This window comes from Hyphococcus sp. (assembly GCF_965228385.1).
GTDB lineage: Bacteria > Pseudomonadota > Alphaproteobacteria > Caulobacterales > Parvularculaceae > Hyphococcus.
In genome coordinates, this window is the sequence record NZ_OZ245810.1 from 1,995,830 (window position 1) to 2,226,515 (window position 230,686).

General features: G+C 56.8%; 209 protein-coding genes, 5 tRNA genes and 1 other RNA gene (2 of these 215 cut by a window edge). 81 read left to right on the forward strand and 134 right to left on the reverse strand.

Annotated features, from left to right (window positions below; genetic code table 11):
• Positions 1–605: the final stretch of a phenylacetate--CoA ligase PaaK gene (paaK, locus tag ACQK2Q_RS09415; protein WP_425411140.1), read on the forward strand. Its footprint begins 694 nt before the window's first position; only the last 605 of its 1,299 coding nucleotides appear in the window; its start codon lies beyond the left edge, outside the window; its stop codon occupies positions 603–605.
• A 2-nt stretch (positions 606–607) separates the two neighbouring features.
• Positions 608–1,195 (forward strand): TetR/AcrR family transcriptional regulator, encoded by a 588-nt coding sequence (locus tag ACQK2Q_RS09420; RefSeq protein ID WP_425409489.1) that lies wholly within the window; start codon positions 608–610, stop codon positions 1,193–1,195.
• Between the two features lie 103 nt (positions 1,196–1,298).
• Here the strand turns inward: ACQK2Q_RS09420 and ACQK2Q_RS09425 are convergent.
• The 10 genes from ACQK2Q_RS09425 to ACQK2Q_RS09470 form a co-directional block, all read right to left on the reverse strand.
• Positions 1,299–1,374 (reverse strand) — tRNA-Val (locus ACQK2Q_RS09425).
• A gap of 149 nt (positions 1,375–1,523) precedes the next feature.
• Positions 1,524–1,796, reverse strand: a complete 273-nt coding sequence (locus ACQK2Q_RS09430; protein ID WP_425409490.1) for an HU family DNA-binding protein — start codon at positions 1,794–1,796, stop codon at positions 1,524–1,526.
• A 149-nt stretch (positions 1,797–1,945) separates the two neighbouring features.
• Entirely contained in the window at positions 1,946–2,332 is a 387-nt protein-coding gene (locus ACQK2Q_RS09435; protein WP_425409491.1) for a chorismate mutase, read from the reverse strand.
• A 49-nt stretch (positions 2,333–2,381) separates the two neighbouring features.
• Positions 2,382–4,781: an endopeptidase La gene (gene lon, locus ACQK2Q_RS09440; protein ID WP_425409492.1), complete on the reverse strand. Its 2,400-nt coding sequence runs from the start codon at positions 4,779–4,781 to the stop codon at positions 2,382–2,384.
• Between the two features lie 264 nt (positions 4,782–5,045).
• On the reverse strand, positions 5,046–6,329 hold the full coding sequence (gene clpX, locus ACQK2Q_RS09445; RefSeq protein ID WP_425409493.1) for an ATP-dependent Clp protease ATP-binding subunit ClpX: 1,284 nt from the start codon (positions 6,327–6,329) through the stop codon (positions 5,046–5,048).
• A gap of 216 nt (positions 6,330–6,545) precedes the next feature.
• Positions 6,546–7,178 carry an ATP-dependent Clp protease proteolytic subunit gene (locus ACQK2Q_RS09450; RefSeq protein ID WP_425409494.1) on the reverse strand — a complete coding sequence of 211 codons (633 nt, stop codon included), beginning with the start codon at positions 7,176–7,178 and terminating at the stop codon, positions 6,546–6,548.
• Positions 7,179–7,440: 262 nt separating this feature from the next.
• Entirely contained in the window at positions 7,441–8,808 is a 1,368-nt protein-coding gene (gene tig / locus ACQK2Q_RS09455) for a trigger factor (protein ID WP_425409495.1), read from the reverse strand.
• 74 nt (positions 8,809–8,882) lie between these two features.
• Positions 8,883–8,967: transfer RNA gene (locus ACQK2Q_RS09460), tRNA-Leu, on the reverse strand.
• 112 nt (positions 8,968–9,079) lie between these two features.
• The gene (locus ACQK2Q_RS09465; RefSeq protein WP_425409496.1) at positions 9,080–9,583 is read right to left on the reverse strand and encodes an N-acetyltransferase family protein; all 504 of its coding nucleotides are present in this window, start codon (positions 9,581–9,583) and stop codon (positions 9,080–9,082) included.
• Positions 9,580–11,100, reverse strand: a complete 1,521-nt coding sequence (locus ACQK2Q_RS09470) for an NAD(P)H-hydrate dehydratase (RefSeq protein ID WP_425409497.1) — start codon at positions 11,098–11,100, stop codon at positions 9,580–9,582. The genes ACQK2Q_RS09465 and ACQK2Q_RS09470 overlap by 4 nt, the downstream gene beginning before the upstream one ends.
• A gap of 81 nt (positions 11,101–11,181) precedes the next feature.
• On the opposite strand from ACQK2Q_RS09470, the gene ACQK2Q_RS09475 reads away from it, so the two are divergent.
• Positions 11,182–11,520: a P-II family nitrogen regulator gene (locus tag ACQK2Q_RS09475; RefSeq protein ID WP_425409498.1), complete on the forward strand. Its 339-nt coding sequence runs from the start codon at positions 11,182–11,184 to the stop codon at positions 11,518–11,520.
• Between the two features lie 66 nt (positions 11,521–11,586).
• The gene (locus ACQK2Q_RS09480; protein WP_425409499.1) at positions 11,587–12,207 is read left to right on the forward strand and encodes a 2OG-Fe(II) oxygenase; all 621 of its coding nucleotides are present in this window, start codon (positions 11,587–11,589) and stop codon (positions 12,205–12,207) included.
• Positions 12,208–12,942: 735 nt separating this feature from the next.
• On the opposite strand, the gene parE is transcribed toward ACQK2Q_RS09480, so the two are convergent.
• The 7 genes from parE to glnA all read right to left on the reverse strand — a co-directional run bounded on the left by parE (position 12,943) and on the right by glnA (position 19,106).
• Positions 12,943–14,952 carry a DNA topoisomerase IV subunit B gene (parE, locus tag ACQK2Q_RS09485; protein ID WP_425409500.1) on the reverse strand — a complete coding sequence of 670 codons (2,010 nt, stop codon included), beginning with the start codon at positions 14,950–14,952 and terminating at the stop codon, positions 12,943–12,945.
• Positions 14,953–15,058: 106 nt separating this feature from the next.
• Positions 15,059–15,499 (reverse strand): hypothetical protein, encoded by a 441-nt coding sequence (locus ACQK2Q_RS09490; RefSeq protein WP_425409501.1) that lies wholly within the window; start codon positions 15,497–15,499, stop codon positions 15,059–15,061.
• A 28-nt stretch (positions 15,500–15,527) separates the two neighbouring features.
• Positions 15,528–16,100 carry a DUF4287 domain-containing protein gene (locus ACQK2Q_RS09495; protein ID WP_425409502.1) on the reverse strand — a complete coding sequence of 191 codons (573 nt, stop codon included), beginning with the start codon at positions 16,098–16,100 and terminating at the stop codon, positions 15,528–15,530.
• Between the two features lie 15 nt (positions 16,101–16,115).
• Positions 16,116–16,649, reverse strand: coding sequence for an SRPBCC domain-containing protein (locus tag ACQK2Q_RS09500; protein ID WP_425409503.1), 534 nt, complete (start codon positions 16,647–16,649; stop codon positions 16,116–16,118).
• Complete coding sequence (locus ACQK2Q_RS09505) at positions 16,646–17,026, reverse strand: ArsR/SmtB family transcription factor (RefSeq protein ID WP_425409504.1); 381 nt, start codon at positions 17,024–17,026, stop codon at positions 16,646–16,648. The genes ACQK2Q_RS09500 and ACQK2Q_RS09505 overlap by 4 nt, the downstream gene beginning before the upstream one ends.
• A 165-nt stretch (positions 17,027–17,191) precedes the next feature.
• Positions 17,192–17,566: a GtrA family protein gene (locus ACQK2Q_RS09510; RefSeq protein ID WP_425409505.1), complete on the reverse strand. Its 375-nt coding sequence runs from the start codon at positions 17,564–17,566 to the stop codon at positions 17,192–17,194.
• A gap of 133 nt (positions 17,567–17,699) precedes the next feature.
• The gene (gene glnA / locus ACQK2Q_RS09515) at positions 17,700–19,106 is read right to left on the reverse strand and encodes a type I glutamate--ammonia ligase (RefSeq protein WP_425409506.1); all 1,407 of its coding nucleotides are present in this window, start codon (positions 19,104–19,106) and stop codon (positions 17,700–17,702) included.
• A 276-nt stretch (positions 19,107–19,382) separates the two neighbouring features.
• Between glnA and ACQK2Q_RS09520 the strand changes: the two genes are divergently transcribed.
• Positions 19,383–20,372, forward strand: a complete 990-nt coding sequence (locus ACQK2Q_RS09520; protein WP_425409507.1) for a mitochondrial fission ELM1 family protein — start codon at positions 19,383–19,385, stop codon at positions 20,370–20,372.
• 720 nt (positions 20,373–21,092) lie between these two features.
• On the opposite strand, the gene ACQK2Q_RS09525 is transcribed toward ACQK2Q_RS09520, so the two are convergent.
• Complete coding sequence (locus ACQK2Q_RS09525) at positions 21,093–21,590, reverse strand: hypothetical protein (protein WP_425409508.1); 498 nt, start codon at positions 21,588–21,590, stop codon at positions 21,093–21,095.
• 224 nt (positions 21,591–21,814) lie between these two features.
• Entirely contained in the window at positions 21,815–22,579 is a 765-nt protein-coding gene (locus ACQK2Q_RS09530; RefSeq protein WP_425409509.1) for a hypothetical protein, read from the reverse strand.
• A 280-nt stretch (positions 22,580–22,859) separates the two neighbouring features.
• On the opposite strand from ACQK2Q_RS09530, the gene ACQK2Q_RS09535 reads away from it, so the two are divergent.
• Entirely contained in the window at positions 22,860–23,444 is a 585-nt protein-coding gene (locus ACQK2Q_RS09535) for a hypothetical protein (protein ID WP_425409510.1), read from the forward strand.
• 64 nt (positions 23,445–23,508) lie between these two features.
• On the opposite strand, the gene lpdA is transcribed toward ACQK2Q_RS09535, so the two are convergent.
• From lpdA to ACQK2Q_RS09675, 28 genes are all read right to left on the reverse strand, one after another.
• Positions 23,509–24,897 (reverse strand): dihydrolipoyl dehydrogenase, encoded by a 1,389-nt coding sequence (gene lpdA / locus ACQK2Q_RS09540; RefSeq protein WP_425409511.1) that lies wholly within the window; start codon positions 24,895–24,897, stop codon positions 23,509–23,511.
• A 156-nt stretch (positions 24,898–25,053) separates the two neighbouring features.
• Positions 25,054–26,391, reverse strand: coding sequence for a dihydrolipoamide acetyltransferase family protein (locus ACQK2Q_RS09545; protein ID WP_425409512.1), 1,338 nt, complete (start codon positions 26,389–26,391; stop codon positions 25,054–25,056).
• A complete protein-coding gene (locus tag ACQK2Q_RS09550; protein ID WP_425409513.1) occupies positions 26,391–27,407 on the reverse strand; it encodes an alpha-ketoacid dehydrogenase subunit beta in 1,017 nt (338 codons plus the stop codon). Before ACQK2Q_RS09550 ends, ACQK2Q_RS09545 begins: the two co-directional genes overlap by 1 nt.
• Positions 27,408–27,410: 3 nt before the next feature.
• Entirely contained in the window at positions 27,411–28,643 is a 1,233-nt protein-coding gene (locus ACQK2Q_RS09555; protein WP_425409514.1) for a 3-methyl-2-oxobutanoate dehydrogenase (2-methylpropanoyl-transferring) subunit alpha, read from the reverse strand.
• Positions 28,644–28,902: 259 nt separating this feature from the next.
• Positions 28,903–30,609 carry a DUF2207 domain-containing protein gene (locus ACQK2Q_RS09560; protein WP_425409515.1) on the reverse strand — a complete coding sequence of 569 codons (1,707 nt, stop codon included), beginning with the start codon at positions 30,607–30,609 and terminating at the stop codon, positions 28,903–28,905.
• Positions 30,606–31,169 carry a LemA family protein gene (locus ACQK2Q_RS09565; RefSeq protein WP_425409516.1) on the reverse strand — a complete coding sequence of 188 codons (564 nt, stop codon included), beginning with the start codon at positions 31,167–31,169 and terminating at the stop codon, positions 30,606–30,608. Before ACQK2Q_RS09565 ends, ACQK2Q_RS09560 begins: the two co-directional genes overlap by 4 nt.
• A 61-nt stretch (positions 31,170–31,230) precedes the next feature.
• Positions 31,231–33,399: an NAD-dependent DNA ligase LigA gene (gene ligA / locus ACQK2Q_RS09570; protein WP_425409517.1), complete on the reverse strand. Its 2,169-nt coding sequence runs from the start codon at positions 33,397–33,399 to the stop codon at positions 31,231–31,233.
• Between the two features lie 140 nt (positions 33,400–33,539).
• Positions 33,540–35,276, reverse strand: a complete 1,737-nt coding sequence (gene recN, locus ACQK2Q_RS09575) for a DNA repair protein RecN (RefSeq protein WP_425409518.1) — start codon at positions 35,274–35,276, stop codon at positions 33,540–33,542.
• 86 nt (positions 35,277–35,362) lie between these two features.
• Positions 35,363–36,346 (reverse strand): outer membrane protein assembly factor BamD, encoded by a 984-nt coding sequence (locus tag ACQK2Q_RS09580; protein WP_425409519.1) that lies wholly within the window; start codon positions 36,344–36,346, stop codon positions 35,363–35,365.
• Between the two features lie 99 nt (positions 36,347–36,445).
• Positions 36,446–37,342, reverse strand: a complete 897-nt coding sequence (gene lpxC / locus ACQK2Q_RS09585) for a UDP-3-O-acyl-N-acetylglucosamine deacetylase (protein WP_425409520.1) — start codon at positions 37,340–37,342, stop codon at positions 36,446–36,448.
• 256 nt (positions 37,343–37,598) lie between these two features.
• Positions 37,599–39,161: a cell division protein FtsZ gene (ftsZ, locus tag ACQK2Q_RS09590; RefSeq protein ID WP_425409521.1), complete on the reverse strand. Its 1,563-nt coding sequence runs from the start codon at positions 39,159–39,161 to the stop codon at positions 37,599–37,601.
• Positions 39,162–39,308: 147 nt separating this feature from the next.
• Positions 39,309–40,589 (reverse strand): cell division protein FtsA, encoded by a 1,281-nt coding sequence (gene ftsA, locus ACQK2Q_RS09595; RefSeq protein ID WP_425409522.1) that lies wholly within the window; start codon positions 40,587–40,589, stop codon positions 39,309–39,311.
• Positions 40,590–40,627: 38 nt separating this feature from the next.
• Positions 40,628–41,491 carry a cell division protein FtsQ/DivIB gene (locus ACQK2Q_RS09600; RefSeq protein ID WP_425409523.1) on the reverse strand — a complete coding sequence of 288 codons (864 nt, stop codon included), beginning with the start codon at positions 41,489–41,491 and terminating at the stop codon, positions 40,628–40,630.
• On the reverse strand, positions 41,479–42,405 hold the full coding sequence (locus ACQK2Q_RS09605) for a D-alanine--D-alanine ligase (RefSeq protein WP_425409524.1): 927 nt from the start codon (positions 42,403–42,405) through the stop codon (positions 41,479–41,481). Before ACQK2Q_RS09605 ends, ACQK2Q_RS09600 begins: the two co-directional genes overlap by 13 nt.
• Positions 42,402–43,325, reverse strand: a complete 924-nt coding sequence (gene murB, locus ACQK2Q_RS09610) for a UDP-N-acetylmuramate dehydrogenase (RefSeq protein ID WP_425409525.1) — start codon at positions 43,323–43,325, stop codon at positions 42,402–42,404. Before murB ends, ACQK2Q_RS09605 begins: the two co-directional genes overlap by 4 nt.
• The gene (locus tag ACQK2Q_RS09615; RefSeq protein ID WP_425409526.1) at positions 43,325–43,753 is read right to left on the reverse strand and encodes a hypothetical protein; all 429 of its coding nucleotides are present in this window, start codon (positions 43,751–43,753) and stop codon (positions 43,325–43,327) included. Before ACQK2Q_RS09615 ends, murB begins: the two co-directional genes overlap by 1 nt.
• Position 43,754: 1 nt before the next feature.
• Positions 43,755–45,158: a UDP-N-acetylmuramate--L-alanine ligase gene (gene murC / locus ACQK2Q_RS09620; RefSeq protein ID WP_425411141.1), complete on the reverse strand. Its 1,404-nt coding sequence runs from the start codon at positions 45,156–45,158 to the stop codon at positions 43,755–43,757.
• A gap of 208 nt (positions 45,159–45,366) precedes the next feature.
• Positions 45,367–46,467, reverse strand: coding sequence for a UDP-N-acetylglucosamine--N-acetylmuramyl-(pentapeptide) pyrophosphoryl-undecaprenol N-acetylglucosamine transferase (locus ACQK2Q_RS09625; RefSeq protein ID WP_425409527.1), 1,101 nt, complete (start codon positions 46,465–46,467; stop codon positions 45,367–45,369).
• On the reverse strand, positions 46,464–47,600 hold the full coding sequence (locus tag ACQK2Q_RS09630; RefSeq protein WP_425409528.1) for an FtsW/RodA/SpoVE family cell cycle protein: 1,137 nt from the start codon (positions 47,598–47,600) through the stop codon (positions 46,464–46,466). The genes ACQK2Q_RS09625 and ACQK2Q_RS09630 overlap by 4 nt, the downstream gene beginning before the upstream one ends.
• On the reverse strand, positions 47,597–49,009 hold the full coding sequence (gene murD / locus ACQK2Q_RS09635; RefSeq protein ID WP_425409529.1) for a UDP-N-acetylmuramoyl-L-alanine--D-glutamate ligase: 1,413 nt from the start codon (positions 49,007–49,009) through the stop codon (positions 47,597–47,599). The genes ACQK2Q_RS09630 and murD overlap by 4 nt, the downstream gene beginning before the upstream one ends.
• A gap of 11 nt (positions 49,010–49,020) precedes the next feature.
• Positions 49,021–50,154: a phospho-N-acetylmuramoyl-pentapeptide-transferase gene (mraY, locus tag ACQK2Q_RS09640; protein ID WP_425409530.1), complete on the reverse strand. Its 1,134-nt coding sequence runs from the start codon at positions 50,152–50,154 to the stop codon at positions 49,021–49,023.
• A complete protein-coding gene (locus tag ACQK2Q_RS09645; RefSeq protein WP_425409531.1) occupies positions 50,155–51,615 on the reverse strand; it encodes a UDP-N-acetylmuramoylalanyl-D-glutamyl-2,6-diaminopimelate--D-alanyl-D-alanine ligase in 1,461 nt (486 codons plus the stop codon). It abuts the gene before it with no gap.
• Positions 51,612–53,063, reverse strand: a complete 1,452-nt coding sequence (locus ACQK2Q_RS09650; protein ID WP_425409532.1) for a UDP-N-acetylmuramoyl-L-alanyl-D-glutamate--2,6-diaminopimelate ligase — start codon at positions 53,061–53,063, stop codon at positions 51,612–51,614. The genes ACQK2Q_RS09645 and ACQK2Q_RS09650 overlap by 4 nt, the downstream gene beginning before the upstream one ends.
• Positions 53,060–54,838 (reverse strand): peptidoglycan D,D-transpeptidase FtsI family protein, encoded by a 1,779-nt coding sequence (locus ACQK2Q_RS09655; protein WP_425409533.1) that lies wholly within the window; start codon positions 54,836–54,838, stop codon positions 53,060–53,062. Before ACQK2Q_RS09655 ends, ACQK2Q_RS09650 begins: the two co-directional genes overlap by 4 nt.
• A 21-nt stretch (positions 54,839–54,859) precedes the next feature.
• Positions 54,860–55,243: a cell division protein FtsL gene (gene ftsL, locus ACQK2Q_RS09660; protein WP_425409534.1), complete on the reverse strand. Its 384-nt coding sequence runs from the start codon at positions 55,241–55,243 to the stop codon at positions 54,860–54,862.
• A gap of 1 nt (position 55,244) precedes the next feature.
• Positions 55,245–56,252, reverse strand: a complete 1,008-nt coding sequence (gene rsmH / locus ACQK2Q_RS09665; protein WP_425409535.1) for a 16S rRNA (cytosine(1402)-N(4))-methyltransferase RsmH — start codon at positions 56,250–56,252, stop codon at positions 55,245–55,247.
• Positions 56,249–56,731 carry a division/cell wall cluster transcriptional repressor MraZ gene (locus ACQK2Q_RS09670; protein ID WP_425409536.1) on the reverse strand — a complete coding sequence of 161 codons (483 nt, stop codon included), beginning with the start codon at positions 56,729–56,731 and terminating at the stop codon, positions 56,249–56,251. The genes rsmH and ACQK2Q_RS09670 overlap by 4 nt, the downstream gene beginning before the upstream one ends.
• Positions 56,732–56,980: 249 nt before the next feature.
• Positions 56,981–57,232: a hypothetical protein gene (locus ACQK2Q_RS09675; RefSeq protein ID WP_425409537.1), complete on the reverse strand. Its 252-nt coding sequence runs from the start codon at positions 57,230–57,232 to the stop codon at positions 56,981–56,983.
• Between the two features lie 389 nt (positions 57,233–57,621).
• On the opposite strand from ACQK2Q_RS09675, the gene ctrA reads away from it, so the two are divergent.
• Positions 57,622–58,323: a response regulator transcription factor CtrA gene (gene ctrA / locus ACQK2Q_RS09680; protein ID WP_425409538.1), complete on the forward strand. Its 702-nt coding sequence runs from the start codon at positions 57,622–57,624 to the stop codon at positions 58,321–58,323.
• A gap of 338 nt (positions 58,324–58,661) precedes the next feature.
• A complete protein-coding gene (locus tag ACQK2Q_RS09685; protein WP_425409539.1) occupies positions 58,662–59,171 on the forward strand; it encodes a pyridoxamine 5'-phosphate oxidase family protein in 510 nt (169 codons plus the stop codon).
• A gap of 7 nt (positions 59,172–59,178) precedes the next feature.
• Here ACQK2Q_RS09685 and ACQK2Q_RS09690 read toward each other — a convergent pair whose 3' ends face one another.
• The 3 genes from ACQK2Q_RS09690 to ACQK2Q_RS09700 all read right to left on the reverse strand — a co-directional run bounded on the left by ACQK2Q_RS09690 (position 59,179) and on the right by ACQK2Q_RS09700 (position 61,459).
• Complete coding sequence (locus ACQK2Q_RS09690) at positions 59,179–60,006, reverse strand: hypothetical protein (protein ID WP_425409540.1); 828 nt, start codon at positions 60,004–60,006, stop codon at positions 59,179–59,181.
• The gene (locus ACQK2Q_RS09695; RefSeq protein WP_425409541.1) at positions 60,003–60,449 is read right to left on the reverse strand and encodes an ABA4-like family protein; all 447 of its coding nucleotides are present in this window, start codon (positions 60,447–60,449) and stop codon (positions 60,003–60,005) included. The genes ACQK2Q_RS09690 and ACQK2Q_RS09695 overlap by 4 nt, the downstream gene beginning before the upstream one ends.
• A gap of 116 nt (positions 60,450–60,565) precedes the next feature.
• Positions 60,566–61,459 (reverse strand): bifunctional transcriptional activator/DNA repair enzyme AdaA, encoded by an 894-nt coding sequence (locus tag ACQK2Q_RS09700; protein WP_425409542.1) that lies wholly within the window; start codon positions 61,457–61,459, stop codon positions 60,566–60,568.
• Positions 61,460–61,585: 126 nt separating this feature from the next.
• Here ACQK2Q_RS09700 and ACQK2Q_RS09705 point away from each other — a divergent pair, with 126 nt between their 5' ends.
• Complete coding sequence (locus tag ACQK2Q_RS09705) at positions 61,586–61,936, forward strand: hypothetical protein (RefSeq protein ID WP_425409543.1); 351 nt, start codon at positions 61,586–61,588, stop codon at positions 61,934–61,936.
• On the opposite strand, the gene ACQK2Q_RS09710 is transcribed toward ACQK2Q_RS09705, so the two are convergent.
• From ACQK2Q_RS09710 to ACQK2Q_RS09760, 11 genes are all read right to left on the reverse strand, one after another.
• On the reverse strand, positions 61,933–63,144 hold the full coding sequence (locus ACQK2Q_RS09710; protein WP_425409544.1) for a beta-ketoacyl-[acyl-carrier-protein] synthase family protein: 1,212 nt from the start codon (positions 63,142–63,144) through the stop codon (positions 61,933–61,935). The genes ACQK2Q_RS09705 and ACQK2Q_RS09710 overlap by 4 nt on opposite strands.
• Positions 63,145–63,149: 5 nt before the next feature.
• The gene (locus ACQK2Q_RS09715) at positions 63,150–63,398 is read right to left on the reverse strand and encodes an acyl carrier protein (RefSeq protein ID WP_425409545.1); all 249 of its coding nucleotides are present in this window, start codon (positions 63,396–63,398) and stop codon (positions 63,150–63,152) included.
• 69 nt (positions 63,399–63,467) lie between these two features.
• Complete coding sequence (locus tag ACQK2Q_RS09720; protein WP_425409546.1) at positions 63,468–63,953, reverse strand: YajQ family cyclic di-GMP-binding protein; 486 nt, start codon at positions 63,951–63,953, stop codon at positions 63,468–63,470.
• 52 nt (positions 63,954–64,005) lie between these two features.
• An RNA gene (gene rnpB / locus ACQK2Q_RS09725) (RNase P RNA component class A) lies at positions 64,006–64,413 on the reverse strand.
• 33 nt (positions 64,414–64,446) lie between these two features.
• A complete protein-coding gene (gene ggt / locus ACQK2Q_RS09730; protein ID WP_425409547.1) occupies positions 64,447–66,204 on the reverse strand; it encodes a gamma-glutamyltransferase in 1,758 nt (585 codons plus the stop codon).
• A 97-nt stretch (positions 66,205–66,301) separates the two neighbouring features.
• On the reverse strand, positions 66,302–68,272 hold the full coding sequence (locus ACQK2Q_RS09735; protein ID WP_425409548.1) for an acyltransferase family protein: 1,971 nt from the start codon (positions 68,270–68,272) through the stop codon (positions 66,302–66,304).
• 4 nt (positions 68,273–68,276) lie between these two features.
• Complete coding sequence (locus tag ACQK2Q_RS09740) at positions 68,277–68,960, reverse strand: N-acetylmuramoyl-L-alanine amidase (RefSeq protein ID WP_425409549.1); 684 nt, start codon at positions 68,958–68,960, stop codon at positions 68,277–68,279.
• A gap of 4 nt (positions 68,961–68,964) precedes the next feature.
• Positions 68,965–69,870 carry a DMT family transporter gene (locus ACQK2Q_RS09745; protein ID WP_425409550.1) on the reverse strand — a complete coding sequence of 302 codons (906 nt, stop codon included), beginning with the start codon at positions 69,868–69,870 and terminating at the stop codon, positions 68,965–68,967.
• Positions 69,871–69,975: 105 nt separating this feature from the next.
• Positions 69,976–70,152, reverse strand: coding sequence for a hypothetical protein (locus tag ACQK2Q_RS09750; RefSeq protein WP_425409551.1), 177 nt, complete (start codon positions 70,150–70,152; stop codon positions 69,976–69,978).
• A 127-nt stretch (positions 70,153–70,279) separates the two neighbouring features.
• Positions 70,280–70,969 (reverse strand): TerB family tellurite resistance protein, encoded by a 690-nt coding sequence (locus ACQK2Q_RS09755; RefSeq protein ID WP_425409552.1) that lies wholly within the window; start codon positions 70,967–70,969, stop codon positions 70,280–70,282.
• Between the two features lie 377 nt (positions 70,970–71,346).
• Positions 71,347–72,342, reverse strand: coding sequence for an ArsR/SmtB family transcription factor (locus tag ACQK2Q_RS09760; RefSeq protein ID WP_425409553.1), 996 nt, complete (start codon positions 72,340–72,342; stop codon positions 71,347–71,349).
• Positions 72,343–72,539: 197 nt separating this feature from the next.
• Between ACQK2Q_RS09760 and ACQK2Q_RS09765 the strand changes: the two genes are divergently transcribed.
• Both ACQK2Q_RS09765 and ACQK2Q_RS09770 read left to right on the forward strand, forming a co-directional pair.
• Complete coding sequence (locus tag ACQK2Q_RS09765; protein ID WP_425409554.1) at positions 72,540–73,343, forward strand: MlaA family lipoprotein; 804 nt, start codon at positions 72,540–72,542, stop codon at positions 73,341–73,343.
• Between the two features lie 41 nt (positions 73,344–73,384).
• Entirely contained in the window at positions 73,385–74,026 is a 642-nt protein-coding gene (locus tag ACQK2Q_RS09770; protein ID WP_425409555.1) for an MlaC/ttg2D family ABC transporter substrate-binding protein, read from the forward strand.
• A gap of 218 nt (positions 74,027–74,244) precedes the next feature.
• Here ACQK2Q_RS09770 and ACQK2Q_RS09775 read toward each other — a convergent pair whose 3' ends face one another.
• From ACQK2Q_RS09775 to ACQK2Q_RS09820, 10 genes are all read right to left on the reverse strand, one after another.
• Positions 74,245–77,286 (reverse strand): TonB-dependent receptor domain-containing protein, encoded by a 3,042-nt coding sequence (locus tag ACQK2Q_RS09775; RefSeq protein ID WP_425409556.1) that lies wholly within the window; start codon positions 77,284–77,286, stop codon positions 74,245–74,247.
• Positions 77,287–77,581: 295 nt separating this feature from the next.
• Positions 77,582–78,199: a 30S ribosomal protein S4 gene (gene rpsD / locus ACQK2Q_RS09780; protein ID WP_425409557.1), complete on the reverse strand. Its 618-nt coding sequence runs from the start codon at positions 78,197–78,199 to the stop codon at positions 77,582–77,584.
• A gap of 187 nt (positions 78,200–78,386) precedes the next feature.
• On the reverse strand, positions 78,387–78,578 hold the full coding sequence (locus ACQK2Q_RS09785; protein WP_425409558.1) for a VPLPA-CTERM sorting domain-containing protein: 192 nt from the start codon (positions 78,576–78,578) through the stop codon (positions 78,387–78,389).
• A 75-nt stretch (positions 78,579–78,653) separates the two neighbouring features.
• Positions 78,654–80,177, reverse strand: coding sequence for a flavin-containing monooxygenase (locus ACQK2Q_RS09790; RefSeq protein WP_425409559.1), 1,524 nt, complete (start codon positions 80,175–80,177; stop codon positions 78,654–78,656).
• A 126-nt stretch (positions 80,178–80,303) separates the two neighbouring features.
• The gene (locus ACQK2Q_RS09795) at positions 80,304–81,053 is read right to left on the reverse strand and encodes a queuosine precursor transporter (RefSeq protein WP_425409560.1); all 750 of its coding nucleotides are present in this window, start codon (positions 81,051–81,053) and stop codon (positions 80,304–80,306) included.
• Positions 81,050–82,759: an N-acyl-D-amino-acid deacylase family protein gene (locus ACQK2Q_RS09800; RefSeq protein ID WP_425409561.1), complete on the reverse strand. Its 1,710-nt coding sequence runs from the start codon at positions 82,757–82,759 to the stop codon at positions 81,050–81,052. Before ACQK2Q_RS09800 ends, ACQK2Q_RS09795 begins: the two co-directional genes overlap by 4 nt.
• A gap of 22 nt (positions 82,760–82,781) precedes the next feature.
• The gene (locus tag ACQK2Q_RS09805; protein ID WP_425409562.1) at positions 82,782–84,821 is read right to left on the reverse strand and encodes a M13 family metallopeptidase; all 2,040 of its coding nucleotides are present in this window, start codon (positions 84,819–84,821) and stop codon (positions 82,782–82,784) included.
• Positions 84,822–84,887: 66 nt separating this feature from the next.
• Complete coding sequence (locus ACQK2Q_RS09810; RefSeq protein ID WP_425409563.1) at positions 84,888–85,799, reverse strand: Kelch repeat-containing protein; 912 nt, start codon at positions 85,797–85,799, stop codon at positions 84,888–84,890.
• Positions 85,800–86,174: 375 nt separating this feature from the next.
• The gene (locus ACQK2Q_RS09815) at positions 86,175–87,146 is read right to left on the reverse strand and encodes a mechanosensitive ion channel family protein (protein ID WP_425409564.1); all 972 of its coding nucleotides are present in this window, start codon (positions 87,144–87,146) and stop codon (positions 86,175–86,177) included.
• A 103-nt stretch (positions 87,147–87,249) separates the two neighbouring features.
• Positions 87,250–88,044 (reverse strand): RNA methyltransferase, encoded by a 795-nt coding sequence (locus ACQK2Q_RS09820; protein ID WP_425409565.1) that lies wholly within the window; start codon positions 88,042–88,044, stop codon positions 87,250–87,252.
• Positions 88,045–88,209: 165 nt separating this feature from the next.
• Between ACQK2Q_RS09820 and ACQK2Q_RS09825 the strand changes: the two genes are divergently transcribed.
• From ACQK2Q_RS09825 to ACQK2Q_RS09850, 6 genes are all read left to right on the forward strand, one after another.
• Positions 88,210–89,424 carry an NADP-dependent isocitrate dehydrogenase gene (locus tag ACQK2Q_RS09825; RefSeq protein WP_425409566.1) on the forward strand — a complete coding sequence of 405 codons (1,215 nt, stop codon included), beginning with the start codon at positions 88,210–88,212 and terminating at the stop codon, positions 89,422–89,424.
• A gap of 75 nt (positions 89,425–89,499) precedes the next feature.
• Positions 89,500–90,300 (forward strand): response regulator, encoded by an 801-nt coding sequence (locus tag ACQK2Q_RS09830; protein ID WP_425409567.1) that lies wholly within the window; start codon positions 89,500–89,502, stop codon positions 90,298–90,300.
• A 16-nt stretch (positions 90,301–90,316) separates the two neighbouring features.
• Positions 90,317–90,496, forward strand: coding sequence for a hypothetical protein (locus ACQK2Q_RS09835; protein WP_425409568.1), 180 nt, complete (start codon positions 90,317–90,319; stop codon positions 90,494–90,496).
• Positions 90,497–90,558: 62 nt separating this feature from the next.
• Positions 90,559–91,989 (forward strand): sensor histidine kinase, encoded by a 1,431-nt coding sequence (locus ACQK2Q_RS09840; protein ID WP_425409569.1) that lies wholly within the window; start codon positions 90,559–90,561, stop codon positions 91,987–91,989.
• A 185-nt stretch (positions 91,990–92,174) separates the two neighbouring features.
• Positions 92,175–92,837, forward strand: coding sequence for a GIN domain-containing protein (locus tag ACQK2Q_RS09845; RefSeq protein WP_425409570.1), 663 nt, complete (start codon positions 92,175–92,177; stop codon positions 92,835–92,837).
• Between the two features lie 76 nt (positions 92,838–92,913).
• Complete coding sequence (locus ACQK2Q_RS09850; protein ID WP_425409571.1) at positions 92,914–93,561, forward strand: head GIN domain-containing protein; 648 nt, start codon at positions 92,914–92,916, stop codon at positions 93,559–93,561.
• Positions 93,562–93,581: 20 nt separating this feature from the next.
• On the opposite strand, the gene alaS is transcribed toward ACQK2Q_RS09850, so the two are convergent.
• The 3 genes from alaS to recA form a co-directional block, all read right to left on the reverse strand.
• Positions 93,582–96,236: an alanine--tRNA ligase gene (gene alaS, locus ACQK2Q_RS09855; protein ID WP_425409572.1), complete on the reverse strand. Its 2,655-nt coding sequence runs from the start codon at positions 96,234–96,236 to the stop codon at positions 93,582–93,584.
• A gap of 125 nt (positions 96,237–96,361) precedes the next feature.
• Positions 96,362–96,730, reverse strand: coding sequence for a VOC family protein (locus tag ACQK2Q_RS09860; RefSeq protein ID WP_425409573.1), 369 nt, complete (start codon positions 96,728–96,730; stop codon positions 96,362–96,364).
• A 176-nt stretch (positions 96,731–96,906) separates the two neighbouring features.
• The gene (gene recA, locus ACQK2Q_RS09865; RefSeq protein ID WP_425409574.1) at positions 96,907–97,998 is read right to left on the reverse strand and encodes a recombinase RecA; all 1,092 of its coding nucleotides are present in this window, start codon (positions 97,996–97,998) and stop codon (positions 96,907–96,909) included.
• Positions 97,999–98,391: 393 nt separating this feature from the next.
• Here recA and ACQK2Q_RS09870 point away from each other — a divergent pair, with 393 nt between their 5' ends.
• Positions 98,392–99,192, forward strand: coding sequence for a hypothetical protein (locus tag ACQK2Q_RS09870; protein WP_425409575.1), 801 nt, complete (start codon positions 98,392–98,394; stop codon positions 99,190–99,192).
• A gap of 11 nt (positions 99,193–99,203) precedes the next feature.
• Here the strand turns inward: ACQK2Q_RS09870 and ACQK2Q_RS09875 are convergent, their stop codons facing one another.
• A complete protein-coding gene (locus tag ACQK2Q_RS09875; protein ID WP_425409576.1) occupies positions 99,204–100,127 on the reverse strand; it encodes a hypothetical protein in 924 nt (307 codons plus the stop codon).
• A 221-nt stretch (positions 100,128–100,348) separates the two neighbouring features.
• Here ACQK2Q_RS09875 and ACQK2Q_RS09880 point away from each other — a divergent pair, with 221 nt between their 5' ends.
• Positions 100,349–102,496 carry an AsmA family protein gene (locus ACQK2Q_RS09880; protein WP_425409577.1) on the forward strand — a complete coding sequence of 716 codons (2,148 nt, stop codon included), beginning with the start codon at positions 100,349–100,351 and terminating at the stop codon, positions 102,494–102,496.
• Between the two features lie 76 nt (positions 102,497–102,572).
• Here ACQK2Q_RS09880 and ACQK2Q_RS09885 read toward each other — a convergent pair whose 3' ends face one another.
• Positions 102,573–102,944: a hypothetical protein gene (locus ACQK2Q_RS09885; protein ID WP_425409578.1), complete on the reverse strand. Its 372-nt coding sequence runs from the start codon at positions 102,942–102,944 to the stop codon at positions 102,573–102,575.
• 233 nt (positions 102,945–103,177) lie between these two features.
• Here ACQK2Q_RS09885 and ACQK2Q_RS09890 point away from each other — a divergent pair, with 233 nt between their 5' ends.
• From ACQK2Q_RS09890 to ACQK2Q_RS09910, 5 genes are all read left to right on the forward strand, one after another.
• Positions 103,178–103,402, forward strand: a complete 225-nt coding sequence (locus ACQK2Q_RS09890; RefSeq protein WP_425409579.1) for a hypothetical protein — start codon at positions 103,178–103,180, stop codon at positions 103,400–103,402.
• A 125-nt stretch (positions 103,403–103,527) separates the two neighbouring features.
• Positions 103,528–104,091, forward strand: coding sequence for a YfbR-like 5'-deoxynucleotidase (locus ACQK2Q_RS09895; RefSeq protein WP_425411142.1), 564 nt, complete (start codon positions 103,528–103,530; stop codon positions 104,089–104,091).
• A 148-nt stretch (positions 104,092–104,239) separates the two neighbouring features.
• On the forward strand, positions 104,240–104,743 hold the full coding sequence (locus ACQK2Q_RS09900; RefSeq protein ID WP_425409580.1) for a hypothetical protein: 504 nt from the start codon (positions 104,240–104,242) through the stop codon (positions 104,741–104,743).
• Positions 104,744–104,764: 21 nt separating this feature from the next.
• Positions 104,765–105,778 carry an NUDIX hydrolase gene (locus ACQK2Q_RS09905; protein WP_425409581.1) on the forward strand — a complete coding sequence of 338 codons (1,014 nt, stop codon included), beginning with the start codon at positions 104,765–104,767 and terminating at the stop codon, positions 105,776–105,778.
• Positions 105,779–105,841: 63 nt separating this feature from the next.
• On the forward strand, positions 105,842–106,642 hold the full coding sequence (locus ACQK2Q_RS09910) for an MBL fold metallo-hydrolase (protein WP_425409582.1): 801 nt from the start codon (positions 105,842–105,844) through the stop codon (positions 106,640–106,642).
• Here ACQK2Q_RS09910 and ACQK2Q_RS09915 read toward each other — a convergent pair.
• Positions 106,621–107,070: an SRPBCC domain-containing protein gene (locus ACQK2Q_RS09915; protein WP_425409583.1), complete on the reverse strand. Its 450-nt coding sequence runs from the start codon at positions 107,068–107,070 to the stop codon at positions 106,621–106,623. The two genes, ACQK2Q_RS09910 and ACQK2Q_RS09915, sit on opposite strands and share 22 nt — an antisense overlap.
• A gap of 22 nt (positions 107,071–107,092) precedes the next feature.
• Entirely contained in the window at positions 107,093–107,398 is a 306-nt protein-coding gene (locus ACQK2Q_RS09920) for an ArsR/SmtB family transcription factor (protein WP_425409584.1), read from the reverse strand.
• 233 nt (positions 107,399–107,631) lie between these two features.
• Here ACQK2Q_RS09920 and nadA point away from each other — a divergent pair, with 233 nt between their 5' ends.
• Positions 107,632–108,732, forward strand: a complete 1,101-nt coding sequence (gene nadA / locus ACQK2Q_RS09925) for a quinolinate synthase NadA (RefSeq protein ID WP_425409585.1) — start codon at positions 107,632–107,634, stop codon at positions 108,730–108,732.
• A gap of 71 nt (positions 108,733–108,803) precedes the next feature.
• Here the strand turns inward: nadA and ACQK2Q_RS09930 are convergent, their stop codons facing one another.
• Positions 108,804–109,085 (reverse strand): hypothetical protein, encoded by a 282-nt coding sequence (locus ACQK2Q_RS09930; RefSeq protein WP_425409586.1) that lies wholly within the window; start codon positions 109,083–109,085, stop codon positions 108,804–108,806.
• On the opposite strand from ACQK2Q_RS09930, the gene ACQK2Q_RS09935 reads away from it, so the two are divergent.
• Genes ACQK2Q_RS09935 through ACQK2Q_RS09950 form a run of 4 tightly spaced genes read left to right on the forward strand, consistent with a single transcriptional unit; the run spans position 109,072 to position 112,781 of the window.
• Entirely contained in the window at positions 109,072–109,407 is a 336-nt protein-coding gene (locus tag ACQK2Q_RS09935) for a hypothetical protein (RefSeq protein WP_425409587.1), read from the forward strand. The two genes, ACQK2Q_RS09930 and ACQK2Q_RS09935, sit on opposite strands and share 14 nt — an antisense overlap.
• The gene (locus ACQK2Q_RS09940; protein ID WP_425409588.1) at positions 109,404–110,945 is read left to right on the forward strand and encodes an L-aspartate oxidase; all 1,542 of its coding nucleotides are present in this window, start codon (positions 109,404–109,406) and stop codon (positions 110,943–110,945) included. The genes ACQK2Q_RS09935 and ACQK2Q_RS09940 overlap by 4 nt, the downstream gene beginning before the upstream one ends.
• A complete protein-coding gene (gene nadC / locus ACQK2Q_RS09945; protein ID WP_425409589.1) occupies positions 110,942–111,787 on the forward strand; it encodes a carboxylating nicotinate-nucleotide diphosphorylase in 846 nt (281 codons plus the stop codon). Before ACQK2Q_RS09940 ends, nadC begins: the two co-directional genes overlap by 4 nt.
• 28 nt (positions 111,788–111,815) lie before the next feature.
• A complete protein-coding gene (locus tag ACQK2Q_RS09950; RefSeq protein WP_425409590.1) occupies positions 111,816–112,781 on the forward strand; it encodes an MBL fold metallo-hydrolase in 966 nt (321 codons plus the stop codon).
• Positions 112,782–112,797: 16 nt separating this feature from the next.
• Here the strand turns inward: ACQK2Q_RS09950 and ACQK2Q_RS09955 are convergent, their stop codons facing one another.
• The 3 genes from ACQK2Q_RS09955 to ppdK form a co-directional block, all read right to left on the reverse strand.
• Positions 112,798–113,484, reverse strand: coding sequence for a DUF2490 domain-containing protein (locus ACQK2Q_RS09955; protein WP_425409591.1), 687 nt, complete (start codon positions 113,482–113,484; stop codon positions 112,798–112,800).
• A gap of 139 nt (positions 113,485–113,623) precedes the next feature.
• Positions 113,624–114,403 (reverse strand): cell wall hydrolase, encoded by a 780-nt coding sequence (locus ACQK2Q_RS09960; RefSeq protein ID WP_425409592.1) that lies wholly within the window; start codon positions 114,401–114,403, stop codon positions 113,624–113,626.
• Positions 114,404–114,715: 312 nt separating this feature from the next.
• Complete coding sequence (gene ppdK / locus ACQK2Q_RS09965) at positions 114,716–117,385, reverse strand: pyruvate, phosphate dikinase (protein ID WP_425409593.1); 2,670 nt, start codon at positions 117,383–117,385, stop codon at positions 114,716–114,718.
• A 259-nt stretch (positions 117,386–117,644) separates the two neighbouring features.
• On the opposite strand from ppdK, the gene ACQK2Q_RS09970 reads away from it, so the two are divergent.
• Positions 117,645–119,144, forward strand: a complete 1,500-nt coding sequence (locus tag ACQK2Q_RS09970) for a hypothetical protein (RefSeq protein ID WP_425409594.1) — start codon at positions 117,645–117,647, stop codon at positions 119,142–119,144.
• Between the two features lie 123 nt (positions 119,145–119,267).
• Here the strand turns inward: ACQK2Q_RS09970 and glyS are convergent, their stop codons facing one another.
• The 9 genes from glyS to ACQK2Q_RS10015 form a co-directional block, all read right to left on the reverse strand.
• The gene (gene glyS, locus ACQK2Q_RS09975) at positions 119,268–121,415 is read right to left on the reverse strand and encodes a glycine--tRNA ligase subunit beta (RefSeq protein WP_425409595.1); all 2,148 of its coding nucleotides are present in this window, start codon (positions 121,413–121,415) and stop codon (positions 119,268–119,270) included.
• 55 nt (positions 121,416–121,470) lie between these two features.
• Complete coding sequence (locus tag ACQK2Q_RS09980) at positions 121,471–121,917, reverse strand: PaaI family thioesterase (RefSeq protein WP_425409596.1); 447 nt, start codon at positions 121,915–121,917, stop codon at positions 121,471–121,473.
• Entirely contained in the window at positions 121,914–122,495 is a 582-nt protein-coding gene (locus tag ACQK2Q_RS09985; protein WP_425409597.1) for a DUF6438 domain-containing protein, read from the reverse strand. Before ACQK2Q_RS09985 ends, ACQK2Q_RS09980 begins: the two co-directional genes overlap by 4 nt.
• On the reverse strand, positions 122,492–123,097 hold the full coding sequence (locus ACQK2Q_RS09990) for a peptidylprolyl isomerase (protein ID WP_425409598.1): 606 nt from the start codon (positions 123,095–123,097) through the stop codon (positions 122,492–122,494). Before ACQK2Q_RS09990 ends, ACQK2Q_RS09985 begins: the two co-directional genes overlap by 4 nt.
• A gap of 22 nt (positions 123,098–123,119) precedes the next feature.
• Entirely contained in the window at positions 123,120–123,443 is a 324-nt protein-coding gene (locus tag ACQK2Q_RS09995) for a hypothetical protein (protein ID WP_425409599.1), read from the reverse strand.
• 12 nt (positions 123,444–123,455) lie between these two features.
• Positions 123,456–124,196 carry a monofunctional biosynthetic peptidoglycan transglycosylase gene (gene mtgA / locus ACQK2Q_RS10000; RefSeq protein ID WP_425409600.1) on the reverse strand — a complete coding sequence of 247 codons (741 nt, stop codon included), beginning with the start codon at positions 124,194–124,196 and terminating at the stop codon, positions 123,456–123,458.
• A 68-nt stretch (positions 124,197–124,264) separates the two neighbouring features.
• Complete coding sequence (locus ACQK2Q_RS10005; protein ID WP_425409601.1) at positions 124,265–124,675, reverse strand: DUF1761 domain-containing protein; 411 nt, start codon at positions 124,673–124,675, stop codon at positions 124,265–124,267.
• Positions 124,676–124,752: 77 nt separating this feature from the next.
• Positions 124,753–125,223 carry a GFA family protein gene (locus tag ACQK2Q_RS10010; protein WP_425409602.1) on the reverse strand — a complete coding sequence of 157 codons (471 nt, stop codon included), beginning with the start codon at positions 125,221–125,223 and terminating at the stop codon, positions 124,753–124,755.
• Entirely contained in the window at positions 125,224–126,150 is a 927-nt protein-coding gene (locus ACQK2Q_RS10015) for a glycine--tRNA ligase subunit alpha (protein ID WP_425409603.1), read from the reverse strand.
• An 88-nt stretch (positions 126,151–126,238) separates the two neighbouring features.
• On the opposite strand from ACQK2Q_RS10015, the gene ACQK2Q_RS10020 reads away from it, so the two are divergent.
• The 5 genes from ACQK2Q_RS10020 (at position 126,239) to ACQK2Q_RS10040 (ending at position 131,349) form a co-directional block, all read left to right on the forward strand.
• Positions 126,239–127,264 carry an META domain-containing protein gene (locus ACQK2Q_RS10020; RefSeq protein WP_425409604.1) on the forward strand — a complete coding sequence of 342 codons (1,026 nt, stop codon included), beginning with the start codon at positions 126,239–126,241 and terminating at the stop codon, positions 127,262–127,264.
• A gap of 5 nt (positions 127,265–127,269) precedes the next feature.
• The gene (locus tag ACQK2Q_RS10025; RefSeq protein WP_425409605.1) at positions 127,270–128,103 is read left to right on the forward strand and encodes a helix-turn-helix transcriptional regulator; all 834 of its coding nucleotides are present in this window, start codon (positions 127,270–127,272) and stop codon (positions 128,101–128,103) included.
• 174 nt (positions 128,104–128,277) lie between these two features.
• Complete coding sequence (locus ACQK2Q_RS10030; protein WP_425409606.1) at positions 128,278–129,465, forward strand: alpha/beta hydrolase-fold protein; 1,188 nt, start codon at positions 128,278–128,280, stop codon at positions 129,463–129,465.
• Between the two features lie 16 nt (positions 129,466–129,481).
• The gene (gene kynB / locus ACQK2Q_RS10035) at positions 129,482–130,132 is read left to right on the forward strand and encodes an arylformamidase (protein WP_425409607.1); all 651 of its coding nucleotides are present in this window, start codon (positions 129,482–129,484) and stop codon (positions 130,130–130,132) included.
• Positions 130,129–131,349 (forward strand): kynureninase, encoded by a 1,221-nt coding sequence (locus ACQK2Q_RS10040; protein WP_425409608.1) that lies wholly within the window; start codon positions 130,129–130,131, stop codon positions 131,347–131,349. The genes kynB and ACQK2Q_RS10040 overlap by 4 nt, the downstream gene beginning before the upstream one ends.
• Here ACQK2Q_RS10040 and ACQK2Q_RS10045 read toward each other — a convergent pair.
• Together ACQK2Q_RS10045 and ACQK2Q_RS10050 are read right to left on the reverse strand one after the other, a co-directional pair.
• Positions 131,346–132,392 (reverse strand): tetratricopeptide repeat protein, encoded by a 1,047-nt coding sequence (locus ACQK2Q_RS10045; RefSeq protein WP_425409609.1) that lies wholly within the window; start codon positions 132,390–132,392, stop codon positions 131,346–131,348. The genes ACQK2Q_RS10040 and ACQK2Q_RS10045 overlap by 4 nt on opposite strands.
• A gap of 124 nt (positions 132,393–132,516) precedes the next feature.
• Entirely contained in the window at positions 132,517–133,578 is a 1,062-nt protein-coding gene (locus ACQK2Q_RS10050) for a hypothetical protein (RefSeq protein ID WP_425409610.1), read from the reverse strand.
• A 236-nt stretch (positions 133,579–133,814) separates the two neighbouring features.
• On the opposite strand from ACQK2Q_RS10050, the gene ACQK2Q_RS10055 reads away from it, so the two are divergent.
• Positions 133,815–134,951 (forward strand): DNA cytosine methyltransferase, encoded by a 1,137-nt coding sequence (locus ACQK2Q_RS10055; protein ID WP_425409611.1) that lies wholly within the window; start codon positions 133,815–133,817, stop codon positions 134,949–134,951.
• Positions 134,948–135,364 (forward strand): very short patch repair endonuclease, encoded by a 417-nt coding sequence (locus ACQK2Q_RS10060; RefSeq protein WP_425409612.1) that lies wholly within the window; start codon positions 134,948–134,950, stop codon positions 135,362–135,364. The genes ACQK2Q_RS10055 and ACQK2Q_RS10060 overlap by 4 nt, the downstream gene beginning before the upstream one ends.
• On the opposite strand, the gene ACQK2Q_RS10065 is transcribed toward ACQK2Q_RS10060, so the two are convergent.
• The 3 genes from ACQK2Q_RS10065 to ACQK2Q_RS10075 all read right to left on the reverse strand — a co-directional run bounded on the left by ACQK2Q_RS10065 (position 135,361) and on the right by ACQK2Q_RS10075 (position 139,672).
• On the reverse strand, positions 135,361–135,552 hold the full coding sequence (locus tag ACQK2Q_RS10065; RefSeq protein WP_425409613.1) for a hypothetical protein: 192 nt from the start codon (positions 135,550–135,552) through the stop codon (positions 135,361–135,363). The genes ACQK2Q_RS10060 and ACQK2Q_RS10065 overlap by 4 nt on opposite strands.
• A gap of 353 nt (positions 135,553–135,905) precedes the next feature.
• Positions 135,906–137,795, reverse strand: a complete 1,890-nt coding sequence (locus ACQK2Q_RS10070; protein ID WP_425409614.1) for a DUF885 domain-containing protein — start codon at positions 137,793–137,795, stop codon at positions 135,906–135,908.
• A gap of 92 nt (positions 137,796–137,887) precedes the next feature.
• Positions 137,888–139,672 carry an acyl-CoA dehydrogenase C-terminal domain-containing protein gene (locus tag ACQK2Q_RS10075; protein WP_425409615.1) on the reverse strand — a complete coding sequence of 595 codons (1,785 nt, stop codon included), beginning with the start codon at positions 139,670–139,672 and terminating at the stop codon, positions 137,888–137,890.
• Between the two features lie 301 nt (positions 139,673–139,973).
• Between ACQK2Q_RS10075 and ACQK2Q_RS10080 the strand changes: the two genes are divergently transcribed.
• The 9 genes from ACQK2Q_RS10080 to ACQK2Q_RS10120 all read left to right on the forward strand — a co-directional run bounded on the left by ACQK2Q_RS10080 (position 139,974) and on the right by ACQK2Q_RS10120 (position 150,048).
• Positions 139,974–142,937 (forward strand): hypothetical protein, encoded by a 2,964-nt coding sequence (locus tag ACQK2Q_RS10080; protein ID WP_425409616.1) that lies wholly within the window; start codon positions 139,974–139,976, stop codon positions 142,935–142,937.
• A gap of 86 nt (positions 142,938–143,023) precedes the next feature.
• The gene (locus ACQK2Q_RS10085) at positions 143,024–143,938 is read left to right on the forward strand and encodes a sulfite exporter TauE/SafE family protein (RefSeq protein WP_425409617.1); all 915 of its coding nucleotides are present in this window, start codon (positions 143,024–143,026) and stop codon (positions 143,936–143,938) included.
• Positions 143,935–144,702, forward strand: a complete 768-nt coding sequence (locus ACQK2Q_RS10090) for a TIGR02186 family protein (protein WP_425409618.1) — start codon at positions 143,935–143,937, stop codon at positions 144,700–144,702. Before ACQK2Q_RS10085 ends, ACQK2Q_RS10090 begins: the two co-directional genes overlap by 4 nt.
• Positions 144,703–144,749: 47 nt before the next feature.
• Positions 144,750–145,238, forward strand: a complete 489-nt coding sequence (locus tag ACQK2Q_RS10095; RefSeq protein WP_425409619.1) for a DUF3429 family protein — start codon at positions 144,750–144,752, stop codon at positions 145,236–145,238.
• An 8-nt stretch (positions 145,239–145,246) separates the two neighbouring features.
• Entirely contained in the window at positions 145,247–146,167 is a 921-nt protein-coding gene (locus tag ACQK2Q_RS10100) for a bile acid:sodium symporter family protein (protein ID WP_425409620.1), read from the forward strand.
• Entirely contained in the window at positions 146,164–147,918 is a 1,755-nt protein-coding gene (locus ACQK2Q_RS10105) for an N-acyl-D-amino-acid deacylase family protein (RefSeq protein ID WP_425409621.1), read from the forward strand. Before ACQK2Q_RS10100 ends, ACQK2Q_RS10105 begins: the two co-directional genes overlap by 4 nt.
• Positions 147,918–148,370: a hypothetical protein gene (locus ACQK2Q_RS10110; RefSeq protein ID WP_425409622.1), complete on the forward strand. Its 453-nt coding sequence runs from the start codon at positions 147,918–147,920 to the stop codon at positions 148,368–148,370. The genes ACQK2Q_RS10105 and ACQK2Q_RS10110 overlap by 1 nt, the downstream gene beginning before the upstream one ends.
• A gap of 18 nt (positions 148,371–148,388) precedes the next feature.
• Positions 148,389–149,534 carry an iron-containing alcohol dehydrogenase gene (locus ACQK2Q_RS10115; RefSeq protein ID WP_425409623.1) on the forward strand — a complete coding sequence of 382 codons (1,146 nt, stop codon included), beginning with the start codon at positions 148,389–148,391 and terminating at the stop codon, positions 149,532–149,534.
• An 88-nt stretch (positions 149,535–149,622) separates the two neighbouring features.
• Positions 149,623–150,048 (forward strand): acyl-CoA thioesterase, encoded by a 426-nt coding sequence (locus tag ACQK2Q_RS10120; RefSeq protein WP_425409624.1) that lies wholly within the window; start codon positions 149,623–149,625, stop codon positions 150,046–150,048.
• Here the strand turns inward: ACQK2Q_RS10120 and ACQK2Q_RS10125 are convergent.
• The 4 genes from ACQK2Q_RS10125 to ACQK2Q_RS10140 all read right to left on the reverse strand — a co-directional run bounded on the left by ACQK2Q_RS10125 (position 150,041) and on the right by ACQK2Q_RS10140 (position 153,339).
• Positions 150,041–150,511, reverse strand: a complete 471-nt coding sequence (locus tag ACQK2Q_RS10125; protein ID WP_425409625.1) for a nuclease-related domain-containing protein — start codon at positions 150,509–150,511, stop codon at positions 150,041–150,043. The genes ACQK2Q_RS10120 and ACQK2Q_RS10125 overlap by 8 nt on opposite strands.
• An 8-nt stretch (positions 150,512–150,519) precedes the next feature.
• Positions 150,520–151,368, reverse strand: coding sequence for a TauD/TfdA dioxygenase family protein (locus tag ACQK2Q_RS10130; protein ID WP_425409626.1), 849 nt, complete (start codon positions 151,366–151,368; stop codon positions 150,520–150,522).
• A 69-nt stretch (positions 151,369–151,437) separates the two neighbouring features.
• Complete coding sequence (locus ACQK2Q_RS10135; RefSeq protein WP_425409627.1) at positions 151,438–152,160, reverse strand: FadR/GntR family transcriptional regulator; 723 nt, start codon at positions 152,158–152,160, stop codon at positions 151,438–151,440.
• 6 nt (positions 152,161–152,166) lie between these two features.
• On the reverse strand, positions 152,167–153,339 hold the full coding sequence (locus ACQK2Q_RS10140; protein ID WP_425409628.1) for an isovaleryl-CoA dehydrogenase: 1,173 nt from the start codon (positions 153,337–153,339) through the stop codon (positions 152,167–152,169).
• 189 nt (positions 153,340–153,528) lie between these two features.
• Here ACQK2Q_RS10140 and ACQK2Q_RS10145 point away from each other — a divergent pair, with 189 nt between their 5' ends.
• On the forward strand, positions 153,529–155,133 hold the full coding sequence (locus ACQK2Q_RS10145) for a carboxyl transferase domain-containing protein (RefSeq protein ID WP_425409629.1): 1,605 nt from the start codon (positions 153,529–153,531) through the stop codon (positions 155,131–155,133).
• Between the two features lie 11 nt (positions 155,134–155,144).
• Here ACQK2Q_RS10145 and ACQK2Q_RS10150 read toward each other — a convergent pair whose 3' ends face one another.
• On the reverse strand, positions 155,145–155,570 hold the full coding sequence (locus ACQK2Q_RS10150; RefSeq protein ID WP_425409630.1) for a DUF3775 domain-containing protein: 426 nt from the start codon (positions 155,568–155,570) through the stop codon (positions 155,145–155,147).
• Between the two features lie 180 nt (positions 155,571–155,750).
• Here ACQK2Q_RS10150 and ACQK2Q_RS10155 point away from each other — a divergent pair, with 180 nt between their 5' ends.
• The 7 genes from ACQK2Q_RS10155 to ACQK2Q_RS10185 all read left to right on the forward strand — a co-directional run bounded on the left by ACQK2Q_RS10155 (position 155,751) and on the right by ACQK2Q_RS10185 (position 163,012).
• The gene (locus tag ACQK2Q_RS10155; protein ID WP_425409631.1) at positions 155,751–156,542 is read left to right on the forward strand and encodes an enoyl-CoA hydratase/isomerase family protein; all 792 of its coding nucleotides are present in this window, start codon (positions 155,751–155,753) and stop codon (positions 156,540–156,542) included.
• Positions 156,543–157,073, forward strand: a complete 531-nt coding sequence (locus ACQK2Q_RS10160) for a GNAT family N-acetyltransferase (RefSeq protein WP_425409632.1) — start codon at positions 156,543–156,545, stop codon at positions 157,071–157,073.
• Between the two features lie 28 nt (positions 157,074–157,101).
• On the forward strand, positions 157,102–157,530 hold the full coding sequence (locus ACQK2Q_RS10165; RefSeq protein WP_425409633.1) for an MAPEG family protein: 429 nt from the start codon (positions 157,102–157,104) through the stop codon (positions 157,528–157,530).
• A gap of 11 nt (positions 157,531–157,541) precedes the next feature.
• On the forward strand, positions 157,542–159,557 hold the full coding sequence (locus tag ACQK2Q_RS10170; protein ID WP_425409634.1) for an acetyl/propionyl/methylcrotonyl-CoA carboxylase subunit alpha: 2,016 nt from the start codon (positions 157,542–157,544) through the stop codon (positions 159,555–159,557).
• Positions 159,558–160,224: 667 nt separating this feature from the next.
• The gene (locus ACQK2Q_RS10175) at positions 160,225–160,542 is read left to right on the forward strand and encodes an antibiotic biosynthesis monooxygenase (RefSeq protein WP_425409635.1); all 318 of its coding nucleotides are present in this window, start codon (positions 160,225–160,227) and stop codon (positions 160,540–160,542) included.
• Positions 160,539–161,432, forward strand: a complete 894-nt coding sequence (locus tag ACQK2Q_RS10180) for a hydroxymethylglutaryl-CoA lyase (protein WP_425409636.1) — start codon at positions 160,539–160,541, stop codon at positions 161,430–161,432. The genes ACQK2Q_RS10175 and ACQK2Q_RS10180 overlap by 4 nt, the downstream gene beginning before the upstream one ends.
• A 113-nt stretch (positions 161,433–161,545) precedes the next feature.
• On the forward strand, positions 161,546–163,012 hold the full coding sequence (locus ACQK2Q_RS10185) for an alkaline phosphatase family protein (RefSeq protein ID WP_425409637.1): 1,467 nt from the start codon (positions 161,546–161,548) through the stop codon (positions 163,010–163,012).
• Here the strand turns inward: ACQK2Q_RS10185 and ACQK2Q_RS10190 are convergent.
• From ACQK2Q_RS10190 to ACQK2Q_RS10200, 3 genes are read right to left on the reverse strand one after another with little or no spacing between them, the layout of a single operon-like run.
• Positions 163,009–164,406, reverse strand: a complete 1,398-nt coding sequence (locus ACQK2Q_RS10190; protein WP_425409638.1) for a serine hydrolase domain-containing protein — start codon at positions 164,404–164,406, stop codon at positions 163,009–163,011. The two genes, ACQK2Q_RS10185 and ACQK2Q_RS10190, sit on opposite strands and share 4 nt — an antisense overlap.
• A gap of 47 nt (positions 164,407–164,453) precedes the next feature.
• The gene (locus tag ACQK2Q_RS10195) at positions 164,454–165,767 is read right to left on the reverse strand and encodes an alpha/beta hydrolase family protein (protein ID WP_425409639.1); all 1,314 of its coding nucleotides are present in this window, start codon (positions 165,765–165,767) and stop codon (positions 164,454–164,456) included.
• Between the two features lie 49 nt (positions 165,768–165,816).
• Entirely contained in the window at positions 165,817–167,547 is a 1,731-nt protein-coding gene (locus tag ACQK2Q_RS10200; protein WP_425409640.1) for a dipeptidyl-peptidase 3 family protein, read from the reverse strand.
• Positions 167,548–167,741: 194 nt separating this feature from the next.
• On the opposite strand from ACQK2Q_RS10200, the gene ACQK2Q_RS10205 reads away from it, so the two are divergent.
• The 10 genes from ACQK2Q_RS10205 (at position 167,742) to ACQK2Q_RS10250 (ending at position 178,822) form a co-directional block, all read left to right on the forward strand.
• The gene (locus ACQK2Q_RS10205) at positions 167,742–168,938 is read left to right on the forward strand and encodes a lytic murein transglycosylase (protein WP_425409641.1); all 1,197 of its coding nucleotides are present in this window, start codon (positions 167,742–167,744) and stop codon (positions 168,936–168,938) included.
• 136 nt (positions 168,939–169,074) lie between these two features.
• A complete protein-coding gene (locus tag ACQK2Q_RS10210; protein WP_425409642.1) occupies positions 169,075–169,599 on the forward strand; it encodes a phasin family protein in 525 nt (174 codons plus the stop codon).
• A 39-nt stretch (positions 169,600–169,638) separates the two neighbouring features.
• Positions 169,639–171,564, forward strand: a complete 1,926-nt coding sequence (gene mnmC, locus ACQK2Q_RS10215; protein ID WP_425409643.1) for a bifunctional tRNA (5-methylaminomethyl-2-thiouridine)(34)-methyltransferase MnmD/FAD-dependent 5-carboxymethylaminomethyl-2-thiouridine(34) oxidoreductase MnmC — start codon at positions 169,639–169,641, stop codon at positions 171,562–171,564.
• A gap of 87 nt (positions 171,565–171,651) precedes the next feature.
• Positions 171,652–173,040, forward strand: coding sequence for a pyridoxal-phosphate dependent enzyme (locus tag ACQK2Q_RS10220; RefSeq protein WP_425409644.1), 1,389 nt, complete (start codon positions 171,652–171,654; stop codon positions 173,038–173,040).
• Entirely contained in the window at positions 173,040–173,384 is a 345-nt protein-coding gene (locus ACQK2Q_RS10225) for a Spx/MgsR family RNA polymerase-binding regulatory protein (RefSeq protein ID WP_425409645.1), read from the forward strand. The genes ACQK2Q_RS10220 and ACQK2Q_RS10225 overlap by 1 nt, the downstream gene beginning before the upstream one ends.
• Positions 173,385–173,389: 5 nt before the next feature.
• Complete coding sequence (locus ACQK2Q_RS10230; RefSeq protein WP_425409646.1) at positions 173,390–174,304, forward strand: CHAD domain-containing protein; 915 nt, start codon at positions 173,390–173,392, stop codon at positions 174,302–174,304.
• 64 nt (positions 174,305–174,368) lie between these two features.
• Positions 174,369–174,815, forward strand: coding sequence for a YaiI/YqxD family protein (locus ACQK2Q_RS10235; protein ID WP_425411143.1), 447 nt, complete (start codon positions 174,369–174,371; stop codon positions 174,813–174,815).
• 520 nt (positions 174,816–175,335) lie between these two features.
• The gene (locus tag ACQK2Q_RS10240) at positions 175,336–176,505 is read left to right on the forward strand and encodes a cystathionine gamma-synthase (protein ID WP_425409647.1); all 1,170 of its coding nucleotides are present in this window, start codon (positions 175,336–175,338) and stop codon (positions 176,503–176,505) included.
• A gap of 95 nt (positions 176,506–176,600) precedes the next feature.
• Positions 176,601–178,028, forward strand: coding sequence for an alanine/glycine:cation symporter family protein (locus tag ACQK2Q_RS10245; protein ID WP_425409648.1), 1,428 nt, complete (start codon positions 176,601–176,603; stop codon positions 178,026–178,028).
• A 23-nt stretch (positions 178,029–178,051) separates the two neighbouring features.
• Positions 178,052–178,822, forward strand: a complete 771-nt coding sequence (locus tag ACQK2Q_RS10250) for a hypothetical protein (protein ID WP_425409649.1) — start codon at positions 178,052–178,054, stop codon at positions 178,820–178,822.
• A 6-nt stretch (positions 178,823–178,828) separates the two neighbouring features.
• On the opposite strand, the gene ACQK2Q_RS10255 is transcribed toward ACQK2Q_RS10250, so the two are convergent.
• The 5 genes from ACQK2Q_RS10255 to rpmH form a co-directional block, all read right to left on the reverse strand.
• Positions 178,829–179,773: a tyrosine recombinase XerC gene (locus ACQK2Q_RS10255; RefSeq protein WP_425409650.1), complete on the reverse strand. Its 945-nt coding sequence runs from the start codon at positions 179,771–179,773 to the stop codon at positions 178,829–178,831.
• A 36-nt stretch (positions 179,774–179,809) separates the two neighbouring features.
• Positions 179,810–180,454: a ribosome biogenesis GTP-binding protein YihA/YsxC gene (gene yihA / locus ACQK2Q_RS10260; protein WP_425409651.1), complete on the reverse strand. Its 645-nt coding sequence runs from the start codon at positions 180,452–180,454 to the stop codon at positions 179,810–179,812.
• Positions 180,451–182,268, reverse strand: a complete 1,818-nt coding sequence (yidC, locus tag ACQK2Q_RS10265) for a membrane protein insertase YidC (protein ID WP_425409652.1) — start codon at positions 182,266–182,268, stop codon at positions 180,451–180,453. The genes yihA and yidC overlap by 4 nt, the downstream gene beginning before the upstream one ends.
• Positions 182,269–182,329: 61 nt before the next feature.
• Complete coding sequence (gene rnpA, locus ACQK2Q_RS10270; protein ID WP_425409653.1) at positions 182,330–182,707, reverse strand: ribonuclease P protein component; 378 nt, start codon at positions 182,705–182,707, stop codon at positions 182,330–182,332.
• 17 nt (positions 182,708–182,724) lie between these two features.
• Positions 182,725–182,859 (reverse strand): 50S ribosomal protein L34, encoded by a 135-nt coding sequence (rpmH, locus tag ACQK2Q_RS10275; RefSeq protein ID WP_425409654.1) that lies wholly within the window; start codon positions 182,857–182,859, stop codon positions 182,725–182,727.
• A 236-nt stretch (positions 182,860–183,095) separates the two neighbouring features.
• Between rpmH and ACQK2Q_RS10280 the strand changes: the two genes are divergently transcribed.
• The 3 genes from ACQK2Q_RS10280 to ACQK2Q_RS10290 are packed head-to-tail and all read left to right on the forward strand — an operon-like array spanning position 183,096 to position 186,752.
• On the forward strand, positions 183,096–183,899 hold the full coding sequence (locus ACQK2Q_RS10280) for a TVP38/TMEM64 family protein (RefSeq protein ID WP_425409655.1): 804 nt from the start codon (positions 183,096–183,098) through the stop codon (positions 183,897–183,899).
• 2 nt (positions 183,900–183,901) lie between these two features.
• Positions 183,902–185,314, forward strand: coding sequence for a dihydrolipoyl dehydrogenase family protein (locus ACQK2Q_RS10285; protein WP_425409656.1), 1,413 nt, complete (start codon positions 183,902–183,904; stop codon positions 185,312–185,314).
• A gap of 10 nt (positions 185,315–185,324) precedes the next feature.
• Positions 185,325–186,752, forward strand: coding sequence for a sensor histidine kinase (locus tag ACQK2Q_RS10290; protein WP_425409657.1), 1,428 nt, complete (start codon positions 185,325–185,327; stop codon positions 186,750–186,752).
• Between the two features lies 1 nt (position 186,753).
• On the opposite strand, the gene ggt (ACQK2Q_RS10295) is transcribed toward ACQK2Q_RS10290, so the two are convergent.
• The 5 genes from ggt (ACQK2Q_RS10295) to ACQK2Q_RS10315 all read right to left on the reverse strand — a co-directional run bounded on the left by ggt (ACQK2Q_RS10295) (position 186,754) and on the right by ACQK2Q_RS10315 (position 194,043).
• Complete coding sequence (gene ggt / locus ACQK2Q_RS10295) at positions 186,754–188,580, reverse strand: gamma-glutamyltransferase (RefSeq protein ID WP_425409658.1); 1,827 nt, start codon at positions 188,578–188,580, stop codon at positions 186,754–186,756.
• 86 nt (positions 188,581–188,666) lie between these two features.
• The gene (locus ACQK2Q_RS10300; protein WP_425409659.1) at positions 188,667–189,407 is read right to left on the reverse strand and encodes a hypothetical protein; all 741 of its coding nucleotides are present in this window, start codon (positions 189,405–189,407) and stop codon (positions 188,667–188,669) included.
• Entirely contained in the window at positions 189,404–191,641 is a 2,238-nt protein-coding gene (locus ACQK2Q_RS10305) for an AAA family ATPase (protein WP_425409660.1), read from the reverse strand. The genes ACQK2Q_RS10300 and ACQK2Q_RS10305 overlap by 4 nt, the downstream gene beginning before the upstream one ends.
• A gap of 29 nt (positions 191,642–191,670) precedes the next feature.
• Positions 191,671–193,359: a hypothetical protein gene (locus ACQK2Q_RS10310; protein ID WP_425409661.1), complete on the reverse strand. Its 1,689-nt coding sequence runs from the start codon at positions 193,357–193,359 to the stop codon at positions 191,671–191,673.
• Positions 193,360–193,966: 607 nt separating this feature from the next.
• Positions 193,967–194,043: transfer RNA gene (locus tag ACQK2Q_RS10315), tRNA-Arg, on the reverse strand.
• Positions 194,044–194,940: 897 nt separating this feature from the next.
• Between ACQK2Q_RS10315 and ectA the strand changes: the two genes are divergently transcribed.
• From ectA to ACQK2Q_RS10345, 6 genes are all read left to right on the forward strand, one after another.
• Entirely contained in the window at positions 194,941–195,474 is a 534-nt protein-coding gene (ectA, locus tag ACQK2Q_RS10320) for a diaminobutyrate acetyltransferase (RefSeq protein ID WP_425409662.1), read from the forward strand.
• Positions 195,475–195,532: 58 nt separating this feature from the next.
• Entirely contained in the window at positions 195,533–196,831 is a 1,299-nt protein-coding gene (ectB, locus tag ACQK2Q_RS10325) for a diaminobutyrate--2-oxoglutarate transaminase (protein WP_425411144.1), read from the forward strand.
• An 11-nt stretch (positions 196,832–196,842) separates the two neighbouring features.
• On the forward strand, positions 196,843–197,235 hold the full coding sequence (locus ACQK2Q_RS10330; protein WP_425409663.1) for an ectoine synthase: 393 nt from the start codon (positions 196,843–196,845) through the stop codon (positions 197,233–197,235).
• A 175-nt stretch (positions 197,236–197,410) separates the two neighbouring features.
• Positions 197,411–198,856 carry an aspartate kinase gene (locus ACQK2Q_RS10335; RefSeq protein ID WP_425409664.1) on the forward strand — a complete coding sequence of 482 codons (1,446 nt, stop codon included), beginning with the start codon at positions 197,411–197,413 and terminating at the stop codon, positions 198,854–198,856.
• 72 nt (positions 198,857–198,928) lie between these two features.
• Positions 198,929–199,249 (forward strand): hypothetical protein, encoded by a 321-nt coding sequence (locus ACQK2Q_RS10340; protein WP_425409665.1) that lies wholly within the window; start codon positions 198,929–198,931, stop codon positions 199,247–199,249.
• A gap of 94 nt (positions 199,250–199,343) precedes the next feature.
• Positions 199,344–200,747 (forward strand): sodium/proline symporter, encoded by a 1,404-nt coding sequence (locus tag ACQK2Q_RS10345; protein ID WP_425411145.1) that lies wholly within the window; start codon positions 199,344–199,346, stop codon positions 200,745–200,747.
• Positions 200,748–200,844: 97 nt separating this feature from the next.
• Here ACQK2Q_RS10345 and hsdR read toward each other — a convergent pair whose 3' ends face one another.
• From hsdR to ACQK2Q_RS10430, 17 genes are all read right to left on the reverse strand, one after another.
• Positions 200,845–203,151, reverse strand: coding sequence for an EcoAI/FtnUII family type I restriction enzme subunit R (gene hsdR / locus ACQK2Q_RS10350; protein WP_425409666.1), 2,307 nt, complete (start codon positions 203,149–203,151; stop codon positions 200,845–200,847).
• A gap of 14 nt (positions 203,152–203,165) precedes the next feature.
• Positions 203,166–204,308, reverse strand: a complete 1,143-nt coding sequence (locus ACQK2Q_RS10355; RefSeq protein ID WP_425409667.1) for a restriction endonuclease subunit S — start codon at positions 204,306–204,308, stop codon at positions 203,166–203,168.
• Complete coding sequence (locus ACQK2Q_RS10360; RefSeq protein WP_425409668.1) at positions 204,305–205,750, reverse strand: type I restriction-modification system subunit M; 1,446 nt, start codon at positions 205,748–205,750, stop codon at positions 204,305–204,307. The genes ACQK2Q_RS10355 and ACQK2Q_RS10360 overlap by 4 nt, the downstream gene beginning before the upstream one ends.
• 67 nt (positions 205,751–205,817) lie before the next feature.
• A complete protein-coding gene (locus ACQK2Q_RS10365) occupies positions 205,818–206,846 on the reverse strand; it encodes a tyrosine-type recombinase/integrase (RefSeq protein ID WP_425409669.1) in 1,029 nt (342 codons plus the stop codon).
• Between the two features lie 29 nt (positions 206,847–206,875).
• Positions 206,876–207,325: a helix-turn-helix domain-containing protein gene (locus ACQK2Q_RS10370; RefSeq protein ID WP_425409670.1), complete on the reverse strand. Its 450-nt coding sequence runs from the start codon at positions 207,323–207,325 to the stop codon at positions 206,876–206,878.
• Positions 207,325–207,531 carry a helix-turn-helix transcriptional regulator gene (locus ACQK2Q_RS10375; protein WP_425409671.1) on the reverse strand — a complete coding sequence of 69 codons (207 nt, stop codon included), beginning with the start codon at positions 207,529–207,531 and terminating at the stop codon, positions 207,325–207,327. The genes ACQK2Q_RS10370 and ACQK2Q_RS10375 overlap by 1 nt, the downstream gene beginning before the upstream one ends.
• Positions 207,532–207,648: 117 nt before the next feature.
• Positions 207,649–208,503: a hypothetical protein gene (locus ACQK2Q_RS10380; protein ID WP_425409672.1), complete on the reverse strand. Its 855-nt coding sequence runs from the start codon at positions 208,501–208,503 to the stop codon at positions 207,649–207,651.
• Between the two features lie 579 nt (positions 208,504–209,082).
• Entirely contained in the window at positions 209,083–209,349 is a 267-nt protein-coding gene (locus ACQK2Q_RS10385) for a hypothetical protein (RefSeq protein ID WP_425409673.1), read from the reverse strand.
• A gap of 21 nt (positions 209,350–209,370) precedes the next feature.
• The gene (locus ACQK2Q_RS10390; RefSeq protein WP_425409674.1) at positions 209,371–210,384 is read right to left on the reverse strand and encodes an RHS repeat-associated core domain-containing protein; all 1,014 of its coding nucleotides are present in this window, start codon (positions 210,382–210,384) and stop codon (positions 209,371–209,373) included.
• Entirely contained in the window at positions 210,381–210,623 is a 243-nt protein-coding gene (locus ACQK2Q_RS10395; protein ID WP_425409675.1) for a hypothetical protein, read from the reverse strand. Before ACQK2Q_RS10395 ends, ACQK2Q_RS10390 begins: the two co-directional genes overlap by 4 nt.
• A gap of 131 nt (positions 210,624–210,754) precedes the next feature.
• Entirely contained in the window at positions 210,755–211,036 is a 282-nt protein-coding gene (locus ACQK2Q_RS10400) for a hypothetical protein (RefSeq protein WP_425409676.1), read from the reverse strand.
• 43 nt (positions 211,037–211,079) lie between these two features.
• Positions 211,080–212,681, reverse strand: a complete 1,602-nt coding sequence (locus tag ACQK2Q_RS10405) for an RHS repeat domain-containing protein (RefSeq protein ID WP_425409677.1) — start codon at positions 212,679–212,681, stop codon at positions 211,080–211,082.
• 57 nt (positions 212,682–212,738) lie between these two features.
• Positions 212,739–213,035: a hypothetical protein gene (locus ACQK2Q_RS10410; RefSeq protein ID WP_425409678.1), complete on the reverse strand. Its 297-nt coding sequence runs from the start codon at positions 213,033–213,035 to the stop codon at positions 212,739–212,741.
• A gap of 135 nt (positions 213,036–213,170) precedes the next feature.
• Positions 213,171–213,449 carry a hypothetical protein gene (locus tag ACQK2Q_RS10415; protein WP_425409679.1) on the reverse strand — a complete coding sequence of 93 codons (279 nt, stop codon included), beginning with the start codon at positions 213,447–213,449 and terminating at the stop codon, positions 213,171–213,173.
• Between the two features lie 156 nt (positions 213,450–213,605).
• On the reverse strand, positions 213,606–218,546 hold the full coding sequence (locus tag ACQK2Q_RS10420) for an RHS repeat domain-containing protein (RefSeq protein ID WP_425409680.1): 4,941 nt from the start codon (positions 218,544–218,546) through the stop codon (positions 213,606–213,608).
• 193 nt (positions 218,547–218,739) lie between these two features.
• Entirely contained in the window at positions 218,740–219,927 is a 1,188-nt protein-coding gene (locus tag ACQK2Q_RS10425) for a tyrosine-type recombinase/integrase (RefSeq protein ID WP_425409681.1), read from the reverse strand.
• A 165-nt stretch (positions 219,928–220,092) separates the two neighbouring features.
• A tRNA-Phe gene (locus ACQK2Q_RS10430) sits at positions 220,093–220,168 on the reverse strand.
• A gap of 154 nt (positions 220,169–220,322) precedes the next feature.
• Between ACQK2Q_RS10430 and queF the strand changes: the two genes are divergently transcribed.
• From queF to ACQK2Q_RS10470, 8 genes are all read left to right on the forward strand, one after another.
• Positions 220,323–220,823 carry a preQ(1) synthase gene (queF, locus tag ACQK2Q_RS10435; RefSeq protein ID WP_425409682.1) on the forward strand — a complete coding sequence of 167 codons (501 nt, stop codon included), beginning with the start codon at positions 220,323–220,325 and terminating at the stop codon, positions 220,821–220,823.
• Between the two features lie 4 nt (positions 220,824–220,827).
• Complete coding sequence (locus tag ACQK2Q_RS10440) at positions 220,828–221,718, forward strand: peptidylprolyl isomerase (RefSeq protein ID WP_425409683.1); 891 nt, start codon at positions 220,828–220,830, stop codon at positions 221,716–221,718.
• Positions 221,715–222,326 carry an NUDIX domain-containing protein gene (locus ACQK2Q_RS10445; protein ID WP_425409684.1) on the forward strand — a complete coding sequence of 204 codons (612 nt, stop codon included), beginning with the start codon at positions 221,715–221,717 and terminating at the stop codon, positions 222,324–222,326. The genes ACQK2Q_RS10440 and ACQK2Q_RS10445 overlap by 4 nt, the downstream gene beginning before the upstream one ends.
• A gap of 93 nt (positions 222,327–222,419) precedes the next feature.
• Complete coding sequence (gene cysE, locus ACQK2Q_RS10450) at positions 222,420–223,187, forward strand: serine O-acetyltransferase (RefSeq protein WP_425411146.1); 768 nt, start codon at positions 222,420–222,422, stop codon at positions 223,185–223,187.
• 45 nt (positions 223,188–223,232) lie between these two features.
• A complete protein-coding gene (queA, locus tag ACQK2Q_RS10455; RefSeq protein ID WP_425409685.1) occupies positions 223,233–224,288 on the forward strand; it encodes a tRNA preQ1(34) S-adenosylmethionine ribosyltransferase-isomerase QueA in 1,056 nt (351 codons plus the stop codon).
• Complete coding sequence (locus ACQK2Q_RS10460; protein ID WP_425409686.1) at positions 224,288–224,626, forward strand: tRNA-binding protein; 339 nt, start codon at positions 224,288–224,290, stop codon at positions 224,624–224,626. Before queA ends, ACQK2Q_RS10460 begins: the two co-directional genes overlap by 1 nt.
• Positions 224,623–225,750: a tRNA guanosine(34) transglycosylase Tgt gene (gene tgt, locus ACQK2Q_RS10465; RefSeq protein WP_425409687.1), complete on the forward strand. Its 1,128-nt coding sequence runs from the start codon at positions 224,623–224,625 to the stop codon at positions 225,748–225,750. The genes ACQK2Q_RS10460 and tgt overlap by 4 nt, the downstream gene beginning before the upstream one ends.
• Before the next feature lie 170 nt (positions 225,751–225,920).
• Positions 225,921–225,996, forward strand: a tRNA-Lys gene (locus tag ACQK2Q_RS10470).
• Between the two features lie 14 nt (positions 225,997–226,010).
• On the opposite strand, the gene ACQK2Q_RS10475 is transcribed toward ACQK2Q_RS10470, so the two are convergent.
• The 3 genes from ACQK2Q_RS10475 to ACQK2Q_RS10485 form a co-directional block, all read right to left on the reverse strand.
• The gene (locus tag ACQK2Q_RS10475) at positions 226,011–228,113 is read right to left on the reverse strand and encodes a TonB-dependent receptor family protein (RefSeq protein ID WP_425409688.1); all 2,103 of its coding nucleotides are present in this window, start codon (positions 228,111–228,113) and stop codon (positions 226,011–226,013) included.
• A 157-nt stretch (positions 228,114–228,270) separates the two neighbouring features.
• Complete coding sequence (locus ACQK2Q_RS10480) at positions 228,271–229,674, reverse strand: DUF1501 domain-containing protein (RefSeq protein WP_425409689.1); 1,404 nt, start codon at positions 229,672–229,674, stop codon at positions 228,271–228,273.
• Between the two features lie 10 nt (positions 229,675–229,684).
• Positions 229,685–230,686, reverse strand: the 3' portion of a protein-coding gene (locus tag ACQK2Q_RS10485) for a DUF1800 domain-containing protein (RefSeq protein WP_425409690.1). It continues 723 nt past the right edge of the window; 1,002 of the gene's 1,725 nt are visible here — the last part of the coding sequence; its start codon lies off the right edge, out of view — the gene reads right to left on this strand; its stop codon occupies positions 229,685–229,687.

Genomic DNA, 230,686 nt, shown 5'->3' on the forward strand with positions numbered 1-230,686 from the left:
TCGCCATCGACGCGGTCGATATTTACGGCCTGTCTGAAGTCATCGGCCCCGGCGTCGCCAATGAATGCGTGGAAACCAAGGACGGGCTGACCGTCTGGGAGGATCATTTTTATCCGGAAGTGATTGATCCTGACACCGGCGCCGTATTGCCCGACGGCGAACAGGGCGAGCTTGTTTTTACATCGCTCACCAAGGAAGCTATGCCGATCATCCGCTACCGGACGCGTGATCTGACGCGGCTCATGCCCGGCACGGCGCGCAATATGCGGCGAATGGAAAAAGTCACCGGCAGAAACGACGACATGCTGATCATCCGCGGCGTCAATGTGTTCCCGTCCCAGATCGAGGAGCAGATTTTGAAAACGCCTGCGCTTGCGCCGCATTACATGATTGAGGTCTCGCGCCCCGAACGCATGGACAAACTGAAAATTCTGGTCGAGCGCAGAGAGGGCGCCGATGACGCGGTCATGGCGGCCGCGGCGCCGGACCTGAAACACAATATTAAAACCATTATCGGCGTCTCGGCCGACATCGAAATTGTCGCTCCCGGCGCCCTTGCCCGCTCCGCCGGCAAGGCGCAGCGCATTCGTGACCTGAGGACGTAAAGATGGCGCGCACACAGGCAGCCGATTACGATGCAAAACGCGAGGCGATTACCGGCGCCGCCGCGAAACTTTTTGCGGAAAAAGGCTTCGCGGGCGCGTCCGTTTCCGATCTCGCCGACCGGTGCGCCGTCTCGAAATCGCTGATCTATCACTATTACGCATCGAAGGAAGCGATTCTGTTCGATGTCATGAACGAGCATATTGACGATCTGCTGAGCGTGGTTGAAGCGCGCCCAAACGGTTCGGGCGAACCGGCGCGCGAGATTCACAATCTGACGAAAGACCTCCTGCAACATTATGTTGGCGCCGCGGAGCGGCAAAAAGTGCTGCTCTACGAGCTCGCATCGCTGCCGGCGGAGCACCAGGCCGAAATCAAGACAAAGCAGCGCCGGATCATTGCGCATGTGGAACGCCTGATCGGCGACGCCATACCGGAACTCGCCAGAGACAAAACGCGCCTCAGCGCCAAGACCATGCTGTTTTTCGGCATGCTGAACTGGACGCATACCTGGTTCAAATCGAAAGGCGGCCTTTCGCGCGACGAACTCGCCGGCATGGCGGCGGAAACGATTTTGGGTGACGGCGATTAGACGGTCATTGCCGGCATCGCCTCGACGAATAGCCCATGCCGGGCAATAATGCCGCCTGTTTTTTACTGAAGTAAATTTACGCCTTCGGCGGACCGTCTTCGAATGGTGGGCGGTGACGGGTTCGAACCGCCGACCCTCTCGGTGTAAACGAGATGCTCTACCAGCTGAGCTAACCGCCCTTATCCTTGCGCGAGAATGCATTCCGCGAGGGCGCTGTCCATAACGCGGGGCGCGCCGGCTCGCAAGAACCCGCCGCCGGATTTTTCTAACAAAAACGCCGGCGGCGGGATGTCCCGGCGCCGGCGTTTTCAAGAAAGCCCCGTGCGGTTTAGTTCAGCGCGTCTTTCAGGCCCTTGCCGGCGGAAAATTTGGGCTGGATCGACGCCGGGATCTGGATGGTCTCGCCCGTGCGCGGATTGCGGCCCTCACGCGCCTTGCGCTGCGCCGCCGAGAACGTGCCGAAGCCGACAAGGCGCACATCGTCGCCCGCCTTCAGCGCATTGGTGATCGCATCAAAAACGGCGTCCACCGCTTTCGCCGCATCCGACTTGCTCATGTCCGACATGTCGGCGACTTTATCGATAAATTCGTTCTTGTTCATTCCTCCGGCCTTTCTTTAATCGTGCTGGGAGTTTTAAAAACTGGTGACTTGCCTGATTTTACGCGGGGTTGAGGGCGCTTTGCCAAGGAAAAATGGCTTAAAATAAGGGTTTGCTTTCCCCAATGGGGTTAAGCCGTTGTATTTTCTTATTATTTTTCTTGAGCGCCGGGATGCTCGCGGGCCCAGAATTCATGCTCATGCTCGATGCAGCGCTCGATTAATTCGCGCCAGACCGGTTCGGCGATTCGTTTCGACAGCCCGGTTTTCGCTGCTTCGGCGAGAACCTTGGAAACCACCTCCTCGATTCTCCAGGGCAACCGGACCTCATCGCGCGCCGGTTTTATCCGCGCCGCCGCCTCCATGTAGGACTGACGGTCCGTCAACAGGCGCACAAGCGCGCGGTCGAGGCGGTCCACTTCAACCCGGACCTCATCCATGGTCTGGCAGCGCTCGGCCGGCGTCGTGGCGTCTGGAAATTCCATGCGACGTACATAAGGCGTAAATGCGCAAACAAAAAAGGCGCGGCGCTGTAACATGGCGCCGCACCCTTTAATTAAAGCCGCGATTAGACGTCGAAAGGCTGCGCTAGTGCGTCACCACAGAAGCGCTGTCGTCGCCATCGCCCTTATCGCCGCCCGGGGCCGGCTCGACAGGTTCTGTCCATTCGATCGGCGTCAGTTTCCTGGTCAGGGCGTGCGCCAGAACCTCGTCCACCGTGCTCACCGGAATGATTTTCAGCTCTTCCTTGATGTTGTCCCGGATATCCGCGAGATCCTTTTCGTTCTCTTCCGGAATTAAAACGGTTTTGACGCCCGCCCGCAGCGCAGCCAGCAGCTTTTCCTTTAAGCCGCCGATGGCCAGCACGCGCCCGCGCAAGGAGATTTCTCCCGTCATGGCGATGTCCTTGTGCACCGGCACGCCGGTCAGCACGGAGACAATGGCGGTCGCCATGGCGACGCCAGCGGAGGGACCGTCCTTCGGCGTTGCGCCTTCGGGAACATGGATATGTATATCGGTCTTGTCGAAAACCGGGGGCTCGATGCCGAATTCCACGGCGCGGCTTTTGACATAGGAGGACGCGGCGGACACCGATTCCTTCATGACGTCTTTCAGATTGCCGGTCGGGGTCATCTTGCCCTTGCCCGGCATTCTCGCCGCCTCGATGGTGAGAATGTCGCCGCCCACCGACGTCCAGGCGAGCCCGGTGACAATACCGATCTGGTCCTCGCGATCGATCTCGCCGTAACGATATTTCGGCACGCCTGCATAGTCGTCGATATTGTCTGCGGTTACAGTCACCGTTTCGGCGGTCCCGGTTTCAATATCGCGCACGGCCTTGCGCGCCAGCTTGGCGAGTTCACGCTCAAGGTTCCTGACGCCCGCTTCGCGCGTATAGCGGCGGATGAGCGTCATCAGGCCGCCGTCTTCAATGTCCCACTCATCCTTTTTCAGGCCGTGATTCTCAAGAAGTTTCGGAATCAGGTGACGGCGCGCAATCTCAACCTTTTCATCCTCCGTATACCCCGGAATGCGGATAATTTCCATCCGGTCCAGCAAAGGCTGCGGCATGTTGAGGCTGTTCGCCGTCGTAATGAACATGATGTCTGAGAGATCGTAATCAACTTCCAGATAATGATCGGCGAATGTCGAGTTCTGCTCAGGATCCAGCACCTCCAGCAAAGCCGAGGCGGGATCGCCGCGAAAATCCTGTCCCATCTTGTCAATCTCGTCGAGCAGGAACAGCGGATTGGACTTTTTCGCCTTTTTCATCGACTGGATGATCTTGCCCGGCATGGACCCGATATACGTACGCCGGTGGCCGCGAATTTCCGCTTCATCACGCACGCCGCCCAGGGAAACGCGCACAAACTCGCGCCCCGTGGCGTTGGCGATGGATTTGCCAAGCGAAGTCTTGCCGACGCCCGGCGGTCCGACCAGACACAAAATCGGGCCTTTCAGCTTGTTCATGCGCTTTTGCACGGCGAGATACTCGACGATGCGCTCCTTGACTTTCTCAAGCCCGTAATGATCCGCATCCAGAACATCCTGCGCCTTTTGCAGATCGGTTTTCAGCTTTGAGCGATTATTCCAGGGAATCGAGGTCAGCCAGTCGAGATAGTTGCGCACAACCGTCGACTCCGCCGACATGGGGCTCATCTGGCGAAGCTTCTTCAGCTCTGCGTCGGCTTTCGTTTTCGCTTCTTTCGACAGCTTGGTTTTCTTCAGTTTTTCTTCGATCTCGGAGACTTCGTCGCGCCCGTCGTCGCTTTCGCCAAGCTCTTTCTGGATCGCCTTCATCTGCTCATTGAGATAATATTCGCGCTGCGTCTTTTCCATCTGGCGCTTGACGCGATTGCGAATCTTTTTCTCCACCTGCAGGACGCTCATCTCGCCTTCCATCAGCGCGAATACGCGCTCAAGACGTTCGGCGACGCCGGTGATTTCAAGCAGCTCCTGCTTTTCAGAAATCTTGATATTGAGATGCGAGGCGACCGTATCCGCCAGCTTGGCGTAGTCTTCGATCTGGCCGATTGAAACCAGCACTTCGGGCGGAACGCGCTTGTTGAGTTTCACATAGCCTTCAAATTGCGTGACAACCGAACGCGCGAGCGCTTCCAGCTCCGCATCCTCGCTATCAGCTTCCTCGATAAAGGAGGCCTGCGCTTCGAAATATTCTTCCTCGCGCACATACTCTTGGATCATGGCGCGCGCCTCGCCTTCGACGAGCACCTTTACGGTGCCGTCCGGCAGTTTCAGAAGCTGCAGCACGGACGCGATCACGCCCACTTCAAAAATATCGTCCACCGCAGGATCGTCGTCGCCGGCGTCCTTTTGCGCGACGAGCAATATTTTCTTGTCGTTCTGCATGACGTTTTCGAGGGCGTTCACGGATTTTTCGCGTCCCACAAACAGGGGAACAATCATGCCCGGAAAGACAACGATGTCGCGCAGCGGCAATACCGGATAAGTGACGTTCTCGCTCATTCAAAACTCCTCAGGGACATTTTCCAGATATCCAGCTCCAGATATCAAGCTTACGGATAACCAGCCGACAGTTTATCTGGGGCCTGCAGCCGTCCCGTTCAATCTTTGCGGGCGCCGGCCCGACCATAGTCACGCCAACCGCCGCTGTAATGATAATACAGCGGCGGCTGATACAGTATTAATTTGGGCTGTTTTTGCGCAAATTCAAGCCGTGAAATCCAAAGCGGGGAAAAGCAGCCCCCCCGTCAAGACTTCACAAAAATTTTACGCGCTGGCGTCCGCCTCGACGGCGGTCTTGTCCCGGTCGGAATAAATATAAAGCGGCGTCGCATTGCCATCGACGACTTCGCCGTTGACCACGACTTCAACAACGCCTTCGAGAGTCGGCAGTTCAAACATCGAATCAAGAAGGATGCCTTCCATGATCGAGCGCAGACCCCGCGCGCCTGTTTTGCGGGCGATGGCCCGGCGCGCGATGGCGGATTTTGCGTCATCCGTGAAGGTGAGCTTCACATCCTCCATTTCGAACAGACGCTGATATTGCTTCACAAGCGCGTTTTTTGGCGAGGTCAGAATTTGCACCAGCGCGTCTTCGTCCAGATCCTCAAGCGTCGCGATGACCGGCAGACGCCCGACAAATTCAGGAATAAGGCCGAATTTCAACAGATCTTCCGGCTCCACTTCCTGCAGGATCGCGCCGATACGGCGATCGTCCGGGCTTTTCACTTCAGCGCTGAAACCGATTGACGATCCCTCGCCACGGTTCGCGATGACTTTTTCCAGCCCCGCAAACGCGCCGCCGACGATGAACAGGATGTTCGTCGTGTCGACCTGCAAGAACTCCTGCTGCGGATGCTTGCGCCCGCCCTGCGGCGGTACGGAAGCAACAGTGCCTTCCATAATCTTGAGAAGCGCCTGCTGCACGCCCTCGCCCGACACATCGCGGGTGATCGACGGATTGTCGGATTTACGCGAAATCTTGTCGACCTCGTCAATGTAGACGATGCCGCGCTGCGCGCGCTCGACATTATAATCCGCAGACTGAAGAAGTTTCAGGATGATGTTTTCGACATCCTCGCCCACATAACCGGCCTCGGTGAGGGTCGTCGCGTCCGCCATAGTGAAGGGAACGTCAAGAATACGCGCGAGCGTCTGCGCCAGCAGCGTCTTGCCCGAACCCGTCGGACCGATCAGCAAGATGTTGGATTTCGCCAGTTCAACATCATTGTTCTTCGCGGCGTGATTGAGCCGTTTGTAATGGTTGTGCACAGCGACCGACAAAACGCGTTTCGCCTGCGCCTGTCCGATCACATAATCGTCCAGCACTTTGTGAATCTGCTGCGGGCTAGGCACGCCGTCGCTGGCCTTCACAAGCGAGGATTTCGATTCCTCGCGAATAATGTCCATGCAAAGTTCAACGCATTCATCGCAAATGAATACGGTCGGTCCGGCGATAAGCTTTCTGACCTCATGCTGGCTTTTGCCGCAGAATGAACAGTAAAGGGTGTTTTTCCCGTCACCGCCGTTTTTGCCGCCGATCTTGCTCACTATACCTGCACTCCTTCGTCAGCGCTCGGCCCGCACGCTGCGGCGCTGAACGCTTCATGGCAATTTTCACGCAACCCGGCAAATTCCAGGCTGGCGCACCCCGGGAAAACTGCACGAACGGCGCCATGACAACCCGGGACGCCGTCATAGGACCATATTCCGCCCGAACCAATCAAGAAATCATTTCCCTAAAGCCTTAAGTTTCAAGGTGAATCCTTAAGATTCGCTGTCGGCACCCTCGGACCGCTCCGCCAGCACCTTGTCGATCAGACCGAACGAGACCGCTTCCTCGGCGTCGAGGAAATGATCGCGATCGAGTGTTTTCTCAATAGTTTCATAGGACTGCCCGGTGTGATGAACGTAAATTTCATTCAACCGCCGCTTGATCTTGATGATGTCCTGGGCGTGGCGTTCGATATCGGACGCCTGCCCCTGAAACCCGCCGGACGGCTGATGAACCATGATGCGCGAGTTCGGCAGCGAGAAGCGCATGTCTTTCTCGCCGGCCGCCAGCAGGAGCGAGCCCATGGAGGCGGCCATGCCGACGCACATGGTCGAGACCGCCGGGCGGACGAACTGCATCGTATCGTACATGGCCAGACCCGCCGAGACGACGCCGCCTGGCGAATTGATGTAGAACGCGATCTCCTTCTTCGGATTATCCGCCTCAAGGAATAAAAGCTGAGCAATAATAAGGGTTGAGACCTGATCGTTCACAGGGCCCGAGAGGAAGATGATCCGCTCCTTCAAGAGGCGCGAATAGATATCGAAGGCGCGCTCGCCCCGGCTCGACTGCTCGACCACCATGGGCACAAGCGTATTCATATAAATATCATGGGGGTCTTTCATCGACGTCCTCTTTTGTTCGCGTCTTCATTTGCGCCGTCGCGCAGGTGAGCGGGTGGTTAATTCAATCCCTTAACATGGGGTCTGATTTGGCGAGCGCCAGCCCCTGTCGCCGACTATAGCGCGGCACACTTAAGCGAGGGTTATTCTCCTGAAATTGCAAGGCGTTGTTGAAAAGCGGCTGTCTTTCGGCGGCAAAACGTCTCGATATGAAAACGGGCCGCAAAATAGGCGGCCCGGTTTGAGAGAGTGCGCTGTAAAGGCTTTAAGCAAATGCGTCTTCGCCTTCCGGCTCCTCCAAGAGCTTTTCCTTGCTGACAGTTTTATCTTTCACCTCGGCCCGCTCGATGATGTAATCGACGACTTTTTCTTCAAACAGCGGCGCCCGGATTTGCTGGATGGCGCCGGGATTTTGCTGATAAAATTTAAGGACTTCCTGCGGCGAGACTTCCTGGCCCTGCATCTGCAGCATCTGGGCTTCGCGCATCGCCTGTTGCTGGATGGCCTGCTGCAGTTCGCTTGAGGGAACCTGCACGTCCGCGCGTTTGCCGATCTCGGCGAGAACAAGACCAAGGCGCACGCGGCGTTCCGCGATCTTGCGATATTCGTCTTTCAGCTCGTCCTCGGTTTTGTCTTTATCTTCCTCATCGCGCTCGGAATTTTCCACCTGACGCCAGATCTGCTCGAACTCGGCGTCAACCATGCCCTTGGGCAGCTCGAAATCGTGCGCTTCGTCAAGTTTGTCCAACAGGGCGCGCTTCACATGTCCGCGCGATAGGCGTTTGTAGTCTTCTTCAATACGCTCGGTAATCCGCTTTTTCAGATCGTCGAGACTGTCCAGCCCGACTTTCTTGGCCAGCTCTTCGTCAATCTCAACCTTCTCAGGCGCTCTGACTTCTACCACATGAACATCGAAAACCGCTTCTTTTCCGGCGAGATCTTTCGAATGATATTCTTCGGGAAAGGTGACTTTGACTTCCACGTCATCGCCGGTTTTCGCGCCGACAAGCTGGTCCTCGAAGCCCTCGATAAACTGGTTCGACCCGAGCGTCAGCTCGAAGCCCTCGCCCTTGCCGCCTTCGAATTCCTCGCCGTCGACCTTGCCGACAAAATCGATGACAAGCTGATCTTTGTCCTTGGCTTTCGCCGTCTTGCCGCGCGCCGCATAGCTCGTTTGCTGCTCGGCGATATTACTGAGAGCTTCATCGATATCGCTGTCCGGAATATCGGCGACCGGACGCGTCAGTTTCAAGCCCGCCACGTCCATCGGATCGAAGCTCGGCAGAATTTCAGCATGTACGTCATATTCAAGATCGGCCTTGCCCGCGATCACGTCTTCCATGTCGGAATGAAAATGCGGGTGCGGCGATGTCGCCGGCTGCAGGTCGCGATCTGTAAAGGCTTTTTGCGAGGTCTCGGTGACAATTTCCTGAATGATCTCGCTCATCATTCCCTTGCCGTACATTTTCTTCAGAAAAGATACCGGCGCCTTGCCTTTCCGGAAGCCTTTCAAATGGACCCGGCCCTTCACCTCTTGCAGCTTGGCGACTAGCTTTTGGTCGAGTTCGTTGGCGGGCACTTTCACCAGGAACCGGCGATCAAGGCCTTCGGCGCTTTTTTCAATGACTTCCATTTTCATCTCGTCTGTTTTCCGGCCGGGCGGCCGTCGCGTTCAATTTTTTTTGCCTCGCAGGCGCCAGCTTCAAATGGTGCGGATGGAGGGACTCGAACCCCCACGCCTCGCGGCGCCAGAACCTAAATCTGGTGCGTCTACCAATTTCGCCACATCCGCAAGCCGATGGCGGTATCCGCCAGGCGCAACGTAAAACGGGCCGCGGCGACGCCAGCGACCCCTTTCAAAGTCCGCGGGTTCTATACCAGACGAAATGCTCCCGTCCAGCGGTTCAGAGCGCTTTTTCGAACCACATGACGTTAATAAACCGGCCGAATTTGCGTCCGACCTCGTCAAGCGTCGCCACATGCCTGAACCCGAAGCGTTTATGAAGCGCCGCGGAAGACGGATTCGGCGCGGCGATCAGCCCGTAAGCGCGATGAACGCCGCTATTTTCCAGGGCCTTGAACAGCGCCGTATAAAGGGCCGCCCCGGCCCCTTTGCCATGGCAGACAGGATCGACGAACACGGATGTTTTGACCGATGTCGCGTAGCCGGCGCGCTGATCGAAAGGGCTGGCGCTTGCAAAACCGCAAATTTCGCCCTTCCCGGTTTCGGCGACAACAACCGGATAACGCAGATCGTCTTCGCGCGCCTCAAACCAGCGCCGGCGGTCGTCAAGGCTGAGTTCGACCGTTTCGAAGGTGACGGCCGTATCGCGAATAAACGGATTATAGACGCCGTTGATCCCGTCCGCATCATCAATGAGACCGCGCCTGACGGTGATTGGCGTCATGATCGCCGTCCCTCGCCGGCTGGCTGGCTGTCCGGCTGGTTTTGCGGTTGCGGGTTTAACAGCTGACGCAACACAGGCGGAACCGCCTTTGGCAAATCTTCAGCCGTCAGTCCCGGTCCTGCGGTCTGCCCGCAGGCGCCGTGAAACCAGACGCCCGCGGCGGCGGCGTCAAATCCGCTCATGCCTTGCGCCTTTAAGCCGGCGATGAAACCCGCAAGCACATCCCCGGCGCCGGCCGTCGCCAGGTCCGGCGGCGCATTCGCATTGATGATCGCCCTGCCGTCCGGCGCGGCGATAACTGTGTCCGGGCCTTTCAGAACAATAATGCATCCCGCGCGGGCGCTTGCCGCACGCGCCGTTTCGAGTTTGCCTGAGTCCGGTTGCGCGACGCCGGCAAAAAGCCGCGCGAATTCGCCGGTATGCGGCGTCAGCACATCATCCGGGCGCAGCGCGCTGAAAAGCGCGCCGGTATCGTCGGCGAAACTCGTCAGCGCATCGGCGTCCAGAACAGCGCCCGCGCCGCTTTTCAGGATGGTCAGCGTTTTATCGCGGGTTTCAGCGCCGACCCCCGCCGCCGGCCCGGCGACGGCAATGAGCCGGGATTTTTCGGACGCCTGCAAATGCGCTGCGATGTCTACCGCCGTGTTCGCCTCGCGCAGCATGATCGCCGTCAAATGCGCGGCATGCGCCGGCGCCGCCTCGCCCGGCGACAGCATGGTGACGAGACCGGCGCCGATGCGCAGCGCGCCCTGCGCCGCCAGCCGCGCCGCGCCGGTGTTCAACGCGCCGCCCGAAAGGCACATCACGTGACCGCGTCCATATTTATGATCCCGCCATGAAGGCCGGGGAAACGCGCCGCCCCAAATCGCCGGATGATTTTCAAACGTGTTCGCCGGATCACCCTCGGTAATGCCGATGTCGACGACATCCAAAGCGCCGCAGAGCGCGCGTCCCGGAAACAACAGATGCGCAGGCTTTTTGGCATGGAAGGCGACAGTGCGCGCCGCATTGATAGCGGCGCCGAGAACCGCGCCGTCATCGGCGCTGACGCCGGAGGGAATATCGACAGCCAGCACCGGCGCCGGATGCGCGTTGACGGCGTCGACCGCTGTCTTCGCATTGCCTTCCACAGCGCGCGACAGACCGGTCCCAAAGAGGGCGTCGATAATGAGCCCGGCGCCGTTCAACAATTGCGGCGCGAAAGGCGCGATGTCGCCTTCATAAAGGCCCGCCATCATTTTGGCGTCGCCCTTTAACTTGTCCCGGTCCCCGGCAAGCAGCACTTTCACCGGCCAGCCGGCCTCGGCGATAATGCGCGCCGCCACAAAGCCGTCGCCGCCATTGGCGCCCGGACCGCAAATCACGGCCACAGGCCGTTTCGACCAGGCCCGCATGGCGATCTCTGCGACGTGCTTGCCCGCCGTCTCCATCAAGGCGGCGGAGGCCAGCCCGCCATTGATCGCCGCCGCCTCTGCGGCGCGCATCTGATCGCTGGAAAAAACGGCTAGCGGGTTCATCTTGACACCTTTTATACGGCGCGCCCAAAACTATGTATTGTCGTAACAGACGCGAGACAGTTTGCGAAACGGATTCCGCTCATGAAAAAAATCGAGGCGATCATCAAACCTTTCAAACTCGATGACGTCAAAGAGGCGCTTCAGGATCTTGGCCTGCAGGGCATGACGGTGACGGAGGCCAGAGGGTTTGGCCGGCAAAAGGGGCATACGGAGCTTTATCGCGGCGCAGAATATGTCGTCGATTTTCTGCCGAAACTGAAAATGGAGCTGGTGGTTGACGATAATCTGGTCGAAAAGGCGGTCGAAGCGATAAAGACGGCGGCGCATTCCGGACGCATCGGCGACGGCAAGATTTTTGTATCGACCATAGACGACGCGGTGCGGATCCGCACGGGCGAGCGCGGCCGCGACGCCATTTAATTTTCTGATATCAGGAGCTTCCCCATCACCGGCGAGGATCGGATTTACGAGACCTTTGTAAAGGCGTTGGCGGACAGCGAACGCTTTGAAACACCCTATCGTCACTGGATTATTCGCGGCCTTTTTCCCGACGACATTTTTGACGACGTGAAAACGCTGGAATTTCCCGCCGCCGGCGTTGGCGGCGTTTCGGGCAAGCGCGAATTGCATAATGAAACCCGCCACTATTTCGACGCCGCAAATATTAAACGCCATGACAGCGTCGCATCGATCGCCCATGCCTTTCAGGCGCCCGAAATGGTCAGCGCCGTCGAAAAGTTTTTCAACGCTGATCTGGAAGGGACGTTTTTGCGGATTGAATACGCCCAGGACCTGACGGGCTTCTGGCTCGAACCGCATACCGATCTCGGCGTCAAGCGTCTTACCTTGCTGATATACGTCTCAGACAATCCGGCGCATGAAGATATGGGTACGGACATTTATAACGCCGACAAGACGCATGCGAAACGTTCGCCATTCGCGCCCAATACAGCGATGGCGTTCGTGCCGGGCGGCGACACCTATCACGGGTTTGAAAAGCGCGAGATTCCGGGCGTGCGGAAATCGTTGATTTTAAACTATGTCACCACCGACTGGCGCGACCGTGAACAGCTATGCTTTCCGCAGCAAACGGTGTCGCGGGCCTGAAGCATAGACGCCAAGGACTCAATGCCGGATTTATGTAAAACCACCACACCAATGAGGCGAGCGGCGGCGCAGCATTTTACAACCTATCTGTTGAATTCTTCAAAAAAAACCAGTGTCGGTGGATAGATATCCACCCCCTTTTGAACCTGCCCTATACTGCGCGGCAGTCCGGATATGGAGAGGCGTTGAGCTCGCCGTTTCTCAGCGGCCCGGATCGCGGCGCCCCGCGCGCAAAGGCGCGCAGGTTATAATTTGACCGCGTTCGCGGTCGGGCGGTTGGCGCCCCCCGTTACTCCAAATGCTTGTAATCCATGCGGACGGGGGATCGGACGCCAGCTTAGTCCCGGCCGTTAATTGGGGTTGGGGCCCCAATTCACCTGCAACCGAGCCCCCGGGTGAAACGCGCGGGAATGTTTCTTATGGGAGCAGGAACGCGCGCCGGCGGCATTCGGTTGGCTATGATGCATAAGCCGGCCCGCGCGCGAAGGCGCGCACGATATGATTAGACCGCATTCGCGGTCGGGAGGCGCAAAGCCTCTACTATTGTTATTGAAAAGAAAGTTTTGCGTCTCGCGCAATCTCTCCATCTTATGCATTCGCTTTCGCATGAAAGGCGGTGATGATGAAACTTGTTCGGACGGCTGAGGCGTTGCGCGCTCGCGCCAAAACTGAAAACCGACCGTCCGGGTGCTGTTTTGCGCGAATGTTAATTGAGCCGCACTCCGGATTTGAAATTTAAATATCCAGCGCATCCTGAACGAAAGCTGCGTTTTCCTGTATGAACTGAAAGCGCGCTTCAGCTTTCTTGCCCATCAGGCGGGAGACAAGGTCGCTGCTGGCGTCTTCCTTGTCTTCCGCGATAACGACCCGGGCGAGCGTTCTTGTCTCCGGGTTCATGGTCGTCTCTTTCAGTTGCGCCGGCATCATTTCGCCCAGACCCTTGAAGCGGCCCACATCGACTTTCTGCCCCGTCTTGAATTCGGATTTCAGCAGCTTGTCGCGTTCATCTTCAGACATTGCGTACACGGATTTTCCGCCGGCCGTCAGGCGAAAAAGCGGCGGCTGGGCGAGATAGAGCCGCCCGGCGCGGATCAGCTCCGGCATTTCCTGATGAAAAAACGTGATGAGCAGCGCCGCAATATGGGCGCCGTCTACATCGGCGTCAGTCATGATGATGACTTTTTCATAGCGCAGATTCTCGATATCGAACTTGGCGCCGATCCCCGCGCCAAGCGCCTGCGTCATGTCGGCGATTTCCTGGTTCGCCAGAATTTTATCGCGGCCGGCGGAGGCGACGTTGAGAATTTTGCCGCGCAGCGGGAGGATCGCCTGCGTCGCCCGATTGCGCGCCTGTTTGGCGGAGCCGCCGGCGCTGTCGCCTTCGACGAGAAAGATTTCGGTGCCGGTGCGGCTGGCTGAAGAGCAGTCAGCGAGTTTTCCCGGCAGGCGCAGCTTGCGCGTGGCGGCGGCGCGGCTGACTTCCTTTTCCTTGCGGCGGCGCTGGCGTTCTTCCGCCCGGTCGGCCACCCAGTCCACAAGTGCGCCCGCCTGTTTCGGATTCGACGCGAGCCAATGATCGAACGCCGGTCGCACCGTATTCTCAACGATACGCTGCGCCTCGCTGGTGGCGAGTTTATCCTTCGTTTGTCCCTGAAATTCCGGGTTGCGCACAAAAACGGAAAGCAGGGCGCCCGCGGTGCCGAGCACGTCTTCTGCGGTGACATTGGCTGCGCGCTTTACGCCGGCGATGTCGGCGTAGGCTTTCAGACCTTTTGTCAGCGCCGCGCGCAGACCCGCCTCGTGCGTGCCGCCTTCCGGCGTCGGCACGGTGTTGCAATAGGAATTGACGAAACCGTCTGCGTCGCCAAAGCCCGCTGCGCCCCAGACCACCGCCCATTCGACATTGCCATGTCCGCCTTCGTCCTTGCGCTCAACCTTGCCGGCGAAAATATCTTCGGTAACCGTCGGCTTCGAGCCCGCGAGCGTTTTCAAATAATCCGTAAGCCCTCTTTCGAAATGAAAGACGGCTTCCGAAGGCGTTTGATCCTTGATGAGGCCGGGCGCGCATTTCCAGCGGATTTCGACGCCGCCAAACAGGTAGGCTTTGGAGCGCGCCATTTTGAAAAGCCGGGCCGGCTTGAATTTGGGATTCGCGCCGAAGATCTTCGGATCGGGCGTGAACATGACCGATGTACCGCGCTTGTTTGGCGCGGGGCCGACCTTTTCAAGCTTCGTACGCGGTTGGCCTTCTGCGTAGGTCTGGCGCCACATGGTGCGCGCGCGGCAAACCTCGACGATCATGTCATGGGAAAGCGCGTTAACGACCGAAACGCCCACGCCATGCAGACCGCCGGATGTGACATAGGCCTTGCCCTCGAACTTGCCGCCCGAGTGCAGCGTCGTCATGATCACTTCCAGCGCGGATTTTCCCTTGAATTTCGGATGCGGGTCCACCGGAATGCCGCGGCCGTTATCCGTCACCTGCAGGTAGCCGTCATCATGCAGCTCAACTTCGATGCGCGTTGCGTGGCCGGCGACGGCCTCGTCCATGGCGTTGTCGAGCACTTCAGCGAAGAGATGATGCAGCGCCTTCTCATCGGTGCCGCCGATATACATGCCGGGGCGCTTACGGACGGGCTCGAGCCCTTCAAGCACTTCGATGTCTTTGGCGGAGTAATCGCCAAAAAGGTCGTCATCACCGCCGGAACCGCTTTTGCCGCCAGAACCCTTGCCGCGTCTTGCCATGAAACTCGCTACTGCGTTTTAATCGTTGTTGGAATGCGCCGGTCTAGCGCGGTTCCACGCCTTCCGCAAAGCCTTGGGGAAAAAATGTGCGGCCGGGTTTGCGGTATCAAGCGCGCAGCCATCCCTTGCGTTGTGATTTCAGTGCAAACCACACAAGGAATACGCCGATCGCGACGACAAAAGTTGGAAACATTACCGCCGAAGCGCCAAGCGCGCGCACCGCGTTCAATCCAAAAATGACATATCCCATTTGCACGATGATGGCGCCCAGCGATACGCCGAAAACCGGCGCGGCCCACTGTTTTCGCAGCAGCAACGCTATGGCGCCCAGCAGTCCGGTGAAAACGGCGATACCGTATACGATCATGAGCCAGGCGGGCGTATTTCCGCGCATATCCTGCTGCGCTTGCGGAAGGGTGGAGACGGTTTCTTCGCTCATCGCCGCATCCGCGATAAATGCGCCGACGCCTGCCAGGTTCCAAAGCAGAGCCAGCGCGGCGATGGCCCAGAACCATGGCGGTAGTTTCTCCGTATGCTGTATGTTCATTGTTCTCTCCCTCGATTTTGATATTTTGTTACGCCTGCGCGTAGGCTTTTTTCAGCCACGCTTTCACATCTTTATCGACGTCGCCGGGTTTTTCGAGACGGATCCTGTGACTCACCATGGCGTTAAAACTGCCGGATTTTTCCAGGCGTCCCTTGGCGGGCTCGTCCTTAAGGTTCACCCCCAGATCGACCCGTGTTTTTGTCGAAGGCTGGATCAGCGCAAACTGCTTATTTCTTCTGAGGCTGACATAGGTTTTTTTCGGCGCGATCTCTACCTCATTGCCGAGCGCTGTCGCCACTTTGATAAGCGCATCGTAAATCGGTTTTAATTCCGCTTTTGGGCCTGCGTACTGCGCTTCGACGAGGCCGGCGTCTCCGCCTTTTGCGCTTGCGGCGTCGCTCTTTAAATATTTATGTGCGACGAGGTTTGCAAAACCGTGCGTCAGGCCGTGTTGCGATTTCAGATATTTGACGACCCCGCCGTGTTTTTCTTCGCCGGATTTTTTTGCGATTGTGATCCATTGTTCCAGCGTCTTGCCGGTTTTTTCTTTCATATTGGCGATCATTGCATTCGCCATTTCTTCCGGTGACTGCGCCATCATGCGTTCTCCCTGTGATTATTCCGCTTTATCAAACGGCCAGTTTTCAGCGCTCATGGATTTCGGCGTTACCGGCGCCATGATTGAGAGCATTGCGAGCATCATGCGCGCCTGAAAAGTGACCTTTCCAGTTTCCACATAGGCTTTGAAATTTTCGACGATAAATTTCGAACCGCTGGCCATGGATTTTTCGCTTTTCGAACCCGCCAGCACATTTTCAGTGATCAATTGAAAGTCTGTGCCGCCGTCTTTTTCTTCCAGCAAATAGGTCACGATGGATGCAGGATCGGGTAAATTGGTCAGCCGGAAAGTCGTCACAAGTTTATGGGGCGGGTCCATTTCCAGAATACGGCCAATCACGGGGACCGCTTTTCCATTATTGGCGGAAATCCGATAAGGGTTGCCGGGTGAAAAATCAGGCGTATCCCAGCTGCCGTTCCAGAAAAACGGGCGGGGATTTGCAGCGTTTACGAGCTCGGACCAGACGGTTTCGACTGGCGCGGATATGAAGACACGATAGATTTCTTTATCCAGATATTTTTGATCGTTCATGACGATGTCTTCCCCTGTTTTTTTATGCCTGTGCTGGATTGCGCCGCCTCGGCGCGCGCTTCCGCGAGATATTTGATGCGTGTCAGCTGACCCGCCCAATAGGCGCTGTATTTCGTGGTCCAGCGTTCATGGATCATCTGGATTGGCGCTGCGTTGAAATAGAGCTTTCGCGTACGGCCGTCTTTTTCAGAAACGATAAGATTTGCGTCTTCAAGAACCGTCAGATGCTTCATGACCGCAATGCGGCTTACATCGAAGTCAGCGGCGAGCGCGCCTACCCCAATGCCCGGTTCTTCCTTCACAATATCCAGCATCCGTCGCCGACTCTCGTTTGCAAGCGCCTGAAAAACCGCATCCATATCGTTGCTTTTCATCATATGTAACTAATAGGTTACATATGATGAAAAGCAAGTCAATCACTCTTTTCGTAATATCAGCGGATTGGCGCTAAATATAGAGCCGGACGGCGCAGCTATGCATGGAAGGTCAGCGCTGGTGAATGCCCGCGGCGGTAACAAAGGCGGGCCGGCCTTGCACGGCGTTCAGTTATTGCGAAAGACGAGTATGCGGGCGCTGAAGAAGACGAAGCTGGCATAAATGCCGACGCTGAAAATTTGCGCGATATAAGGATTAACGTTGAGCACGTCCAAAAACAGATAAAGAGCGCCGAGATTCAACACAAAGCCGAGTACGCAAATCGCGCCATAGCCCGTGAGAGAGGATTTGACCGAAGCATCGCTTTGAAACGTCCAGCGCCTGTTCAGGGAATAGCTAACGCCGATTGCTGAAAGAAAACCAATGGCGTTTGAAAGTCCGGGCGAAAATTTGAAAACGCTCATGCATGTGAAGATCACGCCCAGTCCGATGCAGGTATTGAGAACGCCGACAAGACAATATCTTACAATTTGTACTATCATAACGGGGCTGGCGCGAAACAATCAAAAGTTCAAAAGCGGCTCCGTCTCTAGCTGAAAAAGGTAAATAACTTGCGGCCCTCACGTAAAAACCGGGTCCGCAGGACCCGGTTTTTTCAATTGGTAAATATTCCGCTTAAGCGGAATAATACATCGCAAACTCGACAGGATGCGGTGTCGTCTCAAACCGCGTCACTTCGGCCATTTTCAGATCGATATACGCCTCGATCTGATCGTCGTTGAAGACGTTGCCTTTTTTCAGAAACTCCCGGTCATGGCTGAGCGCGCTCAAGGATTCTCGCAAAGAGGCGCACACGGTCGGGATATCTTTCAACTCCTCCGCAGGAAGGTCGTAAAGGTCTTTATCCATCGGGTCGCCCGGATGGATTTTATTCTCAATGCCGTCCAGGCCGGCCATGAGCAGCGCTGCGAATGTGAGATACGGATTGCCGGACGCGTCAGGAAAACGCGTTTCAAGACGCTTTCCTTTCGGAGACCCGACCCAGGGTATGCGAACGGACGCAGAGCGGTTGCGCGCCGAATAGGCGAGCAGAACCGGCGCCTCGAAACCCGGTACAAGCCGTTTGTAGCTATTGGTCGTCGCATTGGCGAAAGCGTTGATCGCGCGGGCATGTTTGATGATGCCGCCAATATAGAAAAGACAGGTCTCGGATAGATCGGCGTACCGGTCGCCTGCAAATGTCGGCTGCCCGCCTTTCCAGATTGACTGGTGCACATGCATGCCGGAACCATTGTCGCCATAAATCGGTTTCGGCATGAAAGTCGCCGTTTTACCGTATTCGGCTGCGACCTGATGTACGACATATTTATACATTTGAAGCCGGTCGGCCATGGTTGTCAGGGTTGAGAACTTCATGCCCAGTTCATGCTGGGAGGGCGCCACCTCATGGTGATGCTTTTCAGGCTCCAGTCCCATTTCCGTCATGATAGCGAGCATCTGCGTGCGCATGTCCTGTGCGCTGTCCACCGGCGGCACTGGAAAATACCCGCCTTTCGGTCCCGGCCTGTGCGCCAGGTTACCGCCTTCGAAATCGGTGGAGCTGTTATACGGACCCTCAACGGAATCGACAGCGTAACCCATATTGTGCTGTTCCGTTGACCATCGCACATCGTCAAATACAAAAAATTCCGCTTCCGGACCGAAATACGCCGTATCGCCAATACCGGAAGATTTCAGATAGGCTTCCGCAGCTTTCGCCGTGGTGCGCGGATCGCGACTATAGGGCTGGCCTGTTGACGGCTCCAGAATATCGCAAAAAAGGGAAAGCGTCGGTTGCGCAAAAAACGGATCAAGAACCGCCGTTTCAGTATCCGGCATCAGGACCATGTCAGACTCATTGATCGCTTTCCATCCGGCGATGGACGAGCCGTCAAACATCTGCCCTTCAGAAAAGAAATCTTCATCGACCATCGACTGGTCAAAGGTGACATGCTGCCACTTGCCTTTTGGATCGGTGAAGCGGAGGTCAACGTATTTAATATTCTCGTTTTTGATTTTTTTGAGGATGGCGTCTGCGCTCATTGGAGAAGTGCTCCTGTTTTTTGTTTGTCGGCAGTGGCTCTGAAACCGAAGAAGGCCACCCCTTCCGGCGCTTCGCAAAACCACGTATGGGAACAGTGTGCGTTGAGAATCGTGTTTCACGCAAGAAAATATTGCATTGCAGCAAAAAATTTGACTGGACGGGCGCGGCGTGCGGATTTTTAGAGGAATTTTGGAAGAAAACGCTAAATCCACGCACCCTTTGTCTAAACTTTCTGGTCCGCGTAGTTTGTCGTTATGTGCGGTGCATTGAAACGGATGGCTGATTCTGATCCTGCCTGCAGTTCCGGCGACGGCCCCATAGACCTGAGCGATTTGTGGGTGCTGACGGACGGAAAAATTGGCGACGATGTTCAGTGCATCGCCGTTGCCCGAGCGATAAGCGGAAATTACGAAAAGCGCATCGTGACGCCGCGCGCGCCATGGCGCTTTCTGGCGCCGTGGGGTCCTGTTGATCCGCGCGAAGCGCCGGGCGCGCGAAACGGTCCCTTGCAGGGGCGCCCGCCGGCGATTGTCGTCGCCTCGGGCCGTCGCGCAATCCCGCATGCGCTGGCGCTGAAACGCGCCAGCGATCAGCATACAAAAATCGTCATCATGAAAGACCCGCGCTTCGGGCGCAGCGCAGCGGATGTGTTGTGGGCCCCGGCGCATGACCGGCTGACGGGCCCGAACGTCATCTCCACGCTGACATCGCCGCACGGGCTTTCGGAAAACATCGCCGCCTCCCGCACGGCGCCGGCAAGCGCAATCGCCGGACTGCCCAAGCCGTTTCTCGGCGTTGTGCTGGGCGGGCCATCGGGCGGGGCGCGCTATGATGTTCAGGCTGCAAATGAACTCGCCAAACGGATAAGCGCCGCTGGCGCAAACTTTTCTTCCATTGCAATTACGCCATCCAGAAGAACGCCCGCTGGTTTCATGCAGGCGATGGGTGAAATGGTCAAACATCAACATGTATTCTTATGGAACGGCGAGGGAAATAATCCGTATATAGATATTCTGGGCAACGCTGAGTCTTTGGTGGTGGCGGGGGATTCCCATAATATGGTGAGCGAAGCCATGGCGAGTTCGGCTGGCGTCTATGTCTGGCGGCCGGCGGGGCTGGCGCGCAAGTTGAGCTGGTTTGTCGACCAGCTTGAAAGGAAAGGGCATACAAGACCCTTTTCAGATCAGGCGCCGTCATTCGAACGCGAACCCATGGATGCGACGCCTGAAATCGCCGCGGAAATTCGCCGCCGCCTTTTGCGATGAATTGCGGTTTGTCATTCCAATAGCCTTTCCCCGCCGCGAAGGCGCGGCATAACAAGAAGTCACCGCGAAGGCGGGCAAATCAAGACTCCATCGCGAGCGCGCAACGCCGTAGCCTTCCGGACAAGTTTCATCGTCACCGCCTTTCATGTGAAAGCGAATGCATAAGGTGGAGAGATTGCGCGAGACGCAAAACTTTCTTTTCAATAACAATAGTAGAGGCTTTGCGCCTCCCGACCGCGAATGCGGTCTAATCATATCGTGCGCGCCTTCGCGCGCGGGCCGGCTTATGCATCATAGCCAACCGAATGCCGCCGGCGCGCGTTCCTGCTCCCATAAGAAACATTCCCGCGCGTTTCACCCGGGGGCTCGGTTGCAGGTGAATTGGGGCCCCAACCCCAATTAACGGCCGGGACTAAGCTGGCGTCCGATCCCCCGTCCGCATGGATTACAAGCATTTGGAGTAACGGGGGGCGCCAACCGCCCGACCGCGAACGCGGTCAAATTATAACCTGCGCGCCTTTGCGCGCGGGGCGCCGCGATCCGGACCGCTGAGAAACGGCGAGCTCAACGCCTCTCCGTATCCGGACTGCCGCGCAGTATAGGGCAGGTTCAAAAGGGGGTGGATATCTATCCACCAACACTGGGTTTTTTTGAAGAATTCAACACATAGATTGTAAAATGCTGCGCCGCCGCTCGCCTTGGCGTTGTGTGTGCAGCCGTTCAGAACTCAACATCGTCGGCGTCGATATGCGATGTCGAACCGTCTTCCTTTACCAGCGCCGCCGTGGTCAGCTTGTTGGTCTTGTCGTCCATGAGCGCCTGATACCGGTCAGAGACGGTGACGCCGCGCACGGGCCTGAGGCCCTGGCGCCATTCCTGCGCCTCCACCCGGCGATGCCAGGCGTAAGCCTGATCGAACGGGATGCCGCAATGATGGTTCATGAAGAGCGCGCATAGATTGGCGTTTTGCGCCGGGTGCGGGCCGCCCTGCTCCTTCAGGGTCGGCCAGAATTTTTGCTTGTCTTTCCTTTTCTGACGCTCTTCGAACTCTTCCGTACACGAAAAATAGCCGATCATGCGCATATAGCGGCAATAGGCGATGTTGAGCGTCGGGCATAATTCAGGGATGAGCCCGAAGACCTCCAGCTCGGCGCGGCTGACGCTGTCGAAATCCAGCGGATTGCGGTTGTCTTCGCTTTCAAGAATGTTGACGTCCATGGGCGCGGCCTCCTGCATACATCATCACGTCATTGGAGATGCGTTCGCAAGTCCGGAATTGTTTGTTGGGGACAATTAGAAGGCGCAATGGTTCTCAGTATAGCCCTACCGTTAAAAGTATAGGGATGTGTTCGCGTTAGGTCGTAAATTCACCGAAGCCGACTCGCCACGGCTTGACAATAGCGCACGCAAAACCGCAGGCGCCCTACTCTGACGTTGGTTAATCAATATTGGCCCTGCCAGTATGGAAAGCGTGGATACACATCATCGTATCGCCATCTGTTCCGCGCATACCAGTCATTAAATTCGGCCCAATACTCATTCCAGATTTTCATGTTTTGATAATAGTCGGTAACAGCCAGTTGATAGTCCGCAAAACATGTAAACATGCTCTGATACTCTTTCCATGTGGGAGAATTTCTTGATTTAAAAATCTGCGGCAATCGAAGATTGATCGTTTCATCCCATGAAGGATGTTCGGGCGAGCTTGCGAAGGGCGGCGGCGGATAATCATATTTCCAGCCCTCCCTGAAATCGGTCAGAATTTCTTGCTCCTCTATTAACAGCAAATTATTTCGCCATACAGATTGCACAATCTTCTCAACCTGCAAACGACTAGGTGCTCCATAGGGAAATAAATATGCCTTTTGCGCCATCGCAACAGCTGCAAGCGCAAGAATAAAAACGAACTGAGCTATAGTCTCTGTACAATTCAATCTTTTTACGAACAAAACACGAGCCAGCCAGGTGGCGGCGCATAGTCCAATAGCCACAACACTCCACTGATACAGCGATGCAAAGTTGAACCAGCCCGAAACCCAGATAATGGCGTACTCGCATTCCACGGTAATAACCGTGGTGAACATCAGCATAATCCAATAGATGAACCCGAACCCAAGTAAGAAAATCGTGAATGGCGAAATAGCAACGCCTTGCCACAAGCGCGTGGTGAGACTACTGCCTGCCAATTTTCGAATTCGAAACCCCATACCCCCTCCACCATAAAGATATGGTGACAAAGACTAACTTTGACAAGCGCTATACCGTTCTTAAATCGCACTGTTGACTTGCATGGGATGATTTGCATTTGAAATCGCTCTTGTGCGCACCGGCGGATAAAGCGGCGGAAATAAGGCGGGGCGCGCCAGCCCTGGAAATAATATTACATTTCAGAAAAGCCTGTTCCTGTGCGCTTTTACGCGTTTCCGCATACGGAACTTGGCGGGCACCTTCGTGTTTGTTCGCCGTAGTCTGTGAAAGGAAGTAACAATGAGACCGATCACAATTCTTTTTTCCGGCGCCGCCGCGGGCGCATTAGCGCTTTCGGCGTTCGCTATCGCCCATGACAAACGCGCAAGCGCCGAGCACGATGCGGCCGCCAGCGCAAGCGTTCAGCACGCCAATCTTGCCGACCCGGCGCACACGCAAGCGCAAGTCATTGCTGAGCTGGGACTGGAGTTTGACCCCGCCATGGTCAAAGGCATGACCTCGAACCAGATCAAGGACTGGGCCGACAAACGCGAGGACCGTGCGCGCGATCGCGCTGACGAGATACGCAATGCGGCCGACAAGACCGCCAACAATAGAGCGGATGAAGAGGCTATTGAAGACAACGCCGACGCCATCGCTGACGCGATCGAAGTCCAGGCGGAAGTCTTTGAAAAAGAAGCCGACGCCTATGCCTTGTTGCTGGAAAAGCGCCAGGACCGCAATGACGGCTTTGTTCGTAACGCCGCTGACGCGGTGGGAGACGTGGTCGTAGACGGCGCGGACGATATCGGCGACGCGGTTGAAGACACTGCCGACGATATTGCCGACGAAACCGACGATGTCGAAGACGATCTTGAAGACTAGACAGTCTCAACATTGTGTAGCGTAGCGAAACGGCGCTCCCTTTCCGGTTGGGTGCGCCGTTTTGTTATATATGCAGCGCGTGCCCTAACGTCCTCAACGCCGATTCCTGGAACGCTTCGCCGAGAGTCGGGTGCGCGTGGATCGTGCCGGCGATGTCCTCCAGCGTCGCGCCCATTTCGATGGCGAGACCGAAAGCGGTCGAGAGTTCGGAAACGCCCCGCCCCACCGCCTGCACGCCAAGCACGAGATGATTATCCTCCCGCGCGACGACGCGAATGAACCCCTCCTCCGCCTCCATGGACATGGCGCGGCCATTCGCCGAGAAGGGGAAGTTTTGTGTTTTAACATCGTAGCCTGACGACTTCGCCTCTTGGGCGTTGAGCCCCACATCGACAATTTCCGGGTCGGTGAAACACACGGCGGGAATGGCGCGCTTGTCCCAGCGGCGGTTTTCGCCGGCGATGATTTCCGCGACCATCTCACCCTGCGCCATGGCGCGGTGCGCAAGCATCGGCTCGCCGGTGACATCGCCGATGGCGTAAATGCCGGTCATGGATGTCTGGCACATGTCGTCGATTTTGATGTACCGCCCGTCCATGTCGAGGACGAGGTTGTCGCGGCCCCAGCCTTCGGTCTTCGGCGCGCGCCCGACGGTGACAAGAATTTTGTCGGCCTTGACGGTCTGCGTTTCGCCCTCCGCCGTTTCAACCTGAAGCCCCTCTTTGCCGGCGGCTTTCGCCTTTGCGCCGAGCATCACTTCGACACCGAGGCGTTTCAGTGTTTTCTCCACGGGCCGGGTCAGTTCCTTGTCCCAGGCGGGCAGGATCTTTTCCATGGATTCGACGACCGTCACGTTCGATCCCAGCTTGGCGTACGCAATGCCAAGCTCAAGACCGATATAACCGGCGCCGACCACGGCGAGATTTTCCGGCGGCGCATCGAGCTCGAGCGCTTCGGTTGATGAAATCACCTTGTCGCCGAACGGCATGAACGGCAGCTCAACCGGAACCGAGCCCGTCGCAATAATCACATGCTCGGCGCGGATGCGGCAGTCTTCATCGCCGCCTTTCACGTCGACCGTGCGCCCGTCGACAAACGTCGCCCAGCCGTCGATGGCGCGCACCTTGCTTTTTTTCAGGAGCCCGCCGACGCCGCCGGTGAGGCGTTTGACGATGCCGTCTTTCCAGAGGACCGTTTTTTTCAAATCGATTTCCGGCGCGCCCGCCTTGACGCCAAGCTGGGAGTCGCCGGCGAAATGCAGCGCTTTCTCGAATTCATCCGCCGCGTGGATCATCGCCTTTGACGGAATGCAGCCGACATTGAGGCACGTGCCGCCGTGATACTGTCCCTCGACAATCACGGTATCGAGCCCCAGTTGCCCGGCGCGGATTGCCGCCACGTAGCCGCCCGGGCCCGCGCCGATTACCAGAAGTTTGCATTGAATGTCTTGCATCTTTTCCGCCTGTATCTTTCCGTAGTCTTCTGCTCATCCCGGCTCTTCATCCTGAGGAGCAAAAATCACTTCGTCCTTCGCGACGTTCGCTTCGCTCACCCTCAGGATGAAGTGATTTTGGCGTCTCGAAGGATGCCGGGATGAGCGAATAAAAAATCAACTCTCGATAAAAATCATCGCCGGGTTCTCAAGCAGCGACTTGATCCGCTGCACGAACACCGCCGCGTCCCAGCCGTCGATGACGCGATGGTCGAAGCTCGAGGACAGGTTCATGATCTTGCGCGGAACAAACTCCGAGCCGTTCCAGCGCGGCAGGGTCTGCATTTTGTTGACGCCGACAATCGCCACTTCCGGATGATTGATCACCGGCGTCGTGACGATACCGCCCATGGCCCCGAGCGAGGTGATGGTGATGGTTGAGCCCGACAACTCGTCGCGCGCCGCCTTGCCCGACTTTGCCGCCTCGGCGAGTCGCGCGGCTTCTTCGGCGCAGTCCCAGATGTCGCGCGCTTCAGCGTGGCGCGCCACCGGCACCATCAGGCCGTTCGGGGTTTGCGCGGCAATGCCGATATGAACGCCGCCGTGCTGGTGAACGACGCCCTCCTCGTCATCGAAGATGGCGTTCAGATGCGGCTGTTCCGATACCGCCTTCACCATGGCGCGCATGAGGAACGGCAGGATGGTCAGCTTCGCCCGGCCTTCTTTTCGCGTTTCGTTCAACTCTTTACGCAAATCTTCAAGCGCGGTCATGTCGACTTCATCGACATAAGTGATGGGCACGATGCGCGCGTTCGCCGCTTCCATTTTCTCGGCGATCTTGCGGCGCAGGCCGATGACGGGAACGTCTGTCACTTGCGTATTGCGAACGTAACCGGACCCGCGCGCAACGGCGCCCTCGCCGCCCGAAGCGATGAAGGCATCGAGGTCTTCGTGAGAAATGCGGTTCGCCGGACCCGTACCCGGCACACGCCGCAGATCAAGCCCCGCATCCGCCGCGCGCTTGCGCACCGCCGGAGACGCCAGCGGCTTTTCGCCTTCTTTTCGGGGGACTGCGCTGACAGTTTTCGCAGCGCCGTTCGTTTTCTGTTTGTCAGTATTTGGCGCCGGTTTCTGCTCAGCCTTCGGCTTTTCCGCGCGCGCAGATTTTTCATCTTTCGCCGGCTCTTTTTCTTCCTTGGCTTCCTTCGGCTCAGGCGCAGGACCGTCGTCCTTCGCCTCTTCCGGCGCCGCGCCCGGCTTCACATTGCCGGGGCCGTCAACTTCCAGACGAATAAGCGGCGAGCCGACGGAGATGATCTCGCCGACCTTGCCGCCCTGCCAGATGACCTTGCCTTCCACCGGCGATGGAATTTCCACCGTCGCCTTGTCGGTCATCACCGCAGCCAGCACCTGGTCCTCGGTGACATTGGTTCCGATATCGGCCATCCATTCGACGAGTTCAGCTTCCGCTACGCCCTCGCCCACATCCGGCAGTTTGATTACATGCTCGCCCATTACGCCGCCTCCATCACTTTTTTCAGTGCGTCGCCGACGCGTTTCGGCCCGGGAAAATAGTCCCATTCATGAGCGTGCGGATAAGGCGTGTCATACCCTGTCACGCGAATGATCGGCGCTTCCAGATGATAAAAGCAGCTCTCCGCGACAATCGCCATCAGCTCCGCCCCGAAACCGCAGGTTTTTGTCGCCTCATGCACAATAACGCAGCGCCCGGTTTTTTTCACGGACTCTTCAATGGTTTCCAGATCGAGCGGCAGGATCGTCCGCAGGTCAATGATTTCCGCATCGACGCCGGCTTCCTGCGCCGCGGCTTCCGCGACATAAACCATGGTGCCGTAAACCAGCAACGTCACATCCGCGCCCTCGCGGCGCACCGCCGCCTTGCCCAGCGGCACGGTGTAATAATCATCCGGGACTTCGCCCATCTCATGCTTCGACCACGGCGTCACCGGCCGGTCGTGATGACCGTCAAACGGCCCGTTATAAAGGCGCTTGGGCTCAAGAAACATTACCGGGTCCTCGTCCTCGATAGAGGCGATCAAGAGGCCCTTGGCGTCGTAGGGGTTCGACGGGATCACTGTCTTGATGCCGGAAACATGCGCGAACAGGGCTTCGGGGCTCTGGCTATGCGTCTGACCGCCGAAAATCCCGCCGCCCGTCGGCATGCGCACCACCATCGGCACGGTGAAATCGCCGTTTGAACGATAGCGGATGCGGGCGGCTTCCTGGGTAATCTGGTCGTAACCGGGATACATATAGTCCGCAAACTGAATTTCCACGCAAGGGCGCAGTCCGTAAACGCCCATGCCGATCGCCGCGCCGATAATGCCGCTTTCGCTGATCGGCGCATCGAAACAGCGCTGGCGCCCGTATTTTTCCTGCAGGCCTTGCGTACAGCGGAAAACGCCGCCGAAAAACCCGACATCCTCGCCAAAGACGACCACATTGTCGTCTTTTTCCATGGCGTTATCCATGCCCGAGCGGATCGCCTGAATCATTGTCATTCTGGACATCGGTTAAAGCCCCGCTTCCTGACGCTGACGGCGAAGATGCAGCGGCATTTCCTTGTAGACGTCATCGAACATGGTCGCCGACGAAGAATGCGGCCCGTCATGAAGGGTGCCGTTTTTCTCCGCCTGTTTTTGCGCTTCTGCGACCTGCACCTCGAGCATTTCCTGCATCTGGTGATGCTGCGCATCCGACCAGACGCCGCGCTTGATGAGGTAGGTCTTCAATCGCTCCACCGGATCGCCGAGCGGCCAGTTCGTCGCTTCTTCTTTCGCTCTGTAGGCGGATGGGTCGTCCGATGTGGAATGGCCGCCCATGCGATAGGTGACGTGTTCGATCAGCGTCGGCCCGTGTCCGGCGCGCGCGCGATCCGCCGCCCATTTGGCGACCGCGTAGACAGCCAGATAGTCGTTGCCGTCAACGCGCAGCGAAGGTATGCCGAAACCCAGTCCCCGTGACGCAAACGTCGCCGCCTTGCCGCGCGCAATGCCCTGAAACGTCGAGATCGCCCACTGGTTATTGACGATGTTCAATACGACCGGCGCGCGATAGGTGGAGGCAAAAACCAGCGCGGAATGAAAATCGTTTTCCGCCGTCGAGCCTTCGCCGATCCAGGATGTGGCGATTTTTGTGTCGCCCTTGATGGCGGACGCCATCGCCCAGCCCACGCCTTGAATAAATTGTGTCGCAAGATTGCCGGATATGGTGAAAAACCCGTGCTCTTTCGACGAATACATGATCGGCAACTGCCGGCCCTGCAAGGGATCCGCGGCGTTGGAGTAAATCTGATTCATCATATCGACCATGGGATAGTCGGATGACAAAAGAAGCCCCTGCTGGCGGTATGTGGGGAAATTCATATCGCCCGGCTGAAGCGCTTTTGAGAACGCGCAGGCGATTGCTTCTTCGCCCAGCGCCTGCATGTAAAAGCTTGTCTTGCCCTGGCGCTGCGCCATCAGCATGCGCGCATCGAATGCGCGCACGCGCACCATGTCTTCAAGACCTTCCTTGAGCTGATCGTCGTTCAACATCTCCGCCCACGGGCCGACTGCTTCGCCCTCGCGGTTCATGACGCGAATGATCGTATAGGCGAGATCGCGGATGTCGCCCGCCTCGACGTCGATGGGCGGCTTCGGCGCGGCGCCGGCCTGTGGAATTTCCACATTTGAAAAATCAGGCTGGTCGCCGGGCCTGAATTCCGGCTCCGGCACGTAAAGAGATAGCGGCTTCGCGTCGCTCATGTTCTGCTCCCGTTTCGTCCCGTCCGGCGAACTGCGAACGAGGCCTTATTGCCTTGAAATCCGGCTGCTTTTCGCGTGGGTGTAGCGCGGGGAATATGGCGCGGGCAATGGCCGGAAACGAGACTCGGGGAAAAAGAGCGCCGAGCGTGATTTGCGGAGGCGTGAAAAGACGAATCTGCCAATCGGAGAAACACTCATAGCAGAAAATTCAACAGGGTTCGGCTGAGAGAAAGTCAGCGCAACCCGAATTCACAGCATTCTACCAACCGCCGCCGCCGCCGCCCCCGCCGCCGCCGCCGGAAAAACCACCGCCGCCCGAACCTGACGAGGAAGAGCTTTGCGGCATCGCGCTGGCGACGCCGGACGACATGGAAGAAACGAGACTGCGATTGAGTCCCCCGATCGAATTATAATGACCGCCATGCAGGCTGGCCCAATGCGGATTATACGCTTTAGCCTCCGCTGGTATGAGTTTTTCAAAATGCTTCGTCCAGGGCTGTTCAACGCCAAGCGCGACAGCGAACGGCAGGAAACGTTCATAACGCTCAACGCTCATCGGCGGCGGCGCATCGGTTCCGGGTTTTGCGGCGTTAAGCTGTAATCTTTCCGCCGTTTTCAGATAGAGCCGGAAGCCTTCGATCTCGGTTCTGATCTTTTGTCCCCGGTCAGTGGGCGCCGGCAGAAAATAGGAAAAGACAGCGCTGAGAATGACAAGAGCCGCCACAAGTCCCATATGCCAGAGCGTCCAGCCGATGGATAATTTCGCCGCGACCGCAATCGCAATCGCCGATAAAATAATCCCCAGCACCAGAAAACCGCTGTTCCATTTGAAAAACGGCGCGCCGAAATCCTTGCCAACCTCTTTTTGAAAATTCCTATAGGCGCTTGTAAAAGACGCATCGTAATCGTCGCCAAGCGTGAATTTTTCGCGGCTGTTAAAAATTTTACTGACCAGTTCGTCTTCTTCTTTGTAGGCGGACGAAGCCGGTGGTTCTTCAAGCAATGTCAGCTCTGTTTTCTTCTTGTCTTTCGCATTGATCCGCAGACGATCCTTGATGGCCAAATTGAGTAAGGATGCAATCAGCGCCTTGTGGCCGGCGAAGCGGCGGTGATAAATATGATGCGTCGCGGCGGGCGAGAAACCTTCCGGCGGCTCATAGCGGGGAAACACAGGGCCTTTCGCCGGATCGCGGCCGACGCGATGATAGGCGCGCAGGTAAAACAGGAAGAGCAGTGCGATCGCCGACAAAAGCACGATCATCGATGCATGTATGGTCCACCACTCCGCGCGCCGGTCAGCTGCGGATGGCGGATCGACGGCGCCTTTTTCAAAGCCGAGCGCGACGGTCAGTCCCTGGCGGCGCATGAGCGGCGATGTTGTTTCAAAAACATGCGCGTCGCCATCCCGGCTGTAGCGATAGGCGCCGCCGGTATCGCCCTGGCCGCCGGTATAAGCCGCGGTTTGATTGACGCGCGCGCCCTGCGGCAAAGTGATAACCGCGCGTGCGGTCTCAATGGGAAAATACCAGTAACTGCCCGTGACATTCCAATAGAGTTCATCATACGTATCGAAATAGCGGATCTGGTTTTTGACTTCATATTCGATTTCGTAAATATGCGCGCCGTTTTTCAGAAAAACATCCGCATCGCCGATACGGATGCGCAGGGCGTTTCCGGCGCGCTCTACATTATAGGGTTCGCGTTCGCCGTTGCGGGTGACGCGCGCCACGTCATAATTATAGGGAAGACGCCTGCCATCTTTTGTATAATAACGCGGCAGGTCGCGAAAAATGCCGCGCCGGATCTGCGCGCCTTCCGCCGTGACGGCGATTGTCTCGGTGACGATGATGTCGCCGTCTTTTTGCACATCAATCGCGACATTGAATTCATTGATCTGCTCAACCGCCACCGCCGACACAGGCCAGACAACAGCAATGATCGCGATCAAAATCGCCCGTATATTCATGCGCGCGTCTCCGCGATTGAGGGAACCGCCCTGTCGGCCGTATCGATTTCAAAATAGTCGCGTTTGGAAAATCCGAACGGGCCGGCTGCGATATTCACCGGAAAGCTTTCCACCAGCGTGTTCAGCTCGCGCACCGCGCCATTATAAAAGCGACGCGCCATTTCGATCTTGTCTTCCGTCTGCGATAATTCATTCTGGAGGTCGAGAAAGTTCTGGCTGGCTTTCAGTTCTGGATAGTCTTCCGCCACGGCGATCATGCGCGCCACGGGCCGCGACAGCTCGCTTTCACGCGCGCCGCGCGCCGCCGGGTCGTCGCCCGCAGCCAGCGCCGCGCTGCGTTTTTCGGCAATGTCCTCAAAAAGCTGGCGCTCATGTCTGGCGTAACCTTGCACTGTCGTGACGATCGACGGAATAAGGTCCGCGCGGCGTTTAAGCTGCACGTCGATATCAGCCCAGCCATTGTTGACAAGCTGGCGGCGCTTCACGAGCAGATTGTAAATTACAATCGCGCCCGCAATAATGGTTAATATAATTCCTGTAAGGATAATTGTGGTGTTCATCAGCCCCCCTTCTATCCGATATAGGAATGCGTCATCAGATTTAAAGCGCTGGCGTCAGTATTTATCCATTCGCGAGTTTCGTCCATGCATCTTCCGTCAGCACCGTAACGCCCAGTTCCTCGGCTTTCTTCAATTTCGATCCCGCGCCCGGACCGGCCACCAGATAGTCGGTCTTGGCCGAAACCGATCCGGAAACTTTCGCGCCGAGGCCTTGCGCGCGGGCCTTCGCCTCATCGCGCGTCATGGTCTCCAGCGTTCCTGTAAAGACCACGGTCTTGCCGGCGACGGCGCTCGCGGACGCCACCGCTTCGACGGCCTCGGGCGTAACCTCTTGCAACAGCCGATCGACCGCTTCGCGGTTATGCGCCTCGTCGAAAAAATCGATAACGCCCCGCGCCACCAGCGCACCGACGCCATCGATCGACAGCATGTCCTGATAGGCCTCGCCCGTCTCGTCCCGCGCTTTCAACGCCGCCCCGTAAAACCCGTCAAACCCGCCATAATGACGGGCGAACAATCGCGCATTCGTCTCCCCCACATGACGGATGCCCAGGGCGTTGATGAAGCGCGGCGACGGGATCATCCGCTTCGCCTCAATTGCGTCGAAAAGATTCTGCACTGATTTCGTATTCGTCGGCACTGGAACGCCGTCTTTCAACGCCAGATCGCCATCCGTTTTCTTTTTATAGGTATAAAGATCAATTTTCCCAGCTTCCTGACGGCGGCGCAGTGAAAATATATCCGCCGGCTCCCTGATGATCCCCTGCTCGAAAAAACCCGCAATCTGTTTTTCGCCCAGACCTTCAATATCAAACGCCTGGCGCGAGACAAAATGCTTCAGCCGCTCGACGATCTGCGCGGAACAGACCAGTCCGCCGGTGCAGCGCTTGTCGACATCCGCCTTGCCTGTATTCGGGTTCACTTCGTTGACGGCGTGACTGCCGCATACCGGGCAATTCTCCGGAAAGGCGTACCGCCTGGCGCCCTTCGGGCGTTTTTCTTTCACGACGTCCAGAATTTGCGGAATGACATCGCCGGCGCGCTGAATAATCACCGTATCGCCTTTGCGAATGTCCTTTTCCTTGATGTAATCGGCGTTGTGAAGCGTCGCGTTGGAAACCACGACGCCGCCAACAGTGACGGGCGTCAGGCGCGCGACGGGGGTCAGCTTGCCCGTGCGCCCCACCTGAATCTCAATCTCTTCCAATATTGTCGTTGCTTTCTCAGCCGGAAATTTATGCGCCGTCGCCCAGCGGGGATGACGGGAGACAAAGCCGAGGCGCTCCTGCAGATCGAGCCGGTCGACCTTGTAGACGACGCCGTCAATGTCATAACCAAGCGTTGCGCGGTCCGCTTCAATCCTGCGATATTGCGCGATCATGTCAGCAACACTGGCGCAGCGTTTCGTCAGTCCATTGATTTTAAACCCGAGCTTTCCAAGCTGTTGAATGGCGCCGTACTGCGTTTCGGCCAGGGGCGCGCTCACCTCTCCCCAGGCATAGGCGAAAAAATGCAATGGCCGCGACGCGGTAATCGCGGCGTCGAGCTGACGCAGCGAGCCTGCCGCCGCATTGCGCGGATTGGCGAATTTTTCTTCACCCGCCGCTTCAAGCCGAGCGTTGAGCGCTTCGAAATCCGCGTGGCTCATATAGATTTCGCCGCGCACCTCCAGCACATCGGGCGCGCCTTTCAGCATTTGCGGAATGTCGGCGACCATCAGCGCATTGCCAGTCACATTCTCGCCCGTCTGGCCGTCGCCGCGCGTCGCTGCAACTTTCAACACGCCGCCTTCATATCTCAAATTCAGCGACAGCCCGTCAATTTTCGGCTCCGCCGTATAGGCAAGCGGTTCTTCTTCGCCGAGACCGAGAAACCGGCGCACGCGCTTGTCAAATTCGGCGACGTCATCGTCGCTGAATGCATTGTCGAGCGAGAGCATCGCGATTGCGTGCTTTGATTTTTCGAATTTCGTGGAAGGCGCGGCGCCCACCCTGTCCGAAGGCGAATCATCGCGTTTCAGTTTCGCAAACCGTTTTTCAATAAGCAGGTTCCGCCGGCGCAACGCATCATACGCAGCATCGGAAATCTCCGGCTGATTCTTATTGTAATACGCCTCATCGGCATGGGCGATGGCGGCGGCGAGCCGCGCAAGCTCCGCCTCAGCCTGTTCAGCGGAAAGTTTTCCCACCGGGATATCCGCAAAATCATCCGCCGATTTTTTCTTCGCCATTTTTTCCTTCGAAAACTGAGTGAGACGATCGCCGCCGCCGGATACCGGTGGATCATTATCCGCCAACATTTGGCAATATGTAAGAATTCAACAGACCGGTTTTTTTTGAAAGCCACGTTCGCGCATTGTACGCAAGACGTTTACGCGCGCTTGCGTGCTTTCCGAACCGCCGGCGCTTTCTCCTTTTGCGTTTCGGGCGCGCCCAGCAACCGGCGCGCGGCTGCCCGCGCTTCATCGGTGATTTCCGCGCCGGACAACATACGCGCAATTTCTTCTTCCCGCTCATCGGCGCCAAGCGCCGTGACCTTTGTAAGCGTTGATGATTTTGTCTGCTTTTTCTCGATGCGCCAGTGCGCGCCAGCGCGCGCTGCAACCTGCGGCGAATGCGTCACCACCAGCACTTGCGCGTCAGCCGCAAGACGCGCGAGCCGTTCGCCGACGGCGTCGGCGACGGCCCCGCCAACTCCGGCGTCAACCTCATCGAAAATTATAACCGTGCGGTTTTCCTTTACCGACAGCGCCGCCTTCATAGCGAGCACAAAGCGCGACAGCTCGCCGCCCGATGCAATCGTTTTCAGCGGGCCCGCCGGCGCCCCGGGATTGGTCGCCACCATAAACTCTACATTATCAATGCCGTCCGACGTCGGATGCGATGCGTCTGAGGCAATCCGCGTCTCAAAGACAGCCTTGCCGAGTTTTAGCGGCGCCAGCTCTTTGGCCACCGCGCGGTCAAGTTTCGCGGCCGCGCTGATGCGATCTTTCGAAAGCGCCGCCGCCGCTTTTGTAAAACCGGCCTTTGCGTCCTGCATTTCTTTTTCCAGCGCGCCAAACGCCGCCTCGCCCTGTTCAAGGTCGTCCAGCGTCGCCCTGGCCTTGTCGAGAAAGGCGCGCAAGCCGTCCGGCGTCACGCCGTGCTTTCGCGCCTCCGCGCGCAGGGCGAAAAGGCGCTCCTCCGCCCGGTCAAGTTCATCCGGGTCGGCGCCGTAACGCGAAATCGCGTCGTCAAGCGCGATGCGGGCTTCGCCCGCCTCATTCAGCGCGCTTTCCAGTCTCGCGGCCAATTGCGCCAGCGGATTATCGGGGTCTTCCATACGCGCCGCCGCACGCTCAATGCGGCGCAAGGCCGCCGCAAGCTTTGTATCAAACCCGCCTTCGCTCATGGCTGTGGCGGCGGCGTTCAGATCATCTGCGATTTTGTCCGACGCCATCAGCTCTGCGCGGCGTGAGGCGAGCGCCGCCTCTTCGTCCGCCTGCGGATCGAGTTTACCGAGCCTTTCGACGACATGACGCAGATAATCCGCCTCTCGCGCAGCTGCATCGCGAGCGCGCTTTTTCTCTTCAAGCTGGTCTTGCGCGTCGCGCCACCGGCGCCAGCACGCAGCAACGCCGGCGGCTTTTTTTGTCAGCCCGCCGAATTCATCCAGCATCTGGCGATGCGCAGATGCCGTCAGGAAGCCGCGCCCGTCATGTTGTCCGTGAATTTCTATCAGCGTTTCGCCGACCGTGCGCAGCATGCCGATGGATACGGGCTGGTCGTTTACAAAGCCGCGACCGCGCCCGTCCGCTGTTTGCACGCGGCGCAGGATCACCTGATCTTCGCCGGTGTCGAGCGCATTTTCCTCCAGAACGCTCCAGACCGGATGACCGGCCTGCGGTTCAAAGATCACGGACACAACGCCCTGCTTGGCGCTCACGCCTTTACTGATTTGGCGTACGGCGCCGCGTTCCGCACGGCCGCCCACGGCCAGACCCAGCGCATCCAGCAGGATCGATTTCCCCGCGCCTGTTTCACCGGTCAGGACCGTCATGCCGGGTCCGAGCGCCAGCCGCGCCTGATCGATCAGTACAAAATCCTGAATTTGCAGCGATGTGAGCATCGAGGCAGCTTACCATAATGGCTGCGCGCGCAACTATGCATCGCGCGCGGCGTTTGCTTACCGACCTATCTCAGTTTGCGGAAGGGTTAAAGCGGCTCGCGCGCTTCCTCAATCGGCGAGCGCTCGATCAGACGGTCGTCTTCCGCGCCGTCCGTCAGATCCTCGAGCTCTTCAGCCGAAGGCGGGTCGATATCCGTCAGGCTTTCCGGCCGGATATCGCCGACATCGGGAACCTCGTCATCGCCGTTATCCTTGAGCCGCGCCTGTCGTCCCGGCAACCGGTCTCCGCCGGCGACGATATCATAGCGCTCAAAGAGGCGGTAGCTGTCCTGGTACCACGCACTGCCCGGGTAGTTGTGGCCTAGCACGGCGGCGGCGGCGCGCGCTTCGTCAACGATGCCAAGCTCAAGATAGGTTTCAACGAGGCGATGCAACGCTTCCGGCACGTGACTGGTCGTCTGGTAATCGGTGATGACCGTCTTGAACCGGTTGATAGCGGCAATGTGCTTATTCTGCTTCAGGTAAAACCGTCCGACATACATTTCCTTGCCGGCAAGGTGATCGAATGTCAGATCGAGTTTCAATCGCGCGTCGCGCGCATATTCCGTATCCGGATAACGGCGGATAACATCGTTCAGCGATGCAACGGCGTTGTTCGTGTAATCCTGATCGCGGCCCACATCGCGAATGCGCTCATAATAGCACATGGCTTTCAGATAATATGCATACGGCGCATCCTTGTTGCCGGGATGCAGCGCCAGAAACTGGTCCAGCGCGCCAACCGCCTCCTCGTAGTCATTGCCGCTGTAATAGGCGAACGCCTTCATCAACATAGACCGCCGCGCCCAGGCGGAATAAGGATGCTGGCGCTCGACCTCTTCGAAATAGGCGATGGCGGTTTCATAGCGCTTTCTTTCCAGGTCGCGCAGCGCGTTGGCGTAAAGCGTTTCCGCAGGGCGCTCGACATATGCGAATTTTTTCTTCTTGCTTGACGAGCTGCACGCAGCCAGCATGACGCACGCGGCGAAGATGCAGAGCACTTTACCCAAAAACGCAAACCGAAATGTCACGAGTTGATCGCCTTTCCGCTAACATGAAATTCGCCTGACGGCGAAGCCTTCAAACCGCTGTTCTAGTGGGGCGGTTTGCCATCGTCAAACGCGGCGGGGCTACGCGGTCGCCTGCAGCGATTCGCGAACCGTCGCCGCAGCGCCGGTCTCGCCCTGCGCCCGCCGCAACACGGCGCGCGCCGCGCGGGTGTTGAGAAAATGCCCCGGCCGAACCGCATGAATCGAACCGCGGACGGGAGCGCCCAACAGATACAGATCGCCAATCAGGTCGAGCGCCTTGTGCAGCGCGAATTCCTGCGGATTGCGCAGCGGGTCTTCATTGAGCACCCTGTCGCCGTCCACGACCACCGAGTTGGCCAGCGTGCCGCCGCGTATCAGGCCCGCCTCGCGCAAATGCTCGACTTCGCCGATACGGCAAAATGTGCGAGCGGACGCCAGTTGCTCCAGATCGCCGAGATTATCGAGATCAAGCGACAGCGACTGGCGGCCGATGAGGCAGTCGTTAAACTCAATTTCCAGCTTCAGCCGGCGCGGACCCGGGGAAAACTCAATAAACCGGTCGTCATCTCCGATGCGGATAGGGTGATGGATGAAATACGGCTCGCGCACCGCGTCCTGTTCGGCGCAGCCGGCGCTGGAAAGCCCGCTCACAAATTCCCGCGAACTGCCGTCCAGAATGGGGATTTCCGGTCCATTGACCTCAACCAGCACATTATCGACGCCGCAGAGCGCCAGCGCCGCCATCAGGTGCTCGACGGTCGCAATCTGGGCCCCCGCCTCATTGGCGAGCGACGTGCCGTGATCGGCTGCAACCACATTCATCGGCGACGCCGTGATAAACGGATTGTCGATATCGAGATCGCTGCGGTGGAAAACCACCCCGGTATCGGCTTCGGCCGGCTTGAGAGTGACTTCGCAATAAGCGCCGGAATGAAGCCCGACGCCTACGAACGACAAATCACGGTTTAAGGTTCTTTGGCGTTCACGTCCCTTCATACCTTGACCACATCCCCCCATACGCCAAACCACTCCGCGCCCGATATCCTCACGCACAAAACGCTGATTGTCACGCACCGCCCGTCTGCGCAGAAAATACCACCCTACAGACTTTTTGCGATACCGAAAATGAAGCATGGTCAATGATTAATACAGATTCCTACGTGCAAGTCATAAAAAAACTGCGCCAAACCTTTGAGGTAAGGCGCAGTTTAGTAAAGTTTTTCAAACGCTTGTAGCGGAAAGCCAAAAGTGTTTATCCGGTTTTCTTCTTTCGCAAAAATGACGGAATTTCAAGGTCCGCGTCTTCCTGGTCATCGAACAGATCGCCCCGCGCGCCGGTCTGGCTTGGCTTCGCCGCTTCGGGCGCGCGCGGCGGCGCCGTTTCGCGCCGCTCTTCTCCGCCGCCCAGCGCCTTGAACATATCCACGGCGGCCTCAAGCGAATGCTTTCCCAGCGCCTGCGCGCCGCGGAAAGGGTTTTGCGCCGGCCGGTGAGCCTCGCCGGCGGGACGCATGGCCGGTTTGCTGACGGGCGTTCTCACGGCGGCGGACTGCGGCGGCGCAGATGCAGGTCGATGTTCCGAAGCGCCTTCCGTCAGCATTTTACGAATGCGCTCATGCACGTCGCCGACCGGGTTTTGCGCGGCGGAGGGCGCACTTGCAACCGGCGATGATACGGGCGCAGAAGCGGGACGCGGCTGCGCTGCTGGCGCGGCGGGCACAGCAGACGCCGCGCCTGGCCGCGTTTCCTGCTGCGCCGGCGCCGGTCTGTCGACGCTGACCGGCTCGCGCCATGGTTTGGAAACTGCCCCGGTGTTGATCTTGATCTGCGGCCGGGCCGTATCGCTCACTTCAATGTCTATGCCTGTCGCAACGACGGAAACGCGCACTTTGCCTTCAAGATCCTGATTGAAAGTCGAACCGACGATGATGTTCGCGTCAGGATCAACCTCGGCGCGAATGCGGTTCGCCGCCTCATCGACCTCAAACAGGGTCATGTCCATTGAGCCGGTGATATTGATGAGAACGCCTTTGGCGCCCTTCATGGACTGTTCATCCAGAAGCGGGTTTGAAATTGCGGCTTCGGCGGCCTGGATGGCGCGTTTTTCACCTTCGGCCTCGCCGGTGCCCATCATCGCCTTGCCCATCTCGCTCATGACTGTGCGCACATCGGCGAAATCAAGATTGATGAGGCCCGGCATGACCATGAGGTCCGTGATGCCGCGAACGCCTGAATGCAGCACCTGATCCGCCATGGCGAACGCCTCATGGAAGGTCGTGCGCTCATTGGCGATGGAAAAGAGATTCTGGTTGGGAATGATCAGGAGCGTATCGACATGCTTTTGTAATTCGTCGATGCCGGCGCTCGCCAGCCGCATGCGTCGCGCGCCTTCAAAGTGAAACGGCTTGGTCACAACGCCGACGGTGAGGATGTCGCGTTCTTTCGCTGCTTTCGCAATAACAGGCGCGGCGCCCGTGCCCGTGCCGCCGCCCATGCCGGCGGTGACGAAGAGCATATGCGCATTGCCCACATGCTCAAGAATTTCATCCAGCGACTCTTCGGCCGCCGCGCGCCCGATATCGGGAATGGACCCAGCCCCGAGACCTTGCGTCGTCTTCACGCCGAGCTGAATCTTCTTTTCGGCCTTAGCAAGACCTACGGCTTGCGCATCGGTGTTCGCCACGACGAAATCGACGCCCTCAAGCTGGCTTTCGATCATGTTGTTGACGGCGTTGCCGCCGGCGCCGCCAACGCCGATGACCGTAATGCGCGGTTTCAGTTCAGTGAGTTCAGGAACGCTTAGATTGAGTGGCATGAATGTCTCCGGTTATGCGCAAATTGCAGGGCCGCCCCGATTGCACCTGACGATGCTGGAAACCCCTGATGGTTAATTCATTCGTTAAAGAATCGTTCAGAACCCTTTCCAAAAGGTTAACGCGGCCTTAACGAAAAAATTAAATTCTTAAAACTTTGCCCGCAGCCAAGCTTCAACCCCGCCGAGCACGGACGATTGATTTCCTGCATGAAGTGATTGGCGCAAAACGCCAAGACCGTTTTCATGCATCCGGCCTAAATTTGCGTAATACTGAACGAGACCCGCGCAGACGGAAAACGCCGGGGCGCCCGCCGCCTCGGGCGAGCCGGGGATTGGCGCAGGGCGGCCAAGCCTGCTTTTCATGGCGAGCGTGCGTTCGGCGACTTCGCGCGCCCCCACGAGAAGCGAGCCGCCGCCGGTCAACACGACGCGGCGCAGTCCTGAGCGGCGCATCGGATCGTCAGGCAATTGTTCGGCCACCATTTCCAGAATTTCTTCCAGCCGCGGCAGGATCACCTCGCATATATCGGCGCGCGAGGCGCGAACGGTCTCGTCCGAAGCGCCAAGCTGCGGGAAATCGATAAACCGGTGCTCATCCCCGGGACCCATCAGCGCCGACCCGTATAGCGTTTTTATCCGCTCCGCATGCGCCAGCGGCGCGCCGAAAATCTGGGCGATGTCGCGCGTGATGTGCCCGCCGCCCGCAGCGACGCCGCCGCAGGCGACAAGGGCTGCGTTGTCATAGACGGCGTACCCCGTGGACGCGGCGCCGATATCGATTAGCAAGACGCCAAGCTCTTTTTCATCATCCAGCAGCACCGCTTCAGCGGCGGCGAACGGCGCGGCGACAAACTCATCGACCTGGAGATCACAGCGCTCGATCAGGTCAGCCATATTGTCGAGAAAACTCTGCCGGGCGCTGACGGCGAACATCTCCGTCGACAGCATCGATGCTGAGAACCCGACAGGATCGCTGAACCCGTCCTCGCCATCCACCTTGAATCCCGTCGGCATGGCGTGCAAGGGCGCGCAATCGGGCGGGTTTGCGATTTTCGCGCCTTCCGCCAGTGAGTCGTCGACATCTTCCTGCGTAACAACGCCGCCCGCGATTTCCAGATCGACGCCGATCCGGCGCCCGCGCAGATGCTTGCCCGGCACGCTGACGATCACGCGGCGCACCTCTTCGCCGGCCATGCGTTCAGCCAGTTCGACAGCGTTGCGCACGCCCTTTTCCAGCTCATCCGGACTGGCGCGTCCTCTTTGCCCGACCCCGTGGCGGCCAACGCCGATAATTTCAGCATGCGGCGCGAACCCGTCTTCCAGGGTAATGCGCGCAATGAAACAGGCGACTTTCGACGCGCCGAAATCCAACGCCGCCGCAAGGGTCTCGTCTTTTTTTCGCCTGCCGGCTTTTCGAAACGTCGCCACGCCCTGTCCTTTACCGCCAAGGTTTTGGCGTCTTGAGTTTATTGATCGCGCAACCGCCCCAAAGGCTCTTCCGCCGGCGCCGCGCCTTTTCGTCTGTAGACGAAGTTTTCCGGGTTTCGAAGATCGACATATTCGAGCGGCTCGTCAAGCAAGAGAAGCTCTTCCTGAAGCCGGGCGAGATAGCGCACTGCGTCGCGTTCTCCCATTTCCGGAAATTTAATGTCAACGCCCTCGCGCGTTTTCAAGTTCCAGCGCCTGTCGCTGACGCGTATCAGCGCGGACGCGCGGCCCCACAATATCGGCTCGTCCTGCAGCGCCTGCAACATGCTGCTCGCCGCATCCGGCGCCCCAGCGCCGACAATCAGCGGCAGGTCCGCATATTCATAGGCGTTGACCTGGCGGATCACGGCGCCCTCATCATCAATCAAATGCAATTCGCCGGAAAGCTGCCAAACGGCGGCGGGGGCGCGCTCGCGCACCGACACATGCACCGTATTCGGCAACAGCCTTGATACGGCGGCCGTGCGTACCCAGCCGAGTTGCTCCACCGCTGCGCGGGCCCTGTCCGGGTCAAAATGCACAATAGAAGAGCCAATGACGGGTCCGACAGCGTTTAACACATCCTGCTCTGCGGTCTGCGACACGCCGCGCGCCGTAATGCGCGTAATTTCCAGCCCCGCCGAGACGGCGCCGTTACCCGCCACGCGGTTCAGTTTTTCTCCCGCCAGACCGACATAGCCGCCCGCCCATAAAAATGCGATGGCGATCAGCGCAATCAGAACGGAACCGGCGAGCGCGGCGTGTGAAAAGCGCGTCCACACATTGGCGATACGGTCAAAAAAGCCGGTTTGTTTTTTACGCGCCGATTTTTTCCGCGCAGGTTTCTTTTTCACCTTTGGCATGAGGCGTCCTCCACCATCCAGGCGCAAAGCTCAGGGAATGAAATCCCGAGATGCGCGGCCTGCTCCGGCGACAGGGATGTCGGCGTCAGGCCTGGTTGCGTGTTCACTTCAAGACAGAAAACTTTTTCACCCTCGGCGTTTTCATCGTAGCGGAAATCGGCGCGCGACAGACCGCGGCAGCCGAGCGATTGATGCGCTTTCAGCGCCATATCGAGGCATTGTTCGGTGACGTCCGCCGGAATATCCGCCGGCAGAACATGGCTTGAACCGCCCGAAGCGTATTTCGCTTCATAATCGTAAAAGGTGAGCGCCGTGGAAATTTCCGTAACGCACAAGGCCCGATCGCCCATCACCGAAACCGTCAGTTCGCGTCCCGGTATGAATTTTTCGACCAGCACGTCATCGCCCAGCGACCATTCTTTCGACGTCAGCTCCGCCGGCGGGCGGTTGTCGCCTTCGCGCACAATAAACACGCCGACCGAAGAGCCCTGCGCATTCGGTTTGATGACGTAAGGCGCCGGCATCACCTTGCCGCCGGCGGCCTCTTCCCGAGAGACGATCACGCCGAAAGGCGACGGAATTTTCATGTCTTCGAAGACGGCTTTCGCGCGCTGCTTGTCCATGGCGAGCGACGAGGCGAGCACGCCGGAATGGGTGTAGGGAATGTCCATCACCTCAAGCAGCCCCTGCACGCAGCCATCCTCGCCCCACTGGCCATGCAGCGCATTGAAAACGGCGTCGGGTTTCGCTTCGGCGAGGCGCAAGGCGATGTCGCGATCAACGTCGATCTCGTAGGATTCATATCCGGCCTCGCGTAGCGCTTTCGCCGCCGCCGCGCCGGATACGAGCGAAACCTCGCGCTCCGGCGACCAGCCGCCTTTCAGGACTGCGATGCGGTTATACTTTCTTGTCATCGCCTCGCTTCTCCGATGCGCTTGATTTCCCAGCGCAACTCAACGCCTGTTTCGGTTAAGACATCTTTACGTAAAGACTCTATTAACTCCTCCAGATCCGCCGCTGTGGCGTCGCCGCGATTGATCATGAAATTGCAGTGCCGCTCGGAAACCTGCGCGTCGCCGACAATGCGCCCGCGCCCGCCAATCTCATCAATCAGTTGCCAGGCTTTTCGCCCGCCGGATTTTTCCGGATCGGGATTGGCGAATGTCGATCCGCCGGTGCGCTCGCGGATCGGCTGAGAGGCTTCGCGCTCGGCGCTGATCTTGTCCATGCGCGCGATGATGGCGTCGGGCTCGTCCGGCGCGCCTTCAAATGTGGCGCTGGTGAAGATCAATTCCTCTGGCGCCGACGAGTGGCGATAGGAAAAGCCGAAATCGGCGTTTGAGAGCACGTGGTTTTTGCCTTGCCGGTCATAGGCGACAGCCTCGACCAGCACGTCCTTGACTTCGCCGCCATAAGCGCCGGCGTTCATGCGGATGGCGCCGCCGATAGTGCCGGGCACGCCGCGAAAGAATTCCAGCCCCCCAACGCCCTCTTGCGCGGCGCGTTTTGCGACTTGCGCATCAATGCAACCCGCGCCTGCGGTGACGCGCATCCCCTCAACATGCACCTGCCGGAATGGCGAGCCGAAACGGATGACGACGCCGCGCACGCCGCCGTCGCGCACCAGCAGGTTCGAACCGACGCCCATGACGTAAACCGGAATTTCCTCCGGCGTCTCTTTCAGAAAATGTGAAAGGTCTTCTTCATCGGCGGGCATGAACAACACATCCGCCAGCCCGCCCACGCGAAACCATGTGAGCGCGGAGAGGTCCGCGTTCTCGACATATTTTCCGCGGACGTTTGGGAGGTTGGATGGGGTGATGCGAGAGGACATTAATGATTGTTGGCGACTTTTCTGTAGTCTTTCCAACCCCAATTAAAATGCTCTCTCTCGTATGGCGCAAGGATACAGTTCGAGGTTTTCATTTCACCGTCATTACGAGTTAGCGCAAATACTTCATAGATTTTACCCGGCTCGAAAATAACTTCGCAGGCACCAGGATAAACATAATGGAAGATAGAAACTTCATCGCCAACGTCACCTTTTAGTACTTCAATAACTTCGAATTGAGTGACATGATCTTCGATAATTTTATTGGGCGGAATCTCGATAGAGTAAGTTTCCACAGCATTGGCAAGGAATATTGCGTCCGCCGCTTCAACATGCTCTTCGATAGAGCTAAATCCCACACACTCGCAAGCAAATGCGACCGTTGAAAAGGCAGCAATACTTAATCCAAATATACTGAATAGTGCTTTCATGCTATGTCTTCACTTGCGCCAATTCACCCGCCAGCGCATCCGCATGTTTTGTGATGTCGCCCGCGCCGAGGCAGATGACATAATCGCCCGGCTCCGCCGTCTCGGCGATGATGCGCGGTAAATCGTCGAAACTCTTCAGCGCGCGCGCATCGCGATGGCCGTGACTCATCAGACCGGCGACGAAACTGTCGCGGTCAAACCCCTGAAGCGGGTCCTCGCCCGCGGCGTAAACATCCGCGATCAGCGCCACGTCGGCTTCGTTGAGGCAGGCGCAAAACTCGTCGAACAGGTTCTGCAGGCGCGAATACCGGTGCGGCTGTACGACGGCGATGACCTTGCCTGACGCAATATTGCGCGCGGCGCGCAGGACCGCCGCGATCTCCGCCGGGTGGTGGCCGTAATCGTCGATGATCGCAACGCCTTTCCACTCGCCCGCAGGGGAGAACCGCCGCTTAACGCCTGAGAATTTTGCAAAGCCCGATTTTATCTGCGCATCAGAGGCGCCAAGGCGTTTGGCGACAATCGCGGCGGGCAGCGAGTTCAATACGTTATGCGCGCCGGGCATAGGGAGTTTCACATTGTCGATGCGCCCGAGCTCGGCGCCGCCTTCGCGAAAGATAATGTCGTAAACGGACGCGCCGTCCTCGAACCGCATATTCGCAGCGCGAACATCCGCCTGCGGATTGACGCCGTAGGTGATAAGCCGCCTGTCCGTGACGCGCCCCACCAGCGCCTGCACCTCAGGATGATCGAGGCAGACAACGCCGAAGCCGTAAAACGGCGTGTTCTCGATGAAGATGTCGAAGGCGTTGCGCAAATTCTCAAAACCGCCCCAGTGATCCAGGTGCTCCGGATCGATATTGGTGACGATAGCAACTGTCGTCGGCAGACGGATGAATGTGCCGTCGCTTTCATCCGCCTCCACAACCATCCAGTCGCCCTCGCCGATGCGCGCATTGGCGCCGTAGGCGTTGATGACGCCGCCATTGATGACCGTCGGGTCGAGGTTGGCTTCATCCAAGAGCGCGGCGACCATGGTCGTTGTCGTGGTTTTCCCGTGGGTGCCTGCGACCGACACGGTCCATTTAAGGCGCATCAGTTCGGCCAGCATGTCGGCGCGTTTCACCACCGGAATGTGGCGCGCGCGGGCGGCGGCGACCTCCGGATTATCGCGCCTGATCGCCGTTGAGATGATGACCGCATCGGCGCCGTCGATATTTTCAGGCTTGTGCCCGATGACAATCGGGACGCCCTTGTCGCGAAGACGCTGCACGTTCGGCCCGTCGGCGACGTCGGACCCGCGCACGTCGTAGCCGAGATTGCGCATCACATCGGCGATGCCGCTCATGCCGATGCCGCCAATGCCGACAAAATGCACGACGCCGGCGCCGAAGGGCAGCCGCACCTTGATCTTCGGCGGATCGATTTTCGAATATTGATCTTTACTCATATTCTTAAACTTGGTTGCGGGACTCTTACGCCCCTTCATCCTGAGGAGCAAAAATCCTTCGCCCTTCGAGACGCGAACTTCGTTCGCCCTCAGGATGAAGGATTTTTGTGTCTCGAAGGATACGGGGGCATGTCGTCAACGAATACCTTCTTTATACTTTACTTCACGCCGCCTGCTTTTGCGCAGCGATATTTTCAACCAGATCCGCAAGCCGCGACGCGGCGCCGGATTTGACCGCGCCTTTTGCGGCTTCGGCCATGCTCTTTAGCCGTTCCGAATTGGTCAAGAGCGCTTCCAGCGGCGCGGCAAGCTCATATTGGTTAAATTCATTTTCAGGCAAAATCACGGCGGCCTTCTTATCAGCGAGCGCGCGGGCGTTGCCGGTCTGGTGATCGTCCATGGCGATGGCGAGCGGCACAAGGATCGACGGGCGGCCGATGGCGGAAAGCTCCGTCACCGTAGAGGCGCCCGCGCGGGAGATCACGAGATGCGCCTTGGCCATGCGTTCCGGCAAGTCGGCGAAAAACGCCCCCACATGGGCGCGCACGCCGGCAACGTTATAGGCGGCTTTCACCGCGTCGCTCTCGCCTTCGCGCGCCTGATGCGTAACGACCAGGCGCTGGCGCAGACTTTCCGGAAATCCCGCAATCGCTTTCACCGGCGCATCGGAAAAAATACTGGCGCCTTGCGAGCCCCCGAAAATCAACAGATTGATGTCGCCGTCAAGCGAGGGATAGGCGGCGCCTTCAACGGCCGCAACGGCGTCGCGAACCGGATTGCCCACTTCAATGGGCGCGACGCCGCTGGGCAGTTTTTCCAGCACCGGAAACGCATGCGCGGTAAAATAGGCGCTCTTGACAAGCAGGCGGTTGGCGCGGCCAAGCACGCCATTTTGTTCGTGTACGCCATAAGGGATGCGCATCAACTCAGCCGCCTTCATGGCGGGCAGCGATGGATAGCCGCCGAACCCGACCGCGGCGGCGGGTTTGCGCTTCCGGAATTCACGCAGCGAGGTAAAAAGACCCGCCGCAATGGAAACGGCGGACGCCGCTTTCGCCACCGGTCCGCCGATGGACGGCGTGGCGGCGGAAATCTCAAAACGCTCGTCAGCCGGAAAATTTTGCGCATATCGCGCGCCCCGCCCGTCCGTCACCAAGAGCACCTGGTGACCGCGACGCTTCAGTTCCTGCGCCAGCGCCTCGGCGGGAAACAAGTGTCCGCCCGTGCCGCCCGCCGCCAATGCTATGGGGCCGTCTATATTCACGGCATGATGTCCTTGCGCCGGAAGACGCCCTGATGCGTGCGCGTCAGCGCGAAAATTAGCCCGACCGTCAGCCCCGTCGCCAGCAGCGACGAGCCGCCATAGGAGATGAACGGCAGGGTCATGCCTTTCGCCGGCAGTGCGCGCAGCGAAACGCCGATATTGATAATCGCCTGAAAGCCGATCAGCGCCGCAAGCCCTGTCACCGCGCACTGTGCGAAAACGGATTTCAACCCCGCCGCCACCGCCATGACGCGGCCGGTAAAAATCGCGAACAGCAAAATGATGAACACCGCGAGCATGAAGCCGAATTCCTCGCCCGCCACAGCAAAGATAAAATCTGCGTGCGCATCGGGAAGCGCGCCTTTCATCGACGCCGCATCGCCGCGCCCGATCAGCCCGCCATTGGCGATGGTCTCCACCGCGCGATCCACCTGATAGGTTTCTGTCGCGCCGGGCTTTAAAAATCCATCGACGCGGGCCGCGACGTGATCGGAAAACACATAGCCCGCCGCGAGCGCGCCCATGCTGGTGACGCCGAGCGCGGCGATCCACAGCCAGCTCCATCCTGCCACAAAGAACATCACCGCCCAGACAGCGGTGACGAGCGCCCACTGACCAAAATCGGGCTGCAGCAAAAGCAGCATTGCGAATAAGCCGTAAAGACCGATCGCCACAGCGCCGCCCGGAAATTTGGGATCGCGCGCGCCCTCCGCCAGCATCCATGCGGCGGCGATCACAAAACCCGGCTTTGCGAACTCTGATGGCTGCAGGGAAAAACCGCCAAGATACAGCCATCGTTTCGCGCCGTTCACCTCGCCCGAAAACAAAAGGACAAGCAGCATGCCGAAAAGCGCGCCGAAAAACACGATGACGCCAAGCCGTCGCGCCTGCAGCGGCGTCAGGAACGACAGGGCCATGATGAGAAACAGCGTCGGCGCGAGAAAAATCAACTGGCGAACGGGAAAATGAAATTCACCGACGCCGCTGATGCGCGCCGCAGCAGAAGGGCCCGCCGCCATCAGCACGACAAAACCGATCACGATGATCAGCGACAGGATTGCAAGGCTTGGCCTGTCGATGGACCACCACAAACGGGCAAACGGAGAGTCATCCAAACGCGATAAACGTTTCACGCCGCCGCTCCATTGGTTGAGGCGAGTTGTGCAACAAGCTCGCGGAATTTATCGCCCCGTTCGGCGAAATTCTTGAACTGATCGTAGGATGCGCAAGCCGGCGAGAGGAGAACCACAGGGTTTTTCGCCTCCGACATCGCCGCGTCCGCGCTTGCCGCGCCGACAGCGTTTTCAAGATCCCCGCACAGTACGCAATGCACGCTGCCGCGCAACTGCTCTTCGAACTGCGCCGCCGCTTCGCCGATGAGATACGCGGTGCGCACCCTGTCCATCATCGGTTTCAAGCTTTCGACCCCGCCGTCTTTCGGCTTGCCGCCGGCGATCCAGAATATATCTTTTACCGCGCCAAGCGCGCGGGCGGCGGCGTCAGCATTCGTGGCTTTTGAATCATTGATGAACAGCACCTTGCCGTTGCGCCCGACCTCTTCCAGACGGTGCGCCAGCCCTTCGAAACGGTGGGCCGCCTTTACGGCCAGCGCCGGCGAAACGCCGAATTTTTCACAGACTGCTATCGCCGCCGCGGCGTTTTGATGATTATGCGGACCGCGCAAGGACCGCGCGCCGGAAAGATCCCCCGCCAGCAGGGCCTTGCCGTCAAGATTGACGTAGATTTTTCCATCCAGCGCGTAAACGCCGCGCCCCAGTGCGCTGCCGGACGATACTGGCCGGACTTCGGCGACATTGTGCGCCATTAACTCCGTACACACACTTTGTGCGTAATCGTCATCGACGCCCACCACCGCCACATCATCGCTTGTCTGATTGGCGAATATGCGTTTTTTTGATCTGAGATATCCGGTGACGTCGCCGTGCCGTTCAATATGATCCGGCGACAGATTGATAAACACCGCGGCATCGAGCCGCAGGCTTTCGGTCAGGTCAAGCTGGAACGACGACAACTCCAGAACATAAATCGCATCGTTCTCAAAAGGCGGCAGCGACAACACCGCTTCGCCGATATTGCCGCCCACATAAACATCATGGCCCGCCTGCTTCAGAATATGACCGATCAACGCGGTTGTGGTTGATTTACCGTTGGAGCCGGTGACGCCGACCACGCGCGGCCGCGCGCGGGGCTCAAGCTGGTTGAGCGCGCGGGCGAATAATTCCGTATCGCCCATCACCGGGACTTTTTCCATGCGCGCCTTGCGGACAATCGCGTGCGGTTTGGGATGCGTGAGCGGCACGCCGGGCGAGACGATCACCGCCTCCATGTCTTTCCACGGCCAGTTTTTCGGGTGCTCGCAGCGATATTCCGTATCGGCAGTTTTATCCCGCGCCGCACGATTTTCATCGAACGAATAAACACGCGCGCCGGAGGCCGCCAGCGCCTCGCAGGTTGCGATGCCGGAAACGCCAAGGCCGAAGACGCCGATATTTTTTCGTTTAACGTCAGGGATAAAAATCATATTCGCCTACCCTACCGCAATTTCAGCGTGGCGAGGCCAATCATTGCTAGCACCATGGCGATAATCCAGAATCGGATGACGATCGTCGACTCTTTCCAGCCGAGATGCTCAAAATGATGATGGATGGGCGCCATGCGAAAAACGCGCTTGCCGGTCAGCTTGAAGGACGCAATCTGAATCATCACCGACAATCCTTCGAGAACGAAAAGCCCGCCGACAATAGCGAGGACGATTTCATGTTTTGACGCAACGGCGACCGCGCCGATAGCGCCGCCCAGCGCCAGCGAGCCGGTGTCGCCCATAAAGATCGCGGCGGGCGGCGCATTGTACCATAAAAATCCCAGTCCCGCGCCGATTATCGCGCCACAGATCACCGCGAGCTCGCCGGCGCCCGGCACGTAAGGCACGCCGAGATATTCCGCATAGACAACATTACCCACGAGATAGACGATCAGCGCATAGGCGCCGGCGGCGATCATCACCGGCACGGTTGCAAGCCCGTCAAGCCCGTCCGTGAGGTTCACCGTATTCGACGCGCCGACGATCACGAAAGCGGCGAATGGAATAATGAAAATTCCGAGCGGCACGCCCGGTGCGCTGAACCAGTTCTGGAATATATCCAGCGGCACAAACGGCACGGGCACGGCGGTCGCCAGTCCCGCAGGCGCATCCGGCGCAGAGCCCAGCGCATCCATGCAAAACCAGCCGGCGGTCAGCGCAACGGCGAACTGCACAGAAAGTTTCAAACTGCCGACAACGCCGCTCGCGGTTTGCTTGGTGACTTTCAGATAGTCGTCGATAAACCCGAGGGCGCCGAAAGCCAGCGTCACGCCCATGACGATCCACACATATATATTGTCGAGCCGGGCCCACAAAAATGTCGCCACAACCAGCGACAGCAGGATCAAAACGCCGCCCATGGTGGGCGTGCCGGCTTTTTCGATAATATGATTTTGCGGGCCGTCGGCGCGAATCGGCTGACCGCGCCCCTGCTTGCGCCGCATCCAGCGAATCAGCGACGGGCCCAGCAAAAACGCAATCAACAGCGCGGTCATCACCGCCCCGCCGGTGCGGAACGTCAAATAACGGAATACGTTAAACAGCTGAAAATCGTCCGCCAGCGGCGTCAGCAGGTGATACAACATCTAGGCTCGGCCCTCTATTTCTTCCAGTTTGCCGCTGTCTTTCAACGCGCGCGCAACGGCGCTGACTTTAGAGGCGTTCGATCCTTTGACCATGACGATGTCGCCTGCGGCCACAGCGTCCAGTACGGGCCCGACGAGCCCGACGGCGTCGCCAGCATGCAGCCCGCGCATCTGCGGCGGCAGCGCATCCCACAGATGGCGCATCAAACCGCCCGCTGCGTAAACCCGGTCAACCTTCGCTGCAACCAAAGCTTTGGAAAGGTTGGCGTGCAGCGCGGCGCCCTCCGGTCCTAATTCCAGCATTTCGCCGAGAATGGCGATGCGCCGCCCGCCCTTCCCCGGTTCGCTGGCGCCCAGAAGGCCGATAGCCGCCGTCATCGAGGCCGGGTTGGCGTTATAGCTCTCATCAATAAGCGTCGCTTCGCCATTATCGAGCGTGATCGCGGTGCGCGCGCCGCGCCCCTCCGCCGGCGTTATGGCTGCAAGCGCCTTCATGCACATTTCCAGCGGCGCGCCCACTGCCTCAGCCGCCGCGAGGGCGGCCAGCATATTCGCCGCCTGGTGACGGCCCGGCGCGCCCGCGAAAAATACGTGAGGCTTGCCGTTGATTTTCGTTTTCAGCCGGGCGCCGACGCCCTCCGCCTTATAATCGAGCAGTTGGAAATCGGCGCCGTCTTTTTCGCCGAAAGTCACAAATGAAGCCGCGCCGGCTTGTTCCGCGCGTTTTTTCAGCAAGGGAAAAAATTCATTGTCGAACGGCAACACAGCGACGCCGCCGGGCGCGAGGCCGGAAAAAATCTCCGCTTTCGCTTCTGCGATTTCCTCGACCGATTTAAAAAATTCCAGATGCGCCGCCGCGACGGTTGTGACGATCGCCGCATGGGGCCGGACAAGTCCGGTAAGCGGCGTGATCTCGCCCGGATGATTCATGCCGATTTCAAAAACGCCGAAATCCGCATGCATGGGCAATCGCGCAAGCGTCAGCGGCACGCCCCAGTGATTGTTAAAACTTTTGTCAGCCGCATGCACTGCGCCGGCGCCTGAGAGAATAGCGCGCAGGATTTCCTTCGTACTGGTCTTGCCGGCGCTGCCTGTCACAGCGATGCGTTTGCCGAAATTACGCATGCGCGCGGCCGCGGCGAGATCGCGAAGCCCTTCGAGCGTATCGCCGACCACGAGCAAGGGCGCGCCCTCCGGCGCATCTTTCGGGGCGCGGGCGACCAGCGCGGCGCAGGCGCCGGCGTCAAATGCGTTTTTCAGAAATTCATGCCCGTCGCGGGCATCGCGCAACGCCACAAATATATCGCCGGGTTTCAGCGTGCGCGTGTCGATCGAAATCCCGCCGGCGGCCCACTCTTCCGCCTCCCAGCGTTTCGGATCGCCGCCGCGCGAACATAACGCGCCGCCGGTCGCCGCCGCCGCTTCATACGCCGTCCATAATTTTTCCAGTGCCTGCGTCATCGCCCGATCTCCCTGATGCGGTTCGCGAGCGCGCGAGAAGCAACTTGCGCGTCATCGAACGGCAACGTTTTATCACCCACCACTTGTCCGGTTTCGTGCCCTTTCCCCAGAATGAGCAGCACGTCGCCGGCTTCCAGCATCGCGACCCCCGCCCCGATAGCCTCACCCCTGTCGGCGATTTCCATTGCGTCAGGAGAGCCTTCCATGACCTGCTTTCTGATCGCCGCAGGATCTTCCGTTCGCGGATTGTCATCGGTGACAATCACAACATCCGCGTTTTCTTGCGCCGCCGCGCCCATCAATGAACGCTTCGCTTTATCGCGGTCGCCGCCGGCGCCGATGATAGCGATGACGCGGCCTTTGGCGTGCGGACGGATCGCTTGCAGCGCCGTCGCTACGGCGTCGGGCGTATGGGCGTAATCGACGAATACGCTTCTTGATTGATCTGATGGCCCCAAACTTGCCACGTGCTGCATACGTCCCGGCGCGCCTTCAATAGTTGATAGCCAAGGCATGACCGCACCGGGCCTTGCGCCCGACGCGATCACTATGCCGGCCGCCAGCAATGCGTTTTCAGCCTGGAAATCGCCAATTAGGTGCGTGTCGGCTGTATAATGATGGCCGCATGCGTCGACTTCAATGCGAAGTCCCGTTGCATGGGCTTCACAACTCAGCAGCTTTACATCTTCACCGTTGGCGCCTGTCGTCAAAACACGAATTTTGCGCTTTTTCGCAGCGTGAATGACACGCTCCGCGCCCTCGCCGTCGGCATTGACGACGACAACGCCGCCGTCCGCCAGCAATTCATCGAAAAGCCGCGCCTTGGCGGCGAAATAGTCGTCGAAACTCGCGTGATAATCGAGATGGTCCTGCGTGATATTCGTGAAAGCGGCGATCTTGAATTTCACCCCGTCGGCGCGGTGCTGCGCAAGACCGTGACTCGACACTTCCATGGCGAGATAATTCACACCGGCGTCCGCCATCCCTTGCAATGTTTCATGCAGCGTCACGGGATCGGGCGTGGTATGAATGAGCTTGCGTTCATAACCGGCGCCCTGGGCCCCGAGCGTGCCGAGACTGCCTGACGCCCGCCCGAGCCGCGACCATAGCTGCGCTGCAAATCGCGCCGTGGATGTCTTTCCATTGGTGCCCGTTATCCCGGCGATGGTTTCCGGCTGGCGCGGATAAAATCGCGACGCCATCTGCGCAAGGCGCCGACGCGGTTCTATATCGGCGATAATCGGCAATTTTGATTTTACGCCCGGCCGCGCCAGAATAGCGGCGGCGCCGCGCTCTTCAGCCTGCGGAATGAATGCCGCGCCGTCCATATTGACGCCCGGCAGCGCCGCAAACAGAAAGCCGTGGTCTACGGCGCGGCTGTCTGCGGTCATTCCGGCGATGACAGGATCGGGCGAGAACGGCTCGCCGGAGAGGACGGACAGTTTCAACGCGCCGCCTCCGGCGCTTCGATCTCAAGCTTTGCCTGACGGCGGAGCTTTGGCGGCGCGCCGGAAATAAAGGAGGCGAGCGCCATTGTTTCACTTACTTGCGTCAGGCCAAGAAGCGGCGCAGCCCGCTCCACGAACCGTGAAAATGCGGGCGCGGCGTTCCAGCCTGCTGTCGCATAGCCATGCGTGCCTTCGATCGCCTGTGGATTATCGAGCGTAATCAACACCGCATAGCGCGGCGCGTAACCGGGCACGGCGCCGACAAAACTCGCAATGCGCGCATCCGTTTCGTAACCGCCATTTTCAGACACCTTGTCAGCGGTCGCTGTCTTTCCAATGGGAAAATAGCCCTGCGCCTCAGCGTATGTGGCGGTTCCGTCCGTGATTACGCGGCGCAGCACGCGGCGCATGGCCGCGCTTGTCTCTTCGCTGAAGACATCTTCGCTGGGTTGAGCTCCGTCAGCCGACAGAAAAGTCGGCGTTATGTATTGGCCGCCATTCACCACCGCTGAAAACGCCGCAAGAAGATGCAAAGGCGTTATCGAAATACCGTGCCCGTACGAAATCGTCGCGGATTCGACCGGCCCCCATTGGCCAGGCAATTGCGGCGCACGGTTTTCATTGAGTTCAATCGGCAGGGCGTCAAATAACCCAAGCTCTTTCAAGAACCGGCGCTGCTCTTTCACGCCAAGATCGACCGCCATGCGCGCGGCGCCGATATTGGATGAGTGCTGGACGACTTCCGACAAGGTCAAAACCCGGTTCTCGCCGTGAAAATCCCTAATGTTCCGGTCAGCGACCCGGAAACTGCCGCGCGCATCATATACCGTTCCCTCGCCCGCCAGGCCGTTTTCCATCACCGACGCCGCGGTGAATATCTTGAACGCCGAGCCGAGTTCATAATTGTCGTAAGTGGCGCGATTGCGGCGAGAATCGTCCGGTGCGGCGCCCGGTTCGTTCGGATCGAAATCAGGAACATTGGCGAGCGCGAGAATTTCACCCGTCTCCACGTCCATCACAGCGCCCCACGCGGCTTCGGCGAGGAAGGTGTCCATTGACGTTCTCAATTCTTCTTCGAGAACCTGCTGCACGCGAATATCGATGGACGCGCGCAACGGCGCGCCCTGCGCATTCACGCGGCCATACCGGTTGGCGACGCGCTCAAGCCCCATGACGCCGCCTTTTCCGGGTTCGTCATGTCCGATCACATGCGCAGCCAGATCAGCCTGCGGATAAAATCTGTCGACACGCGCCGCAAAGCGCACGCCCGGCAGACCAAGATCGAAAATCGCCTGTCTTTCCGCCGGCGTCAAATCCGAGCGGACTTCCACGTAACGCCCCTCTTCCAGTTCAAGCGTAAGGCCGACGGGGTCGATCTCCGGCAACACGCCGGCAAGCTTCTGGGCCGTCTCGCCGGCGTCCCACACTTCCCGGCCGGCGATCTCCAGCGCGATCACCGGCAAGTCCGTTGCCAGCAGCGCGCCGTTTCGATCAACGATTTCCGGGCGCGGCGCATCTTCGGCGTTTTGCTGCGCATAAAACCGATCAGGACTGATTTGCCCGAATGATATAAAGGCAAGCCTGACGCCCAGCGAGGCGAAAATAAACACGAATACAACCGCACACATCATGACGCGCATGCGCGCACGCTCGGCGATGCGCCCGCGCGCGCCCGACGCCCGCACATTCATCGTCGGCGCATCGTCCGGCGTCTCGCTCGCTTCCGAGATAATATAAGCTCTTGGCTTTTCCCGTTTATGCTTTCCGCCAAACACCTTGCGCGAATTCCTTTTCGATTAGCGGGCGTTGATCTTTTCCGCTTCCGTCAGTTGCGCCATGGCCATGGCGTTGAGAATCACGTCGCTTGCAGGCTCGTCATCCCCAGGCGCGGCCTCTTCAAGACCGAAAGCAACGGCAAATTCCTGCGCGTTTTGCAACTGCTCGCCTTCAGACGGACGCAGCGTCGTTTTCATATCAGCGATTTTCGCCAGCCGTTCCGGGTTTTCAAGATAGGCGATCTCGGCCCGCAGCATCTGGATGGAGCGCAACTCCTCAACTTGGCTGGTCTCGATGCTGTCAATTTCCTTGCGCAACTCCCGCACAGAAACCTCCGCTTTATAGCGGCCGAAAGCAGCGGCAGCCAGCACAAAACATAAAAATATAGTCGTAATACGGATCATTTTATACGCCTCCGTTTAAAAAGGATAACTCTAAGAGTTTGGGAAGTCCAAGACTTGCTTCATCAATCGCGAGCGGCGCGGCGCCGGTGCGCGCGCCCGCCCGAAGCTTTGCGGATCGTGCGCGCGGGTTTTCCTGCGCTTCATTCCGGGATGCTGCTATGGCTTTCGGATAAACGAGATCGAATGCTAACGGCGCAACATCCGCCGGCGGCAAATGACGCGAGCCCCCGCCTTTGGCAGCTTCCCCGCCCGCGAGAAAGCGCTTTACGATGCGATCTTCCAGCGAATGGAATGTCACCGCGACGAGCCGCCCGGCCGGGCGCAATAACCGTTCCGCCGCACGCAGCCCCGCAACAAGCTGACCCAGCTCGTCATTCACAAAAATCCTGAGCGCCTGAAAAGCCCGGGTCGCCGGATGAATCTTTTTGCGCGCCGATTGCGGCGTCGCGCTTTCGATAATGCCCGCGAGCCGTCCTGTCGTTTTAATCGGCGCGGTTTCGCGCGCAGCGACGATGGCTTTTGCTAGCTGGCCGGCTCTTTTTTCTTCGCCGTAAGATCGAAAGATCGCAGCCAGATCGCGCACTTCCGCCTTTTCGATGACGTCGGCCGCGTCGGGCTTGCCCAAATCCATACGCATGGACAACGGCCCGTCATATCGGAATGAAAATCCGCGATGCGCTTCGTCCAGATGCATGGAGGAAACGCCAAGATCAAAGACGACGCCGTCGACGACTTCGACGCCCGCTTCTTCCAGCGCCTCGCGCATTTCGCCGAACGGCCTGTTGATCAGGATCAACCGTCCGGCGAATTGCTTGGTCAATTCCTTTGCCCGATCAATCGCCGTTGGATCGCGATCAAATCCGTAGACGGTGCAATCGGCGGCGTTGAGAATGGCGCGGGCGTAACCCCCGGCGCCGAACGTTGCGTCAACGTAAATTCCGCCATCGCGGGGCGCGAGCGCGGCGAGCACTTCCTTCAGCATGACGGGCGTGTGCGGCGATGCGGTCATGCGCCCACTCCCGCCGGCGCGGGGTTGCGCAATGAAAGACGCGCTTCGCTCGAAATCTTTTTCGCCTCTTCAAGCGCTTCGGCGAAAATTTCCGGGTTCCAGATCTGGAAAGACCGCACATGCCCGGCGAAAAGAGCTTCGCCGTCCAGTTTCGCATGCTTGCGCAATGCGTCCGGCAAATTGATCCGCCCTTCCTTGTCGGCGGAGAGCGGCGTCATTTGAGTTGCAAAAATCCGCTCGAGGCTGACGCGTCTGGGAGAAAAAGGATCGAGCTGGTCGATCATCTCCATCAAATTATCGATGTAATCCGCGCCGCCGCATTCAATACACGGCTCTTCAGTGGACGGCGCGCAATAGATGACGTTTTCTTCCGGCATGCCAAGCGCGCGCCGGAACAGCGCCGGCGTCGCCAGCCGCCCTTTCGCATCAATCTTGTTGACATAGGACCCGAAAAACCGGGCCCCCGCCGCGCGCCGCATGTTCCAACCCTCCGCCGCGGCGCAGCGCCGGCTGCCGTCTGCAACCGGGCGTGCACCGCCCCTGACCCGTTTCTTTTTGGGTTACGATGGGATAGCATGGGATTTCATGGGCGGTCAAAGGTTGAATCACCCAAAAATGCGGTTTTTCGCGCTGATTACGGAACAGAAACGGAACATGAGAACCGGCGCAAACGAGATGCAAAATAAGAAGAGCGAATCATCATCGAAGACGCGTTAACAAAACATGAATCAGCAAAAGCCGCCCCGGCCCGCCTGGCGACAAGGGGCGGCGTTCGCCAAACGGCGCCGGGCGCCGCTCCCAGCCGAAACCGTCTGCAGGGTTCTCGCGGCGGCTTCTTGCGCAACCGCAATCGCGCGAAGGTCAGCGTTCAACGCCGCTTCGATTTCAAGCGCCGGACTGATCCGCCGGCGCAACGCGTTCATGTTTTGCATTTCAAGCAGCGCTCTTTGAGTCCAGTTTTTGTATTCATACCGGTTCATGAAATGGACCTTACCCTCGCGCGGGCGCATACCATTGTTACGCCCTGTTTCGGTTTCGATACGGACGAAGCAAACAAAGTGAGGACGCATCCGGGCGCGCGCTTCTTAATAAACTTATTTAACGCGCGCCCCTTAATCAGACGTGAAGTGGTGAACACATTTAACAGATAAAAATCATCATGCTTAATGACAGTGCAGGCAAATCAAGCAATTACTGGCGTTGTCCGGTAAGGAAAGTTTGCGGAGACTTAAAACAGGGCCGCAAAAGCCGTTAATGCCGTTCATGTTGTTAACCATTATGAAAGCTTATCGTCGTTAGCTGCTGGCGACAAAGATGAAGAGCGCGATCAGGTTTCGAGGGGAACAGCGCGCCGAACAGGAGACGGACAATGCGGGTTTTGCTGATCGAAGACGACGGCGCCACGGCACAAAGCATCGAGTTGATGCTCAAGTCAGACGGGTTCAACGTATACACCACGGATCTTGGCGAAGAAGGCGTCGATCTCGGCAAGGTTTACGATTACGACATCATACTTCTCGACCTTAATCTGCCGGATATGACGGGCTTCGACGTCCTGAAAAGTTTGCGCGTTTCGAAAGTGAACACGCCGATCCTCATTCTGACCGGCCAGGGCGACATTGAAACCAAGGTTCGCGGTCTCGGTTTCGGCGCCGACGATTACATGACCAAGCCGTTCCACAAGGATGAATTGGTCGCGCGCATTCACGCTATCGTGCGCCGTTCAAAAGGGCATTCGCAGTCGGTCATCACAACCGGCAAACTGGTTGTTAATCTCGATGCGAAAACTGTTGAGGTGTCAGGCCAGCGCGTGCATCTGACCGGCAAGGAATATCAGATGCTGGAGCTGCTGTCGCTGCGCAAGGGCACGACGCTGACCAAGGAAATGTTCCTCAATCATCTTTACGGCGGCATGGATGAACCGGAATTGAAAATCATCGACGTCTTTATCTGCAAGCTGCGCAAGAAACTTGCAGCGGCGACACAAGGCGAACACTACATCGAAACCGTCTGGGGCCGCGGCTACGTTTTACGCGATCCGCAGGAGGAAAAGGCCGCAGAAGTCGCATAACCGACCTTCTACTTGCACAACTCATAAAAAACGCCCCGGCTTTTCCGGGGCGTTTTTTATGGGGACTGGCCGAACATGATTTTCTTCAGATCCCGCACCGTTTCTATCATGTGGGTCGGAGACTGAGCGGCCGACCAGCGCGCCGTTTTGCGACGGCAGGCAAACGAAACCGCCGGCGCAAGAGAATAATCTTAGCCGCATGAAAAGCTCCGGTCTCGGACCCGCACGCTACACCAGATGCTGCATGAGAACTATCGCGGCGCATTCACGCTTGCGGGAACAAACGCCATGCGAAAGCGTTACCGGGATAACCCTCACCCGCCAAAGGAGCGCCCTTCATGACCGACCTGAAAAAAGCCCGCAAAAACCCCGAACAGTTGTTCTGGGATGAGGTCGATGACGTGAACGCCGGCATGCTGGGCGTTGAAGGCAGCGGCCAGCACATGCAGCCCATGTCGCCCTATTGCGACCGCGAAGGCGGCGCGATCTGGTTTTTCACCGAAAAAGATTCAGATTTGATAGACGCCATCGGTACTACGGGCGGATCGGCGATGTTTACGATCGTTTCAAAAAGCCGGCATTTCCACGCATGCGCGCGTGGCGCGCTGATTGAAAATCTCGACCGCGGCAAAGTCGAGGAATACTGGAATCCGGTCGCCGCCGCCTGGTACAAGGACGGCAAGGACGATCCGAATTTAACGCTTCTCCAGTTAAAGCTCGAAGACGCGTCGCTCTGGGCGTCGTCGGGCAACCCGATCGCTTTCGCGTGGCGTATTGTAAAAGGCAATTTGAGCGATGCTGCGCCTGAAGACATGGGCGTGCGCAATCATTTCCGGTTTGCCGCCTAACGACAGTTCAGCCGGCTGGCCAGAAAGCTTTGCCATTCAAGGCCTGAAAAAACAGCGCCGCAGCCAGCGTCGCCTGCAAGACGGCGGCGGCCGGGACAATGATACGCGACGGCGCGCTGAACCTGTCAGAAAGATATCCGATTAACGGCAGCGTCTGCATCATGTGCAGGGCGACGAAGTGGGCCGGCCTCAAATCGCCAGTCTCCCGCGACCAGCCAAAAAAAGGCACGCTCACATCATCGGCGGAGGGAACGCCGACCCAATGCGAGCCCGAATATGACATATATCCCGCAAAACCGATGGTGATGAAAGAGCCGATCAATAACCCCAGAATTGACCCGAGACGCAACCCACCGCCGGAGCCTTTTCGCCAGATCTGGATACCCAGGACGATCGCGACGGCCACCAGCAACAGAGCGCCGAGCCCCATTAGCGCATATAATAGGCTTTCAAGATCCGTTTCGAAATTAAAGTGAGAGTTGCGCGCGCGCGCCGCCTGGATTGAAATGTAAATCTGTTCGAACAGCATGGCTGCAACCGCCAGCATGGCGAAAACGCTTAATACTGGCCCGGCGCGTACGGCCCTTGGCAATTGTTGCGCGAGGATGGCGAGCGTTATGAAATGGACGGCCAGCGACAGATTGAATTTCTGCGGCTTCAACCAGACGCTAACGCCGTCAATTGTTCGCGAATCCATGAGCCAGGCAGGGGTGGTGACGACAAACAGGGCGATCACAAAAAAAGCGCACGCAAGAAAAATGCGTGTGACATGATCGTCGTCCAAGCCGGGCGCCGCCGGCGCGCTTGAACGCATGGCGTCAAGATAGTGTTTCACTGTGCCGCCTCTTTCTCGCGATAGGCTGCGCGCATGACCATAAACAGCGCGAGTCCGACAGGGCCGAACATGAAGGTTGCAAGTAAAAGCGCGGCTTGTATGAGACGCGGTACGCCAAGTCCATCAGCTTGCCGCGCAATCCAGGCGCCGATAAACAAATCGAAAGCAAGGTAGTGAACCCATCCCGCCAGCAACAATTCATCCTTGCTGAAGAGCGCGCGCACGGCGTCAATCGATCCGTAACCGCCCTGTACGGTATAGACGTTGGAGAACATCAGCCCGGCGTATAAAAGACTGAGCGCTAACGGAATGACATATTGAGGGATGGCGAATAACAGCGCGTAACGCCGGGGCAATAATATCAGTATGATCCAGCCAGCTAACGCCAGCTGATTTGCAAGTGAAAACACCGTTTCAGGCGCAAAATTGAACTGTTCCGACACGCCGCCCCCGCAGCCCTGCTCCTGTCGGACGTATTACACTTTTATGCGATGCGAGCAACAGCGCGTTGGATCAATGCTTTGCGCGAGGCCTCCTCACCCCCAGAACCGCTCAAGCCTTAGCCGGCGTCGCTGGACAACGCTCCTTCCATCGCCAGTACGGCCTTTTTGCGGGCGACGCCCCAGCGGTAATTATGAATGACGCCGGATGAAAGGATAACGCGGTGACAGGGAATCAGTACGGAAATCAAATTTGCACCGACGGCCGCGCCCACTGCGCGATTGGCGCGCGGCGACCCGATATCCCTGGCGATATCGCCATAGGTGGCGCAGGCGCCATACGGAATTTTTAACAGCGCTTCCCAGACTTTCAACTGAAAATTCGTCCCGCGCACATGCAACCGCAAGGGCTCGCCCAACTTGCGGTTCAACGCAAACGAAAAAGCATTCTCCGCCAGCGGGGCGATCCGGTTCTCGTCTTCTATAAATGAGGCGGCGGACCAGTCATGCTTCATTTCATTGAGGTGCAATATCTCGCCGCCTTCTTCTGCGAAACTCATCCAGCACACGCCTTTATCCGTGGCGCCGATCAGTACGCGTCCTAATGGTCCTTCGATAAAGCCGTAGCGTATTTCAAGCCCCTCGCCCTTCCGGCGATAATCGCCGGGCGTCATGGCTTCCGCCGCAAGAAAAAGATCATGAAGGCGCGACGAGCCCGAAAGTCCGGCGGAAAAAGACGCAGACAAAACGTCTTCGCCGCCGTTCATGGCGCGCTTTGCTTCCTGCGCCGCGAGATACTGCAGGAAGCGCTTGGGGGAAACACCGGCGCCCGCCTTGAAAACACGCTGGAAATGCGCCGGCGACAGGCCGACAAAAGCAGCTGTGTCTTCAAGCGTCGGCTGGTCTCCGGCATGAGCCGCGAGAAAATCGATGGCGCGCCCGACGGGCGCATAACCGTCAAGTCTTCTGGCCCCAATCGCCGTTTCGGGAATCATATGTGTGACGTTGTTCATAGGACTTTATTAAGGTTTGAGCGCGCCCCGAAACACCCGTTTTTTGCTGAAAAGGCACAACGGCTTTACGCTGTATTAACCCTAATGCGGCGTAAATACACGCGAAACAATTTTAGGAGATCACCCATGCAGGATCTTCAGTACATTATCGGTATCGGTTTTTCCGGCGCGGACCTGCCCCGCGCCATCATCCTTGCATTCCTGTTCGCCATGTTCGCCAAGGGCGAACAGAATTTATGGAAAATCGGCCTGCTCGCCCTTCTGATTGATCGGACAGTCTGGCCAATCGCGGCGATGGGGTCTTCCGGCGCGGACATTCAGTCGATTTACGCCGCCATCGGCGGCATGGCGAAAAGCCTGAAAGACGATCTCGGCATTTACATCGTCCGCTATATCGGTCTGGTGATGATGATTGGCGGCTTCCGCTGGTTGCGTTCGAGCATTCACGGATTTCCGGGCAAGGCCGCGACTGCCTAGACCTTGCCAAACGCCACGACGGCGTTCAAACCGCCAAATGCAAATGAATTGGAGAGCGCGATATCAACATCGCGCTCTTCGGCGTTATTGGGCGTATAATTCAGATCGCATTCGGGATCGGGTTCGTCGTAATTCGCCGTAGGCGGAATAACGCCGTTGCGCAGCGCCAGTATGGAGGCGATCGATTCAATGCCGCCAGCCGCACCCAGCAAATGCCCGTGCATGGATTTTGTGGAGGAAACAGCCAGCGCATCGGCGTCAGCACCGAACACCGAACGGATAGCTTTTGTTTCCGTCGGATCGTTTAACAGCGTGCCCGTGCCATGCGCATTGATGTAAAATCTTGACGCATCCGCGCCAGCCACCTCTTTCAAGGCCAGTTTCATGGCGCCGGACGATCCTTCCACGGCCGGGTTGATCATGTCCTTGCCGTCGGCGTTCATGCCAAAGCCGGCGATGCGGCAAAGAATATCGGCGCCGCGCTTCTTCGCGTGTTCTTCCTCTTCGAGTATCAGCACGCCGGCGCCCTCGCCGATCACGAGACCATTCCGGTTTTTTGAAAACGGCCGGCATGTCTCGTCCGACATTATGTGCATGGCGCGCCAGGATTCCAGCGCGCCATAAGCGAGCACCGCCTCGCTTGCGCCCGCAACGCCGGCGTCCGCCGCGCCTGACTTGATCAGTTCGGCGCAGACGCCGATTGCATGCGCGCCCGTCGCACACGCGCTCGACACTGCGAAAGAGGGTCCGTAAAGCCCGTGCTTTATGGATAACTGGCTTGCCGGGGCGTTCGGAATAATTTTCAAAATCGTCAGCGGATGCGGGCGCCGGTCATTGCACAGCATGCCCACATAGCCGTCGTCAAAGGTCGTTTGCCCGCCAATGCCGGTGCCGATAATGCACGCTGTGCGCGCGCCGAGCGCCTCATCGAAGGCCAGCCCGGACTCCTCGATCGCTTCTTCCGCCGCCAGCATGGCGAATTGCGTAAACCGGTCCATGCGCCGCGCCTGGGGGCCTAGCGATTTCAGACGCTCCTCCAGCCCGTCCACAGGCGCAACAGGAACCGTCATTGAAAATTTGTCGGCGACTGAATATTCGCGTTTGACAATTGCGCTTTCGCCGCTGGTCAGCCCGGTCCAGAATTCGGGAATGCTGGCGCCGTTCGGCGCCACAACGCCCATTCCCGTAACAACGACGTTCCGTGTCATGAAGATTATTTCTTGATCAGCTTGTCGAGGGCGTCGATGAGATCGCCCACCGTGGTCATGTCGCCAAACGGATTTTCATTGGCGTTAAACGGCACCTCTACGTCGAGCTTTTCCTCGACTTCGTAAATGATTTCCACAACCGAGAAGGAATCGATGCCGAGATCGGCGATGGGCGTTTCTCTCGTCAATTCGCCGGTCAGGCCAACCGCATGCTCCTTGATGATTTCCATTAGCGAGGCTTCGAATTCAGCCATTCCCGGTTCTCCATTACATGCAACGGTCATAGCCAATGCCGGCGGGGATTTCCAGCCAGCAGCCGGGCGCTAATCCCGGAAATTCTGGTACTGGAAGGGCTGCTCCAGCTTCATCGCCTTCACAAAGGCGATCACCTCCTGCAGATCGTCGCGCTTTTTACCGGTGACGCGCAACGCGTCGCCCTGGATCGCCACCTGGACCTTGAATTTCTCGCCCTTGATCGCCTTGACCAGTTTCTTGGCGAGTTCCTTGTCGATTCCCTGTTTAATCAGGACGCGCTGGCGCACCGACTGGCCGGCCGCCGGTTCTTCTTTCTGATAGTCGAGCGAGCCGGGCTCAATGCCGCGCTTTTGCATATTGCCCTGAAGGATCTCATGCATCTGGCGCAGCTTCAGATCGTCATCGGCGAAGATTGTGATGACGCCGTCTTTCATTTCGATTGTGGATTTTGACCCCTTGAAGTCATAGCGCGTGGAGATTTCGCGCGTCACATTCTGGATGGCGTTGTCCGCTTCCGCGAGATCCACTTCCGAGACAATATCGAATGACGGCATGGTCCGCTCCCCTGTTTGCTGGTCGCCCATCTTGATAAGCGACTTTGATATAAACGCCAGACGGTCTGTAAGCCGGGTTCTGTATCCCGCAACAAGTGCGGGACGACGACCATTCCTCTAGGCCGCGAATTGCTTCGCGGCTCAAGCAACCAACCCGGACGGCCCAAGCTCGAAAGCTAACGGCGTGAAAACGCGCCTGCTGAAAACAGCGCGCCGTCCCTATTCGGTTTTGCTCCAGGCGGGGCTTGCCATGCCCGTTCCATTGCTGGCCCGGCGGTGCGCTCTTACCGCACCTTTTCACCCTTACCCCGAGACGGGGCGGTTTGTTTTCTGTGGCGCTTTCCCTCAGGTCCCTTATTGCTAAAAAACCCGGCCGGGCGTTACCCGGCGCCTTGTTCCCATGGAGCCCGGACTTTCCTCGGGCGGGAAAAATCCCGCACGCGGCCGTCCGACCGTCTGGCGCAAAAGGATGTGGCGGGCGCGGGCCCAGGCGTCAATAGCCGATCGCGATCCCGTCCTTGCGCATTTCCGTGGCGCCCCAGTAAACGCCGGTTTCCGGATCGCGCATGATCGCCTGATAACCGCCGAACATGATACCGTCTTCGACGACTTCCACATTGTGCCCCATGGCGCGCAACGCCTCGACCGTTTCGGCCGGCACGCCGGGTTCGACGTGCAGCACCCCAATGGCGTTGTCAGGGTCGTCGCCGAGCCGGTCCGTCGGCGCCCGCCCGCCTGCATGGTTGATCCGCGCCGCATCGCCCGCCTCCTGCAGATTCATGCCGTAATCGACGAGGTTGATCAGCACCTGAACATGGCCCTGCGGCTGCATCGCCCCGCCCATGAGGCCAAAACTCATCCACGGCGCGCCGTCTTTCATGGCGAACGCCGGAATAATCGTATGGAACGGCCGCTTGCCAGGCGCATAGGCGTTCGGATGGTCAGGGTCGAGCGAGAACAATTCACCCCGGTCCTGGAACATGAACCCGAGGCCGTCCGCCACGAGGCCGGACCCCATGCCGCGATAATTCGACTGGATCAGCGACACCATCATGCCGTCCTTGTCGGCGACGGTAAGGTAGGTCGTATCGCCTGCGCCCTCGATTTTCGGATCGCCCGGCTGCGGCGCCGGATTGACTGCTTCGGGATCGATCTCCTCAAAGCGCTCCCGGCCATAAGCGTCAGACAGCAACCAGTCGACCGGTGTTTCGACAAAGGCGGGATCGGCGTAGTAACGGGCAAGGTCCTCGAAAGCCAGCCGCTTGGCTTCCGTGATATAATGCAGCACTTCGGGGCCGCCGCGCTCCCACTGGCTCAGATCGACATTTTTCAGTATATTAATCATCTGCAGTGCGGCGAAACCCTGTCCGTTCGGGGGCAGCTCACACAGCGCAACGCCGTTCTTGTATTCAACGCATCCCGGTTCAACCCACTCGCTCTCATGCGCTGCGAAATCTTCGTAACGCAGATCCCCGCCGATGCGTTTGAAATAGGCGTCCATTGTCCGCGCCAGCTCGCCTTTGTAAAACGCATCGCGCCCCTTTTTCGCAAGCACGCCGTAGGTTTTCGCAAGATCCGGGTTTTTGAAAATCGCGCCCGCCTTCAGCGGTCCGTCGGCGAAATAGGTTGCGCGCGCATTGTCGAACGCGCCAATCATGTCAAGGCGTTCCTCAAACCGTGCAAAATTCAATTCAAAATAGCGGGCGATGACCGGCGACACCGGAAACCCGTCCTGCGCATAGGACGTCGCCGGCGCCAGCACCTTCCGCATGGGGAGCTTTCCAAAACGCTCATGCATTTCGAACCAGCCGTCCACTGCGCCGGGAACCGTCACCGGCAAATGTCCGAAGGGCGGAATGGAATCGGCGTCGCCAAGCGCCGCCTGCAAATCTTCCAGGCTGCGGCCCATGGGGCTGCGGCCGGATGCATTAAGCCCGTAGAGTTTCTGCGTTTCCGGGTCCCAGATAATGGCGAAAAGGTCGCCGCCGATGCCATTGCCGGTCGGCTCCATAAGGCCCAGCGCGGCGTTGGCCGCAATCGCCGCATCCACCGCGCTGCCGCCGGCTTTTAAAATGTCCACAGCAACCTGGCTCGCCAGGGGATGCGCTGTCGCGGCCATGCCGTGTTCGGCGACGACCGGGCTGCGCGACCAGGCTTCGCCGACCGGCCTGCCGCCCGCGCCGATCTCCTGCGCTGAAACGGCGGTGACGCTGGCGGCCGCAATTACGCAATTAATCAGTTTACGAAGCATGGTTTCTCCTCGAAAAGACTGCCATTATACCAATTCCCAAGTTGCCTTGCGTACAATTTCCCAGAAACAATGTTATAGACACCATCATAAACACCGCTCATTTTGCGGTTTCATATCGCATGGCCTGCAATTGTTGACGCAATCGCTCCCCGAATATCTCTTCGCCGCAGATGCTGAAGTGATCTCCGTCCCTGTACGTCAAACAATCGCCGACGAGGAGGGATTGCGGATTTATGTCGAGCGTATTGATTAGAGAGATATACTCTACATTCTGACCCTGATTTTCCAACAGTTTCAACATTTCACCCTCAAGGCGGTCAAAAAGATCGATGTGGCGTCTATTGATCTTCCATTCCGTTTCCGGGTTTTTCAAAGCCGACTCATAATCAAAACGCGCCTCTACAAAAGGACCAAGCCATATCACTTCATTATCAAGAGATAAATCGTTTAAGTAGGTAACTGTTTTATCGAAATTATTTCTGTCGAAGGCAAACGGGCTTTGTTCCTGAAAAATTCTGATCGTATCGTTTTTGCCTTGATCGTCCTGCAGAAAATAGGATCCGGATTGATGAAAATAAATTCGGCGAATGCTGTTTTTCTCGCTTGCGGCAAATTCCCGGAATTCCTTGTATTTGCATTTTGGCCGGTCCCGATGCGGACGGCAGCCCCCCTGCGAAACGCCGATCAAAAAATCCCCCATACCGGCCCTGAAAAAAAAGTTGTGAATATTCATGGCGTGCGAATCGCCGAGCACGATAACCGCTTGCTGATGCTTTTTCTTGCACGCGTTAAACCGCGCAAGCGGCAGTTGCGTCACTTCCCGCACCCAGAAACGGCACTCGCCGTCATCGCCCATGACATCATACAGGTCGTATTGCGTATGACGCTCTACGAGGTTGTATAATTTTGCGCTGTTATCCTGAAAGTCGCGTAAGAAATACCGTTCCTGAATAGACAGTGAAATTCCTGCGGCGCTGAAGCCCGCCATCAAAACGGCAGTGCTGGAAAATATAACCGCCATCATTTTTGTGGAAATAGAATTCGCTGTCCCACGCCGGCGGAAAGGACATTCAACATATTTCCAGGTGAGATATGCCGGCGCCGCCGTCAAAACACTAAGCAAGCCCATTTGCGCAAGACCCGGCTCCCCTGGCGTCGAAATCCGGACAAAGGCGAAGAGAGGCTGATGCCATAGGTAAATGCTGTAGCTAATCAGCCCGATCCCTACAAATAGTTTTAACGACATCAGCCGGCCAGCATAGGTGTCGCCGTCTGCAAAGAGTATAAACAGCACGGACCCCGTAACGGGTATTAAAGTATACAACGAAGGAAACGGCGTATTCTCATGAAACAGAAACACGCTGGCCAGAATCAATAACACGCCTGCAGCGGATGCGAGGTTTTTGATCGCACGGCCCGAAGAAATTGTAGCAAATGCGCAAAGCGCGCCGGCGAAAATTTCCCATACGCGCGCATGGGTCAGATAAAATCCTGCATTTGCATCGCTACGTGATATCCATTCCGCAAATATCAGGCTAAGACCTGCGATCGCTGCAATCGCCAGAACCATATTGATCTTGCCGAAACGCCACAGCGCCAGTAGCAGTAAAGGAAATGCAAGATAATATTGTTCCTCAACTGCAAGGCTCCACGTATGAAGCATGGGAATGTCTTCTGCAGCCGGTGAAAAATATCCGCTTTCTCGCCAGAAGAAAAAGTTCGAAACGAAAAACACAACGGCGATGAGCGACCGTGAAAAGTCCTCATATGAAGTTGGCGTCATTAAAATGAACGCTGCGGGTACACAGCACGCCATAATGAAGAAAAGGGCTGGCAGAATGCGCCTGGCGCGGCGCTCGTAAAAGCCGCGCAATGAAAACGTTCCTGCGGCGCGTTCTTTCAGAATAATTGACGTAATCAGATAGCCGCTGATAACAAAAAAAATGTCGACGCCGACGTAACCGCCCGAGAAAAGCGGAAAGCCTGCATGGTAAAGCACTACCGGGATAACCGCTACGGCGCGCAGTCCGTCAACTTCCTTGCGATACTTCAGGCTCGGCGGATTCATTCGTTTATCTGACAGCGCTCACAGCCATCAACGCTGCTTTCGTCCTCGGGTCAAACCCCTGCCCCAGCGATTGCGGGCAGAAGCGGCGCTGAAAAGCAACAAGCGCGGCGGCGTGATCGCCCGGTTTCGCATCATAGCCGATTTCAACAAGCGCGCCCAACGCGTCATCGTAGGAAACCGCCTCGCCGTCCTTCGGGTCGCCGCTGAACGGCGCCAAGGCTAATCCCGCCGCCGCCAGCCGGACCCAGGGAAATTTCTCGCCGGGGTCTTCCTTGCGGCGGGGCGCCACGTCGGAATGGCCGAGCACCCGAGCCGGGGTTATATTATGGCGCGTGCGGAGATCCTTCATGAGCGCAATTACTGCGGCGATCTGCGTCTCTGGAAAATCGCGATAACCCCACTCATGGCCGGGATTGACGATCTCTATACCGATAGAGCGCGCATTGATGTCCGTCTCGCCGCACCACGATCCGGCGCCGGCGTGCCACGCGCGCTTTTCTTCATCGACAAGCCTGAAGACATCTCCATTTTCCTCAACGAGATAGTGCGCGCTGACTTTCGCCTGCGGATCGCACAAGCGGTCCAGCGCCTCCTTGCCGGTCCGCATTCCTGTGTAATGGAGGATAATCGTGTCGGCTTCACGTCCGCGTTCATCGAAATTCGGCGACGGCGCATCAATAAGTTTCATTGGCTTATCCCGGCGGTTCTGAAAGGACTCCAGTATTGGGCTGTTTCTTCGCATTTCGCAAAAGCACGAACCCGACGCCCGCCAAAGTCATGAGGCCGCCCACCGCCATGCGCGGGCCGAACGGATCGCCGAGGAGGAGAACGGAAAAGAATACGGCGATAATCGTCGTCAGGAGAACGCTTGGCGCAACGACGCTCACCGGTAAACGCTGCAACAGCCAGTAATAGGTTGCGTGCCCGATGATCGAGGCGGCGACCGCGGAATAAATTATCGCGCCGAAAAACAGTCTCTTATCCACCGCTTCGTACGCCGCCGCCTGCCCCGTCTCGAATATGGCGGTCATGACAGACAGGCCGACAGTACCGATAACAGAAAACCACGCCAGTAATTGATACGGGGTGAAACCGCTTGAACGCTTTACCGTCACGGCCCCCATGGCTTCGGAAAACGCCGCGGCGGCCACAAGGCCCACGCCAAGGCCGATGCGCGTGTCCGGGTCCGCCGACGTTTCGCCGGCGGTCGCAATCAGGGCGACGCCGACAAAAGCGATAGCGATGCCCAGGATCCGCCGCCAGCCGGGGCGATCCCCCAAAAAGATCACGGCCAGAATTGTGGCGAACGGAACATGCAACTCAAGCGCAATCGCCGCCGCCGACGCAGGGGCGAGCTTTACGCCTGAAAACATTAGCGCATAGTTGAAGACGCCAAGACACAGGCCGCCGAGAAAAATCTTCGGCATTTCTCCGCTGCGCCACCGCAGGAAAGGCGACATCAAAATCGCCACCAGCCCCATCCGCACCGCAGCGTAAAACATCGGCGGCACTTCACCGACGATTGTTTTGATCACCACAAAATGAAAGCCCCAGACGAAACACATCATCAAAAAGGCGCCGACTTCGCGCAGACTCATTCACGCTCTCCGGATTGCAAGGCTTTAAGACTATTGGTTTGCCGCTTAAGCCGAACGCCAGAGCGTATCAATCGATAAATTCTATCTGGGAGAATAGACCTGAATTCAGGCCCGGGCGCTCACCGAACGCCAGCGGCGGGAATGCTCGCCGCCAAAAAGAATGCCGGAAATTGCCGTCAAGCCGAGAATAACCGGCGCCGCGATGGCGAGCGCAATAACCGCGATGGAGGCCGCGAGAACGACAATGCAGAATACAGCCGTTTCAATGATGCGGTTCTTCAAAGTACCGCCCCGTTCGTGTTGTTCCAGTGCGTTACACTCCGGCATCCGAACTAACCCCTACTCTACACGCATAATCATCAAAACAGACTGCCGCTTGCGCGTCCATGGCGTCCCACAGGCGCGCCGGCTATTTTGAGGCATAATTCGTTAATATCTGTTCATATGCGCTGTTGATAGCGGCCATGCGCCCTTCGGAGATTTTTACAAGATCAATAGGCACGCCGCGCCCCATCAACGCATCCGGATGATGATCCCGCGACAAGGCGCGATAGGCCAGTTTCACCGTCTCCAGACTTGCGCCCGGCTCGACCCCCAAAATCAGGTGCGGGTCATCCGCGCCAAGCCCCAGATGCGCCGCTTTCAGGCGATGAAAGGCCGGCGCACTGATCCCGAACTCCTCTGCAACCTCATTGAGAAGCTCCAGTTCGCGCGGATGTGCAACGCCGTCGGCCACCGCAACATGAAAAAGGCAGTCTAGCACATCCTCCAGAATTTTTGGCGAGGCGGCAAAAATTTTCGCCACACGCTTCAGATATTCTCTGAAACCCGCCACGTCCTGTTGCGCAAGCTGGTAGATCATCCGGACCTTGTCGCCTTCTTCCGCAGGAAAATGAAAATAATCGCGGAAAGCATCGATTTCGTCATCGGTGACAATGCCGTCGGCCTTCGCCATTTTGGCGGAAAGTGCGATCAGGGCGATTGAAAACGCCGCCTCGTCGCGTTTTCGGCGCTGCGCGCCCAATGCATCGAGCAAGGCGCCAAGCGTGCGTTTTTTCGCCTCGGCGATGCTGGCTTCTATTCGGTCCCAGAAACTCATGCCCGTTTCTTAAGTCTCAAAGCGAAAAAGCGCCAGCAGACGCCGCGCCGCAGCGGGAGCCCTCTCAACGCCTGGGGAAAAAATTTCAACTGTAAAATAAAAGTCATATTTGCATAGACTTACCAGCAAAAAGCGCATCCTTTGCGCTGAACGCATCCCCGCCAAGCTTTGCAAATCCTGCTTTTTGCCGACACAATTTCCGCCTCAGCCAAAAGCGCCTGAAATTCAGCGCTGATCTGTCAAACGGGGAAGGAAACGGGTGATGGGGCGAACGTTTCAAGAGCTTGGCGTTTTAATCAGCGGATTGTGTTGCGGCGCAGCCTTTACAATGATTGTTCTGGTAATCGCCGGCGTCTTCAACTGAGTTTTAAAAGCGCTTACGCCGCATGACGAGAACGCGCCGCGCGCTGACGGTTCGCCGTTTCACAAAGCCATATCTTCACAGTCAACTTTTCCTTGTCCTCTGCTGAAGGCGATAATGTTTCTACACTGATGAGCCGCAGACCTGTCGCCGCACACCACGCACGCACTTCATCATCCGAAAACCCCAGCCGGCGGTGGGCGTGTTCTTCGCGCAGGAATTCCAGCTCATGCGGCGCAAAGTCTGAAATCACCAGCCTGCCGCCGGGCGCAAGCAGTCTCGCCGCCTGCGCAATTGCGCCAACCGGTTCTGACAGAAAATGCAGCACTTGATGCAGGCAGACAACATCGGCGCACCTGGCTTCAAGCGGCAAGGAAAAAAGATCGCCGTGTCGCGCCTGTGCGTGGGCGATTCCCGCTTGATCCAGGTTGGCGCGCGCTATCGACAGCATTTCATGCGACAAGTCATAACCGATTGCGGATTTGTAACGGTCGGCGAAAATCTCGAGCATACGGCCTGTGCCGGTGCCAAGATCGATAAAAAGACCGACGTCCTTGTCGCCGATCAGATCAATCATGCGCGATTCAATATCCTGTTCGGGCAGGTGCAACCGGCGAAGCCGGCCCCACTCCTTGGCGTTTTTTTCAAAATACGCAGCCGCCTGCGCCGCGCGCGCCTCGCGCGCCTGATCAAAACGCTCCGCATCGCGCACAAGCACCCGGTCCTCCGCTTCGGCCATTTCCCGCACCGCCTCAATCACAGCGCGAACCGGCAATCGCCCGGCGGCGGGGACCGCCATGCGGTAAAACATCCACGCGCCTTCCCGGTGGCGCTCCGTGAGGCCGGCGTCGGAGAGGATTTTCAGATGCCGGCTCACGCGCGGCTGACTCTGGCCAAGAATGGCGGTCAGTTCGCTCACGGTCAGCTCGCCGCGCGCCAGCAAAACCATGATGCGAAGGCGCGTTTCCTCGCCAATGGCGCGAAATATATTGAGCGCAGCGTCAAGCGCCATCTTTACAGCCTCATCCTGTTTGTGAATTAAAATATAAAGATATCTTTATATGTTGGCAATTGTGAGCGTTCGCGTCAAATTTCGGTCTTGATGGCGGCGCTTTTCGCGCATTGTTATGAACCGGCGAATTCCTATATCCTGCAATAGCGCCGGATAAGGTCCCGGCGCGCGCGTCTAACCAGGGGGCTCCTGCCGATATGAAGATTTCCGCCTTTCTCGCCGCACTTTGCCTGCCGCTCGGCGGCCTCGCCCATGCGCAACTGACCGGCGCAGGCGAAGCCGATGATGTCGCGCGCGAACTGGAAGCGGCGCCGGTAAACGCCAACGCGGCGGATGCAGATCCTTGGGAAGGCTTCAACCGCAAAATGTTCGCCATCAATGATACGTTTGACCGGACGTTGATGGTGCCGGCTGCAAAAACCTATCGCGCGGTCACCCATAAAAAACAGCGCAAAGGCATTCGAAATTTTATCGCCAATCTGCGCACGCCGGTGATCCTGGTAAACGACATCCTCCAGGGCGAGTTCGGGCGCGCCGGAGAAACCGCGGGCCGTTTCGTTATCAATTCCACAATCGGATTTGGCGGCATGGGCGACCCCGCGGAACGGCTCGGCATTGCGCAGCATTCGGAGGATTTCGGCCAGACCCTCGCTGTCTGGGGCGTCGGCTCCGGTCCCTATGTGGTTTTGCCGTTTTTCGGGCCCAGCACCGTGCGCGACAGTTTCGGTTCCGCATTCGACGCCGCGGCCGATCCGGCCATCTGGGTGCGCACGCCTCCGGCGAAATATTTCCGCTATTCCCGCACGGGCGTCGGCCTTTTATCCGCCCGCGAACCGCTGATCGAGCCGCTGAACGATATCCAGTCGGATTCGCTTGATTTTTACGCATCCATCCGAAGCTTTTATCTTCAGTCCCGCATGCGTGAGATCAATAACGGCCGCACAACCTTTGAAGATTTGCCGGATATCGGTGAATTCGAAGAATTTGAGGAACTGGAATAGCCTTTCAGGCGTTTCCATAAGGTTTTGAGGGAGATTACCTGATGCGTATCATTCAGCATACACGGCGCGCCCTGTTTCGCCATACGGCGGCGGCGCTTGCCATGGCCGCAGCCATTGGCGCCGCGCCCGCGCTTGCCGATCAGGCGGCGGAAGATTTTGTCACTGAAATTCTAGATGAAGCCGAGCCAATTCTGGGCGCCGCCGACCGCCAGACAATGATGAGCGGCATTGAGGACCTTGTCGGCAAATATGTCGATATGCGCCGCATCGGGCGTTTCGTGCTCGGACAATATGCGCGCCAGATGACGGATGCGCAGGCTGCGGAATATTTCCCGCTGTTTCAGCAATACGCCACGCTGATCTATCAGCGCACCCTTTCCGATTACGGCGGGCAACGGATTGTCGTCACCGGCTCTATCGACCGGTCGGAACGCGATATTGTCGTGAATTCGAAAATCGCCAATCCGAAACCGGGGGACGCTTTCGCCAACGCCGTCATTCACTGGCGCGTCTACCGCGACCGCGACGGCGCCATGAGTGTTGTCGACGCCGGCGCGGACAATGTCTGGCTCGCCATCGAACAGCGCAGCCAGTTCACCTCGCTCATCGCCAATAATGGCGGCGGCGAAAAAGGCGTTGATGCGTTGATTGCAGAGTTGAGAACGCGTGTGAACGAGGGATAAGTACGAAGGCTCTAACGTATAATTTCATTTGTGTGACGAGAGACAATACCCTCGGCAATTGCATGTCGGATTTGACGTTGCAACGCCGAAGCTGCATGACTGACCTATTATCAACAGAAATTCATATAACGTTGTGCGAGCGCTTTTGACCAAAACGTAAAAGCGCGCTTCATCTCTGAAGCGCGCTTTATCAAAGTTTAAACTAAATTCGTCGCCGGCTAGTTAAGGTCGAACGTAAAACCGGCGTACACAAATCGGCCGACTGCGTTGACTGGAGTGCCAAGTGAACCGATATCAGGTAATTGGTTGGTCAAATTGTTAACACCGACATATATGCCCGCATTGTCACGAATATCGTAGCGCACTTGAACGTCATGCGTCGATACGGCGGATGTCCGGCCGGGCTCAAAGAGAACAAGCCCCTGGTCCGCCGCAGCATCAAACTCATCGATCTCATCCCTGAAGATGCGATCCCGGAAACGCCACCGGTAATTCACCGAAAGATTATTATAGAGCCAGGTCAGATCAAGTGCGCCGACATGCACCGGCGCATCATCGCCCAGTAAGGTGGCCGTTTCGTCACGCTCTTCATCAGCCGCTTGTCCGGGCAAACTCACAACGTCAAGTCGCTCCAGGTAGCTGCCAACATAACGCAGGTTAAATTGGCCCATGTTGTTCATGCCGATGTCAGCCGGGTCAAAAAGATAATTGACCTCGTAATCGACGCCGGATGTTTCAAAGAAAGCAACGTTGATCGGCAAGACTTCCAGAAAGCTTAAGCCGCCATCCGCACGGCGCGTAATAAGACCGCAGAAATCATTATCAATTGAAGGAAGATCAACGCACTGATCGACGATGTCCTGAGAGGCCGGCGCGATAATGCCGTCTTCCATATTGATCCGCCAATAATCGGCAATAAAGGTTAGCCCCTCAAACCAGCTGGGCTGATAGACGAAACCGGCAGTCCACGTCGTCGCTTTTTCTTCCCGGAGATCCGGATTACCGCCAATCACGCCGCCGAACGTGGCGTTAAGGATGTCATCGCCTTCAAAAGTGGTCGGATCAACGCCTAATGGCGTCAATATAGCGGCGCAGTTCATTGCACGAAGACCGGGATTTGCGGCGAGCGGAATATTATCGACATCGCAAGGATCATCCGGCAAGAAGAACGACTGGTTCTGTGGATTGAACAACTCCGCTATATTAGGCGCTCTTACAGCAACTGAGTAAGTTCCGCGAAAGCGCAGATCCTCGAAAGGCGACCAATGTCCGCCGACTCGCCACGTCGTCGTGCTGCCGATTGTTGAATACTCCGACAACCGGAACGCAGCGTCTATGGTCAAATCTTTAGCGAGGACATGATCCTGAAGGATCGGCACCGAAATTTCACCGAACCCTTCGAATACATCGAATTCACCGACTGTCGGGAAGATTTCATTCCCGAACGTAAAGCCTTGCGTATCGATAAGAGGCGGAAAATCTTCACTGTTTTCCTCTCGATATTCAAGTCCGAAAGCAAACCCGATGGGGCCAGCCGGCATTTCCATAACGCCTGACGTATCACCGGAAAGCACTGCGGATACAACAAATTGCTCAACCGTCGCTTCCCGCAGACTGTCATCGTTGACAAAATCAATCGCCGCTTGCGAGGCGTTGCCTAAACCAAAAAGGTTCAACGGCTCACAACCGCTATCCGGGCCGGGCGTAAAGAACGGCGTCGTACCATAATTGTCAGGCGTCACCGTCGTATTGAACGCGTCGAAGAACCCAAGGAAACCAAAACCGCCAGGAAAAGGAATTTGCGGGGGCAGTGCGTCTGGATCAAGATTCGACCGACAGGTCGGCTGGCCGGTCGACGGATCGATCACCGCATCCATGGCTGCATAAAAGCGATCGAGAACCAGATTATTTTCAGCAATGAATTTTTCATCGGTGCGGCCGTAAACGACTGACATGTCGAGACCAAGATTTTCAAATGTATCAGGGAAAATCGTTGTCTCTACGCCGCCCGCGACACGATACGTACGACGTCTTATATCTTCGGCGCGCCGGCCGAGTTCAAACGTATCATGAGAAATGAAGACAGTATCCGCGCCCGCCATATTCGCGGCGTCAGCAATGTTATCCGGAACGAAGGGGTTATCAGCAACTACGATCGGAATGAGGTCGCTAAACGCTGGGCTTCCCAAAGCATAAGACTCTACCTGTGCAAACTTCAGCTCAAGAAAACCTCTTACATTCGGATTAAAATCATAATGCGTGAAAACATTGGCGACGTAGCGCTCAACATCTGAAGTCAAGCTTCCCTGAAAATCGGAAATTCTTGTAGAACTGCCCCCGATGGAATTTCTGAAAGCAATGACATCGCCCTGGTCGTAGACATCGCCATCGCCTTCAAAGTCAAAGAGTAGATCAAACCCGTCAAAGAAATCGATCGCGACGCCCCCTTCCGGGCTTGCGAATCGAATTGTCGCGTCTTGCAGGAATACCCGCTGTCTAATATCGCCGTTCGGATCGAAATCCGGATTGTCTAATAACGTGAATGCTTCAGAGCTGGCAAAATCACGATCAGTATTACGCAAGCCATTTTCTTTGGAATATTCAAACGAAACCGCAATATTACCGCGATCATCGGCAAAATTAGTACCCGCGACAATGCTGCCGAAGTAACGTTCAGCATCCCCATGGTCGGGATTCAGACCGCCCTGTCCCCGAACGGCGACGCCTTCGAAATCATCCTTCAAAATAAAGTTTACCGCGCCCGTAACAGCGTCTGCGCCGTATACAGCCGATGCGCCGCCCGTAAGAATATCAACCCGTTCAACCAGATCGACTGGAATGGTGTTGGTATCTACAGCGGCCGTTCCTCCTGAGCCCCCCACATGGCGACGCCCATTAACAAGAACCAGCGTGCGGTTCGAGCCAAGATTTCGCAGGTTCAGCGTATTCAAACCCGTGGCGCCGATACCGCCAAAAGTAGCATCATCATTGTCAACAGACCCTACCAGTGACGGAACTTCATTAAGAAGTTCGACAAGGCTGGTTTCGCCCGAACGCTGAATATCAATAGCGCCTAAACTGGTGATTGGAGATGGCGATTCCAATGCGGGGCGTTCAATACGCGAACCGGTAACGACAATCGTATCGTTATCAGCGGTGTCTCCGGGCTGTGCGAAAGCAGGCGCAGCGACCATCATCGCACTGGCAGAAGCCGTCGTGAGAAGTGCGGCGCAGGCTTTTTTCATGAATTGAGTTGACATAATGGGTCCCTTCTATTTCCGGCGAAAGGGGCCGCAAGCCGTCGCAATTTCCACCCCCCGGTCGGAATTTGCAGCTGTTGGTTACGCCCCAGAGTTGGGCGCGATTATAACGCACCTGCAAAAATCATCACCTGTTTTTAAAGAAAATATGACGGTCAAGGCTTATTTGGGCCTAACGCTGTTGCGCCTGAACCACAAAAATGCTGCGCTGTTCGCCGTTCCTTCAAAAGAAAAAACCGCCTCGGCCAGCGCCGGGCGGTTTTATCGTAAATACAATATGTATGAGCGCGAATTTCTAGGACGAATAATATTCGACCACGAGATTCGGCTCCATGGTGCACGGGTAAGGCACTTCGGCGAATTCAGGCACCCGCAGGTAAGTCGCCGTCATTTTCTTCGGCTCCACCTCGATATAATCGGGGATGTCGCGCTCTGGGCTTTGCAGCGCTTCGAGCACCAGCGCCATGTTCTTGGACTTTTCCTTGATTTCCACCACATCGCCGGGCTTCAGGCGAACGGAAGGAATATTGGTTTTTACGCCGTTCAGCTTCACATGGCCGTGGTTGATGAACTGGCGCGCGGCGAAAACAGTCGGCACGAATTTCGCGCGGTAAACAATAGCGTCCAGGCGGCTTTCGAGAATGCCGATCAGGTGCTCGGCCGTGTTGCCGCGGGCGCGGTCGGCTTCGTTGTAAATCCGCTCAAAATGCTTTTCGGAGATATTGCCGTAATAGCCTTTCAGCTTCTGCTTCGCCATGAGCTGCAAGCCAAAGTCGGAAAGCTTGCCGCGGCGACCCTGGCCGTGCATGCCGGGGCGGTAATCGCGTTTGTTGATGGGTGATTTTGGCCGGCCCCAGACGTTTTCGCCGACCCGGCGGTCAAGCTTGTGCTTGGCGCTGATGCGCTTAGACATTATTCCTCGCTTCCGGCGCGGCCCGGCGCGCGGGGCCCATCCCCGGCGCAATCTCAACGGCGGTCCACGCGCCTCCCGTTTGAATTGCGCGGGCTTTAATGGCGCGACGCCGCAAAGTCAAACCCCGGACACGAAAAAGCCCGATGAAAAGCGGGCTTTCTGGAATAAATTCTGGCAAGGCCGGTAATCAGGCGGCTTTTTTCCTGCGGCTCGCCGCGCCAAGACCGCCGAGCCCGGCGATCATCAGCCACAATGCGCCGGGGATCGGCAGTTCCGGCGTTTTCTCGATGCCGTAGAACGTGACGTGCGATACAGCTGCGCTGATGCCCAGCACATCCAGATCGAAAGTGAATGAGCCGGAAACGCCGTCGCCCATCATGTCCGTGACGATTTTCAGGAGCGCGAATTACATTTTCCGGTTGTACAGACAGTATGCTGATCGCCCTGATTTCGGTTACCCGGGCGGCGCTGGAACCGGCGCCTCAACTGAATACTCCTTGAGGTCAGGCGTTTTCATCTCTCGCAGAAAGCGCCGCACCGCGTGGGGATAGAGTGTGTAATTCCGGCCGTTTTCGTCCACATACCAGGCGCCGCAGCCGGAGGCCCAGACGCGCTCCTGCAGGTCGGCCTGGATCGACCGGTCGAACGCCGCGGCCGCTTCCGGTCGCGGTTCAATATGCGCACCCGCCCCCGCAGCGCGCGCGCGCTGCAAAAGCTGAACGATATAGTTCACCTGCGCCTCGATCATCAGGATCACCGAATTATGACCAAGCCCGGAATTGGGGCCAAGCAGCAAAAAGAAATTCGGAAAGCCGGGCGCCATGATCGTCCGGTGCGCGGCGACGCCGTCTTTCCAGTGATCGCGAAGCGTTTGCCCCGACGGGCCGGTCACATCAATCGATTCAAGTATATCGAACGGTTTAAAGCCTGTGGCGAGAATGATGACGTCGGCGGCGCGTTCTTTTCCGTCCGCCGTCAGAACGCCGTTTTGCGAAAAGCACGCGATCCGGTCCGTTACAAGGTCGACATTATGGCGCTGAATGGCGGCGAAATAATCGTCAGAAATCAAAATTCGCTTGCAGCCGACAGGATAGTCAGGCGTCAGCTTCGCGCGCAGCGCCGGGTCTTTCACCTGATTGGCGAGATGTTTTTCAAAAGTCCGGCGAACAAAACGCTTCACGCCATTGTCGTCTTTCTTGAAGGAAGCAAAACGCCACTCCATGAAAGAGAAATAAAATCCGCGATAGGCGCGCGCCAGCCACGGCGTTTTCGCAAACAGCGATTTGACCCAGTCCGGGTACCGGTAGCTCTGGCGCGGCATGACCCAATTGGGCGTACGCTGATAAAGATCGAGATGTTTCACTTTTCCAACGATTTCCGGGATCACCTGCACGGCGCTTGCCGCCGAGCCGATGATGGCGACGCGTTTGTCTTTCAGATCGACGTCGTCGCGCCATTGCGCCGTATGAAAGAGTGCGCCGTCAAACGCCTCTGCGCCGTCAAAATCCGGAATGTTCGGCTCATGCAGGCCGCCGAGACCGCTGACGACAAAGTCAGCTTCGGCAATGGCGCCGTCAGCGAATGTAATATTCCAGTGCGCGCCGTTGTGGCGGATCGCTTTCACCGTTTTGTTAAAAGCGATGGAGCGGTAAAGATCGTATTTTACCGCGCAATGTTTCATGTACGCAAAAATTTCATCGCCCGGCGAAAATCGCCGCGACCAGTTCGGGTTCGGCTCAAAGGAAAAGGAGTAAAGGTGTGAAGGCACATCGCAGGCGACGCCGGGATACCGGTTTTCCCGCCAGGTGCCGCCGACCTCGCCGGCCTTTTCATAGATCGTGAAATTCTCAAAGCCTTCCTGACGCAAACGGATCGCCATCCCCATGCCGGAAAAACCGGCGCCGAGAATAGCGATGCGCGGGCCGTGATCTTGCGGCGGTTTTTCATGTAGCGTTTCAACGCGCATATCGTCAGGCAAGCGGGACCTCGTCGCTGTTTGTAGCTATGGCGGTGACAGTGGCGCCTGGCGCCTTGCCCCGCAAGACGCCGATGCAGCGGGCGCCAAGCAAAATACGATTGCGGCGGCGCGGCGTGATTTCTGTGTTTATGACTTTATGGAAAACGGCGTGAAAGCTGTATCCGCGTCATAAACATCAACGCCTTCGGCCCGCTTCAACGCGCCGACAATGCGATAGGTGACCGGCGTCAAGAATGCTTCCCACAAGACTTTCAACACATAATTCGTGGCGAGCACGGTCAGCACCTGCTCCGTCGTCCATATGCCGATAAAGGCGACGGGATAAAAAATCAGGCTGTCGACGCCCTGCCCCACAATCGTCGAACCGATCGTCCTTTGCCATAAATGTTTGCCGCCGGAAGCCAGTTTCATGCGCGCCATGACGAAGGCGTTGGAAAGCTCGCCAGCCCAGAACGCAATTATCGACGCGAATACGATGCGCGGCGTCAGACCGAAGACCGCCTCATAGGCCGGCTGATCGTTCCACCCCGGCGCCGGCGGCAGCGATACGACCACCCACGCCATCAGCGCCATAAACAGGACGGCGGCGAACCCCGCCCAGACAACGCGCCGCGCGCGCGCATATCCGTAAACTTCCGTCAGGACGTCGCCGAGCACATAGGATAGCGGAAAGAATAAAATCCCCGCGCCGAACATGCCCACATTCCAGCTTCCGATATTGAATTCGAAGAGCTGCACCAGCTTTGCGGCGCCGATGAGGTTGGAGCAAACCAGTATGACAACGAACGCCGCCATGGCGAAGTCGTAATATTTGAACCGGTGACCGCTCAGCGCATCAGCGTTCTCGATGCGCTCAATCTGTTGCGGCTGGCTCATTCAGCGTTTGCCTCACGCCCTTCCCAGCCGGGGCCGCGCACCACGCGCCCCGCCGTCGCGCCCGTATGCGTTCCGTCGCGCAGCGTATGAACGCCGTTGACGAAAACATGATCGACGCCGACGGCGAGCTGGTGCGGTTCCGCAAAGGTGGCTTTATCCTGAATGGTTTGCGGATCGAAAACGACCACGTCGGCAAAATAGCCGGGCGCCAGCATGCCGCGATCCTTGACGCCGAGATTGCCCGCCGGCAGCGACGTCATCTTGCGCACAGCCTCTTCCATAGAAATGACGCCCTCATCGCGCACATATTTCGCATAGACGCGCGCGAAGTTGCCATAACCGCGCGGGTGTGTGCTCTGGTTCAGGAAGACGCCTTCCGGCGCTTTCGATCCGCCGTCGGAACCGAAACTGACCCATGGCAAGGCAACCTTTTTGGCGATGTTGTCCTCTGACATGGAAAAATAAACAACCTGCACGCGGCTGCCGTCTTCAATGACGAGATCCATGGCCGTTTCCGCAAACGGTTTACCGCGCTCTTCGGCGACGTCCGCCAGCGTTCTGCCGATATATTTGCGCAATTCCGGATTTTTAAAGCCCACAAGCAAAACGCCTTCTGGACCCCCGGCATTGGTGATGCCGCTGACGAATTCGTCTGATGGATTGTTGATCGCCTCAGCCACGCGCGCGCGGTTTTCCGGTTCCTGAAGCCGCGCCGCCCATTTTTCATAACCGCCTTCCTGCACCCATAGCGGCATGGCCGCGTCGAGGCCGGTGGAGCTCGCCGGATAGGAATACATATCGGCTGTGATGCGCAGACCTTCCGCGCGCGCCGTTTCGACCTTTTCAATGACCTGATCAAGCTTGTCCCAGTTCGCCTGTCCGCTGGCTTTCAGATGATAAATCTCCGCCGGTACGCCGGCCTCGCGCGCGATCTGAATAAGCTCATCAACGGCCTCCAGCAGACCATGAGACTCGCTGCGGATATGCGAAATATACATACCGCCATATTCCGCTGCGGCCTTGTTCAGCGCGATCAACTCTTCGGTGCTGGCGAAATTCGCCGGCGCATAGATCAGCGATGAGCCCACGCCCATTGCCCCTTCGCGCATGGCGTCGCGCACATGCGCCTGCATACGCTCAATCTCTTCAGGGCTCGCCGCGCGGTTGTCGTAACCGATTTCATAGGCGCGCAAGGTGGTCGCGCCGACAAACGACGCCACATTGGGCGAGACGCCCTTGTCTTCCAGATATTCCAGATACTCGCCGAGGGTCGTCCACTCTATATCGTACTGGATATCGCCCTGGCGGTCTTTTGCTGCGGCTTTTATCTCATCCGACCACGGACCATAAGAAACCCCTTCACCGAAAACTTCCAGCGTCACGCCCTGATGGATATCGGCAAGACTTCTGCCGTCCTCGATTAAATCCTCCACCGCCCAGCTCAGCATGTTGATAAAGCCGGGCGTTACGGCGCGCCCTTCCGCGTCGATCACGCTTTGCGCTGTCGCCTCTCCAAGATCACCCACCGCGGCGATCCGGTCGCCGTCAATGGCGACATCGGCCGGAACGCCGGGCGCGCCCGATCCGTCGTAGACAACGCCGCCGCGGATGATGACGTCATACTGGTCCGCCGCGTCTCCCGTTTGCCCGCCGCCGCAAGCCGATAACGCCGCCAATAACGCCGGCGCAAGAAATCGTATCAACATTGTCCGCCCCTTGTTCGATTGATCACCAGATATAGACGCGTTCTTCCGGCGGAAGATACATCGCGTCGCCGGGTTTGACATCGAACGCCTCGTACCATTCATCGATGTTGACGACCATGCCGTTCACCCGCAGGTCCATCGGACTGTGCGGCGCCGACAAAAGTCGCCGGCGCAATGTCTCTTCCGTCTGTTTAAAGCGGCGCGCCTGCGCGCGGCCCAAAAAGACGCGTTGCCGCCCCGTAAACCCGTCCAGAACCGGGGGTTCTTCTCCATCGAGGGAAAGCAAATAGGCGTGATAGGCGACGATCACGCCCGCCAGATCGCCAATATTCTCACCAAGCGTCTGGCGTCCGTTCACCTTGACGCCCGGCAGCGGCTCATACTGACTGAATTGCGCCGCAAGACGGTCTCCCAGAGCGTCGAACGCCTCGCGATCTTCATCCGTCCACCAATTGCTTAAAACGCCGTCTGCATCATATTTTGACCCCTGATCGTCGAACCCGTGACCGATCTCATGACCGACGATGGAGCCAATGGCGCCGTAATTGATCGCCGGGTCCGCGTGCGGGTCAAACAGCGGCGATTGAATATACCCGGCGGGGATAAAGGCCTCGTTGCGTGTCGGGCTGTAAAACGCATTCACAGTTTGCGGGCCGGTAAACCATTCAGCCTTATCGACGGGTTTTTTCAGACGCGCCGCGTCGTGTTCGGCGTCAAATACACGCACGCGCTTTACATTGCCGACAAGATCGTCCGCGCGAATGCGCAGCTCGGCGTAATTGCGCCATTTCTCCGGATAAGCGATTTTCGCCGTCATTTTATCGAGCTTTTCCAGCGCCCGCGCTTTCGTCGCAGGCGTCATCCAGCTTAGATCGCCGATCCGCGTGCGCAGCGCGCTGCGCACATTTTCAAACAGCGCCGTCATCTCCTCTTTGGATTCCTCGGGAAAGAAATTCGCCACATATATTTTGCCGACCGCCTGATCGAGCGAGCGGTTCACCAGATCGACGCCCCGTTTTTCGCGTGTTCGCTGTTCTTGCTGCCCGTTCAGCTTCTCTCCAAAAAAGGCAAAGCTTTCATCGTCAAACTCCGGCGAAAGGTATCGCGCAAAACTGTTGAGAAGCCGAAACGTCAAATAGGACTTCCAGTCTTCAAGCGGCGTCTCGGCGAACAGGACCGCCAATTCCGGAAAGGCTTCTTTTTCGCGCACAACGAAAGTTTCGGCGTCTTCAATCCCGGCGCTATTGAAATAGGCCGTCCACGGAAATTCCGGTGCAAAATCAACAAGCGATTGCATATCCATCTTGTTATAAGTGCGGTCGGCGTCCCTGCGGTCCGCGCGGCTCCAATGCAGCGCAGCGATCGCTTTTTCCAATTCGAATACAGTCAGTGCTTTTTCGCTCGGCCTTTCGACGCCTGCGAGCGCAAACATATTGGCGATATGCGCGCGATAGGCGGCGCGGGTATCGGAAAGCCGTTCGCTTTCGCGCTCATAATAGGATTTGTCCGGCAGCCCCAGTCCCGAATGACCGACCCAGGTAATGAAGCTGTCAGGCTGTTTTGAATCAATCCAGACCGAGTACCCAAAGGGGCCGTCCAGCCCCAGGGCGGGATCGCCCATGGCCGCGGCGACCGCTTCATGCGACTTGATTTTGGCGATACGCGCCAGATCCTTTTCTATCGGCTTCAAGCCGCGTTCGATGATAAGGTCCGTATCCAGAAAACTGCGATAGAGATCGCTGATAAGCTGACCTTCAGTGTTGCGCTCATGCCGCTCACCCGCCAGCTTGTCGAGAATAAATGCGATGCGCGCCTCATTGCGATCGCGCATCGTCGTGGAAAAACCAACGCCGGTTCGATCCGCGGGTATTGGCGTTTCGTCGAGCCACCCCCCGTTCGCGAACCTGTAAAAGTCATCGCCGGGCCGGGTTTCACGGTCGAATGCGGAAAACGGATATCCCCAGGGCGCAATAACCGGCGCGTCGGTCGCTTCCTGCGCAAAAGCTGCTCCTGCGATTACAAGCGACGCCGTCATCGCAATACTATTCAAGATCCGTCTCATTCCTTTGCCTCCCTTTACAAAACGGCCTTCAGCCTCGCCGCCTTTTTCCAACAAACCCGCACAGGCTTAATCCAGACGGACCCAATTTTCTCCGGCCAAGATCCACGTATCATCACGGTCCCTGTATAGCGGGCTCCCCTCAGGGTTTGCTGCGCGCCCTCCGAACAAAATGATCCCATCCGGAAAAGCAGCCATCCGTCCCATCATGCGTGCAGAAGGTCCATCCTCAGCAATACGACGCCAGCCTTCGCTATCGAAAACCCACGTATCGGACAAAAGAGATTCATCCCCGGCCTGTCCGCCAAAGATAATCATGCGCTTTCGGAACTCATCACTCGCGGCGGAATGGATAAAACGTGAACCGGGACCCTGCACGTCAAGTTTTGTCCAGCCATCCCCGTCCCATGTCCATGTATCCGATCTGACCGCGCCCGATGCGTCACGACCGCCATAGAGGAGGCACGTCTTAGTCGTCGGATCCCAAGTGAAACTGTGCCCCAGCCGGCCGCCCGGCCCATCACCTTCATTCCCGACGCCAGCAAACACGCGGCCGTCCCATTCGAATACGCGATCATTCAGCCGTCCGCCCGGAACCGCGCCGCCGAATATTACGAGGCTCGCGCGCGCGGGATCGTAACATGCGCCGGGTTCGCCCGCCGCAGCGCTTTCGTTTTCAGCGAGCGCCTTCCAGCTTCCGTCTTTCCAGATGTGCAGGACAGCGTCGGCGCGGAGCGCGCCGTCATCAGCGCCCCCGAATGACAGCAAGCCGCCATCTGTGTCGCTATAGACAAGTCTATGAGCGCTCCGCGGAAAATCATGCTGCTCAATCTTGCGCCAGGCTTTCGCTTCCCACACCCACATATCTGAATATGCGCGGACGGGCTTGGCGCCCATGGCGCCGCCGCCCATCATGTAAACACGGTTATCACTTTTATTATAGGCGAGTTGATGATGCGCGCGCGGTTCGGGCTTTTTCACCGGAACCTGGCCTGCGCAGGCAGTCAAGGCCAGGCCAAATAAAAAAAATAACGAGGCCATGCAAACCGATCTGCAGATTTTGAATGCGCCTTGCGGCAATGGATATGGTGAAATTTTTCACTCTCCCCATGCGTGACCAACGCCCCGCCGGCGCCGCGCAACTTTGCTGTTTTCCATCGTCGCGCCGAACGTCGCACAGCAGGCTGCACTAAAACCGACTCGCGTCTTTCTCTGCAACGCGGCTTTCGCCGGAAAGCAAATGGGCGAGAAGGTCTGACGCGGACGAACCGCATTTTCTGGAAAATTGCCGTCAATCGGCAGGAATGACAAGCGCCGGAAGTCCACCCGCCGCTGAAACCGGCTAAAAAAATCGCATTAAGCGGTTTCCGGCGTCTTCGCGCTGTCCGGCTTTTCTGAATTTTCCTCTTTATCTTCGCCAGACAAACGAAGCGTTTCCGGAAATGTCAGCGTCCTGTAGGGGAATGGAATTTCAATACCGGCGTCATCCAGCGCGCGCTTGATCCCGGCAATCACTTTATCGCGACTTTCATGCATATCGCGGGGCTTGGAGCCGGTCCACCAGCGCACCGTAAAGTCGATACTCGAAGAATTGAACTCACGCGCGAACACATCAACGCCTCTGTCGCGATCAATACCTTCAATGCTCTCAACCGTTTTTTGAATGATGTCACGGCACTTGTCGACGTCTTCGCCGTAACCGACCCCGGCGATAATTTCAAATCTGCGGCGCTCTTTGTCAGTGCGGACATAAACAGGATTTTTAAATAACATCGCGTTGGGGACAAGCACCAGTTGATCGTCGGTCTGGCGTACATACGTGTCGCGGATTGTGATTTCCTCGACCTTGCCCTCCACGCTTTCACATTCAATAAAGTCGCCGATCCGCATCGGCTTGCGCAGCATGATCATGGCGCCGGCCATAAAGTTCTCGAATATATCCTTGAACGCAAATCCAATCGCAATGCCGCCGACGCCAAGCGCGGCGAGAATGCTCGCCGGCTCCACGGAGGGGAAAAGGATTGTCGCTGCGATAAGAACGCCCAACACCCAAACGCCGATGGCCGTAAGCGTGGACAAAAGATCGACTAGCGCGCGCCTGACTTTCGCGCCTTGAAGCGCGCGCCGGATCAATGTTGCGGCGAATTTCGCCGCGAACCAGGTGAGCAGCAAGGCGACAATGGCGAGCCCGATATTCGGCAGCGCACGAATAAACCCTTCCGCATAGTTCACGAGCTGGTCCACCAGCGACGCCGTCACATCCACTTCCGTATCGACCATTTCTGTTTCGGCCGCTTCATTTTCGGCTGTGTTTTCTTGATCTTGCATGCACTATTCCCGCCGTGTCCACGCGCCGTCATGTTCGCCCGGCGCAGAATGTCCCTGCGCAAACAACAAGATGGCGCAAAGAAAGTTCCGCGCAAGACAGCGGTTATTCAGATGAGCGGCGCTTTCCAGAAAGTGTCTTGATCACGCCATGCAACGCCCGCGTCTCGCTTTCCGTGAACCCCGCGCGCTGCAACGCGACTTTCAGATTGCGCTCCATATTCGTGCGTTTTTCCTCGGGAAAAAAATAGCCGCGATCATTCAGCTCACCGATCAAATGTGCAAACAAGCGTTCAAAATCCGCTTTGCGTGCAGGCGTAATGATATTTCCGTCCGCGCCCATGGCTTTCCGATTGTCGGCTTTGGCCCACTCATAAGCGATCACGAGCGCCGCCTGCGCCAGATTGAGAGAAGCGAAGGCGGGGTTCACCGGAATGGAAACGATGCAGTCCGCGCGCATGACGTCGTCATTGGCCAGCCCGGCGCGCTCCCCGCCAAACAGAACGCAACATTTTTCACCGTTATCTATGCGTGATTTCATTTCGCACGCCGCTTGCGCCGGGGACAACACCGGCAGCAACGCTTCGCGCGGACGCGCCGTCGTCGCGAGCACATAATGACAATCTGCGATCGCATCTGCGGTGGAAGAAAAAATCTGCGCCTGGTCGATAACGAATGTCGCGCCGGCGGACATGGCGCCCGCCTTTTCATTCGGCCAGCCGTCGCGCGGATTGACGATCCTTAGGCCGGAAAGCCCGAAATTCAGCATTCCACGCGCCGCCGCGCCGATATTTTCGCCCATCTGCGGTTCCACCAGCGCAAACAGCGGCGCAGCTCTCAATTCGTCTCTGCCGTCGCGCCGCGCGATTCTCGGCTTCGGTTTCGAGGATGGATCAGGCATAATTTTCATAAAACATCAAAAATAATTTCATTGTCCCGCCTTCTGGCGCCCGCCCCCCTTTCACCGCGCAGCGCCGGATGCTAAGAGCCCGCCGATCCATTCAGAACTCTGTCCACCGCGCCAAGTCGTTTTTTGTGCGCCCTCGCAAGTCCGGTAGGAAATTCCATGCAAAAAATCAAAGTCGAAAATCCAGTGGTTGAAATGGACGGGGACGAGATGACCCGAATCATCTGGCAGATGATCAAGGATAAGCTCATACACCCCTATCTCGATATTGACCTGAAATATTTCGATCTCGGCATGGAGAGCCGCGACGCTACGGACGACCAGATCACGATTGAAGCAGCGGAAGCGACAAAAAAATACGGCGTCGCCGTCAAATGCGCAACGATCACGCCGGATGAAGCGCGCGTCGAGGAATTCGGCCTGAAAAAGATGTGGCGTTCGCCGAACGGGACAATTCGCAATATTCTGGGCGGCGTTGTTTTCCGCGAACCGATTATCATCCGCAATGTGCCGCGGCTGGTGCCCGGCTGGACGCAGCCGATCATCATCGGCCGGCATGCATATGGCGACCAGTATCGCGCAACCGACATGCTGTTTCCCGGCAAGGGAAAGCTGACGCTGAAATGGGAAGGCGACAACGGCGACGTCATTGAGGAAGAGGTTTTTGAAGCGCCCTCGTCCGGTATTTACATGGGCATGTATAATCTGGACCAGTCCATTCGCGACTTCGCGCGCGCCTGTTTTAATTACGGCATTCAGCGTAAATATCCGGTCTACCTCTCCACAAAGAATACGATCCTGAAAAAATATGACGGCCGCTTCAAAGATATTTTCGCGGAAGTTTTCGAAACGGAATTCAAGGACAAGTTCGCAGAATATGGCGGCACATACGAACATCGCCTGATTGACGATATGGTCGCCGCGTGCCTGAAATGGTCTGGCGGTTATGTCTGGGCCTGTAAAAACTATGACGGCGACGTGCAGTCAGACACCGTCGCCCAGGGTTTTGGATCGCTCGGTCTGATGACATCCGTCCTGATGAGCCCGGACGGTAAAACCGTTGAGGCGGAAGCCGCTCATGGAACGGTGACCCGCCATTACCGCCAACACCAGAAAGGCGAAGAAACCTCTACCAATTCAATCGCATCCATCTACGCCTGGACGCGAGGACTCGCGCATCGCGGGAAACTTGACGGGAATAACGCCTTGATAGAGTTCGCAACAACCCTTGAAAACACTATCATCAAGACCGTCGAGGGCGGCCATATGACCAAAGATCTGGCGTTATTGATCGGCGCAGAGCAGAAATGGCTCACAACGACCGGGTTTCTCGACAAGGTGGAAGAAAATTTCCGCAACGCGCTGAAAGGTTAACTTTGCCTCCAATTGGAACCTTTGACCAAACTATGGCATTCATTCGAAGGTAGTATTCTAATTTAGCTGGTGATTATGGACAAGGATACGAGCGAACCGGGCTGGTACAGCAAGGAAAAATCCTTCCTGCGCCAGTATGCAAGGGCGGTAACCTCTGATCAGGTCCTTGGAGACGAAATCGTCGCCGCGGCTTTAGCGGACTTTGAGCCCTCTGGGTTTGACCATCTCGGTGATCGGCAAAGGCGCATTTCGTTATTCAGAACCTTTTACGACGTATGGCGAGACGCGCAGGACAACAGCGACAAGGCGGCGCCATTTTCAGCCGCGTCTCTTCTGGCGGCGAGTCCCCATGTAGCGAGCCGGGCGCGCCAGCTTGTTCTGCTCGTCGATGTTGTGGGCATCGCTGTCGATATGGCCGCGGAGCTCCTTGAACTTGAGATGACGGAAGCGCGCGAACTCCTTACCGATGAGCGCGCCGTACTCAACAATATGGAAGTCAACGGCACATCCATCGTCATCGAAGACGAACCGCTGATCGCCATGGATGTGGGCAATCTTCTGGAAGTCATTGGACTGAAAGTTGTCGGATCGGCGCGTTCGGCGGAAGCCGCGATCTCATTGGCGAAAAAGCATGAACCGGATATTGTTCTTGCAGATTTTGACTTGGGCGGCGGGCCGACGGGCCTCGACGCTATTAAATCCATCGCCGCCGATTTGCCGGTTATTGCGGTTTTTTTGACCGCCTATCCCGATGAAGTCTTGTCCGGCGGCGAATACGAGCCTACCTTTGTACTTACAAAACCGTTCAATGAGCGCGCTCTTCGAACCGCTGTTATGCATGGCATGTCTATTCCGCGTGCAGAAATAATTTCATAGGCCTGGACACGCGACGATGACAGAAAAACGTCTTTATAAACTACAGCTGATGCTGAGCGATTCCGAACTTCAGGAAATCGATGATTTCCGTTTTGATGTTCGCGCGGAGTCCAGATCCGCAGCCGTTCGCGACCTTATTCAGCAAAGCCTGAAACAGTGGAAAGAGTCCGAAAAAAAACAATCCGTGGGCGAATGACCATAAGCCGGCGCGCACGGATATGTATTTAAGCCCGGGCTTTTCAATTCAAGGACTTCCCGATGTCCGATGAAGCACATAAAAGCGCAAAACCATCGGGCCGCATACATAAATGGAGCCGTCGCAGACGCCTCATCGCCTTTATCATCCTTGGCGTCGGTCTGGTGGTTGTTTTCGCGTCTATTTCCGCTGCGCTTTTAGTCAACCGCGCCAATAATCGCGCCGATCAGCTGGTTTCGCATTCCATCACGCTGATCACGGAAGCGCTCGTATTTCAGGCGAGTGTTCAAGGCGCGGTCATTGGCGAGCGCGCCTATCTGTTGACCGGCGAAGATGAATATTTGACGGACTACGAACACGCGACACAGGCCCATAGCCGTTCCCTGGAACGGTTGCGGGAACTGACCCGCGAGATTCCCATTCAGCAACTCCGGCTGGATGATCTTCAAACGATTTCCGAAAATATTTCGGCTACGCTTGCTCGCACAATCCGGCGCGCGCAGACGGAAAATCTGCAGGTGGGCGCCGACACTATTCCTCAAAACCAGGTCGATCAGAACCTTGCGGAATTTAACGATCTGGTAGTGCGGTTCATAGACGAAGAACGAAGACGATTGCGCGAGCGGCGCCAGGAGCAATTGGGCTCGGACAGGCTGAGCAGTCAGATCATCCTGGGATCGATGGTTATCATTGCAGGCCTGTTGCTGTTGCAGGTGCTGATCACGCGCGAACAAAATCTTCTGCACCTCGCTAAAAACCTGCAGATGATGGAGACGAACGCGGAACTGGAATCGCGCGTTGCGGAGCGTACAAAAGAACTTGAAGCGGCGAAAAATTCGCTTGAGGAAGAAAATATTCGTGTGGAATCCCTGCTGCGCGATCTGCATCACCGCGTCGGCAACAGCCTGCAGCTTGTCGCCTCCTTTCTAGGGCTTCAGGCCAATCAGGTTGATGGAGAAGAAGCGCGTGTCACGCTGCAGGCGGCGCGCGAACGGGTTTTGTCAATCGCCGCGACGCAGCGCCGGCTGCGTTTCGCTTCCGATCACGAAACGGTCAACGCCAACAGATTTATCGGAACGATCGTCGAGGATTTGCGCGCCAATCTCACTTTCGAACAGGAAATAGAAATTGAGACGGATATCGGCGAGGTTATCATCCCGTCGCGAGACGCCGTCACAATCGGCGTTTTGCTGGCGGAGCTTGTCACAAACGCCGTCAAATACGCTTTTCGCGGTCATGAAACAGGCGTTATCCGGATTTCTCTAAAGGAAGATGACAGCGGCGAATATTTCAATCTATCGGTGGAAGACGACGGCGTCGGCTTTGACGCTGGCGCGCGCGACCCCCATGGGGGGCTCGGAACGCGCATTATCGACCGGCTGGTGATGGCGCTCGGCGGCGAGTTGCAGCGCGCTCCCGCGCAGGACGGCGCTCCGCCTAATGGGCGTCCGGGCGCGCGCGTCGATGTCCAGTTTCCCAATCCCGGCGTCTGAGGACAGCGTTAATGTCGCCCATTTTTCAAAAAAACCGCTTATTTACAGGGTTTCACAGCCTGTCATGCCGCCGATTCCTCTCGGAATCCGGGCGCTTCGCCGCATATCGCTCGCCATCCGCTTCGCTGCATGGCAACATCCATCGGCTAGGGAGCTGCGTATCAGCCCTTGTGAAGGAGTTGTCTATGAAACGTTCGGCCTTTTTTGTCAGCCTGTCCGCACTCGCGGCCATGTCGCTGCCTGCAAACGCCGAGACCCGCGATTACGATTTGCCGGAATTCAACAGTATTGATATTTCCGCCGGATTGATGCTCGTGGCGAAAGCCGGCGGCGCCCAGTCTGTAAGCGTGGAAACCAGTGACGGTGATTTTACCGATCTGAAGATCAAGGTGGAAGACGGCGTTTTGGTCGCGTCGCGCGAATGGAACCGGCTGCGCTGGCATCAGAAAAAAGCTGGTTACAAAGTCATCGTCACAGCGCGCGAACTTACCGGCATCGACGCCTCATCCGGATCAAACTCAACTTTGACCGAGATCACGGCCAAACGTTTTAATGTTGATATTTCCAGCGGTTCATTTGTTACAATGAACGGCAAAAGCGACGCCTGTACTGTCGATCTTTCCAGCGGCGCCAACCTCAACGCAAAAGAATTTGTCTGCGATAGCGCCAATATCGATGTCTCCAGCGGCGGTCACGGCGAGATTACCGTTCTGGTTTCTGTTGTCGGCGACGCGTCCAGCGGCGGGCACGTTTCGGTTTACGGAAATCCGGACAATGTGAATATCGATCGCTCCTCCGGCGGACGCATCAAGCTCAAGAATGTCAGCTATCAGGCGACTCGCGACTAAACAGAGCGCCAGTAGCGACAGCATACGCACCCAGAAAAATAATAATCACGGTGCGCAATTAAGAAAGGGAAAACGGATGAAAAAACACTTTACCATGACGGCTATCGCCGCCGGCGCCGCTGTTTGTTTCAGCGCCGGCGCCGCGCAGGCGGAAACCCGTGATTACGATCTGTCGGGATTTACCATGATCGACGCCTCAGAAGGCGTGCCGGTTGAAATTTCCGTAGGCGGCGACTTTTCCGTCCGCGCTGAAGGCGATTCCGACAAGCTGGATCGGCTGCGGCTGGAAAACAAAAGCAGCACGCTGCATCTTGACCGCACGCGCGACGGGGGCTGGTTCAAGGTCAACCGGCGCAGCGATTTCACTGTCTATGTCACCATGCCGTCTTTGGACGGCGTGGATGTCTCCAGCGGCGCTGAAGTCAGCGCCCGCTCAATCGACGCGGACCTTATCCGCGTTTCGGTCTCCAGCGGCGCGGACGCGGTGCTTTCCGGCCAGTGCAATACAATAGAGGCCGACGGCAGCAGCGGCGCTGATCTTGATGCTGAAGATCTTCGTTGCAATGACGCTGTCGCGGACGTCTCTTCCGGCGCTGACATCATCGTTTTTGCATCACAAAGCGTTCGCGCAGACGCCTCCAGCGGCGGCGACATTACGGTTTACGGCGGACCGGAGCGCACAAATGTCGATGAGTCCTCCGGCGGCGACGTCCATATCAAATAGATTAGGCCGGCGGCGGGGCGCTACGCACTGATCGCCTGTTCGATGGACTTGATGGCCTCGGCGGCGCGAGCGCCGTCAGGCCCGCCGGCCTGCGCCATGTCAGGACGGCCGCCGCCGCCCTTGCCGCCGACCGCCTCAGCGCCGGCGCGCACCAGATCAACTGCGGAGAGTGTATCTTTAAGATCGTCCGTCACGCCCACGGCGAGCGCCGCCTTGCCGTCATTGACGCCTATAAACGCCGCCACGCCGGATCCCATGGCCGACTTCGCCTGATCCACCAGGCCGCGCAAATCTTTCGCCGCGACCCCGTTCAAAACTTTGCCCATAAATTTAACGCCGCCGACATCGATAACTTCATCAGCCGGTTTTGCGCCGCCGCCGCCAAGCGCCAGCTCTTTTTTCGCCTGGGCGAGATCACGCTCAAGCTTACGGCGTTCAGCCACGAGCGTTTCTATGCGTACAGGCAAATCGTCAAGCGTCGTTTTAAGCGCGTCTGACGCCCTGCGGGCGAGCATAGCCTGCTCTTCGAGATAGAGCCTCGCCGCCTCGCCCGTCATGCATTCAATCCGGCGTACGCCCGCCGAGACAGCGCTCTCGGAAACGATCTTGAACAGAGCGATATCGCCGACGCGCTTTACATGCGTGCCGCCGCACAGCTCTACAGAATAAGGATTATCAGAACCATCCAGCGCGTGGCCCATCGTCAGGACACGGACATCATCATCGTATTTTTCGCCAAACAGCGCGATGGCGCCGGAATCCACCGCATCGTCATATGACATGATGCGCGTTTCAACCGGCCCATTCTGACGGATCACAGCATTGACGCGCCGTTCAACCTCGGCGACTTCGTCTGCTGATATCGGCTTGGGATTCGTGATGTCGAAACGCATGCGATCAGGCGCGACAAGGGACCCCTTTTGCGACACGTGATCGCCTAACACCTCGCGCAAGGCCGCATGGGCGAGATGCGTGACAGAATGGTTTGAGCGGATGCGGTTTCGCCGGGGAATGTCAATCGTCAGATGGACGTTCTCACCTTTTTTGAGCGTTCCTTTTTTCACCGTTCCAATGTGTCCATGCAAAACGCCGGCGCGCTTTTTGACGTCGCTGATGACAATTTCGGCGCCGTTGTCAGTCGTGATGCAACCGGCGTCGCCGATCTGCCCGCCCGACTCCGCATAAAAGGGCGTTTGATTCACAATGATTTCAACAGCGTCGCCTTCACGCGCTTCGTCGACGACCGCGCCGTCCTTGACGATCGCCTGCGCGACGCCCTCCGCGTCGTCGTGGATGTACCCCAGAAATTCGCTCGCGCCATGCTCAGCGCGCAAATCGAACCAGACAGAGTCATCCGCCGCGTCGCCTGAACCCGCCCACGCGGCGCGGGCGGCTTTTTTCTGCGCTTGCATGGCTGCGTCAAAGCCTGCCGTATCGACCTCGCGGCCTTCACGGCGGAGCGCATCCTGTGTTAGGTCAAGCGGAAAGCCGAAAGTGTCGTAAAGCTTGAACGCCGCGTCTCCCGGCAGCGGGGCGCCGTCAGCCAGCGAGGCAGTTTCATCGGCGAGCAGCTTCAGTCCGCGATCAAGCAGGCTCCGGAATTTTTCTTCTTCGGAACGCAAGGTTTCTATAATCAATGTCTGCGCACGCCCCAGCTCCGGAAAGGCGCCGCCCATTTCGCGCACCAGCACGGGCGCCAATTGCGCCAGCAACGGGTCTCGCGCGCCGAGCGAATGCGCATAGCGCATGGCGCGGCGCATGATCCGGCGCAAAACATAGCCCCTGCCTTCGTTGGAAGGCGCAACGCCGTCCGCCATCAGGAATGATGTGGCGCGCAAATGATCCGCGATTACGCGATGCGCCGGCGCGTCATCGCCAACCGCCGGCCGGCCGGTCAGATCAACACAGGCGTTGATCAGCGTTTGAAACAGATCGACATCGTAATTGTCATGGACGCCCTGCATGACAGCGGCTATGCGCTCCAGTCCCATGCCGGTGTCGATCGAAGGCTTTGGCAAGTTCACCTCGGACCCGTCGGCAAACCTTTCGAACTGCATGAAAACTAGATTCCAGATCTCCACGAAGCGGTCGCCGTCTTCGTCAGGGCTTCCGGGCGGCCCGCCGGGGATATGGTCGCCATGATCGTAGAAAATTTCCGAGCACGGCCCGCAAGGGCCCGTATCGCCCATAGACCAGAAATTATCATTCGTCGGAATACGGATAATTCTTGCTTCGGGCAAGCCGGATATCTTGCGCCAGAGATCAAACGCCTCATCATCGGTATGATAGATTGTAACCGTAAGCCGGTCCGCCGCCAGGCCGAACTCCTTGTGAACGAGCGTCCAAGCTGATGCGATCGCTTCTTCCTTGAAATAGTCGCCAAAGGAAAAGTTGCCCAGCATCTCAAAAAAAGTGTGGTGGCGGGCGGTGTAGCCGACATTGTCGAGATCATTGTGTTTGCCGCCGGCGCGCACACATTTCTGCGAGGACGCGGCGCGCTTGTAATCGCGTGTTTCCGCACCGGTAAAAATATTCTTGAACGGCACCATGCCGGCGTTGACGAACATCAAGGTCGGATCGTTGTGCGGCACGAGCGGCGCAGAGGGCGCGATATGATGATCGCGTGCTGCAAAAAATTCCAGAAATTGAGACCGTATGTCTTTCAGCGAGGTCATCTAAATATCCGTCTCTTCAATGCGAAACCCGCGCCTTTTCGGGCGCGGGATCAGGTCTTAAGGCGCGCGGGCGCGCGCGTCTAGGCGGCGCGCCCGCAGGGGCGGGGCCGTGTGCGCCGCTATCCTCAGGTCATGCAAAAGAAATTGAGCTTATTGCCGTCGGGATCGCGGAAATAGCCGGCGTAGAAATTATCGCCGCGCGGACCCGCCGGGCCTTCATCCTTTGCGCCAAGCGAAATCGCCTTTTTATAGAGTTTGTCGACGGTTTCCGGCTTGTCGCAGGAGAGCGCCACCATGACGCCATTGCCGACGCTGGCCGCATTGCCGTCATAAGGTTTGATGACGCCAATGCCGGGCGTCTCCATGCTGGTCCCCCAGGCGACGAACGTGTCGCCTTCCATAATCCGCTTGGCGCCAATTTCGCCGAGCAGCGCGTCATAGAATTTCGCCGCCTTTTCAACATCGTTCGTACCGAGGGTCACATATCCGATCATGGGTCTCTCTCCTTTTCCATTGATGAACGCTGAATTCTTTAATGATGAGGGCTATTCATATTGTCGCGCGAACGCGCCGCACTGAAAAGCGCGCGGCGCAGTCCGCCCGTTAAAATTGTTGCGAATACGGAGGGGGGCCGCGGATCAGCGCAAACCCCTTTAGCCGTTCTTAAACCCTATGACGCTTCGGCCGCCGCTTCCCCGCCGCTTTCGTCGCCTTCATCGCCGCCGGTCAGCATATCTTCAGCCACCAGGCCGGCGTTCTGACGGATCGCGCGTTCAATCTCTGCGGCCATATCCGGATTGTCTTTCAGGAACTGTTTGGCGTTTTCCCGGCCCTGCCCGATCCGCTCGGAATTATAGGAAAACCACGAGCCTGATTTATCGACGACTTCAGCCTTGACGCCCAGGTCGAGAATTTCGCCCATTTTCGAGACGCCCTCGCCATACATGATGTCGAACTCGACCTGCTTGAACGGCGGCGCGACCTTGTTTTTCACAACCTTGACGCGGGTCTGGTTGCCGACCACTTCGTCGCGGTTCTTGATCGCGCCGATCCGGCGGATATCAAGCCGCACGGAAGAATAAAATTTCAGCGCATTTCCGCCGGTGGTGGTTTCGGGCGAGCCGAACATAACGCCGATTTTCATGCGAATCTGGTTGATGAAAATCACAAGGCAGTTGGAGCGCGAGATCGAACCGGTCAGCTTGCGCAAGGCCTGGCTCATCAGGCGCGCCTGCAGGCCGGGAAGCGAGTCGCCCATTTCGCCCTCCAGTTCAGCGCGCGGCGTCAGCGCGGCGACGGAGTCTATGACCAACACATCAATGGCGCCGGAGCGCACCAGCGTGTCGGCGATTTCGAGCGCCTGCTCGCCGGTGTCCGGCTGGGAAATCAGAAGATCGTCGAGATTGACGCCGAGTTTTTGCGCATAAACCGGATCGAGCGCGTGTTCGGCGTCGATAAAGGCGGCGGTGCCGCCGGTCTTTTGTGTTTCGGCCGCCACATGCAGCGCCAGCGTCGTTTTACCGGAGCTTTCCGGCCCGTAAATCTCCACCACGCGGCCCTTTGGCAGCCCGCCAATGCCGAGCGCGATGTCGAGCCCCAGCGAGCCGGTGGAAATCGATTCCATATCGACAACCTCGCGGTCGCCGAGCCGCATCAACGAGCCCTTCCCAAACGCCTTGTCTATCTGGGAAATCGCTGATTCCAGCGCTTTTGACTTGTCCACGTCGCCCGCCTCCACAACTCGCAAACCGCCTTTGATCATTACCGCCTCCGTTGCCTGACCGGGACCGTCCCGTCAATGACGCGCGAATGTACGCCTTTTGTTCCATTTTTGCAAGGTGTATAACGAACTGTTTTTTAATATCTTTTCTTATTTGTTCTAATTTTGTGCTTTTGGGTCTAATGCCGCCTGGCCGAACCCCGCAGGTCCGGCAAATATCGCACGCTGAAATCTTCCTTTTGCGATTCGGCCGTGCGGCGCAGGTCCGCGCATGAGATTTTCTGTTCGCCGGGGAACGCGGTAAGGATAGCCTGATCGGCCTTTTTGGCTTTTCAAACCTGGCCCTGACGCGAAACATGCCGCTACCGCGAAACTGGCCGCCATCACATAACAGGACTGCGCAAAGACAGCGCTGGGCGGAGGAACGGAGAGAAAATGCGGATATTTTTCTGGGCTGTTTGCTCCGTATGCGTTCTTGTATCGCCCTATGCCGCCGCTGCGGCGGGGCGCGCGCAGGCAAACGATTTCCCGCGGTCAGCAGAAACGGCGCCGGACGCCGCTGCCGCCAGGGACCCTGTCGCGCATCGCGCCGTACTTTCCTTTGACGGGCTTGATGATTTGACGGTTTATATTCTGCGGCCCGCCGAACTGGACCCGGCGGGTCACAAGGTCCTTCTCTATTTCGTTGGCGGCGGTCAGGAAGAAAAATATGTGGAGCAGATGCTCGGCTCACACATCGCGCAAGAGGCTGTGCGCCGCGGGTTTATTTTCGTCTCGCCGGCCGCGCCATGCTGGTCGTGCACCTTCGTTGCGAAGGGCGAAGATTATTTTCCGGCGCTGTTTGAAAAACTTGCGGAACTGCTGCCCATGTCGGAGCGCCGGTTCCACCTGATGGGATATTCCAACGGCGGACGGTCTTCTTTACATATCGGCACGCGCCATCCGGAAATGACGGCGTCCATCACCGCCTATCCCGGCTATTTGCGCAACCGCAAATACAAGCTGCTTGAAGGTTTGAGCGACACCTGCGTCGTCATGTATGTGGGGCGCGAAGACAAGGGGTTTCTCGCCGGGCACCGGGCGACGGTCGGCCGGCTGAAAAGATACGGCCACGGCGTTCATGAAAAAATTTATTCGCGCGAGGGACACAATATCGACCCCTTGTGGTCGTCCGACGGCGCCAGGCTGTTAATGGACGGCGTTGAAAACAGCTTGGGCTGTTCCGGGACGGCGTAAACCGCCTCCCCCTATCCGCGCTCTTCGCCGGTCAAATAGCGGTAGGCGACGCCGCCGGCCGCTGTCCACAACGCCACGCTGAGAATTGTGTAGGCATATGTCGCCGCGGCGTAGGTCCAGTATCGCGGCTTTGAAATGTCATACATATTCAGTTGCGCCTGGGCGATGCGCTCTTCTATTTCACGCATCGCAGCTTCGTCGCCGCCGCTCGCGATCATCTCCGGGATCAGGGAGAACATTTCGCCCGCCGCAATTCCTGCATAAACGCCGCCAATCACGATGAAAACGAGAAACCAGAGGAGCCAGTAACACAACAGGCTCCAGCCGGCGCCCGCCGTCGCTTCCCATGACTTTGCGATCCCAACCGTCCGCTCGCCGACAGACGCCGCAAAGGCCACCGAAAGGCGCAGCATGAACCAGATGATGCCGGCGAAAAATGCAAGCATCAGGAGCAATGACACAAGACCGGCGACGGCCTGCGAAGCAAGGGCCGAAATAACCCCGATCACTGTAACGCCCAGCGCGCCGGCGATGGCGGCGAGCATGAACATGACAATCAGCAGGACATAGGTCACGAAGACCCGGAACTCGTCCGGACCATAGGAAAGATACAGGGGCAGTCGCGGCGCCTCGCCGCGCACAACATGTTTCAGCACGCCGGCGATCATCATGGGGTAGAATATGGCTGACGCCAGAAGCAGGATGGCGTTCGATTTCAAGCCGTCGCCCATAGCGGCGAAAACGGCCGCCTGATCGCCGCCGGCGCTTTCGATCTCGATCATATTGAGCTGCGCCTGCGAAAGCGCAGGCATGACATAGGTCATGACCGCCATTAACAATAACGCGGGCAGCCATGTGATCCGCAACAGCGTTAAAAAATGCGCCGCGACGTAAGAAATCGATGCGCTGAAGGCCGTAAACACCGGCATTTTCATTATTCGCCCCATATCGGCGCGGATCGCTCTGATCCCGCAAGTCTGTTTGATCGTCAGACTAACGTGGAACTGCAAGACAAAACAACTGTTTAAATATTGCATCCTGTATCCGGGCGATGCTGTGAAAGTTCGGAGAAAAGCGGTTCTCTCGCTGACCGGATTGAGGTAAACACACAAAGCGTTTTTCGTTTCACAATTATGTCGCGAAACAAGGGTTTCACATGGGCCGGATTTTATTTTTCGTCGTCGCCGCCGTTGCAGTTTTCATCGCCGTCCTTTTGTTTCTGCCAGGCCTCATTCCGGTCTCGGCGTTTAAAGGGCGTATCGAAACCGCCGCCTCGAACGCTGTGGGGCGTGACGTGACAATCTCGGATAATCTTTCATTCCGAATTTTTCCGCGTACGGCGTTTCACGTTGAAGAATTGCAGATCGCCAATGCAGACGGATTTGAAGGGCCCTATCTGATCCGCGTCGATGAAGCCGACATTGGCGTGAAACTGTTTCCGCTGCTTTCGGAATCTGTTGAGATTGACCGGTTTGTGCTGGTGCGGCCGGATATCCGGCTGCGGCGCAACCAGAATGGCGATGTGAACTGGAACCTCGCCTCCGCTGAAACGCCGGAAGCAGACGCTCCTGAAGATGAAGCACAATCGGCAGGCGCCGCGCCGCGCGATTTGAAACTTGGCGATGTGCGCATTGTCGAAGGCGCGGCAAGCTATGAAGACGCGGCCGCCGGCGCCAGCTACGCCGCTGAAGACATCAATATGTCCCTCGTTTTGAAAAGCCTTGCTGAACCGCTGGAAGCGGAAGGCGACATGGTGTTTCAGGGCTCGCCGGCGAACGTCGATATCGTCCTGACAAGCCTCGCCAGTATTCTGGAAAAAGAGCCGAGCGACTTAAAACTTGATTTGACCATCGGCGAGACCGTTGCGGGCGCCGATTTGACGTTGAATATGGCCGACGGCGTTCGGTATTCAGGTCCCGTTACGTTTGAAGCGCCTGACCTGCCCGCCTTCGCCGCGTTGGCGGGCACTGAACTGGCCGAGGCGCCAGGGTTTGACCGTCTGTCGGTTAAAGGCGACATCGACGGCGGCGACACGGCGCTCCGGCTGGAGAATGCGGAAATCGTTTTCGACGACGTTGCGGCGCAGGGCGTCATGAGCCTCGACTGGGCGGGCGCAAGGCCCAATGCAACAGGGGTTCTGTCTGCGGACACGCTCGATTTGCGCCCCTACATGCCGCCGCCGTCGGATAGCGCGGAAGGGTTTCCGGCATGGTCGGAAGCGAAGATGGATTTTACCAGCTTGCGCAATATCGACGCCCAGTTTGACATTTCGACCAATTCAATTTTCGTCAACGATCTCGAATTTGGCGAAAGCCGGATCAAGCTGACGATCGACGCCGGACGCATGACGGCGGAAATTCCCGAACTCTCCATGTATGGCGGACAAGGGTCAGGCCGCATGGTGGTCAACGCCAGGGGCGCAACGCCTTCTTTCGCCGGCAATTTCGATGTCGGATCGGTGCAGGCCCAGCCGCTGACCGAAGACTTGATGAAACACGACAACCTACTGGGCCTCGGTTCATTCAAATTCAATTTTGAAGCGGCGGGCGACAGTCAGGCGGCGATTATGCGCAGCATTGACGGGTCCGGCGGTTTTGACCTTGCGGACGGGGCATTGAAAGGCGTCAACATCGCCGGGATCGTCAGGGCGGTGAGCGAATTCCAGACCGGTTTTAACCCGGCTGCGCTGCAACGCGCGGTTTCCGAGGCGCGCGGTCCATCTCAACAGACGGATTTTTCGGAGTTCCTGTCCGATTTCACAATTACAAATGGACTGGTTGATGCGCCGACGATTAATCTCACTGGGCCATATCTGACCATGACCGGCGCCGGCAATGTCAATCTCGCCCAGCAGACCATCGATATTCGTCTGCAACCGCGCGGCGCCACAACCATTGACGGCGAAGGCGGCAGAACAATCAGCATTCCCGTTCGCGTGGGCGGCACCTTTTCCAAACCGACCATAGGCATTGACGCCGAATCGCTCGCCAGAACGGGTCTGCAACGCACGCTCGGCGATGTTTTGAACCGCAACCGCGGCGGCGATGATGAAAACGGCGATGGAGAAGCGCAGAATGACGATCCGGCGAGCACCATTTTGAAAGGCATCCTGGGCGGTCAAAATCGCGAAAATCAGACGCCGCAAGATGAAAACGCCGATCAGGAGAATTCCGGCCAGGAAAATGCCGAACCTGAGGCGTCAACGGAAGACGCTTTGATCAACGAAGGCCTGAACGCCATTTTTGGAAACCGGAAAAAACCGGCGGCGCAGGAGGAAACCGCCGAGGAAACCCCCGAGCCATAAATGAAAAAACCGCTCTGCCCACATGACTAGACAGAGCGGTTCTCTTTTCACCAGCGTTTTACCACCGGTTGCGGGATCACTCATGCGCGGCCGGGTCCGGACAATTTGATTTTGAACGTCTCATCAGCATTGCAATCAGTACGATAGCGATGATTGGCGAGGCGACGATAAAAAGCGTCATCGCGACAGCGCCGCCGGCGGCGACCAGCCCGATCAACGCGCCGAAAAGACCGACGACAATTCCGAACGCTGCTACAATCAAACCAATAATGATGCCTGCGAGACCGCCAAAACCGGCGACAAGCGCTTCGGCCGCCGTCAATTGCGGCTCTGAATAAAAATACGCGCCAATGGATAAAGCGCCCCCCAGAAACAGGATCAGAACAATCGGAAGGTAAAGCCAGGCGGCGCCTGAACGTGTGGATTGGGTATATTCTGTAGTCGTCATTTTCGCACCCCTTATTTCAAGCAGACGAATCTGCATGCCTTTTCTTTGGTGTTTTCTTATTACGCGGTACGAATATATTATTCGTCGTTTCGCCGAGCCGTCTCAAGTCTTCCCAGCGCATATTCCGTGCACTTTATCGCGAAATCACACCATTCACGTCACGCATAGGCGGCAATTTCGGAACCCGCTGCTGCGCTGCACTGTTATCCATTCGAGAATTAAGGAGAAATCGTATGGATTTATCTTGGGAAATTCTGTTTCCAATTGGGACTCTGATATTATTCGGCGGTCTCGCTTGGGGCTTTATTCAAAGCAAGCGCGTTTCCAAGCGCGAGCAAGAAATCACCGAAACGGCAACCCATGAAATGTACGAGCATCCGGAAGATTACAAACATGGCGAACGCCAAGCGTTAAAAGAGGCGTCAAAACGCGAACAGGAACGGCAACGAGAAGACTGACGGATGCCGCGCTGGCGCTTGCCCCGGATCAGGGCGTTTGATAGGTCGAACAAAATAGTCGAACGCTGAGCAATAAAGTGCCAACGAAAAAACTATCAAGAAACGCTCCACGCGCCTGGCAACGCATGCTTTCAGGCCGGCGGCTGGATCTTCTCGATCCCTCGCCTATCGATATCGAAATTGAGGATATCGCTCATGGCCTCGCCCGCGTCGCGCGATGGAACGGACAAACCGCCGGTCCGCTTCCTTTTAATGTGTCGCAACATTCGGTGATTGTGGAAAGCTTCTGCAGCGAAATGAAACCGGGCTGGCCGGCGAAATGGCGTCTCGCCGCGCTCCTGCACGATGCCCCGGAATTTGTTATCGGCGACATGATTTCTCCGTTCAAGGCGCAGTTGGGTCATCAGTATAAAGACATTGAATCCAGACTGATGCAGGCGATCCACTTGCGGTTTGGCCTGCCGGCGCATTTGCCTGAAAATATCGAGCGATTAATCAAGCGCGCCGATCAGGCCAGCGCTTATTTCGAGGCCGTGCAACTGGCCGGTTTTGATCCGGCGGAAGCGCGAAAATTCTTTGGCGCGCCGCGCGGCATAGCGCATGTCGAGATTAAAGTAATGACGACGCTGCAGGCGCAGAACGCCTATCTGACGCGTTTCAGAGAGCTGACAAAGTCACTGGCCGCTTAATAAGCGCGGCGGACCGGTCAATTTTGCGCGAACTCAAGCCACTGTGAGAAGACAGGCCCTTCACAGCCGCCGCCGCCCGGTAGTAATGACTTGTTGAAGATCAGGCTGCAATATTGGCCCGAAAAGCTTTCAGTCGGAAGATTCGAGAATGCCGTTGGTGATCGTCAGTTCGCTTGCTTCGGTCGATGATGTTTTCAAACATCACGATCCTGCATTCGCCATATCCATCCTCGATCATGACGACGCGCTTCCCGCCGCGATCAGCGCGCTGCCGGAAGGCAATCAATTGCGCCTCGGCCGGAGCGACGGCGATGCGGCCGAAAATGAAACCCGCTGGCCGCCTGCAATTCTCGCCCTTGCAAAACGCTGGGCCGCCACCGACAGCAATATTCTCGTTCACTGCCATCGCGGCGTCGCGCGGTCCATGGCGATCGCTTATATTCTCATGTGCATGAGAGAACATGACGCGTGCGAGCAAAAAATCGCCCATCGCCTGCGCGCAGCGGCGCCGCACGCCGACCCGAACCTTCTGCTCGTTTCCAGCGCCGACGCCGCACTAAAGCGCGACGATCGCATGGTGTCGGCGGTGCTCGACATGTGTCCGAGTTGCCCGACCATATCAGCGCCGGTTGTGACCTTGCCGGTTGCCTGAAAAATCCGGCATACAGTCGGGATGAATATCACGCCGGCTCCAACCATCGCCACTAATGTCGCCGTCGCGCTGAATGCGGTCATCGCGGTTGTCGATGAGGAACAACCGAAGGTGCTCACAGTTCGGGGCGCGAACCGCTCGCTGGCGTTGCCTTACGGGCCTTTCGACCCGGAGCGTCACCGCACATTTGAAATCGGCGTGCGTGAATGGGTGGAGCGCCAGACCCATGTTTCGCTGGGCTACGTTGAGCAGCTTTATACATTCGGCGATAAGGGACGTGAAGCGCCGGCGGCGGCGCTCGCAGGGGGCGCTGGCGGCCGGGTTGTTTCCGTGGGATATCTGGCGCTGGCGCCGGAGGCCGCCGATATCCTCGGCGAAAACGCCTCATGGAATGATTGGTACGCATTGTTTCCGTGGGAGGATTGGCGCCATGGCGAGCCGGCAGTGTTACGTGAACAGATTATCCCTGCGCTCTATGACTGGAGCGCAAAAGGGCGAACGGCCGATGTTAAACGCGCCCGAATGGCCAGAATCAACATTGCGTTCGGCGTTGACGGATTTCAGTGGGAAGAAGAACGCACGCTCGACCGCTATGAGTTGATGTATGAAGCCGAAATTGTTCCCGAAGCCTTACGCGACCGGAAAGAAACCGGCGCCGGGTCAGCGCCTTTGACAAATCCGGCCAGCGCAACGGCGGGCGTCGCCATGATTTCCGACCACCGCCGCATTCTCGCCACCGCCATCGGCCGCCTGCGGGGCAAGCTGAAATACCGCCCGATTATATTTGAAATGATCGGGCCGTCCTTTACCCTCTTGCAACTGCAACGTACTGTGGAAGCCATCGTCGGCTTTAATTTTCATAAGCAGAATTTCCGGCGCAGCGTCGAAAAGTCCGGCTTTGTTGAAAGCACTGGCGAGGCTACAGGCGATTCCGGCGGCCGTCCGGCGGCGCTGTTTCGCGTCGACCGAAAAGGATTGAAGGATCGCGCGGCGACGGGCCTCGCCATACCAAGGCTTCGCCGGTCAGGGGCTTAAGTCAAAATCGTAACAAGGACAATTTCTATGCGGAAATTCATCACCTTTTTCCTGGCGCCCATAATGCTCACGAACGCAAGCGCCCACGACCCGGCGGCCAAGGCGACTTACCTTGGCAATGAAGGCGTGATGGTCGCCCGCGGCGACACAAAAATCCTGTTCGATGCATTTTACGCCAGCAGTTATGAACAATACGCGCTCGTTCCCGACCACATTGCCGAAGCGATGCTTGAAGGCGCGGCGCCTTATGACGGCGTCGACGCCATATTTGTCAGCCATGTCCATGGCGATCACTTCACTGCGGCGCCGGCGATCGCCTATATGCGGGCGCAAGAAGACGTGACGCTTTATGCATCGGTGCAGATTCGCGAAGCGTTCCTTGAGGCAGGCGTCGAGGAAGACGATCCGCTCTTATCACGCGTGCGCACATTCGATTTCATACCGGGCGGCGACCCTATTACTGTGGAACTCGAAAATCTGCTCGTCGACGCTGTCGCAATCCCGCATGCGGGCGACAGACCGGACGTTCAAAATGTCGCGTGGCGCGTGAGCCTTGATGACGAAACGACAGTAATCCATCTCGGCGACGCCGATACAGAGCCGGCGCATTTCGAAAGACACCGCGAACACTTTGCGTCTCGCAATCATGACGCCGCTTTCCCGCCTTATTGGTTTTATCTCAATGAAAATGGGCGAAGAGTCCTCGAAACCTATATCGCTGCGGATCACACCATCGGTGTACATGTTCCCGCCCGCGCTGCAGGGAACGGAAACGCCTGGCGCGCGCGGGCTGACGGGGACCTCTTCACCGATCCCGGCGAGACGCGCGCGATTGGCGGCGCTCAGGCGAGCGAGGACGAGTAATTCTCAAGGACGCCCTCCCAGCCCTGGTCGTAGTTATTGCGCCACTCGGCGCCGTCGGGCCGCGTATCCCAACCGCGATGGATCAGAGTCAGGGTTGATCGCTCTTTCCCGGCGTCGCGAAATGCGACTTCAACTTCCGTCGCTTTATCAGGCGCTTCCAGCACCCAGGAGAACACGAGACGGTTCGGCGCATCGCAGACGAGCACCCGCCCCCATTCGCGCTCCTTGCCGGATTTTTCGATCTCATAGACCCGCCCGCCGGTTCTGGTTTCGAACTTGACCGTTTCGGCGTCTTCTTGCGCCAGCGAGTGCGTCGTCTTGGGCCACCAGAGCTGAATATTTTCCGTAAAGTGATGAAAAGCCCTTTCCGCCGAGACATTAAGCTCAAGCGTCTTGACAATTGGTTCAACCGTGGTTGCCGCCGGCATCGGGTTTCTCCTTTTTCCTTATTTAACCGTCTTTCATTTCAAGCGAGCGCTTGTAAGTATCCAGCGCCTCGTCCCAGAACCGGTCGAAATAGCTTCGCAGTTCTCCAATGCCTTCCGTATCGAGACGATAGATGCGCCTGACGCCTTCGCGCTGTTCCGTGACCAGACCGGCGTCTTTCAACACCTTCAGATGTTGCGACACTGCGGGCCGCGATACCGGCAAGCCTTCGGCAAGCACGCCGACGGATAAGGGCCCCGCCCGGAGCTTTTCAAAAACCGCGCGTCGCGTGGGAACCGCCAAAGCCTCAAATTTTCTTTCGTAAGTCATGACTAACTAATTATGCGGAAAATTTAGGTAAGTCAAGACTTACCAAACTGGATATATGCCATTTTTCTTATATTTAACGTAGATTTTGTCGATTGACGCATACGGATTATCGGCTATTTTGAAGCCTTCGCCCCTTGCGGGCGTATATTTTGGCCCTATATATGCTCTAGTTGAGCATAATTGGTTTCCCACCCCCGCGCGTATTTCGGGCGAAACCGCAAAGGAGGCGACGCATGCCTGCATTTGGCGATGAGTTCGCGAAAGACGCCCTGCCCTACACGCAAGAGGTGCGCGCGAAAACCGATCATCTTTATGAAAAGGTGAAAACCGTAATCCCTGAATTCGAATGGCGCCTGCACGCGCCTTACATTGCGGCGATCAACGATCTCAAAAAACAAAAGAACGCTGTCATTCTGGCGCACAATTACATGACGCCGGAGATTTTCAACTGCGTCGGTGATTTCGCAGGCGATAGCTTGCAGCTCGCAAAAGAAGCCGCAAAAAGCGACGCGGACATTATTGTTCAGGCCGGCGTGCACTTCATGGCCGAAACGTCGAAAATTCTGTGTCCGGAAAAAACCGTATTGATCCCGGATTTGCGCGCGGGTTGTTCCCTCGCCGCATCGATCACAGGCGCGGATGTGCGCCTCCTCAAACAGAAATATCCGGGCGTGCCGGTGGTGACTTATGTAAACACCACGGCTGACGTCAAAGCCGAAACCGATATCTGCTGCACGTCGTCGAACGCCGTTGAAGTCGTCGAACAGGCGGCGGAAGAATTCGGCACCGATACGGTCATTCTGATCCCGGACCAATTCCTCGCCAAAAATGTCGCCGCCATGACAAATATCAAGATCGTGACCTGGGCCGGCGCCTGCGAAGTGCATGAGCGCTTTACGGCGGACGACATTCGCGAAATCCGCGAGGGCAATCCGGGCGTCATCGTGCTGGCCCATCCCGAATGCCCGCCGGATGTGCTGGCTGAGGCCGATTTCGCCGGCTCCACCAGCGGCATGTCGAATTACGTCAAGGACAACCAGCCCGACAATGTGGTGCTGATCACGGAATGCTCCATGTCGGACAATGTGGCGCTGGAAAACCCCAAAGTGAATTTCGTGCGGCCCTGTAACCTCTGCCCGCATATGAAGCGGATTTCTTTGCCGAAAATTCTGCGCGCGCTTCAAACCATGCAGCACGAAGTCCTGATCGATCCGGAGATTATCGAAAAAGCGCGCAAGCCCATCGAAAGAATGATCGCCCTGCCCCTGAAATGCCAGTCCATGTATAATCATCAGCGCAAGCCGGAAGTGGCGGCGATCGAGGCGCGGGTTTGAGATTTCATTGATGCAGGAAATGCAAAATACGTTCTGTGTCATGCCCAGGCTTGTCCCAGGCATCCAGCTTTTTAGGCGACGTCTTTACAGCAGGACTGGATCGCCGGGACAAGCCCGGCGATGACAACATTAGCAGGCAAAAGCTCCTTTAATCTCTTACTAAATGAAGCTTCCAAGAAGTTCGTCTTTATTTCGCCAGTATGGTGCTGGTCTATTTTCACAATATCTTTTTTGAGCGCTTTGCTTGTTCCTGTCAGAGGCGTCATCTTCACATTAATCCAAGCCGTTACCTTCATGTTCTTAATGGGGTGGGCTTTTTTTTCACGGCGATGGATAATAATGAACTTCGACATCAATCCGCGTTTAGGCAAAAGACATAGCGATATTTTGTTTCTGATATCGTTTGCTATTTTCTACGCAGCGTCACTGTTAAAACCAATGCTAGAGCTACAAGCAAATATCGTGGGTAGCATAGCGGGGCTTGGTATTTTATTCTTTCTATTCTCCGCGCCATTTGCTTTAGTCAAAGCGGAGACCAAGCCTTCGAATTATGGAAGCAGCGCCTTCGCGGCTTTTTTGATGTATTGCTATCTGCCGCTCTCAATTTACTGGCTCCGCAAACGGCATCTTCGTTTGTTAGAAACATTAAACAAAAAACCGGAGCGATCCGCTTGAACGCCGACATCCTCATCATCGGCGCTGGCGTTGCGGGGCTTTATACAGCGCTGAAACTCGCGCCCCGTCCCGTCACAGTCATCACCGCGCGCCCGCTGGGCAAGGACGGCGCGAGCGTCTGGGCGCAAGGCGGGCTCGCCGCCGCTGTCGGTGATAACGACACGCCCAACCTTCACTTCGCCGACACCATGCAGGCGGGCGCGGGGCTGGTCGATCCCGAAGCCGCGAGCATATTGGTCGACGGCGGACCGGCGGCGGTGGAAGACCTCATCCGCTACGGCGTGCAATTCGATACGAACAGCGACGGCGCCCTCATCCTCGGACGCGAGGCCGCCCATTGCCGCGACCGGATTGTGCACGCCACCGGCGACCAGGCGGGCGCCGCCATCATGGAAGCGTTGATCAAGGCGGCGCGCGCCGCCGAACACATCACCATCCTTGAACGGATCGTTGTTGAGGACCTCCTCACCGATGACAACGGCGCCGTCGGCGGCGCGCTGATCTACGACGTCGCGGAGGGAGAACGCGAGGCGTTCGACGCCGGGCAAACGGTGCTCGCCACCGGCGGGCTCGGCGGTCTTTACGCCGTCACCACCAACCCGGTTCCGGCGCAGGGGCACGGGCTCGCCTTCGCCGCGCGCGCCGGGGCCGTCATCCGCGATCCGGAATTCGTGCAGTTTCACCCCACCGCGCTCAATATCGGGGCCGACCCGGCCCCGCTGGCGACGGAGGCCTTGCGCGGCGCCGGCGCGGCGCTCGTCAACAAGGATGGCCGCCCCTTCATGAGCGACTATCACAAGGGCGGCGACCTTGGCCCCCGCGATATTGTCGCCCGCGCTGTGGAGGCGGAAATCAAGGCGGGCCGCGGCGCTTTTCTCGACGCGCGCGACGCGGTCGGCGCGAAATTCCCTAACGCGTTCCCTACCGTTTTCACTGCATGTCAGGCCGCCCATATTGATCCGCGAACGGAACTGATGCCGGTCGCCCCGGCCGCGCATTACCACATGGGCGGCGTGATGACGGACCTTGACGGCAAGTCGAGCGTCGAGGGCTTGTGGGCTGTCGGCGAAGTCGCCTCAACCGGCGTGCACGGCGCCAACCGGCTCGCCTCGAACTCACTGCTTGAAGCCGTTGTTTTCGGCGCGCGCATCGCCGATCAGTTGCGCGAAAAAGAGATTACGGCGCCGGATGAGCCTGGTGCGCCGGCTGACCGCATGGACCTGCCGTCCAGACCCGCCGACAAGGAAGCCATGAAAAAGCTGCGCGCCGCCATGAGCGAAGGCTGCGCATTGATACGCAGCGAAGACGGGCTGCTTGACGTCATCGACACGCTGCACGCGTTAAACGAACATGATAACATGACCAGCGGGCTTAAAAGCGCGCTTGTGACCGCCGAGTTGATCGCGCAAGGGGCGCTGATGCGCGAAGAATCGCGCGGCGGGCATTATCGGAGAGATTTTCCGGACACAGAAGAAGACGCATTCCACACCGAGATTTGCGCGACGGATGCATATGAAGAAGAGGACGAGGACGAATGAACCTGACCTCTCCGCCGCAACACATCATTGAGGCCGCCATCAAACAGGCGCTTGCGGAAGACCTTGGCGATGCAGGCGACATCACGACGAATGCGTGCATTCCGCATGACGCCGTGACGACGGCGTCCATTGTTGCGCGCAAAGCCGGCGTCATTTCCGGCGCGCCGCTTGCAAAGTCTGCCTTTCATTTGAATGGCGTCGATTCATTTCACGTCGAGAAGAACGATTCTGAAGCCGTTGCGCCGGGCGATGTCATCGCGACCATAGAAGGACCGGCGCGCGGCATCCTTACTGCTGAACGAGTCGCTCTAAATTTTCTCGGCCATCTTTCGGGTGTAGCGACGGCGACGTCGGCGTTGGTAAAAGCGGTCGAAGGAACCAACGCCAAGATCGTCTGCACACGCAAGACAACGCCGGGCCTGCGCGCGCTGGAAAAATACGCGGTGCGCTGCGGCGGCGGGCACAATCATCGTTTCGGCCTTTATGACGCCGTGATGATCAAGGACAATCACATCGCCGCGGTGGGCGGTATCAAAAAAGCAATCGAGGCGTGCCGCGCCGCCGTGGGACATATGGTGAAAATCGAAGTCGAAATCGACGGGCTCGATCAGCTTGACGCTGCGCTATCCGGCGGCGCCGACATAATCATGCTCGACAACATGGCGCCGGACGACATGAAAAAAGCGGTCGCGGAAGTGAAAGGCCGCGCAGTCCTTGAAGCTTCAGGAAATGTAACGGTTCAGACCGTGCGCGCGATCGCGCAAACCGGCGTCGATATCATATCTTCCGGCTGGATCACGCATTCCGCGCCGGGTTTGGATGTCGGGTTGGATTTCCATTAAACCATGGTGTGATTGAAAGGGGAGCATAATGGCCGCTCGCATAGCGCTATTACTTTTTACCGCCGCCATCGTTTCCTGTACTTCTGAAACTGAAATACAAACCGCGCAGACGCCGCTGCAATGTAACGTTTCACTCCTCATTCTCGGCGTGGCGCAGGATGCGGGGCGCCCGCAGATCGGCAATCCGGACGATCCGGCCTGGGCCGACCCGTCGCTTAAGCGGCTGGCGACATCAATCGCCCTTATCGACCGGCGCGGCGATGAGCCCAGACGATGGCTGTTCGAGGCGACGCCTGACATAAAGGAGCAAATACGCCGTTTGAACGCGGCGGCGCCGGCGGCGCATCCGCTTGACCTTGCCGGTGTTTTCCTGACCCACGCTCATATCGGACACTACGCGGGGCTGATGATGTTCGGGCGCGAAGCGGCGGGCGCGAGAAATGTTCAGGTGTTTGCAATGCCGCGCATGGCCGATTTTCTCAGCAGCAACGGGCCCTGGGATCAATTGTTGCGGCTTCACAATCTTTATATCGCCGTGATGAGCGAAGGCGAACCGGAACACCTGACGCCAGACTTATCGGTTACGCCGTTTCTGGTTCCCCACCGGCAGGAATATTCCGAAGTAGCCGGCTTTGAAATTCAGGGTCCGGAGAAAGCTGCGCTCTTCATCCCTGATATCGACAGCTGGGAAGATTGGGATGCGCAAGGCGTCCGAATTGAAGACAAAATCGCTGGCGTCGACTTTGCGCTGCTTGACGCCACTTTTTACGCGAATGGCGAAATTCCGGGCCGGGATATGTCAGGCTTTCCGCATCCATTCGTTTCACACTCGATGGAACGGTTTGAAAATATGCCGCATAGAGAGAAACAAAAAATCTGGTTCATCCACATGAACCACACAAACCCGCTACTGATCCCGGATGCGCCGGAGCGATCATTAGTAGAGAGCAAGGGTTATAATAATGCTTCCGAGAGCGCCGAATACTGCCTTTAGCCGCTGTACAGCGGGATCATGGGCGAAATTTCAGCGTAACGCCGATAATGTGCGACATCTCATCTTCTGCGTCGCGCACAATTTTTAATCTGTTGAGATAGCCTGTCTCCAAAGCCATCCCGTCGCGTAGGTGAACGCCCAACCCGGCGCCAATGCGCAACTGTTCAAACCCTGATTGCGCGCCCCAGCGCGTATCGTTCAGGAAAAAATATCCCTCTCCTGATCCGTACACATACATTTTCTTGCTTATCGTTCGCTTCAGCGATATTCTCTGGCGCAAGCGCCATCCAGCGTCGCCGTTGATAAAACGCTCTTCCAGCTGCGTTCGTGTTGCGAAAGCGTAATTGTCCGTTTTCAAAAACTCCCAGCCGATAGCCTGCCAGAGCCGGTTTTCGTGTCTGTCCGGCATATTTTCGTTGTGCGATATCATGTGTCCATATCCAGCCGTCAGGGAGACGCCGGCGCCGATGTCGCGAACCAGATTCAGTTTCAACTGCGTTTGACCGAGTCTGTCGGTCAGATTATTGAACCGCACGTTGACTTCACCGCTCATCGACCATTTATCGTCGAGTGAAATTTTTGTAGACCCTGTCAGCCAGATTTGCGCGTCATGGTCTTGAGCGCCGGCGGATGCGCCGGCAAATATCACTACAATAGCAACGGCGACGCCCCTGGCGCTTTCGCTGAAGGCGGATACCCGCATCGCGTTCTTCAAAACAGTTTCGAACAAGGAAGACAGTTTTAATAATGGGTGATTAATGCACACAGTGCGCTTTTAAGCATAGGCTGCGGGAAATGTCGAATGCGGAATTCCACAGCCGGCGCCGGCCCCGCGGGCCTTTTTACATCGCGGCGGGCGCTGCGGCGACGGCGCGCTTGCTGGGGAAGCGATAAAACTTGTGCATGCCGATGGTCGCCGTGGGCGTCAGGCTGGCGGACCAATATGGCGTTACATAGTTCGCATGATAATGCGTTGCGTTCCGGCTGACAGGCGAGCGCAGTCCGGCGAGAATAGCGCCGGCCAGTTCTTCGGAGCCGGACCATTTCCGCTTGTTCAAACGCGCCTGCATGGAGCCGTCGCAGGTGAACGAAAACTGGCACCCGGTGCGCCGCTCGGATCCCTGAAAAACGACTTCGCAGATGGAGTTCGGATAAAGCCGGCTTGCAACGCGATTCAACACAACGTCCGCAACGGCGAGTTGCCCGATGCGCGGTTCCGATCGCGCTTCGTAATAAATGGCCTGTGCGAGGCAACGGCGTTCATCGGCGTCAATCTTGGCGGCGTTCAGTTCCGTAAAATCAAATGAGGCGAGCGCCGCAATCGGATCCATGGCCGAAACGATCTCGCTGGTGCTTTTGGCGGGTTTGAGACGCGGCCCGTCCAGCGCTTCGCGCGTCGCCGCCGTTTCCGCCGCCAGATAATTGGCGAAGTCAGCGACAAGTTCGGCTTCTTTTTCCAGCGCCAGTTTTTCCTGCCGCACAGCTTCCGCCCGGTTGGCGTTTACAGTGACGCTCATAGCGCTCGCAACCGCGCAAAGCGACATGACGCCGGCGGCAAACAGGCTGCGCAGGGTCCAGTTGACCTCATAAGGTTGACGCCGGTTTCGCATCTTTCTTTTCAATCTGGCCGCCCGTTTTGCTTTCTTCATCGCCGCTTGTGCATCCCGTTCAAAACCGTCATGGCGCTCGGCCTCAGCGCCCCGACGGGCGCATAGATCAGCATCTTAGATATTACTAATTCTTAAGACGCAGAACCGAACTGTAATTTTGCGCCATCTTGCGAGGAATATGGCGCCGAATTTCGCAAGCGCAAATGAAATCGGCGTGCGTTAACCCTTTGTTAACCATATCTGAAATGCATTAACACGCTGTTTTTGCTTTAGTTCCGCAAAGCCTCACCGAATGTTAACGTTGTATTGGCCTGACGTAGTTGCCTAATTGGCGAGTTTTGCTTGCGCTGCAGCAAGACGTGCGATTGGGGTTCTGTAGGGCGAACAGGAAACATAATCGAGCCCGGCGCTCTCGACAAAATGAATCGAATCTGGATCGCCGCCATGTTCGCCGCATATGCCGAGCTTGATCCCGGGTCGCGTTTTGCGTCCCTTTTCAGCGGCGATTTTCACAAGCGCGCCAACCCCTTCCCGGTCAATCGTCACAAATGGATCACGCTCGAAAACGCCATGACGCATATAGTCCGGCAGAAACGAAGCGGAATCATCGCGCGACAGACCAAATGTGGTTTGGGTCAGATCATTTGTTCCGAAAGAAAAGAATTCCGCCTCATGCGCAATTTCGTCCGCCGTCAGGGCCGCGCGTGGCAACTCGATCATGGTTCCCACAAGGTAATCAAGCTTGACGTTGTTTTCCTTCAATACCGCGATTGAAACATCATCAATGCGTTTTTTTAATATCGCCAGTTCTTCGCGCTTGGCGACGAGCGGCACCATGATTTCCGGCGTTATTTCCTCGCCGGTTTCTTTTTTGATATTACATGCCGCTTCCATAATGGCGCGCACCTGCATCTCATAGATTTCCGGATAGGAAACGCCAAGACGGCACCCCCGATGACCAAGCATGGGATTAAATTCCTTGAGCTTGTGCGCGCGGTCTTTCAAAGCGTCCGCATTCATGCCCGAAGCATTGGCCACCTGTTCGATTTCTTCGTCAGAATGCGGCAGAAATTCATGCAGCGGCGGGTCCAGCAGACGAATTGTCACCGGCAACCCGGTCATGACCCTGAACAATGCTTCGAAATCCGAACGCTGCATCGGCAGCAGTTTAGAGAGCGCAGCTTCGCGCCCCTTCTTATCTTCCGCCAAAATCATTTCGCGCACAGCGACAATGCGGTCCGCCTCGAAAAACATATGTTCCGTGCGGCACAGCCCGATACCTTCAGCGCCAAAATCCCGCGCCGTCTGCGCATCATGCGGCGTTTCGGCGTTTGCGCGCACGCCCATGCGGCGGACCTTGTCGGCCCAGACCATCAATTGCGCGAAGTCACCGGACAATTCTGGCTGCACGGTCGGCACCGCGCCGGCGAATACCTTGCCAGCCGCGCCGTCAATGGTGACCGTTTCCCCTTTTTCGATCTTGCGGCCGGCGACGGTAAAAAACGTTTCGCTCTTGTCGATTTTCAGATCGCCCGCGCCGCATACGCATGGCCGGCCCATGCCGCGCGCCACCACCGCCGCGTGAGACGTCATCCCGCCGCGCGCCGTGACTATGCCCTTTGCGGCGTGCATTCCATGAATGTCTTCCGGGCTCGTTTCAACGCGCACGAGAATGACGGCCTTGCCTTCCTGCGCAAGCCGTTCGGCTTCATCCGAATTAAAAACCACTTCGCCCGAAGCAGCGCCAGGCGAGGCCGGCAATCCCGTCAACACCTGATCGCGCGGCGCATCCGGATCAAGCGAGGGATGTAGAAGCTGGTCCAGCGAGTGGGGGTCCACGCGGTTCACCGCCTCTTCTTCCTTGATGAGACCTTCCGTACACATATCAACAGCGATTTTCAGCGCCGCTTTCGCTGTGCGTTTGCCGTTGCGGGTCTGCAGCATCCAGAGTTTCTTGTCCTGGATGGTGAATTCTATGTCCTGCATATCGCGGTAATGACGTTCGAGTTTTTCGAACACCTTGACGAGTTCCAAATAGGCGTCCGGCATCGCCTCTTCCATGGAGGGCGCGTCTTCGCCCTGCGCCTCGCGGGCGCGCTTCGTCAATGTCTGCGGCGTACGGATGCCCGCGACCACGTCCTCGCCTTGCGCGTTGATCAGGAACTCGCCGTAATAATGATTGTCGCCCGTAGACGGATCGCGCGTGAAAGCGACGCCCGTCGCCGACGTATCGCCCATATTGCCGAACACCATGGCCTGAACATTGACGGCCGTTCCCCAGCTTTCCGGAATATGATGCAGCCGACGATAGGTGTTGGCGCGGTCATTGCGCCATGATCCGAACACAGCGTCAATGGCGCCCCAGAGCTGTTCTTCAGGGTCTTGCGGAAACGGCCGCCCAAGCTGTTCTTCGACGATCTTTTTGTAGCCGGCGATGACTGTTTTCCAGTCGTCCGCTTTCATCTCAGTATCGAGAAAATAGTCGCGCTCTTCCTTATAGGTCTCAAGCAGTTCCTCGAATGCGTGATGATCGAGCTCAAGCACCACGTCTGAATACATCTGGATAAAACGCCGGTAACTGTCATAGGCAAAGCGCGGATCGCCGGAAAGCTTCGCCAGTCCTTCCACGGTGTCGTCCGTAAGACCGAGATTGAGCACCGTGTCCATCATGCCGGGCATGGAGGCGCGCGCGCCGGAGCGCACGGAAACCAGCAACGGCTTGTCCCTGTCGCCAAAGGTCATGCCGACGCTTTGCCCCACGCGCTTTAGTGCGGCGTCCACGTCGCTTTTCAAGCCTTCAGGATATTGACGGTCATTTGCGTAAAAAGCCGAGCAGACATCGGTTGTGAGCGTAAAACCCGGCGGCACCGGCAGCCCGAGGCTCGCCATTTCCGCCAGATTCGCGCCTTTGCCGCCCAGAAGGTTTTTCAGGCTGGCGTCGCCTTCCGCGCCGCCGTCGCCAAATCCGTAAACCCATTTCGTTTTATCGTTCATGGAGACCCCATGTTTCTTCTCGATTTCGTCCCGCTTGCCCGGCGGGGACTGACTTAAGGCGCCGCAACGCAACAACCAAGCCGGAAATTGCCGCATCTTTCATGCGGCCCACCTTACGGCCTTCAGAAAACCCGTGGATATCTATCCACCGGTTTTTTTTCCATGTTAGGGTGGGCCGCCCGGCCCGGTCTGCGCCGTTCTGGCCGGGGATAAACGAGGGGGCCGGGAAAACTTCCGGCGAGCAATCCGAGGGGATCGGATGGGGCGGAAAATCCGCGAAAATGCGCCGGGGCGGATGAGCCAGCGCTTAATGGTCTGCAACGCAGCCGCGTTAACCAGCCTGCCGGGTGCAAGCCTGGCGCAGGACGCAAGCGGCGCCGCCAGTTTCGCCGGGATTTCCTTCCCGGCCATCGCCGGCGCTTCCGCGGTGATTATTCTGATCACGGCGATCCTGTGGTCGGTGCTGACGTCGCGCCGGATGCGCGGATCCTCCCTTTTCAACCGGTTATTCGTGGTCGTCGCCATCACCGCCGGATTTTTCAGCGCCGTCAGTTCGGCCATTGGATTTTCTCTCATCACGTCGCAGGAATCGGCGGATTTTTTCCGCAACGCCATCCTGCCGCCCGCTTTCGGGGTCTTCGTGTTCTGCCTCGCCGTGGCGATCTGGGTCGGCGGCGCGGAATTCGTGCGCAACCGCGACTGGTTTCGCGGCATGGGGCGCGGCGCATTCGCGGATTTGCTGTTTTTCATCGAACGCGCGGTCAAGCTGTTCATTGTGATCCCTGTGCTGGCCCTCATCCTGTTTTTCGTCTCCACCTGGACGACAGTCGTCGGGATCGGCGGCGTCGACGCAGTGCGCCACACCTATTCCGCCGAGATCGACCGTCTCGCCGCCGAATGCGCAGGGATTACCGCGCACAGACAGAAAGATTTCCTGTTTCTGGAAGATCTTCGCCTCGCCGCGCAGGATGTGAGCCGGGTCGCCGCGTCGGAACGCACTGGCGGATCGCAATCGGGCGCCGCCGGCGCCGGCGCAGTCACTGATTATTTCAACGGCATCGCCACATGGTTTTCAGCGCTTGAGCAAAGCGTGGATGCGATTATCACCGGCGCCCCGCCCTCTGGCGTGGATCCGTACGATTCTGAAATTTGCGCATCGAAAACCGATGAATTGAAACGCATGCTTTCTCGTAATGCGTTTGAAAACGTCGATCGCTGGAATCGCGAATTCGAAACCGCGTTCGACGACTTCGCGAGCGTTCTGAACCGCTGGCGCCATGACAAGCGCATCGAGCGGCTGTTGGACGCGCAGCTCGATAATTTCGCCCGCGCGAATCCGAAACCTGTAGGCGCGCGCATCTCAGCGCGTCAGCGCGCAGCCATGGACCGCTACGCCGATGAAGTCGAAAGCGCGCTGCAATCGCTTATCCGTTCGCAAAAACTGCAAAAGCCGCCCATCCCGATTAAATCGGCGGCCGAAAAATCTCCCGCCCGCGGGCTCGACATTTTTCGCGAAATGTTCAAACCGCCCTCGCCGGCGGAAGAGCCCGAAACGGTCTCCCGCCGCCAGTCGGTTGTGGACGCCGAATTCGTACCCGGACTATCGGCCATGACCCCGCGCGACGCGGTGTTGAAACACGCCAACATTTTTTCCGATGTCTGGGCGCTGGCGCTGTCATGGGACTACGCGCCTTATATCTTGATGCTGGCGTTTCTGTTCTTTCCGAGCGCGGAACGCGCGCCGGGATTTAAGGATTAGGCATCCAGACGTCCTTCGAGACGCAATAATTCCTTCATCCTGAGTGTCGCCTATAGGCGACGTCTCGAAAGAAGAAGGAATGATTGCTCCTCAGGATGTAAGCCGGAATGGGCGGCGGCGAGCCTACCCTTCTAACCTCGAGAAATCCGCAATCTTCGCCGTGGCGGCGGTAAGGCGCGCAAGGAGCGACAGGCGGTTCGCGCGCAAGTTTTTGTCATCGGCGTTGACCGTGACTTTTTCGAAGAATGCGTCGAGCGGCGCGCGCAATTGGCTGAGCGCCGCCATGGCCGCTTCAAAGTTCTCGTCGGCGACGGCTTTTTCTGCTTTCGTTTCTGCGTCTTTCAGCGCTTTGTAGAGCGCCTTTTCTTCCGGCTCGTCGAGCGCGCCTTCATCCACGGCATTCGGGTCGGCCAGTTTTTTATCTTTCTTTTCTTCCGCCTTCAGAATATTCGCCGCGCGCTTATAGGCGGCGACAAGATTTGCGCCGTCATCGGTTTTCAGGAAAGCTTCCAGCGCGTCGAGCTTGGCGACGATGAGAACAAGATCGTCCTGAAGATTGCCGTCCGCATCGGTCAGCACTGCATCGATATGATCGTGCTTGTGGCCCCCTCTTTCATGAGAAGTGTCGCGGAGATAAACTTTTAGGCGGTCGTGGAAGAAGAGAATTAGATCATGAATGACCGGCCAAAATTCACTGTCCGATGAAGCACCCCAACTCTTGTTAATTTTTACCCCCTGCTCATGCAGATACTGTTGAGCAACATCAAACATATCTGACAGGTTTGTGCGATACTTACCAGTCAGGAACAAACGAATTACGCCAAGCGCAGCGCGGCGCAATGCAAACGGATCGCCTGATCCTGTGGGCTTTTTTCCGATTACCCAGAACGCATTTAGCGTATCAACCTTATCACACAGAGCGAGGAGATGTGATAAATCGCCGTCAGGCAACTCTTCTTCCTGACTTTCTGGCTTGTAGTGATCGCGAATTGCATCCGCCACCTCTTTGGGTTCGCCCTGTTCAAGCGCATAGTAACGCCCCATGACGCCTTGCAGCTCTGGAAATTCGTAAACCATCCCGGTCACCAAGTCGCATTTTGCCAATACAGCAGCGCGCTCAATGTCCATGGGATCCATATTCAAAGATTGTGCATCTTCTGACGCCAATTGCCCAATGCGGGATACTTTGTCTCCGATTGTTCCCAGACCTTCAAAGAAAGTGATTTTGTAAAGGTCGCCTTCACGTTCGGCCAAGGGCGTTTTCAAATCCTGATTGTAAAGATACCAGCCGTCGGAAAGGCGCGCGGTCAGGACGCGCTCATAACCGGCGCGCATGGCCTTGCCGCCGTCCGACGCTTCGATATTCGCCACACAGATGAATTTGCTGGCGAGGCGGCCTGTCTCCGGGTTACGCACGGAAAAATATTTCTGGTGCCCGCGCATGGAGGCGGTCAGCACTTCGTCCGGGAGCGCCAGAAATTTTTCGTCGAACGCGCCCATCATCACGACCGGCCATTCGGCGAGGCCCGCGACCTCGTTCAGGAGCCCTGCATCCTCCACAAGCTCCAGCCCTTGCGCCTTGCACAGGGTACCGGCGTCGCGCGCGATCAGTTCCCTTCGCTCATCAGCGTCGATCAGAACCTTCGCCGCGCGCAAGTCGCGTTCGTAATGTTCAAATGAGCGCGCCTGAATGCCGCCCGGCGCCATGAAGCGGTGGCCTTCGGTGACGTCGCCGGATTTTACGCCGCCCACCTCGAACGGAACCACCTCGCCGTCGAAACAGCACAGAATACGATGCAGCGGGCGCACCCAGCGCAACTCGCCCCCTTCCCGGTCCGTGTCGCCCCAGCGCATGGATTTCGGCCAGGAAAAGCCGCGCACGATCTCGGGAACGAATTCCGCGATCAATTCCGCCGTCTCACGCCCCTTTTGGTCGATCACCGCAACGTAATAGGCGCCTTTTTTATCCTCGCGCTGCTCGCACTGGTCCAGCGACGAAAGCCCCGCCGCTTTCAGAAAACCGGCCACGGCCTTGTCGGGCGCGCCGACGCGCGGGCCCTTTTTCTCCTCGCGCCGGTCGGGCTGGCGCACCGGCAATCCTGCGGCGACCACCGTCAGGCGGCGCGGACCGGAAAACGCCTTCACCCCTTCGGGCATATACCCGGCGTCGATCAGCGCCTTGTTCACGCTGCGCTCAAGGTCGGCGGCCGCGCGCGCCTGCATGCGGGCGGGGATCTCTTCGGAGAATAATTCTAGCAAAAGCTCGGACATGGAGGCGGTTTCTAGGGGCGCTCACCGTCCCGCGCAAGCCGTCAGCCCCAACCCGTCAGCCCGTCATCCGCCGCACCTGCACCGCGTGAATGCGCACCGCCAGCTTTTCCCCGGCGTTCTTGAAATCCGCCTCAACGTGAATCAGCGTTTTCGAGGCGTTCGTCACCCGCGCCTCGATCATGGCGAGAGGCGCGGTGAGCGGGCGAAAATAATTCGTCTCCAGCCGCGAGGTGCGGAACCGCTCCCGATTGTCGGTGAGCACTGTCATGGCGGCAAGCCCCGCGATGTGATCGGCGACCGACGCGATATGCCCGCCGAACATCACCCCGTCCGGCATGATGAAACGATCGTCAATATCCCAGCGCATGGAAATCGCTCCCCACCGCCAGGACAGCAGCGTTAAGTCGCCGAGTTTTTCATGCGTCCAGTCATTATAGCGCGAGCCGCCGGATTTGTAGCCGTTCAGAATATCGGTGTGGCGTTCCGATGTGGTGCGGGTCATGTTTCTGATTGTTCGTCGTCGTCTTCATCGCCGGCGTTCATGAACGCATCGCGCGGCCCGACCCATTCGTCGATATCGAGAACGGCGTCCACGGCGGCGATCATTTCCTCCAGTTCCGCACGGCTGTCAAACTGCGAACAGCCGCGATACCATTTTACGGCGTGATCGAGATGCTCCGTGTCAAAAGCAAGTATGATGCTTGGATTGTCCGTCGCAATAGGTCCGCAATTATTGCGGTCAGCGTTCGGGTATGACGGATCGAACTGTGAAAATTCATGGTCTCTTGCGATCCTGAGGATTTTTTTAAACGATCCTTTCGGCAACCGCTTGCTGAGAACGCCGTCCGTCTCCGTCACAAAACGCTCGCCCTGAAAAAACAGGAAGTCCCGCTCATCCACTGTAACCTTAAAAATGGGGCAAAATCCGAAACAGGCCGTCCGCTCAAGCGTAAACCGTTCATAATCGTCGTCATCCAGCGCATATTCGCTGAACCTGTCGAGATAGGGCGTGTATCCTTCAGAGGCGCAGGCGGAAAGCAAAAGGCCCGCCAATAAAATGCAAAAATTCGATAATTTCATTGAACCCGCTTTACTGACTTGATCTCAATCGGTTCGGCAAGAATTTGCCCGGCGAAATCGTCGCCTTCGCGCGTGGGCGCCGCATTGATATTGCGAATGACGTCCATCCCGTCAACAACCTTGCCGAATGCGGCGAAGCCCTGACCGTCCGGGTTGCGCGCGCCGCCATAATCGAGCGACGGGTTGTCGCCCACATTGATAAACCATTCCGACGAAGCGCTGCCCGGTTCCACACGCGCCATGGATATGACGCCGTCCGTATGGCTGATCCCGGTCGCCTCGGTCGTTTCGTGAACAACAGGCGGCAAAGGCGGCGTGTAATCGGCGTCAAGGCCGTCTTCCCATGCGCGCCACAGCCCGCCCTGAACAATGGCGATGGAGGGGTCGTTGTCTTCGCGCGTCGCGCGGTAGATATGTGAACCATCGAACGCGCCTTCATCCACATAGTTCAAAAAATTCGCCGCCGTCGCGGGCGCCTTGTCCGTATAAAGTTCCAGCGTGACCGCGCCGGCGTCAGTTTCCATGACCACGCGCGTTGCGCTTTCGTCTTTTTTTGCACACGCCGCCGCCAAGAGCAGCATTGCCATCACGAAAACTTTCATGACGTTTCCTTTCCAGAAGCGCTCACCCCAGATCGACAAGCGCGAACGGCGAGAACATCTCTTTTGATTCAGCCACATCGTTGATCGTCACGAAATCACAAAGCGCATCGTATTTATCCCACAAAGCGATAACATTTGCATTTGTATGCGCCGCCTCTATGGCGGCCTGCGATTTCCAGGCGAACACTTCCACGATCGTTCCGTCCGCCGCCCGGCCGCAAAGCGCGGGGCCGTCGTCAACCAGCCCTTCCGAACGCAGGAGCGGTAAATGCGTTTTCGTAAGGCTTAGCAATTCATCGTCCCTGCCCGGTTTCGGACGGTAGCATGCAATCACCATAACACCCATCACGGCCTCCGGTTATTTCAAGACGCATGCGTCAAGCGCGTCGCGGCGGACAACATTCATGCGCGCGCGCACCGTGCCGGCGCGCTGGCGCACATAAGGCCCCGGCGGGTCCACGCGCCATTTGTGCGGGTTCGGCAGAACGCTCGCAAGCAGCGCCGCCTCCTGCGCGGTCAGGTCTTTGGCGCTCTTGCCGAAACGCGCCTGCGCCGCGGCTTCAGCGCCGAAATGCCCGTCGCCCCATTCGGCGACGTTCAGATAGACTTCCATTATGCGCCGTTTGGGCCAGAAGGTTTCGATCAGCACGGTCATCCACGCCTCGCCGCCCTTGCGGATCCAGCCGCCGCCGTTCCAGAAAAATGCGTTTTTCGCGGTCTGTTGCGAAATGGTCGAGGCGCCGCGCCTTCGGCCGCCGTTTTTTGATTCCTCAATCGCCTTGTCGATGGCTTCGAAGTCCAGCCCTTTATGCCGGCAAAAGCGCGTGTCTTCCGCGGCGATCACCGCCGTGACGAGGTAAGGCGAAATATTTTCGATTTTCGTCCACGGATGAATGATGACGTCGCCGCTCATCTTCCGTTGCAGCATAAGGAACGTGCCCGGCGGCGGCGCGACGCGATATAACCCGGCCCATAACACCGAGCCTGCGATCATGGAAAAAACGCCGACGCCGGCGAGGATCGCATAGCGTTTTACGCGCGCCTGCGATTTTTTCTTTTTGCGCCGCTTGCGCGTTCTCTTTGGCGCCGCCAGGACCATACGCCGCTCCTGTACCGAGGGGCGACCCACCGGCCGCCCCTTTCAGGCGTAATAATGCGATTTTAGCGCTATTTTATCAAGGACAGGACAATGGCTGAGACGACCCAGCCGACAAGCAGATGCGATGCATCGATCAATAGCAGAGTCACGCTATGCGCGGGCAAATACAGATAAGCGTAGTGCACGAAGGGAAGCGCGAGAAAAAACCACAAAATCAGGGCCGTCGTCGCCGCTTCGCCCAAGGAAGCCGCGCCTTTCCACTTCAACACAAGCCCGATGCCGATAACTTGCAAAACGGTGATGAGAAAACCGCCGATCATCCAGATCGGACTTTGTCCTTCAGCATCGGCGGCGGTGAGCCCTTCCGCGTTCATCCACGCTTCGGAAAATAAAAGCCCATACCAGAGAAAACCGACGAAATAGAAAGCAACTGACGCAACAATCACGCCAACGAGATTGAGACCTAGGACTTTGGGCATTTCAACCCTCCCTATTTATGATGAGGGCTGACTATACGGCGCGCCGAACCCTATGTGCAATAGGGGCGCCTCGGCTGTCAGGCGTTGAAACCCGTGTAAGAGCGAAAACGCTCCACAATCGGCGCATAATCCGTAGGCTGCTCGTCATACAACAAATCGTCATCCTGGAAACGAACCCATGATTGCGCGCTTTTCACCCAGATATGCGCCGCCGGCCGAACCCAGCTTGTGTTATCGAATGTGCCGGCGCGCAAGGAAAGCACGCCGATTGAAGGGGTCTGGCCGTTGGCGATCCGTCCGCCGCAAGCACCGCAGAAAAGCCCGTATCGCTGGTTGCCTGCATCGGAGACCCATTCAAACCGCGCCGGTTCGCCTTGCGTGAAAGCAAGAGCGTTTTCGACAATTCCTGTGGAGAGCACGAACGCGCCGCCGGTCTGCTTTTGACAATTCGTGCAATGACAGGCGTAAAGCATCAGTGGCGGCGCGGACAATTCGTAGCGCAGCGCGCCGCACTGGCAGCCTCCGGCAAGGGGAAGCGCGACGCTCATTCAGGCGTTCTCATAATCTACAACGCCCGCGCCTTCAGTGCGGCCTTGCGGACTTTCCAGCCACGCCGCGCAGCAGGCTTTCGCCAGCGTTCTGACGCGCAGAATATACGACTGGCGTTCCGTCGCGGAAATCACGCCGCGCGCATCGAGGAGGTTAAAAACGTGGCTCGCGGCGATGCACTGGTCATACGCCGGCAGGGCGTATGATTTACCCGCCGCCTTTCCCGCCTCGATGATCGCAAGGCACGCCGCTTCCGCTTCCCTGAACTGATCGAACAGAACATCCGTATCCGCCAGATCGAAATTATACCCGGAAAATTCGACTTCCTGCTGGTGAAAGACGTCGCCATAGGTGACGCCGTCTCCGTTGAAGTCGAGATCGAAACCATTGTCGACGCCCTGCACATACATGGCGAGGCGTTCGAGCCCATAGGTGATCTCGCCCGTCACCGGCTTGCAGTCGAAACCGCCGACCTGCTGGAAATAGGTGAACTGTGTCACTTCCATACCGTCGCACCAGACTTCCCACCCGAGCCCCCAGGCGCCGAGCGTCGGGCTTTCCCAGTCGTCTTCCACAAAACGTATGTCGTGTACGGATCGATCAACGCCGATGGCGTCAAGGCTGCCGAGATAAAGGTCCTGAATATTGTCGGGGCTGGGTTTCAGCGCGACCTGAAACTGATAATAATGCTGGAAACGATTCGGGTTCGCGCCGAAACGCCCGTCTGTGGGGCGCCGGCAGGGCTGAACATAAGCCGCCTTCCATGGCTTCGGTCCGAGCGAACGCAGCGTGGTCGCAGGGTGAAACGTTCCCGCCCCCATTTCCTTGTCATAGGGTTGCAAAATCACACAGCCCTGGTCGGCCCAATAATGCTGCAGGGTCAGGATGAGGCCCTGAAAAGACTGTTTCTTTTTGAGGTCTGTCATAACGGATGCTATTAGAATTGAATGCGCGGCGGACGCTAGGCGGCGTTTCCCGCAGGGTCAAGCAACGGGCGCCGGCGAAGGAGACGACGTGAAACGGATTTTATTTCCCCTTTTGATTGCGCTTACGGCCTGCGGCCGCGAAACCCCGCCGAGCGAAGAAGACAAAATGGCGCCGCCGCCCGAACCCGCCATTACCGATCCGGCGCCCGCGCCGCAAAGCGCAATCTACAGATGCGGCGACGCCAGCGTCCTGGCCGAATTTTCCGGCGATACGGTTATACTTACCGTCTATGGTGAAACGTTCGAATTTCATCGTGTCACCTCCGCCTCCGGCGCAAAATACGCGGACCCAGACAATCCTGAAAACATTTTCTGGACCCGCGGCGACAACGCGACTTTAACGGTCGCCGGCGAGGCGTATCCCGAATGCGAAACGCGAAGCGCGCAAGCCCCGGACAGCGGCGGCGCCGGCGGCCAGGGCAAGCCGGATGATAATGCAGCCTATCGCGCCATCGGCCAGGAGCCCGGCTGGATATTGACCATTGACGATGGGCGGTTGTCGCTCGAATACGATTACGGCGAAAAGAGCGTGTCCGTTGCGAACGCACAAAAAGAAATGTCGAACGGCCATGTTGAATATTCCGGCGCCGGCGGCGGCCAGAACGTCACCGTGCGTATTTTCGAGGAGTATTGCGCCGACAGCATGAGCGGGCGCCCATACCCCAACCGCGTGGAGGTCGCCATCGGCGAGAGAACATTGCAAGGCTGCGGCGGAGACACTAGCGCGCTGCTGGTCGGCGGCGACTGGGTCGTTGAAGACATTTCCGGCGCCGGGGTAATCGATATGGCGCGCACTTATATCGCCTTTACGGAAGACGGCCGCATTTCCGGAAGCGGCGGCTGCAACAGCTTTTCAGGGTCTTATGAAATTGGCGGAGAAGGCGTTTCTTTCGGTCCTGTCGCTTCAACAAAGCGCGCCTGCCCGCCCGCTATCATGAACCAGGAGCGGAAATTCTTTGATGTGCTTTCGACCGTATCGAATTTTCAGCGAGACGATGACGGCGCCTTGCGACTGCTCGGCGACAACGGCGCGTATATTCTGGCGAGACGCTGAACGCCATGGGAATTTACATTGACAGGATGATTACAGCGCGCCCGTTTAACGGCGACGGCTGGAGTCTTGAATTTCAACGCTCGCCGGGATGCGCGATGAGTCAGCCGCACAGGCGATGGCATGTTTTATCCTATTACCCTGAAGGCAAGGTCGACGTCGTCAGGCGAAGCCGTCGGGGCGATTTTCACGCGCCGCTTGAAACGGGCGCATTCGGTCTTTACCCGGCCGGCGAGGCGGAAGACGTAGAGTGGAGCGGCTGGCTCGTCAGTGCGCTGCACATTCATATTTCTCCTGAGCGAATCCGCCGCGCACGAGCGTCGTTAGTTGGCGATGCGCATGCGGGCGTCAGGCGTATCGTAGCCTTTCACGATCCGCCTTTGGCGCAAATCGCTGGCGGTCTTTATGAACTGGCCCGCAAAACTCCTGACGCAGCAGAAGAAGCGTCAGCATTAATGGAACTGGTGATTATGAAAATCGCCGAGAAATTTGCATGTCCTGATATGCATGCATCGCCGAAAATCGGAATCATCTCTTTTTCACAGTTGCTCGACCGGATGCACGGCCTGGACGCCGTCGAGAACCGCATTGAACAACTGGCCGCCGGTGCAGGGCTAGGCCGGCGGCGGTTTTTCCAGATTTTCCGATCGATCACAAAAGCGACGCCCCATGATTATCTGGTCAGAAGTCGGCTGGAATATTCAAAGAGCATGTTGCAGGCCGGCCTCGCGCCCTCAGCGGTGGCGCTGGATTGCGGCTTCTTCGACCAAAGCCATTTCGCCAACACTTTTAGAAAACGTATCGGTCTGGCGCCGGGGGCTTTCTGCGAGTGGTTTCACTAGGGTCTGCTTACGATTCGCTTAATCGTAAACGGCTTCTAAATCTTTGCTATTACGCGTCATTTCAGAGAACCCGGTTCCCGCTTTTTGTGGGCGCACTATAGGCATTGCACGATTTTACAATACGCCGCCGATAGAGATTGGCATTTGCCCGATGTCGTTACTCGGAGTGCTTTCATGCGCGTTCTTCTGCTTTCCCTGATCCTCCTTGCCGGTTTGGTAAAACCCGTAGCCGCCCTCCCCTCCGACGCCCGGGAGCGAACCGTTTCTTTCGATATCTATTCCGGAGTTCTCCAGGAGCAGCGCTCGTTTCTGGTCAGGTTGCCGGAAAGTTATTTCGACAAAGCTGAAAAAACCTATCCGGTCTTTTACGTCTCTGACGCGGACTGGAATTTCGAACTCGTGGCGGCGACGCTTGATTATCACAGTTTCTGGGGCCGCATGCCCGAATTCATCGTGGTTGCGGCCATGAATACGAGCCGGAACCGGGACTTCCTTCCGGGCGCGGATGCGGGGTTTCCGAATGCAGGCGGCGGCGACGCTTATCTGTCGCATATCGAACGGGAATGGATTCCCTTGATCGATTCAAACTTTCGCGCGAATGACGTGCGCGTGTTTTTTGGCCATTCGTTCGGCGGCGTTCTCGCCCTTAATCAGTTATTCTCCAAACCTGAACTCTTCGACGCCTATATAGCGCTCGGTTCAAGCGTGTGGGTCGCCGACCGGATAATGTTCGACCGCGCCAAAGCGGCTTTCGATACGGACAAAGATTTCGACCGGTTCCTCTATCTCAGCGTCGGCGAGGGAGACGGCGGCGCAACCGTACCCGACGGCGATGCATTCGCTGAACTCATGAGCAAGGAAGCGCCATCCAGTCTTGAATGGTCCTACGCGGTGTTTCCGAAAGAAAACCATTTCACCAATGTCACCATCAGCCTGCATGACGCTATCGCGAAGCTGTTTCCCTTTTGGGGCCATGACAGCGAACTGATGGAGGCCGCCCGCGAGAACGGGGTAAAGGGCGTCTCGAACTGGTTCAAAGACAAAAAAGAAACGCTCGGATGGCGATTTTATCCCGCCTCCATGGAACTGGGCGTCGCGAGTGTTCGTCTCGCCCATGGCGGGGCGGCCGATGAAGCGCTGGCGATCCTGGACCGCCTCCAATCGCTTTATCCGGACCGGCCGGAAATTCTCGCCGTCCGGGCGGAAGCGCTGCGGGCCGCCGGGGACCTTTCGGGTTCGGTCGAGGCCATCGAGCAGGCGATAACGCTTGGAACCCAAATCGGCTACTGGCCGGACCGTCTGCAAACTTATCGAAATTTTCGCGACCGCAGAATGAGCGAAATCGGGGCTAATTCGGATTGACGATGTGGCGCGGGTCATGGTTGATCGCGCCATGACCCTCATCGACATATCCCCGCCCGTCAACGCGCGGACGCCCATATTCCCCGGCGATACGATATTCAGCGCCGAGCGAAGCTGGCAAATCAGCGATGACTGTCCAGTCAATGTATCGAAGATTGTCATGTCGACCCACACCGGCGCGCATGCCGATGCGCCCCTCCACTACAACAAAGACGGAAAATCCATAGATCAGCTTGATCTCGGCCCCTATATCGGTCCGTGTGCTGTCGTTCACATCGTAAACGGAAAAGCCTTTGTGACAGCCGAAAACATAGCGAGCGCGCTGGATGCGATCAGTGTTTCGGCGCCGGAGCGCGTGATCATCCGCACCTATGAAACCTTTCCGGACAGCTGGGACGACAATTTCACGGCTGTCGCCGGCGACGCAATCCGCTGGCTCGCTGCGAATGGGTGCCGTCTGATCGGCGTCGATACGCCTTCGCTCGACCCCGCAGCGTCAAAAACCATGGAGGCGCACAATGCTGTCTACTGCGCCGACATGCGAATCCTTGAAGGCCTCTGTCTCGACCATGCCGCGCCTGGCGTGTACGAGTTGATCGCGCCGCCCCTGAAATTCGCTGGACTGGATGCTGCGCCGGTTCGCGCCATTTTAAGAACACTGCCATGACGCCGACATCAAGACCACAGGCCGAAGAGATGGACAGCGCTGACCCGCTGGCGCGTCTTCGCGGTCTTTTCAATCTGCCTGATGACGTAATTTACCTCGACGGAAATTCGCTTGGCCCCCCGCCATCGGCTGCGCTGGAACGACTGCACGAAACTGCGCACGCCCATTGGGGCGCCGATCTCATCAAAGCCTGGAACACGGCGGGCTGGATTGACCTGCCGCAAAAATGCGGCGGCAAAATAGCAAAGCTTATCGGCGCGGACCCGGGCGATGTTCTTTGCTGCGATTCGGTATCGGTAAACCTCTTCAAGCTCGCCAGCGCGCTGATAAGAGAACGGCCGGGTGCTCTCGCCTATGAGCAGGATGAGTTTCCCACCGATGGCTATATCCTGCAAGGATTGGCGGCCATGTCGGATACGCCGCTGCGAACCATAGCCCACAAAGGCCGGCCGGAAGACGGATTTGCGGAGAATGTCACGGTGCTGATCAAAAGCGCCGTCCATTACAAAACCGCCGCTGTCGCCGACATCAAGGATTGGCAGGATCATGCGGCGAAAGCCGGCGCCGTCATTATCTGGGATTTGAGCCATGCCGCCGGCATTATGGATCTAAATCTCAAAGCCTGCGGCGCGCAGTATGCAGTGGGGTGCGGTTATAAATATCTGAACGGCGGGCCGGGCGCGCCAGCTTATATATATGTCGAAAAAAACGCGGCGGCCTCGCTTCGCCAGCCGCTTTCCGGATGGATGGGGCATGCGCGCCCTTTTGATTTCGCTGCAGACTATGCGCCGGGAGACGGCGTTCAGCGGTTTGCGGCGGGCACGCCGCCGATCCTTTCCATGTCGGCGCTAGACGCCGCGCTTGACGTCTTCAAAGACGTCGACATGGCCGACATGGAGAAAAAGGCGAAAATACTGGGCGATCTCTTTTTAATGCGCGCGGAAAAACTTGGCCTGGAAACAGTGTCGCCGGGCGCCGGGGAACGGCGCGGCGGACATGTCAGCCTGAAGTTCAGGGACGGCTACGCGGTGGTGCAGGCGTTAATCGCGCGCGGCGTCATCGGCGATTTCAGAACGCCAGACCTCATGCGCTTCGGATTCTCACCGCTTTATCTTCGGTATGCGGATGTCTGGAGCGCCGCCGACGCCCTGGAAGACGTTCTGGAAACCGGGGCCTGGCGCCGGCCTGAATTCGCCGAACGAAAAGCGGTGATCTAAAGACGGTTCATCGCCGCGACAATGCGATTTGATTCCTCTATCGGCGGAACGGCGTTCAGCGCATCCTGAAAATACCGCCGCGCGATGCTTTTCTCGCCGGCTTCAATCGCGATAAGCGCGCGGCCCACATGCGCTTCGTAATTATCCGGCGTATATTGCAGCAGACGCGCCAGCGTTTGCTCCGCTTCAGGCGCGTTACCGTCCGCCGCTTCGCATAAACCAACATTGACCATATCTTCCAGCGCCCATGGATCGGTCTGCAGGCTTGCTTTTGACGAGGCGCAAAAACCGGGCGTCAAATCCTTGCCGAGCAGCGCCTTTACGCTTGCTGCGTAATCAAATTCCGCTTTCGCCGGCGCCGTTTGAGCGTGCGCTGAATCGCGAAACGACGGCCTCTCGGGGCTCGTTGTCTCGGGTCTCGTTGTCTCGGGTCTGGGCGGTTCATTCACTGACCGCACCGAGGCAAGACGCGCGCCCTGCGGCGGTTCGAGCCGTTCCGGCGGACCAAGCCGGGCGAAACGCGATAACCTGTCTTTTGCGCTCTCGCGCAGATCCGGTTTTGCCGGTTCCGGTTCTGGTTCCGGCGACAGGCTGGGCGTTTCAATCATCGCCTGACGCGGACGCGCATCAGCGAAAAACATATCGACGCACACCGCCTGGCGTTCCTTGATCCGGCATGGCTTGGCGTTGGCATATTCGATCAGGCGGTTGGGGGAAATATTAAGCAGGCTGCCTTCGGCGTCAGGACGGATGGAAAATCCTTCGACATTTTCGCTGCGATCCGAAAGGTCGAGCGCCATTTCCACGCTCACGCCGGGCAGAAAAAAAACGTCATCGCTGCGCTTTTCGAGATTGCAAAGCCCCTCGCAGATCAGCGCAATCCGTGTCTGAAGGTCGCGTTCGCCAACCTGCACGTCCTGCAACGCTGACGACGCCAGCACCGGCGATGCAAACAGGCACACCCCCGCGCCGGCCGCGCAAAAAGCAGCCGCGAACCGTAGTAAGGCGCGCTTGAAAAATGGCATCTGATCCGACCAAGCCATGAATTGACTGGCCTTTGTCTGCAGAGTCGGGGGTGCGGGTCAATGCCGGCGAATCACGCTTCAGACCGCAGATAAAAAAACGGGCGCCCGTGCGGCGCCCGTTTCGTGTTGCATGATCAAGAACCTACCAGGTGCGGTAAACCCTGCGGCTGCCCGGCTTGATATAGCCGACGCCCCAATAGTCGTAACATAATAGCGCCACTTCTTCGTACCGGCGCCCTCTGCGATGGAAGGTCTGCGAGACCGGATAGCAATCGCCGATATAGCTGCGGGAATAAAGGTCTGCGCCCCAGCTCACGAACAGCCAGCCGAGCGGATCATATCCGTTGTAATAAACAAAGCGGCCGTAATTCGAGGAATAATATCCATGTTTGCGGCGCGGACCCCAGCCTTGTCGGCGATGACGGTCGGCGCGGTAATAGCGGCGGTCGCTGCGCCATTGATCCCGGCGGCCCTGGCGGTAGGCGCTGCGCGCATTACTCCGGTTTCTGTAACGCTGGTCGCGCCGGCCATCGCGGTAGGCGTCCCGGCGTTGGCCGCGATCTCGAGCGCGCTGATCCCGGCGGCCGTCTCTGTAGGCGTCGCGGCGCTGACCGCGATCACGGGCGCGCTGATCCCGGCGACCATCCCTGTAAGCGTCGCGGCGCTGGCCGCGATTATCCGCACTGCGCCTGCGATCGCGATTGCGATCAGTATTTCGTTGTGTATTGCGATTGCGGGCGCGATCATTGCCGCGGTTGCGGTTCCTTGCGCCCTCATTGCGGCGCGAACCATTTCTTGCGCCGTCTCTGCGCTCGCCGCTGCGGTTGCGCGCGCGATCATTGCCGCGGTTGCGATTGCCGGCGCCTTCCCGCCGTTCACCGCTGCGATTGCGGGCGCGATCATTGCCGCGGTTGCGATTCCGGGCGCCGTCGTTGCGGCGCGAACCATTTCTTGCTCCGTCCCGTCGTCCGCCGCTGCGGTTGCGCGCGCCGTCGCGATTGCCGCGGCGCCGGTCTGCCCGATCACCGCGTTCCTGCACCATGGCGAGTTGAACGGTCTCCGCCGGCGCCTGCGCCGACATCGTTAACGATGATTGCTGTGCAGCGGATGCGGGCGCAGCAAGTAACCCCGCGCCGATCACCGCCCCTGCAGCAACCGCCGCGGCTCTTACTTTGAAAGTTGTTATCATGTCCATCAAGGGCATTCGCTTCTCCTTGCGAATAGTGCGAGGCCCCCTAGCGCCCATGCGTAACTTGCGCCAGGCCGTCCGCAAGGTCAATCGATACACCTTCACATAATCGGGAAAGATATGTTGAAATATGGCAAGAACAGGGCAATCGTGGCTATAATAAGACGCGGCCATGCGTATGCGGATGATTGTGGCGGGAATGGGGCGGCGCGCGTCTCGCATTTTCCGCCGGAATCGCAGAGATTGAAAACATGACTGCAAATCGCACGTTTTTTGAATTTTTCGCCGGCGGCGGCATGGCGCGGCTTGGTCTTGGGCCTGACTGGCGGTGTCTTTTCGCCAATGATATCGATCCGGAAAAATGCAGCGCCTATCGGGCTAATTTCGGCGGCGATGATCTGGTTGAACGCGATATCGCAGAACTATCAGCGGCGGATTTACCGGCAGAGCGCGCCGATCTGATCTGGGGTTCGTTTCCGTGCCAGGATTTATCGCTTGCCGGCGCGCGCGGCGGCATCTCGGCAAATCGCAGCAGCGCTTTTTTTCCTTTCTGGCGGCTGATCGAGGAATTGAACGCAGACGGGCGCGGGCCGCGCATCATCGCCATCGAAAACGTGACCGGACTGTTGACATCAAATAATGGAAACGATTTCGCTGGCGTCATTGAGCGGATAACGCAGGCAGGCTATGCGGCCGCCGCCTGCGTAACCGATTCGCGGTGGTTTACGCCGCAATCGCGCCCCCGGCTTTTTATTTTCGGTTTCGCGCCCGATGTCGCCCCGCCGCATTCGGATACGGGCCCGCAGGATGCGCTGGCGCCGCAAATTTTGTTGAACGCTTATGAACGCCTTGCCCCGGCGACGCAAAGCCGCTGGATCTGGCTGAACGGCGCACTTCCGAGAGGGCGCAATACGAGGCTTGCCGATATTATCGACTGGGGCGCGCCCGATTGGCATGAACCGGCCTATACGAACGCGCTCGTGGCCATGATGAGCGACAGACAGAAGCAAAGATTAAAGACGTTGATCAACAGCGGCGCGCGCAGAGCCGGTACGGCGTTCAGAAGAACGCGGATCGAAAACGGCGTCTCGGTGCAACGGGTCGAGGCGCGGTTTGACGGGCTGGCGGGATGTTTGCGAACGCCCGCTGGCGGGTCCTCGCGCCAGATCGTCTTCGCCATCGAAAACAGAACGCTGCGCTCGCGGCTCATCTCGCCCCGCGAGGCTGCGCGGCTTATGGGACTGCCGGACGATTACAGATTGCCGCCAGGAACGACGGCGGCGCTGAAACTCACCGGCGACGGCGTATGCGTTCCTGTGGTCCGCTGGCTGGCGGAAACCGTGTTCGAACCTGCGCTAAAAGTACACAGCGCCAAAAAAGTCGCGTGAAAAAACCAGAACGCACCGACGTCTTCTCAAAAGAAAAGCGCGCCGAGGTCATGCGCGCCGTCAAGAGCAAGGATACGAAGCCTGAAATAGCGCTTAGAAAAGCCCTGTTCGCCCTTGGTTATCGGTACCGTCTCAATGTCAGGGATATGCCGGGCAAACCGGATCTAGTGTTTCCAAAACACCGCACCGTGATTTTCATGCATGGCTGCTTCTGGCACGGTCATCATTGCAAACGCGGCGCGCGCCTGCCGAAAACAAATACTGATTACTGGCGGGATAAAATCGCCCGCAACCAGAAAAGGGATAAAAAGAACGCCGCCGCCCTGCGGAAACTCGGTTGGCGCGTCGTCACGGTGTGGGAGTGCGAACTTCGGTCTCTCAACCCCGCGGCGCTCTTGGACCCGGAAACCTAATCGCGATAGGCCGAATGGACCTGCCGGCCTTTTCGTTCAAAGCCGAACACGGCCGCCGCATCAGGCGTGGCGGACAAAATGCCCACGGCGCGCTGCTGGGCGCTGACGCCGTCGCACCGCTGTGAACAACGGCGAACGACACGGCCTGCGCCGTCCATTGCTTCGAAGAGATAGGTTGATTTACGCATAACGAGACTCCTTTCAAAGTCAGTTTTGTTGGTTTACGCAACATCAACAGCGCGATTAAATTCGCGTTCCCTCCGCTAACGGATTTTTTTAGTAAACGAAACGTTAAGCGCTTCTGTTGCGTGCGTCGTAGATCGTATTCAGAAGCGATTTAGCTTCGTCGCGCGGAAGGGCGCGAATTAACAAACACACTGTTTGCGTCTTCCATAAAACGCCGCCGTTGTTAACGAGGCGTTAAAAAACGCGCAATCCGATAATAACTTTTTGGAAAGAATTTTGAAAAACCAGACGGGCGGCTGCAAAGCGCAGCCGCCCGTCAAATAATAACGTCAGTACCGAATATATCGGCCGCCGATCAGGTTTCCTGCTGACTGGCGATCCATTGATCCACGCGACGCTCAAGAACGGAAAGCGGCATGGCGCCGCCGCCGAGCACCGTATCGTGGAACCCGCGAATATCGAATTCATCGCCAAGCGCCGTTTCAGCTTTTTCGCGCAGCTCGAGAATTTTCAGCATACCGACTTTATAGGCGGTCGCTTGTCCCGGCATCACAATGTAACGCTGAACCTCGGAACGAATCTGACCTTCCGCCGCCGGCGAGTTTTCCGTGAAATACGCGACCGCCTCTTCTTCAGTCCATCCCTTGGAGTGAAGCCCGGTATCGACCACGAGACGGATCGCGCGCCAGATCTCTGTCGTCAGCCGGCCGAAATCCGAGTATGGATCTTCATAGGCGCCCATTTCCTTGGCGAGCAGTTCCGAATAGAGCCCCCAGCCTTCGGAATAGACGGAAAACCCGGCCTGTGTTCTGAAATCGGGCACGCCGGTCAATTCCTGCGCGATGGAAATCTGCATGTGATGGCCCGGATTGCCCTCATGATAGGCGATCACTTCAAGCTGCGGGATCGGCATGGCGCCCATGTCGGAGAGATGCGCATAATAAATACCCGGACGCGAACCGTCGGGCGTGCCGGAAAAGTAATGCTGCGCGCCGCCGTCGCGTTCACGAAACGCCTCGACCCTTTTCACAATCAGGTCCGCCTTCGGCAGAATACCAAAGAAATCCGGCAGGCGCTGATCGATATAGGCGAGATATTCCTCCGCCGCCTCGATATAGCTGTTGCGGCCTTCATCCGTGTTCGGATAATAAAACTGCTCATCCTCGCGAACGAAGGTGAAAAATTCCTGCAAGCCTCCGTCAAAGCCGACTTCGTCCTTGATCGCCAGCATTTCATCGCGAATCCGCGCAACTTCATCCAGACCGAGCTGGTGGACTTCGTCCGCGGTCATGTCCGTCGTGGTGTAGTTGGCGAGCCGCTCCTTGTAAAAGGCCTCGCCGTCTGGAAGTTTATGAACGCCGGTAGCGATCTCGTCGGCGTTCGCGCGGTCTTCTTCAAGCCATGCGATCAGTTCGTCATAAGCGGGCTTGAATTCATTGACGAGGGCGTCGCGCGCTTCGGAACGCATGGTCTCCGCCTGTTCTTCATCGATGACGCCGTCATCGACAAGCTTGCTGATCTTGGTCTGCGCGTCAGACCAGAGCGGCGCTTCGCCTTCGCCCTCAAACGGGGCGCCCGTCACCAGCGCTTTTGACTGCTTGATGACGCCGTCATAAGCGAAATAAGGCGCGCGCACGCCCTCGCCGGCATTGGTTTGGGCCCGTTCTAGCGCCTGCCCAAGCGCGCGGGAAACGCCGCCGATCCGCGTGATATAGGCGTCCATATCCGCGCCCGTATCGACGCTGTGAAAGTTGATCAGGAAATTCGGCAGATTGGCGTGCGGGCCGCTCATCTGGTGAAATACGTAACCGCGCCGGCGGAACGGCCATGAGGCTTCCGCCTGCTCAAGCTGATAGGCGAAGATATCGTAAGATGTCTGCGCTTCCGGCGTCAGCGCGTCATAATCGAACTGACTTTCCATTTCCGCGACGGCGGCGCGGCGCCATTCGAGCTGTTCTTCCTCGCCTGCTTCAGAAAAATCATCGATCTCGTCATTATTTTCCTTCATGCCGAGATAGGTTTTGAACAGCGGCGAGAAATCGAGCTCCTCGTCCCATTTTTGCTCGAACCAGGCGTTGAGGCGTTCGGTTTCGGCCTCCATCGCCTCGGCGGTGGTTTCCGCATTGTCGCCAGCCCCCTCGCCCTGCGCCGCCGGTGTTTGCGTTGCATTTTCAGAGGCATCGTTATTCTGGCCGCACGCTGCGAGCGCAGTCGTGCCGAGTAGTGTGATAATGAGTTTGCGCATAACGCCTTCCTTCAGTTCTTCAGGGATGTAATCCATTGGATTGAGGCCGGAAGTCTCCGGCGCCTTTATTCAGTTATAATCACAGCGGCTGTTTAAAACGCTTCCGCGTCCAGCGCCATCATCGATTCCGAGCCGGCCTTGATCTTCGCCAGGTGCATGGATTTTTCCGGCAGGAGGCGGTCCAGGAAATATTTGCCGGTCGTGAGCTTGTTTTTGTAAAAATCATCGCCGGAGTCTTTTTTCTCAACAGCCGCTTTGGCCGACTGCGCCCAGGCGAGCGCAAGACAAGTCAGCGCAAACAGGCTGAGATAATCCATGGAGCTCGCGCCCGCATTATTGGGGTTCTGCATGGCGTTCGCCATGAACCACTGCGTGGCTTCGGCAAGATCCGCCTTGGCCGATGCGAGCCCGTCGAGAAACGGTTTCAAGTCTTCGTCGCCCTCATTGTCTTTCACGAATTCGTCGATATCGGCGAAGAACGTCATGATCGCGCGGCCGCCATCCTTGGGCAGCTTGCGCCCCACAAGATCCAGCGCCTGAATCCCGTTGGCGCCTTCATAGATCATGGCGATGCGCGCATCGCGCACGAACTGCTCCATGCCCCATTCCTGAATATAGCCGTGACCGCCCAATATCTGCTGCGCGTTGGTGGCGTGCCAGTAACCCTTTTCCGTAAGATAGGATTTCAACACCGGCGTCATCAGGCCCATATAATCATCCGCCTTCTGACGGGTGGCTTCGTCCTCCGCCTTTTTGTGCAGATCGCCCCACAGCGCGGACCAGTACATCCAGGCGCGCGCGCCTTCGGTGAACGCCTTGTGATCCATCAGCATGCGGCGCACGTCCGGATGAACGATAATGGGATCGGCGGGCTTGTCTTCGGCGACGGGCCCTGTCAGCGCCCGCCCCTGCAGACGGTCTTTCGCATAGGCTGCGCCGTTCTGATAGGCGACTTCCGAAATCGCCATACCCTGCAGGCCAACGCCAAGCCGCGCCTCGTTCATCATGGTGAACATGGCCTTGAGGCCCTTGTTTTCCTCGCCCAGCAAATAGCCGGTCGCTTCATCGTAATTCAGAACGCAGGTCGAGTTTGCGTGAATGCCCATCTTTTCTTCGATGGAGCCGCAGGTGACGCCGTTGCGTTCGCCGTTCGATTCATCTTCGTTGATGAAGAATTTCGGCACGATGAAAAGCGAAATACCCTTTACACCCTCAGGGGCGCCTTCAATCCTCGCCAACACGAGATGGATGATATTCTCCGTAAGGTCGTGCTCGCCGGCGGAAATAAAGATTTTCTGGCCGGAAATCTTGTAGCTCCCGTCGTCTTGCGGAACGGCCTTGGTTTTCAATAGCCCCAGATCCGTGCCGCAATGCGGCTCGGTCAGATTCATGGTGCCGCCCCATTCGCCGGAAATCATGTTCGGCAGATATTTCTGTTTCTGCGCGTCGCTGCCATGGGCATGGATCGCATCGGCGGCGCCGCGGGCGAGACCCGGATACATGCCGAACGCCATATTGGCCGCCGAGACCATTTCACTGACCGCCACGGCCAGAAGGTAAGGCAGGCCCTGCCCGCCATATTCCGGATCAAAGGAAAGACCCTGCCAGCCGCCTTCCTTGTAGGTGTTGTAGGCTTCCTTGAAGCCCTTCGGCGTCGTCACCGAACCGTCGTCGTGGCGGGTGCAACCTTCCTTGTCGCCCGACTGATTGATGGGATGGAGCACATTGGCGGCGAGCTTGGCCCCTTCCTCCAAAATCGCCTCGACGACGTCTTCACTGGCGTCTGCGAAACCCGGCAGGTTTGAATATTTCGAGACTTGCAGCACGTCGTTGAGAACGAACTGCATGTCTTTGAGGGGGGCGTTATATGTAGTCATCAATGCGTCTCCATCGGGAAATTTTGTCCGCAATGTAGTCGCGCGCCGCACGGGGGCAAAGCGCTGATCGCACAACAATCTGCAATTACCGGATTTTACCGCCCGCTTGCGCTGCGAATCACGCATAATTCGGCAGTGGAGATGGGGAATTCTTTTGGCTGCTTAAGGCTTTGCGGGTTGAACGAAGCAGCTTAACGGTCGTGTGTTCATCTGAGTGAATTGCGGCGTTTTCAGCGCCGGTCTGGACGAAAACGGGGAATTTCGCCGCTGCGGCTGCCCTTGAAGAAAACGGTGGAAAGCCATGAAATCGAATGCGCCCTGGAGCGTCAAAGGGATTGAACGCGACGCGCGCGAGGCTGCAAAGGAAGCCGCGCGGCGCGAAGGCATGACTGTCGGCGAGTGGCTGAACAACATGATTTACAGCCACGGCCAGTCCGGCGCCGCATCCGGCGGCGAGGTCGAGGGTCTGAAGCTGCGCGACATCGTCACCGCCATCGAACATCTCAGAAACCGCATCGTCGACGCCGAGAAAAAAAGCACGGAGACCGTCTCATCGCTGTCGCGCAATGTGGGCGGCGTGGTCGAGCGGGTGCAAAGGCTGGAACGGGTCAAACCGGCGCAGGGCACTTATGATGATCTTTCCGCCAGGCTGGAGAAGCTGGAAACGTCGGGCGGCGACCGCAATCGCATCGAAGCATTAAAGGCGCTGGAAAAAGCAGTCGCGCAGGTCGCGATGCAATTTTCCAATGCGCAAAAGACAACGCTGCACCGTCTCGATTCCGCTGAACAGCAATTGCAGGAATTCGCCGAACGCATTGACCGCATCGGGCTGGACGGTGACCCCGCAGACATCAAGGCCCTGAAAACGACCATTGAAGGTCTGGCCGAGCGCGTGACCCGCGCAGAAAAAGTCGCCGGCGAGGCCGCCGCCCTTAATGACGCGGCCGCATCTTCCGTCGATCCGGAATTTGTCGAACAGACCGGCGCCAGATTGCGCGTGCTGGGCGACGAGATCAAACGTGGCGGCGATCAGATCCGCGCATTTGAAACCGCCGTGTCGAGGCTTTCAGATCAGATCGAAGCGGCGGAGAAACGAAGCTCCGAAGGCGTGCAGAAAGTCGCCGAAACCATCGCCGATGTGCGCGAGCAAATTCTCAGCGAAGACGGCAAGGATGAAAACGCCGCCGCCGCGCTGGAAGCAAAGCTCGCCGCCGCACAACAGGAAACGGACCAGCGCCTTGCCTCGCTGCAGCATTCATTTGAGGAAATGAACGCGCGCGTCCAAACCCTGAACGAAGCCGCACGCGCTGCGCCCCGGCAACCGGCCGCCGGACCGGAACCGGAAGCCGAACCTGCGCCCGACCCCGCGGCGCAGGCCGCAAACCAAACGCCGGCGCAGGCAGCAAACCAAACGCCGGCGCCGAACGATGAGCCCGGTCTTGATGACATTGACGAAGCCGTCGCCGCGCTTGAAGCCGGTGACGACGCTCATGACGATGACAAGGAAGTAGATCCGTTCGCGTTTGACGACGATCTGGAAGCTGAGGCCGATAGCGAAGATAACGAAGAAGCGCTTGAGGATTTCAGTTTTCAGCTTGATGAAGACAGCGAAAGCGCGGCTGACGAAAATACCGGCGACGCAACCGCGCCCGACAGCGTTGGCGACGCACAGTCCCGTCTGGCGAAAGTGCGCAGCGCCCTTTCCGGCGAAGGATATGAATCCGCGGACCGCATTGATGCGGATACGCAGGACGATACTGACGAAGAAATCGCGGCGATGCTGGGCGATCTCGAAGAAGACGGATTCGCGATCACGGATCAGGACGAGGAAGACCGGCAGGCGCCGGAAACGGCCTCGCTGACGCCCGACAAGGAAGATGACGCTCCTCAAAGCGCCGATGAAGACGCCGCTGAAGATATTGACGCCACAGGCGCGGCAAACGCCGATGAAATGCAGGCGGCGGAAGAAACGACGGATAGCCCGCCTATGGCGGAACCGCCAGCGGAGGAAAATTATCTCGCCACCGCCCGCCGTCGCGCCAAGGAAGCCGCGGCAAGCCGTGAAGAGGAAGCAAAACGCCCGACGCGCAGGAATTTATCCGCCAAACAACGGGCTATTCTGGCCGCCCGCGCCCGGCAAAAACAACTGACGGCGAAGGCCGGCGATGATGAGGAACCCGCGGCGGCGGAAGATACCCGGCCGAGTTCGGTCAGGGATAAAAATAGTGAGCAGGCAAGCGAAGACCGCGACGATGACGAAACACCCACAGGCCGCTTTGCAAAAATATCCGCAGCGCTTTCCGCCGCACGCAGCCGGCTTGGCCGCAAGAAAGATGATGATGCTGACGCGGCGCCCGCCGCTAAAGACAAAGTCGCGGCGCCAGCCGCTGCTGTAGAAGAAACCCATGATGGCGACAGCGCAGGCCGCAACAATGACCGCGCCGCTCTTGAGAATCTGAAAGCCACATCATCGGCCCGGCCGGTGACTTACGCCTTGCTCGGGGCGATCATTCTGGCGTTCGTCGCGCTCGCCTGGCTAATGAAGGATTTTATTTTTCCATCCGGCGACAGCGGAGAGAACACGCCGGCGGTTACGCAGACGGCGCAGCCCGCAACGCCGTCCACAGCCGAAGATGCGTCAACCGCCGCAGCAACGGATCTTCCCGCCGTGCCCGAGGCGCCCGCAATCGATCCGCAAGCTTTGTACCTTGAAGCCATGCGCGGTCTCAGCGCGGCGGACACCGAGACCGCCGCCAGTGAAGCGATCAGCAAACTGCAGGATGCAGCGGCGCTTGGCTCCCCGCCGGCGCAACTTCAACTGGGCGAACTTTATAAAACCGGCCAGGGGGTCGAACAGGACGCCTCCCAGGCGCGCGTCTGGTTCCGGCGCGCAGCAAATGGCGGCAACGTTCTGGCGATGCACCGCCTGGGCGTCATGACTGCGCGCGGCGATGGCGGCGCGGCGGACACAGCTTCCGCCATTGGCTGGTTTGAACAGGCGGCGAACTTCGGTCTCGTCGATTCCCAGTATAATCTCGGCGCAATTTATCATCCGACGGAAAACGGCGGCGGCGTGCAGGACGCTGAGGAAGCCTATTACTGGTACTCGCTTGCTGCGCGCAATGGCGACGATGCGGCGGAGCCTCTGGCCGCCGGCATCGGCGCAAGCCTGACAGACGCAGAACGAACCGCTGTCGATCAGCGCGTTTCCGATTGGTCGGCGCTTGACACGGACCCCGCAGCCAACGCGCTCAGCGAAGGCTGAAACATCTCTGCGAGTTTTCTTGCGGGCGCGCGCCCGCCGCGCTTATAAGGCCAGCCATTCGCGGTTTTTGGTTGGCTTTTTAAAAGATGCAGCTTTATCTCCCCATAGCGGAGATCCCGGTCGATCCATTTGTGATCGTCGCCATGGGCGCCGCGGTGGGTTTTCTTTCCGGAATGTTCGGCGTAGGCGGCGGGTTCTTGATGACGCCGCTTCTGATTTTTTACGGCATTCCTCCTGCGGTGGCGGTTGGAACCGAAGCCTCGCAGATCGTCGCGTCTTCCGTCTCCGGCGTCCTGGCGCATTTAAAACGCAAGACTGTCGATTTTCAGATGGGCGGGTTTCTCGTCGCCGGCGGCGCCTTCGGCTCTCTAGCCGGTATTCTTATTTTCCGCGCCTTGCGCGCGAGCGGCCAGATCGAAATCGCCATTTCAATTTCCTACGTTTTGTTTCTGGGCGTCATCGGCGCCTTGATGATGATGGAAAGCGTGCGCGCCCTGTTGCGCGCGCCGGAGCAGAAACGCAAACGCCGCAAGCGGCGCAGCCCGGCATGGATGGCCTCGCTGCCGTTCGCCATGCGGTTTCGCACGTCGGGTCTTTATATCAGTCCGTTGCCGCCGATCGTGCTTGGTTTTTGCGTCGGTATTCTGGCCGCCATCATGGGCGTCGGCGGCGGCTTCATCATGGTCCCGGCGATGCTTTACATTCTGAACATGCCGACGAATGTCGTTGTGGGCACGTCGCTGTTTCAGATCATTTTCGTCACGGCCATCACCACGGTGCTGCACGCTGCGGCGAACCAGACCGTCGATGTCGTGCTTGCATTGCTCTTGCTCGCCGGCGGCGTTATCGGCGCGCAGTTCGGTGCGCGCGCGGGCGTGAAATTAAAAGCGGAGCAATTGCGCGCCCTCCTGGCGCTGATCGTTCTCGCCGTCTGCGCTAGGCTCCTGATCGGGCTGGCGCTGCCGCCGGATTCGCCGTTCATTCTGGAGACGGCGTCATGATGCGCATTTTTGCTGTCATTTCGCTATTAATATTGCCGGCGGCGCCGGCTTCGGCGGCGAACATCAACATCGCCTTCACGGATGACAGCGTGGAAGTCGATACCGGGTTTTCAGGCGCGCGTCTGACGCTTTTCGGCGCGGTGACGGGCGTGGAAAATCCGGAAAATGAAATAGACATCGTTTCCGTCATCCGCGGGCCGGATACGCGGTTCGAACTTCGACAGATGGAAAAATCAAATCTGATCTGGACTCCGGGAAAAGCGCGCGCCGTTGACGGCGCGCCAGGACTTTACCTGACATACGCCACCAGAAATGTCGGCGACATCGCGCCGCTGCCGACACAGGCGGCTTATCGTTTGCGGGCGGATTTTCTCAATCTCGACATCGGCGGCGAAGCGGCCGCCGGCGCGCCGCCGGATACTCGCGAAAACTTACTATACGGCAAGGCTTTTCTTTCCGAAGCTGAAAAGCTCGGCATTTATCGTGCGCATACCGGCGGCGTCGAATTTAAAAAGGGCGAACTTTTCACGATCCATGTCGATCTGCCGGCGAATACGCCGGTCGGCGCCTACGCTGTTTCAGTTTTTCTATTCCGTGACGGCGAAGTGCTGGATTCCGATGTTGCGACCCTCACGGTCAACAAAGTCGGCGCGGAGCGGCGCATCTACGAATTCGCACACAACCGCCCCGTGTCTTACGGCATAGCCTGCGTCGTCCTTTCACTTTTCGCCGGCTGGATTGCGAGCCTTGCATTTCGCAAATAGCTTTTTTCCGCTAGGCTGAACCTTACTGTCAGGTATGGGGGACCGGGATGGCGCGGAACAGGCAACAGGAAGAAATGACGCGTCTGGGGTTTTACGGCCTGACGCCGTTCATTGTCTCAGCCGCAGCGCTCTGGATCAGCCCGTTTATTCTGCCGCTTGGGCTCGCGCTTGATTTTCATCATCTGGCGCTCGTCTACGGCGCGATAATCGTCGCCTATCTTTCCGGCGCGGGCGCCGGCGTGACCCTGGCGCCGACGCAAAAGCTCCGTGAATCGTTTCTGCCGGGCCAGCTTATTACGCTCACGGCGTTCGTCGCTGTCATTCCAGACGGCGTCTTGTTTATGACGCTGGGCGCCGCCTGGCGTCATCTCGTGATCTTGATCCTATTGATTTATCTCCTCTTGCGCGATCTGAACGCGACCTCGGCCGGGCTTTTTCCAAAATGGTACGGCGCGCTGCGCACGAGACTTACTTTATGGGCGAGTCTTTCTATTCTGCTGATCATCATCCGGCTCCTGACCTGGGGCTATTATTAAGAACCTGAATGAACGCAGAAACGCTTGACCAGCTGACGATCGCGCTCGATCCCGCGGCGCAGATCATGCTCGCCGGCGCCATTGTCGTCATGATGTTTGCGATCGCGCTGGGACTGAAGCCGGAACACTTCGGTTTTTTACGGACGCACAAAAAGCTTTTCTTCGGCGGGCTCGCCGCGCAACTGGTCGCGCTTCCCGTCATGACGATTGCGCTCGCCGCCATACTCTCGCCGCCGCCGTCCATCGCGCTCGGCATGATCGTCGTCGCAGCCTGCCCCGGCGGTAATGTCTCGAACTTCATGACCTGGGGCGCGCGGGGCGACACCGCTTATTCGGTCTCGCTCACGGCGGGGTCGAGCGTCGTCGCGGCGCTGTGGACGCCAGCCGCGATTTTGTTGTGGTCGCAGTTATATGCGCCCACCGCGAGTCTGCTCGACACCATCGCGTTCAACCGCCTCTCATTCATCCTGCAGACCACAGCCATGCTCGCCGCGCCGCTCGCGCTCGGCATGGCGGCCGCGCGCTATTTTCCGAAAGCCGCTGAAAAATTCCGCAAACCGCTGGCGCTGTTCGGCGGCGGCGTTCTGGCGTTCGTCATTATCGACGGCGTTATGGATTTCTGGCCGCTGCTGGTTGAGGGCTGGACGCTGATCGCGATCCCTGTGATCGCCCATAACGCCTGCGCCTTCGCGCTCGGCGCCGGCGCCGGGCGTTTGCTTGGCGCGAACGACGCGCGGCGGCGGTCCCTCACCTTCGAAGTCGGCATTCAAAACGCCGGACTCGCCGTTGTCCTCTTACTCGCGCAACTGAACGGTCTTGGCGGCGCGGCGGCGATTGCGGCTGCATGGGGCGTTTGGCACTTCTTCTCCGGCGGCGTTATGATCGCGCTGTTCCGAACGCTCGACGCTAGAAAGACGAGGCAGACATGACATTCGATCTCAAAATTACCGGCGGCCTTATTTATGACGGCGACGGCGGCGATCCGGTGCGCGCCAATATCGCCGTCAAGGACGGCAGGATCGCGGAGATCGGCGCCTGCGACGGCGCGGCGGCGCAAACGATTGACGCCGAGGGCGCCATCGTGACGCCGGGCTTTGTCGATCTGCACACGCACTATGACGGGCAGATCACCTGGGATCAGGAACTGAAACCTTCCGTCAATCACGGCGTGACCACCATCATCATGGGCAATTGCGGGGTCGGCTTCGCGCCGGTGAAAAAGACTGACCATGACCGCCTCGTGCGCCTGATGGAAGGCGTTGAAGATATTCCGGGTACGGCGCTACATGAAGGGCTCACCTGGGACTGGGAGACCTTCCCCGAATATATGGATGCGATAGACGCAACGCCGCATACTATCGATTTCGGCGTGATGATCGGCCACGACCCCGTTCGCGTTTACGCCATGGGCGAGCGGGCGAGCGCGTTTGAGCAAGCCAATGATGATGATATCGCGCAAATGCGCCGCATCGTGCGCGAGGCCATGGAGGCGGGCGCCGCCGGTTTCTCCATCGGCCGCACGGATGTGCACCGCACAGCGGACGGCGACTGGACGCCGAGCGCGGAAGCGAACGAGAAAGAACTGACGGCGCTTGCCGGCGCGCTGGCCGATCTCGATCACGGCGTGTTGCAGATCGTCAATGACTTTAATCTCGAACGTGAAGGCGATCAGTTCGACGAGGAATTCAAACTCGTTGAACGCTTCGTGCGGGCGGGCAAGGACAAGCCCGCCTCGATCTCCCTCATGCAGCGCGACATGGCGTCTGACGACTGGCGGCGCATTCTTGATGAGACAGACCGGCTGAATAAAGACGGCGTCGATTTCAACGTACAGGTGGCGCCGCGCGCCATCGGCGTCTTTCAGGGACTGCAATGCACCTTCCACCCGATCATGGCGCAGCCGAGTTACATCGCCATTAAAGACAAGTCGCTGGAAGAGCGCGTTCAAATCATGCGCGATCCCGAATTCAAGCAAAAATGCCTCGCCGAAACGCCGGTGAAGCTTGCGGGGCCCGGTTCCTCCGTGCCGCCCATCGCCGATGTGATGATCGCCGCCATCGAAATGGTCGCGAACAAGTTCTTCCGCCTCGGCGAGAACCCGGACTACGAACAGCCGCAGGATCAGTCGCTAGGCGCGGAGGCGCGACGCGACGGCGTTTCCGCCATGGAAAAACTTTACGACACGCTGCTGGAGCTTGACGGCAAACAGCTCATCTATTTTCCGATCTATAACTACACCGATTTCAACTACGAAAATGTGCGCGCGATGATGACTCACCCCAAGGCGCTGCCCGGCCTTTCCGACGGAGGCGCCCATGTGGGCACCATCTGCGATGCGAGTTTTCCGACTTATCTCCTGACGCACTGGTGCCGCGACCGCGCGCAGGGCCAAATTCCGTTACAGCGCGCGATCCAGATGCTCACTTCTGACGGCGCGGATTATCTGCGTCTGAAAGATCGCGGACGGTTGAAGGTCGGCCTTCGCGCCGACATCAACATTATCGATCACGATAAACTGCACCTCGGCCCGCCGCGCATGGTGAAGGACCTGCCCGCCGGCGGCCAGCGTTTGCTGCAACCCGTCTCCGGTTACCGCGCGACGTTCGTGAAGGGCGAACAGGTGGTTGCGAATGATGAGGTTACAAACGCAAGGCCAGGAAGGCTCGTGAGGTTCGGGTGATGTTACTGCCGAACCCAAATAATGCGTTTTTGTCGGCTGTGATTGATAACCTGAAGAAACGTACAAAGTCTCTAAAGCAAAAATGGTTTAAACCTGTTTGCGATCGAATAATCATCCGGGAAGATTCACGGGAGATTGAAGCGCTTGAACTAAAATTAAATTTAGCAACTAGCATCGGAACCCTCTCTTATTCCGCTCAAATATATGAAGATAGATGGGTAAGAATCACCGCTCGAAAATCTATCGGGCAATCTTTGAAATGGGACTGGAGCATCGAAGGACGCTTGCTCGATGAAGAATATTGTCAAGAGCTTGTATCTTCTATCGAAAAGACCAGTGATCTGATTAGCGTCTTCAGTGAGTCTGATCATTTAAACGATGAGCAGCGAATCGAACTAGAAAACATATGGCGTGGATTCTTGGCCAGCGGCCGCCTTCGAAGCGTTACCTAGTTTGTTACGAGAAACCACATGAACTTCACCTTCGACACTGTCCCGCAGATCATTTTTGAAACCGGCGCGGCTGCGCGTCTCGGGCAAATCGTCAGTGCCCGCATGCAGCGGCCCTTCGTCGTCACCGACAAGGGCGTCATCGCCGCCGGACTGATTGACGGCGCATTGAAAAGCCTTGAGGCCGCCAGTCTCGATTACGCGTTGTTCGACGGGGTGGAGGCGGACCCGCCGGCGAAAGTCGTGCGCGGCGCCATTGACGCAGCGCGCGCGCATGAATGCGACGGCGTGATCGGTTTCGGCGGCGGTTCCTCCATGGATACGGCGAAGGTCATTGCCTGCCTGATCAATTCGACGCAAAGCCTCGAAGACATATACGGCATGGACATGGTTAAGGGTGAGCGCGTCCCGCTCGTGCTCCTCCCGACCACCGCCGGCACGGGCTCGGAAGTCACCAACATCTCCGTCATCACCTCAGATGACGATCAGAAAATGGGCGTCGTTGCGCGCCAGCTTTACGCCGATATCGCCGTGCTTGACGCGGCGCTGACGCTTTCCATGCCGCGCCATGTCACCAACGCCACCGGCATCGACGCCATGGTGCACGCGATTGAGGGCTACACGTCGAAACTGAAAAAGAACCCCGTCTCCGACGCGCTGGCGAAAGAGGCGTTGCGGCTCCTCTCCTCCAACATCGTCCGCGCCTGCGAGGCGCCGGACGACATCAAGGCGCGCGAGGCGATGCTGCTCGGCGCCATGCTGGCGGGCCAGGCGTTCGCCAACGCGCCGGTCGCCGCCGTGCACGCCCTCGCCTATCCGCTTGGCGTGCATTTTCATGTGCCGCACGGGCTCGCCAATTCGCTGATGCTGGCGCCGGTCTTGCGGTTCAACGCGTCGGTCGCCGCGCCGCTTTACGCCGAGCTGGGCGATGTCATCGGCGCGCATGACACGGGCAGTTTTGAATCCCGCTCCGAAGCCTTTGTCGCCAAAATGACGGAGATTTGCGCCGCCACGGGCGTTGCGAACAAGCTTTCCGATGTCGGCGTTTCGCACAATGTGCTGCCGAAACTCGCCGAGGACGCCGCGAAAATCGAACGGCTGATGAAAAACAACCCGCGCCCGGTCACCGAAGCCGACTGCCTCGCGCTTTATACGGAAGTTCTTTGAGGTTGTAGGTGGGAGGTTCTAGGTGGTAGCAGGAAATCGAATTCACACTCTACGACCTACACACCACAACCTATAAACTTAAACAGCGATGCCCTCGACAACTACACGTTTGAACTACAAACACTTCCTCCCCCTGCAAACGCGCTGGGCCGATAACGACATTTACGGTCACGTCAACAATGTCGCCTATTACGGCTATTTCGACACCATCGTGAATGAATACCTTATCGGCGCCCGCGCGCTCGATATTCACGAGGGCGACGTCATTGGCCTTGTGATCGAAACGGGCTGTAAATATTTCGCCCCGCTGGAATTTCCGCAAAAGCTCGAAGGGGCGCTTCGCGTCGCCCATATCGGCAATTCTTCCGTGCGCTATGAACTGGCGATCTTCAAAGCGGGTGAAAACACGCCCGCCGCCGAAGGCCATTTCGTTCATGTCTATGTGGATCGCGAAACGCGGCGGCCGGTACGATTGCCGGATGGGTTTCGGGCGGCGCTGGAGAAACTTACTTAGGTAGTTTTTCCCAAGCATCTCTCGACTGATCAGGAATCTGCCAACGACGAATGTCTCCTTTGTCGGGATGTTTTTGATTCCACTCGGATTTATCCCACAGTTTTTGCGCTTCTTGTGTTGTCAACACAAACATCTCTATTTGCGCGGGAGAAGGAAAGTCTGTCGGATCCCTTGGTGCAGAAACAAACACCCAAAAATCGCTGCAAGACAGGTCAGGTCTGGTTCGTACAAACCACGTCGGCCGCTTACTCCTATCGGCTTTCACTTCCACACAAAACCGATTCCCATTTGAGCTTATTACTAATAAATCCCGTTGTCTGGCATTATTGTTTGTCGGCTCAACTGCATACCCTAATGACGCAAGTTTTTCTGCGACCAGCACCTCACCGATAGCGCCAGTGGATTTTATTAATATGCTTTCGAGCAATTTAGGATGGCGCTTTGCTAGTGCTACTATGTCCATAGACTTTTCTAGAACTCTTTTCGTTGCTGCCCAATCGTCGTCCTGTGCAACAGCCGCGCATGACCGTCATAGCCGCCGGTGGCCATATGGAGAACCGAGCGGTTGTCCCACATCACCAGCATGTTCTCGCGCCATTTGTGCCTGTACTGATACTCCGGCCGCGTCTGCCAAATATAGAGTTCGGCAAGCAGCGCCATGCTTTCCGTCTCGCTCATGCCTTCAATGCCGACAATGTATCCGACGCAACCGAACACGCCTTCGCACCCGGTTTCAGGGTGTTTACGAATAATCGGATGCTTATGCTCCGCCGTCAGCGCCTCGTCCGAGGCGCGAATATCCATAGAGCGTTTTTCGCGATCCGCATCACCGTAGACGCCTTCCTTCGCATACGGAACACGGGCGGAATGGATGGCGATCTTGCCTTCCAGTTTTGCGCGCAATTCATCCGGCATCTGTTCCAGCGCCAGATGCTGGTTGGCGAACAAGGTATCGCCGCCCGTTGGCGGAATGGTTATAGCGTAGAGGCATGTCCCCGCCGGCGGCGTCGCCTGAAAGCTCCAGTCGGTGTGCCAGTTTTCGGCGAACACGGGCGCGGTTTCATTCGCCTCGCGCTTGACGGCGATGATGTGGTCGCGGCCGGGAATCGGCGCAATGAACGGATCCTCGCCGAACGGCCCGAAACTCAGCGTGAACCGTTCGAGATCGTCGTCGCTCATGGCCTGACCGGGAAAGGCGAGCACATGATGTTCCAGCCACGCCGCGCGAATTTTCGAGACCGTTGCATCGTCCAGCGGTTCCGACAGATCGACGCCGGTGACTTCCGCGCCGCATGCATGACCTGAAGGCGTAACTTTCATGAAAAGTCCCTTAAGTTGTGCGCTCCCGACAATAACGCCGGCGCATGAAAGGACCAACCGTTTGAGCTGTTAAAGTATCCGCGCGTCGAGATCGACTTTCGCCACCTGATATCCGCGCATCAGATCGTCGATATGGCGCGTCATCCAGCGGGTGGCTTTTCCTTCGTCGCCCGCCTCCAGCGCTTCGATGATTTCGGCTTGCGCATCCTCGATGCGTTTTTTCGCCTGCGGCGTTCTTCCAATCACGAGCGCAAGGCTGGCGCCGATCATCATGTTCAGGGATTGCAGCATGGCGAGCATGACGCGGTTGTCGAGCCCCGCCGCAATCGTCTGAAAAAATTCAACGGCGCTTTCCACGATCACATCGCCGTTGTCGCCGCCGCGCAGGCGCGCATTGATGGCGCGCAACTCGCCAATGGATTCCGCCGAAAGCTGCGTCGCCGCCGCCTTCGCCGCCTGCGGATAGAAAAGCGCCAGCGTCTCCCACACTTCGCGGAAAGTCGCGCCGCCATGGGCGAGGCTTTTACTGGCGGTTGCGGCGATTTCCGAAATTTTCGGCGCGCGCACGACAAGGCGCTTGGCGGGCCCCCGCTCGACAAGGCCGGACTGTTCAAGCAGCCTGATCCCTTCGCGCACCGAAGAACGCGTGACGCCGAACTGCTCGCAAAGCGCGCCCTCGGTCGGCAGCAGCGCGCCCTCGGCGAGCGCGCCGGAGAGGATATCTTCCTCAATGGCGCGACTGACTTTTACGTAGACAGGTTCGCGATCAAGCGTTTTGAACGTGTGGCTCATCGGAATTTAAGCGCTCTTTTGAAAAATCTCGCGGCCAATCAGCATCCGGCGGATCTCGCTGGTGCCGGCGCCGATTTCATATAATTTGGCGTCGCGCAACAAGCGGCCTGTGGGATATTCATTAATATACCCGTTGCCGCCGAGGAGCTGGATCGCGTCGAGCGCGACCTGCGTCGCCTTTTCCGCCGCATACAATATACAGCCCGCCGCGTCCTGCCTGGTGGTCTCCCCCCGGTCGCAGGCCTGCGCCACGGCGTACACGTAAGCCTTGCAGGCGTTCATCGTCGTATACATGTCGGCGATTTTTCCCTGCACAAGCTGGAACTCGCCGATGGATTTGCCGAACTGTTTGCGGTCATGAATATACGGCACGACGACATCCATGGCCGCCTGCATGATGCCGAGCGAGCCGGCGGAAAGCACCGTCCGCTCGTAATCCAGCCCGCTCATCAGGATGCGTACGCCGTCGCCCTCTTCGCCGATGCGGTTTTCCGCCGGAACTTCGCAATTTTCGAACACCAATTCGCCCGTGTCCGAACCGCGCATGCCGAGCTTGTCGAGTTTTTGCGCTGTTGAATATCCCTTGAAATCCTTTTCGATAATGAAGGCCGAAATACCGCGAGAGCCCTTGTCCGGGTCAGTCTTGGCGTACACTACGACCACATCGCCGGTCGGGCCGTTGGTTATCCACATCTTGTTGCCGTTCAGAATATAACGGTCGCCTTTCTTCTCTGCACGGAGCTTCATGGAGACAACGTCGGAACCGGCGCCGGGCTCGGACATGGCGAGCGCGCCAAGATGTTCGCCGGATATCAGTTTCGGCAGATAACGCTCTTTTTGTTCACGGCTGGCGTTCAGGCTGATCTGGTTCACGCAGAGATTTGAATGCGCGCCGTAGGACAGCCCCACCGACCCTGAGCCGCGCGAGATTTCCTCCATGGCGACGCAATGCGCCACATAGCCAAGGCCGGTGCCGCCGAAATCCGGATCAGCCGTGATCCCGAGAAGACCCAGCTCGCCGAGCGCCGGCCACAGATCGCGCGGAAATTCATTGCTTTCGTCGATCTCGGCTGCGCGGGGCGCGAGCTTCTCATCGACCCAGCGGGCGATCATATCGCGCATTTCCTCAAGTTCCGGGTCGAGGCCGAAATTGAAATTGAGACTGTTTGAACGGGCCATTGGCGTCTCCTCACCCGGCTTTTGTGGGGATTTAAGCCGGAATTTCATCTATAATATCCCATTATCACATCTTGCGATTGTCGGACAACCCGTGATAGAGGGCCGAAAGATTAAAAATTCAGGCGGCGGGCGTCGCGCTTTGCTAGACCGGCAAGGAAAGTAAGCCGGCAGAAAACAAAAAGGACCCAGATGTCTGTCATTCAGTCCGCGATCGATCCGCGCTCAGAGAGCTTCGCCGCCAACCGGCGGGCCATGCAAAAGCTGGTGGATGAACTCCACGAGAAAATGGATCGGGTCGCCGAGGGGGGCGGCGCCCGGTACGCTGAACGTCACAAACAGCGCGGCAAGTTACTTGCGCGCGAGCGCGTCTCGCGATTGCTCGACGCAGGCGCGCCATTTCTGGAGCTTGGCCAGTTCGCCGCGTGGGAAATGTATTCCGGTGACGTGATGAGCGCGGGCGTTGTCGCCGGGATCGGCCGTATCGCGGGCGTAGAATGCATGATCGTCGCCAACGACCCGACGGTAAAAGGCGGCACCTATCACCCGATGACGGTGAAAAAGCATTTGCGCGCGCAGGAAATCGCCCTCGAAAACCGCCTGCCCTGCATCTATCTCGTGGAATCAGGCGGCGCGTTCTTGCCGATGCAGGACGAAGTTTTTCCGGACAAGGACGATTTCGGCCGCATCTTTTACAATCAGGCGAATTTATCGGCGCGCGGCATCCCGCAGATCGCCATCGTGCATGGTTCCTGCACCGCTGGCGGCGCTTATGTACCGGCCATGTCCGATGAAGCCGTCATCGTCAAAAAACAGGGGACGATTTTTCTGGGCGGCCCGCCGCTCGTCAAAGCCGCCACCGGCGAGGTTGTTTCCGCTGAAGATCTCGGCGGCGGCGATACGCATACACGCATTTCCGGCGTCGCCGACCATCTTGCGGAAGACGATGATCATGCGCTGGGCCTCGCCCGCAATATCGTCAAGCGCCTGAACTGGGTGAAACAGGGCGAAGTGACCCTCGTTGAGCCCGTCCCGCCCGCCTATGCCCCCGAAGAGATATACGGCGTCGTCGAAGCCGATGCGAGGAAGCCCTATGACGCGCGAGAGATCATCGCGCGCATCGTTGACGGCTCCGACTTTGACGAATTCAAGCCGCTTTACGGATCGACCCTGGTCACCGGGTTCGCGCGTCTGCATGGCTTTCCGGTGGGCATTCTCGCCAATAACGGCATTCTTTTTTCAGAGAGCGCGAAAAAAGGCGCACACTTTATCGAGCTGTGCTGCCAGCGGAAAATCCCGTTGATCTTTCTACAGAACATTACCGGCTTCATGGTGGGCCGCGCTGCAGAAGAAGGCGGGATCGCGAAAGACGGCGCGAAACTCGTCACAGCCGTCGCCACAGCGGGGGTGCCGAAATTCACCGTCGTCGTCGGCGGGTCTTACGGCGCAGGCAATTACGGCATGTGCGGGCGCGCCTACGGCCCGCGCTTCATGTTCATGTGGCCGAATGCGCGCATCTCCGTCATGGGCGGCGAACAGGCGGCGAGCGTTCTCGCCACAGTCCGCCGCGACGGCCTGCGCGAAGGCGAGGAATGGTCCGCCGGAGAGGAAGAAGAATTCAAAAACAAAATCCGCGATGATTATAACGCGCAGGGCTCTCCATATTATTCCTCCGCGCGGCTATGGGACGACGGCATTATCGATCCGGCGCAGACGCGCGACGTGTTGGGCCTTTGCATTTCCGCATCGCTCAATGCGCCGGTCGAGCAAACGCGCTTCGGCGTCTTCAGGATGTAATAAACGAAGGATTATGACGCCATGCGCGACGCCCCTTCCCGATCGTTGCATTTGATGCCGGAGCGCTCGAGCCCGCTCATCAAATGCTCCGCACACGCTGGATCGTCCTCAATCAATTCCATCAGCGGCAGCGACATTTGCCGCGCAGCCGCTTTCGCCATGTTTAAGTTGTCGTATGATTCCGGTTCGCGACCGAGAAGAATGAGACCGGCAAACTCCTCGCGCTGTTCGGATTCAAGGCCTTCAAGAAGACCTTTGATTTCCGCGCGGTTTCCATCATCCTGGCCATCGACCAGCGCATCGTCCATGCGCGTGGAATTGGGCTCGCCCTCATCAACATCGTTAGACGCCAAAACGTCCGGACCGGCGAGTTCTTTTCCGTGCAGGCGGCGAATTTTATACACAAGCGCGCACGCCGTATCGGGATCGAGAATCATGGCGGGAATCTCCATTGTTTGCTTATGGCGCAAACACGCCCGGCGTGCGAAAGTTCGTAAAAATCAACGCGCGACGCCGGCGATGGCGGCAATAATCCAAGTCGCGCGGACAGGGAGAGAGATATGCACAGACACGCCGGCTTTCATGACGCCGCCAACACAGTGCGGGAGGATTAAACTATGAGCGAACAAGTCCTCATCACCACTATCGACCAGCGCGGCGTCGCGCGGCTGACCATGAACCGGCCGGACATTCGCAATGCGTTCAACGAGGAACTGATCGGCGGCATCTGCGACGCCATGGGACGTTTAAATTCCGATCCGAATGTGCGCGCCATCGTGCTCACAGGCGCAGGCAAGGCGTTTTCCGCCGGCGCCGACCTCAACATGATGAAGCGCGCCGCGAAATATTCCGCTGCAGAAAACAAGGACGATGCGCGCCGACTGGCGCATATGTTGTCGTCGATTTATCATTCAGCGAAGCCGACTGTGGCGCTCGTCAACGGGCCGGCCATGGGCGGCGGGCTTGGCCTTATCGCAGCCTGCGATATTGCGATCGGCGCGGACACGGCTTTTTTCGCCCTCTCCGAAGTGCGCGTGGGCCTTATTCCCGCGGTGATTTCACCATATGTAATTCAGGCGATCACCGTTCGCCAGGCGCGGCGCTATTTCCTGTCAGGCGAGCGATTTGACGCAAAGCACGCGGCCGACATGGGATTGCTGCACAAGGCAGTCCCGGCGGAGACGTTAAATGACGCGCTGGACGCCCTTTTAAATGAACTACTGGCGTGCGGACCCGGCGCGCAAACGCTCGCCAAGGAGCTGATCCGCAAGGTCGCCTATCAGCCCCTTGCTGACGCGGTGACGGAAGCGACCGCCGGCATGATCGCAAAGACGCGCGCCAGCGACGAAGGCAAGGAAGGCATCGCCGCCTTTCTGGAAAAACGCAAACCAAACTGGTCAGGAGACTAAATGTCATTGGGTCATGTGATCCGCAAAGTGAAGCTTGAAGACCGCGACGCTATTTTGGCGGTGCTGACATCTGCGTTTGAACGCGATTCCGAAGCGCTGCTGGTTGAAAATCTGTGGGCGGAACACGCCATACAGTTTGAACGGCTGGCTGAAGTCGGCGGCGTCGTCATCGGCTATTGCGCATTCAGCCGCGTGACGTGCAAGCCCGCACTTTCCGGCCTGCTCCTTGGCCTTGGTCCCATCGCAGTGGCGCCGGAGCATCAGCGCCAGGGCGTTGGGGCAGCGCTGATCAAGGAAGGTTTGAAGCTCTGCCGGGAAAACAGCGCCAGATTAATCGCTGTCCTTGGCGATCCGGGTTACTATGCCGCTTTTGGATTCGAACCGGCGTCAAAAAAACGAATGAGCTGGGCGGGTTTTGACGCAGGCGACGCGTTTCGCGTTATCACGACCGACGGCGATGACCTTGACGGCGTCAAGCCTGACGACATCCGCACCATTCATTATCACGCCGCTTTCGATGCGGTAAGTTGACCGCCGCGCACACAGAAGGACCCGTCACATGACGCACGCTTTATTGATCCCGGTCGTCGCTCTCGTGGCGTGGACGCTGATTATGTGGGTGTGGATGCTGGCGACCCGCCTGCCCGCCATGCGCAAAGTAAAAATGCACCCGCAGGCGGCGAAACACACCGGCGCTGGCAGCACTGATGAATTGCCGTCCGAGGTTCGCCAGGTCGCTGATAATTACAACCACCTGATGGAGCAGCCGACACTCTTTTACGCGCTGGTTCTGGCCATCGCCGTCGGCGGTTTCGCACAGATGCTCGATGTCTGGCTGGCCTGGGGATACGTCGCCTTGCGCATCGCCCATTCGATCCTGCAGGCGACGGTCAATATCGTCATGTACCGGTTTTATCTTTTTGTCGCTTCGACATTTCTTTTGATCATGCTGGCGGCGCGCACCTTAACGGCCTTTTTGCTGATATAATGGAAACACCAATGTTCAAAAAAATTCTCATCGCCAATCGCGGGGAAATCGCTGTTCGCGTCGCCCGGACCGCGCGTCAGATGGGCGTCGCCACCGTCGCGGTTTATTCCGACGCTGACAAAGGCGCGCCGCATGTGCGCGCCTGCGACGAGGCCGTTCATATCGGCGCTTCGCCGGCGGCTGAGAGTTATCTGCGCAGTGAAAAGATCATCGACGCCTGCAAAAAAACCGGCGCAGAGGCGGTTCATCCGGGCTACGGGTTTTTATCGGAAAATGCTGATTTCGCCGACGCGCTTGAAAAAGCCGGGATCGTTTTCATCGGTCCAACTTCCGAGACTATCAACGCCATGGGGTCGAAATCGGCGGCGAAAGACCTGATGGAAGCCGCCGACGTACCGACGACGCCCGGTTATCAGGGCGAAGATCAATCAGTCACGGTTTTCAAGAAAGAGGCCGAACGCATCGGCTATCCCGTGCTGTTGAAGGCCACCGCCGGCGGCGGCGGCAAGGGCATGCGCATGGTGGAAGCCGAAAGCGATCTTGAAGACGCCCTGAAATCCGCACAGCGCGAGGCGAAGTCCGCCTTCGGCGACGACCGTTTCCTGATCGAAAAATACGTGACGAAAGCGCGTCACGTTGAGGTGCAGATTTTCGGCGACGGCATGGGCGCGGTCGTGCACATGTTCGAGCGCGACTGCTCCGTGCAGCGCCGCCACCAGAAAGTGATCGAGGAGGCGCCCGCCCCGAACATGCCAGCGGCGACGCGCGCAAAATTGTTGCAGGCCGGCGTCAACGCCGGCAAGGCGGTGAACTATCGCGGCGCGGGAACGGTTGAGTTTTTATACGATGAAGAAGCGGACGCGGTTTATTTCATGGAAATGAACACACGCCTGCAGGTGGAGCATCCCGTTTCGGAAATGATCACCGGGCTCGATTTTGTCGAATGGCAATTTCGGATCGCCGCCGGCGAAGGCCTGCCGCTCGCGCAAGACGACATTACCGAATCCGGGCATGCCTTTGAGGCGCGGCTATATGCGGAAAATCCCGCGCAGAATTTCGCACCGTCCATCGGAACCCTGACGACATTGAACCTGCCGCATGAAACAGCGCGGATCGACTCCGGCGTAGTCGAAGGTCAGGAAATCACGCCCTATTACGACCCCATGATCGCGAAAGTGATCACTTACGGCGCAACGCGCGCAGAAGCGCTTGGCGCCATGCGGGCCGCGCTGAAGGAGACTCGCGTCGCCGGGCTGGAGACCAACGCACAATTCCTGCATGCGCTCGCTGCGGAAGACGATTTCATCAAGGGCGATGTCTCGACGCGCTTCATTGAAGAGCATGAAGCTTCGCTCTTTCCCGAACAGAAGCTCGACAATCGCGTGCTCGCCGCGGCGCTGCTGGCAAAACATCTCGACGCGAGAAAAGACTGCGGCGCCGACCCGTGGGAGTCGCTCACCGGGTTTCGTCTCAACCGTCCGCAAAAGGCGGTCTACTGGCTGACCATGAATGGCGAGGCCGCGCTTGCGACGCTGAACCGGACGCTCACCGGCGTCGATGTCACTATTGAACCTGACGCAGCCGCCGCCGCGCGCCGCGAGGGTCGCGAATTACAGGCGCCGATCGTTTTTTCGTTTACGCCGCCGGCAAGTATAAATGACGGTTTGCGTCTCTCCGTCGATGGCGAAACCTTTGTCGCGAATACGGCGCCCCATAACGGCAAGACCCGCATCTGGATCGGCGCCGATCATTGGGACGTCGAATATCCAGACCCGTTCTCCGGCCTGTCGTCGCACCATTCGAGCGAAGGCTCTCTGACGGCGCCCATGCCGGGCGTCATCACCGTGCTCTCGGCGAAGCCCGGCGACGCGGTCGAGGCCGGCAAGCCGCTCCTTGTCATGGAAGCCATGAAAATGGAACACGCCATCAAGGCGCCCTTCGACGGTGTCGTCAAAGCGTACAAGTTCAGCGCCGGCGATCAGGTGAAAGACGGCGACTTACTGGTGGAGTTTGAGGAAAGCGCGTAAAGATTAATTTTGGTGGCGGAAATGCTGACTAATAGAACATACGCTCACTTCGAGCGGTTTCTTATAGTATGCGGGAACCAGAATTCTGGGAAAAGTACTCTCCTCAGATCAATGTTTATTGATCCCAGAATCGACCCTCAACAAACGCCATGCACCGCAAGACGCCCACCCATAGTGGCGCTTTCAAATGAGAGGTGTTTAGCCTTTCGGATAGCTTCTCCACATGAAAGAGGACTAACACTCGAGGAATTCATGGAGTCAATTTACAAGACGGCTTGTAATGCTTGGAACCGCTATTGGCGAGTTAATTTTGCATGTGCAATGCAGCCATTTTCGGCGAATAACATGCCGAGTATAACTACTGTTTGCAAAGAACTAAACCGGGTTTTTCAACCAGAAAGAATACGTGTAGTACAAATCGACCCTACTCAAGACGGAAGTTCTGGTTCATTGTTATCGCTTAGTGCGGTTTCCTCTCTCATACAAATGAATGTCGAAGTAACTACGATAGACGCGCGCAGACACAGCAACCTAAGATCAAACGCTTTTTTCTTGGCCGATTTTTTTGATTTCACTTAATCTGCGAGCTTAGAAAAATGACCCAAACCATCTCCCTTGTTGAAGCCGGTCCGTGCGACGGCGTATGCGTCTCATTTAGAAAATGTTTATGAGTCTCGCCGTTCTTTACCGCTGGCGCGCCGATCCGGCGAAAGCCAAACAGTTCGAGGACGCCTGGGCGGAAGGAACGCGCCTGATCCATCAAAAATGCGGCTCATACGGCGCAAGGCTGCACAAAGGCGAGGACGGGCTTTACTGGTCTTATGCGCTGTGGCCGGATGAAGAAACGCGTAAAAACTGCTTCAAGGATACGTCCATCACCGAGCATGACAGTTTCGCACGCATGCAGGATGCGATTATCGAAACCTATGACGAGATCGTTTTGACGCCCGTTGTCGACGAGCTTCGCGGACTGGAAGAAAAATGACCCAAACCATCTCCCTTGTGGAAGTCGGCCCGCGCGACGGTCTGCAGAATGAAAAACAGACGATTGACGTCGCAACGAAAGTCGAACTGATCGAACGCCTCGCCGCCGCCGGCATGAAATCGGTCGAGGGCGGCGCGTTTGTCTCGCCGAAATGGGTGCCGCAGATGGCGGCATCAGACGAGGTGATGAACACGATAAAGCGCGCGCCCGGCGTTTCCTATCCTGTCCTCACCCCGAACCGACAAGGCTATGAGGGGGCACGCGCGGCGAAAGCCGACACGGTCGCCGTCTTCGGCGCGGCGTCGGAAACGTTCAGCCAAAAGAACATCAACTGTTCCATCGAAGAAAGCATTGAACGCTTCAAACCGGTCATTAAGGCGGCGAAGGCCGATGGCGTGCGCGTGCGCGGTTATGTTTCCTGCGTCCTCGGCTGCCCTTACGAGGGCGCGATCGCGCCGGCGCAAGTTCTGCCTGTCGCGAGAACGCTTTACGAGATGGGCTGCTATGAAATTTCGCTGGGCGACACCATCGGCGTGGGAACGCCGAGACAAACAAAGGCGCTGGTCAGGGCGCTCGCGCAGGAAATTCCCGTCGCCGCTCTCGCCGGTCATTTTCATGATACTTACGGGCAGGCGCTTTCAAACATCTGGGCGGGCATCGATGAAGGCTTGCGTGTTTTCGATTGCTCCGTATCCGGCCTCGGCGGCTGTCCCTACGCCAAAGGCGCAAGCGGCAATGTCGCCAGCGAAGACGTCGTTTACTCACTCGAACGCTCCGGCTTTGAAACCGGCGTTGATCTCGATGCGCTAATCGACATCAGCGTGTGGATTTCGGAACGGCTCGGCCGCAAGCCCGGTTCCAGAGTGACGCTGGCGCAACGCACGCATTAAGAAATACTTATCGCTGATCGCTTAAGCCATATTTTCACTTATCAAACAGCCGATAACATTTGCAATATCGGTCAGGATCGGTTCTCGTTTAAGAAACCGAGGAGAAGGGGCGAATGCCGGCGAAAGTTTTATTTTTTGGATTTGACGGTCTTGATCATCTGCGTCTTGACGCGTTGATCGATGAAGGGGTTTTGCCGAATTTCGAAAAATTACGAAACCGTTCGCATGAAGCTGCGCTTGGCGTTTATCCGGGCTTCGGCGCAGGCGCCTTTTGGGCCTCCGCCGCAACAGGCGTTACCCCGGCGCATCACGGCCGATATTTTTTCCTGCAGTTCAACCCGAAAACATACGACTCAAATCCCTTCCACGAGAGTTACACCTATCGCAAGCGCGCGTTTTGGGAGGATCTCGACAGGGAAGGCAAAAAGATCGCCATGATTGACTGGCATCGCGCGCCGTTTTCCATTGTTGAAAACGGCATGGTGGTGGATAATTGGCTGGGTCACGACTCACCGTCGGGACTGAAAACGTCGCCGTCTTCGCTCGCAAAGGACATTCTCGCCGAATACGGTCATGATCCGATTGCAGGCGGCTATGGCAGCCGCAAATTTGAAAACAGCGACGATCATCGCGCATTTGCGCAAGGCGCGGTGAAACGCATCGAATACAAGGAAAAGTTTTGCGTCGATCAACTGAATGCGCACGACTGGGATGTGTTCATTCCCTGCTTCACCGAACTTCATGATATCGGTCATTATTACATGCATCTGGCCGACCCCGATCACGCCCTGTTCGATCCCGAATTGCGCGAGACGATTGGCGATCCGATCAGGGACTGTTATCTGGCGCTGGACAAGGTCATCGCCTCAATTAGCGAAGCCGCTGGCGAAGACGCCGCCATCATGATGCTCGCCGGTCCGGGGATGGAGCCTTTGGTCAGCGCCAACGCCGCAATTGAAGATATCGCGCTGAAACTTGACCTTGGCTTTTCGCCGCCCGTGACAACCGGACGTGCGGCGCGGCAAACCTATCGCTCGTTTATTCCGGACAGATGGCGCAGAAAATTATCGCCAATCGCGCGCCGCGCCCGCCAGATTTTCGCTGACAGCGATTACAAACGCCGCCGGTTCTTCGGCGTACCGCACAATGACAACGCCGGCTGCATCCGGGTCAATCTGAAAGGCCGTGAAAAATACGGCGTTGTCTCTCCGGGCGCCGAATATGATGCGGTGCTGGAAGAAATCAAAGACGGGCTTTTGTCCTTGAAAGACGCGCATACCGGCGCACCGGCCGTCGACAATGTCGTCTTTACCCGCGACCAGCTTGACGGTCCCTATCTTGACGATTTGCCGGACGTCTTTGCGGAATGGAACCGCACGAACAATAAGCGCAACTTCAAGACGCTGACGTCTGAACGCACCGGAGACATTCATGTGCCGCCGCATTTACGCACCGGCGACCACACAAGGCGTGGCCTTTTCTGGTCAACGCAATCAGACCCGTTTTTTACCGGCAACGGTTTGAAAATGCCGCATGAAGTGGTTGCTCTGATCGGCGCGGCGCTTGCTAAAGAGCGCTAGCCGTCAAGCGCGTCGAGAATATCGGCGGAAAAACGCGCCAGATCAAAGCCGCCGCCATCGTCAAAGCCCCGCCTGACGATCAGAATATTCCGTGTAGGAATAATAACGAGATATTGTCCGCGATTGCCGCGCGCCGCATAGGTTCCCTCCGGCAGGCCGTGGCGTTCGCCATACAGCCAGAACTGCGCGCCGTAACCGGGAACGGCCGAACCGTCGGCGCGCGTTAGCGGCGGTTGCGCGGGCGCCGGCGCGGCGACATAGCCGGCCCAGCCTTTCGGCAGAATGCGTTCGCCTTCCCATACGCCGTCATTGAGATACAACAGCCCCAACCGGGCAAGGTCGCGCGCCGTCGTCCACACTTGGGACGACATCACGAAATCGCCATTCCAGTCCGTCTCCAGAAAGGTGTGATCCATGCCCAGCGGAACCAGGAGGCTCGTGAAGGGAAATTCCAGAAACGCTTGATCATCATTCATCCGCTCGCGCAGCGCGCGCATGGCGGCCATGGTGTCGTTGTTGGCGTAGCGCCAGCGCGTCCCGGGCGCGGCGACAAGCCGGTTCGTAACGGCGTGATCGGCGACGCGCCCGCCGCCAAAATAAACATCATCCGTTCGGTTGCCGGCATGCGGCGAGGTCAGTCCGCTCGACATGTGCAAAAGGTTTTCCAACGTGATGTCTCCGCGCGGGTCGCCCGGCGCCGACCACGCGGCAAGCCCCGCCGGGGCATCAACCTCTATCAGGTCCTGTTGGACGGCGGCGCCGATGACGCTTGCGGCGATGGACTTCGCCACTGACCAGGTGCGTTGCGGTGTCGTTGCATCAAATCCTTCGCGGTATTTCTCCGCGACAATCACGCCGTTTTCGACCACCAGCACGGCGGTCGTTTCCGTGCCTTCGCCGTAGGTTTCGCGATCGAATGCGTCGGCGGTTACGGCTGCGAGATTAAACCCCTGCGGCGTGTCGGCGAAAATATCGCCGTTGATTTTATCGCCGGCGGGCCAGCTTTCGCCCGACCGATCTTTGCGCTCCAGATCAATCGTCGGCAGATCGAAGGTCGCGGTCATGGCCGGCGCCTGAGCGCAGCCGAGCATTGGACGCCATTGCGCGATCCTTGGCGGCGCATCCTCGGAATAGGATACGGAAACGCGCTTTGCGTCTTCATCGATAACCGCATCCTGCAGCGCGGCCATCGCCTCGCGATAGCCGTCATAAATGCGGTGCAGCTCATCGCCGGCGATCTCTTCGACGGTTCGGCCAGCGTTGAAATGCGCCGAGCAGGTGAACGCAGCCTTGTACCCGGCGACCAGCGACAGATGGGCGGGATCGTCCGCCTGCGCGTGAGCGGCGCCCATCAAGGCCGCCGCGGAAACAAACGCGCTTATAATATATTTCATAAGTCTTTTCTCCCGGAACAATGCATCTCGCACCAGATGCTTTCACATTATCGAAGCGGAAAATCGTTGCATGCCAAAATTGACGTCACAGGTTCGCCTATAAAACCGTGATCGCGGAGCCAGATCGCCATGGGGGACCAATATTCCGTCGTATAACGAATCGCGCCGTCATCTTCCCTGATCAGAAATGAATGATCCGACCCTGAGACAGTAACCAGCGTCAGATTGGTTTTACCAGCCGCCGCCGCTGCTGTTTCGATAGCGCTTTTGCTCTTTTCATAGGGAACATTTTGATCGTTCTCGGCTAAAAACCACAAAACCGGTATGTTCAGCGCCGCAGCGGTTTTCGCCGGCTCATAACTCAGGTTGATTTTCTTGCGCGCCCACCAATCCTCCTTGATCTCGGTCCAATCGCCATAAGCAGGCTCGAACCATTCACTCCGCCGCGCTTCGTCGAGTATTGCCTGCCCCGCCGCGATTGGTTCGCCTGCGCCGATGACGGCATGAAGTCGGGTCCAGAATGCGCCCGCGGCTGTAATGACGTTTTCCGCTAGTCCCTGACTGCGCCACTCTTCGGTAATCTCATGAAGCGTTGTCGCCGTAATCGGCGTGCCCGGCCCGGCGCGCTGCATGAGAAAAGAAAAATGTCCGCTCTGTGCAACCGCGCGCGGTCCGTACCAGCCTGACTGGCTCGAAGTTTTCAACCCGATTTTGTCTGGGTCGATTTCGGGCTGTGAGGCCAGCCAATCGGCAGCCGAAACAACGTCCGCTGACAGATCGTCAAAACTCGCCTGACGCCAATCGCCCTGCGACTCGCCGACGCCGCGCTTGTCATAGGAGAGGACGGCGAAACCAAGATCGGTGAAATAGCTGATCCACACGCCAAGATATCGGCTCGTCTCTCCCGACCCATGTGCTAAAATAACCGCCGGAAGTTTGTTAGCGACGCCGGATGGCAGAAAAAGCGCGCCGGACAATCTTACTTCGCCTGATGAAAATTCGGCCCTACGCGCTACCGGCGCCGAAATTCGATTGCCGACGCGCTGAATATTGTCCCCGCGCCAATGCAGTTGAAGCGTATCGCTCTGCGCTTCAAAAGAAATATTAGGGCCATTCGGGATCAGACTTACAAATTTGTCGTTCGCAGGCTTGAACAGACCCCCGGGCTCCCCGTCCCAGACATCGAGCAGCACAAGAAAACTCTCACCGCCCTCATCCATGCGCCCGCCTGCAACACATTCACCGTCGGCAAACTGATAGGACCCGTATAATTCTGAAAATTGGGGCGCTGCTGCAGTGTTGGCAGGCGCGCTGGAACAACCTGCGGCGGCCGCAAAAAATAAACACACAATCTTTTTCATCCGCAAATCCTTCGCGGCCAGTCCTCTAGAGGCTTCATTCAAGACAACTCTAGAGCGCGTCCTCATAAACCGGTTGAATGTCCACGGGCAGATGCGTCAGCGAGGAAATCACCGCTTCGGCGTCGGCGTCCAGCATGGCGTATTCATCAAGAAACGCTTTTGCCGCGGCGTAATCGCCGTCGCCCTGCACCACGACCACATCGCGCGTCAGATCCGAGATCGCTTGTTCTAGAGTGGCGAAATCGAGACGATATTTACCGTCTTCCACGGTAAAGGCGCCGGCGTTTTTGTAATACGTATATTGAAACGCCGCGCCGCGGGCGTGCGCCGCCGTGAGACCGAAGCGCATGGCGCGGAACAGTCCTGTAAAATAAGTGGCGAGGAAATTCTCCCGTTCCGCCGCAGGCAATTCGCCCCGATCCATCATGTAAAGAACATTGTAGGCGCCCATGACGTCCGCCTTGCCTTCCTCGAGCGGGGAATAAAGCTCCTGCAACTGTTCGTTTACGGTCGTTTCCTCGCCGTCAACCGTAATCGTGCCCGGCCCGAGACTGTGAGAAAGCTCGTGAAACAATGTGTTGTTGGCCATGTACGCCTTCATCAGCAGGCCGGCCTGCTCGGCGACCAGCACCTCTTGCGCCATGGGCTCGAGAATGCGCTCGAATTTGGCGCCGAGGACATTGTTGAGGATGACTTTCTTTGCGCCTTTGGCTTCGCGCACGCGTTCGTCATTCGGCAGGTTGAAGGCGATGGTCTGGACGCCCGGCACATTGTCGCCGCCGCCATGGACCTGATAGGTCACGGCGATAGGCGATTCAAAGCCGCGCTGGAAATTCTTGTAGCGCTCTTCCACCGGCAAATTCGCTTCCATATCGCGCAGGAAATCCTTGTATTTGGCGAGCGCCTCGCTTTCCTCCGGATTTTTCACGGTGATGAACGCCTCGAATGCGGTCTTGTAGCCGAAAAGACCGTCCGTATAGACCTCATATGGTCCGATCGCCGCTTCGATTGTTCCATCCAGATCCATCCACGCCATTTCGGATTCATAATAATCGTCGCTCAGGAACGACTCCGCGCGCAAATTCAAAAACCGTTTGAGATTTTCGTTGGTCGTGATCTCCGCCGCCTCGCGCATCAACCGCGCTGCGGGCTCCAGCCATTCGCGGTAATGTTGCGAATAGGGAATGGCGACAAGGCCGCCCTCCCCGTCCCGGCGAATGACCGTATATCCGCTTGTGAACGCTTCCTCGTCTTCCGGATTGTCGCCGATCCAGCTTTCAAATTCCTCCTTGGTGATGTCCGCCGGATAAAAAGCAGCGCCCGCCGGCATGGGCGTATTTCCGTAAAACGGCTCATTGTGATTGAGGGTGTCCCATGGCCCGAAATGCAGATCGAACAGATTGAGCAGCAACGCGCCCCGTTCGCCGTCCATCGCGGCAATCTCTTCGCGCCATTGGGGATTCATCTCGCTGCGCTGGCGAAGATATATCTCCGACATCAATTCGCCGACCTGATTGAGCTTGTTGATGACCGCACGCTCCTCATCGGTCAGGAAAGACGTGTCCGGGTTCATGTCGATCACCGCGAACTGCGCGCGCATCTGTTCCAGATCATTCATATCCGCCGCAGCCGTTTCGGGCTCAACGCTTTGCGTAGTTGCGGGCGCGCTTTCCGGCGCGGTTTCGCTCTGGCTGGAACTGGCGGCGTCCTCTCCTGAGCAGGCCGCGGCCAGCGCCAGCATGGAGGCCGTCAGAAGCGGGCGGATAGATGTGAGTCTCATTGAACAATCCTTGAAAGCTGTAAGAATGATCGGGCGGGGTCGCCGCATATTCGTTAACGCCAACTTAGCCGTCATCGCCTAAATCATAAAGCCTGCCATAATCCGGCCTTGCGGGGCCGATAGGGTTTGAATATTGCTAAATCGCGGCCGGTTTTGAACGATTTTACGGATTTGGCAGTTATGAAGGGTGCGGCATGAAAAAATTAATCGCTGGGTTGAGCGCAACGCTTTGCGTACTGGGCGCCGGCGCCAAGGCGGCCCCCTCTGATTTTGAAAGCTGGCTGGATAGTTTCCGGGCGGAAGCCGCCGCCGCCGGCATTTCCGCTGCGACACTCGATGAAGCCTTTACCGGCGTCACCGTTAATGAGCGCGTATACGAGCTGAATGACAATCAGCCGGAATTCTCGCGCGGCGTCTGGGATTATCTCGACGGCGCCGTCTCGACGACGCGCATCCAGAATGGGCGCGCCCGGTATCTGGAAAACCGCCGTTTGCTGACGCTGATCGAGGACGCCTATGGCGTCGATGCGGAAATCATATCCGCCATATGGGGGCTGGAATCGTCATACGGCGCCATTATGGGCGATTACGACGCCATTCAGGCGCTGGCGACGCTGGCCTTTGAAGGGCGCCGCACCGGCTACGGGCGCAGCCAGCTTATCGGCGCTCTTAAAATTATTGAACACGGCTACGCGTCGAGAACTGAGTTAAAAGGCTCATGGGCCGGCGCCATGGGTCATACGCAATTTATTCCGACTACGTATCTTTCCTACGCTGTTGACCATGATCGCGACGGACGCCGCGACATCTGGAATAATCTGGGCGATGTCTTTGCATCTACGGCCAATTATCTCAGCGTTTCCGGTTATCGGCAGGAAGAGCCCTGGGGCGTGGAGGTTCGGCTGCCTTCGGACTTCGACTACGCGCTTGCAGATACATCTATCAAGAAGGCTGTTGTCGAATGGGCCGCGCTCGGACTTTCGCCCATGCGGGGAACAGCGCTGGCTGAAAGATTCGATCCCAATTTACGCGGGCGGCTCATCATTCCCGCCGGGGCGCGCGGTCCGGCTTTCATCGTCTTCAATAATTTTGAGGCGATCCTGAAATATAACCGCTCGACATCTTACGCCTTGGCCGTTTCCCTGCTTTCCGAAGAAATCGCCGGGCGCAACGGCGCGGTTGTCGGCGTCTGGCCGCGCGATGACCGGCCGCTTTCCCTCGACGAGCGCAAAGCCTTGCAACAGGCGCTCAAGGATCGCGGTTATGATCCCGGCCCCGTGGACGGCATTATCGGCGCTGGCACCAAGCGGGCCCTGCGGGCATGGCAGCAGGCCGCCGGCCTGCCGGCGGACGGCTACGCCTCGGCTTCTATCCTTAACGCACTGAAATAACTGAATTAATTTAATTTTAAAAAATTTGCGCCGCCCCCTTGCTGCGGCGCACAAAAACCACTATATGCCCCCGTAATGCTGCAGCGCACAAAATTGCGGTGCAGGCAATCGAGTTTGATGAACAGGAGGCCATTCCATGGCGACCACGACAAAAACTGCGGCCAAGAAAACCGCCGCGAAAAAAGCGACTGCCGAAAAAAAGATGACAGACGCCGCAACCGACTGGATGAGCATTTCCGGCGGTTCTGAATGGGCGGATGTGGCCAAAGAACAGTTCGAAACCATGTTGCGTTCGTTCGGCGGCGATTTCGAAGAAATGCGCGCGCAAGCTGAAGAGCTTTCCGAAGAAATGCAGACGCGTTTTAAATCAACGCAGGAACGCGCGAGCGAAAATCAGGCCCGCCTGATGGAAGCGGCGCAGGAAGAAGTCTCCGGCGCAGTACAACTGGCGAATGAATTGACGACCGCCAAGTCTTTCGTCGAGGCGCTCAACATTCAACAGTCCTACTGGACGAAACTTTTCGAAACGCGCATGGAACGCGCTCGTGAGTTGACGGAAGCAACGGTTGAAACCGCGCGCGAGACCATGACGCCTGTTGAAATGCCGTTTGCAAACTTCAAGGCTTTCGAGAAATTTTTCGTCTATCCGGCGAAAGCTTAAACAAGACAAGCAATCGCTGATCGGCTAAGCCTTGCGCCTATGAGCGGCAGGCGGATCGATGAAGCAAATCTGGACTGGGGTGCGTCGAAAGATGCGCCCCAGTCTTTTGTTTTAAAGTCCCTTCTTTTTGACGACGTCTATTTCTCGGGCGACGGCGCCGCGGAAACAACGCATGTGTTTCTTCGCGGCAATGATTTGCCCGCGCGCTTTGCGGACACGCAAAACTTTAGCGTGGGCGAGATGGGATTTGGCACGGGACTGAACTTTCTGGTTTTGTGGGACGCTTGGCGAAAGGCGCAAAAGCCGGCCGGCGCCGGGCTGCATTTCCTGTCCTTTGAAGCTTTTCCGCTGACGCCTGATCAGATGGCGCGCGCCCATGGCGCATGGCCCGCCCTCTCGCCGCTGTCAAAAAAATTGCGCGACGCCCTGCCGCCGCCGCAACCCGGCTTTCACCGACTGACGCTCGATGAAAACCTGACGCTGACGCTTTTTTACGGCGACGCCCTGGAAGGCCTGGCGCAAACCGAAGCGTCGATCGACGCCTGGTTTCTCGATGGGTTCGCGCCGTCGAAAAATCCAGACATGTGGTCCGCCGATATATTTTCTGAAATGGCGCGGGCGTCGGCGCCGGGCGCCAGCTTCGCAACATTCACGGTCGCCGGCGCCGTCCGGCGCAATCTGGAAATCGCAGGGTTTCAATGGGAAAAACGCGCAGGGTTCGGGCGCAAGCGGGAAATGCTGGCCGGGCGGATCGACGCCCCCCCGCCGGATACAAAACGCGCGCCATGGTTTTCAAAACAGCAAGCGAGGCCCGCGCCGGGCGCGCGCATCGCCATTATCGGGGCCGGCGTCGCCGGGGCCAGCCTCGCCTTTGAATTATCGCGCGCCGGATTTCATCCATCCGTATACGATGCGTCCGGTCCCGCAGCCGGCGCGTCCGGAAATCCGGCGGGACTCATCATGCCGCGCCTCGACCTTGACGATACCCCGGCCGGACGTTTTCACGCCGGCGCCTATCTTCATACGCTTCGGCTGATCGAACACTTGCAGGACAAAATGCGCGCGCGCTTTTTCAGTCCATGCGGCGTTCTGCAACACGCAATGAACGACAAGGATCGCGCGCGGCAACTCAAATTGATCGAGCGCGGCGCCTTGCCGGCAGGCTGGATGGAAAACCGGTCAGGCGGCCTGTTTTTTCCGCAAGGCGGCGTTATGGAGCCCGCCGCTTTTGTTCGCGCTCTTCTGGGGCAAACACCGCTGACAATTGAAAAAGTACAGCGGCTTGAAAAGCGCGATCATCGCTGGCGCGTCGTCACATCTGAAACTGCTGAACAGTTCGATGCGGTCATCATCGCCAACGGCCTTGAGGCCTTGCGCTTTGCGGATGCGCGAACGCTGCCGCTTTCCGGTTCAGCGGGACAGATCGACTGGTTTCCCGGCGCCGAGGCGCCCGCGCATGTCCATGCTTTCGGCCCTTACGCCGCACCGGCCCCGGCGGGCGGGCTGATGATCGGCGCCACTTACGCGCCAATCAATATCGGCGCCGAGGCGCGTTTCACGCTGGAGGCGGCGCAATCGAACATTGCGGCGATTGCACGGACCTTGCCGGATATCGCTGGCGCGCTTGATCCGGCGGCGTCGCGCCCGCGCGCCTCTGTTCGCTGCACAACGCCGGATCGCTTGCCCGTCGCGGGCCCCATGCCCGACTGGGCGTTTTACGGCGCCGCCTATGACGATCTGCGCTTAGGCAAGCGAAAGGAATACCCCCGGGCGCAAATGCGCGACGGGCTTTACATCCTGACCGGGCTTGGCTCGCGCGGGCTGGTGACGGCGCCGCTCGCCGCCGCCATGATCGTCAGCGAACTGGCGGGCGCGCCCTCTCCCGTCGATGCGGATGTGGCTCAGGCCCTTCATCCCGCGCGCTTTTTCATCCGCGATTACAAACGCGCCAGGCAAACACGATAGGCCGGCGCCACTGCCTTTTCGCCTCCGGTTGCGAGGCCGCCCGGCTTCGGGTTAAGTCCCGCTGAACTCAAATCAAGGATTTCTCCCATGAAAGAGACGCCCTACGGCCCGGTTCTCGACAACGTCCTGGAAGGCATCGGCAAAACGCCGCTGGTCAGGATTTCCAGCATCGATACGGGACCGTGCGAGCTCTATCTGAAGCTCGAATCGAACAACCCCGGCGGCTCCATCAAGGACCGCATCGGCGTCGCCATGATCGAGGCGGCGGAAAAGGACGGGCGGTTGAAACCCGGCGGCACGATTATCGAGGCGACGGCCGGCAATACGGGGCTCGCCCTCGCCCTTGTCGCTGCGCAAAAGGGATATAAAACGATCATCGTCGTCCCCGACAAGATGGCGCAGGAAAAGATCTTTCACCTGAAGGCGCTGGGCGCGGATGTGCGCCTGACGCGCTCCGACGTGGGCAAGGGGCATCCGGAATATTATCAGGACATGGCCGAGCGCATCGCGGAAGAAACCGGCGCCTTTTACGTCAACCAGTTCGGCAATGACGCGAACCCCAAAGCGCATTTCGAGGCGACGGGGCCGGAAATTCTGGGCCAGATGGAGGGCGACGTTGACGCCGTCATCGCCGGCGTCGGTTCGGCCGGCACCATCACCGGCCTGTCGCGCTTTTTCCAGGAGAAATCTCCGGATACGGAAATTATTCTCGCCGACCCGAAAGGCTCGATCCTTACTGACTATGTCAACACGGGCAAGATTCCGAACGAGCTAGGAAGCTGGCTGGTGGAAGGCATCGGGGAGGATTTCATTCCCGATATTGCAGACTTGTCTCATGTGAAAAAAGCCTACGACATCACCGATAAGGAAAGCTTCGAGGCGGCGCGCGACCTCCTCAAGAAAGAAGGCATTCTCGGCGGTTCGTCCTCCGGCACGATCCTCGCTGCGGCGCTGAAATATTGCCGCGAGCAGAAGGAGAAAAAACGCGTCGTCGCCTTCGTCTGTGACCGGGGCGACAAATATCTCTCCAAGATGTTCAACGATCACTGGATGTACGATCAGGGCTTTTTGAAGCGCCCCCCGCGCGGCGATCTGACCGATCTTGTGACGCGCCGCCATTCCGAACGCGCGACCATCACGGTGCAGCCTGACGACACGCTGATGCAGGCCTATGGCAAGATGAAGCTCTACGACATTTCGCAATTGCCGGTGCTCGACGAAGACGGCGCCGTCTCCGGCCTGCTCGACGAAGAGGACCTCCTCTTCGCCGTCGTCAGGAACCGCGAGAAATTCAAGGACCCGGTGAAATCCGCCATGACCTATCGCGTCGAAACGGTGAACGCGACGCAGGACATGCAATCGCTCCTGCCGATTTTCGCCAAGGGCCACGTCGCGGTGGTGCTGAAGGACGGCAAGTTCGAGGGGTTGATTACAAGGACGGACTTGTTGAATTATTTGCGGCTTCAGGTAGCGTGATGGATATTTACGGCCTGAAAAACTGCGATACCTGCCGCAAGGCGACGAAGGCGCTTGATGGCGCGCATGTGCGTTATGCGTTCCATGACGTGCGCGAGGAGACGCCCACAAAAGCGCAGATCGGGCGCTGGGCGAAAGCGGTGGGCACCGACAAACTCCTCAACACGCGCTCGACTACATGGCGCAACCTGCCCGCGTCCGAAAAGGAAAACATCACCGATAAAAAAGCCGTCGATCTGATGGCGGACAATCCGGCGCTGATGAAGCGCCCGATCATCCAGAAAGGCCCGACGCAGGTTTTCGTCGGCTGGACGAAAGACGTTGAGGACGCCGTTTTAAAGTAACTCTCATGGAACTGGCGCACCGCCCCGCGCGTTCGCCTGTCATGGCCTATTCCTTCAAACACAAGGGTTCGATCCAGGACGGCGTCCGGCGTATCGCCGCTTCGCAACTGGACATGGCGCTTGAGGAAATCGACGATCTGCCGCGCGACGAGGCCGTTCACCAGGGCCGCAAGCGCTGCAAGAAACTGCGCGGGCTCATCCGCATCATCCGGCCGGGGTTCGCCGATTACCACGATGAGAACGCCGCCTTGCGCGACGCCGCGCGGCGCCTCTCCGATATCCGCGACCGCACAGCCATGATCGAGGCGTTCGACCGCGTCGCCGGACGGTTCGAGAACGATCTCGAAAAAGGCGCCCTGGCGCCGGTGCGGCGCGCGTTGAAGGAGCGCAAAAAGGCGCTCGATAAATCGGATATGCATGAAAAGCTCGAATGCTTTCGCAACGACCTTATCGGTGTGCGCGAGCGGGCGGCGGACTGGTCCGTAGACGGATCGGGGCTCGACGCCGTCGAAGGCGGCGTGAAGAAAACCTACGCCCGCGCGATCGCGACGATGGAGAAAGCGAAAGAATACCCCACCGGCGAAGCGCTGCATGAATGGCGCAAGCGCGTGAAATATCACTGGTATCATGCGCGGCTGTTAAAACGCGCATGGCGCCCGGTGATGGAAGCGCATATTGGCGCGGCCGACGCGCTGTCCGATCTCCTCGGCGACCATCATGATCTGGTGGTTTTTGAAGACATGCTGAAAGACGGCGCTCTCGACGCGCAAGGCGAGGCCGGCGAGCTGTTCGTCGGCCTTATCAAGACGCGGCGGGACAAGCTGGAAGAACAGGCGTTCAAAAAAGGCGCGGTGTTATGCGCGGAAAAACCAAAGGCGCTCGCCAGACGCTGGACGCGTTACTGGCGCGCCGCCGCGTAAATTACCGCCCGATCATTGACCGCCGGCCGCGATTGGGCGAACAACGCGGCCCATGACGCAACCTATCCGCATTCTCGTCGACGCCGACGCCTGCCCGGTGAAGGAGGAAGTCTACAAGGTCGCCTTCCGCTATGGCGTGCCGGTCACCGTGGTCGCCAATCAGCCGATCCGCGTGCCGAAGCACGAGCTGATTGACCGCGTCACGGTCAGCGACGGCTATGACGCCGCCGACGATTATGTGGCGGATATCGCTGACGCGCACAGTCTTGTCATTACAGCTGACATTCTGCTGGCTGAACGTTGTGTAAAAGCCGGCGCCACAGTTCTCAGTCCGAAGGGCGAGCCGTTCACCGCTGATTCCATTGGTTCGGCGGTGGCCACGCGCGCCCTGATGGCGGATCTGCGCGCCGGGGCGGAAGGCGCGACCGGCGGGCCGGCGCCGTTCGCCAAAGCCGACCGGTCGCGGTTCCTGCAGGCGCTTGATGAATCGATCGTGCGGCTGCGGCGCTGAACGATCCGGCGAACGCGCGCTATCGCTTCGCCGACGCCAGAACGGCAAACGACAGCGCCAATTACGGCTCACGCATGCGCCGGATGACGAGCGCACCCAACTCGCCCGCAAAACCCGCGCAACGCTAACGCGAACGCGCCTCAGGATTTTACCCCCTATCTGTTGAATTCTCGCATATTTCCCAGTGTTGGTGGATAGATATCCCCCCCCTGTCGGAATGGCCTTATCATGCAAATCCGCGTTGGCTTGAGCGCCTGGCGTCAACGGCATGCGTTAGCGGCATGCGCGAAACCAACTGCGAAAGGATCGCCCGGATGGAAAAGTTATACAAAACGCGAGCCCTCAATTGTACAACTTTCGGCTGCAACGCAGGAAACAAGCCGAAGAGAGAAGGCGCGCGATTCGGTGTTGCACAACATTTCGCGCGCCGCCCGCCCCCCGTCTCTCGCTTCTCGACGCTCGCCGCTGGCAATCGCCGCGCGGGCGCGTTAAGTCCCTCGCCAGCTAACCGGAGGCCTCGATGAGCCAGGACAAGACCAACCGCCCCGCCTTCGCCACACGCGTCATCCACGCGGGGCAGGAACACGACCCGACCACCGGCGCAGTGATGCAGCCGATTTATCAGACCTCGACCTACGCGCAGGAAAGCCCCGGCGTACATAAAGGCTTTGTCTATGCGCGCGGCGCCAACCCCACACGCTTCGCCTATGAGCGGTGCATTGCGGATCTTGAAAACGGATCGCGCGGCTTCGCCTTTGCGTCGGGTATGGCGGCGATCGCCACCATGCTGGAGCTTTTCCCGGCGGGCGCCAACGTCATCGCCATGGACGATGTCTATGGCGGCACCTTCCGGTTATTCGAACGGGTGCGCAAGGATTCCGCGAACATGTCGTTCTCTTACGTGGATCTGACAAAGCCGGAAAATTTCGAGGCCGCGATCACGCCGGAAACGAAACTTGTCTGGCTGGAAACGCCGACCAATCCGCTGTTGAAGATCGTCGACATCGAAGCCATCGCCAGCATCGCGAAAAGGCGCGGCATCGTCGTCGGCTGCGACAACACTTTCGCCTCGCCCTATTGCCAGCGCCCGCTCGACAGCGGCGCAGACATCGTCATGCATTCGGCGACGAAGTATCTCGGCGGCCACTCCGACGTGATCGGGGGCGTGCTCGTCGTAAACGACAAGGATCTCGGCGAGCGGCTGGCGTTTCTGCAAAATTCCATCGGCGGCATTCAAGCGCCGTTCGATTCCTTTCTCGCCCTGCGCGGACTGAAAACGCTGGCGCTGCGGCTTGAGCGGTCATCGTCCAACGCGATGGCGCTTTCCGAATGGCTGGAAGCGCATCCCGCCATTGAACGCGTCAATTATCCGGGCTTGAAATCTCACCCCGGTCATGACCTCGCCAAACGCCAGATGAGCGCTTTCGGCGGCATGGCGACAATTTTTCTGAAAGGCGGGCTCGACGCCGCGAAGACCATGCTGGAGCGGGTCGAGCTCTTCACGCTCGCCGAATCGCTCGGCGGGGTTGAGAGCCTCATCGAGCATCCCGGCATCATGACGCACGCCTCGATCCCTCCGGAGCGGCGCGCTGAACTCGGCGTCGATGATTCGCTGGTGCGTCTGTCTGTCGGCGTTGAAGATCTGGAAGACCTTCGCCGCGATCTCGATAACGCGCTGGCCGGACTTTGACGGCCTTCGCGCGGACTTACGGTGACAAGCGCGCAAAGCTTGATAGACTGCCGCGCTTGAAGTTCATGGGCGTCAGGCCCGGGAAGGTTTGATCCATGGCTGACGCTCAAACTGCGGCAAATTTGGCTGCGCAAATCGACCAGGCCCTCACCCCGGTCAGTAATTTTGTTTCCTCGATCATTTTTTATTCGGTGGAAGTCGCCGGGGTTTCGCTGCCGCTTGTGGTCGTCTGGCTCATGGCGGCGGGCGTGGTGATGACCCTCTCGTTGCGCTTCATTAATTTTCGCGGATTCCGGCACGCTGTTGGCATGGTCGTTAACCCCCGCGACCAAAAAGACGCCAGCGGCGAGATTTCTCATTTTCAGGCGCTGTCGGCTGCGCTCTCCGGCACCATCGGTCTCGGCAACATCGCCTCGGTTCCACTCGCCATTGTCATCGGCGGACCCGGCGCCGTTTTCTGGATGATCCTTGCCGGATTCTTTGGCATGGCGACAAAGTTCGCCGAATGCGCCATGGCGGTGAAATATCGCAAGATCCTTCCCGACGGACGCAGCATCGGCGGGCCGATGTATTACATCGAAGCGGAGTTCAAACGCCGCGGATTAAAGACCATCGGCAAAGGCGCCGCGATCTTTTTTGCGCTGATGACTATTGGCGCCTCGGCAAGCTTTTTTCAGATCAATCAAACCCACGCGCAGTTCGCCAATGTCACGGGCATTTCGGCGCCATTGGCGTTCGGCGTTGTCATGTCAGCGCTGGTCGGCGTCGTCGTTTTCGGCGGCATCAAGCGCATCGGTTATGTCGCCGGCAAGCTTGTGCCGTTCATGGCCGTTCTCTATCTCGGCGCAGCGTTGATCATCATCGCCCTGAATATTACCGCCCTGCCGGACGCTATCGCCACGATCTTCCGGAGCGCTTTCGGCCTCGACGCCATGGGCGGCGGTCTCGTCGGCGCGCTCATCAACGGCATGCGCCGGGCGACATATTCCAGCGAGGCGGGCGTCGGCTCCGCAGCCATTGCGCACGCAGCGGTAAAAACCAACGAGCCGTTGACCGAAGGCTACGTGGCCCTGCTTGAACCATTTATCGACACGATTGTTGTTTGCACCATCACAGCGCTCGTCGTTATTTTAACCGGCGCCTATTTGCCGTTTCTATATCAACCCGACGCTGTTGGCATTGAGATCACGTCAAATGCATTTGCCGGAACGTTCTCCTGGTTTCCGATCATATTGTTGGTTTCATCCACACTGTTTGCGTTTACGTCAGTGGTTAGTTGGGTGTTTTATGGCGCACAGGCAGTGGGGTATCTCTCCAATGGCTCGAAAACCATGGACGCCACGTTCAAGATCGGTATTTGCCTGTTGCTGTGCACGAGTGCAGCGATATCGGTCTCATCAATCCTCGACTTTATCGACTCGATGCTGTTCGCCATGGCGATCCCGAACATCCTTGTGCTGTATATGATGCTGCCGGAGATCCGACGCGACGTGAAAGCCTATGAAGCGCGGCATGGGCTTTAGGAATATAGCAGGGAGCATGGGAAATGCGCAGCGTGGTAAAAATTTCAATTTTGATTATCGGGTTAATTGTAGGGAATATTGGTTCGAGCGCGTTGTCTTTAACTGTCGAAAATGGCTGCGAGTTTTATGACGCCAAAACTGCGTCTACGCCTAACATTGGACTGCAAGCGCTATTTAATGAGCTTCAAGAATCTTCGTCTGTCATTGTTTGCAATGGTGAGAGACAGGTCGATTTTTCCATTCTTGAACCAATACACAACAGAAATGGCGTCTCTTTTTATAAAAGATGCTATCATGAAATACCGGCTGACCGCTTTTCAAAAGCGAAAAGTGCAAAGGATTTGTTGTCGACCCGGCGGCATCTTGAACTTACGATGATGGCGCTGGACCCAAATTCTGATTTAACGCATCGAAGCGAAGCCGTTGTTACGACAGACGCACTATCGCCGGGCGCATTCAAAACACTGTACAATGTGTGGATGAAGTCTATCGAAGACTCGGAGAAGCTTAAAGAGCACCTCGACACGGCCGCGCTTGATGCTGAAGGCAAGGCTCGGTATGGGAAATTTATAAACTCACTGAAAAACAGCACGGAAACGAAAATTACTTACTTACAATTTCAGGACCTTCGTATGGCGGAGGGAGATGGAATTGACTTAGAGTTCTTCCCACGATTGGTCGTTAACATTTCGACCAAGAAGCAATGGTGGGAAATCGATTTTGATGTACTTGATGGTGACCGATACCTGTTGCTGAATGTAGAGTTGCGGATGGATGCAACGGATGCAAACTAAATGAGTTCAGCGCGCTCTGGGATGCGCTTTATCGAAAATGCGAAGCAGGTTTTCGCTGTCGATTTTTGTATAGCGCTGGGTGGCCGCCAGCGAGGAATGACCGAGCAATTCCTGGATTGCGCGCAGATCGCCGCCGGCGGACAACAGATGCGTCGCAAAGGCGTGCCGCAGGGCGTGCGGCGTCGCCGTATCGGGCAGCCCCAAGCTGGCGCGCAGCTTTTCCATGGTCCGCTGCGCCAGGCGCGCCGACAGCGCCTTGCCGCGCGTTGAAAAAAACAGCGGGTCCTCCGCTGCGCCGCCATAAGGACAAAGTTCTGTATACGTATCGATTGCGCGGCGCGCCGCCTGCACCACCGGCGCAGCCCGCGTTTTGGCGCCCTTGCCCTTGATGCGTATGGTTTCTCCAAGCGGCGCATCGTCCCATCGAAGCGACAATGCTTCTGAGATGCGCAGCCCCGCGCCGTATAGCAGCGTCACCAGCGCCGTATCGCGCGCCTGCTCCCAGGTTTGTTTGCGGGTTGACGTTTTCAACGTGGCGGCGGCCTCTATCAACGCATGGGCGTCTTTTTGCGACACCGGGCGCGGCAACCGCTCTTTGGCTTTGGGCCCGCGCATTACGGCGATGGCGTCATTGTCCACGTCAGCGCGCTTTTTCAAAAATTTGAAAAACGATTTCAGCGCCGACAGCTCAAGCTTTATGGACGGCGGCGCCAGTCCCTCATTGCGGCGCTCGGCCAGAAAGGCGCGAAAGTCGCGAGTTTCCAGATTGCGCAGCAAGTGAAGCGTCACCGCCTCAGCCCTGTATGCGTTTAGAAAATTTTCAAACCGTTCAAGCGCAGCGTTGTAGTTGCGTTGCGTATAGATGCTGGCGCGTTTTTCCGATTTCAAATGCCGGGCGAACGCGGCCCGCCAATAACGCAACGATGATTTATCAGTTGAAGGTGCGCTCATCTTTCCACCCAACGACGGCGATGGTTAACAAAGTCTTTACGCCCGCGCCAACGAAGCGAGTTCCGCGCGCAATTCTGCGACTCCATACTGCTTTTCCGCAGACGTCGCGCGGATCGCCGGGTGCGCCGCCGGACGGCGGGCAATCTTTTTCACAGTCGCCTCGATCAGTTTTGCGAGCGCGGTCGGCTTGACCTTGTCGGTCTTGGTCAGGACGATCTGATAATTGACCGCCGCTTCGTCCAGAAGGTCCATGATCTCTATATCGGAAGATTTCAGCCCGTGCCGCGAATCGACGAGCACGCATACGCGCCGCAATACAGACCGGCCGCGCAGGAAATCGCGCGTCAACGCCATCCATTGCTCCACATCCTTACGCGACGCCTTTGCATAGCCATAGCCCGGCAAGTCAACGAGACGGATTTGACCGTCGAGGTCAAAATAATTGATCTCACGCGTGCGTCCCGGCGTGTTGGAGGCGCGCGCAAGACCGCCCTGTCCGACGAGCGCGTTCAGCAGGGTGGACTTGCCTACATTGGACCGGCCGGCGAATGCGACTTCCGCCGGTCCTTCATCCGGCAAGCCATCGAGATTGACGACGCCTTTCATGAAGACGGCGGGTTTTGCAAACAGCAGCCGGCCCGCCTCTATCTCTTCGGGCGTGAAGTCCGTTTCATCGCTCACTTGGCGTCGCCGGCGGCGTCCTTTTTCAGCCAGGACGGCAGTTTGAAACGTTCGCCCCACTCAACGGTAACACCGTTGCGTTTCATGATGTACCATTGCTGGAAGATCGACAGGAATGTGTTCCAGAACCAGTAGAGCACGAGGCCCGCCGCAAACGGCGCAAAAATAAAGACAAACACAAACGGCATGAATGCGAAAATCTGCGCCTGCACTGGATCGGCCGGGGGCGGATTAAGCTTGAACTGAAACCACATGGCGACGCCCATCATGATCGGCAATATGCCAATCCCGAGCACAGCGCCAATCAGCGGCAGCGCAGTTGGATCATACGGCAAGAGACCGAACAAATTGAACATGGTTGTCGGATCCGGCGCAGACAAATCCTCGATATACAAAAACGGCTGGTGACGAAGTTCTATGGTGACGAAAAGCGTTTTATAAAGCGCGTAGAAAATCGGCATCTGCAACAGGATCGGAAAACATCCCGCCATGGGATTCATCTTTTCCTTTTTATAAAGCGCCATCATTTCCTGCTGCATTTTCATCTTGTCGTCGGAATAGCGCTCCTGCAGTTTCTTGATTTCAGGCTGCAGCTTTTTCATTTTCGACATTGACTCATACCCTTTATTGGCCAGGGGGAAGAGAATGAGTTTGATAATGAGCGTCAGGATCAGGATCGCGATACCGTAATTTCCGGTGAGATCGCCGAAAAAATCCAGCGTGTAAAAAATCGGACGGGTCAGGAAGAACAAATGCCCCCAGTCCACGGCTTTGTCGAAGTCATATACCCCGAGCCCGCCGTCGTCAGGCTGGGCCTCATATGATTGCAGCAAATCGACATCTTTCGGGCCGCCGAACATATAAGAGGTTTTTGTCAGGGACTGGCCGGGCGCGAGTGTTTCAGCAGGCGTTACATAAAACGCTTTGAATACCGGAATGCTGGTCTTGCTGTTGTTCGTCAAATGCGCCTCAATCTCTTGATCTTGCGCGGGCACCACCGCAGCCAGCCAGTTCTTGTTGGTGATGCCGATCCAGCCGCCGACGCCCTCTTCTTCCACGGCCTTGTTTTTGTTTTTGGCGAGTTTTTTATATTTTCGCTCGTAAAGCTTTGTTCCGATAACGCCGAGCGGGCCCTCATGCAAAATCATGAAGTTTCGAAAATCTTCCGGAATATTGCGCTGGGTTACGTCCGCATAAGCGCGGACAAGCCGGTCGCCGGCGCCGCTGTTCGTGACCGTCTGCGTCACTGTGAACATGTATTTGTCGTCAATGGAAATTGTCTTTTCAAAAGCAAGGTCGCCTTCGACGCGCGTCAGCGTTATCGGCGTTGAAGGCGTGAGGACGGCGCCAGCGGGCGCTTCCCAGAAGGCTTGCGCACCCGTATCATTGCCGACCGCCCATCCCTGCTGAATATAATGCGCGTGTTCGGTTTCCGCCGGATTGAGCAACCGGATAACCGGACTACGCTGGTCAACCTCTTCGTGATACTGCAGGAGCTTCAAATCATCGACGCGCGCGCCGCGAAGATTAATTGACCCTTCCACCGTTCCGGTTCTGATCGGCACCCGTCCGGGCGATTTGGCGAGCGCCTCATCAATCGAAATATTTTCCGCTTGATCCGATAGCGCGCCCGTCAACGCATCAGATGTGTCTACGCCGCTGCTTTCGGTCTGGACGGTTTGCTCAGCCTGCTCGGCTTGCGCCGCACGACGCTCGGCTTCCTGCGCCTCGCGCTGGGGTCCCAGCACCAGAAAATCCCACGCGAAAAGCACGCCCATGGACAGGACGATCGCCATTATCAGATTGCGGTCCATGAAAAATCCCGATGTGTTGCTGGAGCGGCGCCGGCCCGCCGGCCGCCGCAAATTCCGTTGCTCATGTAGTGTTGCGGCTGAGGCTTAAAAGGGCGCGCTTCATATCGTCAAGCAGCGCGGCGTAATTGCGGTCATACGCCGCTTTTCGAGCCACTAGCACATAGTCCATCCCGGCGCTGGCGTTTTTAGGAAACACCTCTCGCGCGGCGGCCCGCAAGCGCCGGCGAATACGGTTTCGCACCACCGCGCCGCCAATTTTTTTCGTGACCGTCAGGCCCAGCCGCACGGTCTGCCGATTTTCCGGATTGCTTCGCGCCAGCATCAGAAAAGACCGGCTTTGCGCTTTCGCCGCATGGCGCATGGCCAGAAAATCCCGGCGTTTTTTAATGACGCCCAGCGAAATTCCTTCGCCGAAAGCGTTATCGTGTTGAATTTTCAAGAGTTTTTGCGCGCGCCTTAAGCGGAAAGACGCTTGCGGCCCTTCGAACGGCGCGCCGCCAGCACCTTACGGCCGGCTTTGGTCGCTTTGCGCGCGCGAAAACCGTGACGACGCTTGCGTTTCAGCCGGCTCGGTTGATATGTCCGTTTCATCGTTCAATCCTCGAAGACAGTAAGTCTGCGGCGCGCGCCGCGGCGGCTCCTTATGGGGCCAAGAGGCGGGGGGATATAACGCCAGAGGCCAGTCGTCAACAGTCGATTGGCCCAGTTCAGGCGTTTTCTTGCCGTATCTGCGGGAATTCGGCAAGGGCCGGAAAAAAGCCCTCATGTCGCGCCAATGTGAGACCTATGAGACCAAATGTGACCCCTTTGCCCGGGTGAGTCGGGTTATGGACGCCGCAGAATTTTCTCGCCCCCGGCGCCTTGCCGGGATACTCCAGATTATCATTTTTTCGGTGCTTATGCCTTCTGATCGCACGTCAACATCGTCACTTATCAATCGCGCTTTGCCAATTATGGTAATCGCCGCTGCTTTGGCGCTGTTTATTGCTCTTGGCTTTCATCGATATTTCACGCTGGACGTCCTCCGGGAAAATCGCGAAGCCTTGCAGAACTGGGTGGACGCCTCCCCGGTCCGCGCCATGGCGATCTTTGTCGCAGTATACGCCTCGGCGGTCGCGATTTCCTTTCCCGGCGCCAGCATTCTGACGATTTTTGGCGGCTTTTTATTTGGCCTGTGGCCCGGAACGCCGCTGATCGTTATTGCGGCGACGATCGGATCAACGATCATTTTTCTGGCGGCGAAATCGGCTCTTGGCGACTTTTTAAGTAAACGCGCCGGCGGATTAGCCAAGCGCATGGAACAAGGCTTCCGCGAAGGGGAGCTTAGCTACATGTTTATTCTACGGCTTGCGCCGTTCTTTCCATTCTGGGGCGTAAATATTGCTGCGGGGCTGCTAGGCGTTTCGCTAAAAAATTTCCTGATCGGCACCGCCCTTGGCATTATTCCTGGTTCGTTCGTCTATGCGAGCATCGGCTCCGCCGCCGACGCCGCATTTGCTGCGGGCGAAGACATTACCTTGCAAGGCGTATTGTTTAAACCAGAAACGCTGATTCCAATTATCGGGCTGATTATTCTGGCGCTTATTCCTGTCTTCCTGAAACGGACCAAAAGAGTTCAGGAGGCGCAGTAACAATGAGCCAAACAATAAAAACCGATCTTTGCATCATCGGCGCAGGGTCTGGCGGACTATCCGTTGCAGCGGGCGCGGCGCAACTCGGCCGCAAGGTTGTACTTATTGAAAAAGGCGAAATGGGCGGCGACTGCCTCAATACAGGCTGCGTACCCTCCAAGGCATTGATAGCGGCCGCGTCGCGCGCGCACGCCATTCGCCATGCGCAAAAATATGGCATTTCGAGCGCTGATCCGGATATCGACTTCGCCGCCGTTATGGACCATGTGCACAGCGCCATCGCGACAATCGAACCAAACGACAGTCAAGAGCGTTTCGAAAGGCTCGGCGTTACGGTGCTGCGGGACCATGCAAAATTCACGGGCCCCCGCGAAGTCGAAGCGGGCGGCGAAACTGTTACGGCAAAACATTTTGTCATTGCTACGGGATCGACCCCGTTCGTCCCACCCATCGACGGTCTTGAAGAAACACCTTTTCTTACAAACGAAACGATATTCAACAATAAAACGCGCCCGGAACATCTCATCGTTATTGGGGGCGGACCGATTGGCGCCGAGATGGCGCAAGCGCATCGGCGACTCGGGTCGAATGTAACAATTATTGAAAGCGGAACGATATTAAACCGGGAAGACCACAGTCTCGTTGAAATCGTTCGGGCGCAGTTAACACAAGACGGCGTGGATCTGATCGAGAACGCAAAAGCCTCGCGCGTAGAAACAACAGACAGCGGCGTTCGCGTAACGATTGGCGCGCGCGCCATTGACGGCACGCATGTTCTCGTCGCCGTTGGGCGAAAACCTACCGTGGATGGGCTTAACCTGGAAGCTGCAGGTGTTGAATACGACAAAAACGGCGTCAATACGGATGATCGATTACGAACAACGAATAGCCGTATTTACGCTATTGGAGATGTCGCGGGCGGACGGCAGTTTACACATGTTGCCGGATACCATGCCTCAGTCATCGTGCGAAATATCCTGTTCAAATTGCCTTCGAAAAACAAGGAGCATTTGGCGCCGCGTGTTACCTATTGCGATCCTGAACTGGCGCAGGTCGGTTTGACGGAATCAGATGCGCGCGAGCGGTATAAAGACGTAAAAGCAGCACAATGGTGTTTTGATGAAAATGACCGCGCCATAACCGAAAAAAACACGCATGGTTTTGTCAAGGTTGTAACCGACAATAAGGGGCGTATTCTAGGCGCAGGCATTGTTGGGCGAAACGCGGGCGATCTCCTGGCGCCTTGGATTTTAGCCTATAGTTCGGGACTTAAAATAAAAGCATTCACTGATATGATCGCGCCCTACCCCACGCGCAGCGAAGCGGGAAAACGCGCTGCAAGCGCCTGGTATACGCCGACCTTGTTTTCCAACCGCACACGTCGTCTAGTCAGGCTGTTGTCAATTTTCGATTGAACGGTGCGTGATGTTGCCAACGAAAACATTTGCCGACCGTTCGCTCTCCACAAAATTATTAGTACTAACAATTCTTTTTGTGTTTATTGCCGAGTTCGTGGTGCTCGTACCCTCCATTGCAAAACAGCGTTACGACTGGTTTGCGATGCGCATTGAAGAAGCTTACCTCGTCAGCCTCGTGCTGGAAGGTCCACGCAAGGAACCTATCGATGAAACAGTCTTGCGGCAGCTTTTTTCAACGGCGAACATTCTAGGCGTCACGATCAAAGACAATGATATGAAAATGTTGATATTGGCGCCGGAAATCAATCCGCATGGCTCGCCTGATATCAGGCAAGTCTGGCTTGATGACCGAGATCCGCTAACGTTGATTGGCGAAGCATGGGGCGTCATGTTTTCAAAAGGCGATCGCCTTATACAAGCGACGGGTTCGCCTAGGTTTTCACCTGATCAGGATGTCGATATCATCGTATCTCAAGATGCTTTGCGCCGCGACCTACATATTTACGCCCGCAATATCCTAGCCTTGTCGTTGATTATCTCGACCCTTACAGCCGGCCTCGTTTATTGGGCTTTAAATCGTATTATTGTGAAGCCAGTGCAGAACCTGACAGCCAACATTATGGCTTTTCAGTCCAACCCGGAACGCGAAGTTGGCATACTCGTTCCAACGCCGCGGAATGATGAGATTGGAACGGCTGAAAAGAGCCTTTCTGAAATGCAACGCAGCGTCCTCAATTTGTTGAATGAACGCCGGCGCCTTGCAGCACTCGGGGCTGGCATATCGAAGATTAGCCATGACTTACGCAACATTCTCGCATCGGCACAGCTCATGTCTGACCGCCTCGCAAAATCAGACGATCCCGCTGTGCGTAAACTAAGTCCCAGATTACTCTCGGCGCTGGACCGGGCGATTACCCTGAGCCGCGATACGCTGGCGTTCGGCCAGATGGAGCCGAAATCACTCGATAAATCCGAATTCAATCTGTATTCGCTTGTTGATGAAATTTTCGAGGATACGGCTGCGATGTATATCTTCGCCGACAATCAAGTGCCCGATGACTTTCCGGTAATCGCAGATCGAACACAACTATATCGCGTGCTGTTCAATCTCGTGCGAAATGCAGTCGAAGCTATGGCGCCGCCGGACGCTGTAGAAGCAGCAGAATCTGTCCAACTTGTAGGAAAGATTACCATAAGCGCAGTTAAAAAGAACGGCAGCGTCAAAATACGGTTGATCGATGCCGGACCGGGTTTACCGGAACACGCCCTGTCAGACCTTTTTGAGCCATTCAAGGGTTCGCGCAAACCAGGCGGATCAGGTCTGGGCCTCGCTATTGCCGCAGAAATTGTTCGCGCTCACGGTGGCGAGCTTGTGCTTGAAAAAAGCGGTCCTGCAGGCGCTGTCTTTTTAATAACATTGCCGCAAACGCAATAAGTCATTCCGCTTCAACAACACCTGTTAGCCAAATGCCCTCGCGGCGCGGGTCGGCGCCCCCTTCATACGTTCCGTCCGGATTGACTTTGAGCGCATGAACGCCGCTGTTTAAACCTCTCACCTGAACTTGATGGCCTTTCGCCTTAAGACCTTCAATAATCTGAGACTCAAACCCGTCTTCTTCAAGCAGGGGTTCGCCCCGCGGATATACAGCATTGGGATACTCTATCGCTTCTTGTGGATTCATATTCCAGTCGATCATCGCGATCAGGGTTTTTACGACATAGCCAATAATCGCCGGGCCGCCAGGAGAACCAACCGCCGACCAAAGAGCGCCTTCATCATCGAATACAATCGCCGGTGTCATGGAACTGCGGGGCCGCTTACCAGGAGCAACCGCATTCGCCACTGGACGTCCATCTCGTTCAGGCAGGAACGAGAAATCAGTCAACTGATTATTCAAGATCATGCCTGCAGCCATTATATGACTGCCAAATGCAAACTCAACCGTGGTCGTCATGGACACCACGCGTCCGTCACCGTCTACGATGACGAAGTGGCTGGTTGAGGGCGGCTCGAGAGAAGCGTCAGCGCCGTATTTCTTCCATTCACCGACCGATCCCTCAATTTCATACGCTGACGGATCCCCCGGCTTAACTGTCTGCGCAGCCTTGGAGACATCTATCAGCCCCGCACGCGCCTGGATATAAGGGGGATTTAAAAGGCCGGCAATAACAGCTTGCGGCGACAGCCCTTCTTCTCCGGAAAGCATGTCGTTATCGGCCAGATATTGATTGCGGTCTGCATAAGCGAGACGGCTCGCCTCAAACAACAGATGTATCGCTTCAATCGAGCCGGCGCCGGCGCCGGTCATATCAAAATTCTCAAGCAAGGAGAGAATCTGCAACGCAGTCACGCCACCCGAACTGGGCGGCGCCATAGAGCAAATTTGATAGGTTCGATAATCGCTGCAAACAGGATCGCGTTTGACCGGTTCGTAACCGGCCAGGTCTTGAAGCGTCATACCGCCCGGATTTGGGGCATTGTTCACCGCTTCAACAATCGCCTGGGCAATCGGGCCTTCATAGAACGCGCGAGCGCCTTCATCAGCGATCATTTTCACGCTTTGCGCATAAACTGGATTTTTCAGTACGTGCCCTACCGGGTGTGGCGCGCCGTCGTCGCTGTAGAAATACGCCGCCGCTGCAGGGAGTTGTTTCAACCTCGGAATACGCGTCAGCAATCCATTGAGTCTCGGAGAGACTTCAAAGCCTTCTTCCGCCAATCTAACAGCGGGACTAAGCGTTTCGCGCCACGGTAACTTTCCATGCTCGTTATGAGCGAGTTCCAGCATGCGCACGGCGCCGGGCACGCCCACTGAAAGACCGCCGGCTACTGCATCGTAAAAATTCATGGGCTCGCCCGCCGCCGTCAAAAACCGGTCGGGCGTTGCGGAAGCTGGCGCTACTTCGCGACCGTCATATGTTACAAGATTGGAAGTCTCGGGATCAAAATGCAGCATAAACGCCCCGCCCCCGAAACCCGATGATTGTGGCTCAACCAACCCCAGAACAGCCTGTGTGGCGATCGCCGCATCTACCGCTGACCCGCCGCTCTTAAGGATTTCGGCGCCTGCCTCCGCAGCATACGGATTTGCCGCTGCGATAAACCAACTTTTGACTTCATGCTCTTCAACTTCACCTGCGGCGCTTGAGTCGGCAGGCGTTATTTCTTCAGGCGCAGGTTGAGATGCATCTTCACGCCCGCACGACGACGTCAACGAAGCCAGTACTACGATCCAAATAATATGCCTTGTACGACCAACCATAGCCTTTTTATCCTCGCGCCTGATTTTTCAAAGCTTACATACGCGAGCCTGCCAATCATTTCGACCCCCCCCCGTCGCACTCTTTGCTAAACGGGAACGCAAGATGCATTAACTATGTAGGGATACCAGCCCAGCGCTTTTGATCGTCTGCCGTAATAACGAATCGAACAATCATTTAACTCGCTCACCATAGCGCCGGCGATTTCCGCCGGGTCATAAGGTTCGAACCTCGTGATCCAGTATTTTACATCGAGGATAACGTTATCTCGAAGACGATAATACGTAGTGTTGTCGCCGCCGTCGCACCCGCTGATGTCGCGGCAACCCATAACTTGGTAAAGTCGCCCCTCAGTATCGATAAGTTCAGCACGTCCCAGAAATAGCCGGTCTTCTTTCATAGTCACCAGCATGCCGGCGTCATAAACCGTACGCGAGAGTAACGGAATACCGTTGCGTATTATGATGACTGGCGCTGTGATGGTGATAAATGCCAAAAGAAATGTTACAATGATTGCGCGATTACGTGACAGGGCAACCGCGCCCGTTTCGTCACGAGCATACGCAAAACTGCTGTAACTCCAGCGATAAAACTGCCAGACGCGGTCAGTTATCGGATTGAATAAACGCGTAAACGGACGCGCCCAGACATTCCAGAGTGTGTCAAAAAAGCCAAGAGCTTTTGCCAGCAAACGACCGCCTGGGAAATCGCTCTTCTTGCTGGTAATGTCGTTTTGTCTCGCTGATTTTTCGCCGCCTGCTTTTGTCTGCTGCGCTTTTTTTAATGCGTCCCGGGCAGCTTTCAGGGATTGATCCCGACCGCTGTTCATTCAGCCGCCTGCGCAACTTCCGCAGCATCGTTTCCGGTCGCCGCGCTAAACTGCCAGGAAAAACTGTCACTCACAGGGTCAAACGCCGCTTTGATAACGCCGCCGTTCGCTTCGCCGGAATGCGAGAGCACAATTTTTGCCGCCTGGTTAATAAGATTATTCTGGACAAATTTCTGCACTTGCCGGGCGCCTTCTTCAGGACGATACTTTCTTTCAACTATTTCTGCGATATCCGCGTCGGGAAGAGCGATCTTAATCGCTTTCTTCTGTCGATTGAGATTATCGTTTTTCTTACCGATCATCCTTTTCACGATACGTTCAATATCTGCAGGATTAAGCGCTTTGAAAAGGAGAAAAGCGTCAACTCGATTGATCAACTCCTGTGGAAAAATCTTGCGGATTTCGCTCTTAATGTCTTCGCTTGAATTCTCGGACGTACGATTATGATCAAAACTCAAATGCGCCGCCAGATTCGTTGTCATAATAAACAGTGTGTTCTTGAAATCGACTGTTCCGAGCTCATCACTCAATCGTCCTTTATCCAACAGTTGCAGTAAAATTTTAAATACGTCCGGGTGCGCCTTTTCGATTTCATCGAGTAATATCACCTGGTAGGGTCGCCTTCGCACGCTATTGGTCAGCATACCGCCTTCACCATAACCGGCATAACCCGGCGGAGCGCCAATTAATCTTGCGACAGTGTGTTTTTCCATAAATTCCGACATGTCGAAAACGGTAAGCGCATCGCCATCATCGAATAAATCTTCCGCAAGGCACTCAGCAGAATATGTCTTACCGACACCGGAGGAGCCGACGGCAATGAACGAGCCGATCGGCGCTTCGGGATTATTCAACCCTGCCTTGGCCGTTAACACAGCGTCGGCGATTGTCGATATGGCGTCATCTTGACCGAAAATTTTTTCTTTCAACCGGTTTTCTAAGCCTAGCGCTCGCGTCGCCTCATCAGCATTGAGATCTTTTGTCGGAATACCGGACATTTCACTGAATATATAGCGCACATCCGCGACACTCAGTTCCAGTTCTTCATTATGTTCACTGCGAACGGCGCGCGCTTTCTCGTCTGCTTGTTCGAGAAGGCGGACTGTCTCGCGAAGATATTTTTCAATTTCCCTTATCTCTACCGTTTTATGCGCCGCAAGATCACGCTCAGCGGGTTCTCGGCCATGCGATTTTGCGAACGACGAGCGCAATTCTTCTACTTCTTTTGCGAGCTCGAGATGTAATTCCTCCAGACCGCGTTCATGCCGTCGTTTTTCAAGGTACGCTTGGCCGAGAGCCCGCGTACGCGCTTCCCAGACCGTAGTAATTTCATCGATTTTTACCTGTATCGCGCTGATTTGAGCCACATCGCTTTTGTCAGTCGCCGCCAGTTCCGCTTCCAGCGCATCCAGCTCCAAAGGACGCGCTTGACGGCGAGAGACAAACTGGCTTGCAACCCGGTCACGAATCCGAAGCGCACGCGCTGGTTGTTGACGCATGTAAATTGACAAATTTGGATATTGGAGCGTTAAATTCACAATCTCGCGGTTTGCATCGTCACTTATACGCAAATTATCAAAATGCCGCTCAATCGAAGAATTACTTCGCGCCATGATTTCACTGATATCATCTTTCCCAGGCGGAGCTTTTTGCAATACGCTAAAGAGTTCGGCAATATCGGAATGGCAGTTTAAGATAGCACCGAGTTTATTTTTGCCGGGTTCATCCCGCACCATCAATATACAGTGAAAAGAACGTTTTTTTAGTTCTCGGACCAGTATAGAAATCAACCCGTGACATTGGTTGTCCTCAATACCTTTTAGGAGATCATTGCCGTCCTCAACGACAAGAACATGATCACCAGGCTTGTCTAGTTCGGCAAAAACCTGCTTGATGCTGTGTTCAATTTTTTGCGGATCATTGCTGTCGAAGAGCGTATTGGTGTCAAGCAGCAAGAATCGCCTGTCGATCATATGCAGGGGCAGCCGTTTTTCGTTTGCCTCTAGCGTACCTTCTATTGTCTTCTTTTTTTTCTGGATTATGCCATAAAGGTTGGCGGTTTTTCCGACACCCGACCGGCCGACATAGAGCAAATTAGAGTATTGGTTTTGGCCAAGAATGCTCGAAATTTTCTCAATATCGCCTTCGCCCACGAAGTTGAAGTCGGGCTCGATGAGCGAGACGTAGTCTTCAAGGTCGAATAGCAGCTTATTTTCCATTTCACGATCGCCCAAAATTTTTGGCTTCCTGCAAAAAAGCAGGATTACTCATCTTCCGGCGCATATAGCTTCTTGTTGACTGTTGCTTCTACGGCAAGTGCTTCTTCGTTAGCGCGCGCAAGATTTTCTGACTGTGCGATGAGCTTATCAATCAAAGCTTTTCGCTCTTCTGCTATTTCAAGTACGACATCGTTTTTCACATCAATTGAATCAGCCATTTCCTTTAGCGCGGCGTTCAGATCTCTTATGGATGCATTTTTGGCCATACGCCCCATGAGCGCGCGTTCCATTTCTTTGGCGAGTTCGCTTAAAGCGGCTTCCGATTCTTTTGTATATTGTCCTTTGGTGATGACAGACTGAACAAAAGTCGCAAGCCCTTCCACGCGCATCAACGTATTGTTGCCACTGACAGCGGCGCTGCCGACGGCAAGCATTTGCTGCTCAATAGCGTCCGCCAGACCTTCTTCCATCTGATCCTTGAAGTTCGTCAGGCTGGATTCAATTTTGCCTAGTTCGCCAGATACTGCGGCAGTAGATTGAATTGTTTTATCGATCGCAGAAACATGCTGATTGAGGGCTCTTTTCTTTTTTTCCCGCGTTAGCGCGTCTAGGCCGCTCGCCTGGCTTTCACCGTCATAAGCACGCAGCATTTGCGCATTGCCCTCTTGCGCGTTCCGCTGCGCGTCAAGCATAATGGCGACATTTTCTTTTGTATTGTGCGTGAGGGTATGCACGCCAATTACGCGCTGCAGAAGAGCTTCCAATTGGTCGCGAACGCCGTTCAGAGTTTCTTCAGTATTATCGATATAGCTGAGCGTGATATCGGAAAGCGCTTTGACCCTTTCGATGAATTCTTCATTGCCGATATCGAGAATTTCCAGAATCTTTTCGTTGATGCGCCATGCATCCGTATCGACGAACGCCTGATAATCACTTGTCCTTTCTTCGAGACTGGATAGGGCATGGGCCAATGTTGTCTGCTTCTTTTCGATTGATGTTTCTTTTTCTGTCACGGACTCACGACGGCGGGTCAGCAGCTTCTTTTTCTCGCCTTTAAAAAACAAGAGCGGGTCTTTTTCATCGGCCTCAATGGCGCGCGCCAGCGTCGCTACTTCTGCGGTGAGACCGGCAATGTCGCCATTCAATTGTTCAACGGCGCCCGTCGCTTCATTAAGCGCTTTTTCAAGTGCGTTCTTCTCAACTTCCTTGTCGCGCGCTGCGAGCATGGCGTCGATCAACCCCTGAGGTCCGCCTTTTTCATCAATCAATTTGTCGATCAGTTCCAGCTTCGCTTTTAAGTCTGCACGATCGCCAACAAGTGTATGATATTCTTCAAATACGTCTTTTATGCCGGTGCGCAAATGCGAAAGTGGATTGTCGCGAACAAGTTCGATACTTTCCTTGTTGTGGCGGGTAAAGTCGGCAAGGAGTGCGGCGACAATAGCGCGGTTTTCGTTAAGACGCTGAACATTTCCATCAATGTCTTCATCGTTGAATGTCAATAATGCTGTCAGCTTTTCGATCTTTTGTTGTGGATCAAGCGTTGCATCCGTCAGTATTTTGAATGCTTCAGTATCTTCGATTTCCGCTTTCGTGCTTTGCTTGCCCTCATAAGCTCTGCTGATCCGATTTTTTGTACGACGTTCAGACTTTACGGATGTTTCGTCCTGTGTCTGGCGCAAACGGGCGCGTACGGCTTCAAATCGATTGCTGATGTTCTCATCTGACGCCATCACAAGGCCCCCTATTCCAATTTGCTTCAGATTCCATTTTAGCCGTTTCGACAATGGAGTCGGTTTGCTCACGGCAAGATGATGCATGCTGCGACGCTAAGGGCAAGCGGACTTACGCGCCGCATTGATGCAAACTATCCTTTTATTGGAGTCCGCCCCGTTATGAAGAGATATATTCTACTCTCCTTTCCCTTGATGAAATATGTTATTTAAGATCGCTGTTTTCAAGAGTATCTTCAAAATAGCCGTCGCCCGCCTTGTCGAATCACATCGATTACTTCAGCTCGCCAGGGTAGTAATACATATTTAGAATAAACATTGTGGTTATCGTAATCTATATTTAGTTTCGGTCAGCTTTATTCGACCAGAGGAACCAGCATGACGTTTCTAACGGCTTCCCTCCCCTATAAGGAATTACCGCTTATAATGCATTCATGCACAGGTGGGGATAAGCACGAAACAATGCCGAAGACAGGCCGATTTACAATCTTAATAGACACATCTCGGGTTTTACCGGCAATCAAGCTGAGCTGAGTAAGACACAATTTCCATGATACTTATCGCGTCCAACAGCCTATTCCGCCGTGTCCCGGTAATATAAGCAAAATGGCGCACCCGTGAGGATTCGAACCTCAGACCCCCAGATTCGTAGTCTGGTGCTCTATCCAGCTGAGCTACGGGTGCGTATCCGCCGCCAAAAGACCGCGAGCGGCGGGTTTAACCTCATGCGTGAGGAAATTGCAAGCGGCAATACCGCATCCCTGCAAATTCTTCATTTTCAATAAGATACGCTGGCCGGACACTTTTACCAGCGACACTGGAATCGCCGTGTGCAGTTTAACGGCCGTAAATATCAAAACTGCGCACGCGATATAGCATTGCGCCTAGCTGTACTTAAGTTGCAGCTCACCCAGAGAGCCAAAATTCGGAACCGGCCCCCGCTTCAATATACTCTGCACCCAGCAGTGCTGTGACACGTTCCAAAGATCTAAACATTGACGACTGTTCCCGTGCGGCGTCTAGCGCCTCATTTCCACGCACCATAAACGTAACAAGGACGCGCCTTCCGTCCACAATGTCTTTACGCGTTTTATAATCGTTTTGGCTTCGTGGCGATCAAACAGTGCGGTAACGATCGCCTGTTTCAGGGGCGCGTTAAATGCAATTTCAATTGGCGTTACCTGTAGCCGACTGTAGATGAACAGGAGTTTATGAGGCGTCAAATCGGACGCGCGCGCAATGCTTCTAGAATTGAATTCAATGGCGCGCAATATCTGACAAAACGCGACAAGTGCAGCTTCTGGGCGATCGTTCATATTTAGCTGACAGTTTCAGTTAATACACCAAAAATTTTAGTATCAAATATTGCACTCAACGCCTCACGAAACAGCGAAAATATCTTTTGCCGAATAAAAAACAATCCGGCTTTTTTCAGTCGCCGAATGGAACTAAGGTCGATTTTTCCTGTTAATATGGCAGAATTAAACCATTATACGGGGGGCAAGATTGAAAGCATCTGCCTGTTGGTTGACATTTTCTTTTGATTATCTAAGTACTTTTGGCAGCTAAAACAATCGAAGAATGACCGAATCTAAAAACGCGCCTCGCGCCGCTAACGACGCAGTGCGCGGCACAGCGCAAATAACATTCCGTACGCCGACTTCAGAAGACGGCGTACGTGTCTGGAATCTGATCGCGGCGTGCCCGCCGCTTGATCAAAATTCTATGTACTGCAATTTACTGCAATGCTCTCATTTTGCAGATACATGCGTACTAGCTGAGCGAAGCGAAAAAGTTGTTGGATGGATCTCCGCATACCGGCCGCCTGCCGATCACGAATCAATATTTGTCTGGCAGGTCGCCGTATCAGAAGAGGCTAGAGGCGAAGGCCTTGGCAAAAGAATGCTTAACCGCCTCCTCACCTTGGAGGCTGTTGCAGGGGTCAAAACCCTGAAAACGACAATCACAAAGGATAACACGGCGTCGTGGCGGTTATTTTCGTCATTTGCCCAATCTCAATCGGCGCCAATTTGCGATGAACCTTTTTTCGAGAAAGGCCGTCACTTTAACGGCCATCACGACACTGAGCACATGGTGACGATTGGTCCCTTCTAATACGGAATGATCATTGATGAGCAACGATGAATTCACACAAACAAGGCAGGAAAAGACAATGGCCTTTGATGAAACCAAGACTGATAGAACAATTTTCGAACGTCGCGAATCAGACGTACGGAGCTACGCACGCAATTTCCCCGTGAAATTCGTGTCGTCTAACGGCTCGACTGTGAGAGGTGAAAACGGCGAAGAATATATAGATTTTCTCGCTGGGTGTTCGTCGCTAAATTATGGACACAACAATCCTGTCATGAAAAAAGCGTTGATCGATTATATTGAACGCGACGGCGTAACCCACAGTCTCGATATGGAAACGGATGCAAAAGAAGCATTTCTTTTGGAGTTCGAACAAACCATCCTGAAGCCGCGCAATCTTGACTATGTCGTACAGTTTCCAGGACCAACCGGTGCGAATGCCGTGGAGGCGGCGTTGAAACTCGCGCGCAAAATTACGGGCCGACAAAATGTGATCGCCTTCACCAATGGATTTCATGGCGTTACGCTTGGCGCCTTGTCCTGCACTGGCAACGGACACCACCGGGGCGGGGCCGGCGTTCCACTCGGTAACGTTACGCATATGCCGTATGATAACTATTTTGGCGATGGTGCGGACACTGCGGCGCAACTTGATCGCACACTTTCCGACCCGTCGAGCGGCGTAGACGCTCCCGCCGCAATTATTGTCGAAACAGTTCAGGGCGAAGGCGGCCTAAACGTCGCGAGTTATAGCTGGTTGAAAAAAATTCAGTCTATCGCCCGTAAATACGGCGCGCTTTTTATTGTGGATGATATCCAGGCCGGCATAGGGCGTACAGGTACATTTTTCAGCTTCGAGCCAGCCGAATTGAAGCCTGATGTTGTGACGCTTGCGAAGTCCATATCTGGTTTCGGCCTGCCTTTGGCGCTGACGCTCATTAAGCGTGATCTTGATGTCTGGAAGCCAGGTGAACACAACGGCACATTCCGCGGCAATTGTCATGCATTTGTAACTGCTCAAGCGGCGCTGGAAACATACTGGCGTGATGACAAATTCGAAAAACAAATTTTGCAGAAAGCAAAAATCCTTGAAGAGCGGTTGACGATTATAAAAGACAAACATGATTCACTGATTGTTGGCCTTAAAGGTCGCGGCATGATGCTCGGATTAAATACAAAATCCGGGGAAATTGCTTCGAAAATTGTCAAAGAGTCCTTCGCACACGGCCTTATTATTGAAACGAGCGGGGGCGACGATGAAATCGTCAAATGTCTAACGCCTCTGACCATCAGTAGCGAGCAACTCGACAAAGGTTTGAATATATTAAGCGATGCAGTAGACACCGTCGCCAAAGAATACAGCCAGGAAGCTGCGTAAGAAGGGTTCTCATGATTGTAAGAGATTACGACACTGCGAAAAACACTGACCGACGTGTTAATTCAGATGGATGGAGTAGCGTGCGTTTACTTCTGAAAGATGACGGTATGGGGTTTTCGTTTCATATTACGACTATACACAAAGGCGCCGAGCTGAAAATGCATTATCAGAATCATCTGGAATCTGTGTACTGTGTATCGGGAAAAGGCAGCATAGAGGATTTGGATGAAGGAAAAACGCACGAGATAAATCCAGGTGTAATGTATGCTCTGGATAAACATGACCGCCATATTCTTCGCGCAACAGAAGAAATGACAATGGCGTGCGTTTTCTCACCGCCGGTAACTGGAAAAGAAGTACATAACGAAGATGGGGCGTATCCCCTCGTTGAAGAAACTGTTTGATCAGTTTTATTTTTCACATGGCGGCGTTTTTTTCCGGCGCCGCTGCGTCTGCAAGCAACACACATAGCGAGTATATTTTTATTCTGCGGGCGAATGTGTCATTGTCCCGTTGTAATAAGGGAAGAGAAACTGGAGGCCTTTTGAAAAAGCGCTTCTTGAAAGGTCAGATAGCTTAATGTCCGGCAAACAACCTCATACTGTTGAAAAAATTGGCGGCACGTCTATTGCCGATACGCAAGCGGTGCTCGACAACATTTTTTTGTTCAAACGTAACGAAAGAAACCTCTACAATCGAATTTTCGTCGTTTCTGCCTACTCCGGCTTAACTGATCTATTGATCGAAAACAAAAAAACTGGCGAGCCGGGGGTGTTTGCGCATTTTGCGAGTGCTGAGTCTGACTGGACCTGGGGCGACGCACTGACGGCGGTTGGACAGAAAATGCGCAAGATAAATGCTGATATGTTCAAGGACCGGTCTGATTTGACTGCTGCGGACAATTTTGTCCTGGAGCGCATTGAAGGCGTTCGCAGTTGTTTGCTGGACATACAACGGCTTTGCTCTTTCGGGCATTTTCGTGTTGACGATCATCTCTCTACCGTTCGTGAAATGCTGTCGGCGCTTGGTGAGGCGCAAAGCGCGCATAATACTGCGCTGTTGTTGCGCAAACACGGCGTGAACGCTATTTTCGTTGACCTGACCGGCTGGCGCGCTGACGAAGCGCCAACTCTTGACGAACGGCTGTTGAATGCGCTGAGTGAAATTAATCTTGATAAAGAGTTGCCCATCCTCACTGGTTACGCACATTGCCGCAACGGGATGATGCACGATTACGGTCGCGGCTATACGGAAGCTACTTTCTCACGTGTCGCTGTGCTTACAAATGCTGCCGAAGCGATCATTCACAAGGAATTTCATTTATCAAGCGCTGATCCAAAACTTGTCGGTGAGAAAAATGTACGTAAAATTGGGAAAACCAATTACGATGTCGCCGATCAATTATCGAATATGGGAATGGAAGCAATTCATCCCAAAGCGGCGAAAGGATTGCGTCAGGCGGGCATTCCGTTACGAGTAAAAAATACATTTGACCCATCCGATACCGGCACGGTGATAAGCGGCGACTACATATCTGACGAACCAGGCGCTGAGATTATTACCGGCCGGAAAAATGTACTTGCCCTAGAGTTTTTTGAACAAGACATGGTGGGCGTGAAAGGGTATGATGCGGCGATTCTAGCGGCGCTAGCGCGACACCGGGTCGCTATCGTTTCGAAGTCATCCAACGCGAACACCATTACCCATTATCTTTACGGTTCTCTCAAAGCCGCCAGGCGTGTAAGCGCAGATTTGGAAGAGAAATTTCCTTCAGCCTCAATCGCCGTGCGGAAAGTCGCTATCCTGTCTGTTATTGGTAGCGATTTGGACAGGTCTGGCCTTACTGCGGCGGCGGTTTCCGCACTCAGTGATGAAGGCGTAGAATTGTTAGGCATGCAGCAGCCGATGCGGCATGTGGATATTCAATTTGTCATTGATGAAAGCGATTACGATAAGGGAGTTGTCGCTCTGCACCATGCGCTCGTGGAAACAGCTCCAAAAAATAAGCAGCGAAATGCGGCGTGATCGTCATTGCAGTTCCGGGCGCGCTTGAAACAGCCGTCAAATGCCCACACAATCAGATGAATGGAGGTTTCCATGCAACTGACAAAAATTCAGATTAAAACTGTTGAGAAAAAAACCGATCTCACGGCAGTCTCGCAGGATAACGCCGCGATAGATAAATTGCAGAACGCATTCGGCAATCACACCTACTTCATGAATGAAGATGGTTTGTTTATTTTCATGCGCGCAAAAAAAAGCGATACGACAGCACATCTTCTCGCTTTTGCTATGTGGGATGAAGATGACGACAACAAACTATTACAGCTCGCCGAACCTATGAATGCGGGAATCGCGCTTGATCTTGAAAATACACAAATTCAGGACAACCGCGAGGCGGCGAGAACTATACATTAAACCGGAAATTACATCCTTACGTCGTCAATGCGCGAATTGCGCGCATTGATACGAAATCACAACGCTCTACTGAGCAGATAAGGAAACACCGATGATCGTCGCCAGTTTTCTCGGGTTTCTTGTTCTCTTCCTTGGAGTCGGACTAGCTTCCGCGTTTCGCGCAAAAAAATCCCGAACGGACTACTACCTCGCCGGGAGCGAGGTTCCTCCTTGGCTGGCGGCGCTTTCGGCGGTGGCGACAAATAACTCCGGCTACATGTTCATCGGCGTCATAGGCTACACATACGCGACGGGCCTCGCGGCGTTCTGGCTTATGTGCGGCTGGATTCTCGGCGATTTTATCGCCTCCTTGTTTGTCCACAGAAAATTGCGCGAAGCCACAGAGCGCACGCATGAGGCTTCTTTCGCCGCCGTCCTCGCCAGATGGAACGAAGGACAGACGTTCGCAATCTGGCGGCGTATCGCGGCGATCATCATGGTTGTGTTTCTTGGCGCATACGCCGCCGCGCAGATTAGCGCCGGCGGCAAGGCGCTGCAGGGCGTTCTCGACTGGAATCCTAAAACGGGCGCCGTTGTCGTTGCCGCCATGATCCTAGCATATAGCGCAGCTGGCGGCATTCGCGCATCGATTTGGACTGACGCCATTCAGTCCATTGTCATGTTAGCTGCAATGTCATTGCTGTTTGCTGTTGGCGTAATAGGGCTCGGCGGCGTTAGCGGCGCTATTGAACAGATGAGCGCCGTTCCTGAATTTCTTGACTGGTTTCCCTCAGACCTCGTGTTTCCGGGAGCGCTCGGCATGGCGCTTTTTGTCGTCGGCTGGATGTTCGCCGGTTTGTCTGTCATCGGGCAGCCGCACGTAATGGTGCGTTTCATGTCGCTTGATAATCCCAACAACATGACGCGAACGCGCATGTGGTATTATGGTTACTTTACGCTATTTTATGCTCTGGCCACCGGCGTCGGTATGCTGTCGCGCATATACCTTCCTGAACTCGGCAACCTCGACCCTGAGCTTGCTTTACCTACTATGGCGCGCGAGCTTCTCCCGGATGTTTTTATCGGCATGATTCTCGCGGGTATTTTTGCGGCGACTATGTCTACGGCCGACTCATTGGTGCTAAGCTGCTCGGCCGCCGTGACGCACGATCTGTTGCCAGAAAGGCAGGAGAAAACCTGGAAGCTGAAGATGGCGACCGCGCTGGTGACGCTGCTGGCGCTACTTATAGCTGTCAGCGAAACACGCAGCGTCTTCAGCCTGGTAATCCTCGCCTGGTCGACGCTGGCCTCGGCCTTCGCGCCGCTTCTGATTATTTACGCCCTGCGCCGGCGCATACCAGAAACCAGCGCCATTCTCGCGCTGGCTGTGGGCGTTCTTGTGGCGTTCATCTGGCGTTATCTCGGCCTGCACAACGATGTCTATGAAGGCATGCCCGGCATTCTGGCGGGCCTTGCCATCGCCTGGGCGATGTCCAAACCAAATCAATCGACGAATTAATGGTGCCAGGGGCGGAATGGGAAACTAAACCCATCTAATTGATTTAATTATTATTTCTCAATTCAAAAAACATTGATACCCCCAATCATACCCCCAGCTAATCCCGATACAGCTCGGCCTGCATGCCGATAAACGCACTCTTGATCGCCGCAAGGTCACCAAGGCGCGATTTGGCGTCGCTCAGGCTGCCGTATTTTACCGTGAGCAGCGTGCCGAGACTATCCAGTCCAAGCTCATCAACGCCGCCGCGCTCGTAAGCCTTCAAGACGCTTTCGAGGAAGTCGCGCATTTCCGCCTCGTGCGAAGGCAGTGCGGCGGCGCGGGCGCCATCGGCGCGTTCTGACCGCACCTTGGGCGCCAGCGTGAACCGCACATAGGCGAGAACATCGAACAGGTCGCTGTCCTGTGCGTCGATCAAGCGGCGAATATCCGTCAGTTCGCCCGTGCCGAAGCCTTTGTCCTGTAACTGCGCCAAAAACCGAGCGCGCGTTTCGGGATTGCTCCAGGTTTTGCGCAACGCATCTTCATCAACAACGAGAGACGATAGCCCGCCAAACAGATGATCGATGAATTGTTGCGCACTGACGAGCTGGCCACTTAACCAATAGGACGTTGACGCCATGTATTGAATCTGCCGCGCCTTGCCATCCGCCAGCTTCACGACAACCTTCTTGGGCTGCTCGTTTTCAAACTCCCGATCCTTGTCGCCCAACTCCTCCGGTTCTTTCAACGGCGCATCAGGCCGGGGCGTCGGCGCCACCGGCTCCAGTGGTTCGCCATCCCATTCCGGATCGTTGAAATGCTCATAGGCTTTGACGAAGTCATAGATCGTGAAGAAGTCCTTGCCGTCGAAGGTACGCGTGCCGCGCCCGACGATCTGTTTGAATTCAATCATCGACTTGATCGGACGCATCAAGACAATGTTGCGGATATTGCGCGCATCAACGCCGGTGGAAAGCTTTTGAGAAGTGGTCAGGATCGTCGGAATGGTCTTGTCATTATCCTGAAAGGTCCGCAGCCATTCCTCGCCCCGGTCGCCATCTTCGGCGGTCACGCGATGGCAGTAATTCGGGTCCGCCGATCCCTTGATCTGGTTGATATAGTTGCGCACGCGCGCCGCATGATCCTGATTGGCGCAGAAGACCAGCGTCTTCTGCCGCTGGTTGATCTGACCCATGAATTCGACGACGCGGCTTTTCTCGCGCTCTTCGATCTCGATTTGGGTGTTGAAATCCGCCTCGCGATAGATGCGGTCGGTTTCCAGCTCTCCGCTGATCACTTCATCATCGGGCGAGTATACATATTCGTCGATGGTGCTGGCCATCTGGCGAACCTTGAACGGCGTCAGGAAACCGTCTTCGATACCTTCTTTTAATTTGTAGGTGTAAACCGGCTCGCCGAAATAGGCGTAGGTGTCAGCGTTATGAACGCGCTTCGGCGTGGCGGTGAGCCCGAGCTGCACGGCAGGCGAGAAATATTCGAGGATTTGCCGCCAGGTGCTTTCGTCCTTGGCGCCGCCGCGATGGCATTCGTCGATGATGATGAAATCGAAAAAGTCATTCTCATATTCTTCAAACCGGAATTCATCTTCACCGGTCATGAAGGTCTGGAAGATCGTAAAGAAAATGCTGGCGTTGCGCGGCACGCCGCCTTTCTTCTTGATCTCGCCGGGATTGATGCGGGCGAGCGCGTCGGCGGGAAAGGCGGAGAAGGAATTATACGCCTGATCGGCGAGGATGTTGCGGTCGGCGAGGAATAAAATGCGCGGGCGGCGCGTCGGTTCGCCGGAGAGGTTCCAGCGCGCGCCGAACAGCTTCCACGCAATCTGAAAGGCGATACCGGTTTTGCCGGTGCCGGTGGCCAGCGTCAGGAGAATGCGCCGGTCGCCTTTCGCGATGGCTTCGAGCACGGCGGTGATGGCGCGATGCTGGTAATAGCGCGGCTGCCACTTGCCGCCGCCATCCTCGAACGGCACGGCGCCGAAGCGGTCGCGCCAGTCATTATCCTCGCGGAAAGTTCGCGCCCATAAGTCGTCAGGAGACGGAAAAGGCTGAATGTCGCCTTCGGCGCCCGTTTCCATGTCGATTTCGTACCATTTGGCGCCGTTGGTGGAATAGGCGAAACGCGCGCCGAGGCGCTCGGCGTAATCCTTCGCCTGGGTGACCCCCTCGGTGTAACCGGCGCTCACTTTCTTGGCTTCGAGCGCCGCAAGTTTATGGCCGCGATAAAAAAGAACGTAATCGCAGGGCAGGCCCGCCGCCCGCTTGCCGCCGATCTGGATGCGCCCCGGACAGATCAATTCCCGGCGGACGCGCGAGCCCTCGACAACGCCCCAACCGGCGCGTTTGAGCGCGGGGTCGATGCGGTCGGCGCGGGTCTCCGCCTCTGTTTCATCGGCAGTCATGCAAGCAGGCTAAATCAGGTCAGCTCACCCGCAAAGGCTTTTTGCAATAGAGATTGCTTAACCTGCTCTAAATCGAGCAATGTTTGCTGATAATGATCTGACAGGCGCTTCGTTTCATTAACAATGTTTGCCGAATTTGCCACAAACTCAGCTCGGATTTCGTACTCAGGGAACGAAATCGGTATCTTATTCAAGCTGGCTTGATTTAATTTTGGCTGCGCCATTCCACTGACATAGGGCTTTAGCGATATTGAATTGAGATATAGCCGAACAAACTCTTGGGTTTCCAGATCATCAAACCGCAAGACATGCGCATGATTGTTCACCCAAGATTTTCCGGAAATCGAAAATGCAATAGGGTAACTTCTTGCAAGCAAGTTAGCGCCATCCTCTGAGACGAGTAACAGACCTTCATCGAAGATATAATCCGCCACATGATCAACCACACCCGACGCGCCGTAATATGGCACGTCTCCAGGTACCCGGTCTTTCTTGGTTATAGGGACGCGCTTTCTGTCCAAATTTTCCGAAATCTCACTCAATGATTTTGTTGGCCATAATTCGCTTCCCCGCTCAAGAAAGGCTGCAATGTAGCCATCACATAAGTCCCGCGCATTTTGAAGATTGGCTTCTGCATTCGCGCGGGCGTGGGCGAGCCCCTCGAACGCCTCATCCAGCACCGCCACAATCCGCTTTTGCTCTTCGAGCGGGGGGAGCGGGATTTCGACTGCCTTCAAATTAGTAGCAGAAAGCTCTTTGAATGTTGTGCCGCTTCCCAGCTCGTTTAGGTATTCCCGATTGGCGCTAAGAAAATAATACAAGAACAAATAATCAAGCTCAGGGTTTGGCACCAAACCTCGGCACCCCTGATTGAATGCCATTGGGACAGTATTGATCGCAAGGTGCCCAATTGGCGCCCGCGTTGAAAGAATAACCGATTGCTCTGGAACAAGTTTTGCCGAAGAATTATTCAGTCCTTTATCTGAAATCTTTCGCGGCGTTTCAGCCACTTCGCGTACAGTCTGTTGCCCCATGTCTTTTGGTGTCAACCAATGCACGTTTCCGCCCCAATATTCTTTAACTTTTGATTTTGGGGTTCCACCATTTACGATTTTCACCACTTCACCGAGCGGCTTGACCTCCCATCCCTTTTTCACAGCATCCCCCGGATGCTCGCCAAAATCTCCGCGGTTTCCGCATCGCGCGCCAGCAGTTCGTCGATGATCTCTTCCGGCGAACGCAACGGCGCTTCTTCCGGCGCGTTGGGGTTGTTGACGGAGAGGTCATAGGTCTCGCCACCGACATCGGCGACCTTGATGCTCCAGCTTTTTTCTGTTTGTTTTGACGTTCCCTGCAGCGCGACGAATTCTTTCATGTCATCGTCGTTCAGCGGGTTGGTCTTGCCCATGTTTCGGCCCGGATCGAGCTGGTAATACCAGATCTTGCGCGTCGGGGCGCCTTTTTCAAAAAACAGCACCACGGTTTTCACGCCCGCGCCTTGAAACGTGCCGCCCGGCATATCGAGGATAGTGTGGAGCGTGCAGCTTTCCAATAACTCGCGGCGCAGCGCAATTGATGCGTTGTCCGTATTGCTCAGCACCGTGTTCTTGATGACCACGGCGGCGCGCCCGCCGGCCTTCAACTTGCGGATGAAATGCTGCAAGAACAAATAGGCCGTCTCGCCTGATTTGATCGGAAAGTTTTGCTGCACTTCCTTGCGCTCGCCGCCGCCGAAGGGCGGGTTAGCCAGCACAATGTCGTGACGGTCTTTCTCCTGAATATCCATCACATTTTCATTGAGGGAATTGGTGTGGAGGATGTTCGGCGTTTCAATCCCGTGCAGCACCATGTTCATAATGCCGATGACATAGGCGAGAGATTTTTTCTCCTGCCCGTAAAACGTCTTCTTTTGCAGCGTTTCATAATCTTTGGCGCTGATGTCGTCTTTGCGCATATAGGCGTAGGCCTCGCACAGGAAACCGGCCGACCCCACCGCGCCGTCATAGATCGTCTCGCCGATTTTCGGATCGATCACTTTGATCATCGCGCGGATGAGCGGGCGCGGCGTGTAATATTCGCCGCCATTGCGCCCTGCATTGCCCATGCGCTTTATGCGGCTTTCATAGAGATCGGAAAGCTCATGTTTCTCGGCCTGCGTGCCGAACCGCAGCGCATCGATCTGATCGATCACATCGCGCAACACATAGCCGGAGCGAAACTTATTGATGATCTCAGTAAATATCTCGCCGATCTTGTACTCGGTGGAGTCCGGGCCTTCGGTCGTTTCCTTGAACTTCGCGAGGTACGGAAAGAGCTTTCCATTGACGAAGGCGATCAGATCATCGCCGGTCATGGCGTCCTTGTCGATGACACCACCTACTATCGGCGCCGCCCATGTGCGCCAGCGAAACCCCTCCTCGATGATCGGCGTGTAGGGCTTGCTCTCAAGTTCGGCCTTGTCGGCGCGCGTGCCTTCCAGGTCATCGAGATATTTGAGAAACAGCAGCCAGGATGTCTGCTCGGCGTAGTCAAGTTCCGACGCCACCCCCTGCTCCGTCCGGAGCGCGCGGTCGATATTGTTGAAGACGTTTTCGAACATGGATTCCCCGATTAGCCCGCTATGCCTGTCCCCGATAAATGCGGCGAACTTCTCAAAGAGGCAAGAGTCAGGCGGCTTCTCCCAGGCTCTTGATGATTTCCCCCTGTCTGTGACGGCTGACAGAGCCGTAACTTGTGAAGGTGGTCAGCACTTGCTCATGGCCCAAATTTTGGGACCATGCTTTGAACTCTTCCGGCGTATTGCAGGTACGCTCGCCGAGCTGCACCAGCGTCTTGCGGAATGAGTGCGGCCCGAATCGCGGAAGTCCAGCGGCCTCGAACGCATCGCCAATGATCTTGCGGATCGGCGCCGCGGTGGACCAGTGGGCGCGCTTCAACCCCTGCGGCTCAAATCGGCGGCTAGGGCCGAAGCCCACCGCTGTTTGCGGAAACAGGGGATCGTCCGGCCCGAATAGAGGCTCCTCACGCAGATGCGCGACCCATTGCTCGAAACACTCGCGGAATTCAGCGGCTACCGGGAAAAACCATGTGTAAATGGTCTTTGAAGCCTTTGTTTTGACCTCGCGCGCATCCTGAATGACTTCGCCTTCGATCAGGTCGATATGCTTCAGTTTCAGGGATGCCGCTGCGCCGTCGCGAACGCCCGTCAGCACAAGAAATGCAAAAAGCGCTTTGTCTCTTTGCTCAATTTCACCGCCTTCAGGCATGTTTCGAAATGCGTGGAGCGCCTGCTCCATCGATGGAAAGGGCTTTTCGCGGTGGGCGTGAGCGACAGCCTCATCCTTAGCGGGCAGGTTGAAATATTCGCAGTCCGATTTTCCAATCCGGCTCTTGTAGCCCTGTTGCCACGCCAGCCATTTGAAAAACGCCTTCACGGTGCGCAATGTCGCGCTGATTGTCGCCTTGCTGAGCGGCTTACCGGTTTCGGGATGCTTCGCCTTCCCCAGCGACTTTTTGAACGCCACCGCCTGATCGATATGAAAAGCCTTGAAGGATTTGTAGCCAGTTGATGTTTCAAACCGAACCAGCGCCGCTTCGACCTTGACTATCGACGGCTCGCTCAAGCCTTCCGCTTCACGCAGGAACTCAAAATAACCGCGCTTGATCCGTTCATTTTCTTCGCAGAATTTTCTCATGTTCAATCATACTCCCGTGTTTGAGTCTTTCAGGCGGCTTCACCGGGTTCCTCTAGGCTCGTCTCTTTCGCCTGACGCTGCACGGCGAGATTGGGCGCCACGAGTGAAATCTTTTCCTCACGCGTGAAGCGGTTGCAGATATTTTCACATTCCGGGCATAGCCCGATCAGACGACCGCCACCGGCGCCGTCAGGGATGAAATCAGCCATTAGTCCAGCGGGACTTTTGCCCGCCTTACAACAGAGGCAATAAAGTTCGTCGGGCTCCAGCGGCTTCTTTTTCCGGATCGACTGCGCTGTCAGAAACGCCTGTACATGCGCGCCGATATAAAGGTGCGGGATGGATGAATTCAGACAAGTAAGGCCTTTGTCGACCCAACTGCGAATTGTCTGGGGATGCGCGTCCAAAAGCTCGGCGAGTTCTTCAGCAGTATAATTTCGGTGCTTTTTTATGGCGCGCGCATTGTAACGCTTCGCCACTATGAAGCTCCGTTCTCGTAAAGCGCGCGGATGTCCTCGGCGCGCCAGACCGTCGTACGCGGGCCAAGCTTTTGCGGCTGCGGAAAGCGACCCTCTTTGACGCCCGCCCACCAGGACGATTTCGAAACGGGGATTGGCCCAACTGGCGCGAGGATTTGATTAAGCCGGACAAATCCGGTTTGGGGAAATTTGAATTCATCGGACACTATTCTTCTCCGTCTTGCTAAAAACGAAGACGGCCTAAAATGTCCCGAATGGCTTGAGTGGGAATTCCGAAAAACCCTGTGTGAATTCCGAAATAGCTATCGGAATTCCGATAACAATTATGCTTTGGGCAGTAATTCCGCCCCTTCACGCAACCATTTCCGTATTGTGCCGTTATCTAGGGGAACACCCACTGTGCGCAAATCCGTTTCAATATTGGCGGTCGCGTGGGTGCGTGAAGACTCGGGAACGTATCCATACTGTTCCACAGCCATGCCGATGATGAGTTTGAGCAGGCTGTCACGCTCCTTCGGTTTCAAGTCTTGCACATCAGCTAGTGATGTTACTGTAGTTTCCACCGGCGCTTCCGGTTCATTCTCATCTTCGGCTTTGTTTAACGGCGCCACGCCGCGCAACCATTTCGGGCCGTCATATGAAAAGCGAGGAACTCCGGCATCGTCATGGCTCCATATTCCCTCATATCCCCAAATGGGCAGCGACCCACACATCGCCTCAATCGCTTCGTCAATGAATTTATCGACTTCGAAATGTTTAAGCTTGGCCCACGCAAGAAATTCAGTTGGACTGACTTTCTCATTCGTAAACTGGTCCGATCTTTGAAGGATTTCATAAAGATGCAGCCAATCGCCGAGCTTCCCGCTCGACGGTAGCGCGCAGTATCTTTCCAGTGCTATATCCAGTTCGGTCTGTTGCAACAGCCCACCGAGTCCGGCGTTCAGCGTGGGCGGGGATAGTTTTTCATTAAAATGCGAATCGCGTCGTGTATAGTATTCCGGCGATAGACCAAGTATCAGCAACATTGCTTCCCAAAGACGCCAATAATCATGCCGTGCCCAGTGCAGAGCTGATTTGTGGTTTAAAAACTGATTATCAGTGTCCTGAAGCCAGGGTGAAGGCGTTGGCTGAGACGCGTCATTATTAAGAAAATCGGCGAAGGCATTCGTTGTCGGCATGGTCGCAAGTCCGCTTTGTTGCGCACGACCGCCTCCCCCTCGTTCCGGATCTGTGACCGAAACGCTTCGCCCCCAGTCATGCAGTTACGGACAGCATAATATGGTATCGGGCGATTCGGCGAATCGGATCGCCGGGGCCGCGCGTGCACGCGTTCAGCGTCTGGTTAAACTGTAACCCGTTCAGGAAATTGACGCTCGAAACCTGCCCGTTCGGGTGGTATGCCGCGCCCATGGCGGGGGTTCCGGTCAGCGCCAGCAGCACAAGAAATAAGGCCCTTATGCGCCGGATGATAACGCCATTGGCCCTATGGCGCGACAGCGCATCCGCAACGCCCTTCGGGCGGTGCGCCCACCCAAAATCATGCAACCATCAAAGGGGGATTTGCAGGAGGGCGATTGACCGCCGGAAGGAAACGCCAGACCCCCGCCGGGGCGATCAGGAAGCCGTCAGCGCGGCGCCGCCATGACGCAAAACGGCGCCACAGCCCGAAGCCGTGGCGCCGCATAAATCGATGTGCAGACAAGGCGTTACAACGCACCAGGCGTCAGCCCTTTAATCTTGCTTTTCCCGTATCACACCTAATTGTCGTCGCGAGTATCCAATGATTTCGCTATGGGCGAATTTCTAAGCGCACCAAACAAGGCAACCAGCAACCCAGCAACTGCGGACATTCCAAAAACCACCCACCAATTAATCTGCCTTACGACAAGCGCTGCTTTAGATGGCAAATCTGGTTCGCTCTTCACATCAACACCAATAAATTGCGCTATAAACAGCATGATCGAACCCACTAAAAAAACGCCGAAGAATAATTTCAGCATGGCTGGTAGTACCGGTTTCTTCATATTTCGCTCTGCTCGTTTCAATTAATATTCCTTGTCATCGAGGTCTGGCTTCGCATTAAAAGCGTCCGCTGCTTGATCCATCAAGCCACCCACATCAATATTTTGCACTGCAGAGATGGCTCCATCAGCTAATTGAATCCCAGCCGCTGTTAAAGATTCTCCAGCGACACCAAGGGCAACATCATCGATAACGGTACTGGTCAGTTGACCTGCTTGCGCGCCAGCTGGCACAGTTATCCCGCCGATAACTGTTGCAGCAGCAGTTTTTAATGCTGTCTTGCCTGGGTTTTCGGCAGCAGCGCCACTCTCAATATCGCTTGCGAGCGTAACTGCACCAGTCGCGGCACCACCACCAACGGCCAGAGCCCCAAGATTACCAGTGGATGCTACCAGAGCACCTGTCGCGGCGCCGCCAGCTGCAGCAATTCCAAGTTGATTCAAGCTAAAATTATCGAAACCCTCATTAGTGATCACCTGCTGTGTCGCATTCACACCCCCTGCGATTGCTCCGCCAATCGCACCACCTAGGATGGCTCTTCCAGCGGGAGTAGCAAAGAAAGCAAAAGCAAATTCCCCAGTCGGATCCGTCATATTGACCGGATCATTGTGGACATACGCGTAGAGATTCAACTGATCCCGATAATCAATCGGGTCCGTTGAGTAAAACCTCCCGATGACCGGGTCGTAATAGCGGGCCTGCATGTAGGTGAGGCCCGTGGCCGCGTCCTCCACATGGCCGGTGAAGCCTGTGTTATTGTCGTTGGCGCCGGCCGCGTAGTTCAGCGTCTCGCCGAAGGGGTGATAGGCCTCCCGCCAGAGGAAGGCGCCGCCCGCATCCGTCGCCGCCACGGGCGAGCCCAGATGATCGCCGTACGTATAGATGGCTGTGGACCCATTTTCGATGCGCACCTGCGCCGGCCCGATCCCGGCGTAGTCCGTCGTTTTTAAATCCGTCGCTTCGTCCTTGAAGATCAGCCCGCCGGTGACGGCGGAGTAAACGAAGTAGGTCGTCTTTCCGCCCGCGACGGATTTCACGCGCTTTTTGTTCCCGTCATAGGCGTAGGCGGCATTGACGCCGGAACCGCTACGAGACGGGGCGCAACGAGCCCTCTATCGAGGCGCTGCGGAAGATCGCGCTGGCGCTTCACATTAGCGCCGACGCCCTGATCTTCGATGAAGGGGAACGCGAGCCGCCCGACGACTTTAAAGTGTTCTTCGAGGCCGTCGCCGAGTTCGACGATAAGGACAAAGCTTCCGCCAAGGAACTCCTGCAAGCCCTCATCATCAAGGCCTCAGCCAAAAAATGGGCCGTCAATGCGTGAGACGGGACAGGACGGCTAATTGAGATACCCGTTCTGTTCCGCGCACGTTAATCGGCTCGCTTAAATGCGCTCAATCGATACTATCAAAAAAACCGCACCTTTTTTCGAAGGTCTTTCCACGTCCCGTCATATTCGAATGAAGATGCGATTTTCGTATAAAAAATAACGCCTGCAACCGTGGCTAATCCGGCAGCTATAGCAACCGCCGCCACGATCCCTATCGTAGTTGCAACGTACTCAAAACTTCTGAAGGGCGTCTCAGAACTAAACTCCAGCACCGGAACCAACACGGCAAAAAGTAAAGCCACTTTGATAAGGGTAGTAAAAAAAACATAAGCAAGGTGCTTTTGTCTGATTGTTTTCATCAATGGACTTTCATCTTTCTAGATCGGGAATGCGCAAACACGCTTAGTATTTATCTTTTTCGAGAGGGCTATCGCGATACCTATCTCTTTCGATATTTCTACGGCTGTCCTCTCTTTGCTCGTTTCGTCTTTTGCTGCCTTCAATCATACCATCGACTGTTTTTCCGACGGCTTCCCCGGCAACGATACTGGTTGCAACACCGGCACCCGGAACTGGAACGGCACCTGCAATGGCTCCGGTAACGCCAGCCTGAAGCGCTTCTTTCGCACTCACTTCTTCAGGAACAACAGGGTCGTTTTCATTTTCCAATTCCTGATTGACCAAGCTTACGGTAAATGAAGCGACGCCGTTATTTACAGCTCCAGTAGTTACAGCCGCAGCAACTCCAGCCCCAGACCCAATAACAGCACCAGTAACCGCCCCGGCTGTCGCACCGCCAGCAGCAGCAACGCCAACTTGCTTTAGGTTTACTACTTTGCCGTACTTTGCTCTCTGCCTTAACGCTTCTGAACCTGCGGCGACAAGTCCGCCCACTACAGTGCCGGTAATCGCCCCGGCAAGAGCGCCTGCGATTCCGAACTCGCCGGTTGGATCAGTGCATCCTACGGGGTCGTTGTGGCAGTAGCTGTAGAGGTTCAGTTGGTCCTGATAATCAATCGGATCGGTTGAATAGAACCTCCCGATGACCGGGTCGAAATAGCGGGCCTGCATGTAGGTGAGGCCCGTGGCCGCGTCCTCCACATGGCCGGTGAAGCCTGTGTTATTGTCGTTGGCGCCGGCGGCGTAGTTCATCGCCTCGCCGAAGGGGTGATAGAACTCCCGCCACAACACCGAGCCGGACCCATCCGTCGAGGCCACGGGCGAGCCCAGATGATCCTTGTGCGTGTAGGTGACCGTCGATCCGTTTTTAATGCGTACGCCGGCGGGGCCGATCCCCGCATAGTCGAACGTCTCGCTGTCCGTCACATTGTCGGAAAAAATAAGCCCGCCCGTCAGCGCCGAATAGACGTGATAGACCGTCTTTCCGTTGACGACGGATTTCACGCGCTTTTTGTTCCCGTCATAGGCGTAGGCGGCATTGACGCCGCCGCCGGTCATCGACACCGGCTGGTCGGCGGCGTCGTAAGTTATCGCATAGCGCCCGTCATTCGTCACATTGCCCCGGGCGTCATGAGCGAATTCGCGGAAGGGAGCGCCCGTGTCCGTCACGTCATCGACGCGGTTCGCGGCGTTGTAATCGATATCGACCACGCGCGGGCCCACCGTCCGCTTGCGGATGTTATTGAGGGCGTCGTATTTATAGCTCGCCGTCGCCTGCGCCCCCGAGACGCCCCACGGCCCCGTGGCGGTCAGGAGCCGCCCGGCGCCGTCATAGTCGAAGGTCCGGTTCTCGCCCGTATTCACATGGTCGGTGATCGCGTAGATCTTGTAGCGGTCGTCATAGGCGTAGTTCAGCCGCACAACATCGCCCGCCCCGCCGCCGCCGTGGCGCACAAGCTGCACCAGACCGCGCGCATTGAGGGTCTGTTCCAGTTCATGCCCGTTGCCGTATTCGAGGCCGGAGACCTGTTCGTTCGGGTGATAGCGCCCGCCAATGGCGGGGGTTCCGATCAGCAGAACGAAAAGAGAAAGCCAGAACCTCATGGGGGCGGAGAATAACAGACAAAACAATCGGCGGGTATCGCCAGAGCTCAACCCGCCCTACGCGGCGAAGCCGACTGCCCCCGCTCCTCGAGTGGCAACCGTACAAAGGCCGTCTGCTGCCACTTCGCACGAACTTTGGTCTAGCTCGCTTAGATTGTCTCCATCCAGGGAGCCTTCATTTTCATGCTCATTATATACACGTTCTTGCAGGTTCCTAAGGCGACTCACTTCGCCTGCAGCGTCATTCCGTAATCGTATTGCGTCATAATATTCTTCACGTAACTCTTCGCGTTTGAAGCCGTCCTCGGAAATTTCACGTTCTTTTTCATCAAGAACAGCTTGATGCGTTGCCAATCTACCTTCGGCTTCCGCAATTTCCTTATCTGTACAGTGATATCAATGCAGACCAAACGGATCGATCCGATTGATAGGATCATTGTGGACATAGGCATATAAAAAAAGCTAGTTCAGGTATGCGATATGAACATGCTATATTCCGCGCCGTAAATGGCGAAATTGTATCATTTGAATATCGTCTGCTAGTACGTAAATCTCTAGTATTAGAGCGACATTTTTTTCGCTAGTTGGCGGCAAAAACAACTGAAACAAATCAAAATCTTCATTCGCCTTGAGGCAATTCCGTTCTTCGGATTTTTCCAATTTTATAAGCGAATATTTTTTCTTCTTTGCGAATTCTTTGACTTTTAAAAAACTTGACGCATGCAAAGCGCGTTCCAATTCACTATCAATCCCATATTCTTCTGTCATGCCTACGACGCTATCTGCGTTTGATCTTAAATCGAAACACTTAGATGGTTTTTCCGCTGCACAAGAAGATGCTGAAAATGCGAGTAGAATGAATAAAATGACTAGCGAGCTTATCACGCTTCCGGATATTCTATAAATATCAATTGACATTTTGAATTACCACCCGCTTCCGCCACTTTGATCTTCGTTCCGTTCAGCCGGATTATCCGTATCGCTCGCCGGATAGGCGCGAGAACGTCCTTCCATGTTCGCTTCACGCCCCGTTCCTGCTCTATATGCGCCCGTTGCATAAGTATTTGAATTCGGCCCAGAGACTGCCCCGTAGTCGGCTCCTGCTTCATTGAAATCGGAAGTGTAACCTTCAACCGAAGTTCTGACGTCGTCAATATCTGCATCTACCGTTGTGCGGTCTATGGTCTCTAAGCCACTACGACCAGTGGTCCGGTCGCCAGGCAGCACAGAACCAGCAACGAGCGAATCCGTTACGCCTCCACTTGCATTAATTGGTTCCGATGAGCCTTTTGCTCCACCGCCGTCAGTCGGCCCGCCTTCTGCTGTAAATTGCTCGCCAGTTTCTGTGTCTGTTGCTACGACCGTGAGATGGCCATAACCGGGTCCCAATTTTTCACCTCGAAGCTCAACTTCCGTTTCCTCCCCCGTCGGGTCCCATGCATTCACCGGATCATTGTGGACGTAGGCATAAAGGTTCAACTGGTCCCGATAACCGATGGGATCGGTTGAATAGAACCTCCCGATGACCGGGTCGTAATAGCGGGCCTGCATGTAGGTGAGGCCCGTGGCGGCGTCGTCGATATGGCCGGTAAAGCCGGGGTTGTCGTCATTGGCGCCGGCGGCGTAGTTCATCGCCTCGCCGAAGGGGTGATAGAACTCCCGCCACAACACCGAGCCGGACCCATCCGTCGCCGCCACGGGCGAGCCCAGATGATCGCCGTACGTATAGATGGCTGTGGACCCATTTTCGATGCGCACCTGCGCCGGCCCGATCCCGGCGTAGTCCGTCGTTTTTAAATCCGTCGCTTCGTCCTTGAAGATCAGCCCGCCGGTGACGGCGGAGTAAACGAAGTAGGTCGTCTTTCCGCCCGCGACGGATTTCACGCGCCTTTTGTTCCCGTCATAGGCGTAGGCGGCATTGACGCCGGAACCGGTCATCGACACCGGCTGGTCCGCCGCGTCGTAGGTTATCGCATAGCGCCCGTCATTCGTCACATTGCCGCGCGCATCATGGGCGAAGTCACGGAAGGGAGCGCCCGTGTCCGTCACGTCATCGACGCGGTTCGCGGCGTTGTAATCGATATCGACCACGCGCGGGCCCACCGTCCGCTTGCGGATGTTATTGAGGGCGTCGTATTTATAGCTCGCCGTCGCCTGCGCCCCCGAGACGCCCCACGGCCCCGTGGCGGTCAGGAGCCGCCCGGCGCCGTCATAGTCGAAGGTCCGGTTCTCGCCCGCATTCACATGGTCGGTGATCGCATCGACCTTGTAGCGGTCGTCATAGGCGTAATTGAGCCGCACAACATCGCCCGCCCCGCCGCCGCCGTGGCGCACAAGCTGCACCAGACCGCGCGCATTGAGGCTCTGTTCCAGTTCATGTCCGTTGCCGTATTCGAGGCCGGAGACCTGTTCGTTCGGGTGATAGGCGGCGGCGTAGAGATAACGCGTTTCCCCTTGCGCGACCTTTTTCGGCCGGCCCAGTCCGTCCGGATTATAGGTGAGCTGCATGTAGCCGGGCGTTCCATTACGCCCGCGGCTCTCCACAAAGCCGTTGGCGTTGCGCACATAAGTGTGGTCATAGGTGCGCCCGTCAATGTCCAGCTTTTCCTTCGTGATCCGGTTGAGGGCGTCGTAATTATAGCTCCACACCGCGCCGCGATAGATGTTCTTGATATTGCCGTTGAGGTCGTAATTGTAGACGATGTCGTCCGTACCGGGCGGGTAATCGATGCGCTCGATACGGTTCAGCACGTCATATTCATATTCGGTTGCGTCCGCCGGGGGCGAAAGCGCGCAGCCCGTTCCGCCCCATGGCTGTCCGGAAGCCTCCCACGCCATGCGGTCGAGGCTGTCATAGCCGAACACCTCGTCGCCCATTTCCGGCGCGCGGTGACGGCACAGCCGCTGGCGCGCATCGTAATAGAAGAAGCGCTCAACGCTCGCCGTATAGCCGTTCTGCGTGCCGTACTGATAAAGCCGTTCGATCTTGCCGTAGATGTCGCGGTCCATTTGCGTGGTTGCCCCCAAGGCGTCGACCACCTTGACGACCGCGCCGTCGTCCGGCGATCCGTAACCGGAGGACCATGTGGTGGACTGGTGAAGTTCCGGGTCGGTGACCAGCGTCCGGTTCTGGGAGAGATACTGGTAACTGGTAACCGCGTCGGGCCCGGCGGTCTGCGTCACCGTCAGCGGGCGGCCCAGCGCGTCGTAAACTGTCCGGGTTCCGTCAAGGATCGGATAGGTCGCGTCCGGCAGCGACTGAAAGGCGACCCGGCTCATGGCGTCGTATTCCGTCGCGACATTGATGGTCCCGCCGCCGCCGGAGAGCGCCTTGCGCCTTTCGCGATAGGGGCGCAAGAGACCGTCATACCAGGTTTTTTCCTCGACGGAGCCCGTGGTCGCGATCTGCGTCAACCCATTGCCGAGCCCTTGATAGGCAATGGCCGTATCCGCGTGCGCGCCCGGCCGGTCGATCTCCGTCAGCCAGCCGACGTCATTATAGTCGTATGACGTGGCGTAACCCCGGGCGTCGGTCTCGCTCGCCACCCAGCCATTGTCGTCAACCGTGCGGTAGACAAACGCGCCGTCCGCGCGTTCGATGATTTGCGGCATGCCGCGCTTGTAATTGCTGAAAGTGACGACCTCAGAGGCGGCGTCAGTCACGGTGTTCAGCGCGCCCATCTCCCCAGCCACATTGCTGTAAGTGAAGGTCCGCCACGTCGTTCCGAACTTTTTGTGCGTGACCGGCCGTCCCAGCGTATCGTAATCGTAATCGTCGAACTCAATATTATTGCGCTTAACTTTGTCAGGCAGGCCAACGCGCCAATCTGTGAGAAAATGTACGTAAGAAATATCCGTGACGCGCGTGCCGCTGACGACGTTAGACCATTTTTCGACCTTGGTGGGTTTGCCGAAGGAATAAGCGGTGGGAGAGCTGTAGGCGAGGTCGTTGTAATCGAGATTGTACGTGTAGCGCGTGTTATAGACATCCGAGCCGCGGGTGGTTGTTGCCAGGTTTACTGGCCGCTTCAAATAGGGATGTAGAATCGTGTCTGTGTTACTCGGATTGCCCGGCGAAGGAGTATTCGCCAGAGGCTCCACGACGTAGTCCATTTCAAATGTCTCAGCGATTCCAGCGGGCCCCGAAACGACGCTTTTTTCTAATAGACCCATGAAGTCACCATAGCGGTGATAGTTTCGCCGTGTTGTAATATTGAAAGGGTCGGTGATTTCTGTCCATTTCGTTAAAGGGATGGCGCCGTTCGTAAATCCAGAATACTCATAATTCCATGTTGCCGCCGTATAGCCAGGTCCAAATAGCGTTTTATCCTGTAGTGACATTGCATTAAAAATCGGCCAGTGCTCGGGTCGCCAGTGCATGGAGGAACTTGCTTGATACCCTTCTCCAGTTTCGCAATCGAGATACCATTCCCAACCGTCGACATCGAAAGTTGAGGGGTTGGGCGTGGTGTAAGCGCCGCCATGCTCATTTTTGAGATGACGGGTATCTTTTAAATTGTATAGCCCGGTAACACCATTAGGGTGCTTCAGCTTGACTTCAGCTTCTCGTACTCCGCACTCGAAAGCAGGGTGAACGCTAACGCTCATGCCCGTCAGGCCGCCGCCGTCGTCGAATACCCATTGTCGGCCATCCGGCAATGTTACGGATGCAAGATAGTTGCGGGAACCAGGCAGATAGGCCGTGTCGCTGGGAGCAGTCGTATAATTGTATATCCAAGTCCGTCCATTAGCCGTTACTTGAGTAATGCGCCGTGAATTTTCCCACTGGTTCGGCATGGTGGTATTGTAGCTAAGCGTAATTTCACGCCCGTCATTTGAATGAATGCGCGTCAGTTCCGCCCGCTCGTCATTAGTATATTCATAACGAACCCAGTTGCCGTCCAGATCAGTGACTTCCGTCGCCAGCAATACAACATGCTCGCGAATAATCAGCTCTTCGCCTCGGTATGGAACCGTTGTCGATGACCAGGTCAATTCATAGGGGAGCGGATAGTAATTTTCCGTCCTGTATATATGCCGCGTAAACTTATATGCATCGCCGTTGGGCGCGGTAGCGACGAGTTGCGGTGCGCCGCCAGGCCCTGTTTCGCACCGAATAGTCCAATCATTTTTGGATTTAGCAACTCTGTCGATTCCAAAATTTTCATTATTCGCGCGACCTGGAACTGACAAAAGATGCCCGGTTGAATGAGTTTCAGGTTCGATCCACGCGTAAAACGAATAGGTATCTGAAGATGTCCAGACCTGATATTCATATGAAAAACCAGCCGGATAATTGAGGAAGCAATTTGTCCCCCAATCTGGATGCGGCAACTGACTATGATTCCCCTGCCGATCATAACGCGCATATGAGAACGAAAATGTCGGGACGGATACAGACCAGTCTGCAAACCCTTGCTGCTCAGCGGAAAACCACGGATCACCCTGAACGCGCTTACGGCGAAGCGCGACTTCAAGATCAGAATTTCCTGGAATTGAAATATCGATATGCTCGAAATTTAGCGAACCAGTATTGGGGTCAATTTGATCCCCGAGCAAACCGATATCATCCGATCGCAATCGCGTGTCTACGTCCGTACTCCCTAAAAAGTCGAAGCCGTCATGGGTGACTTTGAAGTCTTCAGGAACTCCAGACCCGAACCCTTGCGTTTGCTCTGGCGGCACTTCCTCGCCACCGTCCAGCTTTTCCTTCGGCTCTTTTTCCGGCGCCGTTTTAACGTCGGCTGAAGACTCAGACGCGCCTTCATCGACTTGCAGCGCGAACGCCAATCCGTTCTCCCCGACGGTGAAGAATAAAGTCAACGCAGTCGAAAACAGGACGAGCCTGGTTCGCATTTGCAACATGAAAAGCCTCTGAAATCGCCCGTTGGAAGAAGAAACAGGATTGCCCCTGTTTTATGATCAATTCAAAAATAGCAAAAAGTCAATTGTAATATTTACAATAATTGAAAGACTGATATGCGTTCTATTGATATTGAAATGTAGATATTACACTATCGCGAATTCTAATTTTCCGTTAGTGTAAGGATATTAACAGTCAACAATACTTGCGGAAGTTATTCAGGCAGTCGGCCCACCATTTCGCCATACGGACGCGTTCGTCCCAGAATTCGCTACGGGCATAGGCGGCGCGGACAGCATTACCCTCCACATGGGCCAGCGCTCGTTCGATTGCGTCGGGATTCCAAAGGCCAGATTCGTTTGCCAAAGTAGAAAACGTAGCCCGAAATCCATGCGCCGTCATTTCTTCCTTAGCGAAACCCATGCGCCGCAAAGCAGCCGTAAAAGTAGCGTCGCTCACAGGCCTTACTACTGAGCGCAGCGACGGCAGGATCAGTTCGCCAGAGCCCGTCAGCGCTTTTAATTCTTTAAGCTTCACCACCGCCGCTTTCGGAAGCGGCACGCGATGGGGGCGGCGTGTTTTTGCGCGTTCGGCCGGGATCGTCCAAACGGCCTTTTCGAAATCGAATTCGCTCCACCGCGCCTGTCGCAATTCACCCGGCCGCGGATATAACAGCGCGAGAAGCTGCAATCCGATGCGAGTCGTCGCCTGCCCGTTATAATCGTCGATTGCGCGTAACAGGCCGCCAAGTTGCTCAGTATCGGTTATGGCCGCACGGGGCTTCTGCGGAGGCTGCGTCAGTGCGCCGTTCAATGCGGGCGTCGGGTCCGCATCAATCCAGCCGCACGAAATCCCGTAACGCAGAACTGAACCGACGATGATTTTCATACGTCGCGCGGTTTCATAGGTCCCACGCGCTTCAACTTTCCGCAGCGCCTTCAAGATCACCGGCGCCTTGATCTCGACGACGGGCATTTCGCCGAATTCATCGCAAGCCATGCCAAGTAGCCATCGGTTCTTCTTGACGGTCGATTCCGCGCGACCTTCCCGCTCCTGTTTTTGAATGAAGTCGCCGACCAGGCGTTGGAAGGTCCTCTCGCGCGTCTGCAACTCTCTTTCGCGCGCCTCACGGCGTTGTTCAGCCGGGTCCAAGCCTTCAGCGATCAGTTCCCGCGCTTCTTCGCGCGCCTTTCGCGCCTTGGCGAGGCTGACATCTGGATACGGACCAAACGAAATCAGCTTTTCTTTTCCAAGATGTCTGTACTTCAATCTCCACAGCTTCGAACCGTTCGGGTTGATAATGAGGTGCAGCCCGCCGCCATCGAAGACCTTGTAGGCCTTGGGCTGCGGGGCGGCGTTCTTGATTGCGAGCGCTGTAAGCATCTTGGGGGTATCGCCTCCTCACCGGAATCGTCGATACCCCCGAATATACCCCCAAATACCCCCAATTATAAGAGACCTTGCCGGACGCGCTTGGACGCAATATCAACGCAATTCGCTGTTTTTGTTGATATATTGGACATTATGGGATGTAGAAAATTTTGAGAATGGTGCCCAGGGGCGGATTTGAACCACCGACACGCGGATTTTCAGTCCGCTGCTCTACCAACTGAGCTACCTGGGCGTATTAACCGGAAACAGGGGATATCCCGTCCAGCGGAGCGCGGCTTATAGGCCAGGAGGGGCCGGCTTGTCTACGGGCGAAACGGCAAAAAACCTTACGCTTTGCGCTCAAGCCCAGCCTCCCCTAAGCAGGAACAAAACACAAAGGTCATGCCATGGCAGCCAGTCCGCGCAAACGTAAGAAAACCGCCGTCAAATCATCCGCGAAAGCCGAATTTACCATGCTCGGCGAGCACACAGAACGAGCAGCTTCTCCAGCAGAGGCCCGACTGGAAACGGCGGCGAATCCTCATCATGATTCTCTTTATCTTGTGCGATTTACAGCGCCGGAATTCACTAGTCTTTGCCCTGTCACCGGCCAGCCGGATTTCGCGCATCTGGTTATGGATTACGTTCCTGGAAAATTGATCGTAGAATCGAAATCTCTTAAGTTGTTTCTGACTGCGTTTCGAAACCACGGCGCTTTTCATGAAGATTGCACAGTAATGATCGCCAAGCGCATAATCGCCGCCGTCAAACCGAAATGGTTGCGCATTGGCGGCTATTGGTATCCGCGGGGCGGTATGCCGATTGATGTATTTTTCCAGACTGGCGCTCCGCCGAAAGGTTTGTGGCTGCCGGAAACCGGAGTCGCGCCATATCGCGGCAGAGGATAAGCGAATGAACAACTTTATGTGGACACTCGCGCCCGCGCTGCTGTTAAGCACGCAACCCGTGCTTGCGGATGCGCTGGAAGGCAAGCCGTCGCCTGCGGCGGTGCTGGAAAATGCGGACCCGTCCGACTGGCGCGCGCTCGATCCGGAATATCTCCTGGTGATTGAACTTGAATACGGACGAGTCATTGTCGCTCTCTCCTCGCAGCTTGCACAAAATCATGTTTCCCAGATCAAAGCGCTAGCGCGAGAAAGCTTTTACGATGGATTGTCTTTTTATCGCGTCATCGACGGGTTTGTCGCGCAAGGCGGAGACGCTTTCGAAACTCGCGAAGTAAAAACTGCAAAGAGCGCTCTCAATGCAGAGTTTGACGAGCCGTATTCTGATAACATGACGTTCACGCCGATTAAGGATTTAGACGGTTATACTTCGCAAGTCGGTTTTATAGACAGCCTGCCGGCGGGCGTGGATGAAACGAGCGAGACTGTCTGGCATCTTCACTGCGCCGGCGCTATGGCGCTCGGACGCACTGATGCAAAAGACAGCGCCGCCACAGAATTTTATATTGCTTTGCAGCCGCAACGCTATCTCGACCGAAATCTTTCAGTTTTTGGCCGTGTCGTGGAAGGCATGGAGCATCTACAAGCGTTGAGGCGTATAACGCCGCCGCAAACGCAAGAGGACGATCAGGGCGAGACGATCATCTCCATGCGCGTAGCAACCGACTTGCCTGCTGACCAACAACCTTCGCTGGAAATTCTACGCTCGGGCACGGAAACTTTTGACGCATATGTTGAAGCGCGCCGCAATCGGCCTGAAGCGTTTTTTTATCACAGGCCCAATCATGTTGACATTTGCGCGCTGAACATTCCAGTTCGATCTGCTGAATCAGAATGACAACTCACGAAGTTTCAATTGGCCCTTGGCGGATTGAGGCCAAACGTGATGTTTTTGAAAACCCGTGGGTCAAAATTGTCGATCATGATGTGACGCATCCGGACGGATCGACCGGCGCATATGGGGTTGTGCGTTTTAAAAATATCGCTGTCGGCGTCTTGCCTATAGACGCGGCGGGAAGGGTTTCTCTTGTTGGCCAGCATCGCTTTCCGCTAGACCGCTACAGCTGGGAGTTGCCTGAAGGCGGTGGACATCTCGATATAGATCCCTTGGAATCGGCCAAACGGGAACTGGCGGAGGAAACAGGTTTCACCGCTGCATCATGGGCGCCGCTCAGTGTGTTTGATATTTCCAATTCCGTAACAGATGAACGGGCTGCTTGTTATCTTGCCTGGGATCTAACCGAAGGCGCTGCATCGCCCGACCCATCCGAAGCGTTAACCGTAAAATGGGTCTCCTATAGGGATCTGTTGGAAATGGTGATAACCGGCGAAATTACAGACAGTCTCACAATCGTGATGGCTTTGATGGCGCAGGCCAAAGCCTTGCGCGGAGAATTTCCTGAACCTATCTGTAGCCGGCTGCTTGCCGCGGCAACGCGAAAATAGGAGTATACTCCCATGTCGAATTCGCCAGCAAATTCACCGCCGCCCGATCCGTCGAATGTCGTCGCTTTATCAGGCGATCAAACCTGGTCGCGAATGCGGGTTGAGGCCGCTTCCGCCGCCGCGTCCGAACCTGTGCTTGCGAGCTTTCTGCATGCGACAATCCTCAATCATGAGAGTTTTAAGGCCGCACTTTCCTATCGCCTGGCGCAAAAGCTCTCCGATGCTGAAATGAACGCTATGCTCTGGCGAGAGGTTTGCGCCGAAGCCTATGATAAAGAACCGAACATCGTCGATTCAGCGCTTGCGGATTTGCGCGCTGCGTACAATCGCGATCCGGCTTGTCATGAATACATGCAGCCTATTCTTTATTACAAAGGGTACTTGGCGCTGCAGGCGCAACGCACGGCGAACTGGCTATGGTGGAATGACCGTCAGGCGCTTGCGCTGTATTTGCAAAGCCGGATGTCAGAGCTGTTCGCGGTTGACATTCATCCGGCCACAAAAATTGGCAAGGGTGTGTTTATCGATCACGCCACAGGCGTTGTCATCGGCGAAACGGCTGTGATTGAAGATGATGTATCCATTCTCCAAAATGTCACGCTAGGCGGCACGGGCAAGGATGAAGGCGACCGTCACCCGAAAATCAGACGCGGCGCACTCATCAGCGTCGGGGCGAAAGTGTTGGGCAATATTGAGATAGGCGAAGGCGCAAAGGTCGCTGCGGGCAGTGTTGTTTTGAAAGATGTTGATCCTCACTGCACAGTTGCTGGCGTACCGGCCAAGCCTGTCGGCGCCTGCAAGGAAACCACGCCCTCAGAAAGTATGGATCAGAACTTTTACTACGATACATATTCGATCTAGTAAGAGCGCGCTGAAAGCCCAAACCCGATTTTAATGGAATATGGGATGCGCGTAGACCTGTTTGATTTTGATTTGCCACCGGATCGGATTGCACTGGAACCCGCCCGGCCACGCGATGCAGCGCGGCTGTTACATGTGAGTCCCGCTGGCGTCGAGGATCGGTTTGTACGCGGTCTGCCGTCTTTGCTGCAGCCCGGCGATCTTCTGGTCACCAACGATACGAAAGTAATACCAGCGCAACTTTTCGGTGAACGCACAGCGCGTATTGATGGAGGCGGTAACGCAGCAGTTTCAATCGAAGCGACACTGCACAAAGAGCTTGGCGATCATTACTGGCGCGCGTTTGTTCGCCCGGCGAAGCGATTGAAGACAGGTGACACTGTCCGTTTCAAAAGCGGCCTATACGCCAGGGTGACCCGCCGTGAAGGCGCTGAAGCGGATTTAAAATTCGAGATCGCTGATGAAACTTTTGAAGCTGTCTTATCGCGCGCCGGCGTTATGCCACTCCCCCCCTATATTGCGCGCAAGCGCCCGGCTAACGAAACCGATTCCGAAAATTATCAGACGATATTCGCGAATGCATTGGGTTCTGTCGCGGCGCCTACCGCAGGACTGCACTTCACACCATCATTAATAGAAATCTTGAGTGGTAAGGGAGTTCAGCATCTTTCCATTACATTGCATGTTGGGGCCGGTACTTTTCTTCCGGTTACGGCCGAAGAGACCAGCGAACATAAAATGCATGCGGAATGGGGCGAAATAACAGAACGGCAAGCTGCGCAAATAAATAAAACAAGGCGAGCAGGCGGCCGTATTGTCGCTGTTGGCACAACATCCTTGCGTTTGATCGAAAGCGCCGCACGCGATGACGGCAGCGTTCACCCATTCTCCGGGGAAACGGATATTTTTATAACGCCAGGTTACCGATTTAAAAGCGTCGATATGCTTATGACCAATTTTCACTTGCCGCGCTCCACGTTGTTTATGCTGGTTTGCGCTTTTACCGGCGTTGAGACTATGAAAGCCGCCTACGCCCATGCGATAAATAACCAATATCGTTTTTATTCCTATGGCGACGCCTGCCTGCTGGAGCGCAATTGATGAATGAAATTACCTTTGACGAGTTCATAAAAATCGATATCCGCGCTGGAACCATCATTGATGTTCAGCCGTTTGAAAAAGCACGCAAACCGGCCTGGAAGGTTTGGGTCGACTTTGGTGAAGACATCGGCGTCAAAAAATCTTCCGCTCAGATCACGAAGCATTATGGAAAACTGAACCTGATCGGTCGTCAGGTCGCTGCCGTCGTTAATTTTCCGCCGCGCCAGATCGCTGATTTTATGTCAGAGGTGTTGATCCTCGGATTCCCGGACGACGCTGACGAAGTCGTCCTGATTTCTCCTTCCAAGAGCGTACCGAACGGCGGGAGACTGTATTGACCGATGCTTTTTCATTCACTTTAAACGCGAGCGACGGCGCGGCGCGCGTCGGCTTGATTGCAACGCCGCGCGGCGAAATAAGAACTCCCGCGTTCATGCCGGTCGGCACGGCTGGAACTGTAAAGGCCATGCTGCCGGAGAATGTATACGCGACCGGCGCTGATATTGTCCTCGGCAATACCTACCATTTGATGTTGCGTCCCTCCGCCGAGCGTGTCGCCGCGCTAGGGGGGCTGCATGACTTCATGAACTGGCCCTACCCCATTTTAACGGATAGCGGCGGATTTCAAGTCATGTCGCTTTCAAAACTCCGGAAGCTGACAGAAGAAGGCGTGTCTTTCCAGTCGCATATTGACGGCTCTCGTCACATGCTGACGCCGGAACGCTCCATTGAAATTCAGTGCCTGTTGGGTTCCGACATTCAAATGCAACTCGATGAATGTCCAGCAATCCCTATTGCCCCAGAAGCTGCTCGCGAGTCCATGCTGCTTTCCGCGCGCTGGGCGGCGCGTTCAAAACAAGCTTTTCAGGAAAAATCGAATTCTGGACAGGCGCTTTTTGGTATTGTCCAGGGCGCTAATTATGAAGATTTACGACGCGAAAGTCTCCATAGATTGATGGAAATAGATTTTCCCGGCTATTCCATCGGCGGGCTCGCCGTCGGCGAAGGACGCGAGGAAATGTTTCGTGTGCTGGAATTCACCTGCCCGCACATGCCGGAGCGCAAACCACGTTACCTGATGGGGGTTGGCAAGCCGGCGGATATTGTCGGCGCCGTCGCGCGCGGGATTGACATGTTCGACTGCGTCGCGCCAACCCGCTCAGGGCGTCACGGCCAGGCGTGGACACGCAATGGCGCTATTAACATCAAGAATGCAGTTTTCGCCGATGACCCGGCGCCGCTCGACGCAAAAAGCCACTGCCCTGCAAGCCGGGACTATTCGAAAGCCTACCTCCACCACCTCTTCAAAGCCGGAGAATATCTGGGGCCGATGCTGCTCACCTGGCACAACCTTCAATATTATCAGGATCTTATGGCGGGGTTGCGCGCGGCGATCACGTCAGGACGGCTTGGCGTTTTTATCGAAAAGTTCAAGTCCGAAACCGGCGAGGCGGTCGTATAAAATATCTATCCGTCGAGAACCGCGAATCGGTTGACCAGCGCCGGCGCCGCCCTTATGTTCCGCGCCTTCCAAGGCGTCTCGCCGCTCTACGGCAATCGTGAGCGGTTTTTGTTTGCCTGAAGAAGTCTTTTGGCGATATGCGTTCCGCAGCGTTTGCGCCGCTTGTCAGTGGGCCCTTAGCTCAGTTGGTAGAGCAACTGACTTTTAATCAGTAGGTCGATGGTTCGAATCCATCAGGGCTCACCACTTATCTCTTACGATTAGAATTTATACCGCATGCCGCCATAGACGGCGGCGCGAGCGTCTGGCGTGAAAATCCGCGCCTGAACGAGATTTTGCGACGTCACTGGAGCGAAACCACCCACATTTGCGCGATCCGTCACATTTTCGCCCGACGCATAAAGCTCAATCCGATCACTCAGCACCATGCCGGCGGAGAAACCGAAGACGGCGCCGACTGGTATTTGAACTTCATTCACGTGATCCGCATAATGGGCGCCGCGTGAGTAAGAGACATTGGCCGCCGCGAACCATCGTCCGTTTGCTGTGTAGCGCAGCTCGCCACGGTAAAGATGAAGTGGCGCTCCGGGTATTCGGTTTCCTTCAAGTGAACCGAGCGGACCCGCGTCTGTATACTGGTAATTATTGTATCCATAAACGTTACGCAGTGTCAGCGACGCATCGCGCGCGGCCATCAGTTCAGGGAAAAAATGCATATCGACACCCGCCTCGACACCCTTGCGCGTTGTCTTGTCGACGTTTTCAAACACATCGTTGTTGACGAAACTCGCCGGGTCGCCGGTATTGATAATTTCGTCTTCAACGTCCGTGTCGAAATAGGCGATATCCCAACCGACCCAGTCGCCGAGAGAGCCGCGCACCCCCGCTTCCAGCGTAAAGGAATCCTGCTCTTCAAGGCTGTTAAACGTTGTCGGATCTTCTGCAATTAACTCATAAAATGACGGCGGTTCGTAAGCGCGCGACGCGCTAACATACACTTCAAGCCGTTCCATCACTTTATATACGCCGCCTGCGCGAGCGGCGACGCCAGTAAAAATCCGGCTGTCATCATCGTCATTGATAACATCCGCCAGATCGCGCTCAACCCGGATAAATTTCGCACCAATATCAACCGTCAGTCTTTTCACCGGCTTGAAAATGACTTCGAAAAAGCCGCTTAGATTTTTGGATTTTTGTATCGTTTGAGAAAGCAAGAATCCTTTAGAGCCGCCAATATTCTCATAGCGGTCGGAATCCTGATTCCCATTGGCGTATGCCCCGCCAACGCGATAAAAAGCTTCACGGCCCAGTAACGTAGCCGCCCTCTCCACATGAACGCGCGCGCCCCATTCGCCGCCATATTCATTTATGTAGCCTGAAAAATCTGATTGCGGACTTTCAACCCGACGTCGCGTATAATAACCACCGAGTTCAATGTTGTAGTCCAGCAGACCAATGTTGGTCTGGCTGGCGAGCCGCCCTTCCCTTACATTTCGCGCAAAATCATCTTGGCGCGCGCCATCGATCAGGTTGAAGACCGGTCCGCCGGGAAACAATGGTCCCAGTATAATCGGCGGTGACGGCTCGTCTGGATCCGCCAACAGTTCCGGCAAGGTCAATCCACCCGCCAATTCGGTTTCACTGTTGGTGAGATCGGCGAAGATTCTCGTTTCAATCCAGTCCGCCATCCGCCAGCCGATATTACCGTGAAACTGCTCGCTAACGCGCCGGTTGTTGTCGCGAAAACCGTTTTCATAAACACCAGTGAAGCCCGCATAATAATCCATCGCGCCGGCAGGAACGCCGTGAGCAATCGCTATATGCGCCTGTCCGGCCGGTTTGCCGTTTATGGCCGCCCCCGCATCAACGCGCGCTGTAACTCCCTGCCGCGCAGTCCTGCCGGTTTTGGAAATGAAATTGACAACGCCGCCGAGATTATCGCCGCCTTCGCGAAGATTTGCGACGCCGCGGTAAATGCTGACGCGATCCGTCGACTGTAAGTCAACTTCTGATGCATTCGCCGTTCCGTGAACGTCCGTCAGCGGGAAGGCGTTCTGCAATAGTTTGACTGTTGAGCGATGTTGGCTGTTTGCTACTGCAAAACCACGAATAATGATCCTTGGTTCCTGTAGATCGAGCCTGTTGACCGTTACGCCTGGAGCAAAGAAAAATGCATCGCTGGCGTCATCAGCATAATTATCGATAAAATCACTCTGATTACGCTCATCCTTCGCGCCAGCGCGAACAATTTTAATATACTCATCAAGCGGCCGGTCGCGTAGTGTTTCAATTTTATAGATGTCGTTGCTATCGGACTCACCCGCTGGCGTAACGACGGCGGCATGCCCAGCTGGCGTGAACAAAGGTAGCGTTGCACAAACTGCGACGAGACACTCCTTTTTATTTTTAGTGCTATTACTTTTCATAGAAGTGCTCCGCAACGGAGGTTAAACTGAACGATGGGCGCGGTTTCCCGGCTTCTTACCGTGAACTCAATCTCTATTCGAATCTGCGCTCGGGTTAGAACAGCCCGATATCGGTTTGAGTGAAATTGGAAAGCCCAGGCAGCGCGTCATGCCGTTCACTGCTATTCAAACCAAACCAGCCGCCGAGCGTTGAGGCAAACTGATCCACTGATATAGAAGGAATCAACCGGCCATTGCCGGAATCAAATTGATGGTCGAGGACCGGTTCAGGAAAATCACCGACGATCCGGGCGCCGTTGACGCCTCCGCCAATGACAAAATGATGCGCGCCCCAACCATGGTCGGTGCCGTCTCTATTGATGGTGAGCGTTCTTCCAAAATCCGACGCCGTAAACGACGTCACATCTCTGTCCACGCCCATCGCCGCCGTTGCATCATAAAAGGCGCGCATTGATAATGCTATATCCGTCTGCAAGCGGGGCATGTTTCTATGCTGATCCGAATGCGTATCAAAACCGCCTGTCCCGACAAAGAACACTTGCCGGCTAACGCCAAGAGAAGACCGTAGCGCAATAATGCGCGCCACAATTTGCAACTGGCGTCCAAGACCTGTTTCCGGGAAAACTGTCGAAAACGGCGCTGCGCCGCCAAACGATTCCCGCAATTCCCGATTTGCATCGATAGAGCGGTTCATGACGTTTACGAAATCACGCTGAAAAAGGTTATTCAGGGATTGTCCTTCAGCGCGCAAATGGGCTTCATAAATACTGGGCAGAGAATCAGAGCCAAACATCGCATTGTCGCCAACGCCGCGAATTTCCTGTGGGCCGCTTGAACCAACTTCATATTGGCCCACGATTTCTCCCTGAAGAAAAACTGTCGAACCTGCCGTCGATACCGTCGTAAACGTAGCGTTGCTATTGCCAAGAGATGAGACGGCCATGTCGGAAAGCCGACCGCCCCAGCCCAGCTGCGCGCCTTCCGGCTGAGACGACATCCATACTGATTGCTGATCATTATGGGAAAAAAGCCGCGGCGGGCGCGGCGCAGTTCCGTTGTTGTAATCATCGCGGTTCATGGGAACCACTAGCGGCCCGACATTGGAGACGATGGCGCCGTCTCCGCGATTTATGAGTTCATGAAGCGGTCCGAGTTCTGGCGGCAGTGCAAATTGCCGCCCGCCGAATGCCGATGCGTTCGCCAGATTGAGCGGCAACAGACGATCGCGGTCTCGCGTCGAACCACCGTCATTACTGTCATAGCGGTTTAAAAGTTCACGTCGGATATTCGCATATTGATTGTAATTGTGCGTGTCGTAGGGAATCACGGCGTCGTAACTGTCCATTCCACCAAAGAGAAATACGCATATGATGGCGCGATAGCCAGAAGTGTCCGCCGCAAATGCATTAAATCGCATAAGATCGTTGGCGAAACCAGCGGCGCCGCCAAGTGTGCAAGCAGCGCCTGTATTCAAAAAATTACGTCGCGTAAGACTCATGGATACGCCCCTATCGAGAAACAATGTAATCGGATGAAGTCATGACAAAAAGCACTGCCGTACGCACGCGCAACTCATCCCGGCTAAACTGTCCTGAGCCGGTGGAAATCGCATTAACGGCGGCGATAATGCGCGTGCGCGTATCAGCCGACAACGCTCCAGATGCGAGAAGCAAGTTGAGATGATCGACCAGCGCAGCGGGATCTCCAGCAAGCGTCAGCTCATTTGAATAGTCCGGCGCGAAACTCGAGCGGCCGACATAATTAACAATGAAATTCTCCATGAAATTTGCATAGCCGGTCACGCTGGCGGCCGTGGTTATCTGCAATTCAGGCGCGACAAGTCCGGCCGCTGCGCTGTGCGTGCCCGGCGAGACAAAACCTGGCCGATAAAAATTAAAGACCGATGGCGAACGGTACGCCTGTTGATTCAAACTGCTTGGCGCTCGCGTATCGCGTGCCGCCTCTACTGTATCAACACGCGTACGGGTTACGCCAAAGGCGCGCGCCCAGTGCGTGAACCTCAATACCGGCTCGCGTAATTTTCCAAATTGCGCGCCGCCAGCGGTTGTCGCATTTCGCGCTTCATCATCCATCAGAATGGCGGCCACTACCGCGCGCATGTCGCCTCGCGTTCCGCTTCCCACTGCTTCGCCTCCAGAAAACCTATAGCGACCGCTACGAAACGCAGTAGCCACGCGCCCCACATAGGCTGGAGATGGATTACTGGTCACAAGACGCTGGATTAGTTGTTTCGAGATGAACGGCGCCGTATTGGCGTGCCAGAATAGAGTGTCCAGTGCGATTGCAATGCTTTGATTTCCTGGCGTATTCGGTGGTATCGTTTCGCCAAGGAACGATTTTTGTTCCGCCGAATGTTCTTCTTCAAACATCACGAGCGGTAAATATTCCGAACGCACTGTGTCCGGCTGCCCCAAGAATTGTGAACGCTCCGCCCAGCTTAAGCCGGTAAAGACTTTAGCCATTTCCGTTACATCTCGATTATCATATGT

Coding starts and splice junctions, on each gene's coding strand:
- ACQK2Q_RS09420 (WP_425409489.1), top strand. CDS start 608: ATGGCGCGCACACAGGCAGCCGATTACGATGCAAAACGCGAGGCGATT.
- ACQK2Q_RS09430 (WP_425409490.1), bottom strand. CDS start 1,796: ATGAACAAGAACGAATTTATCGATAAAGTCGCCGACATGTCGGACATG.
- ACQK2Q_RS09435 (WP_425409491.1), bottom strand. CDS start 2,332: ATGTTACAGCGCCGCGCCTTTTTTGTTTGCGCATTTACGCCTTATGTA.
- lon (WP_425409492.1), bottom strand. CDS start 4,781: ATGAGCGAGAACGTCACTTATCCGGTATTGCCGCTGCGCGACATCGTT.
- ACQK2Q_RS09450 (WP_425409494.1), bottom strand. CDS start 7,178: ATGAAAGACCCCCATGATATTTATATGAATACGCTTGTGCCCATGGTG.
- tig (WP_425409495.1), bottom strand. CDS start 8,808: ATGGAAGTCATTGAAAAAAGCGCCGAAGGCCTTGATCGCCGGTTCCTG.
- ACQK2Q_RS09465 (WP_425409496.1), bottom strand. CDS start 9,583: ATGACGCCAATCACCGTCAGGCGCGGTCTCATTGATGATGCGGACGGG.
- ACQK2Q_RS09470 (WP_425409497.1), bottom strand. CDS start 11,100: ATGAACCCGCTAGCCGTTTTTTCCAGCGATCAGATGCGCGCCGCAGAG.
- ACQK2Q_RS09475 (WP_425409498.1), top strand. CDS start 11,182: ATGAAAAAAATCGAGGCGATCATCAAACCTTTCAAACTCGATGACGTC.
- parE (WP_425409500.1), bottom strand. CDS start 14,952: ATGGCAAGACGCGGCAAGGGTTCTGGCGGCAAAAGCGGTTCCGGCGGT.
- ACQK2Q_RS09490 (WP_425409501.1), bottom strand. CDS start 15,499: ATGAACATACAGCATACGGAGAAACTACCGCCATGGTTCTGGGCCATC.
- ACQK2Q_RS09495 (WP_425409502.1), bottom strand. CDS start 16,100: ATGATGGCGCAGTCACCGGAAGAAATGGCGAATGCAATGATCGCCAAT.
- ACQK2Q_RS09500 (WP_425409503.1), bottom strand. CDS start 16,649: ATGAACGATCAAAAATATCTGGATAAAGAAATCTATCGTGTCTTCATA.
- ACQK2Q_RS09505 (WP_425409504.1), bottom strand. CDS start 17,026: ATGATGAAAAGCAACGATATGGATGCGGTTTTTCAGGCGCTTGCAAAC.
- ACQK2Q_RS09510 (WP_425409505.1), bottom strand. CDS start 17,566: ATGATAGTACAAATTGTAAGATATTGTCTTGTCGGCGTTCTCAATACC.
- glnA (WP_425409506.1), bottom strand. CDS start 19,106: ATGAGCGCAGACGCCATCCTCAAAAAAATCAAAAACGAGAATATTAAA.
- ACQK2Q_RS09520 (WP_425409507.1), top strand. CDS start 19,383: ATGGCTGATTCTGATCCTGCCTGCAGTTCCGGCGACGGCCCCATAGAC.
- ACQK2Q_RS09525 (WP_425409508.1), bottom strand. CDS start 21,590: ATGGACGTCAACATTCTTGAAAGCGAAGACAACCGCAATCCGCTGGAT.
- ACQK2Q_RS09530 (WP_425409509.1), bottom strand. CDS start 22,579: ATGGGGTTTCGAATTCGAAAATTGGCAGGCAGTAGTCTCACCACGCGC.
- ACQK2Q_RS09535 (WP_425409510.1), top strand. CDS start 22,860: ATGAGACCGATCACAATTCTTTTTTCCGGCGCCGCCGCGGGCGCATTA.
- lpdA (WP_425409511.1), bottom strand. CDS start 24,897: ATGCAAGACATTCAATGCAAACTTCTGGTAATCGGCGCGGGCCCGGGC.
- ACQK2Q_RS09545 (WP_425409512.1), bottom strand. CDS start 26,391: ATGGGCGAGCATGTAATCAAACTGCCGGATGTGGGCGAGGGCGTAGCG.
- ACQK2Q_RS09550 (WP_425409513.1), bottom strand. CDS start 27,407: ATGTCCAGAATGACAATGATTCAGGCGATCCGCTCGGGCATGGATAAC.
- ACQK2Q_RS09555 (WP_425409514.1), bottom strand. CDS start 28,643: ATGAGCGACGCGAAGCCGCTATCTCTTTACGTGCCGGAGCCGGAATTC.
- ACQK2Q_RS09560 (WP_425409515.1), bottom strand. CDS start 30,609: ATGAATATACGGGCGATTTTGATCGCGATCATTGCTGTTGTCTGGCCT.
- ACQK2Q_RS09565 (WP_425409516.1), bottom strand. CDS start 31,169: ATGAACACCACAATTATCCTTACAGGAATTATATTAACCATTATTGCG.
- ligA (WP_425409517.1), bottom strand. CDS start 33,399: ATGGCGAAGAAAAAATCGGCGGATGATTTTGCGGATATCCCGGTGGGA.
- recN (WP_425409518.1), bottom strand. CDS start 35,276: ATGCTCACATCGCTGCAAATTCAGGATTTTGTACTGATCGATCAGGCG.
- lpxC (WP_425409520.1), bottom strand. CDS start 37,342: ATGAAGGGACGTGAACGCCAAAGAACCTTAAACCGTGATTTGTCGTTC.
- ftsZ (WP_425409521.1), bottom strand. CDS start 39,161: ATGCCACTCAATCTAAGCGTTCCTGAACTCACTGAACTGAAACCGCGC.
- ACQK2Q_RS09600 (WP_425409523.1), bottom strand. CDS start 41,491: ATGCCAAAGGTGAAAAAGAAACCTGCGCGGAAAAAATCGGCGCGTAAA.
- ACQK2Q_RS09605 (WP_425409524.1), bottom strand. CDS start 42,405: ATGACAAGAAAGTATAACCGCATCGCAGTCCTGAAAGGCGGCTGGTCG.
- murB (WP_425409525.1), bottom strand. CDS start 43,325: ATGTCCTCTCGCATCACCCCATCCAACCTCCCAAACGTCCGCGGAAAA.
- ACQK2Q_RS09615 (WP_425409526.1), bottom strand. CDS start 43,753: ATGAAAGCACTATTCAGTATATTTGGATTAAGTATTGCTGCCTTTTCA.
- murD (WP_425409529.1), bottom strand. CDS start 49,009: ATGATTTTTATCCCTGACGTTAAACGAAAAAATATCGGCGTCTTCGGC.
- mraY (WP_425409530.1), bottom strand. CDS start 50,154: ATGTTGTATCACCTGCTGACGCCGCTGGCGGACGATTTTCAGCTGTTT.
- ACQK2Q_RS09645 (WP_425409531.1), bottom strand. CDS start 51,615: ATGACGCAGGCACTGGAAAAATTATGGACGGCGTATGAAGCGGCGGCG.
- ftsL (WP_425409534.1), bottom strand. CDS start 55,243: ATGATCCGTATTACGACTATATTTTTATGTTTTGTGCTGGCTGCCGCT.
- rsmH (WP_425409535.1), bottom strand. CDS start 56,252: ATGACCGCATCGCCGCACACGCCCGTCATGCTGAAGGAAGTGCTCGCC.
- ACQK2Q_RS09670 (WP_425409536.1), bottom strand. CDS start 56,731: ATGCGGCGCGCGGCGGGGGCCCGGTTTTTCGGGTCCTATGTCAACAAG.
- ACQK2Q_RS09675 (WP_425409537.1), bottom strand. CDS start 57,232: ATGAACCGGTATGAATACAAAAACTGGACTCAAAGAGCGCTGCTTGAA.
- ctrA (WP_425409538.1), top strand. CDS start 57,622: ATGCGGGTTTTGCTGATCGAAGACGACGGCGCCACGGCACAAAGCATC.
- ACQK2Q_RS09685 (WP_425409539.1), top strand. CDS start 58,662: ATGACCGACCTGAAAAAAGCCCGCAAAAACCCCGAACAGTTGTTCTGG.
- ACQK2Q_RS09700 (WP_425409542.1), bottom strand. CDS start 61,459: ATGAACAACGTCACACATATGATTCCCGAAACGGCGATTGGGGCCAGA.
- ACQK2Q_RS09705 (WP_425409543.1), top strand. CDS start 61,586: ATGCAGGATCTTCAGTACATTATCGGTATCGGTTTTTCCGGCGCGGAC.
- ACQK2Q_RS09710 (WP_425409544.1), bottom strand. CDS start 63,144: ATGACACGGAACGTCGTTGTTACGGGAATGGGCGTTGTGGCGCCGAAC.
- ACQK2Q_RS09715 (WP_425409545.1), bottom strand. CDS start 63,398: ATGGCTGAATTCGAAGCCTCGCTAATGGAAATCATCAAGGAGCATGCG.
- ACQK2Q_RS09720 (WP_425409546.1), bottom strand. CDS start 63,953: ATGCCGTCATTCGATATTGTCTCGGAAGTGGATCTCGCGGAAGCGGAC.
- ggt (WP_425409547.1), bottom strand. CDS start 66,204: ATGCTTCGTAAACTGATTAATTGCGTAATTGCGGCCGCCAGCGTCACC.
- ACQK2Q_RS09735 (WP_425409548.1), bottom strand. CDS start 68,272: ATGAATCCGCCGAGCCTGAAGTATCGCAAGGAAGTTGACGGACTGCGC.
- ACQK2Q_RS09740 (WP_425409549.1), bottom strand. CDS start 68,960: ATGAAACTTATTGATGCGCCGTCGCCGAATTTCGATGAACGCGGACGT.
- ACQK2Q_RS09745 (WP_425409550.1), bottom strand. CDS start 69,870: ATGAGTCTGCGCGAAGTCGGCGCCTTTTTGATGATGTGTTTCGTCTGG.
- ACQK2Q_RS09755 (WP_425409552.1), bottom strand. CDS start 70,969: ATGAGTTTCTGGGACCGAATAGAAGCCAGCATCGCCGAGGCGAAAAAA.
- ACQK2Q_RS09760 (WP_425409553.1), bottom strand. CDS start 72,342: ATGGCGCTTGACGCTGCGCTCAATATATTTCGCGCCATTGGCGAGGAA.
- ACQK2Q_RS09765 (WP_425409554.1), top strand. CDS start 72,540: ATGAAGATTTCCGCCTTTCTCGCCGCACTTTGCCTGCCGCTCGGCGGC.
- ACQK2Q_RS09770 (WP_425409555.1), top strand. CDS start 73,385: ATGCGTATCATTCAGCATACACGGCGCGCCCTGTTTCGCCATACGGCG.
- ACQK2Q_RS09775 (WP_425409556.1), bottom strand. CDS start 77,286: ATGTCAACTCAATTCATGAAAAAAGCCTGCGCCGCACTTCTCACGACG.
- rpsD (WP_425409557.1), bottom strand. CDS start 78,199: ATGTCTAAGCGCATCAGCGCCAAGCACAAGCTTGACCGCCGGGTCGGC.
- ACQK2Q_RS09785 (WP_425409558.1), bottom strand. CDS start 78,578: ATGATGGGCGACGGCGTTTCCGGCTCATTCACTTTCGATCTGGATGTG.
- ACQK2Q_RS09795 (WP_425409560.1), bottom strand. CDS start 81,053: ATGAGCCAGCCGCAACAGATTGAGCGCATCGAGAACGCTGATGCGCTG.
- ACQK2Q_RS09800 (WP_425409561.1), bottom strand. CDS start 82,759: ATGTTGATACGATTTCTTGCGCCGGCGTTATTGGCGGCGTTATCGGCT.
- ACQK2Q_RS09805 (WP_425409562.1), bottom strand. CDS start 84,821: ATGAGACGGATCTTGAATAGTATTGCGATGACGGCGTCGCTTGTAATC.
- ACQK2Q_RS09815 (WP_425409564.1), bottom strand. CDS start 87,146: ATGCAAGATCAAGAAAACACAGCCGAAAATGAAGCGGCCGAAACAGAA.
- ACQK2Q_RS09820 (WP_425409565.1), bottom strand. CDS start 88,044: ATGCCTGATCCATCCTCGAAACCGAAGCCGAGAATCGCGCGGCGCGAC.
- ACQK2Q_RS09825 (WP_425409566.1), top strand. CDS start 88,210: ATGCAAAAAATCAAAGTCGAAAATCCAGTGGTTGAAATGGACGGGGAC.
- ACQK2Q_RS09830 (WP_425409567.1), top strand. CDS start 89,500: ATGGACAAGGATACGAGCGAACCGGGCTGGTACAGCAAGGAAAAATCC.
- ACQK2Q_RS09835 (WP_425409568.1), top strand. CDS start 90,317: ATGACAGAAAAACGTCTTTATAAACTACAGCTGATGCTGAGCGATTCC.
- ACQK2Q_RS09840 (WP_425409569.1), top strand. CDS start 90,559: ATGTCCGATGAAGCACATAAAAGCGCAAAACCATCGGGCCGCATACAT.
- ACQK2Q_RS09845 (WP_425409570.1), top strand. CDS start 92,175: ATGAAACGTTCGGCCTTTTTTGTCAGCCTGTCCGCACTCGCGGCCATG.
- ACQK2Q_RS09850 (WP_425409571.1), top strand. CDS start 92,914: ATGAAAAAACACTTTACCATGACGGCTATCGCCGCCGGCGCCGCTGTT.
- alaS (WP_425409572.1), bottom strand. CDS start 96,236: ATGACCTCGCTGAAAGACATACGGTCTCAATTTCTGGAATTTTTTGCA.
- ACQK2Q_RS09860 (WP_425409573.1), bottom strand. CDS start 96,730: ATGATCGGATATGTGACCCTCGGTACGAACGATGTTGAAAAGGCGGCG.
- recA (WP_425409574.1), bottom strand. CDS start 97,998: ATGATCAAAGGCGGTTTGCGAGTTGTGGAGGCGGGCGACGTGGACAAG.
- ACQK2Q_RS09870 (WP_425409575.1), top strand. CDS start 98,392: ATGCGGATATTTTTCTGGGCTGTTTGCTCCGTATGCGTTCTTGTATCG.
- ACQK2Q_RS09875 (WP_425409576.1), bottom strand. CDS start 100,127: ATGAAAATGCCGGTGTTTACGGCCTTCAGCGCATCGATTTCTTACGTC.
- ACQK2Q_RS09880 (WP_425409577.1), top strand. CDS start 100,349: ATGGGCCGGATTTTATTTTTCGTCGTCGCCGCCGTTGCAGTTTTCATC.
- ACQK2Q_RS09885 (WP_425409578.1), bottom strand. CDS start 102,944: ATGACGACTACAGAATATACCCAATCCACACGTTCAGGCGCCGCCTGG.
- ACQK2Q_RS09890 (WP_425409579.1), top strand. CDS start 103,178: ATGGATTTATCTTGGGAAATTCTGTTTCCAATTGGGACTCTGATATTA.
- ACQK2Q_RS09895 (WP_425411142.1), top strand. CDS start 103,528: ATGCTTTCAGGCCGGCGGCTGGATCTTCTCGATCCCTCGCCTATCGAT.
- ACQK2Q_RS09900 (WP_425409580.1), top strand. CDS start 104,240: ATGCCGTTGGTGATCGTCAGTTCGCTTGCTTCGGTCGATGATGTTTTC.
- ACQK2Q_RS09905 (WP_425409581.1), top strand. CDS start 104,765: ATGAATATCACGCCGGCTCCAACCATCGCCACTAATGTCGCCGTCGCG.
- ACQK2Q_RS09910 (WP_425409582.1), top strand. CDS start 105,842: ATGCTCACGAACGCAAGCGCCCACGACCCGGCGGCCAAGGCGACTTAC.
- ACQK2Q_RS09915 (WP_425409583.1), bottom strand. CDS start 107,070: ATGCCGGCGGCAACCACGGTTGAACCAATTGTCAAGACGCTTGAGCTT.
- ACQK2Q_RS09920 (WP_425409584.1), bottom strand. CDS start 107,398: ATGACTTACGAAAGAAAATTTGAGGCTTTGGCGGTTCCCACGCGACGC.
- nadA (WP_425409585.1), top strand. CDS start 107,632: ATGCCTGCATTTGGCGATGAGTTCGCGAAAGACGCCCTGCCCTACACG.
- ACQK2Q_RS09935 (WP_425409587.1), top strand. CDS start 109,072: ATGAACTTCGACATCAATCCGCGTTTAGGCAAAAGACATAGCGATATT.
- ACQK2Q_RS09930 (WP_425409586.1), bottom strand. CDS start 109,085: ATGTCGAAGTTCATTATTATCCATCGCCGTGAAAAAAAAGCCCACCCC.
- nadC (WP_425409589.1), top strand. CDS start 110,942: ATGAACCTGACCTCTCCGCCGCAACACATCATTGAGGCCGCCATCAAA.
- ACQK2Q_RS09950 (WP_425409590.1), top strand. CDS start 111,816: ATGGCCGCTCGCATAGCGCTATTACTTTTTACCGCCGCCATCGTTTCC.
- ACQK2Q_RS09955 (WP_425409591.1), bottom strand. CDS start 113,484: ATGCGGGTATCCGCCTTCAGCGAAAGCGCCAGGGGCGTCGCCGTTGCT.
- ppdK (WP_425409593.1), bottom strand. CDS start 117,385: ATGAACGATAAAACGAAATGGGTTTACGGATTTGGCGACGGCGGCGCG.
- ACQK2Q_RS09970 (WP_425409594.1), top strand. CDS start 117,645: ATGGGGCGGAAAATCCGCGAAAATGCGCCGGGGCGGATGAGCCAGCGC.
- glyS (WP_425409595.1), bottom strand. CDS start 121,415: ATGTCCGAGCTTTTGCTAGAATTATTCTCCGAAGAGATCCCCGCCCGC.
- ACQK2Q_RS09980 (WP_425409596.1), bottom strand. CDS start 121,917: ATGACCCGCACCACATCGGAACGCCACACCGATATTCTGAACGGCTAC.
- ACQK2Q_RS09985 (WP_425409597.1), bottom strand. CDS start 122,495: ATGAAATTATCGAATTTTTGCATTTTATTGGCGGGCCTTTTGCTTTCC.
- ACQK2Q_RS09990 (WP_425409598.1), bottom strand. CDS start 123,097: ATGAAAGTTTTCGTGATGGCAATGCTGCTCTTGGCGGCGGCGTGTGCA.
- ACQK2Q_RS09995 (WP_425409599.1), bottom strand. CDS start 123,443: ATGGGTGTTATGGTGATTGCATGCTACCGTCCGAAACCGGGCAGGGAC.
- mtgA (WP_425409600.1), bottom strand. CDS start 124,196: ATGGTCCTGGCGGCGCCAAAGAGAACGCGCAAGCGGCGCAAAAAGAAA.
- ACQK2Q_RS10005 (WP_425409601.1), bottom strand. CDS start 124,675: ATGCCCAAAGTCCTAGGTCTCAATCTCGTTGGCGTGATTGTTGCGTCA.
- ACQK2Q_RS10010 (WP_425409602.1), bottom strand. CDS start 125,223: ATGAGCGTCGCGCTTCCCCTTGCCGGAGGCTGCCAGTGCGGCGCGCTG.
- ACQK2Q_RS10015 (WP_425409603.1), bottom strand. CDS start 126,150: ATGACAGACCTCAAAAAGAAACAGTCTTTTCAGGGCCTCATCCTGACC.
- ACQK2Q_RS10025 (WP_425409605.1), top strand. CDS start 127,270: ATGGGAATTTACATTGACAGGATGATTACAGCGCGCCCGTTTAACGGC.
- ACQK2Q_RS10030 (WP_425409606.1), top strand. CDS start 128,278: ATGCGCGTTCTTCTGCTTTCCCTGATCCTCCTTGCCGGTTTGGTAAAA.
- kynB (WP_425409607.1), top strand. CDS start 129,482: ATGGTTGATCGCGCCATGACCCTCATCGACATATCCCCGCCCGTCAAC.
- ACQK2Q_RS10040 (WP_425409608.1), top strand. CDS start 130,129: ATGACGCCGACATCAAGACCACAGGCCGAAGAGATGGACAGCGCTGAC.
- ACQK2Q_RS10045 (WP_425409609.1), bottom strand. CDS start 132,392: ATGGCTTGGTCGGATCAGATGCCATTTTTCAAGCGCGCCTTACTACGG.
- ACQK2Q_RS10050 (WP_425409610.1), bottom strand. CDS start 133,578: ATGCCCTTGATGGACATGATAACAACTTTCAAAGTAAGAGCCGCGGCG.
- ACQK2Q_RS10055 (WP_425409611.1), top strand. CDS start 133,815: ATGACTGCAAATCGCACGTTTTTTGAATTTTTCGCCGGCGGCGGCATG.
- ACQK2Q_RS10065 (WP_425409613.1), bottom strand. CDS start 135,552: ATGCGTAAATCAACCTATCTCTTCGAAGCAATGGACGGCGCAGGCCGT.
- ACQK2Q_RS10070 (WP_425409614.1), bottom strand. CDS start 137,795: ATGCGCAAACTCATTATCACACTACTCGGCACGACTGCGCTCGCAGCG.
- ACQK2Q_RS10075 (WP_425409615.1), bottom strand. CDS start 139,672: ATGACTACATATAACGCCCCCCTCAAAGACATGCAGTTCGTTCTCAAC.
- ACQK2Q_RS10080 (WP_425409616.1), top strand. CDS start 139,974: ATGAAATCGAATGCGCCCTGGAGCGTCAAAGGGATTGAACGCGACGCG.
- ACQK2Q_RS10085 (WP_425409617.1), top strand. CDS start 143,024: ATGCAGCTTTATCTCCCCATAGCGGAGATCCCGGTCGATCCATTTGTG.
- ACQK2Q_RS10090 (WP_425409618.1), top strand. CDS start 143,935: ATGATGCGCATTTTTGCTGTCATTTCGCTATTAATATTGCCGGCGGCG.
- ACQK2Q_RS10095 (WP_425409619.1), top strand. CDS start 144,750: ATGGCGCGGAACAGGCAACAGGAAGAAATGACGCGTCTGGGGTTTTAC.
- ACQK2Q_RS10100 (WP_425409620.1), top strand. CDS start 145,247: ATGAACGCAGAAACGCTTGACCAGCTGACGATCGCGCTCGATCCCGCG.
- ACQK2Q_RS10105 (WP_425409621.1), top strand. CDS start 146,164: ATGACATTCGATCTCAAAATTACCGGCGGCCTTATTTATGACGGCGAC.
- ACQK2Q_RS10110 (WP_425409622.1), top strand. CDS start 147,918: ATGTTACTGCCGAACCCAAATAATGCGTTTTTGTCGGCTGTGATTGAT.
- ACQK2Q_RS10115 (WP_425409623.1), top strand. CDS start 148,389: ATGAACTTCACCTTCGACACTGTCCCGCAGATCATTTTTGAAACCGGC.
- ACQK2Q_RS10120 (WP_425409624.1), top strand. CDS start 149,623: ATGCCCTCGACAACTACACGTTTGAACTACAAACACTTCCTCCCCCTG.
- ACQK2Q_RS10125 (WP_425409625.1), bottom strand. CDS start 150,511: ATGGACATAGTAGCACTAGCAAAGCGCCATCCTAAATTGCTCGAAAGC.
- ACQK2Q_RS10130 (WP_425409626.1), bottom strand. CDS start 151,368: ATGAAAGTTACGCCTTCAGGTCATGCATGCGGCGCGGAAGTCACCGGC.
- ACQK2Q_RS10135 (WP_425409627.1), bottom strand. CDS start 152,160: ATGAGCCACACGTTCAAAACGCTTGATCGCGAACCTGTCTACGTAAAA.
- ACQK2Q_RS10140 (WP_425409628.1), bottom strand. CDS start 153,339: ATGGCCCGTTCAAACAGTCTCAATTTCAATTTCGGCCTCGACCCGGAA.
- ACQK2Q_RS10145 (WP_425409629.1), top strand. CDS start 153,529: ATGTCTGTCATTCAGTCCGCGATCGATCCGCGCTCAGAGAGCTTCGCC.
- ACQK2Q_RS10150 (WP_425409630.1), bottom strand. CDS start 155,570: ATGATTCTCGATCCCGATACGGCGTGCGCGCTTGTGTATAAAATTCGC.
- ACQK2Q_RS10155 (WP_425409631.1), top strand. CDS start 155,751: ATGAGCGAACAAGTCCTCATCACCACTATCGACCAGCGCGGCGTCGCG.
- ACQK2Q_RS10160 (WP_425409632.1), top strand. CDS start 156,543: ATGTCATTGGGTCATGTGATCCGCAAAGTGAAGCTTGAAGACCGCGAC.
- ACQK2Q_RS10165 (WP_425409633.1), top strand. CDS start 157,102: ATGACGCACGCTTTATTGATCCCGGTCGTCGCTCTCGTGGCGTGGACG.
- ACQK2Q_RS10170 (WP_425409634.1), top strand. CDS start 157,542: ATGTTCAAAAAAATTCTCATCGCCAATCGCGGGGAAATCGCTGTTCGC.
- ACQK2Q_RS10175 (WP_425409635.1), top strand. CDS start 160,225: ATGAGTCTCGCCGTTCTTTACCGCTGGCGCGCCGATCCGGCGAAAGCC.
- ACQK2Q_RS10180 (WP_425409636.1), top strand. CDS start 160,539: ATGACCCAAACCATCTCCCTTGTGGAAGTCGGCCCGCGCGACGGTCTG.
- ACQK2Q_RS10185 (WP_425409637.1), top strand. CDS start 161,546: ATGCCGGCGAAAGTTTTATTTTTTGGATTTGACGGTCTTGATCATCTG.
- ACQK2Q_RS10190 (WP_425409638.1), bottom strand. CDS start 164,406: ATGAAATATATTATAAGCGCGTTTGTTTCCGCGGCGGCCTTGATGGGC.
- ACQK2Q_RS10195 (WP_425409639.1), bottom strand. CDS start 165,767: ATGAAAAAGATTGTGTGTTTATTTTTTGCGGCCGCCGCAGGTTGTTCC.
- ACQK2Q_RS10200 (WP_425409640.1), bottom strand. CDS start 167,547: ATGAGACTCACATCTATCCGCCCGCTTCTGACGGCCTCCATGCTGGCG.
- ACQK2Q_RS10205 (WP_425409641.1), top strand. CDS start 167,742: ATGAAAAAATTAATCGCTGGGTTGAGCGCAACGCTTTGCGTACTGGGC.
- ACQK2Q_RS10210 (WP_425409642.1), top strand. CDS start 169,075: ATGGCGACCACGACAAAAACTGCGGCCAAGAAAACCGCCGCGAAAAAA.
- mnmC (WP_425409643.1), top strand. CDS start 169,639: ATGAGCGGCAGGCGGATCGATGAAGCAAATCTGGACTGGGGTGCGTCG.
- ACQK2Q_RS10220 (WP_425409644.1), top strand. CDS start 171,652: ATGAAAGAGACGCCCTACGGCCCGGTTCTCGACAACGTCCTGGAAGGC.
- ACQK2Q_RS10225 (WP_425409645.1), top strand. CDS start 173,040: ATGGATATTTACGGCCTGAAAAACTGCGATACCTGCCGCAAGGCGACG.
- ACQK2Q_RS10230 (WP_425409646.1), top strand. CDS start 173,390: ATGGAACTGGCGCACCGCCCCGCGCGTTCGCCTGTCATGGCCTATTCC.
- ACQK2Q_RS10240 (WP_425409647.1), top strand. CDS start 175,336: ATGAGCCAGGACAAGACCAACCGCCCCGCCTTCGCCACACGCGTCATC.
- ACQK2Q_RS10245 (WP_425409648.1), top strand. CDS start 176,601: ATGGCTGACGCTCAAACTGCGGCAAATTTGGCTGCGCAAATCGACCAG.
- ACQK2Q_RS10250 (WP_425409649.1), top strand. CDS start 178,052: ATGCGCAGCGTGGTAAAAATTTCAATTTTGATTATCGGGTTAATTGTA.
- ACQK2Q_RS10255 (WP_425409650.1), bottom strand. CDS start 179,773: ATGAGCGCACCTTCAACTGATAAATCATCGTTGCGTTATTGGCGGGCC.
- yidC (WP_425409652.1), bottom strand. CDS start 182,268: ATGGACCGCAATCTGATAATGGCGATCGTCCTGTCCATGGGCGTGCTT.
- rpmH (WP_425409654.1), bottom strand. CDS start 182,859: ATGAAACGGACATATCAACCGAGCCGGCTGAAACGCAAGCGTCGTCAC.
- ACQK2Q_RS10280 (WP_425409655.1), top strand. CDS start 183,096: ATGGACGCCGCAGAATTTTCTCGCCCCCGGCGCCTTGCCGGGATACTC.
- ACQK2Q_RS10285 (WP_425409656.1), top strand. CDS start 183,902: ATGAGCCAAACAATAAAAACCGATCTTTGCATCATCGGCGCAGGGTCT.
- ACQK2Q_RS10290 (WP_425409657.1), top strand. CDS start 185,325: ATGTTGCCAACGAAAACATTTGCCGACCGTTCGCTCTCCACAAAATTA.
- ggt (WP_425409658.1), bottom strand. CDS start 188,580: ATGGTTGGTCGTACAAGGCATATTATTTGGATCGTAGTACTGGCTTCG.
- ACQK2Q_RS10300 (WP_425409659.1), bottom strand. CDS start 189,407: ATGAACAGCGGTCGGGATCAATCCCTGAAAGCTGCCCGGGACGCATTA.
- ACQK2Q_RS10310 (WP_425409661.1), bottom strand. CDS start 193,359: ATGGCGTCAGATGAGAACATCAGCAATCGATTTGAAGCCGTACGCGCC.
- ectA (WP_425409662.1), top strand. CDS start 194,941: ATGACCGAATCTAAAAACGCGCCTCGCGCCGCTAACGACGCAGTGCGC.
- ectB (WP_425411144.1), top strand. CDS start 195,533: ATGGCCTTTGATGAAACCAAGACTGATAGAACAATTTTCGAACGTCGC.
- ACQK2Q_RS10330 (WP_425409663.1), top strand. CDS start 196,843: ATGATTGTAAGAGATTACGACACTGCGAAAAACACTGACCGACGTGTT.
- ACQK2Q_RS10335 (WP_425409664.1), top strand. CDS start 197,411: ATGTCCGGCAAACAACCTCATACTGTTGAAAAAATTGGCGGCACGTCT.
- ACQK2Q_RS10340 (WP_425409665.1), top strand. CDS start 198,929: ATGCAACTGACAAAAATTCAGATTAAAACTGTTGAGAAAAAAACCGAT.
- hsdR (WP_425409666.1), bottom strand. CDS start 203,151: ATGACTGCCGATGAAACAGAGGCGGAGACCCGCGCCGACCGCATCGAC.
- ACQK2Q_RS10360 (WP_425409668.1), bottom strand. CDS start 205,750: ATGTTCGAAAACGTCTTCAACAATATCGACCGCGCGCTCCGGACGGAG.
- ACQK2Q_RS10365 (WP_425409669.1), bottom strand. CDS start 206,846: ATGAGAAAATTCTGCGAAGAAAATGAACGGATCAAGCGCGGTTATTTT.
- ACQK2Q_RS10380 (WP_425409672.1), bottom strand. CDS start 208,503: ATGCCGACAACGAATGCCTTCGCCGATTTTCTTAATAATGACGCGTCT.
- ACQK2Q_RS10385 (WP_425409673.1), bottom strand. CDS start 209,349: ATGAAGAAACCGGTACTACCAGCCATGCTGAAATTATTCTTCGGCGTT.
- ACQK2Q_RS10400 (WP_425409676.1), bottom strand. CDS start 211,036: ATGAAAACAATCAGACAAAAGCACCTTGCTTATGTTTTTTTTACTACC.
- ACQK2Q_RS10405 (WP_425409677.1), bottom strand. CDS start 212,681: ATGAGGTTCTGGCTTTCTCTTTTCGTTCTGCTGATCGGAACCCCCGCC.
- ACQK2Q_RS10415 (WP_425409679.1), bottom strand. CDS start 213,449: ATGACAGAAGAATATGGGATTGATAGTGAATTGGAACGCGCTTTGCAT.
- ACQK2Q_RS10420 (WP_425409680.1), bottom strand. CDS start 218,546: ATGTTGCAAATGCGAACCAGGCTCGTCCTGTTTTCGACTGCGTTGACT.
- ACQK2Q_RS10425 (WP_425409681.1), bottom strand. CDS start 219,927: ATGCTTACAGCGCTCGCAATCAAGAACGCCGCCCCGCAGCCCAAGGCC.
- queF (WP_425409682.1), top strand. CDS start 220,323: ATGGCAGCCAGTCCGCGCAAACGTAAGAAAACCGCCGTCAAATCATCC.
- ACQK2Q_RS10440 (WP_425409683.1), top strand. CDS start 220,828: ATGAACAACTTTATGTGGACACTCGCGCCCGCGCTGCTGTTAAGCACG.
- ACQK2Q_RS10445 (WP_425409684.1), top strand. CDS start 221,715: ATGACAACTCACGAAGTTTCAATTGGCCCTTGGCGGATTGAGGCCAAA.
- cysE (WP_425411146.1), top strand. CDS start 222,420: ATGCGGGTTGAGGCCGCTTCCGCCGCCGCGTCCGAACCTGTGCTTGCG.
- queA (WP_425409685.1), top strand. CDS start 223,233: ATGCGCGTAGACCTGTTTGATTTTGATTTGCCACCGGATCGGATTGCA.
- ACQK2Q_RS10460 (WP_425409686.1), top strand. CDS start 224,288: ATGAATGAAATTACCTTTGACGAGTTCATAAAAATCGATATCCGCGCT.
- ACQK2Q_RS10480 (WP_425409689.1), bottom strand. CDS start 229,674: ATGAGTCTTACGCGACGTAATTTTTTGAATACAGGCGCTGCTTGCACA.